General features: G+C 54.7%; 215 protein-coding genes, 3 tRNA genes and 5 pseudogenes (1 of these 223 only partly in view). 118 read left to right on the top strand and 105 right to left on the bottom strand.

The annotated features are described in order from the left end of the window. The coding region (locus tag C5Y44_RS03350; RefSeq protein ID WP_146108470.1) for an integrase core domain-containing protein at nt 1-413 on the top strand (413 nt) is incomplete at its 5' end. A gap of 104 nt (nt 414-517) precedes the next feature. On the opposite strand, the gene C5Y44_RS03355 is transcribed toward C5Y44_RS03350, so the two are convergent. Next, nucleotides 518-593 (bottom strand) — tRNA-Arg (locus tag C5Y44_RS03355). Nucleotides 594-770: 177 nt separating this feature from the next. Between C5Y44_RS03355 and C5Y44_RS03360 the strand changes: the two genes are divergently transcribed. Then, nucleotides 771-1067, top strand: a complete 297-nt coding sequence (locus C5Y44_RS03360; protein ID WP_105323678.1) for a hypothetical protein — start codon at nt 771-773, stop codon at nt 1065-1067. Here the strand turns inward: C5Y44_RS03360 and C5Y44_RS03365 are convergent. The 4 genes from C5Y44_RS03365 to C5Y44_RS03380 form a co-directional block, all read right to left on the bottom strand. Continuing rightward, nucleotides 1064-1348: a mycoredoxin gene (locus tag C5Y44_RS03365; RefSeq protein WP_105323679.1), complete on the bottom strand. Its 285-nt coding sequence runs from the start codon at nt 1346-1348 to the stop codon at nt 1064-1066. The two genes, C5Y44_RS03360 and C5Y44_RS03365, sit on opposite strands and share 4 nt — an antisense overlap. 2 nt (nt 1349-1350) lie before the next feature. Further along, complete coding sequence (locus C5Y44_RS03370) at nt 1351-1887, bottom strand: dihydrofolate reductase (protein WP_105323680.1); 537 nt, start codon at nt 1885-1887, stop codon at nt 1351-1353. 9 nt (nt 1888-1896) lie between these two features. Beyond that, nucleotides 1897-2709, bottom strand: coding sequence for a thymidylate synthase (locus C5Y44_RS03375; protein WP_105323681.1), 813 nt, complete (start codon nt 2707-2709; stop codon nt 1897-1899). A gap of 64 nt (nt 2710-2773) precedes the next feature. Next, nucleotides 2774-3532, bottom strand: coding sequence for a 3'(2'),5'-bisphosphate nucleotidase CysQ (locus C5Y44_RS03380; RefSeq protein ID WP_105323682.1), 759 nt, complete (start codon nt 3530-3532; stop codon nt 2774-2776). A gap of 35 nt (nt 3533-3567) precedes the next feature. On the opposite strand from C5Y44_RS03380, the gene C5Y44_RS03385 reads away from it, so the two are divergent. Together C5Y44_RS03385 and C5Y44_RS03390 are read left to right on the top strand one after the other, a co-directional pair. After that, complete coding sequence (locus C5Y44_RS03385) at nt 3568-8562, top strand: ATP-dependent helicase (protein ID WP_105323683.1); 4995 nt, start codon at nt 3568-3570, stop codon at nt 8560-8562. Continuing rightward, nucleotides 8562-9395: a DNA-formamidopyrimidine glycosylase family protein gene (locus tag C5Y44_RS03390; RefSeq protein ID WP_105323684.1), complete on the top strand. Its 834-nt coding sequence runs from the start codon at nt 8562-8564 to the stop codon at nt 9393-9395. The genes C5Y44_RS03385 and C5Y44_RS03390 overlap by 1 nt, the downstream gene beginning before the upstream one ends. Here C5Y44_RS03390 and C5Y44_RS03395 read toward each other — a convergent pair. Beyond that, complete coding sequence (locus C5Y44_RS03395; protein ID WP_105323685.1) at nt 9392-9685, bottom strand: hypothetical protein; 294 nt, start codon at nt 9683-9685, stop codon at nt 9392-9394. The two genes, C5Y44_RS03390 and C5Y44_RS03395, sit on opposite strands and share 4 nt — an antisense overlap. 313 nt (nt 9686-9998) lie before the next feature. Here C5Y44_RS03395 and C5Y44_RS03400 point away from each other — a divergent pair, with 313 nt between their 5' ends. Beyond that, complete coding sequence (locus tag C5Y44_RS03400) at nt 9999-10412, top strand: YccF domain-containing protein (protein WP_105323686.1); 414 nt, start codon at nt 9999-10001, stop codon at nt 10410-10412. Nucleotides 10413-10503: 91 nt separating this feature from the next. Here the strand turns inward: C5Y44_RS03400 and C5Y44_RS03405 are convergent, their stop codons facing one another. The 4 genes from C5Y44_RS03405 to C5Y44_RS03420 all read right to left on the bottom strand — a co-directional run bounded on the left by C5Y44_RS03405 (nt 10504) and on the right by C5Y44_RS03420 (nt 15049). After that, nucleotides 10504-11220 carry a DedA family protein gene (locus C5Y44_RS03405; protein WP_199185971.1) on the bottom strand — a complete coding sequence of 239 codons (717 nt, stop codon included), beginning with the start codon at nt 11218-11220 and terminating at the stop codon, nt 10504-10506. A 108-nt stretch (nt 11221-11328) separates the two neighbouring features. Then, a complete protein-coding gene (gene pgi / locus C5Y44_RS03410; protein WP_105323688.1) occupies nt 11329-12963 on the bottom strand; it encodes a glucose-6-phosphate isomerase in 1635 nt (544 codons plus the stop codon). A 168-nt stretch (nt 12964-13131) separates the two neighbouring features. Next, nucleotides 13132-14559: a Na+/H+ antiporter family protein gene (locus tag C5Y44_RS03415; RefSeq protein ID WP_105323689.1), complete on the bottom strand. Its 1428-nt coding sequence runs from the start codon at nt 14557-14559 to the stop codon at nt 13132-13134. A gap of 178 nt (nt 14560-14737) precedes the next feature. Beyond that, nucleotides 14738-15049: a chorismate mutase gene (locus C5Y44_RS03420; RefSeq protein ID WP_066797808.1), complete on the bottom strand. Its 312-nt coding sequence runs from the start codon at nt 15047-15049 to the stop codon at nt 14738-14740. Between the two features lie 202 nt (nt 15050-15251). Between C5Y44_RS03420 and pcrA the strand changes: the two genes are divergently transcribed. After that, entirely contained in the window at nt 15252-17975 is a 2724-nt protein-coding gene (gene pcrA, locus C5Y44_RS03425) for a DNA helicase PcrA (protein ID WP_105323690.1), read from the top strand. 3 nt (nt 17976-17978) lie between these two features. Here the strand turns inward: pcrA and C5Y44_RS03430 are convergent, their stop codons facing one another. Continuing rightward, nucleotides 17979-18731 carry a M23 family metallopeptidase gene (locus tag C5Y44_RS03430; protein ID WP_105323691.1) on the bottom strand — a complete coding sequence of 251 codons (753 nt, stop codon included), beginning with the start codon at nt 18729-18731 and terminating at the stop codon, nt 17979-17981. 794 nt (nt 18732-19525) lie between these two features. After that, nucleotides 19526-20323 carry a M23 family metallopeptidase gene (locus C5Y44_RS03435; protein WP_105323692.1) on the bottom strand — a complete coding sequence of 266 codons (798 nt, stop codon included), beginning with the start codon at nt 20321-20323 and terminating at the stop codon, nt 19526-19528. Nucleotides 20324-20928: 605 nt separating this feature from the next. On the opposite strand from C5Y44_RS03435, the gene C5Y44_RS03440 reads away from it, so the two are divergent. From C5Y44_RS03440 to purH, 3 genes are all read left to right on the top strand, one after another. Beyond that, on the top strand, nt 20929-22728 hold the full coding sequence (locus tag C5Y44_RS03440) for a DUF6350 family protein (RefSeq protein WP_199185972.1): 1800 nt from the start codon (nt 20929-20931) through the stop codon (nt 22726-22728). Nucleotides 22729-22818: 90 nt separating this feature from the next. After that, nucleotides 22819-23424, top strand: coding sequence for a phosphoribosylglycinamide formyltransferase (purN, locus tag C5Y44_RS03445; RefSeq protein ID WP_199185973.1), 606 nt, complete (start codon nt 22819-22821; stop codon nt 23422-23424). A gap of 39 nt (nt 23425-23463) precedes the next feature. Next, nucleotides 23464-25023 carry a bifunctional phosphoribosylaminoimidazolecarboxamide formyltransferase/IMP cyclohydrolase gene (purH, locus tag C5Y44_RS03450; protein WP_105323693.1) on the top strand — a complete coding sequence of 520 codons (1560 nt, stop codon included), beginning with the start codon at nt 23464-23466 and terminating at the stop codon, nt 25021-25023. Between the two features lie 168 nt (nt 25024-25191). Here purH and C5Y44_RS03455 read toward each other — a convergent pair whose 3' ends face one another. The 7 genes from C5Y44_RS03455 to rpmB form a co-directional block, all read right to left on the bottom strand. Then, a complete protein-coding gene (locus C5Y44_RS03455; RefSeq protein ID WP_105323694.1) occupies nt 25192-26418 on the bottom strand; it encodes an alpha-hydroxy acid oxidase in 1227 nt (408 codons plus the stop codon). Between the two features lie 173 nt (nt 26419-26591). Then, nucleotides 26592-27269, bottom strand: a complete 678-nt coding sequence (locus C5Y44_RS03460) for a TetR/AcrR family transcriptional regulator (RefSeq protein ID WP_105323695.1) — start codon at nt 27267-27269, stop codon at nt 26592-26594. A 62-nt stretch (nt 27270-27331) separates the two neighbouring features. Further along, entirely contained in the window at nt 27332-28150 is an 819-nt protein-coding gene (locus tag C5Y44_RS03465) for a putative nucleotidyltransferase substrate binding domain-containing protein (protein ID WP_105323696.1), read from the bottom strand. A 198-nt stretch (nt 28151-28348) separates the two neighbouring features. Next, on the bottom strand, nt 28349-28597 hold the full coding sequence (rpsR, locus tag C5Y44_RS03470; RefSeq protein ID WP_003846456.1) for a 30S ribosomal protein S18: 249 nt from the start codon (nt 28595-28597) through the stop codon (nt 28349-28351). A 15-nt stretch (nt 28598-28612) separates the two neighbouring features. After that, nucleotides 28613-28918 carry a 30S ribosomal protein S14 gene (rpsN, locus tag C5Y44_RS03475; RefSeq protein ID WP_006822995.1) on the bottom strand — a complete coding sequence of 102 codons (306 nt, stop codon included), beginning with the start codon at nt 28916-28918 and terminating at the stop codon, nt 28613-28615. Between the two features lie 3 nt (nt 28919-28921). Continuing rightward, nucleotides 28922-29086 carry a 50S ribosomal protein L33 gene (rpmG, locus tag C5Y44_RS03480; protein WP_006822996.1) on the bottom strand — a complete coding sequence of 55 codons (165 nt, stop codon included), beginning with the start codon at nt 29084-29086 and terminating at the stop codon, nt 28922-28924. A gap of 2 nt (nt 29087-29088) precedes the next feature. Further along, complete coding sequence (gene rpmB, locus C5Y44_RS03485) at nt 29089-29325, bottom strand: 50S ribosomal protein L28 (RefSeq protein ID WP_003846448.1); 237 nt, start codon at nt 29323-29325, stop codon at nt 29089-29091. Nucleotides 29326-29808: 483 nt separating this feature from the next. Between rpmB and C5Y44_RS03490 the strand changes: the two genes are divergently transcribed. The 5 genes from C5Y44_RS03490 (at nt 29809) to C5Y44_RS03510 (ending at nt 32921) form a co-directional block, all read left to right on the top strand. Beyond that, nucleotides 29809-30075, top strand: a complete 267-nt coding sequence (locus C5Y44_RS03490; protein ID WP_105323697.1) for a type B 50S ribosomal protein L31 — start codon at nt 29809-29811, stop codon at nt 30073-30075. A 15-nt stretch (nt 30076-30090) separates the two neighbouring features. Further along, nucleotides 30091-30264, top strand: coding sequence for a 50S ribosomal protein L32 (gene rpmF, locus C5Y44_RS03495; RefSeq protein ID WP_066795369.1), 174 nt, complete (start codon nt 30091-30093; stop codon nt 30262-30264). A 308-nt stretch (nt 30265-30572) separates the two neighbouring features. After that, nucleotides 30573-31961: a S1C family serine protease gene (locus C5Y44_RS03500; protein ID WP_199185974.1), complete on the top strand. Its 1389-nt coding sequence runs from the start codon at nt 30573-30575 to the stop codon at nt 31959-31961. A gap of 57 nt (nt 31962-32018) precedes the next feature. Then, nucleotides 32019-32606: a molybdenum cofactor biosynthesis protein B gene (locus C5Y44_RS03505; RefSeq protein ID WP_105323698.1), complete on the top strand. Its 588-nt coding sequence runs from the start codon at nt 32019-32021 to the stop codon at nt 32604-32606. Nucleotides 32607-32699: 93 nt separating this feature from the next. Then, nucleotides 32700-32921 (top strand): hypothetical protein, encoded by a 222-nt coding sequence (locus C5Y44_RS03510; protein WP_105323699.1) that lies wholly within the window; start codon nt 32700-32702, stop codon nt 32919-32921. Between the two features lie 111 nt (nt 32922-33032). Here C5Y44_RS03510 and mscL read toward each other — a convergent pair whose 3' ends face one another. The 3 genes from mscL to C5Y44_RS03525 form a co-directional block, all read right to left on the bottom strand. Next, the gene (gene mscL / locus C5Y44_RS03515) at nt 33033-33479 is read right to left on the bottom strand and encodes a large-conductance mechanosensitive channel protein MscL (protein ID WP_105323700.1); all 447 of its coding nucleotides are present in this window, start codon (nt 33477-33479) and stop codon (nt 33033-33035) included. A gap of 182 nt (nt 33480-33661) precedes the next feature. Then, entirely contained in the window at nt 33662-34441 is a 780-nt protein-coding gene (locus C5Y44_RS03520) for an SAF domain-containing protein (RefSeq protein WP_105323701.1), read from the bottom strand. A gap of 43 nt (nt 34442-34484) precedes the next feature. After that, the gene (locus C5Y44_RS03525) at nt 34485-35030 is read right to left on the bottom strand and encodes a 5-formyltetrahydrofolate cyclo-ligase (RefSeq protein ID WP_105324052.1); all 546 of its coding nucleotides are present in this window, start codon (nt 35028-35030) and stop codon (nt 34485-34487) included. 55 nt (nt 35031-35085) lie between these two features. Between C5Y44_RS03525 and C5Y44_RS03530 the strand changes: the two genes are divergently transcribed. From C5Y44_RS03530 to glpR, 4 genes are all read left to right on the top strand, one after another. Further along, on the top strand, nt 35086-36009 hold the full coding sequence (locus C5Y44_RS03530) for a UTP--glucose-1-phosphate uridylyltransferase (protein ID WP_105324053.1): 924 nt from the start codon (nt 35086-35088) through the stop codon (nt 36007-36009). Nucleotides 36010-36012: 3 nt separating this feature from the next. Beyond that, complete coding sequence (gene glp, locus C5Y44_RS03535; RefSeq protein ID WP_066795358.1) at nt 36013-37278, top strand: gephyrin-like molybdotransferase Glp; 1266 nt, start codon at nt 36013-36015, stop codon at nt 37276-37278. 16 nt (nt 37279-37294) lie between these two features. After that, nucleotides 37295-38032: a GNAT family N-acetyltransferase gene (locus C5Y44_RS03540; RefSeq protein ID WP_105323702.1), complete on the top strand. Its 738-nt coding sequence runs from the start codon at nt 37295-37297 to the stop codon at nt 38030-38032. A gap of 194 nt (nt 38033-38226) precedes the next feature. Further along, complete coding sequence (gene glpR / locus C5Y44_RS03545) at nt 38227-39765, top strand: gephyrin-like molybdotransferase receptor GlpR (protein WP_199185975.1); 1539 nt, start codon at nt 38227-38229, stop codon at nt 39763-39765. Nucleotides 39766-39873: 108 nt separating this feature from the next. Here the strand turns inward: glpR and C5Y44_RS03550 are convergent, their stop codons facing one another. Continuing rightward, entirely contained in the window at nt 39874-40431 is a 558-nt protein-coding gene (locus C5Y44_RS03550; protein WP_105323703.1) for a DNA-3-methyladenine glycosylase I, read from the bottom strand. A 108-nt stretch (nt 40432-40539) separates the two neighbouring features. On the opposite strand from C5Y44_RS03550, the gene C5Y44_RS03555 reads away from it, so the two are divergent. Together C5Y44_RS03555 and C5Y44_RS03560 are read left to right on the top strand one after the other, a co-directional pair. Next, nucleotides 40540-40953, top strand: a complete 414-nt coding sequence (locus tag C5Y44_RS03555) for a DoxX family protein (RefSeq protein WP_105323704.1) — start codon at nt 40540-40542, stop codon at nt 40951-40953. Further along, the gene (locus tag C5Y44_RS03560; protein WP_105323705.1) at nt 40940-41629 is read left to right on the top strand and encodes a zf-HC2 domain-containing protein; all 690 of its coding nucleotides are present in this window, start codon (nt 40940-40942) and stop codon (nt 41627-41629) included. Before C5Y44_RS03555 ends, C5Y44_RS03560 begins: the two co-directional genes overlap by 14 nt. Before the next feature lie 28 nt (nt 41630-41657). Here C5Y44_RS03560 and C5Y44_RS03565 read toward each other — a convergent pair whose 3' ends face one another. The 3 genes from C5Y44_RS03565 to C5Y44_RS03575 all read right to left on the bottom strand — a co-directional run bounded on the left by C5Y44_RS03565 (nt 41658) and on the right by C5Y44_RS03575 (nt 44800). Further along, nucleotides 41658-42812: an MFS transporter gene (locus C5Y44_RS03565; protein ID WP_105323706.1), complete on the bottom strand. Its 1155-nt coding sequence runs from the start codon at nt 42810-42812 to the stop codon at nt 41658-41660. Nucleotides 42813-43049: 237 nt separating this feature from the next. Continuing rightward, entirely contained in the window at nt 43050-44405 is a 1356-nt protein-coding gene (locus tag C5Y44_RS03570; protein ID WP_105323707.1) for an MFS transporter, read from the bottom strand. A 29-nt stretch (nt 44406-44434) separates the two neighbouring features. Next, nucleotides 44435-44800: an L-rhamnose mutarotase gene (locus C5Y44_RS03575; RefSeq protein WP_105323708.1), complete on the bottom strand. Its 366-nt coding sequence runs from the start codon at nt 44798-44800 to the stop codon at nt 44435-44437. A gap of 506 nt (nt 44801-45306) precedes the next feature. On the opposite strand from C5Y44_RS03575, the gene rhaI reads away from it, so the two are divergent. The 4 genes from rhaI to C5Y44_RS03595 all read left to right on the top strand — a co-directional run bounded on the left by rhaI (nt 45307) and on the right by C5Y44_RS03595 (nt 51200). Further along, nucleotides 45307-46473, top strand: a complete 1167-nt coding sequence (gene rhaI, locus C5Y44_RS03580) for an L-rhamnose isomerase (protein WP_105323709.1) — start codon at nt 45307-45309, stop codon at nt 46471-46473. 46 nt (nt 46474-46519) lie between these two features. Then, on the top strand, nt 46520-48565 hold the full coding sequence (locus tag C5Y44_RS03585) for a bifunctional aldolase/short-chain dehydrogenase (RefSeq protein WP_105323710.1): 2046 nt from the start codon (nt 46520-46522) through the stop codon (nt 48563-48565). 42 nt (nt 48566-48607) lie between these two features. Next, nucleotides 48608-50092 carry a rhamnulokinase family protein gene (locus C5Y44_RS03590; RefSeq protein ID WP_105323711.1) on the top strand — a complete coding sequence of 495 codons (1485 nt, stop codon included), beginning with the start codon at nt 48608-48610 and terminating at the stop codon, nt 50090-50092. 70 nt (nt 50093-50162) lie between these two features. After that, nucleotides 50163-51200, top strand: coding sequence for a LacI family DNA-binding transcriptional regulator (locus tag C5Y44_RS03595; RefSeq protein WP_233189812.1), 1038 nt, complete (start codon nt 50163-50165; stop codon nt 51198-51200). Between the two features lie 24 nt (nt 51201-51224). On the opposite strand, the gene C5Y44_RS03600 is transcribed toward C5Y44_RS03595, so the two are convergent. The 3 genes from C5Y44_RS03600 to C5Y44_RS03610 are packed head-to-tail and all read right to left on the bottom strand — an operon-like array spanning nt 51225 to nt 53696. Beyond that, complete coding sequence (locus C5Y44_RS03600) at nt 51225-51719, bottom strand: hypothetical protein (protein ID WP_105323713.1); 495 nt, start codon at nt 51717-51719, stop codon at nt 51225-51227. A 45-nt stretch (nt 51720-51764) separates the two neighbouring features. Continuing rightward, on the bottom strand, nt 51765-52649 hold the full coding sequence (locus C5Y44_RS03605) for a polysaccharide deacetylase (protein WP_105323714.1): 885 nt from the start codon (nt 52647-52649) through the stop codon (nt 51765-51767). 33 nt (nt 52650-52682) lie between these two features. After that, nucleotides 52683-53696 carry an asparaginase gene (locus C5Y44_RS03610; RefSeq protein WP_105323715.1) on the bottom strand — a complete coding sequence of 338 codons (1014 nt, stop codon included), beginning with the start codon at nt 53694-53696 and terminating at the stop codon, nt 52683-52685. 251 nt (nt 53697-53947) lie between these two features. On the opposite strand from C5Y44_RS03610, the gene C5Y44_RS03615 reads away from it, so the two are divergent. The 4 genes from C5Y44_RS03615 to C5Y44_RS03630 all read left to right on the top strand — a co-directional run bounded on the left by C5Y44_RS03615 (nt 53948) and on the right by C5Y44_RS03630 (nt 58299). Continuing rightward, on the top strand, nt 53948-54973 hold the full coding sequence (locus C5Y44_RS03615) for a LacI family DNA-binding transcriptional regulator (protein ID WP_105323716.1): 1026 nt from the start codon (nt 53948-53950) through the stop codon (nt 54971-54973). A 344-nt stretch (nt 54974-55317) separates the two neighbouring features. Next, nucleotides 55318-56661: an MFS transporter gene (locus tag C5Y44_RS03620; protein ID WP_105323717.1), complete on the top strand. Its 1344-nt coding sequence runs from the start codon at nt 55318-55320 to the stop codon at nt 56659-56661. 41 nt (nt 56662-56702) lie between these two features. Next, on the top strand, nt 56703-57485 hold the full coding sequence (locus C5Y44_RS03625; protein ID WP_105323718.1) for an SDR family NAD(P)-dependent oxidoreductase: 783 nt from the start codon (nt 56703-56705) through the stop codon (nt 57483-57485). Between the two features lie 55 nt (nt 57486-57540). Further along, on the top strand, nt 57541-58299 hold the full coding sequence (locus C5Y44_RS03630) for an SDR family NAD(P)-dependent oxidoreductase (protein ID WP_105323719.1): 759 nt from the start codon (nt 57541-57543) through the stop codon (nt 58297-58299). Between the two features lie 102 nt (nt 58300-58401). On the opposite strand, the gene C5Y44_RS03635 is transcribed toward C5Y44_RS03630, so the two are convergent. Further along, nucleotides 58402-59922, bottom strand: a complete 1521-nt coding sequence (locus C5Y44_RS03635) for a phospholipid carrier-dependent glycosyltransferase (RefSeq protein WP_199185985.1) — start codon at nt 59920-59922, stop codon at nt 58402-58404. A 73-nt stretch (nt 59923-59995) separates the two neighbouring features. Here C5Y44_RS03635 and rsmI point away from each other — a divergent pair, with 73 nt between their 5' ends. The 3 genes from rsmI (at nt 59996) to metG (ending at nt 64792) form a co-directional block, all read left to right on the top strand. Next, the gene (gene rsmI / locus C5Y44_RS03640) at nt 59996-60835 is read left to right on the top strand and encodes a 16S rRNA (cytidine(1402)-2'-O)-methyltransferase (RefSeq protein ID WP_105324055.1); all 840 of its coding nucleotides are present in this window, start codon (nt 59996-59998) and stop codon (nt 60833-60835) included. A gap of 274 nt (nt 60836-61109) precedes the next feature. After that, complete coding sequence (locus C5Y44_RS03645) at nt 61110-62879, top strand: BCCT family transporter (protein ID WP_199185986.1); 1770 nt, start codon at nt 61110-61112, stop codon at nt 62877-62879. Between the two features lie 68 nt (nt 62880-62947). Next, complete coding sequence (gene metG / locus C5Y44_RS03650; protein WP_105323722.1) at nt 62948-64792, top strand: methionine--tRNA ligase; 1845 nt, start codon at nt 62948-62950, stop codon at nt 64790-64792. Between the two features lie 213 nt (nt 64793-65005). Here the strand turns inward: metG and C5Y44_RS13225 are convergent, their stop codons facing one another. After that, on the bottom strand, nt 65006-65200 hold the full coding sequence (locus C5Y44_RS13225; protein WP_146108471.1) for a hypothetical protein: 195 nt from the start codon (nt 65198-65200) through the stop codon (nt 65006-65008). A 510-nt stretch (nt 65201-65710) separates the two neighbouring features. On the opposite strand from C5Y44_RS13225, the gene C5Y44_RS03655 reads away from it, so the two are divergent. The 7 genes from C5Y44_RS03655 to C5Y44_RS03685 all read left to right on the top strand — a co-directional run bounded on the left by C5Y44_RS03655 (nt 65711) and on the right by C5Y44_RS03685 (nt 73932). Further along, entirely contained in the window at nt 65711-66988 is a 1278-nt protein-coding gene (locus C5Y44_RS03655; RefSeq protein WP_105324056.1) for a CynX/NimT family MFS transporter, read from the top strand. 84 nt (nt 66989-67072) lie between these two features. Beyond that, nucleotides 67073-67906 (top strand): TatD family hydrolase, encoded by an 834-nt coding sequence (locus tag C5Y44_RS03660; RefSeq protein ID WP_105323723.1) that lies wholly within the window; start codon nt 67073-67075, stop codon nt 67904-67906. Between the two features lie 299 nt (nt 67907-68205). After that, nucleotides 68206-69372 (top strand): resuscitation-promoting factor, encoded by a 1167-nt coding sequence (locus C5Y44_RS03665; protein WP_105323724.1) that lies wholly within the window; start codon nt 68206-68208, stop codon nt 69370-69372. A 33-nt stretch (nt 69373-69405) separates the two neighbouring features. Continuing rightward, nucleotides 69406-70263 (top strand): 16S rRNA (adenine(1518)-N(6)/adenine(1519)-N(6))-dimethyltransferase RsmA, encoded by an 858-nt coding sequence (gene rsmA / locus C5Y44_RS03670; RefSeq protein WP_105323725.1) that lies wholly within the window; start codon nt 69406-69408, stop codon nt 70261-70263. Between the two features lie 52 nt (nt 70264-70315). Further along, nucleotides 70316-71290: a 4-(cytidine 5'-diphospho)-2-C-methyl-D-erythritol kinase gene (locus C5Y44_RS03675; RefSeq protein WP_105324057.1), complete on the top strand. Its 975-nt coding sequence runs from the start codon at nt 70316-70318 to the stop codon at nt 71288-71290. 30 nt (nt 71291-71320) lie between these two features. Beyond that, entirely contained in the window at nt 71321-73204 is a 1884-nt protein-coding gene (locus C5Y44_RS03680) for an ABC-F family ATP-binding cassette domain-containing protein (RefSeq protein ID WP_105323726.1), read from the top strand. A gap of 185 nt (nt 73205-73389) precedes the next feature. Beyond that, a complete protein-coding gene (locus C5Y44_RS03685; RefSeq protein WP_233189813.1) occupies nt 73390-73932 on the top strand; it encodes a hypothetical protein in 543 nt (180 codons plus the stop codon). A gap of 114 nt (nt 73933-74046) precedes the next feature. Here the strand turns inward: C5Y44_RS03685 and C5Y44_RS03690 are convergent, their stop codons facing one another. The 6 genes from C5Y44_RS03690 to C5Y44_RS03715 all read right to left on the bottom strand — a co-directional run bounded on the left by C5Y44_RS03690 (nt 74047) and on the right by C5Y44_RS03715 (nt 80474). Further along, complete coding sequence (locus C5Y44_RS03690) at nt 74047-74391, bottom strand: hypothetical protein (RefSeq protein ID WP_105323728.1); 345 nt, start codon at nt 74389-74391, stop codon at nt 74047-74049. A gap of 49 nt (nt 74392-74440) precedes the next feature. Beyond that, a complete protein-coding gene (locus C5Y44_RS03695; protein ID WP_105323729.1) occupies nt 74441-75322 on the bottom strand; it encodes an HtaA domain-containing protein in 882 nt (293 codons plus the stop codon). 136 nt (nt 75323-75458) lie between these two features. Beyond that, nucleotides 75459-76289 carry a heme ABC transporter ATP-binding protein gene (locus C5Y44_RS03700; RefSeq protein ID WP_105323730.1) on the bottom strand — a complete coding sequence of 277 codons (831 nt, stop codon included), beginning with the start codon at nt 76287-76289 and terminating at the stop codon, nt 75459-75461. A 4-nt stretch (nt 76290-76293) separates the two neighbouring features. Beyond that, nucleotides 76294-77328, bottom strand: coding sequence for an iron ABC transporter permease (locus tag C5Y44_RS03705; RefSeq protein ID WP_105323731.1), 1035 nt, complete (start codon nt 77326-77328; stop codon nt 76294-76296). Continuing rightward, on the bottom strand, nt 77328-78413 hold the full coding sequence (locus C5Y44_RS03710; RefSeq protein WP_105323732.1) for a hemin ABC transporter substrate-binding protein: 1086 nt from the start codon (nt 78411-78413) through the stop codon (nt 77328-77330). Before C5Y44_RS03710 ends, C5Y44_RS03705 begins: the two co-directional genes overlap by 1 nt. Before the next feature lie 66 nt (nt 78414-78479). Further along, complete coding sequence (locus C5Y44_RS03715) at nt 78480-80474, bottom strand: HtaA domain-containing protein (protein ID WP_105323733.1); 1995 nt, start codon at nt 80472-80474, stop codon at nt 78480-78482. Between the two features lie 131 nt (nt 80475-80605). Between C5Y44_RS03715 and C5Y44_RS03720 the strand changes: the two genes are divergently transcribed. Together C5Y44_RS03720 and C5Y44_RS03725 are read left to right on the top strand one after the other, a co-directional pair. Then, nucleotides 80606-81256: a hypothetical protein gene (locus C5Y44_RS03720; protein WP_105323734.1), complete on the top strand. Its 651-nt coding sequence runs from the start codon at nt 80606-80608 to the stop codon at nt 81254-81256. Between the two features lie 59 nt (nt 81257-81315). Next, the gene (locus tag C5Y44_RS03725; protein ID WP_040354974.1) at nt 81316-81639 is read left to right on the top strand and encodes a putative quinol monooxygenase; all 324 of its coding nucleotides are present in this window, start codon (nt 81316-81318) and stop codon (nt 81637-81639) included. Nucleotides 81640-81731: 92 nt separating this feature from the next. On the opposite strand, the gene C5Y44_RS03730 is transcribed toward C5Y44_RS03725, so the two are convergent. Further along, entirely contained in the window at nt 81732-82568 is an 837-nt protein-coding gene (locus C5Y44_RS03730; protein WP_105323735.1) for an HAD family hydrolase, read from the bottom strand. Between the two features lie 36 nt (nt 82569-82604). On the opposite strand from C5Y44_RS03730, the gene C5Y44_RS03735 reads away from it, so the two are divergent. Beyond that, a complete protein-coding gene (locus C5Y44_RS03735) occupies nt 82605-83651 on the top strand; it encodes a 3-hydroxyisobutyryl-CoA hydrolase (RefSeq protein WP_105323736.1) in 1047 nt (348 codons plus the stop codon). Between the two features lie 13 nt (nt 83652-83664). Beyond that, entirely contained in the window at nt 83665-84366 is a 702-nt protein-coding gene (locus C5Y44_RS03740) for a DUF1648 domain-containing protein (protein WP_105323737.1), read from the top strand. On the opposite strand, the gene C5Y44_RS03745 is transcribed toward C5Y44_RS03740, so the two are convergent. From C5Y44_RS03745 to C5Y44_RS03765, 5 genes are all read right to left on the bottom strand, one after another. Then, entirely contained in the window at nt 84363-85667 is a 1305-nt protein-coding gene (locus C5Y44_RS03745; RefSeq protein ID WP_105323738.1) for a DUF6882 domain-containing protein, read from the bottom strand. The genes C5Y44_RS03740 and C5Y44_RS03745 overlap by 4 nt on opposite strands. 20 nt (nt 85668-85687) lie before the next feature. After that, complete coding sequence (locus C5Y44_RS03750) at nt 85688-86812, bottom strand: glycosyltransferase family 1 protein (RefSeq protein WP_105323739.1); 1125 nt, start codon at nt 86810-86812, stop codon at nt 85688-85690. A 5-nt stretch (nt 86813-86817) separates the two neighbouring features. Continuing rightward, on the bottom strand, nt 86818-88089 hold the full coding sequence (locus tag C5Y44_RS03755) for an NAD-dependent epimerase/dehydratase family protein (RefSeq protein WP_233189814.1): 1272 nt from the start codon (nt 88087-88089) through the stop codon (nt 86818-86820). 122 nt (nt 88090-88211) lie between these two features. After that, nucleotides 88212-88817, bottom strand: coding sequence for a TetR/AcrR family transcriptional regulator (locus C5Y44_RS03760; RefSeq protein ID WP_105323741.1), 606 nt, complete (start codon nt 88815-88817; stop codon nt 88212-88214). Between the two features lie 36 nt (nt 88818-88853). Next, nucleotides 88854-91223, bottom strand: coding sequence for an MMPL family transporter (locus tag C5Y44_RS03765; protein ID WP_105323742.1), 2370 nt, complete (start codon nt 91221-91223; stop codon nt 88854-88856). A gap of 191 nt (nt 91224-91414) precedes the next feature. Here C5Y44_RS03765 and C5Y44_RS03770 point away from each other — a divergent pair, with 191 nt between their 5' ends. Beyond that, nucleotides 91415-92071 (top strand): hypothetical protein, encoded by a 657-nt coding sequence (locus tag C5Y44_RS03770; protein ID WP_105323743.1) that lies wholly within the window; start codon nt 91415-91417, stop codon nt 92069-92071. Nucleotides 92072-92083: 12 nt separating this feature from the next. On the opposite strand, the gene C5Y44_RS03775 is transcribed toward C5Y44_RS03770, so the two are convergent. From C5Y44_RS03775 to C5Y44_RS03785, 3 genes are read right to left on the bottom strand one after another with little or no spacing between them, the layout of a single operon-like run. Beyond that, nucleotides 92084-92635 (bottom strand): gamma carbonic anhydrase family protein, encoded by a 552-nt coding sequence (locus C5Y44_RS03775; RefSeq protein WP_105323744.1) that lies wholly within the window; start codon nt 92633-92635, stop codon nt 92084-92086. A 29-nt stretch (nt 92636-92664) separates the two neighbouring features. Then, nucleotides 92665-93036 carry a hypothetical protein gene (locus tag C5Y44_RS03780; protein ID WP_105323745.1) on the bottom strand — a complete coding sequence of 124 codons (372 nt, stop codon included), beginning with the start codon at nt 93034-93036 and terminating at the stop codon, nt 92665-92667. 15 nt (nt 93037-93051) lie between these two features. Beyond that, on the bottom strand, nt 93052-93471 hold the full coding sequence (locus C5Y44_RS03785) for a hypothetical protein (protein WP_105323746.1): 420 nt from the start codon (nt 93469-93471) through the stop codon (nt 93052-93054). A 69-nt stretch (nt 93472-93540) separates the two neighbouring features. Here C5Y44_RS03785 and C5Y44_RS03790 point away from each other — a divergent pair, with 69 nt between their 5' ends. After that, nucleotides 93541-94467, top strand: coding sequence for a patatin family protein (locus C5Y44_RS03790; protein ID WP_105323747.1), 927 nt, complete (start codon nt 93541-93543; stop codon nt 94465-94467). A 107-nt stretch (nt 94468-94574) separates the two neighbouring features. Here the strand turns inward: C5Y44_RS03790 and C5Y44_RS03795 are convergent, their stop codons facing one another. Next, on the bottom strand, nt 94575-94763 hold the full coding sequence (locus C5Y44_RS03795) for a hypothetical protein (RefSeq protein WP_105323748.1): 189 nt from the start codon (nt 94761-94763) through the stop codon (nt 94575-94577). A 311-nt stretch (nt 94764-95074) separates the two neighbouring features. Here C5Y44_RS03795 and C5Y44_RS03800 point away from each other — a divergent pair, with 311 nt between their 5' ends. Continuing rightward, complete coding sequence (locus tag C5Y44_RS03800; RefSeq protein ID WP_105323749.1) at nt 95075-95347, top strand: hypothetical protein; 273 nt, start codon at nt 95075-95077, stop codon at nt 95345-95347. Here C5Y44_RS03800 and C5Y44_RS03805 read toward each other — a convergent pair. From C5Y44_RS03805 to pth (C5Y44_RS03815), 3 genes are read right to left on the bottom strand one after another with little or no spacing between them, the layout of a single operon-like run. Further along, nucleotides 95344-96975, bottom strand: a complete 1632-nt coding sequence (locus tag C5Y44_RS03805) for a peptide chain release factor 3 (RefSeq protein WP_105323750.1) — start codon at nt 96973-96975, stop codon at nt 95344-95346. The genes C5Y44_RS03800 and C5Y44_RS03805 overlap by 4 nt on opposite strands. A gap of 6 nt (nt 96976-96981) precedes the next feature. Continuing rightward, the gene (locus C5Y44_RS03810) at nt 96982-97806 is read right to left on the bottom strand and encodes an SDR family NAD(P)-dependent oxidoreductase (RefSeq protein WP_105323751.1); all 825 of its coding nucleotides are present in this window, start codon (nt 97804-97806) and stop codon (nt 96982-96984) included. Nucleotides 97807-97852: 46 nt separating this feature from the next. Then, nucleotides 97853-98509, bottom strand: coding sequence for an aminoacyl-tRNA hydrolase (pth, locus tag C5Y44_RS03815; RefSeq protein WP_105323752.1), 657 nt, complete (start codon nt 98507-98509; stop codon nt 97853-97855). 64 nt (nt 98510-98573) lie between these two features. On the opposite strand from pth (C5Y44_RS03815), the gene C5Y44_RS03820 reads away from it, so the two are divergent. From C5Y44_RS03820 to C5Y44_RS03835, 4 genes are all read left to right on the top strand, one after another. Further along, nucleotides 98574-99584: a nitronate monooxygenase gene (locus tag C5Y44_RS03820; protein WP_105323753.1), complete on the top strand. Its 1011-nt coding sequence runs from the start codon at nt 98574-98576 to the stop codon at nt 99582-99584. 84 nt (nt 99585-99668) lie between these two features. Next, nucleotides 99669-101120 carry a glyceraldehyde-3-phosphate dehydrogenase gene (locus C5Y44_RS03825; RefSeq protein WP_105323754.1) on the top strand — a complete coding sequence of 484 codons (1452 nt, stop codon included), beginning with the start codon at nt 99669-99671 and terminating at the stop codon, nt 101118-101120. A gap of 140 nt (nt 101121-101260) precedes the next feature. Continuing rightward, nucleotides 101261-101722: a hypothetical protein gene (locus C5Y44_RS03830; protein ID WP_233189815.1), complete on the top strand. Its 462-nt coding sequence runs from the start codon at nt 101261-101263 to the stop codon at nt 101720-101722. Next, nucleotides 101703-102620: a hypothetical protein gene (locus tag C5Y44_RS03835; protein ID WP_233189816.1), complete on the top strand. Its 918-nt coding sequence runs from the start codon at nt 101703-101705 to the stop codon at nt 102618-102620. The genes C5Y44_RS03830 and C5Y44_RS03835 overlap by 20 nt, the downstream gene beginning before the upstream one ends. Before the next feature lie 34 nt (nt 102621-102654). On the opposite strand, the gene C5Y44_RS03840 is transcribed toward C5Y44_RS03835, so the two are convergent. From C5Y44_RS03840 to aztD, 9 genes are all read right to left on the bottom strand, one after another. Further along, the gene (locus C5Y44_RS03840; protein WP_105323755.1) at nt 102655-103548 is read right to left on the bottom strand and encodes a fumarylacetoacetate hydrolase family protein; all 894 of its coding nucleotides are present in this window, start codon (nt 103546-103548) and stop codon (nt 102655-102657) included. A 48-nt stretch (nt 103549-103596) separates the two neighbouring features. Beyond that, a complete protein-coding gene (pth, locus tag C5Y44_RS03845; protein WP_105323756.1) occupies nt 103597-104130 on the bottom strand; it encodes an aminoacyl-tRNA hydrolase in 534 nt (177 codons plus the stop codon). A gap of 113 nt (nt 104131-104243) precedes the next feature. Beyond that, on the bottom strand, nt 104244-104882 hold the full coding sequence (locus C5Y44_RS03850; RefSeq protein WP_105323757.1) for a 50S ribosomal protein L25/general stress protein Ctc: 639 nt from the start codon (nt 104880-104882) through the stop codon (nt 104244-104246). Nucleotides 104883-105157: 275 nt separating this feature from the next. Further along, a complete protein-coding gene (locus C5Y44_RS03855) occupies nt 105158-105424 on the bottom strand; it encodes a hypothetical protein (protein WP_233189817.1) in 267 nt (88 codons plus the stop codon). 44 nt (nt 105425-105468) lie between these two features. Continuing rightward, nucleotides 105469-106233, bottom strand: coding sequence for a DNA alkylation repair protein (locus tag C5Y44_RS03860; RefSeq protein ID WP_105323758.1), 765 nt, complete (start codon nt 106231-106233; stop codon nt 105469-105471). Between the two features lie 86 nt (nt 106234-106319). Continuing rightward, complete coding sequence (locus tag C5Y44_RS03865; RefSeq protein WP_066795235.1) at nt 106320-107294, bottom strand: ribose-phosphate diphosphokinase; 975 nt, start codon at nt 107292-107294, stop codon at nt 106320-106322. 139 nt (nt 107295-107433) lie between these two features. After that, nucleotides 107434-108942 carry a bifunctional UDP-N-acetylglucosamine diphosphorylase/glucosamine-1-phosphate N-acetyltransferase GlmU gene (gene glmU, locus C5Y44_RS03870; protein WP_369831066.1) on the bottom strand — a complete coding sequence of 503 codons (1509 nt, stop codon included), beginning with the start codon at nt 108940-108942 and terminating at the stop codon, nt 107434-107436. Nucleotides 108943-109006: 64 nt separating this feature from the next. Further along, on the bottom strand, nt 109007-110287 hold the full coding sequence (locus tag C5Y44_RS03875; protein ID WP_105323760.1) for an MFS transporter: 1281 nt from the start codon (nt 110285-110287) through the stop codon (nt 109007-109009). A 35-nt stretch (nt 110288-110322) separates the two neighbouring features. Further along, nucleotides 110323-111609 carry a zinc metallochaperone AztD gene (gene aztD, locus C5Y44_RS03880; protein ID WP_105323761.1) on the bottom strand — a complete coding sequence of 429 codons (1287 nt, stop codon included), beginning with the start codon at nt 111607-111609 and terminating at the stop codon, nt 110323-110325. Between the two features lie 165 nt (nt 111610-111774). Between aztD and C5Y44_RS03885 the strand changes: the two genes are divergently transcribed. The 4 genes from C5Y44_RS03885 (at nt 111775) to C5Y44_RS03905 (ending at nt 117847) form a co-directional block, all read left to right on the top strand. Further along, nucleotides 111775-112554 carry a trimeric intracellular cation channel family protein gene (locus C5Y44_RS03885; protein WP_233189818.1) on the top strand — a complete coding sequence of 260 codons (780 nt, stop codon included), beginning with the start codon at nt 111775-111777 and terminating at the stop codon, nt 112552-112554. Between the two features lie 275 nt (nt 112555-112829). Next, nucleotides 112830-113477, top strand: coding sequence for a TetR/AcrR family transcriptional regulator (locus C5Y44_RS03895; protein ID WP_105323762.1), 648 nt, complete (start codon nt 112830-112832; stop codon nt 113475-113477). 29 nt (nt 113478-113506) lie between these two features. Next, nucleotides 113507-117178 carry a transcription-repair coupling factor gene (mfd, locus tag C5Y44_RS03900; RefSeq protein ID WP_105324058.1) on the top strand — a complete coding sequence of 1224 codons (3672 nt, stop codon included), beginning with the start codon at nt 113507-113509 and terminating at the stop codon, nt 117176-117178. A gap of 15 nt (nt 117179-117193) precedes the next feature. Beyond that, complete coding sequence (locus C5Y44_RS03905; protein WP_105323763.1) at nt 117194-117847, top strand: MazG nucleotide pyrophosphohydrolase domain-containing protein; 654 nt, start codon at nt 117194-117196, stop codon at nt 117845-117847. Between the two features lie 21 nt (nt 117848-117868). Here the strand turns inward: C5Y44_RS03905 and C5Y44_RS03910 are convergent, their stop codons facing one another. Then, on the bottom strand, nt 117869-118324 hold the full coding sequence (locus tag C5Y44_RS03910; RefSeq protein ID WP_105323764.1) for a hypothetical protein: 456 nt from the start codon (nt 118322-118324) through the stop codon (nt 117869-117871). A gap of 216 nt (nt 118325-118540) precedes the next feature. Between C5Y44_RS03910 and C5Y44_RS03915 the strand changes: the two genes are divergently transcribed. The 3 genes from C5Y44_RS03915 to C5Y44_RS03925 all read left to right on the top strand — a co-directional run bounded on the left by C5Y44_RS03915 (nt 118541) and on the right by C5Y44_RS03925 (nt 121778). Beyond that, a complete protein-coding gene (locus C5Y44_RS03915) occupies nt 118541-119353 on the top strand; it encodes a lytic transglycosylase domain-containing protein (protein WP_105323765.1) in 813 nt (270 codons plus the stop codon). 172 nt (nt 119354-119525) lie between these two features. Continuing rightward, nucleotides 119526-120803, top strand: a complete 1278-nt coding sequence (eno, locus tag C5Y44_RS03920; RefSeq protein ID WP_066795210.1) for a phosphopyruvate hydratase — start codon at nt 119526-119528, stop codon at nt 120801-120803. 219 nt (nt 120804-121022) lie between these two features. Beyond that, nucleotides 121023-121778 (top strand): septum formation initiator family protein, encoded by a 756-nt coding sequence (locus tag C5Y44_RS03925; RefSeq protein WP_105323766.1) that lies wholly within the window; start codon nt 121023-121025, stop codon nt 121776-121778. 241 nt (nt 121779-122019) lie between these two features. Here the strand turns inward: C5Y44_RS03925 and C5Y44_RS03930 are convergent, their stop codons facing one another. Beyond that, nucleotides 122020-123675 carry an HNH endonuclease signature motif containing protein gene (locus C5Y44_RS03930; RefSeq protein ID WP_105323767.1) on the bottom strand — a complete coding sequence of 552 codons (1656 nt, stop codon included), beginning with the start codon at nt 123673-123675 and terminating at the stop codon, nt 122020-122022. A gap of 187 nt (nt 123676-123862) precedes the next feature. Between C5Y44_RS03930 and C5Y44_RS03935 the strand changes: the two genes are divergently transcribed. The 4 genes from C5Y44_RS03935 to C5Y44_RS03950 all read left to right on the top strand — a co-directional run bounded on the left by C5Y44_RS03935 (nt 123863) and on the right by C5Y44_RS03950 (nt 126615). Then, a complete protein-coding gene (locus C5Y44_RS03935) occupies nt 123863-124408 on the top strand; it encodes a DUF501 domain-containing protein (RefSeq protein ID WP_066795201.1) in 546 nt (181 codons plus the stop codon). Nucleotides 124409-124425: 17 nt separating this feature from the next. Further along, nucleotides 124426-125388: a Ppx/GppA phosphatase family protein gene (locus C5Y44_RS03940; RefSeq protein ID WP_105323768.1), complete on the top strand. Its 963-nt coding sequence runs from the start codon at nt 124426-124428 to the stop codon at nt 125386-125388. Nucleotides 125389-125484: 96 nt separating this feature from the next. Continuing rightward, a tRNA-Leu gene (locus tag C5Y44_RS03945) sits at nt 125485-125557 on the top strand. Nucleotides 125558-125805: 248 nt separating this feature from the next. After that, the gene (locus C5Y44_RS03950; RefSeq protein WP_105323769.1) at nt 125806-126615 is read left to right on the top strand and encodes a Bax inhibitor-1/YccA family protein; all 810 of its coding nucleotides are present in this window, start codon (nt 125806-125808) and stop codon (nt 126613-126615) included. Between the two features lie 786 nt (nt 126616-127401). Here the strand turns inward: C5Y44_RS03950 and C5Y44_RS03955 are convergent. The 3 genes from C5Y44_RS03955 to C5Y44_RS03965 all read right to left on the bottom strand — a co-directional run bounded on the left by C5Y44_RS03955 (nt 127402) and on the right by C5Y44_RS03965 (nt 129132). After that, nucleotides 127402-127851 (bottom strand): hypothetical protein, encoded by a 450-nt coding sequence (locus tag C5Y44_RS03955; protein WP_105323770.1) that lies wholly within the window; start codon nt 127849-127851, stop codon nt 127402-127404. 44 nt (nt 127852-127895) lie between these two features. Continuing rightward, complete coding sequence (gene greA, locus C5Y44_RS03960) at nt 127896-128414, bottom strand: transcription elongation factor GreA (RefSeq protein ID WP_105323771.1); 519 nt, start codon at nt 128412-128414, stop codon at nt 127896-127898. Between the two features lie 223 nt (nt 128415-128637). Continuing rightward, nucleotides 128638-129132: a DUF4307 domain-containing protein gene (locus tag C5Y44_RS03965; RefSeq protein ID WP_105323772.1), complete on the bottom strand. Its 495-nt coding sequence runs from the start codon at nt 129130-129132 to the stop codon at nt 128638-128640. Nucleotides 129133-129219: 87 nt separating this feature from the next. Here C5Y44_RS03965 and mca point away from each other — a divergent pair, with 87 nt between their 5' ends. From mca to C5Y44_RS03990, 5 genes are all read left to right on the top strand, one after another. Next, on the top strand, nt 129220-130161 hold the full coding sequence (gene mca, locus C5Y44_RS03970) for a mycothiol conjugate amidase Mca (RefSeq protein ID WP_369831067.1): 942 nt from the start codon (nt 129220-129222) through the stop codon (nt 130159-130161). Further along, on the top strand, nt 130161-130457 hold the full coding sequence (locus C5Y44_RS03975) for a hypothetical protein (protein ID WP_233189819.1): 297 nt from the start codon (nt 130161-130163) through the stop codon (nt 130455-130457). Before mca ends, C5Y44_RS03975 begins: the two co-directional genes overlap by 1 nt. 360 nt (nt 130458-130817) lie before the next feature. Continuing rightward, a complete protein-coding gene (locus tag C5Y44_RS03980; protein WP_105323773.1) occupies nt 130818-131900 on the top strand; it encodes a 3-deoxy-7-phosphoheptulonate synthase in 1083 nt (360 codons plus the stop codon). 9 nt (nt 131901-131909) lie between these two features. Further along, entirely contained in the window at nt 131910-132680 is a 771-nt protein-coding gene (locus tag C5Y44_RS03985; RefSeq protein WP_105323774.1) for an isoprenyl transferase, read from the top strand. 15 nt (nt 132681-132695) lie between these two features. Beyond that, entirely contained in the window at nt 132696-133217 is a 522-nt protein-coding gene (locus C5Y44_RS03990) for a flavodoxin domain-containing protein (protein ID WP_105323775.1), read from the top strand. On the opposite strand, the gene coaA is transcribed toward C5Y44_RS03990, so the two are convergent. Further along, nucleotides 133214-134140, bottom strand: coding sequence for a type I pantothenate kinase (gene coaA / locus C5Y44_RS03995; RefSeq protein WP_105323776.1), 927 nt, complete (start codon nt 134138-134140; stop codon nt 133214-133216). The genes C5Y44_RS03990 and coaA overlap by 4 nt on opposite strands. Nucleotides 134141-134315: 175 nt before the next feature. On the opposite strand from coaA, the gene glyA reads away from it, so the two are divergent. After that, nucleotides 134316-135617 carry a serine hydroxymethyltransferase gene (gene glyA, locus C5Y44_RS04000; RefSeq protein WP_105323777.1) on the top strand — a complete coding sequence of 434 codons (1302 nt, stop codon included), beginning with the start codon at nt 134316-134318 and terminating at the stop codon, nt 135615-135617. A 293-nt stretch (nt 135618-135910) separates the two neighbouring features. Here glyA and C5Y44_RS04005 read toward each other — a convergent pair. Next, nucleotides 135911-136291 (bottom strand): annotated as a pseudogene (locus C5Y44_RS04005) (DUF5997 family protein); the annotation flags it as partial. A 29-nt stretch (nt 136292-136320) separates the two neighbouring features. Here C5Y44_RS04005 and C5Y44_RS04010 point away from each other — a divergent pair. The 3 genes from C5Y44_RS04010 to C5Y44_RS04020 all read left to right on the top strand — a co-directional run bounded on the left by C5Y44_RS04010 (nt 136321) and on the right by C5Y44_RS04020 (nt 139282). Beyond that, entirely contained in the window at nt 136321-137025 is a 705-nt protein-coding gene (locus C5Y44_RS04010) for a LysR family transcriptional regulator substrate-binding protein (protein ID WP_105323779.1), read from the top strand. A gap of 175 nt (nt 137026-137200) precedes the next feature. Further along, entirely contained in the window at nt 137201-138604 is a 1404-nt protein-coding gene (locus tag C5Y44_RS04015; RefSeq protein WP_105323780.1) for a PhoH family protein, read from the top strand. Nucleotides 138605-138685: 81 nt separating this feature from the next. Next, on the top strand, nt 138686-139282 hold the full coding sequence (locus C5Y44_RS04020; protein ID WP_105324061.1) for a GNAT family N-acetyltransferase: 597 nt from the start codon (nt 138686-138688) through the stop codon (nt 139280-139282). Between the two features lie 139 nt (nt 139283-139421). On the opposite strand, the gene C5Y44_RS04025 is transcribed toward C5Y44_RS04020, so the two are convergent. From C5Y44_RS04025 to glpX, 5 genes are all read right to left on the bottom strand, one after another. After that, nucleotides 139422-141071, bottom strand: a complete 1650-nt coding sequence (locus C5Y44_RS04025; RefSeq protein WP_105323781.1) for an MDR family MFS transporter — start codon at nt 141069-141071, stop codon at nt 139422-139424. Beyond that, complete coding sequence (locus tag C5Y44_RS04030; RefSeq protein WP_105323782.1) at nt 141065-141724, bottom strand: TetR/AcrR family transcriptional regulator; 660 nt, start codon at nt 141722-141724, stop codon at nt 141065-141067. The genes C5Y44_RS04025 and C5Y44_RS04030 overlap by 7 nt, the downstream gene beginning before the upstream one ends. 86 nt (nt 141725-141810) lie before the next feature. Then, entirely contained in the window at nt 141811-142437 is a 627-nt protein-coding gene (locus tag C5Y44_RS04035) for a lipase (protein ID WP_105324062.1), read from the bottom strand. A 767-nt stretch (nt 142438-143204) separates the two neighbouring features. Next, nucleotides 143205-144605, bottom strand: a complete 1401-nt coding sequence (locus C5Y44_RS04045) for a class II fumarate hydratase (protein WP_105323784.1) — start codon at nt 144603-144605, stop codon at nt 143205-143207. 169 nt (nt 144606-144774) lie between these two features. After that, nucleotides 144775-145803 (bottom strand): class II fructose-bisphosphatase, encoded by a 1029-nt coding sequence (gene glpX / locus C5Y44_RS04050; RefSeq protein ID WP_105323785.1) that lies wholly within the window; start codon nt 145801-145803, stop codon nt 144775-144777. Nucleotides 145804-146056: 253 nt separating this feature from the next. On the opposite strand from glpX, the gene C5Y44_RS04055 reads away from it, so the two are divergent. Beyond that, nucleotides 146057-146659, top strand: coding sequence for a DUF4245 domain-containing protein (locus C5Y44_RS04055; RefSeq protein ID WP_105324063.1), 603 nt, complete (start codon nt 146057-146059; stop codon nt 146657-146659). A gap of 20 nt (nt 146660-146679) precedes the next feature. On the opposite strand, the gene C5Y44_RS04060 is transcribed toward C5Y44_RS04055, so the two are convergent. Genes C5Y44_RS04060 through xseA form a run of 3 tightly spaced genes read right to left on the bottom strand, consistent with a single transcriptional unit; the run spans nt 146680 to nt 148669 of the window. After that, nucleotides 146680-147066 (bottom strand): hypothetical protein, encoded by a 387-nt coding sequence (locus C5Y44_RS04060; protein WP_105323786.1) that lies wholly within the window; start codon nt 147064-147066, stop codon nt 146680-146682. A gap of 25 nt (nt 147067-147091) precedes the next feature. Beyond that, nucleotides 147092-147391, bottom strand: a complete 300-nt coding sequence (locus tag C5Y44_RS04065) for an exodeoxyribonuclease VII small subunit (protein ID WP_105323787.1) — start codon at nt 147389-147391, stop codon at nt 147092-147094. Nucleotides 147392-147427: 36 nt separating this feature from the next. Beyond that, nucleotides 147428-148669, bottom strand: coding sequence for an exodeoxyribonuclease VII large subunit (xseA, locus tag C5Y44_RS04070; protein WP_105323788.1), 1242 nt, complete (start codon nt 148667-148669; stop codon nt 147428-147430). Nucleotides 148670-148754: 85 nt separating this feature from the next. On the opposite strand from xseA, the gene C5Y44_RS04075 reads away from it, so the two are divergent. Further along, nucleotides 148755-149756: a 4-hydroxy-3-methylbut-2-enyl diphosphate reductase gene (locus C5Y44_RS04075; protein WP_105323789.1), complete on the top strand. Its 1002-nt coding sequence runs from the start codon at nt 148755-148757 to the stop codon at nt 149754-149756. Nucleotides 149757-149868: 112 nt separating this feature from the next. Here C5Y44_RS04075 and C5Y44_RS04080 read toward each other — a convergent pair whose 3' ends face one another. Genes C5Y44_RS04080 through C5Y44_RS04090 form a run of 3 tightly spaced genes read right to left on the bottom strand, consistent with a single transcriptional unit; the run spans nt 149869 to nt 153867 of the window. Then, nucleotides 149869-151023 carry a DUF6542 domain-containing protein gene (locus C5Y44_RS04080; protein ID WP_105323790.1) on the bottom strand — a complete coding sequence of 385 codons (1155 nt, stop codon included), beginning with the start codon at nt 151021-151023 and terminating at the stop codon, nt 149869-149871. Between the two features lie 35 nt (nt 151024-151058). Further along, a complete protein-coding gene (locus C5Y44_RS04085; protein WP_233189820.1) occupies nt 151059-152246 on the bottom strand; it encodes a DNA recombination protein RmuC in 1188 nt (395 codons plus the stop codon). Between the two features lie 31 nt (nt 152247-152277). Then, on the bottom strand, nt 152278-153867 hold the full coding sequence (locus C5Y44_RS04090; RefSeq protein ID WP_105323791.1) for an AI-2E family transporter: 1590 nt from the start codon (nt 153865-153867) through the stop codon (nt 152278-152280). 88 nt (nt 153868-153955) lie between these two features. Between C5Y44_RS04090 and ychF the strand changes: the two genes are divergently transcribed. After that, a complete protein-coding gene (gene ychF, locus C5Y44_RS04095; RefSeq protein WP_105323792.1) occupies nt 153956-155041 on the top strand; it encodes a redox-regulated ATPase YchF in 1086 nt (361 codons plus the stop codon). 177 nt (nt 155042-155218) lie between these two features. Here ychF and C5Y44_RS04100 read toward each other — a convergent pair. Then, nucleotides 155219-156369, bottom strand: a pseudogene (locus C5Y44_RS04100) (IS3 family transposase). A gap of 358 nt (nt 156370-156727) precedes the next feature. On the opposite strand from C5Y44_RS04100, the gene C5Y44_RS04105 reads away from it, so the two are divergent. The 9 genes and pseudogenes from C5Y44_RS04105 (at nt 156728) to C5Y44_RS04150 (ending at nt 166146) form a co-directional block, all read left to right on the top strand. Continuing rightward, entirely contained in the window at nt 156728-159772 is a 3045-nt protein-coding gene (locus C5Y44_RS04105; RefSeq protein WP_199185978.1) for an EAL domain-containing protein, read from the top strand. Between the two features lie 7 nt (nt 159773-159779). Beyond that, complete coding sequence (locus tag C5Y44_RS04110) at nt 159780-161249, top strand: glycosyltransferase family 2 protein (RefSeq protein WP_105323794.1); 1470 nt, start codon at nt 159780-159782, stop codon at nt 161247-161249. Continuing rightward, a complete protein-coding gene (locus tag C5Y44_RS04115) occupies nt 161246-161461 on the top strand; it encodes a hypothetical protein (RefSeq protein ID WP_105323795.1) in 216 nt (71 codons plus the stop codon). Before C5Y44_RS04110 ends, C5Y44_RS04115 begins: the two co-directional genes overlap by 4 nt. A 342-nt stretch (nt 161462-161803) precedes the next feature. Next, nucleotides 161804-162388, top strand: a pseudogene (locus C5Y44_RS04125) (low specificity L-threonine aldolase); the annotation flags it as partial. A gap of 106 nt (nt 162389-162494) precedes the next feature. Continuing rightward, nucleotides 162495-163169 carry a hypothetical protein gene (locus C5Y44_RS04130; protein ID WP_146108472.1) on the top strand — a complete coding sequence of 225 codons (675 nt, stop codon included), beginning with the start codon at nt 162495-162497 and terminating at the stop codon, nt 163167-163169. Nucleotides 163170-163227: 58 nt separating this feature from the next. Further along, nucleotides 163228-164046, top strand: a complete 819-nt coding sequence (locus tag C5Y44_RS04135; protein ID WP_199185979.1) for a siderophore-interacting protein — start codon at nt 163228-163230, stop codon at nt 164044-164046. 277 nt (nt 164047-164323) lie between these two features. Next, the gene (locus C5Y44_RS04140) at nt 164324-164707 is read left to right on the top strand and encodes an MmcQ/YjbR family DNA-binding protein (RefSeq protein ID WP_105323797.1); all 384 of its coding nucleotides are present in this window, start codon (nt 164324-164326) and stop codon (nt 164705-164707) included. A 90-nt stretch (nt 164708-164797) separates the two neighbouring features. Continuing rightward, nucleotides 164798-165640 carry an aspartate dehydrogenase domain-containing protein gene (locus tag C5Y44_RS04145; protein WP_105323798.1) on the top strand — a complete coding sequence of 281 codons (843 nt, stop codon included), beginning with the start codon at nt 164798-164800 and terminating at the stop codon, nt 165638-165640. Between the two features lie 65 nt (nt 165641-165705). Then, nucleotides 165706-166146, top strand: coding sequence for a YtoQ family protein (locus C5Y44_RS04150; protein WP_066837900.1), 441 nt, complete (start codon nt 165706-165708; stop codon nt 166144-166146). A 26-nt stretch (nt 166147-166172) separates the two neighbouring features. Here the strand turns inward: C5Y44_RS04150 and C5Y44_RS04155 are convergent, their stop codons facing one another. Continuing rightward, nucleotides 166173-166580 carry a VOC family protein gene (locus C5Y44_RS04155; protein WP_105323799.1) on the bottom strand — a complete coding sequence of 136 codons (408 nt, stop codon included), beginning with the start codon at nt 166578-166580 and terminating at the stop codon, nt 166173-166175. Nucleotides 166581-166692: 112 nt separating this feature from the next. Between C5Y44_RS04155 and C5Y44_RS04160 the strand changes: the two genes are divergently transcribed. The 4 genes from C5Y44_RS04160 (at nt 166693) to C5Y44_RS04175 (ending at nt 168478) form a co-directional block, all read left to right on the top strand. Beyond that, nucleotides 166693-167064 (top strand): carboxymuconolactone decarboxylase family protein, encoded by a 372-nt coding sequence (locus C5Y44_RS04160; RefSeq protein ID WP_105324065.1) that lies wholly within the window; start codon nt 166693-166695, stop codon nt 167062-167064. Between the two features lie 6 nt (nt 167065-167070). Then, complete coding sequence (locus tag C5Y44_RS04165) at nt 167071-167586, top strand: 2'-5' RNA ligase family protein (RefSeq protein WP_105323800.1); 516 nt, start codon at nt 167071-167073, stop codon at nt 167584-167586. Between the two features lie 37 nt (nt 167587-167623). After that, on the top strand, nt 167624-168115 hold the full coding sequence (locus tag C5Y44_RS04170; RefSeq protein ID WP_105324066.1) for an NUDIX domain-containing protein: 492 nt from the start codon (nt 167624-167626) through the stop codon (nt 168113-168115). Between the two features lie 111 nt (nt 168116-168226). After that, on the top strand, nt 168227-168478 hold the full coding sequence (locus tag C5Y44_RS04175; RefSeq protein WP_105323801.1) for a hypothetical protein: 252 nt from the start codon (nt 168227-168229) through the stop codon (nt 168476-168478). A 195-nt stretch (nt 168479-168673) separates the two neighbouring features. Here C5Y44_RS04175 and mcrC read toward each other — a convergent pair whose 3' ends face one another. The 11 genes from mcrC to C5Y44_RS04225 form a co-directional block, all read right to left on the bottom strand. Next, nucleotides 168674-169732, bottom strand: coding sequence for a 5-methylcytosine-specific restriction endonuclease system specificity protein McrC (mcrC, locus tag C5Y44_RS04180; protein WP_105323802.1), 1059 nt, complete (start codon nt 169730-169732; stop codon nt 168674-168676). Then, nucleotides 169729-172011, bottom strand: coding sequence for an McrB family protein (locus C5Y44_RS04185; protein WP_233189821.1), 2283 nt, complete (start codon nt 172009-172011; stop codon nt 169729-169731). Before C5Y44_RS04185 ends, mcrC begins: the two co-directional genes overlap by 4 nt. An 83-nt stretch (nt 172012-172094) precedes the next feature. After that, nucleotides 172095-172841: a GntR family transcriptional regulator gene (locus tag C5Y44_RS04190; protein WP_105323803.1), complete on the bottom strand. Its 747-nt coding sequence runs from the start codon at nt 172839-172841 to the stop codon at nt 172095-172097. Beyond that, nucleotides 172841-173641: an ABC transporter ATP-binding protein gene (locus C5Y44_RS04195; RefSeq protein ID WP_105323804.1), complete on the bottom strand. Its 801-nt coding sequence runs from the start codon at nt 173639-173641 to the stop codon at nt 172841-172843. The genes C5Y44_RS04190 and C5Y44_RS04195 overlap by 1 nt, the downstream gene beginning before the upstream one ends. Further along, on the bottom strand, nt 173638-174717 hold the full coding sequence (locus tag C5Y44_RS04200) for an iron chelate uptake ABC transporter family permease subunit (protein WP_105323805.1): 1080 nt from the start codon (nt 174715-174717) through the stop codon (nt 173638-173640). The genes C5Y44_RS04195 and C5Y44_RS04200 overlap by 4 nt, the downstream gene beginning before the upstream one ends. Beyond that, complete coding sequence (locus C5Y44_RS04205) at nt 174714-175763, bottom strand: iron ABC transporter permease (RefSeq protein WP_105323806.1); 1050 nt, start codon at nt 175761-175763, stop codon at nt 174714-174716. Before C5Y44_RS04205 ends, C5Y44_RS04200 begins: the two co-directional genes overlap by 4 nt. 4 nt (nt 175764-175767) lie before the next feature. Next, the gene (locus C5Y44_RS04210; RefSeq protein WP_105323807.1) at nt 175768-176751 is read right to left on the bottom strand and encodes an ABC transporter substrate-binding protein; all 984 of its coding nucleotides are present in this window, start codon (nt 176749-176751) and stop codon (nt 175768-175770) included. Nucleotides 176752-176865: 114 nt separating this feature from the next. Next, on the bottom strand, nt 176866-177234 hold the full coding sequence (locus C5Y44_RS04215) for a hypothetical protein (RefSeq protein WP_233189822.1): 369 nt from the start codon (nt 177232-177234) through the stop codon (nt 176866-176868). Further along, entirely contained in the window at nt 177218-177412 is a 195-nt protein-coding gene (locus C5Y44_RS13445) for a hypothetical protein (protein ID WP_233189823.1), read from the bottom strand. Before C5Y44_RS13445 ends, C5Y44_RS04215 begins: the two co-directional genes overlap by 17 nt. Before the next feature lie 4 nt (nt 177413-177416). Continuing rightward, the gene (locus C5Y44_RS04220; RefSeq protein WP_105323808.1) at nt 177417-178286 is read right to left on the bottom strand and encodes a CPBP family intramembrane glutamic endopeptidase; all 870 of its coding nucleotides are present in this window, start codon (nt 178284-178286) and stop codon (nt 177417-177419) included. Between the two features lie 49 nt (nt 178287-178335). Further along, the gene (locus C5Y44_RS04225) at nt 178336-179355 is read right to left on the bottom strand and encodes a zinc-dependent alcohol dehydrogenase family protein (RefSeq protein WP_105323809.1); all 1020 of its coding nucleotides are present in this window, start codon (nt 179353-179355) and stop codon (nt 178336-178338) included. A 245-nt stretch (nt 179356-179600) separates the two neighbouring features. On the opposite strand from C5Y44_RS04225, the gene C5Y44_RS04230 reads away from it, so the two are divergent. Continuing rightward, the gene (locus C5Y44_RS04230) at nt 179601-181313 is read left to right on the top strand and encodes a SulP family inorganic anion transporter (protein WP_105324068.1); all 1713 of its coding nucleotides are present in this window, start codon (nt 179601-179603) and stop codon (nt 181311-181313) included. On the opposite strand, the gene C5Y44_RS04235 is transcribed toward C5Y44_RS04230, so the two are convergent. Then, nucleotides 181314-181886: a helix-turn-helix domain-containing protein gene (locus tag C5Y44_RS04235; protein ID WP_105323810.1), complete on the bottom strand. Its 573-nt coding sequence runs from the start codon at nt 181884-181886 to the stop codon at nt 181314-181316. 48 nt (nt 181887-181934) lie between these two features. Here C5Y44_RS04235 and C5Y44_RS04240 point away from each other — a divergent pair, with 48 nt between their 5' ends. The 5 genes from C5Y44_RS04240 (at nt 181935) to C5Y44_RS04260 (ending at nt 185610) form a co-directional block, all read left to right on the top strand. Beyond that, complete coding sequence (locus C5Y44_RS04240) at nt 181935-182921, top strand: NAD(P)/FAD-dependent oxidoreductase (protein WP_105324069.1); 987 nt, start codon at nt 181935-181937, stop codon at nt 182919-182921. A 68-nt stretch (nt 182922-182989) separates the two neighbouring features. Further along, complete coding sequence (locus tag C5Y44_RS04245) at nt 182990-183499, top strand: hemerythrin domain-containing protein (protein WP_105323811.1); 510 nt, start codon at nt 182990-182992, stop codon at nt 183497-183499. Nucleotides 183500-183528: 29 nt separating this feature from the next. Beyond that, the gene (locus C5Y44_RS04250; RefSeq protein ID WP_066795020.1) at nt 183529-183756 is read left to right on the top strand and encodes a DUF2945 domain-containing protein; all 228 of its coding nucleotides are present in this window, start codon (nt 183529-183531) and stop codon (nt 183754-183756) included. Further along, a complete protein-coding gene (locus C5Y44_RS04255; RefSeq protein WP_105323812.1) occupies nt 183753-184343 on the top strand; it encodes a DUF488 family protein in 591 nt (196 codons plus the stop codon). Before C5Y44_RS04250 ends, C5Y44_RS04255 begins: the two co-directional genes overlap by 4 nt. A gap of 49 nt (nt 184344-184392) precedes the next feature. Then, the gene (locus C5Y44_RS04260) at nt 184393-185610 is read left to right on the top strand and encodes an MFS transporter (protein ID WP_233189824.1); all 1218 of its coding nucleotides are present in this window, start codon (nt 184393-184395) and stop codon (nt 185608-185610) included. 9 nt (nt 185611-185619) lie between these two features. Here the strand turns inward: C5Y44_RS04260 and C5Y44_RS04265 are convergent, their stop codons facing one another. Next, nucleotides 185620-187137 carry a SulP family inorganic anion transporter gene (locus C5Y44_RS04265; RefSeq protein ID WP_105323814.1) on the bottom strand — a complete coding sequence of 506 codons (1518 nt, stop codon included), beginning with the start codon at nt 187135-187137 and terminating at the stop codon, nt 185620-185622. Nucleotides 187138-187412: 275 nt separating this feature from the next. Between C5Y44_RS04265 and C5Y44_RS04270 the strand changes: the two genes are divergently transcribed. Further along, nucleotides 187413-188063, top strand: coding sequence for a MerR family transcriptional regulator (locus C5Y44_RS04270; RefSeq protein WP_233189825.1), 651 nt, complete (start codon nt 187413-187415; stop codon nt 188061-188063). A gap of 41 nt (nt 188064-188104) precedes the next feature. On the opposite strand, the gene C5Y44_RS04275 is transcribed toward C5Y44_RS04270, so the two are convergent. The 3 genes from C5Y44_RS04275 to C5Y44_RS04285 all read right to left on the bottom strand — a co-directional run bounded on the left by C5Y44_RS04275 (nt 188105) and on the right by C5Y44_RS04285 (nt 191998). After that, nucleotides 188105-188512, bottom strand: a complete 408-nt coding sequence (locus tag C5Y44_RS04275) for a VOC family protein (protein ID WP_105323815.1) — start codon at nt 188510-188512, stop codon at nt 188105-188107. 123 nt (nt 188513-188635) lie between these two features. After that, the gene (locus C5Y44_RS04280) at nt 188636-190594 is read right to left on the bottom strand and encodes a VWA domain-containing protein (RefSeq protein WP_105323816.1); all 1959 of its coding nucleotides are present in this window, start codon (nt 190592-190594) and stop codon (nt 188636-188638) included. Nucleotides 190595-190609: 15 nt separating this feature from the next. Further along, nucleotides 190610-191998 (bottom strand): ATP-binding protein, encoded by a 1389-nt coding sequence (locus C5Y44_RS04285; protein ID WP_105323817.1) that lies wholly within the window; start codon nt 191996-191998, stop codon nt 190610-190612. Between the two features lie 68 nt (nt 191999-192066). Here C5Y44_RS04285 and C5Y44_RS04290 point away from each other — a divergent pair, with 68 nt between their 5' ends. From C5Y44_RS04290 to C5Y44_RS04310, 5 genes and pseudogenes are all read left to right on the top strand, one after another. Continuing rightward, nucleotides 192067-192735, top strand: coding sequence for a histidine phosphatase family protein (locus C5Y44_RS04290; RefSeq protein WP_105323818.1), 669 nt, complete (start codon nt 192067-192069; stop codon nt 192733-192735). Continuing rightward, entirely contained in the window at nt 192732-193439 is a 708-nt protein-coding gene (locus C5Y44_RS04295) for an SCO1664 family protein (RefSeq protein ID WP_105323819.1), read from the top strand. The genes C5Y44_RS04290 and C5Y44_RS04295 overlap by 4 nt, the downstream gene beginning before the upstream one ends. Nucleotides 193440-193554: 115 nt before the next feature. After that, a complete protein-coding gene (locus C5Y44_RS04300; protein ID WP_066837954.1) occupies nt 193555-194319 on the top strand; it encodes an isocitrate lyase/phosphoenolpyruvate mutase family protein in 765 nt (254 codons plus the stop codon). Between the two features lie 541 nt (nt 194320-194860). After that, nucleotides 194861-195899: pseudogene (locus C5Y44_RS04305) on the top strand (alanine:cation symporter family protein). A gap of 125 nt (nt 195900-196024) precedes the next feature. Next, on the top strand, nt 196025-196171 hold the full coding sequence (locus tag C5Y44_RS04310; RefSeq protein WP_233189826.1) for a hypothetical protein: 147 nt from the start codon (nt 196025-196027) through the stop codon (nt 196169-196171). A 72-nt stretch (nt 196172-196243) separates the two neighbouring features. Here the strand turns inward: C5Y44_RS04310 and C5Y44_RS04315 are convergent, their stop codons facing one another. Continuing rightward, a complete protein-coding gene (locus C5Y44_RS04315) occupies nt 196244-196642 on the bottom strand; it encodes an OsmC family protein (RefSeq protein ID WP_105323820.1) in 399 nt (132 codons plus the stop codon). Between the two features lie 79 nt (nt 196643-196721). Here C5Y44_RS04315 and C5Y44_RS04320 point away from each other — a divergent pair, with 79 nt between their 5' ends. Then, nucleotides 196722-197093, top strand: coding sequence for a zinc ribbon domain-containing protein YjdM (locus C5Y44_RS04320; protein WP_105323821.1), 372 nt, complete (start codon nt 196722-196724; stop codon nt 197091-197093). Between the two features lie 22 nt (nt 197094-197115). Here the strand turns inward: C5Y44_RS04320 and C5Y44_RS04325 are convergent, their stop codons facing one another. Continuing rightward, nucleotides 197116-197619 (bottom strand): MarR family winged helix-turn-helix transcriptional regulator, encoded by a 504-nt coding sequence (locus tag C5Y44_RS04325; protein WP_105323822.1) that lies wholly within the window; start codon nt 197617-197619, stop codon nt 197116-197118. A 201-nt stretch (nt 197620-197820) separates the two neighbouring features. Between C5Y44_RS04325 and C5Y44_RS04330 the strand changes: the two genes are divergently transcribed. Then, a complete protein-coding gene (locus tag C5Y44_RS04330) occupies nt 197821-199017 on the top strand; it encodes an MFS transporter (protein ID WP_369831071.1) in 1197 nt (398 codons plus the stop codon). A 280-nt stretch (nt 199018-199297) separates the two neighbouring features. Continuing rightward, nucleotides 199298-201220 carry an MFS transporter gene (locus tag C5Y44_RS04335; RefSeq protein WP_233189827.1) on the top strand — a complete coding sequence of 641 codons (1923 nt, stop codon included), beginning with the start codon at nt 199298-199300 and terminating at the stop codon, nt 201218-201220. Here C5Y44_RS04335 and C5Y44_RS04340 read toward each other — a convergent pair. Both C5Y44_RS04340 and C5Y44_RS04345 read right to left on the bottom strand, forming a co-directional pair. Beyond that, entirely contained in the window at nt 201210-202160 is a 951-nt protein-coding gene (locus C5Y44_RS04340; protein ID WP_105323825.1) for an arsenic resistance protein, read from the bottom strand. The two genes, C5Y44_RS04335 and C5Y44_RS04340, sit on opposite strands and share 11 nt — an antisense overlap. Before the next feature lie 15 nt (nt 202161-202175). Beyond that, nucleotides 202176-202823 carry a mismatch-specific DNA-glycosylase gene (locus tag C5Y44_RS04345; RefSeq protein WP_105323826.1) on the bottom strand — a complete coding sequence of 216 codons (648 nt, stop codon included), beginning with the start codon at nt 202821-202823 and terminating at the stop codon, nt 202176-202178. On the opposite strand from C5Y44_RS04345, the gene C5Y44_RS04350 reads away from it, so the two are divergent. Both C5Y44_RS04350 and C5Y44_RS04355 read left to right on the top strand, forming a co-directional pair. Continuing rightward, nucleotides 202822-203058: a hypothetical protein gene (locus C5Y44_RS04350; RefSeq protein ID WP_105323827.1), complete on the top strand. Its 237-nt coding sequence runs from the start codon at nt 202822-202824 to the stop codon at nt 203056-203058. The genes C5Y44_RS04345 and C5Y44_RS04350 overlap by 2 nt on opposite strands. A gap of 20 nt (nt 203059-203078) precedes the next feature. After that, nucleotides 203079-204059 (top strand): PRC and DUF2382 domain-containing protein, encoded by a 981-nt coding sequence (locus C5Y44_RS04355; RefSeq protein WP_105323828.1) that lies wholly within the window; start codon nt 203079-203081, stop codon nt 204057-204059. Between the two features lie 470 nt (nt 204060-204529). Here the strand turns inward: C5Y44_RS04355 and C5Y44_RS04360 are convergent, their stop codons facing one another. Beyond that, nucleotides 204530-205900: a dicarboxylate/amino acid:cation symporter gene (locus tag C5Y44_RS04360; protein WP_105323829.1), complete on the bottom strand. Its 1371-nt coding sequence runs from the start codon at nt 205898-205900 to the stop codon at nt 204530-204532. 199 nt (nt 205901-206099) lie between these two features. On the opposite strand from C5Y44_RS04360, the gene C5Y44_RS13575 reads away from it, so the two are divergent. The 5 genes and pseudogenes from C5Y44_RS13575 to nrfD all read left to right on the top strand — a co-directional run bounded on the left by C5Y44_RS13575 (nt 206100) and on the right by nrfD (nt 212468). Next, nucleotides 206100-206501 (top strand): PIG-L deacetylase family protein, encoded by a 402-nt coding sequence (locus C5Y44_RS13575; RefSeq protein ID WP_369831068.1) that lies wholly within the window; start codon nt 206100-206102, stop codon nt 206499-206501. After that, nucleotides 206498-206794: a hypothetical protein gene (locus C5Y44_RS13580; protein ID WP_369831069.1), complete on the top strand. Its 297-nt coding sequence runs from the start codon at nt 206498-206500 to the stop codon at nt 206792-206794. The genes C5Y44_RS13575 and C5Y44_RS13580 overlap by 4 nt, the downstream gene beginning before the upstream one ends. A gap of 98 nt (nt 206795-206892) precedes the next feature. Further along, nucleotides 206893-210075 (top strand): annotated as a pseudogene (gene fdnG / locus C5Y44_RS04375) (formate dehydrogenase-N subunit alpha); the annotation flags it as partial. A 173-nt stretch (nt 210076-210248) separates the two neighbouring features. Beyond that, entirely contained in the window at nt 210249-211358 is a 1110-nt protein-coding gene (locus C5Y44_RS04380) for a 4Fe-4S dicluster domain-containing protein (RefSeq protein WP_105323832.1), read from the top strand. Further along, nucleotides 211359-212468 carry an NrfD/PsrC family molybdoenzyme membrane anchor subunit gene (gene nrfD, locus C5Y44_RS04385; RefSeq protein WP_105323833.1) on the top strand — a complete coding sequence of 370 codons (1110 nt, stop codon included), beginning with the start codon at nt 211359-211361 and terminating at the stop codon, nt 212466-212468. It abuts the gene before it with no gap. Nucleotides 212469-213081: 613 nt separating this feature from the next. Here the strand turns inward: nrfD and selD are convergent. Further along, on the bottom strand, nt 213082-214077 hold the full coding sequence (gene selD, locus C5Y44_RS04390) for a selenide, water dikinase SelD (protein WP_105323834.1): 996 nt from the start codon (nt 214075-214077) through the stop codon (nt 213082-213084). 28 nt (nt 214078-214105) lie between these two features. Here selD and C5Y44_RS04395 point away from each other — a divergent pair. The 3 genes from C5Y44_RS04395 (at nt 214106) to selB (ending at nt 217312) form a co-directional block, all read left to right on the top strand. Continuing rightward, nucleotides 214106-214200 (top strand) — tRNA-Sec (locus C5Y44_RS04395). 19 nt (nt 214201-214219) lie between these two features. Beyond that, a complete protein-coding gene (selA, locus tag C5Y44_RS04400; RefSeq protein ID WP_199185980.1) occupies nt 214220-215524 on the top strand; it encodes an L-seryl-tRNA(Sec) selenium transferase in 1305 nt (434 codons plus the stop codon). Further along, nucleotides 215525-217312 carry a selenocysteine-specific translation elongation factor gene (gene selB / locus C5Y44_RS04405; RefSeq protein WP_105323836.1) on the top strand — a complete coding sequence of 596 codons (1788 nt, stop codon included), beginning with the start codon at nt 215525-215527 and terminating at the stop codon, nt 217310-217312. On the opposite strand, the gene C5Y44_RS04410 is transcribed toward selB, so the two are convergent. Next, entirely contained in the window at nt 217309-218196 is an 888-nt protein-coding gene (locus C5Y44_RS04410) for a hypothetical protein (protein WP_105323837.1), read from the bottom strand. The genes selB and C5Y44_RS04410 overlap by 4 nt on opposite strands. Nucleotides 218197-218259: 63 nt before the next feature. Here C5Y44_RS04410 and zupT point away from each other — a divergent pair, with 63 nt between their 5' ends. Continuing rightward, entirely contained in the window at nt 218260-219060 is an 801-nt protein-coding gene (gene zupT / locus C5Y44_RS04415; RefSeq protein ID WP_105324071.1) for a zinc transporter ZupT, read from the top strand. Here the strand turns inward: zupT and C5Y44_RS04420 are convergent. The 3 genes from C5Y44_RS04420 to C5Y44_RS04430 form a co-directional block, all read right to left on the bottom strand. Continuing rightward, complete coding sequence (locus tag C5Y44_RS04420; RefSeq protein WP_105323838.1) at nt 219057-219989, bottom strand: DUF808 domain-containing protein; 933 nt, start codon at nt 219987-219989, stop codon at nt 219057-219059. The two genes, zupT and C5Y44_RS04420, sit on opposite strands and share 4 nt — an antisense overlap. Before the next feature lie 95 nt (nt 219990-220084). Beyond that, on the bottom strand, nt 220085-220621 hold the full coding sequence (locus C5Y44_RS04425; protein ID WP_105323839.1) for a DUF402 domain-containing protein: 537 nt from the start codon (nt 220619-220621) through the stop codon (nt 220085-220087). A gap of 1 nt (nt 220622) precedes the next feature. Next, entirely contained in the window at nt 220623-221327 is a 705-nt protein-coding gene (locus C5Y44_RS04430; RefSeq protein WP_105323840.1) for a hypothetical protein, read from the bottom strand. 952 nt (nt 221328-222279) lie between these two features. On the opposite strand from C5Y44_RS04430, the gene typA reads away from it, so the two are divergent. The 7 genes from typA to C5Y44_RS04465 form a co-directional block, all read left to right on the top strand. Beyond that, the gene (gene typA, locus C5Y44_RS04435; protein ID WP_105323841.1) at nt 222280-224190 is read left to right on the top strand and encodes a translational GTPase TypA; all 1911 of its coding nucleotides are present in this window, start codon (nt 222280-222282) and stop codon (nt 224188-224190) included. Nucleotides 224191-224267: 77 nt separating this feature from the next. Further along, on the top strand, nt 224268-225929 hold the full coding sequence (locus tag C5Y44_RS04440) for an ABC transporter family substrate-binding protein (RefSeq protein WP_233189828.1): 1662 nt from the start codon (nt 224268-224270) through the stop codon (nt 225927-225929). Next, complete coding sequence (locus C5Y44_RS04445; RefSeq protein ID WP_105323843.1) at nt 225926-226903, top strand: PIG-L family deacetylase; 978 nt, start codon at nt 225926-225928, stop codon at nt 226901-226903. The genes C5Y44_RS04440 and C5Y44_RS04445 overlap by 4 nt, the downstream gene beginning before the upstream one ends. After that, nucleotides 226893-227285, top strand: coding sequence for a hypothetical protein (locus tag C5Y44_RS04450; protein ID WP_105323844.1), 393 nt, complete (start codon nt 226893-226895; stop codon nt 227283-227285). Before C5Y44_RS04445 ends, C5Y44_RS04450 begins: the two co-directional genes overlap by 11 nt. 51 nt (nt 227286-227336) lie before the next feature. Next, nucleotides 227337-227660, top strand: a complete 324-nt coding sequence (gene fdxA / locus C5Y44_RS04455; protein WP_105323845.1) for a ferredoxin — start codon at nt 227337-227339, stop codon at nt 227658-227660. Nucleotides 227661-227687: 27 nt separating this feature from the next. Continuing rightward, nucleotides 227688-228803: a succinyldiaminopimelate transaminase gene (gene dapC, locus C5Y44_RS04460; protein ID WP_105323846.1), complete on the top strand. Its 1116-nt coding sequence runs from the start codon at nt 227688-227690 to the stop codon at nt 228801-228803. Nucleotides 228804-228968: 165 nt separating this feature from the next. Then, nucleotides 228969-229101, top strand: the 5' portion of a protein-coding gene (locus C5Y44_RS04465; RefSeq protein ID WP_105323847.1) for a GtrA family protein. 422 nt of this gene lie beyond the right edge of the window; 133 of the gene's 555 nt are visible here — the first part of the coding sequence; the start codon lies at nt 228969-228971; its stop codon lies beyond the right edge, outside the window.

A 229101-nucleotide genomic window follows, 5' to 3' on the forward strand; every position in this document is an offset into this window, starting at 1 on the left:
AAACCATGAAGAAATGGCTCAAACAAAGACCACCAGCCAGCAGCATCGAAGAACTACAAACACTCCTCGACGAATGGCGCCACCACTACAACCACATCCGACCCCACAGCGCGATTAAAGCCAACACCCCATACGAGGCCTATAACGCACTGCCCAAAGCCACACCAGGAGACATAGAACAAGACGAATGGCGCATCCGCACCGACATCGTCGACAAAGCCGGACGCGTATGCATCCGCTACGCCGGCCGCCAATACCACCTAGGAATCGGCAGAGGCTACACCGGAACACGCGTAGACATGGTCATCGTCGACAAACACGTCATTACATCCAAACAAGAAACTAACGAAGTACTCACAGAACACGTCATCGATGTATCCCGCGACTACCAAAAACCGCTCTGGAAAACATAACCACCAAAACGCGGAAAAGCAGCCACCATTCACCAGAACAGTAACTGCTTTTCCGTCAACCATCACTCGACTCATAGTGTCAACTATGTACCGACTGAGGACAATGGTGCCCTAGACAGGAGTCGAACCTGCGACACCGGCTTTAGGAGAGCCGTGCTCTATCCACTGAGCTACTAAGGCAGGGCCGTTCACAACAAACTGCGAATCAAAAAGACTCAGCGAAAGTCAGTTGTGAACATCTCTAGGTTACCCGAGTAGTAGCCACGAGCTAAAACTGGGATGTGATGTTGGTCTGCCACGGAGGTTTAGCGCCAGAATATGGCGTATCACTATCCCCGTTGCGCTAGTTTGATGAGTATGAATCATCAAGAAAATACTGACGGTGTAGAACCACAATTTATTGACGTCCAACGCCGCGAGATTATTGCGCGCACGGTTTCGGTGGAAGATGGGGTGGAGACCTTGTCCATCGAAAAGCTTGTGCGCGGAAGCGAACCCAAGCGCATCATGCTGCTGAATAAATTTGATGCCCAGCAGCTCAAAGATGTTTTAGATGAATACCTAAAGACCATCTATTCCAAAGAGCTAGCTGGGCTTAACACCACGCTGTCTCCGAAAGACATGTTGGAGCTTTTCGGAGAAGACGAGAATTAGTTACTCAACTCCTCGAGCTTTGCGCGCACGTCAGCAGCCGGTGGGTTGGTGGCGTGGGTGCCATCGGAGTACAGCACGGTGGGAACCACGCGGTTGCCGTTATTAACGGACTTAATCCACTCATTGAGCTCGTCATTACCTTCTGCGCCATTATCGACGTCAACGGCCGCATAAGGGGTTTGCGACTGGTCTAAGTCTGAGCGCAGACGGGCGCAAAATGGGCACCAGTCAGCGAAGAAAACAGTGACGTGTTCGGTAGTTTTAGGAGTTGCGATTGCCATTTTTAGGCAGCGTCCTTTCGTTCATAACTAATAAATCGATACTTAATGGGCAGCTCGCTCGCCGGCTGATTCGGAATGGTCAGATGGCCTTTTGCTGAGGTCTGCCATCCGGAATCAGAAGTCTGGCTAAAAGTCTCAGGAATGTAGGGCGCAAAGACGGCATCATCGCCATATGCGTCGGCAACATTGACATCCATAAGAGTTACCTCCAGGACATCCATCTGCTCTAAAGTCGAGGCATACAGCTTGCCACCGCCCATGATCCATCCTTCGGTCAACTCCGGCAAGCGGTTTAAGACCGTCGCGCCGTTAGACCACTGGCCAGGCTCACGCGTTGAAAGCACAAAGTTCTCACGCCCGGGGAGTGGACGGAATTTCTCAGGAAGTGACTCCCACGTATTGCGTCCCATAATGACCGGGCTGCCCAAGGTGACTTCTTTAAAATGAGCTAGATCTTCTGGCACGTGCCACGGCATTTGTCTGCCGTCGCCGATGATTCCATCCAAGGACTGTGCCCAAATCGCACCAAGAAAGCTCATGGTTTTATCCTAGACCGACACTGGCGCTTTGATAGCTGGGTGTGGGTCATAACCTTCTACCTCAAAGTCCTCGAAGCTGTAGTCAAAGATGCTCTTTGCCTTCTTCAACTTCAGCTGTGGGTATTCGCGTGGCTCACGGGAGAGCTGCTCTTTGACCTGCTCAACGTGGTTATTGTAGATGTGCACATCGCCACCGGTCCAGATGAGTTCACCGACTTCCAGGTCTGCCTGCTGGGCAAACATATGGGTCAGTGCGGCGTAGGAAGCAATGTTGAATGGAACTCCCAAAAACATGTCAGCGGAGCGCTGGTAGACCTGCATCGATAGCTTGCCTTCGGCAACATAGAGCTGGAAGAGCAAGTGGCATGGCATCAGTGCCATCTTGTCTAGCTCAGAAACATTCCACGCAGAGACCAGGATGCGGCGCGAATCAGGGTTATTCTTGAGCTGATCCATTACCGTCTGGATCTGGTCAATGTGCTGGCCATCTGGGGTAGGCCAAGAGCGCCACTGCACGCCGTAGACAGGGCCCAGCTCGCCGTTGTCATCAGCCCACTCGTTCCAGATGCGGATCTTGTTTTCCTGCAGCCAAGACACGTTGGATTCCCCGCGCAAGAACCACAGCAGCTCGCCGATAACACCGTGGAAATAAACCTTCTTGGTGGTCAGCAGTGGAAAAGACTTGCTTAAGTCATAACGCAGCTGATGTCCGAAAAGCGACCGCGTTCCGGTGCCGGTGCGGTCGGATTTTTGAGCACCGTTGTCGAGGACGTTTTTTAAAAGCTCTTCATATGGAGTTGGGATGGAAGCGGCGTTAGTCATGCCGCTTAGTTTAGGGGATGAGGCGAATTTAGTCATTCGGCCTAATCACCGCGAAAACCAGCGGCTAAAAGCCTGGGTTATCTGCTGCGAATTTCGCTGCGTGCTCTAGGATTTCATCGGCCAATTCTGGACGGCACACCACTAAATCGGGGATGTAGGTGTCTTCGTGGTTGAAAGTGATGGGGCTGCCATCGAGACGTGAGCAGTGCAGGCCTGAGGCTAAGGCCACACCGACTGGGGCTGCTTGGTCCCACTCGTATTGTCCGCCGGCGTGGATATAGCCGTCATAATCGCCCAAAAGGACGTGCATGGCCTTAGCGCCTGCGGAGCCGATTCCGACTGCGTCGTAGCCCATTTGCTGCGTGATGTATTCCGCGACCTTGGGTGGGCGGTTGCGCGAGACCACGAATTTCTTCGACAGTGGTCCTTGCACAGCGCGTACATCCGAGGACTTAAAAGTAACGCCTAAGTCTGGCAGACCCACCGCGGCGTGCTTGGGGATTCCGTCGATAACAAGTGCGATGTGCACCGCCCAGTCCTGGCGGCCGGTGGCAAATTCTTTGGTGCCATCGAGTGGATCGACAATCCACACGCGCTCTTTACCCAGCCGGTCTAGGTCATCCACGGCTTCTTCGGATAAGAATCCGTCGTTGGGGCGGTGTTGTTCTAGGACGCGGGAGATCCACGATTGGGCTAGTTCATCACCAGCGTCTCCTAGGGCGCGGCCGCGCAAAAGGCCGCCTTTACGGACACCTTTTAGAATCTCGCCGCAACCTTCAGCGATCATATTGGTCAAGCGAGCATCAGAGAGCTGGACTGTCATAGTTCCTAAGACTACCCATCGCGATAAAGTAAGGCATGGCCAAAAACATTCTGTCGCGCTTCAAGCCAGCTGTTGCTGGATGGTTCGAGGATGTTTTCACCGAACCAACCGCCGTCCAAGCCCAGTCTTGGGATGCTATTTCCCAAGGCAATCATGCTTTGCTGGTGGCACCGACCGGTTCGGGTAAAACCCTGGCTGCATTCTTGTGGGCGCTGAACAATCTGATTGAGCGCGAAGGCCAAACGTCATTACCGTTGTCTGCAGGAAATGACGGGGGCGGATCGTCTAGTTCTAAAAGTGGTGTCGATTTTTCTGCCGCTGGCTCATCGAGAGCCAGTGGCGTGAAGGTGCTCTACATTTCGCCGCTGAAAGCTTTGGGCGTGGATATTGAGCGCAACCTGCGGGTGCCGTTGGCGGGTATCTCACGCGTGGCGCAGCGCCTAGGAGTGGACGAGCCGGATATTTCTATTGGCGTGCGCTCTGGTGATACCCCGCAGTCGGAGCGCAACCGGCAGCTACGCAAACCACCTGATGTTTTAATCACCACGCCGGAATCGGCATATTTGATGCTGACGTCTAAGGCCGCGGGCATTTTGGCGTCGGTGGAGACAGTCATCATTGATGAAATCCATGCGATTGCTGGCTCTAAGCGCGGGGTGCACATGGCGTTGACCATGGAGCGCCTAGCAAAGGTAGCAGGGGAGTTTCAGCGCATCGGTTTGTCTGCCACGGTGCGTCCGCTGGAAACCGTTGCGAACTTTCTTGGTGGTGGGCGGCCGGTGGAGATTATTGCGCCGCCAGCGAAGAAGAAGTGGCAGTTGGATATCCACGTCCCAGTCGAGGACATGTCAGATCTGCCCACGCCGGAGCAAGGTTCCACTATCGGTGAGATGACGGTGGATGATCCATTGGGGATTACCGAATCGGCCCTGCCGGTGGCGAGCTCTATTTGGCCTTTCATTGAGCAGGCCGTCTACGACCAAGTGATGGAGCATCGCTCGACGCTGGTCTTTGTGAACTCGCGGCGCACCGCAGAGCGCCTGACCTCCAGACTGAATGAAATCTGGGCGTCAATTCATGACCCGGAATCGTTGTCGCCGGAGCTGCGGCGCGACCCAGCGCAGCTGATGAAGGCTGTGGATGTTGCTGGCAAAGCGCCGGCAGTCATTGCGCGAGCGCATCACGGTTCGGTGTCTAAAGATGAGCGCGCGATGACTGAGACCATGCTCAAAGAAGGTGCGCTGCGTGCCGTGGTGTCCACGAGTTCTTTGGAACTGGGCATCGATATGGGTGCGGTAGAACTTGTCATCCAGGTGGAATCCCCACCGGCGGTGGCCTCTGGTTTGCAGCGCATCGGGCGCGCCGGGCACGTCGTCGGTGCTACTAGTCATGGCTCTTTCTACCCCAAGCACAGGGCTGACCTTCTGCAGACCACGGTGGTGGTGCAGAAGATGGTGGAAGGGGGCATCGAAAAGCTGCATATCCCCACCAACCCGTTGGACGTGTTGGCGCAGCATACCGTCGCCGCGGTAGCTGCTGCCCCGGAGGGCTTAACCGCCGATGACTGGTATGACACCGTCACCCGGGCCTGGCAGTACCGCGATTTGGCGCGAGAGGTTTTTGACTCTGTCATTGACTTGGTCTCTGGTGTGTACCCGTCGACCGATTTTGCGGAGCTGCGCCCACGCGTGGTCTATGACCGGATTACCGGTGTGATGACCGCGCGGCCCGGCGCGCAACGGGTGGCGGTGACTAATGCGGGCACGATTCCGGACCGCGGCATGTTTGGTGTGTTCATCGCCGGTGGTGAGGGTGCCCCGCGGCGCGTGGGTGAACTCGATGAAGAGATGGTCTATGAATCGCGCGTTGGCGATGTGTTTACCCTTGGTGCGTCCTCGTGGCGGATTGAGGACATCACCCGCGATCAGGTCATAGTCACCCCGGCCCCGGGGCATACGGGCCGCTTGCCGTTTTGGTCGGGTGATTCCGCTGGTAGGCCTTATGAATTAGGCCAAGCCATCGGTGCGTTTCGCCGTGAAGCGCACGCGAATCCGGAGCTAATTACCCATACTGATGCGTGGGCGAAGGATAACCTGCGCGCCTTTTTGCACGAGCAATATGAGGCCACGGGCTCGATTCCGGATGAATCGACCTTGGTGATGGAACGGTTTAAAGATGAGCTAGGGGACTGGCGCATCGTGTTGCACTCGCCCTTTGGCCGCGGAGTCAATGCGCCGTGGGCGTTGGCGATTGGCGCGCGCATCGCCGAGCGCACCGGGATGGACGCTCAGGCGGTGGCCGGAGATGATGGCATCGTGCTGCGCCTGCCGGAAGGGGAGGCGGAGCCGGACGCGTCGATCTTTGCCTTCGACCCGGATGAGATTGAAGATATCGTCACCGAGCAAGTCGGCGGCTCAGCGCTGTTTGCCTCGCGGTTTCGTGAGTGTGCGGCGCGTGCTTTGTTATTGCCCAAACGCAATCCGGGCAAGCGCGCGCCGTTGTGGCAGCAGCGCCAGCGCGCTGAGCAGCTCTTGGACGTGGCGCGGAAGTATCCGTCTTTCCCCATCATTTTGGAAACGGTGCGCGAGTGTCTCCAAGACGTCTACGATGTGCCAAGCCTCGTCGAGGTCACCCGAAATATAGCGCATCGCAAAGTGCGTATCGCGGAAGTTACCACGGAGCAGCCTTCGCCTTTTGCATCCTCGTTGTTGTTTAACTACACCGGCGCATTTATGTACGAGGGCGATAGCCCGCTGGCCGAAAAACGCGCGGCAGCACTTGCCCTGGACCCGGCGTTGTTGGCCAAGTTATTAGGCACAGTCGAGTTGCGTGAGCTTCTAGAGCCCGAGATCATTGCTGAGGTCCATGCGCAGCTACAGCGCACCGACGCGACCCGGCGCCCGCAGACTAGCGAGCAGGTCGCCGATATGTTGCGAGTCATCGGTCCTGTCCCAGTGGATTCTTTGGGGGAGCACACCGACGTGCCGCTGCAAACCCTGCACCAGCAACTCGGCCATCGCATCATGGAGGTACGCATCGGCGGGCGCATGCACCTAGCCCAATCCCAAGATGCCGCCTTGCTTCGCGATGGTCTCGGAATCCCTGTTCCACCAGGTATCCCCGCGCAGGTAGAAACGATTACCGATGCACTCGACCAGCTGGTATCACGCTGGGCACGCACCAGAGGTCCGTTTGTGCTGCGGGAGCTTGCCGATGCCTTCTCCCTCTCCGTATCCATCGCGCATTCCACCATCGAACGCATGGACTCTGTCATCGAAGGCCACTACCGCCAAGGCGTGGATGAAGTCGAGTACTGTGCCAACGAGGTCCTGCGCGTTATTCGCTCCCGCTCTTTGGCACGAGCACGTGCGCAAACCGAACCGGTTTCAGCTGCGACTTTTGGCCGCTTCTTGCCGGACTGGAATAACGTCGCGCCAGTTATTGAAGGTGCTACCGGCAATATGCGTCGACCCACCTTGCGCGGTGCCGATGGTGTCTATGCCGTACTCGAACAGCTCACTGGGGTGCGCCTGCCGGCATCGGCCTGGGAATCAATGGTGCTGCCATCCCGCGTTGGCGACTATTCACCGATCATGCTCGATGAGCTAACTGCTAATGGCGAAGTGCTCATCGTCGGCGCGGGCAAAGCCGGTTCCTCTGATCCCTGGGTGATGCTGCTTCCTGCCGATTACGCCGCGGGTCTTGTCCCCATCCAGGATGAGGAAATCTCCGGCCTTACTGGATTACAAGAATCTACCTTGGCATTGCTCTCGCGCGGCGGTGGATTCCTGTTTGCTGATATCTACCGCGATACCTCCATCTCTAATGAACGTGGTTTAGACGTGGGCGTCGGCGCGGGCAGCGATGCTCCCACCACGGAACATGTACGGGAAGCGATCTGGGGACTAGTAGAGATGGGCCTTGTCAGCCCTGATTCTTTCGCACCCATCCGCACGCGTTTGTCCGCGCACGGTTCCGGGCGCACGGCACATAGGCAAAAGCGTCGCCCGCAGCGCTCCCGCCTGCGCATGGGACGTACCTCTTTCGCACAAACCCAACGCGCTAACCCGACCCCGCCGGATATGAATGGCCGCTGGGCATTGACCATCCCGGCATCGCACGATGCCACGGCGCGCTCTGCCGCCCAGGGCGAAGCCTGGCTGGATCGCTATGGCGTGGTCACCCGCGGCTCGGTGGTCTCTGAAGACGTCCTCGGCGGCTTCGCCCTGGCCTATAAGGTTCTATCCGGCTTTGAGGAATCCGGCAAAGCCATGCGCGGATACGTCATTGAAGGACTCGGCGCTGCGCAATTTTCCACTCCTGCGGTTATTGACCGCCTGCGTGGGTTGAGTGATTCCCCGGACATCACCGGCTGGCCCTCCGGCACCACCACGCCCGATACCGTGGTGCTGGCCGCCTGCGACCCCGCCAACCCCTACGGCGCTGCTTTGCCATGGCCGCAGCAAGGACCATCGCGTGCCGCCGGTGCACTCGTCGTGCTTATCGATGGCCTCTGCGCAGCCCACCTCACCCGCGGCGGCAAGACGCTCACGACCTTCTTTGACCAGCTTCCCGAAGGTATCGACCACGCCCAAGCACTCGAATATGTCTACCGCGCGCTCATGGCACTAATTTCTACCGGGCGCCTGAGCCCCTTAGTCATCGAAAAAGCCAACGGTGCTTCCATCTTCGACTCCACAATCGCGAACCAACTTCGCGCCCTGGGCGCCGGCATCAGCCCGCGCGGTATCCGCCTTGCCACCAAGTCCGTCGCCCCTCGCGTACCCAACGCGCCGGGCACGGGGAGAGAACAAGGCACGACGAATGCGCCCGGTACCTTCGAATGGGATGTAGACGCTGAGCAGGACACCGAATTGCCGAGTCCACGGCGGGGCAGAAGCATCAACGAGGCTCTAGACGAGCTCAGCTTTGATGACCCGCCGACGGAAGAACCGCCACAACAGCGACGCTCCGGACCGATGCGTCCGCGTCGGGGACCGCAGCCGCCACGAGGAAGAGGAAGGCGATAATGCCAGAAGGCGATTCAGTCTTACAGCTGTCCAACAAGATGCAGTTCATGGTCGGCCGCGAAGTCACCTATACCTCCATCCGAGTTCCGCGCTATGCCACGGCCACGTTTACTGGCGACTATTGCGAAAATGTCTGGCCCTATGGCAAGCATCTATTCATGCAGTTTGGGGAGCAGATTCTGCACACCCATCTGAAGATGGAAGGGCAGTGGTCCATTCATTATGAGGGCGATAAGTGGCGCAAGCCTGGGTTTAGTGCCCGCGTAGTTTTACGCCTGGCCAATAGCCCGCGTGATATCGAAGTGGTTGGACACAGCCTTGGCAACGTGGATGTGTACCCGATTGAGAACTACTACGACCATATTGAGCACCTAGGGCCAGATATTTTGGATGAGCAATGGGAGACAGATGGCCGTGATGAAGCTATCGGCCGAATCCTTGCTCGGCCGCAGCGATCAATTGGTGCTGCATTGCTGGATCAAAAGAATATCGCGGGCATTGGCAACGAGTACCGCGCCGAAGCCTGCTTCATCGCCGGCATCCACCCCAGTGACTCTGTGGCAGCCATCGGGCCTGAGCTAGTAGAAAAGATCGTGGACATCTCCCACCGCATCATGTGGGCGAATAGAAATTCCCCCGTGCGCGTGACCACCGGCGTGCGGCGCGCCGGGGAGACCACCTATGTCTTTGGACGAAACCACAAGCGTTGCCGACGCTGCGGCACCGCCATCTACACAGACAGACTCGGCGGCCCCGACGCCGGCGGTGAAGAAGGCGAGCTAGAGCGCATCATCTGGGTCTGCCCACACTGCCAACCACATAGAGAAACTTAGAGTACGGCGTGTGCTTTGTTCATTGACTTGGTGTAGCGGAATTCTTGCGCAACTGTGTTGCGGATAAGCCGGATGATAAATAACACTACAAAGATTCCTCCGCATATAGCCGCTATCGTAAACATCGAGTGTGCTTGCTCTATAAGACGAAGGGCTTCATCGGTTAGTGCACCATCAGCACCTGCGTGGAGCGTCATTTGAGCGCCATGCATTTTATTGAACCCCATGACGAAACAAACGCTGGTAACCACTAGTGCTGCAAGTTCTAGTGCTAATAAAACAAATCGCATTGCCATCCTTTGCTCGGTTGCGTTTATCCTCAACGACGGTTTGTGCCTTGGGGAGCACTTTTGCATGCCGAAACACAGGTTCCCCCTTTGAGCCCCAAATACTACTTTCGATTGACTATAAGCCGAATAGTTGCAAAGTCAAGGAAACTAAAGGGATGTGACTATCTGTGAGTTCCTGTAGATGGCTGTGAACGTCTTTGATGGTGCATCGCGATTAGATTGTCCGACTACCAAATCTTAAGTTTTGGCGACAGTCTAAAAATGGAGGTAAACCCTGATGTCAATGTCGGTGATGTCGACTAGGTTAGGTTCTATGAAAACTATCCTGAACATCATCTGGTTTATCTTCGGTGGCTTCTTTCTAGCGGCGGGGTATTTCCTTGCCGGTGTTATTGCATGCATCCTTGTTGTGACTATCCCCGCGGGTGTGGCTAGTTTCCGCATGGCCAGCTACGCGCTGTGGCCATTTGGTCGCAGCGTTGTGCAGCCGACTAAGGGAACTGGCGGATTTTCTGCCATCGGTAACCTCATCTGGTTCCTCGTCGCCGGTCTGTGGCTGGCGATTGGCCACGTCGTTACCGCAGCTGGCCAAGCCGTCACCATCGTCGGTATTCCGCTAGCGATTGCCAATATCAAGATGATTCCGGTGACCTGCTTCCCATTCGGACGCAGCATCGTGCCATCGGATCGCATTCCTTTCGGCTACGAGCCAATGGTTAAGCTCTAAGCCCGCAGGCGCAACGACAGCGCCGCGCGCCCTCCAAGAAAATGGGAGAGTGCGCGGCGCTGTTTTTAACTTTTTGTATATTGTTGCGGTGTTAATCTTTGGTGCGCGAAGACGAGCTGACGCCGGGAGCATCGGAAACCTGCGAAGCATCGGCTTGCTGTGACTGCTTGGAAACTGTGGTGGTGTCGCGGGTGGCTGCCTTACGCTTTTGGCTCCGGCGGATGAGCAGTACCAAAACCACGATGATCGCTAGGGCAATAAGGGCATAAATGACGGTGGAGTACTGATCGATATAGTCAGCGACCAACGTATATGACTGACCCAGCCACATCCCTAACCAGATGAGAGTCGCGTTCCAACCAGCTGAACCTATGGCCGTCCAGAGCGTGAACTTAATCGGATTAAGCCGGTCAATGCCCGCGGGGATGGAAATGAGCGAGCGAATACCGGGGATGAAACGGCCGAAAAAGACCGAGGCCGGGCCGTATTTATCAAACCAGTATAAAGCGCCATCAACGTCACTTGCTTCAACCAGCCACATCCAGTCCGCAATCTTGCGTAGACGCTCTGCGCCAATCCACGCGCCAATGCCGTACAGTGCCCAGGCGCCCAAGATGGAGCCGACAGTAGCCCAAATAAAGGTGGGCCAGAAACCTAGGTTGCCCTGTGAGATAGTAAACCCGGCCAGCGGCAGCACTACTTCAGAAGGGATTGGTGGAAAGAGGTTCTCCAATAAAATAGCGATGCCAACGCCGGGGGCGCCGAGGATTTCCATTAACTGGATAATCCACTCGATTATTCCTTGCACGATGTTTATCCGTTTCCTTCTGGACTCACGTTAACTGCTCTATTGTGCCCAAGAAGTATGAACTGGCCGTGGCCAGCGACTGGATGTTTCCTGCGTGAATTCTGTTAATTAACGGTGCTTAAGAAACCAGGAGATCAGCGCATCGGTCGATTCATCCCCCGTGTTGATCTCAGCCTTTCCTGAAACCGCAGGTGCTAAGTCATTAGCTTGCTGTTTTCCAAGTTCCACGCCCCATTGGTCAAAGGAGTTGATATCCCAAATAACACCTTCGACAAACACGATGTGTTCGTAAAGCGCAATCAAGCTGCCCAATGCAGCAGGGGTGAGCTCTTCGGCCAAGATAGTGGTGGTGGGGCGATTGCCCGGCATGACTTTGTGGGCCACGAGTTCTTCTGCGATGCCTTCGCTGGCAATTTCTTCTGCGGTCTTGCCAAAAGCCAGCACCTTGGTTTGAGCGAAGAGATTGCCCATGAGCAGATCATGCATGGAGCCTGTGCCATCGGCAGTGGGGAAATCTTCCTTCGGGCGGGCAAAGCCAATGAAATCAGCCGGAACTAAGTGCGTGCCCTGGTGCAGTAGCTGGAAGAAAGCATGCTGGCCATTGGTTCCAGGCTCACCCCAGTAAATTGGGCTGGTGGTGGTTGCCACTGCAGAACCGTCGTGGTGCACGGACTTGCCGTTAGATTCCATCGTCAGCTGCTGCAGGTAAGCAGGGAAGCGGCCCAGATCTTCAGAGTAGGGAAGCACGGCGTGAGATTGTGCACCGTAAAAATTGGTGTACCAGACGCTCAGCAGCGCCATGAGTGCTGGAACATTAGATTCCAGCGGCGTAGTGCGGAAGTGCTCATCCATGGCGTGGAAGCCTTCGAGGAAACGCATGAAATCTAGCGGGCCAATGGTGCACATCAGCGACAAGCCAATGGCTGCATCGACAGAGTAACGTCCGCCGACCCAGTTCCAGAACCCAAACATGTTCTGAGTGTCAATGCCGAATTCTGCCACCTTTTCGGCGTTGGTCGATACCGCAACAAAGTGCTTGGCGATGGCAGATTCATCACCATCGAATTGCTCCAGCATCCAACGACGAGCAGCGTGGGCGTTAGCCAAAGTTTCCTGCGTGGTAAAAGTCTTGGAAGCAATGATGAAAAGAGTGGAGCCGGCATCGAGTCCATCCAAAGTCTTTGCCAAATCCGCTGGGTCTACATTGGAGACGAACTCTGCAGAAATTCCTGCAACTTCATAGCTGCGCAGCGCCTGGGCTGCCATCGCAGGCCCCAAATCAGAACCGCCGATGCCGATGTTGACGACTTTTTTGATGGTGTGGCCGGTATGCCCCAGCCACTTTCCCGAACGCAAAGCGGTTGCGAAATCACGCATGCGACCGAGTACTTCGTGAACATCGGCAGCGACATCTTGAGCATCGACCACCAGGTCATCTTCGACCGGAAGGCGCAACGCGGTATGCAGCACGGCGCGGTCTTCGGTGGTGTTGATGTGCTTACCGCTAAACATGTCTGCGCGGCGTGCTTCAACCCCTGCTTGCTCAGCCAGTTCTACTAACGCTGCAACTACCTCGGAATCGATGAGATTTTTTGAAAGGTCGACATGCAGCCCTGCAGCATCGAAAGTTAAAGCCGAAGCACGGGTGGCATCGGCAGCAAAAAGCTGTCGAAGCGTCGTTTCCTTCTTGGCTTCAAAGAGTTGCTGAAGCTTTGCCCATGCAGGTTGTTGCGTGATTTCCATGATTGACCTTTCAATTACCAGCGGTAAACGAGCTGAAGTAGGGGTGAGATAGGTAACCTAGCCACTTCCTAAACTAGTCAAAATATTAGTTTAAGGGGCAAAATAAATGCGGCTTCTCCACAAAATTTGGGAGAAACCGCGAAAGAAAATTCTAAATGGTGCGTGGTGTTAGAGAACCAAAGCTGCAATCCAGCCGGCGATCAGCAACGGAATGTTGTAGTGAATGAAGGTCGGAATGACCGAATCACGAATGTGGTCGTGTTGACCATCAGCATTCAAGCCTGCTGTTGGGCCCAGCGTGGAGTCCGAGGCAGGTGAGCCTGCATCGCCAAGAGCGCCGGCGGTGCCGATGATAGCGACGGTTGCCATGGTGGAAAAGCCCAAAGACATGCACAGTGGAACGAAAATCACGGTGATGATTGGCAGGGTAGAGAAGGAAGAGCCAATGCCCATGGTGACGATGAGGCCGACAATCAGCATTGCTGCGGCCGCGGCTGCCTGATTATCGCCGAAGATGGACGTCACGTCGTCGACTAGCGCTTCGACCTCACCGGTCTCGGTCATAACAGCTGCAAAACCTTGCGCGGTAATCATGATGAAGCCAATGAGCGCCATCATCTTCATACCGGAAGAAAATACGTCATCGGCCTTCTTCCACTCCACAGCGCCGGTGAGCAACAAGATAGCCAGACCAACTAGGGCACCGACTAACAGGCCATCGGCTTCAAAGCTCATAGCCTGCATGGCAACCTGAACCACGAAGGTTGCGACGATAGCAATCAGTGCAACGCGCACCTTGTAGGAAGAAACTTCCTGACTGTCCGGCTCTTCAGCCAAAGGACGATCTTCGTAGACACGTGGCTTGCGGTAGCTGATGAATACAGCAATGAGCAGACCCGCCACCATGCCTGCTGCAGGGATAGCCATGACCTGCATGATGTTGATGCCGGAGGTGTCCAAGCCCGCCTCATTGATGTTGAACAACAAGATGTCGTTCAAGAAAATGGAGCCGAAACCTACGGGCACAAACATGTAGGTGGTGACCAAACCGAAAGTCAGCACGGAAGCAATCAGGCGGCGGTCAATGCCGAGCTTGTTAAAGACCGTGAGCAGTGGGGGAACAATGAGCGGGATGAAAGCAATGTGAACCGGGATTACGTTCTGGCTCATAATGGCCATCGCGAGCAGACCTGCCACGATGAGATACTTTGTCGTGGTTACTGCCTTCTGGCTGGCATTGTGCACGATCGGATCCGCTGGATCTTCCTCGGCATCAATGTCGCCTGCGCCGCCTGCAGTAGCAAACTGAGATACTTTGGATTTGGTCGCATTAACTCGGGCAAGCAGGAGATTCGCCAAGATTTGGGGCAAGCCTGTCGAAGCCACACCCATGGCAAAAGCGCCGAGCAGGGCGTAGCTCAACGCGATTTTGGCGCCACCGCCAAGGCCATCTTGGAAGGCAAGCATGGTGCCGTCTAGTCCCATGCCTGCGAGCAGACCTCCGACAAGCGAACCAAGAAACATTGCGACGACGACATGCACGCGCACTAGGGCCAGCACGAGCATGACCACCACAGCAATTAAGACAGCATTCATAATTAATCAGGGTATTAGCAGGGTCCTTTTATAAAAAATTAGGATTGCCTGCAAAAACGTGATTCTTATCCCAGCAAGATGGGGAAGTGGTCCACACCCTATGAATGCATAGAGTTGGGGTAGCGCTTTAAAAGCGCTACCCCATAAGACTGGTGTCGTATGAGCGACCCAGAAGTGCTCAGCCGAGCTTGCCGCGGCCCATGCGCAATAGCGCAGAGGCGATGGCGGGACCTTCTTCGCCGAGCTCATCACGGAACTGGTTCAAAATAGAAATCTCACGGGTGTGCACTAAACGGGTGCCGCCGGAGCCCATGCGGGTCTTGCCAATTGCTTGGGAAACCTTCGTGCGACGTTTGATGGCTTCTAAGATCGTGCGATCCATGCGGTTGATTTCTTCGCGATACTTCTGAATCTCAGCATCAGACAATGGGTCATCAGTGCCTGAAGGCATGCGAATATCCGCGTTGTCTCCAGCAGGGTTGAAATCCATATTTTCTCCCACGAGTTCGTCCTGGGACTGATTATTGCTAGCGTCAGTACGGCCAGATTCAGAAGAGGTGTCCATAGCTTTATTATTGTGCCACTAAGTAAGAGAAACTGGAATCATTGACTCAGGCTAAGCGCCGCTCGTGGTCTTGGCATGGGTTTGGACACAAGTAGTGTCCGATGCAAGAGGTAGGTTGGAAGTTATTATGCGCAGCGATGAAAATAGAAACGACAAACAAGAACAAATTACTGACTTTGATCAGCTTCCACTTCCACCTTTAGAACCTGAACCCGAATTTGCTCCACCCGAAGAAGCTGACCTACCGCCGGAGGATGCTGGCGATCTTTTTCGTGATTCTCACATGACGCAGGCAGGCGCGGAAGCTCGCCGCAATCCTTTCGCACCTGCATCCGGCAATGCCGCAGCGAATCCTTTCGGCGGAGCAGGCAGCGGCTTTTCTAATCCTTCGCCGTTTAGCACGGTCGGAAGCAACGCAGGGCAGCATCGCGCGCGGCCGCAGATCAATGTCTCGGCCGAAAAGCTAGTCGATGGTCTTAATCCGCAACAGGTTGAAGCCGTTGAGCATTCTGGTTTGCCACTGCTGATTATTGCTGGTGCGGGCTCTGGTAAGACCGCGGTGCTGACCCGCCGTATTGCGTATCTCATGGGCAATAGGGGAGTTGCTCCATGGGAAATTTTAGCTATTACCTTTACCAATAAGGCCGCAGCGGAAATGAAAGAGCGCGTCGGCCAGCTGGTAGGTCCTGTTGCTGAGCGCATGTGGGTGGCTACTTTCCACTCGATTTGTGTGCGTATTTTGCGTCAGCAGGCCCAACTTGTTCCTGGCCTCAATACGAATTTCACCATTTATGATGGTGATGATTCCCGCCGCTTGTTGACGATGATTGCTAAAGACATGCAGCTGGATATCAAGAAGTTCACCTCGCGTGTGTTGGCGAATCAGATCTCTAATCTCAAAAATGAGCTGACTTCACCTGAGTCTGCTTTGGCAGAAGCAGAGAAGACCAAGAACCCATTTACGCTTACGGTAGCGCAGGTCTTCGAGGAGTATCAGCGCCGCCTGCGAGCTGCGAATGCCGTTGACTTTGATGACCTCATTGGTGAAGTCGTGCGTATCTTTGTTCAGCACCCGCAGGTGGTTGACTTTTACCGCCGCAGGTTTAAGCACGTGCTTATTGACGAGTACCAGGACACCAACCACGCGCAGTACTCACTGGTTGCGGCATTGGTGGGAGATGATCAAGAAAAGGGCCCTGAATTGTGTGTTGTGGGCGATTCAGATCAATCGATTTATGCCTTCCGCGGTGCAACCATCCGCAATATTGAGGACTTTGAGCGTGACTATCCGGGGGCACGCACAATTTTGCTCGAGCAAAACTACCGTTCCACCCAAACCATTTTGAGTGCCGCCAACGCGGTGATCGCGCAAAACGAAAACCGCCGTAAGAAAAACCTGTGGACGGACCACGGTGAGGGCGAGAAGATCATCGGCTACGTCGCCGATAATGAGCACGATGAAGCACGCTTTATCGCCTCAGAAATCGACGCTTTGGCGGATAAGGGCCGCAACTATTCCGATATCGCGATCATGTACCGCACCAATAATGCTTCGCGCGCTTTGGAAGATATCTTTGTGCGCTCCGGCATTCCGTACAAGGTCGTTGGCGGAACTAGGTTTTACGAGCGTCGCGAAATCCGTGACATCATCGCATACCTGCGGATCATGGATAACCCAGATGACTCAGTAAGTCTGCGCCGGATTATCAACGTGCCCAAGCGCGCTATCGGTGATAAGGCACAGGCGCAGATTGCCACGCATGCCGATAACCTCAATATCAGCTTTGGTAAGGCACTTTATTTTGCTGAACAGGGAGAAGTCCCAGGGCTGGGGACCCGTGCTGTTAATGCGGTGACCAAATTCAATGACATGATGTCTGGAATCCGGGAGCAAATTCCCGCGATGATAAATGACGTCACTAAACAGCCGGATTTGGGTGAATTAGTCAGCGCTATTTTGGATGCCACCGGCTATAAAGCGGAATTGGAAGCATCTAATGACCCGCAAGATGGAGCGCGTTTAGACAACCTCAACGAATTGGTTTCGGTGGCACGTGAATTTTCTTCCGAAGCAGCGAACCAATTGGCTTTTGACGGATCTGATTCAGATATTGATGCTGCCCCTGAACTTAGTGAGGGAGAGGCGGCACCAGGCTCACTGCAGGCCTTCTTGGAGAAGGTTTCTTTGGTTGCTGATGCAGATCAGATTCCTGAAAATGAATCCGGCGTAGTCACCCTGATGACTTTGCATACTGCGAAAGGCTTGGAATTCCCGGTTGTATTCCTCACCGGTTGGGAGGAGGGACAGTTTCCACACATGCGCTCCCTCGGTGACCCGAAGGAGCTCAGTGAGGAACGCCGCTTGGCGTATGTGGGAATCACTCGTGCCCGCGAAGAGCTGTATCTCACTCGTGCGATTCTTCGCTCGTCCTGGGGCAACCCCATGACGAATCCGGCCAGCCGCTTCCTCGGCGAGATCCCAGAGGATCTCATCGACTGGCGCCGTGAAGAACCGCAAAGCTCAATGGGCTCTGCGTGGGACTACGATGATTCTTATTCTTACGGTCGTTCTTATGACTCGAGCTGGTCCGGGTGGGGCCGTAGTTCACGCTCCGCCGCGACATCCCCTTCGCAGCGAACTCGCTCTTCTAAGGCTTCGGAAAGCTCGATGTCTAAGAACAAGAATTTGGATTTAGTTGTGGGCGACCGCGTCAACCACGCCAAATATGGCCTGGGCACGGTCATCGCTGCCGATGGTTCAGGTCTGCGATCGACTGTAACCATCGACTTTGGTTCCGCAGGCAAGGTCAGGCTCATGCTCGTGGGAGGCCTGCCTATGGAAAAACTCTAGGAACTAGAAGAAGATTCCGTTACCTGCAAACCATGGCTTCGGGTCGGTGGCGTTTGCGCCATCCGGCCAAATCTCGAAGTGCAGGTGCGGGCCAGTGGATTGGCCTTCGCTACCGATAGACGCAATCTGCTGTCCTGCGGTCACACGCTCGCCAACACCGACGAGCAAGGATGAAGCCTGCATGTGTCCGTAGACCGAGATTGAGCCGTCATCGTGCTTGATGCGGATCCAGTTGCCGTAACCCTGCGCTGGCCCGGATGAGATAACTTCACCGTCCATGACCGCGTAGATAGGCGTGCCAATGGGGTTGGCAACGTCAATGCCATTGTGGTGAGTGCCCCAACGAGCTCCGTAGGTGGAAGTAAGCGTACCGGAGGTAGGAAAGACTACCGTGCGGCCATCAGCGGTACTGCCACGCATCGGGGAGAGCTGTGATGGGTCAGCCGGAGCGAATTGCTCTGCCAGGCCAGGAATGGAACTTGGGTCCAAAACGATTGAGACGCCGTATTCCGTGCGTTCAATGGTCGGAACGACGCCACTGTTTAAAATACCGTCGATGCTTGTGAACAAACCCGTTGCGGCGTTCATCAGCTCATTGTTATCAACGTGGTTGATCTGAGGCTGAGAAGAGCCATCGACGACACTGAGGCTGAGCGCTGGGGTGTCTGCGGTGGCAGCTGTGACGGTGGCTAGGCCAACGCCTGAAGCAGCAGCCACTGCAAGAGCAGCTTTGAGTGCGCGGGGAATGCGCTTCATAGATACGGTCCTTTGCTAAACGCTGTACATCAGTGTTTGATATCGCCATCACAATCAACACAATGCAGAAATCTTCCGCCTAAAAAGGCGTCATCGTTTGATGAACTGAATTCGTTGCATAGCTGTGATTGATTTGTAGCAACGCGATTAAAGTTATCGGGAGTTTGCGCACTATGCAATGGGAAAACGGCAGGTGATGGCAGTGCGTTTTCGAGAACCTTTCGAACACCCCAGCATGTTGCGCATGTTGCTAATGTTAAAGAAGTTGCGACTGTAAACCAATGGTTCAAGTTCTGGGGGTGGCATAAGGGGGTGCCAAATTCTCGGCCTGGGGAATAATTTCCGGCGTGTCGTAACTATCTAGACTTAAGCATCGTTATATCTTGCTTGGTTTGCCTTTTCTTAAGTCGGTGACGCTCTGTCGGGATCGGGTTCCGGCTCGGGTGCAACTTGGAAAGGCGTTTGGGCACGATGTTGTAAATGTGCGCGCAAACGGCAGCCTTTTGGCTTCTGCGCTTTGCTAGGCGCGTGTGTGGGTAAACATCTGGGCTGCTTGCTGGAAGGGCTTAAGTCTTGGTTCTGGGGTTCGTGGCGAGGCTTGCAGCCTTCGGGGCCCTACGGGGTGCTCATGCCCCGTGTAGGGGCTCCTGTTGTTCGCAAGTGCGCGACACGATGTCTCGGCGCAGAGTGAACGTTTTCGGGCATGACAAAAGCCCCAGTTTGGCATCCACCAAAAGATGTCGTTGGTAGGGAGGTGGAAGCTCAGCCTGGGGCTTTGTATCGCGCTTTAAAAATTAAGAGATGTTGATTCCGCGTGCCTGGAACCAAGGAATAGGGTCAACTGCGGTGTTGCCGTCAGGGTGAATCTCAAAGTGCAGGTGGGTACCGGTGGAGAAACCAAGGTTGCCCATGCCAGCGATCTTTTGGCCAGCGGTTACGCGCTCGCCGACTGCAACGTCAAGAGATTCCATGTGGCCGTAAACGGACATCGAACCGTCGTCGTGCTTGATGCGGATCCAGTTACCGTAGCCAGATGCTGGGCCAGAGTCAATGACGGTGCCGTCCATGACGGACAGGATTGGGGTGCCATTGGAGTTAGCGATGTCAATGCCAGCGTGGAAAGAGCCCCAACGTGGGCCGAATCCGGAGGTGAAAGTACCTTCAGCAGGGCGAGAGACAGATGGTGCACGAGCTGCTTCGTCAGCGGCTGCGCGAGCTTCGGAGGCCTGGATGGCGGTGTTGAGCTGCTCCGAAAGGTTCTGAACTGGCTTGGTTTCTGCAACGGTCAGAATCTGTGGGGTGGCTGCGACAGCGGAATCAACCTGGCTCTGTGCGCCCTCAACAGCGTTTTGGATGTTGCCGGAAACCTGATCCAATGGAGAGGTCTGGCTAACCTGCTTGAAGTCAACGGTTTGAGTTTTGGTTGTATCTTCAGGAGCGGTCTGTACCTGAGCTGCAGTAGCTCCACCAACGCCAGCAGTAGAAACCGCGCCTGCAGCTACGGTTACTAAAGCAATGCGTCCCTTAGCCGTCTGTGCGGTGTTCACCTTGCGGTGACGTCCAACGCCAGAGCGCTGAGAAATGCTTTGCATGTAAATTTTCTTCCCTATTGTCGTCTCACTCCTGGAGCGTGTGCATCTTGTTGATGCGAGAGGGCGTTACATTGAACCCTTGCTCTTTATCGGATTGTGACCTTACTGTTACCAACGAGAGGTAACAATAGCGTCTCAAATGATCTCGAGCAACCTGTTTCGGGGAATTAAACAAGGATAGCTTGATTTTGCGACTAAACAAATTCTGTCCCCACCTCCGTTGCGCCAGCACAAACGATTGCAGAGATGGTTTTATTGCCTAAAATTCACTCGATGAAATTTAATGTGATTACCGCCACTGGGGTGAAAATAGTCAAAAGTTGGCCAAATTTTCAGGGCGAGTGGTCGTCGAAATTCTAACTTTTGACGGTGCGCATGTGGCTTGTGTGGCAATGGCCAGGTTTGCGTTGACTCCAAGGTGAAATGTACTTATTTATTCCTTATATATAGGAGTACTTTGAACCCGTTGTAGAGGTTGAGGGTTTTCCATTCGCGGTGTCCCCCAGCAACATGGCGGCGAAGAGCTAACAGCAGGCTGGATATTAGCTGAAGAGTCGGGGTGCCAACGCTAAAAAGATTCCAGATCGTGGCAATGTGTATAGCTGATGAGCAAAAATACGAGCCCCCAATCACGGTCAACTTCTGGTCCGCGCAGCTCTGCACGAGGGCGCGGGCGTGTTAAGGCCGCCTCGCCGTCAGCCGCGCGCGTTGCCAAGACGGTGGGTAAGGAAACAAAAGCACGGCGCGCAACTGGTCCGGTGACTTGGCGCTCGCGCCTTCGCCGAATGTTTTTTGTTGTAGCTGTCCCTAATCTTGTGGTGTTTTTCTCTTTGGCAGTTATCGCTACAGCAACAGTGCTGTTAACTAGTTCGCCATCTGCGTGGTTGCCTACCGCCATTGCGCAGTCTTGGATGGTTACCAACCTGGCTCCCGTTGTGGCAGCAGACTTAACAATTTCTGCCCTTCCAATCTTGCCTGCGCTGATCCTGGGATGGATGCTCGCGGGAAATATTCATCGCGCTATCAAAGATAAGGTCAGCGTGAATGACCTACTAGCGCTTTTGGGCTGGGTAATTGCTATCCCCATTGTGCTGATTGCAATCGCTTGGTTTATGTTGTGGGACGCTTCCCAGGTCTATGACCTATCGCCACCACCTTTGGGCAATACCATCGCCCGGGCGCTGGTATTGCATTTGGCTGCACTAGTTATTGGCATGGGTCCACGGCTATGGCGTGCATTGGCGAAGCGCTATAAAGTTCCGCGCGCCGTTGTCGATGGCGTAGTACTTGCTGCTTTGTCGTTGTTAGCGTTGTTGGCTATAGCGGCTGTGGTCCTCCTCGTTGCTTTGGCTGTGAACTGGAAAAACCAAGCGCTGATTGCTGATAGTTTTCCGCATTTAGCTGGCTTGGGATTATTTGCGGTTATTGGACTTTCGGTTCTGTACCTGCCCAATGCACTGGTTGCGGTAGCGGGAATCCTATTGGGGTCAGAATTTCACCTTGGTGATGCCAGCGTCAGCCTGTTTAGTGTGCACCTTGTTCCACTTCCACCATTGCCTTTGTTGGGCGCGGTTCCTGGTTCGGCATCGACTTGGGCAATTGGGTTGTTGGTGCTGACTGCAGTAGCTATTGGATATGTAGCCGTAAAGAAGCGTCCGAGCTTTTATGAAGCTGCAGCATCTGGTGTGGCAGCGGGAATTATTGTGCTGGTTAGTGGTTATTTGACCGCTGGTGAACTTGGCCTTTATGAGTCTGTGGGTCTCATGGTCTTTATGGCGGCAGGACTAGCTGTCGTCTGGATTGGCGGCATCGGACTTGCCGTAGCTGCAGGAATGGCAATTAAGGCGCGCCGCGACGAGGCAGCGGGTGTTTCCGTGGCAGCACCAGCAGAGGCCACAACAGAAGAGACTGAGTCCAGAGAATCTACTGAGGCTGCTGAATCCTCAGAAATCCTCGACACAGGTGAAGCTGATGAGGCCAGTGATGATGGGGCAGTGGACTACATTGATGGTGAGTTTGAAGAAGATTCAGCCGCTGCCGACGATGATGATGACCCGCAAGAAGAGGAAGTCTCCGTTGGAGCAATGTCCGAGGATCTGATCGATAATTTGGAAGATGGTTCCTTCCCTGATGAGGTGCCAGGCGAAGACGATATTGAGGACAGGCTCGGTACTGCTACGCATGAGCCAAGCGATAGAGAGGACATTGATGAGTCCGGCGTCGAAGACGTAGACATCGACAATGCAGAGCAAACCGCGGAAGAGGTGCTGCCGGACTCTGACCAAGGCGCCCAAGAAGCGGCGGAAAATGACACGGAAGTTTCTGGGGTCGAGCACGCTGATGATGGCCACGATGGTCAACAGCAAAGCGATGAGGACGATAAAACAGGCAAAGATACCCAATAAGAGGGGATAAGTTGTCCTCTTTTCCGTGGTGGAGGAAAAATTGGCGGCATCGTTTCGTCCTCGAAAGGGCTACAGACTAGTCTTTAACACGTGACTGAATCGCCTTCGCAAGTTTTGAGAGCACAAGACCCGCTTCAAGTAGTGGTGCTGGTATCTGGCACCGGATCTTTGCTGCAAAATATTATCGACAACCAAGATGACTCCTATCGGGTTATCAAGGTCGTCGCGGATAAGCCCTGCCCGGGGATTAACCGAGCCCAAGATGCAGGCATCGACGCCGAAGTCGTGCCTTTAGGCTCAGACCGCGCGCAGTGGAACAAAAACCTTGTCGCAGCAGTTGGTACCGCAGATATTGTGGTGTCCGCCGGATTTATGAAAATCCTGGGGCCTGAATTCTTGGCCAGCTTTGAAGGCCGCACAATAAACACGCATCCCGCACTCTTGCCGTCCTTTCCGGGCGCGCATGGAGTCCGGGATGCGTTGGCTTATGGCGTGAAAGTCACCGGCTCTACTGTCCATTTTGTGGACGCGGGAGTTGATACTGGCCGCATCATCGCCCAGCGCGCAGTAGCAATTGAGGCAGAAGATGATGAGGCAAGCTTGCATGAGCGCATCAAAAGCGTCGAACGTGAGCTTATCGTGCAGGTCTTACGCGCAGCGCATGTTCAAGACCAGCAGCTTATTATTGAGATTTAAACCAGATTTCCCACAGTCAGGAAGGCAAGGCTTTCATCCATGAGTGATGACCGCAAGCAGATCAAGCGTGCACTAATTAGCGTTTATGACAAGACAGGGCTCGAAGAGCTCGCTCGCACGCTTGATGGCGCAGGCGTAGAGATTGTGTCCACCGGCTCCACGGCCGCCAAGATTGCTGATCTTGGCATCAACGTCACTCCGGTTGAATCTCTCACCGGATTCCCTGAGTGCCTCGAAGGCCGCGTTAAGACCTTGCACCCACGCGTGCACGCAGGCATTTTGGCTGATACCCGCAAGCCGGATCACCTTAACCAGTTGGAAGAGCTTGAGATTGAGCCATTCCAGTTGGTCGTGGTCAACCTGTACCCATTTAAAGAGACTGTAGCTTCTGGCGCAGACTTTGATGGTTGCGTCGAACAGATTGATATCGGCGGTCCATCCATGGTCCGTGCTGCCGCCAAAAACCACCCATCGGTGGCGGTTGTTGTAGATCCAGCACGTTACGGTGACATCGCTGAGGCTGTCGCTCAGGGCGGATTCGATCTGGCGCAGCGTCGTCAGCTCGCCGCGACTGCGTTTAAGCACACGGCAGACTATGATGTTGCAGTTTCCGGCTGGTTTGCTCAGCAGCTCGCCGATGCCTCCTCCGCCCACGTTGAAGGCGAAGCCCTCAATGGCGACGTGCTGCGTTATGGCGAGAACCCTCACCAGCAGGCATCTATCGTTCGCGAGGGCTCGACCGGTGTGGCTAATGCGAAGCAGCTGCACGGTAAGGAAATGAGCTACAACAACTACCAGGATGCTGATGCTGCATGGCGTGCAGCTTGGGATCATGAGCGTCCTTGCGTAGCTATCATCAAGCACGCAAACCCTTGTGGCATCGCAGTATCCGATGAGTCCATCGCTGCAGCACACGCAGCGGCACACGCCTGTGATCCAATGTCAGCGTTCGGTGGCGTCATCGCTGTTAACCGCGAAGTCACCAAGGAAATGGCAACCCAGGTTGCTGACATCTTCACCGAGGTCATCATCGCACCGTCCTACGAAGATGGGGCGGTAGAGATTTTGCAGGGCAAGAAGAATATCCGCATCCTCGTTGCTGAGCATGAAGTGCCAGCAGTTGAGGTCAAGGAAATCTCCGGTGGCCGTTTGCTGCAAGAAGCTGATGTCTACCAGGCCGAGGGCGATAAGGCTTCGACCTGGACTTTGGCTGCCGGTGAAGCCGCGTCCGAGGAAAAGCTCGCGGAGCTGGAATTCGCTTGGCGAGCAGTGCGCTCGGTAAAGTCCAACGCCATCTTGCTGGCGCATGAAGGTGCCACCGTTGGCGTCGGCATGGGCCAGGTCAACCGCGTTGATTCAGCGAAGTTGGCTGTAGACCGTGCAAATACCTTGGCTGATTCCGCAGAGCGTGCTCGTGGATCGGTTGCAGCATCGGATGCGTTCTTCCCATTTGCTGACGGCTTGCAGGTGCTTATCGATGCCGGCGTTTCCGCCGTCGTCCAGCCTGGCGGTTCCATCCGCGACGAAGAAGTTATCGAAGCAGCAAACGCAGCAGGTATCACCATGTACTTCACTGGTACCCGTCACTTCGCACACTAATTCTTTTCTTCACTTCGTTCATACAAAGAATTAGTGAGAGCTTTAGCCCAGCAGAATTAGTGAGAGCTTTAGCCCAGCAGAGATAGCTAAAGGGCCTGTTCACCCGCAATTTCAACGGTGTGAACAGGCCCTTTAGCGATCTAGAAATCTACTTCCAGCTGTCAAGTTCTAAGCGTCGACGTTCTCGTTTTCGTTCTTTAGCCAGGGCGCGATGACCTGACCGGAATTCTTCCGGTCCTCAATAGTGCGGGTGCCCATCAACAACATGGCATTACGGACTTCTTCGGCTAACAGCTCAATGGTCTTATCCACGCCTTGCTCACCACCTGCCATAAGCCCGTAGAGGTAGGCCCGGCCAACGATGACAAAGTCAGCGCCGAGTCCCAGGGCAGCTACGATATCGGCACCAGACATCACCCCGGAATCCAAGATGATTTCAACATCGGGACCTGCTTCCTTGCGCACTTCACTTAGAGCCTGAATTGACACAGGACTGCGGTCTAATTGACGGCCACCGTGGTTAGACACAACAAGGCCATCGGCGCCGGCATCGGTCGCGCGGCGGGAGTCATCAGCGGTTAAGATACCTTTGACAAATAGCGGGCCCTTCCATACTTCACGAATCCACTTTAAATCCTCAATGGACAAGGAAGGATCAAACATGGAGCCCAAAATAGAAGCCAGATCCTCGGCAGTGTTGCTCAGCGAGGCAAAGGTCAGCGGATCAGTGGTCAGGAAGTTAAACCACCACTCAGGGCGGTAGGACGCATCCAGTACAGTCTTCGCAGTTAGCTGTGGTGGAATGGTCATGCCGTCGCGCGTATCGCGTAGACGTTGACCAGCAACTGGGGTATCTACGGTCACCAGTAGAGTATCGAAACCCTCTTTTTGGGCCCGCGCTAATAAGTCCTTGGATGCTTCGCGGTCTTTCCAAAGATACAGCTGGAACCAGCGGCGACCACTGCCTGGCTTGGAGTTCTTCTTTGTTTCTGAAACCCTGGCTACCTCTTCAACAGAACGAGTACCCATGGTGGACAAAGAGAAAGGAATGCCCGCCTTCGCAGCGGCGGATGCCCCGGCATCCTCACCTTCTGAATGCATGAAACGGGTAAAGCCAGTCGGCGCAATACCGAAAGGAAGTGAGGAAGCACCACCAGCGATGGTGGTCGAGAGATCGACCTCCGGAGTGGAGTGCAAAATCTTCGGGATTAAAGTGACTTCGCGAAAGAGCTTGTAACTGCGGTTGAGGGTGGTCTCATCTTGAGCCGCGCCATCGGTGTAATCAAAAGCTGGAGTAGGGGTGCGGCGTTTAGTGATCTTGCGCAGGTTCCACACATTCGCAGCCGAGGCTAGCCGTGCGGCCCGACGGTCGAGCGTCGGTAATTTGAACTTCATTAAAGGAAGAAGCTCACTTACTTGAGGAAATTGGTGCTTGAGACGAGCCGTAGTGGTGAAATCCCTTTCACCCTGATAGTTAAATCTTAATAAGGCAAGGCTAACCTTTAATGCCAGGTGTGGCAATAGCCACGCTACTATCAGCTTAGACTTCGTCCCCAGAGTCGAAACCGTTAGTCCTTCTTAGCGTCTTTAGCTGCAATCATGTCCAAGGTGGCCTGCTCACGGTTCTCTGGGAATTCAGCCTGCAAAACCCTCAGGGCGGCATCGGCAAGCACGACTGCGGTCGACGGAAGCTCTGAATCCGAATGCTGAAACGGTGGGGTACCGTTATTCTCACGCATCTCCATGGCGGAGAGCGCGAGGTGGAAAGGCAGATCCGTGCGCGGATCCTCAGGTCCTACGATTTCAGCCGCAGTATCGCTGAAAGTTTTCTGCAGCTGTGCGCGCTGATCGTGGAAATCATCAAAATCAGGGGAGTTTGCTACAGGCAATTGATAAAGGCGGCCTACATTCCACCCGCTGGTAAGCAAAAGACGTGCTTCGGCCGCGACCAAGGCCCACAGGCGCAACTCTGGTGAAGACTTGGAGCTCGCCAATTCATCAGCCAACTCAATGGAAGGCTCGATGGTGGACTTTAGCAGCGTGAGAAAGATTTCCGTCTTCGAGGGGAAGTGGTAATACAGCGATGCCTGGCGGATGCCAACAGCTTCCGCGATCTGATGCGTGGAGGTATTGGCAAAGCCCTGGGTGGTAAATAACTCTGAGGAAGCATCCAAGATTTCCTCGCGCGCGGTACTACCGCGTCGGCGAGGACTATTTTTGCGAGGGCGTCCAACCGCACCAGCCATAAAACCAATTCCTCCTTATATAAAGCACATTTAAATATACGACATTAAAGCCCAGCTTGGGGCTAATTCACGTCTTGTGGATCCAGAGTCTCTTGCGAGTCCGACGCTTCTTGTGAGTAGCGCGCGGAGATCGCCGCGAAGGTCTGCGCGACTAGACGGCATGCTGCACCATAAGCAGTGCGATCGAGTGCTGGAAGATTATCCAACGTGGTGCTGCGGCCATCCATATTAGCGAGCCAACGACGCATCGCAATGCTTATCGCGGTCTCCCAAGCCACGGCTAAAGACTGTGACTCCGACGGGCTGAGCAATTGCCTTTCGATGGCAATCTCTAACCTGTCAAGCGTTGGCCGTGGAGACGGCGCAGCCCACCGAGCAATCCCTGCAATGGGAGCAAGAAGATAAGACTCGATATCGACTTCGCTGTCAGGGTCAGGCAAGCCATTGACGACCTTGAGTGCTGGCGGGCGCAGGCTTAAGGCTTCATCGAGAAGCTGTTGCTCTCCACCAATGCCCACCGGGTATCCGGCATCCACCCGCCACGCCAGAAACTCTTCCTCAGCCTGGCGGCCTTTAAGGCCTACTGATTCCAAAATCTCAAGCATCTGCTCATCCTCACCAAGCCACGTAATCGGCATAGAAGGAATAGCATCCCCGCGGCTTACTGCTCCCGTAAGACGAACCGGGCTGGCAATAGCAGGGGAGCGGACAACATCACTAACCAGGCGTGAGAACCACGCAGTCAGTTCGGTTTCGCTTTCTCGGTGGCGAAGGGCATTGCGCAAAAGCTCTTGAGCTTCAGATAAAATCCCGCGGGCAGCGGCGGTGGACTCACACCGATTGGCCTGTAAGGCAAGTTCCCGCAACGATGAGTGCAGCATGGCCGTCCTTCCTGCATTAAAGCGGTGGGGAGAAGATTTTCTACTTTAGCGTACTCGGTGCCTAAGCATAGGGGAAACAAAAGGCCCCTGGTCTCTTTCACCACTTACATGGTGGAAGAGGCCAAGGGCCAATTTATACTTTTACCGTTCACACTTTATGCCAACGGCAAAAGTGCGCTGTTGAAACCCGGCTACTAATTAGCGGGTGGTGAACGGCAGGAGAGCCATTTCGCGAGCGTTCTTTACCGCGGTAGCAACCTGACGCTGCTGCTGCGGGGTCAGACCGGTGACGCGGCGGGAACGGATCTTGCCGCGGTCAGAGATGAAGAGACGAAGGGTCTTGGTGTCCTTGTAGTCCACCTTTTCGATGCCTTCAGCCTTCAATGGGTTCTTCTTCGGACGGCGGGTCTGCTCCATCCGGAACTTCTTCTGGTTATTGCGCTTCATTTTTTGCAACACCCCTTACCAGCTGGACTTGCGAACGCCTGGCAGCTCACCACGGTGAGCCATGCCACGCATACGGACACGGGACAGGCCGAACTTACGGAGGTAGCCGCGTGGACGACCATCATGGGCGTCGCGGTTACGTACACGTGCTGCAGAAGCATCACGTGGCTGACGGTTCAGCTCGAACTGTGCGTCCATGCGATCCTCGTCAGAGGTGTTCGGGTTCTTGATAATAGCCTTGAGCTCAGCGCGACGCTCCGCGTAGCGGGCGACGATTTCCTTGCGCTGCTCGTTCTTGGCGATCTTAGACTTCTTAGCCATAGATTATCGCTCCTCGCGGAATTCGACGTGCTTGCGGACAACTGGATCGAACTTCATCAAAGAAATGCGGTCCGGGTTGTTGCGCTTGTTCTTACGGGTGACGTAGGTGTAACCAGTACCCGCAGTGGACTTGAGCTTGATGATTGGACGGATGTCATTACGTGCCATGCTTAAATCTTCTCCCCACGTGCTCGGATCTTCGCTACAACGGATTCGATTCCGTCGCGGTCGATGATCTTGATGCCCTTGGTTGAAACATTCAAGGTGATGGTACGGCCCTCAGAGGGCAAGTAGTACCGACGACGCTGCACGTTGGGGTTCCAACGACGCGAGGTGCGGCGGTGCGAGTGCGAGACTTGCTTGCCGAAGCTCGGCTCGCGGCCCGTTACCTGGCAAATAGCCGACATGGGTTCTCTTTCTCCTAGCCGCCCACATCTTGGCTACGGCGCTGGCCTATCACGAGAATGACTAAAGCGTTCTGCGTGTTGCTCTTTTAAAGGTGAGGTGAGGTAAAGAGCGATGAGGCTAGCTGCCAAATACCGGTAGACGGGGCGTATTACGTACAAAGTGACAACAGCAAGGGGCAACCTTACACCGCTTTATGGCCATTTCCTAATCGCCTGGGAGGATTGCTATCTTCACGCCTACCTTGACAGCTTCATGCCCATCTTATCCGATCTCTTGCCGGGGTGCTCGTCGGCGGGATTTAGGTTTTATGCTCGTATTCTGTATGATTGTTCGAGTTGATCACCGCATGTCATCGCGAATGCGAATGTAGCTGCGTTAGTGACCTTCTTGTCAGTTTGTCAGATACCCAACTCAGGCACGATCTTTACCCTTTCAGGATGTAAAGAACCGACCTGAAGTTTCAACCCTGAGGGAATCGAATTATGAAGAAAGATATCCACCCGGATTACCACCCGGTGGTCTTTCAGGATGCTGGTACCGGTACCCAGTTCCTGACCCAGTCCACTGCCACCTCCTCCCGCACCGTTCAGTGGGAAGATGGCAATGAGTACCCACTGATCGTTGTCGACGTGACCGCTGAGTCCCACCCATTCTGGACTGGTGCACAGCGCGTTATGGACACCGCTGGCCGTGTTGAGCGCTTCAACCAGCGCTTCGGCGCAATGGCTCGCCGTAAGAAGAAGGCATAAGGAGGAAAGAAAACAATGGCAACTCCTAAGTTTAAGAAGTCCCGTTCCAATACCCACCACCGTCGCTCCCAGTGGAAGGCTGACAATGTCGCCCTGCAGGAAGTAACCATCGATGGTCAGACTGTTCGTATCCCACGTCGTTTGGTCAAGGCTGCACAGCTCGGCCTCGTTGACGTAGAGCAGTTCTAAGAATAGAAGCTTCGACGGTCGCCGTCACTTACAAAGCTTTTAAAAGAAGACACCTGGAATCCGTAAAGGATGACAGGTGTCTTTTTCATATCCGCATGTCTCTTGGACTGTCTTGCGTATTGCTTGTGGCGCATCGCCCGCAAGCAGTGTCCGGTGCGGGTTATAGGATGGAAGAAGTTGTTGCATTCAAGCGCTCAAGTCGTGGAGTTTGCGCACATAAATGCATACAGGAAACGTTCAGGAACCCACGCTGGGACTTACAGAATTATTCCAGTACAACATAAGATTGATGGGGGAGAATACCTACTATGACTTCCAAAGATGAACATTCGGATTCGCCGCAAAGCTACTCGCGCGGCTGGAACCAGCCACGTTCGGATAGCACCCAAGAGATCCCAGCAACACCTGACAACGCTGCCTCTAACCCTCCGCAAGGACCTTATGACCCCTACGGTGCTCAGTCACAGGGTGTGCCGGGCCCATCGCAAGGACCTGCGCAAGTTCCGGGTCAGCAGCCAGGTGCGCAGTATTACGGACAACAGGCAGGCGCCCAACCGGTTGGTGTGCCGGGGGTGGATGATGGCGCGACGAAGACATCGAAAAGCAAGCGCACAGTAGGGCTTGGAACCGCGTTGGCCATGATGTTGGTTGCAGGCATCGGTGCGGGTGGAGTTACCGGCTATGTCGTGGGCAATAACAGCTCCTCGAGTAACGGGACTTCCGTGAGCGAGATTCTTAACAGTCAGCCGGTCAATAATACCAATAGCACCGGCCAGGAAGCAGAAGCCGGAACGACAGAAGCAGTTGCCGCCAAGGTATTGCCGGCTGTGGTTTCCATTCAAGTAGTCTCATCGACCGCGGCTTCTGAAGGTTCTGGTTCGATTATTTCCCCGGATGGTTATGTGCTGACTAACCACCACGTCGTCGCTGGTGCTGAAGAAGGCGGCGTGATGCAGGTGACCATGAATGATGGCACCAAGCACGATGCTGAATTTGTAGCCTCGGATGTTAATACCGACGTAGCGGTTATCAAGATTAAGGATGTTCAAGACCTGCCATTTTTGGAATTCGGCAACTCCGAATCCCTGCAGGTGGGCCAGGAAGTCGTAGCTGTTGGTTCCCCGCTAGGTCTTAATGCGACGGTGACTTCCGGCATTGTCTCCGCAGTTAACCGTCCAGTGCGTGCATCCCAAGGTGGCGGGCAGTCTTCGCTGATCGATGCTATCCAGACCGACGCTGCTGTTAACCCCGGTAACTCAGGCGGGCCGTTGGTGGATATGAGCGGCAATCTTGTGGGTATGAACTCCATGATTGCCTCCTTGTCAGCCGGAACGAGTGGTGAAGCGGGCTCGATTGGCTTGGGCTTTGCTATCCCATCTAATTTCGCGCAACGCATGGCGCAGCAGCTGATTGATAATGGCGCAGTTGTTCACCCCATGCTGGGTGTGCAGGTTGACGGCCGGGATATCACCGACGGTGCGCATGTCGTTTCCGTGGAACCAGGCAGTGCCGGTGCGGAGGCTGGGCTGGAAGAAGGCGATATCATCACCCGGGTTAATGACCGTCCGATTGAAGACGCAGATTCGTTAATTGCATCCATTCGTGGGCAGGAATTTGGCAATAAAATCACCCTCGAGGTTACCCGCGAAGATGACGATTCTTCGCGAGAGGTAGAGGTTACCTTGCCAGCAGAGTAGTTTAATAAGCAGCCTCATGACGTTCGAAACAACTAACTACTAGAAGTGGAAATCACTATGACAACTGACTCGAACCCGGCTCCCGGGTTAGTTCACCCGAACGCCCTTTTGGAAATGGATGAACCAGATGACGCGTACTTGCTGGCTGCTGAACAGCAGAATGCTCCGCAGCCATACCGTCGCGCGCTGGTAGTTCTGGCAACAGATCATCCAGATGAAGCAGCTGAAGAAAATACCTCCTTGTGCACTGAACTGTTGCAAGAAGCTGGGTTTACCGTAGACGGTGCTATCACCGTGCGGATGAAGAAGTCGAAGATTCGTCAGGCCATTGAAACCGCAGTGGTCGGTGGCGTTGACCTTGTGCTGACCGTCGGCGGTGTCGGGGTTGGCCCACGCGATAAGGTGCCTGAGGCAACGCGTGAGGTATTAGACCAAATGGTGCCGGGCATTGCCCAAGCTGTCCGCTCATCGGGTCAGGCTTGTGGTGCCGTTGATGCATGTACATCACGTGGTATCGCTGGTGTATCCGGCTCCACCGTGGTGGTTAACTTAGCGTCCTCGCGCGCCGCTGTACGCGACGGCATGGCTACGGTAACCCCGCTGGTACACCACTTAGTAGACCAACTGCAGGAGTACTCGGTCTAGATTTCCTCGTTCAAGGTGTCGGACCCCAGCAGCTAAGAGCTGGAGACCGGCACCTTAAAATTTTGTGTTTTAAAACGTCTTAAGGAGGGCACTGTGCCACGGAAACGTCGACGAGTATTTAAAGAGTCAGCTTCGCCGAACTATGACCGAACTGCAGATCGCCCGGATTTTATCTCCGCATTTCCGAATGAAGCGGAATCTGACGATGCCACCCGCAGCGTGGAATTAGACGATGGACAGACAGGTACTGCCATCCCGGATAGGGCATCGGAAGAGTTCTGGAAAGAACAGCGCCCGCCACACCACGGTGGTTAGCTAGCAAGTGATGGCGACAGAACAAAAGCCTTTGGTCACGCAACTCAATGCGTTAGACCAAAGGCTTTTAACTTATATGTCAGGCCCGAAGGCGTAGGACCTCCAAAGGTACTACTTGGTGTCGTCTCCGGTTGGACGGTCGATACCGTGAGCACCGGTGGAGCCACCAGCATCAGCGGCCATGAGGTCGCGGATTTCAGCCAAGAGCTCTTCAGCGGTTGGCGCTGGGGTGTCTTCGTCAATGCCGAGGCGCTTGTTGTTCATCTCGTTGAGCTTGTTGATTGGTGCAACGATGATGAAGTAGACCACTGCCGCGATGATCAGGAAGTTGATGACGGCGGTGATGACAACACCGAAGTCAATGAAGGTGTTTTCATTGTCGGTGATCTGGAAACCAAGACCAGCCATATCGGCGGAGCCGAAAGAGTTGATGATTGGTTGAATCAGAGAATCAGTAATCGCGGTGACGATAGCGGTGAAAGCGGCACCGATGATGACACCAACAGCCAAATCGATGACGTTGCCGCGCATGATGAAATCTTTAAAGCCCTTGAGCATGATCTTTCCTTTGCAGGTTCAGGTGTACTGGGTCTTAGATTGAGTTATGTAGCAAATAAGCCGTTAGGAATGTAACCACATTTAGTTAAAGAAGCTAGATAGCTAGCCCAAAAAGTGATCGTAAACACTAAAGGCTTGGTGCCTACCACCACAATGTACGCGTAAACAGTCACGTGCACGCGTTAGTCCTGGGGAGTTTCCGGCAGTTGAGCCCGATCTCCTGTGATTACCACTGTTAACGGCTGGGAAATGGAAGCGCTCGCAACCACCTGCGCCTGCTCGGCGGGAAGTGCAATTAACACGGTCGCGGGCGATCCTGAGCTAGAGCCTTGCCCGCCCTTGCCTCCGGCGGAAATATCAGCGGAAGTAGCGATAACGCGCGCCCCCTCGGCGATGGTTAAAGCTTGGGCAAAGCCTGGCTCTTCCGCAGATTCTTGGGAGGTGACCACGTTGACGGTATCCCCGTGATTAAGCAGTGAGACCAAATCGGGTTCGGCAAGTTTTAAGGGCACCATGTGCCCACCAGGAACCAGAAAAGAAGTTAGCTCATCGCCAACAAGCCGCAGCTCAGTAATGATTTCTCCGCCTACTGCAGGTGCTGCAAGCACACGCCCAATAACGTCCTCAGGAGTGCCCAGTGCGCCGCCGGCAGGGATAATTTCCTCCGGAACACGCACGGTGGCCACATCCTCAGCTGTTAATGCTCGGCCGGCATCGACATCACGGGCAAAGACGACAACTTCCGGATTCTCACGCAGTCCACTCAGCGCTACGAGGACGGCGGCTATGACCAATACGAACCCAAGTGCGCGACGAATAAATTGCGAGCGTTGATAGCCAGGAGTCCTTAAAATTTGCAGCGTAGAAGTCTGTGACTTTCGGGGATGGCGTTTCCGGGAAATCCCCACACGAAGCCTTCCGCCATGCGGTGAGCTTCGAGGTGTCTGTGTTGCAGTGGCCATGAATATATTGGACTGCAACGAGGCTTCAAAGGTTGCCGAGGTGTTAGTCCGTAATAACGAGATCTACGGCCTGGTCATGATCGTCGTGGGGGACAGCATCAAGGACTTCTTCTGTATAGACAATGGCGATGGTCTGCGGGCGTGGGTTAAGACTTGCTAGCGCGCGGTCGTAATACCCGGCACCTTTGCCCAGGCGCATACCATTGTTATCAATGGCGAGAGCCGGGATGAAAAGCACATCGAGCGACGCTAGAACAGAGCTGTCGTAAGTTTTGCCAGTGGGCTCAGCAATTCCTAAAGCACCGGGTTTTAAAGACTCCGGGCCTTGGTACAAAGACCAACTTAAAACGCCGCCTTTACCCGAAAGAGGAAGCCAGAGCTCGGAGGTTGCATCGTAAAGCTTGTCGATGAACCCTGCGCCGCCAGGCTCTGAAGCTAACGGAAAGTAAGCCGAAACCTTTAAGCCTTGCGCGCGTTTTAGTACCGCGCGGGTAATTGCCGCGTCTTTTTGTGCCTTGTGCACAGGATCAAGTTCTTTGCGGGCCTGGGTGTGCGCACGGCGGAGGTCTTGTTTTGTCAAAGCAACCATAAACACAGGGTAGTGCCAACACGCAATGGTGGGGCTGGAATGTAAGCTGTTCGTTATGGTTAATGATCGCGACGAAGCTTCACCGTGGGTTAAAACCGTTGTTGTTCCCGCTGCTGGAATGGGAACTAGGTTTTTGCCGGCGACGAAGACTGTGCCGAAAGAGTTGTTGCCGGTGGTAGATACCCCGGGTATCGAGTTGATTGCTGAAGAAGCTGCCGCCGTTGGCGCCGATAGGCTAGCTATCATCACTGCTCCCAATAAGCAGGAGGTCATGCGGCATTTTGAGGCTTTCCCAGACTTGGTGGAAACCTTGGAATCTCGCGGTAAGCAATCGCAATCTGACAAGGTCAAGCGCGCTCATTCTCTCCTTCACCCTATTGCGGTTGAGCAAGAAAAGCCTCTGGGCTTGGGCCATGCTGTGGGCTTGGCGGAGTCCGTGCTCACGGAGGAAGAAGAGTTCTTCGGCGTAATGTTGCCAGATGACATTGTGCTTCCTAATAACGCGATGGAACAGATGGTGGCCGTGCGCAATAAGCTGGGCGGCTCGGTCCTGCTGGCTGTTGAAGTACCGCGTGAGCAAACCTTCAATTATGGCGTTTTTGATATTGAGGCAACCGAAGATAACGGCGTGAAAAAAGTCGTGGGCATGGTGGAAAAGCCAGACCCTGCGGACGCGCCTTCGAACCTGGTGGCAACTGGGCGTTATGTGTTGGATAAGAAGATCTTTGACGCGTTGCGTCGAATCACCCCTGGCAAGGGCGGCGAGCTGCAGCTAACCGATGCTATTGAGCTGCTTATTCAAGAAGGCGAGCCAGTACACGTCGTCGTGCACGAAGGTACTCGTCATGACTTGGGTAACCCAGGTGGGTATATCCCAGCGAATGTGGACTTCGGGCTGCGCTCAGAGGTTTATGGTCCTGCGTTGTACACGCAGTTGAAGAAGATTATTGCTAATTATGAGGCAGAGAAGGGCCTGTAAATTATGCGATCAGTGGAGCAACAGCTGGCATTGGTAATGGATGCGGCTGTGAAGCCGGAACCGGTCCGTACAGCGATTGCTCATGCCTTGGGGCTGATGTGCGCTGAGGAAGTGCAAGCCAATCAGCCCCTGCCGGGCTTTCCGCAGGCAGTCATCGATGGCTATGCCGTGCGTGCGGTTGATGTCGGTGGCGAAAAGGCGATTGGTGCTCAACCTGAACAAGAGGGCGTGGAAGTTGAACGGTCTCTTCCCGTTGTAGGCGAAGTGCCAGCAGGTTCACGCCAGCCGCTGCGTCTGCAGCCGCGTCAAGCCGTGCGCGTTTACACGGGTGCGCCGTTGCCGACTTTGGCTGATGCCGTGTTGCCCCTGGAATGGACAGATCGCGGGCGCAAGCGGGTTACCGCGCATCGTCCGGTACGCTCCGGGGATTTTGTGCGCCGTGTTGGTGACGATATCCAACCCGGTGATGTTGCCGTTACTTCCGGCACCGTTTTAGGCCCTGCCCAGATTGGCTTGTTGGCTGCTGTCGGCCGTTCCAAAGTCTTGGTCTATCCGCGTCCACGCGTAACAGTTTTGTCTTTTGGCCGTGAGCTTGTCGATGTCGACCGCGAGCCTGGATTGGGCCAAGTCTTTGATGTGAACTCCTATTCTTTGGCGGCTGCTGCCAAAGAAGCCGGCGCGGATGTACAGCGCGTGGGCATTGCCCAAGGCGAACCACGCCGGATCAAAGAGACTTTAGAAACGCATCTTTCGCGTTCAGAGGTACTAGTTATCTCCGGCGCCGTGGGTGGTGCTGGCGCGGAGGTCATCCGCGGGGTGCTAGAGCAGCTTGGCGATGTCGATACCTCCCGTGTTGCTATGCACCCTGGCTCAGTGCAGGGCTTTGGTCTGCTGGGTGAAAACCGCACCCCAACGTTTTTGCTGCCATCTAATCCGGTCGCAGCACTCGTGGTTTTTGAAACCTTTGTGCGCCCATTGATTCGCTTAAGCTTGGGCAAACGCGTGGCTAATCGTCGCGTGGTACGTGCTCGCGCGCTCAACCACATTGAATCACGCCCGGGCCGTCGCGGGTTTATCCGTGCACGCTTGATGCGTGATGCTGAAACTTCTGATTACTTGGTCGAAGGACTATCCGGTGCAACCGGTGCACCAGCGCACCTTTTGGCAGGTCTGGCTGAAGCCAATGCCATGGTACGGATTCCAGAAGATGTCACCTCGATTCGTCCCGGTGATGTTGTAGACGTCATCTTCTTGTCCCAGCGAAGCTAAGCAGGTTTTATCCGAAGTGTTTAATCCCTTTGGCTGGCGCTTAGCGCGGCTTAGCCCGGCCGATGCCTCGGAACGTCATCCTTATCATCCTGGTTGGCCGGAAGTAACGCCTATGGTGCTGCTTCCGGAGTCCAAGAAATTTCCCCGCGAGCTGCGCGTGCGCCTGCGTCCATTAGTCTCCACCGATAAAGGTGCGTGGCGTACGCAGAGGATCGCGGATGAGAAGTTCTTACGACCTGTGGAACCGACCGCGGTGGGTTCGTGGAAAGATGCGCATTCGGAATCTAGCTGGCGCAGCCACTTCCACTACCTCGGATCGAGCGCCCGCAGCGGATTGCTTGTGCCCATGGTCATTGAGGTCAATGGCCAATTTGCCGGGCAATTGACCTTAGGCAATATCCAGCACGGCGGAATTAGCGATTGCTGGATCGGCTACTGGGTGTATTCCAAGTACACCGGCGCCGGCGTCGCCACCGCGGCTTGCGGCTTGGGCGTCGATCATGCGTTTCGTCGCATCGGACTGCACCGGATTACCGCAACGTATATGCCGGAAAACCCCGCTTCCGGCAAAGTGCTGATGGCTAATGGCTTCCGGGAAGAAGGCTATTTACGCCGCAACTTACACATCGATGGCGCGTGGCGGGATCACCACTTTGTGGCCCTAACCCGTGAGGAATATTCCACCACCGCTATTGATCGCTTGTGCGCCTCTGGCCGCGTGCTGGGATATCTTGCCCGCACCAAACGCCCTTAATCCGTTAGGTTCTCTTTTGTTTTAAAGACCACGTTCCCGACATAGCAGCGCGTGGTCTGAGAATTCTCTGGCAATTGATGCCTGCGCGCACTTTGCGCGGCGTGGCAGGAAACCACGGGTTGGCTTCGCACGTAATCTAGATTGAGATTTACTGTCTATTCATAAAGCCTAAGAGCGGAAGGTGGCCGAGGCTCGTGTCTCCAGGATTAGCGATTGTTCTTATCATCGTGCTGTGGCTTTTGATTTTGGCGCCGATTTTGTTGCGCGGTCAAAAACCCATGAGCCGTACTGGTGAGGCCTTTGACGACACCCGCGTGCTTTTTGAAGGCGACTCCGGCGCCCTGGAACCACAACGCGGCCCGAAGCTGTCTGCTAAAGCTGCGCGCATCAAGGCTCGCAAAGACGCCGACGCGGAAGCTGAAGCCGACGTCGATGCCGCGCAGGACGCAGCTGCCGAGGAGACTGCCGATAATGTTGAGGCTAACGAGGCTGAAAAGCAGACCGTTGCCGCTGCTGCCGCGCGCATCAAGAGCGAATATGACAATGCCGAGGCTCAGTCGGAAGTTGATACCAACGCGGAGACTGCAGAAGCTGCTGAGACCATCGAAGGCGAAATCGTCTACGAAGTAGAGGCCGCTGATTCGAAGAACGCCACCGACTCTGTAGAATCTAGCGACACTGACAGCGCTGCCGATGACGATATTGTTGACGTAGATGTGGTTGACGCCGAGGTTGAACAACCACAGCCGACAGCACCTGCACAATCAGCAGCGCGCCCAGTTACCGTAGAGCTCAGCGATGAAGATCTGGATGCCCTCGAAGACGGCCTCGATGAGGATGATGACATCTTGTTAGAGGATGAACCTCGCAAGGAATCACCAAAGGCTTCGCTTGATGCTGAAGTATCTGCTTCCGAGAGCACTGTCTTTACCGCTCCTGCAGCATATGAACTAGCTGATGATGCATATGAGATGGATGAAACCTACGTTTCTGCCGTTGACATGATGTACCCAGGCGCTGTTGATCCTGACACCGAGGCCAACGCTGATGCCGACGCTGACGCTATGGCAGATACCGAACTGACGAGCGCTGCTGAGCACAACACTGACGAAGACCTCGAAGATGGCGTGGCGGCTGATGCGAACGAAGGAGCGGTCGCAGAGGATGTCACACACTACGAAGTCAACCAGGAATTCGAAGAAGATATCGTTGGCGCGGACTCCGATACGGAACTGTCTGAAGAGGAATTAGAATTCGCACAGTCACGCGTTGGCCGTGGCGGCTGGGATCCACAAGCAGATGCGGAAAATAAAGCAACGCGTTATCAGCGTCGCCAGCGCACCCTGATGGGGCTTGCCGTCGTGGTCGTACTGACTGTCGCGCTGGGAATTATCTTCGGCGGATGGCTGTGGTGGACCGCCGCTATTGCCGGGGGTCTCACCATTGCTTACCTGGTTGCTTTGCGCACTCAGGTCCGTCAGGAACAGCAACTGCGCGCCCGCCGTATTTCGCAGCTACGTCGTGCTCGTTTGGGCGTGCGCTCGGCACAAGACGAAGAACTAGCCATCCCGCGCTACCTCCGACGCCCAGGCGCTGTCATCGTGGAAATTGATGACTCGAGCCCAGACTGGGACCACCTTCCTGAGATGCACGAAGAAGTCGAAGAAATTCCACAGCGTCCAGCGCCACGTCGTATTCGCCGCGATGATCTAGCTGCACGTCGCGTCGGCTAAGACCCTGTAGTTTAAATATCTAGCGCGTGCTTGCCCACAACTTTGAAGTGGGCAAGCACGCGCTTTTTCTATTGTCTCCGGATTCTCCTACGCTGCCAGATAGCAGACCTAGGCAGCATTTGAGCGCCGTTTAACTGCGGGCACCATGCCTATAGCTTGAGCTAGTGCGGCAACCATCCGGGGCCCAACCATGGTGAAGTCATGAGCTTTAAGTTCTCGAGCTAGCTCAGTGATCTCAGGTGTTTGTTCAATAAGTTCAGTTGCGGTCTCACACTGGGTGGGATTGTCTGGCTCATGCGCCCACACCAAGGCAGAAATTCCACCGTGTTCGCGCAATTTCACTATGGCCTTAGCATTGTGTACTGCAGCGCTAAGCTTTCTTCTATTGCGGATAAGAGTCTTGTCGTGCAGCATGCCCTCGATGTCGTCATGATCAAATTGTGCGACAGCGTCCGGGGCAAAATTGTGGAATACCTCGCGCAGGCGCGCGCGTTTGTTTAATACCATTGACCAATTGAGACCGGCCTGAAAACCTAATAGAGCGATAAGTTCGTAGAGCTCGTGTTCCTCACATAATTTCTGGCCCCATTCACATTCGTAGTACTCGCGGGTAAGGGAAGAGGCTTGCGCCCATTCTGGATAGGAATCATCATTAAAAGAAGTCATGCATTTTTAGACGGGTAGCTCTAACTAGAGGTTCCCAGGACACGGACCTTAGAAATCTCACACCCCGCGTATTCGTTGCCCAGTGGTTAACCGGGTAATCTGTTAGCCATGAACTCACCAATTGTCCGCGACGGCGCGCTGCTGATTTTCCGCGTGGTACTCGGCTTGGTGTTTATCGCACACGGGATTGATAAATTCTTCTTTCCAGGTATGGATGACACCATCGGACAATTTTCTGCCTGGGGGATTCCGCAACCCCAAATATTTGCGTGGGTAGTAGCAGTGGGTGAGCTCGCTGCAGGCACCATGCTGGTCATTGGCCTGTTAGCGACTTTCGCTGCAGGAATGCTTGCTTTATTAAGTGCTTTGTCCATTTACTTCGTGCACTTTAAAAACGGCCTCTTTATTGAACAGGGCGGGTTTGAGTACGCGGCGGTACTATGCGTGGCATTATTGATGGTTGTGGTATTTGGATCTGGTCGCGCAAGTTTAGATGGGGTGTTAAGCCGTGTTGAATCATGACCAGGTCCAAGAAGCGCTCTCAGCTCGCATGGACGGCGAGGACTATGACCTTGAAGACGATGTCATTGATACCCACATTGCGCACTGCGAGAAATGCAAAGCCTTTCAGGAGCGCGCGGCAAAACTAACTTTCGCGCTGGCACCCCAAACGCCGATGGAACCATCGCAGGAACTAGCTGAGAATATCCTGGCACAGGTGGAACCAGAATGGCGCCGAGTATCTGGTGGACGTTTGGCGAGCCTGGCCGGTGCACGTGTCGCCCTGGTAGTTCTTGCCATCACTTTTGTCATTTGGGCAGTTACGCTCATTATTGCCTCTGGGCCTTTTACTGGTGTGGCAGAAGGCGGAGCAATGCTAAACCCTGACTCCAACCCAGTCGAAGCAGAGCATCTCATTGAAGCCGCAGCGCTGCGTTTAGGGCTTGCAGGCGGAATGTTCTTTAGCGCCTGGCGGCCTAACCTCATCGGTGGCCTGCTGCCGGTTGTGGGCACGGCATTTTTCTTCCTCACCGGCTTTGCCATGCGCGATATTGCGCTCGGTACGGTTTCTACCAGCCAGGTTTATACACTTTGTGGCCTAGGGGTCGCGCTCGCTGTGATGGTGTGGACATGGCTAGCTGATCGCGGATACTTCATCCGGCACATGTGGAAGAACCTCTCAGCCGACCCGTATTAGTAAGAACCCACTAATGCTGGCCTTTCGCCTAGACCAAGTACCCGCGCCGGATTTGTACCGCGCGTAGAGCCGCAGAAGCCACCGCTAATAACGCGATGAAGACCAGTGGCGCGCTGACGCCTACCAGTGGGTTTAGGAGCTCAAAGATGAAGGGGAAGGCAAAGCCAAAGTAGGTAAAGACATAGTAGATACCGATGCCTGTGCCGTGTTTAGCAAGCGGAACATAGGTGTTAACGCCTACCAAACCTTCACGCAGGCACAGCCCATATGCGGAGCCGAGCAGCAGCGCTGCCAGGATAAATTGTGTAACAGTTAAATCGTTGCCGCCGAAGGCCGCCACAGCAAAACCCAAGGCAGCGGAAATAGCACCTGCGGTCCCTGACTTGCGGCCCCACGAGAACTTGCGGCCCAAATATTGCATTACTAGGCCGGAACCGAAGGCTAGTCCTGACGATAGCGCTGGCAACAGAATCGGGATATCGATATGTCCAGCTGCGCGAGCCGACAAAATAACAACGGATGTCGTAATACAGCTAAAGACCCACAGCGCCATGGGCAAAGACACTGCTAATGCCTTGCCCAAACTACGGTCTTGGGCAGGGCTGCTTCCGGAAGATCCATGGATAGGGACGCGGGGTGCATCGCCAAGAACAAGACCGGCCACGACAGCGATAGCGGAGAACGCCACGCTGACGGCGAAAATAAGCGCAATGTTTTCTGTAGAAGCACCAATGAGACTTGTGGCGATCGGACCAACCGCGAAGCCAAGCGTCAAAATGATTCCGGCTAGAGTTACTCCACTGGCCCCACGTATATGCCCGGCCCAGGCAGTGCCGGCACTGACAACGAGTCCCACTCCGATGCCAACGATGAAGCGTCCTGCTAACAACCAGCCACCCTCGTGCATAAAGAGCATGAGGAGATTTCCCAGCGCAGAAATAATACCGCCGGTAAGGACAATGAAACGTGGTCCAAAGCGATCTGCAAAAACGCCGCCTAGAAGCAAACAAGGCAGCATGCCAATTGCATAGATCCCGAACGCGGCATTGACCAGAAGGCTTGAAACTCCTTGTTGGTCACGAATGATGACAAGCGCTGAAGCAAAGTGGTTGGCCGCCCATCCTGCGGTGAAAAGCAGGAGCGTAACTCCCATAAAAACACGGGCAGACTGGCGAGAACTCATGAGAAGCCACTTTATCGCCAAGTGGTGTTCTTTACCGGACTTTGGCTACTTTTATAACCCGGTTACCCGCGCGAAACTACCCCCCCCTTAAGCATTGAAAACTCAGCCAACGGAAAACCTTGAAAATCCCAGTTCACCTCAAACCCTTGAGATGAACTGGGGAATTAGGGGAGAGCGATTGGGAATGAACGCCTTGCCTGTTATCCACTTAGATTAACGCAAGTAATTTGAGCTGGCTCAAGATAATGGATTCGAGGTTGGTGGATTTGTCAGAATAGGTTCTGAGTCGGAAATGGACGAAAGGCGGTCACCAGTGGATGGCTGGGTAGGTCCGTAGCGTTCTTCCTCAATTTCCTCCAGAGTCTTTCCGCGAGTGTCAGGTGCTCCAAGGAAACCGACAACAAGTGCAATAACCAGTGCGCCAATCATGATCATCCCGACGAACGGAACCCCACGTTCTGCCAATAGAGTAGGGAACCAGTAGCTGAGGAGTCCAACGATAATACGTGCAGTAAAGAAAAGGACTCCTTGGGCACTCGCACGGTAGCGAGTCGGGAACATTTCTGCTGCCCATAGTGCGTAAAAGGCCTGGGCGCCGATACCAGCAGAAACACCCCATAGGACGGCAAAAAGAATTAACATTGGCATGGTGATGTGTACGAACACGAGAAGTACCCATGCAGCAATTCCGAGAACTGCACCTATGGCGTATAAAGTGCGTCGATTCATACGGTCGCCGTACTTCATAAAACCGAAGTAGGTGGCAAAGACGGTGAGTGTCCACAGCAAGACTTGTAGCAAGTTCTGGTGAGAACCTGATTCGACTCCGGCTGTCTCATAGACGCGAGGCATGAAAATCCCCATTTGGCCAGCGACAAGGTTCCAAAGTCCGTAGACACCTGTAAGGAAGAGAAGTGCTTTGATATTGCGCTTATCTGTAAGCAGTTCTTTGTAGTTGCGACGCTTAATTCCTTGGGCTTCTTCTTTCTTACGGTCAGCATTGTGACGCTTCCACGACTCGGATTCAGACAGTCCACGACGTATCCACCAGGTAACAAAAGCAACTACAAAGAGATGCGCGAAGACAATCCTGGATCCCATTAGCCCTAGCGGGACCAAGAAAGTTGCAAAGAGGAATACTAAAGCTGGCCCTAAGGACCATGCTAACTGTGCAGAACCCACATGGCGTGCGCGGTCGTGTGCTGGTGCTTCTTCTGCGATGTACGTCCAGGCAACTGGAACACCGGCACCAACAGCGATACCCGTAAGGATAACGCCCAGAACCAGCATCCACGGGGCCACAGCAAAGACGACCAGAAGGGTACCGATCATGTAAAGGATCAGGTCATAGGTGTAAATAAACTTTCGACCGTAACGGTCGCCTAAAGGCCCGCCGATCATTGCGCCGACTGCTGCACCGAAAGCATTCGCGCTGACGGCGGCAAGAAAACCTACGAAGAGATTGCTGAAACCAAAGTAGTGCTGCCACATGGTCAGACTGGTAGCCAGCGCGATGATGGAACCTGCTTCAATGTAATTGGACATTGAAACGGCGATTGTCGCCTTCCACCCACTGTAATTTTGTTTACTCATGACGAACCTTTCAGTTCAAAGACGTGTGATTAGGTCAAGCGGAAATACTGGGGAAGTGGTGTTTCTGGGGAACCAGGCACGAAGTATTGCGCCATTTCTTTCTGCCATTTGGCGTTGACCGGGTGTTGGCCCATCAGTCGACGCGCTTCTTCCACATCGTCAGCTTCGAAGTACCCAATGACTAAGCCGTCTTCTTCCCTTAAAAATAGTGAGTAGTTGCGCCAGCCGCATTCTGTTAAAGCGTTTAGCATCTCTGGCCATACATTCTGGTGAGCTCGCACGTACTCATCGATGCATTCAGGTTTGACGTGGAGTTGAAAACACTGACGTGAGTTTTGCTCGCTGTGTGCAGATTCAACTAGGTGGGTGAAGCTGTTAGGGGTTGAGTTCGGCAAGTCTGACACTCCTTTGCTGTAGGAAAACCGCAGGTAGATAAAAAGCTTTTACCGGCAGATTTAGTTGTGGAAGCTTAAAGTACGAAACTTCACGGCGGTTCAATCACGACTGAGCCTTGTCTTACTGAGCCTTGGCTACAGGAAGATGAGAGGCGGTCTGGAATGTGAACTAGTTGTGATTGCAGTCTCAGCACTTTCGTCACATGCTACACAGTTTTTGAAGCGTTTCAATAGTTTGGGGGAAATTTCTCGAAAAATCCACGAATGTCAATCCTACGCCTGACGTGAATTTCTCTTCGGGCTCATGGCGGTTGGCGTCAAAATCTGGATTGCGTGCACATTTCGACCAATGGCCCATTTGAGTCAATTCTCGAAATCTGCTTGACGTGACGTGAAGCACGCTCTATTGTGTGTTGAAACGATTCAAAATGTGATTTTCGGTTCCCGAAGAACTCTTGAGCGTTTAGTTCAGATCTCGTGATTTCAATCAGAAAGGCAACCATTTCATGCCGACATTCAATGACATTTCCGAACAGCTGGCTGCGCAAGAAATCGAGCTTCCATCGTGGGCTTTTGGAAACTCTGGTACTCGATTCAAAGTCTTTTCAACCCCTGGTACGCCGCGGACAGTGGAGGAGAAGATTCAGGATGCTGCGATGGTTCACCGTTTGACTGGCCTCGCTCCTCGGGTTTCATTGCACATCCCATGGGACCGGGTCGATGATTTCTCCAAGCTTCGAGATTTCGCTGAAGAGCATGGAGTGGGATTGGGAACAATCAATTCCAACACTTTCCAAGATGAAGACTACAAGTTTGGTTCGCTGACGCATGCGGACGATAAGGTGCGCCAACAAGCGATTGATCACCACTTGGAATGCATTGAGGTCATGCATCAAACCGGTTCACAGGATCTGAAGATTTGGCTGGCCGATGGAACTAACTATGCGGGTCAGCAGGACATGCGGGGACGTCAAGACCGACTGGCGGACTCACTGTCGAAGATTTATGAGAATTTGGGTGATGACCAGCGAATGGTGCTGGAGTACAAATTCTTTGAACCAGCGTTCTATCACACTGATGTACCTGACTGGGGAACGTCCTATGCTCAGGTTGCAGCGTTGGGAGACAAGGCGAAGGTCTGTTTAGACACTGGGCACCACGCACCAGGTACCAATATCGAATTTATTGTTATGCAGCTACTTCGTCTGAGCAAACTCGGATCTTTTGATTTCAACTCTCGTAACTATGCCGATGATGACCTTATCGTCGGCGCAGCTGACCCATTCCAACTCTTCCGCATCTTGGTCGAAGTAATCCGTGGCGGTGGACTGGAGGCTGACACTGGTGTGACCTTCATGCTGGATCAGTGCCACAACATTGAGGAAAAGATTCCTGGACAAATTCGCTCGGTGCTGAATGTTCAGGAAATGACAGCGCGCGCATTGCTGATTGACCGTGACGCGCTGGAAAAAGCACAGATAGCCGGGGACGTGCTTGGAGCAAATGACATTTTGATGGATGCCTTTTACACGGATGTGCGAGCTGACCTCGCAGCATGGCGTGAAAGCCGCAATCTTCCGGCTGATCCGATGGCAGCATTCCACGATTCCGGATATGCGGAACGAATTTCTAATGAGCGCGTTGGCGGAACCCAGGCTTCCTGGGCATCGTAGTGCGAAAAATTTCCTCGCAAAATTCTAAGAGAAAGTAGAAAAGTACATGGATACCAAGCACAACTCTGTAGTTACTGATTTGATTGCTCGTTCAAATCGGCTCGGTTCAGATCCAAAGAACACCAATTATGCTGGTGGAAATACCTCTGCGAAGGGGAAAGAGAAAGATCCAGTTACTGGGGAGGCCATCGATCTTTTATGGGTCAAGGGTTCGGGCGGTGATCTGGGGACCCTGCGCGAGGATGGCTTAGCGGTACTAAGGCTCGATCGATTGCAAAAGCTTGTCGATGTCTACCCAGGTGAAGAACGCGAAGACGAAATGGTTGCCGCATTTGACCATTGTTTGTTTGGTAAAGGCCAGGCTGCTCCATCCATTGATACGGCAATGCACGGACTTGTAGATTCCGCACACGTAGACCATCTGCATCCCGATTCGGGAATTGCTCTTGCAACTGCAGCCGATGGAGAAGATCTAACTGCAAAAATCTTTGGAGACAAGGTGGTGTGGATTCCTTGGCGCAGGCCCGGTTTCCAGCTTGGCCTCGATATCTCTGAAGTAAAAACGCAGAATCCGCAAGCCCTTGGTTGCATCCTGGGAGGACACGGAATTACCGCCTGGGGTGAGACCTCGGATGAGGCGGAAAAGAACTCAAAGTACATCATTGATACTGCTGAGAAGTACATCGCGGAGAACTCAAAGACGGAAGCGTTTGGTGCTGCCATCGAAGGCTACGAAGCTTTGAATCCTAAGCAACGTCGTGAAAAAGCAGCTGCCCTTGCACCGTTGATTCGAGGTCTTGCATCCACGGACGCACCGCAGGTTGGACATTTCACGGATGATGAGCGAGTTCTAGAGTTCCTCCAAGGCAGTGAGCATCCTCGTCTTGCAGCGCTGGGCACTTCTTGCCCGGACCATTTCTTGCGTACAAAGGTAAAACCATTGGTTTTGGACCTTCCTGCATCCACCTCAGTGGAAGAATGTGCCGACCGATTGAAATCGCTCCATGAGGAATACCGCAAGGACTACCAAAGCTATTACGACCGTCACGCGGACGCAGAATCCCCAGCAATTCGCGGGGCTGACCCAGCAATTGTGCTGGTACCGGGCGTCGGAATGTTCTCCTACGGTAAGAATAAGCAGACCGCACGTGTCGCCGGAGAGTTCTATCTCAACGCTATCAACGTCATGCGTGGTGCTGAAGGGATTTCTACCTATAGCCCCATTGAGGAATCCGAAAAGTTCCGCATCGAGTACTGGGCTTTGGAAGAAGCCAAGCTTGCACGAATGCCAAAACCGAAGCCTTTGGCAACGAGGATTGCATTTGTGACGGGCGGTGCATCGGGAATAGGTAAAGCGATCGCGCACCGGCTTGCCGATGAAGGCGCATGCGTTGTTATCGCAGATCTTGATGGACAAAAGGCGCGTGAAGCCGCTGCTGAGATCGGTAGCACCGATGTGGCGGTCGGGGTTGAGGCAAATGTTGCTGATGAAATGGCTGTTAAACAGGCAATACGCGCAGCCGTCTTAGCATTCGGTGGTGTTGACCTGATCGTCAACAATGCAGGGCTTTCCCTATCTAAACCACTGTTGGAAACAACTGTTGCAGACTGGGACTTGCAGCATGATGTGATGGCTAAAGGCTCCTTTTTAGTGTCCAAGACTGCAGCATCTGTCTTGATTGATCAGGATATGGGCGGCGACATCGTTTACATCTCTTCGAAGAACTCGGTTTTTGCTGGACCGAACAATATTGCTTATTCGGCTACCAAGGCAGACCAGGCGCACCAAGTGCGGCTACTTGCTGCAGAACTGGGAGAACATCAGATCCGAGTCAATGGAATCAACCCAGATGGTGTGGTTCGAGGGTCCGGAATCTTTGCGGGCGGATGGGGTGCTAAACGAGCTGCTGTATACGGTGTTCCCGAAGAAGAACTTGGCCAGTTCTATGCCCAGCGCACGATTCTCAAGCGTGAGGTATTGCCTGAAAATGTTGCGAATGCGGTTTTCGCGTTAACTGCAGGAGATCTGTCACATACCACTGGTCTGCATATTCCCGTTGATGCCGGCGTTGCTGCCGCATTCTTGCGATAAGCACGTAGATAGAAAAATTATAGAAGGCTTTGAGGAGGAATTATGTCGGCAATAGTCGCAGCCATCGATTTAGGTGCGACCAGCGGTCGTGTCATTCTTGGCGGACTTGAAAACGGGAAGTTGAGGATGAACCATGTTGCTCGTTTCCCTAACCAACCCCTTCAAATACATGAAGGTGACCGGCAAGCACTGCACTGGAATATAGCTGAGCTGTTTCAACGCGCGAAGGAGGGACTAATATCTGGCTTTTCACAAAACCAAGGCATTGCTTCAATTGGCGTTGATTCCTGGGCTGTTGACTATGCGCTACTTCGGAAGAGCCGGATGTTGGGGATTCCTTATCACTATCGGGATGCGCGCTCCACAAATGCGGTTGGGATCGTCCATCGAGTGGTCTCTTCAGAGAAGTTGTATGAGCGCAATGGTCTGCAACATCTGGACTTCAACACCTTGTTTCAACTGGTTGATGAACGCGATGAAGGAGTCCTAGATTTTGCCGAGCGCATCTTAATGATTCCCGACCTGTTTAACTATTGGCTTACCGGGAAGCAGGTTGCAGAATCCACCAATGCTTCCACGACGGGACTGCTTGATGCCCGAACTGGCACGTGGGATACAGAATTGATGGAACTACTTGATATTCCTTCCAACCTTTTTCCTCCAGTGGTTGAATCCGGTCACCTTGTTGGAAATCTTATTCCCGAAGTTGCCACCGAGTTAGGGGCCTCCCCGAATATCCCCGTGATCTCAGTTGGTTCACACGACACTGCATCAGCGGTAGTCGCGATGCCTGCAACTGATAGCGGGGCAGCGTTTATCTCATCCGGAACTTGGTCGTTGGTAGGAATTGAATTGGACTCACCAGTTTTGAGCAGGGCAAGCTACGAAGCCAACTTTACCAATGAGCGCGGCGTCGATGGCACGACACGGTTTCTGAAGAATGTCTCCGGCATGTGGTTGCTATCGGAGTCCATGCGTACCTGGAAAGAATCCGGCGAGGCTGGTCTAGAAAAGCTCTTGAGAGCGTCAGCAGCAATGGACACAGACATTGCGATCTTTGACGTTATGGATCCGCGTTTTGCCGAACCTGGTGATATTCCAACTCGAATCTGCAAATGGTTCGAAGAACGAGGCTTGAGACCGCCGTCGTCGCGTCCTGAGCTAGTGCGTTCTATTTTGGAGTCACTTGCAGAAGCTTATAAGAATGCGCTTGAGCAAGCTGAGAGTCTAACGGGTGTAGAAGTCCGAACTATCCATATTGTTGGTGGCGGCTCGCAGAATGAACTGCTGTGCCAGCTCACAGCTAACCGCACAGGCAAGACTGTATTCGCCGGGCCGGTAGAAGCTACCGCAATGGGCAACATGCTGGTTCAACTCCGTGCTGTCGGGGAGATTTTAGGCGGACTCGATGAAATGCGCACGGTCGTATCCAATACGGTAAAACCCAAAAAATACGTACCACAACCAGCCCACAAAAGTACCCTATTGCATAGCACTGCAAAAGAGCCGCAATCGAGGGCTTCTTAGCTGACATCGCAGTAACTGGTTCGATAAGATGAAAACTCATTGTTCAGGAGGAAGATCGGAGAATACAGCATTGAGCCCGCAGAAACCTCCCGTCAGTATCAAGAGTGTTGCAGCAAAGGCTTCCGTATCCATCGGCACGGTTTCTAATGTTCTTAATCGCCCCGAGGTTGTATCCGAAGACAAGCGACTACGGGTTATAGAAGCTATTGAAGAGTTGGGCTATGTCCGTAATGACGTAGCTCGCCAGCTCAAAGCGGGATTGTCACGAACAGTCGGACTTATTGTCCGTGATACCTCTAACCCGTATTACAACGAGATAGCTCTTGGAGCTGAGACCATTGCCGAAACAATTGGGCAAGCTGTCATCATCGGTAATGCGGCTGAATCTGCCGCTAGAGAAGATGTTTATTTGGAGCTCTTTGAGGAACAGCGAGTCCGCGGAGTTCTCATAACTCCGCAGACTGAGGAGCGGGCGAAGCTGGAGAAATTACGCGAGCGTGGAACGCCTGTTGTTTTGATCGATGAGCACGCGCCTGCAGCGAAGTTTTGTTCGCTGGCTGTTGATGATCTCGAAGGCGGGCACATTGCGGTGGATCATTTGCTGTCGGATGGTTCACGAAAAATCGCGTTTGTTGGCGGTCCGATGCGTCTTCACCAGATTACGGACCGTCTTAACGGCGCCCAGCGTGCAGTTGATGCCGTCGAGAGTGCAACTCTGATGGTCTTTGATACAGAAACTCTGTCCATCTTGGAGGGCAGAAGAATCGGTGAAGAAATTGTTGCGATGCCAAGGCAACAACGGCCGGAAGCTGTATTCGCAGCCAATGACCTTCTCGCTATCGGCGTGCTGCAAGCGTTCGCTTTCAACCATCAAATAAATGTGCCTGAAGATATTACGTTGATTGGTTACGACGATATTCCGTTTGTTTCATCAGCTATTGTGCAGATTTCTTCAATCAGGCAGCCCTCGCGCATGCTCGGGGAAACAGCGCTAGAGCTCTTAGAAGATGAGATCTCCAATGAGAAGCACCTTCACCGGCATGTCAGTTTTCAACCAGAAATTGTGATTCGCGAATCTACTAAACGCTCGCGCCGGGAAGAAATTTAGCGCAGGGGAAACATCGGCAAGCAACTAGCGATGACTGAGGTGCCCCGGATGCGCCTGTAGCTCTCGATCGTCGCCGAATGTGGCGCTGACCGTGCCCTCAAATGTGCATGTGTGGGCGCCGAAGGCGAACGCGGCAAGCTTCATGTGTGCTGGTAGATGCTGCACTTGGCCAAGTACTTCGAGTGCTTCAGTATCGGTGGAGTCCTCGTTGCCTGTGGTTGGCCAGGGGGCGTCGTTGTCATCGATACGCTGCGGGGCAGAGATATCTAGCAGTGCTTGTTCCAACTCATCCCAGTTGTGGTGACGGGCGCGGGGGCTTACTGCTTGGATGAGCTCGTCGAAGGTTTGTGCCGGGGTGCTTGCGCCAGTGGGTTTCTTCACCATCCAGCCTCGTGGAATCTCAGAGACCTTGATGGATGAGACCAACTCGTTGAGACACCGCGCAATATCGCGGCGACGCAACGGTCCGGCAACTATCGGGCCAGCCCAGTCGGGTTTAATTCCGCAGGCACCACACATGACACAAACCTCCTAATGCGCTTCTTACTTCCTTATTCTTTCTTTCTACTTCTTGTCGCGAGGATTCGCCGCAAGGAAGTCATCTGCAATCTGGTTGAAAGTTGCAAACTCCACGCCATCGTGGGACTTGAAATGCTCAATGAGACGCTCAAGCATGAGAAGAACCTGCGGGCGACCGGAAACGTCTGGGTGCAAGGTGATTGGGAAGATCGCGTTGTCATACTCGCGGTATACCCAGTCAAACTGGTCGCGCCAGAGATCTTCAATATCGCGTGGGCTGACAAAGCCGTGGCTGTTAGGAGAAGACTTGATGAACATCATTGGTGGAAGGTCGTCCAGGTACCAGCTGGCAGGAATCTCCACCAGGTCGGTTTCTTCACCGCGAACAAGTGGCTTCATCCACTCGGATGCCGGCTTGTCGTAGTCAATCTTGGTCCAAGAGTCTCCAACGCGAACGTAGTATGGCTCGTGGTCGCGGTGCATCAACGAGTGGTCGTACTTGATGCCGCGCTCAATGAGCAGCTCGTTGGTGACGTGGGAGAACTCCCACCACGGCGCAACATAACCAGTTGGGCGGGAACCTGTGCGGTTGGTGATCAAGTCAATGCAGTAGTCAAGGATGTCTGCCTCTTGCTCGCGAGTCATTGCCAGTGGGTTTTCATGCGAGTACCCGTGCACGCCAATTTCAAATCCCTCATTGACCGTGAGGTCAAACTGCTCGGGGAAAGTCTCAATGGAATGTCCTGGCCAGAAGAACGTTGCTGGAAGGTCATACTTCTTCATCAGCTTGACCAAGCGTGGGATTCCTACTTCACCAGCGAAGACACCGCGAGAGATGTCACCAGGGGAGTCCTCACCGCCATAGGATCCCAACCAGCCGCCGACTGCGTCGACATCGATGCCGAACGCGATAGTAATTTTCTTGCTCATGATCTTAGACCTTTCAAATGGATGTGAAGAGAATTAAATGTGTTCAGCTAAGGCATCGGATGAAATGACTTGCTGCTGAGATAACAACAATGCAAGAAGGATTCTTGCTTGAGACCATGGGAGATCTCCCATGAAGAGCGCACCAGCTTGCAGAAAATCTGAAGCACCACCGTTTCCATACAGGGGAAGTACCGATCCGTGTGGAACGCGAGTGGATAACCCAACGGTAATGCCGGATTCGATTGTCTCGGAAGCCCACTCCAACAGTGCGTGGTTTCCATTTCCTGCACCGGTACCCACAAGAACTAGCCCTGCGGCTCCGGCATCCGCATATGCTTGCGCTGCTGTAGCGTCAGCGCCCGGGTGGGTGACAACAACATCAACGCGAGTGGAATCAAACCTTTCATCAGGAAGGTTGAGAGCTCGTGCCCGGCGTGGGCAAGCATGATAATGAACCTGCTTATCCGCCTGGGTGGAGCTTTCGCCGATTTTACTGGCACTGGATGGAATATCGGCCACGTAGCCACAAGCACCGACTCCACCAAATGGTGATGGGTTAGTGGTGTGTAGCTTCGTGGTTCCTCGTGCAGGATGGATAGCTCCTGCGAAGACAATGAGTACTCCGCGTTCTTGAGACTTTGAAGAGCCTGCCACCGCAATGGCATCCTGAAGGTTTAGCTCGCCGTCATGGCCAATGCTGTCCGGAGTGCGCTGAGCGCCTGTGACAACCACTGGCTTTGAACTGGAATGAACCAGATCAAGAAGATAGGCGGTTTCTTCTAAAGTATCGGTCCCGTGAGTAAGCACCACACCATCGCAGTTGTCGTCCTTGAGGACATCTGCCACAGACTCCGCGATAATGCGAAGATCCTTGTGGTTCAGCAGATATGAACCCGTAGTGAGAATATCTTTGCCGGTTACCTCATGTGTGCCAGTATCGACGCTTTGAAGCAATGCCTCAATTGATTCGGTGGCAGTAGCTCCGGGTGTGGAGCTCCTAGTGGACGCGATGGTTCCACCGGTCGCAAGAACTGTAATGCGTGCCATGTTGAGTGTTGCTCTCCTTTTAGTCGCGACCGCGCTCACTGTAGTTCACTGGATGTGCATTAGTTCACGCGGTATTTGCCATAATGATTCACACAATCGTTTGTGTCAAGCAATTTGAGTTAGGGTAAATGAAACTCGCAGTAAAAGGGCAATGGCTTGCCCCGCGGTGGGGGTGGTTTTCTACTTAGTGTCGGTAGACGATGTCGCGTTAAGGTCTTTGTTGGGTAATTCGCGAAGGGATGGAGAAAAACATGAATGCAAAAGCGCGCCGGGTAACCCTGCGCATGATTGCCGATGAAGTTGGTGTTGATGTTTCTACCGTCTCCCGAGTGATTAATTCCCCAGCTAGTGAAGCTAGCCGGTGGGCTTCTCCCTCGGTCGTGGAGCGCATTAAGGATGTGGCCATTTCGAGTGGATATAAGCGCAATCCGCATGCCGCTAGTCTTCGTACGAACCGTTCGGAGTTTGTAGGCGTTTTGGTTCCCCGGTTGCAGGACTTTGTGCTGGCCACCGTGTTTGAGGGGATTGAAGAATCTGCCAGTAAACACAACTTCTCTGCCTTTGTGGCGAACTCTCTTGACCTTCCTGACCTGCATCGTAAGCGGGCGGAGTCGTTGCTGGATCGCAGGGTTGACGGTCTGATTATCGGCGATGCTCACTACAAAGAACCTTATTTGGATGAATTAGATAAGCGCGGCATTCCATTTGTGCTGGTTAATAGGCATGCTGGCACGAGGTATTTGTCAGCTACTACCGATGATGTTTTGGGTGGCGAGTTGGCGGCTGAGCATCTGCTAAGTCTTGGCCGGACGCAGCCTTGCGTTGTTGGTGGTCAGCGCTTTGCCTCTACCTTCCGGGACCGTGTCAGGGGCTTTCGCTCGATATATCGCGAGGCGGGAATCGATATTCCTGATACGCACGTAATTGATGGTCCGTTTGATGCGGCGGGTGGGCGCTGCGCTATGGAGACCTTGCTTGACCAGGGGGTGCGCCCAGATGCAATTTTTGCACCGAATGACTTTGCTGCGATTGCAGCAATGGGTGTGTTGCGCGAGCGGGGATTTGAGGTTCCTGATGATGTGGCTGTGGTCGGTTATAACGATACTCCGCTGGCAACGGAGTTGACCTTGCCGTTGACGACCATCTGTTCGCCCATGCATGAGATGGGAGTTCAGGGTTTTGAATTGCTTTGGCGGCGTCTTGAGGGGCAGGACCCGGCGTCGATCCGGCTTGTGCCGCGACTGGCTGCACGCGCCAGCACCCTCGGTAGGGGGTAAGTGGGCTGCGTGCCCTTTTGTTCTGCGCGAGCTGCTCACGGGTGTTATCGGGTGGGTTCTGGGTTAATTTCGGCGGCTCCGTCTCTCGAATTTTGTATCGGTCATCACTAGACGTTCTTGCTGTGATTGGTGTAGCTTCCTAGTTCAAGAAGTTACACAAACGTTTGGGTTACTTCTGAATCTATTTTGTGCGAGTGTTTCCATCTTGTGAAACGAAAACAGATCGTTAAATACTTCACGGGCAGGCTTTGATGTTTCTGCCGGTAGAGGTCTGGTATTGAGATGCTCGCACTTTCTAAACCTCATCCTCCAATGCGTCACACATCCCAGAAAGTGGCAATGTCATGACTCAGATTTCACCTCCTGGCGTTAATTCGAACGAGCAGGCACCTCCACAAGAACCGTGGAATCAAGAAATACCTAAGAAGACCGTTTATTACGTATCCTTTGTATGCTTTTTAGCGTGGGTTGCCTCGGTGTATGACTACACCTTGTTCGGCACCCTGCTACCAGTTATCGCTGAAGATTTTGGTTGGTCGACCGCACAAGCTACCGCAGTTAATACCTGGGCAATGGTCGGAGTTCTCATCGTTTGTTTGCTGGTGGGCACCATCATTGACCGGATGGGCCGTAAGCGAGCTCTTATTCTGCTGGTCATCGGAGGTGCGATTAGCTCTGGACTGACGGGCGCTGCAATCGGTGCGCTGTCCATGGTCATTATTCGTTCCTTCTCCGGCTTTGCGGTTTCGGAAGAAGTCGTGAATTCGGTGTATCTCAACGAGATCTACCGGAAGGCTAAAGCCCGCGGCTTTATGTTCAGCCTTGTACAAAGTGGCTGGCCAGTAGGCGCCATGTTTGGTGCGGCTATGACAGCATTGCTCTTACCTGTCATCGGCTGGCGTTGGAGCTTCGTTCTAGCTGCTGCGGTCTCCATCGTGGTTCTGATCCTAGCTGCGAAGCTGCCGGAGTCTCCGACATTCTTGGCAATGAAAGAAGTTCAGCGGCGAATCGACGCTGGCAACTATGAAGGCGCCCGCGCCCTGGCCGAAGAACAAGAAATCGAGATGCCCGGGGACAAGGCAGTTGGATTCAAAGGCGTCTTTACACCCGAACTTCGCCGGCACACGATTTCTCTGTGCCTAGCATGGCTATTTAGCTGGATGGCTATCCAAGTCATTTCAGTACTTGGCACGACAGTGCTGGTGGAAGCTAAGAATTTTGAATTTACTGACTCTTTGACAGTCCTGATTTTGGGCAATGTTGCTGCATTCGTTGGCTACCTGTTCCACGGCTGGTTGGGAGACCGCATCGGTCGTCGGACAGCAGTTTTTGGCGGCTGGCTACTTGGAGGACTGGCATCACTGGCGCTATTGCTAGGTCCTGATACCTCCGCATTTGTCCTCATGACCTATTCTGCAAGCCTGTTCTTCCTGAACGGTCCTTTTGCAGCGATGCTGTTTTATATGGGCGAATCCTACCCAGCCCATGTTCGCGGAGTGGGCGCCAACCTGGCGCACGTCATGGCTCCAGCTGGAGCCATCCTCGGTTCGGGCCTCATTTCGTTGCTCCTGGGTTCTGGACTATCCATGACCACTGCGTCGATCATTGCCGGTTCAGTTCCACTACTGCTGGCAGCATTCATGATGTTGGGGACGCGGAAAGTTCCTGCCCACACCAGTGAAAACTAATCACACCTAACCTTTAAATTTTCACAATAAGGAGAAGAAAAATGCTGACTCGCGACGATGGACTCGAAGGAAAAGTAGCTCTCATCTCAGGTGGTAGTAGCGGCATTGGTGCATCCTTAGCCGCACTCTATGCAAAGGCTGGATGCGACAGTGTCATTTCCTATATCGAAGCTGATGGTCACGACCCACAACTTGTGGTCAAGGCAGTAGAGGCAGAAGGACGTCGCTGTATCGCTGTCCCATGTGATGTTTCCTCGGCTGCTGACGTTGAGAAATTCGCACAAACCGCACTAGATGAGTTTGGACGTATTGATATTGCGGTAGCCATGGCGGGTATTTTGCGTCGTGCACCGTTGGAGGACATGACTGATGAGCGTTTCAATGACATGCTCGATATCGATCTCGTCGGTGTTCTTCGCCTTTTCCGTTCCGCCGCAGCGCGCATGACTGACGGTGGTGCGATGGTTGCAGCTTCATCTATTGCAGGCGGACATTACGGTTGGGAAGAGCACGTCCACTATGCCGCAGCGAAGTCTGGTCTTCAGGGGCTATGCCGCTCCTTGGCAGTGGAGCTTGCTCCGCGAAAGATCCGCGTAAACACGATTATTCCAGGACTCATCGAAAGCCCTCAGTCACTGGATGGAAACAATTCCCTGGGTAAAGACGGGCTAGATGAAGCGAGCAGCTATATCCCGTGGGGACGGGTTGGCACCACCGAAGAATGCGCACGCGCGATTCGCTTCCTCACCTCCGATGACGCAGCGTTTGTCACCGGCCAGCAACTTATTGTTGACGGTGGACAAACCGTGCGTTGGCCTAGCTAGACCGCTGGCATGAATGAATTGAAGCATGGAGAATTAGAAGGAGATACGAAGAAAAATGGCTATTGGACCTCAATTAGAAGGCAAAGTTGCAGTTGTTACCGGGGCTGCCAGTGGTATTGGAGCCGCCATAGCGGAATTATTCGGCGAGCACGGGGCATCTGTTGCGGTAGTTGATCTCAACGCAGAAAATGCGCAGAAGACCGTTGAGAATATTCTTTCGCAGCGTGGTACAGCGAAAGCCTGGTCCCTGGATGTGACCGATGGGGCGGCAACCGAAAAGGTAATGGACGAAGTCGCAGCTGAATTCGGCGGAATAGACATTCTAGTCACGGCGGCTGGAATCTTGGACCAACAAGACTTTTTGGAAATGTCCGAAGAGACCTTTGATCGCACCATTAGAATCGACCTCAAGGGAGTATTCCTGTCAGGACGATATGCTGCGCCCCATATGGTCAAACGTGGCGGCGGGCGCATTATCAATATTGCTTCGCAAACTGCCATCAAGGGCGCAGTCAGCCTGGCACATTATGTCGCTGCCAAAGCCGGTGTAATTGGAATGACCAAATCAATGGCATTGGAGTTAGCAGAGCACAATATCTTGGTCAACGCCATTGCACCTGGCCCTATTGAGACTCCACTGTTTGATGGGATTACTCAGCAGTGGCGTGATGAGAAGCAAAAAGAACTGCCTATTGGCCGCTTCGGAAGGGTGGAAGAAGTTGCGCCTACGGCTTTGCTCCTAGCATCTTCGCCCGGCGGTGATATCTACACCGGTCAAACACTGGGGCCTAACTCTGGTGACGTAATGCCATAGAAAATCTAAACGGTGCTGCTCTTCGATATGAGGATGCAGCACCGTTTATTTATTTGCAGACGAACACCTCTCGCGTACACAACTGTCCGAGGGGAGATTTAGTTAGCGCCAGTTCGGCAGCCACATGATGGAGTTATACCAGGCCTCGGGGATGGTGTAGCCGTACAAGATGGGGGAGAAGTACACGAACATGGCGATAACTGCACCGAGGTAGCAGTAGGCGGCGACGGTGCCGCGTGGGGCGCGCGCCGGGATGAGCCAGCGCACCTCTTTGCCGTGACCAACCAGTTGCCCAAGGATAAGAGCCAAGGCCACGATGACAAAAGGAATCAGTGGTGCGGCATAGAAGAAATACATCTGGCGGTCATAGGCAATAAGCCAGGGGATAAACCCGGCGGCAAAGCCTACAAGTGGCGGGATGAAGCGGCGGTCTTTGCGTAGCAGTACACACCATAGTGACCAGAGTAAGACTGGGATGAGTAGCCACCAGATAATCGGGGTGCCGAAGAGATAGATCATTTGCCGGCATTCAGCACCGTTGAAGCACTCCAGATTGGTATTGGAGTAATACAGAATCGGACGCCCGGCGACCAACCATTCCACAGGCTTGGAATCCCAGGGGTGGGAGTGGCCACCAGAAGTGGTCAGTGAGGCGTGAAATTCCAGCACGGAGGAGTGGTAGTAGAAAAAGTTCGCCAGAGTATCGGGGAACATCCGCAAGGGAGAATCCGCAGGCACTGTGCTATCGGCGACCGCGTGGCGGTAGACGGCGGTCTCAGTACCAAACCAGTGGCGCCACGACCACAGGTACAAAGCAACCGGTAAGGCGACAAGGGAGGCAAGGGCGGCGGGGACATCGCGAAGCAAAGTGCCCGTAATGTAGCGCTTGATGCCGTAGCGGCGGCGCAGCCACAAATCCGCAAAGACGCACGTAAGCCCGAAAAACGCGATGTAATACAGCCCGGACCATTTCACGCTGAGGGCAAGACCTAGCGCGACGCCGGCAGTAAAGCGCCACCAGCGAAAGCCGATGCGTGGGCCGAAGACAGAATCCCCGAGGCCGCCCTCGAGCCACGCAGCATGCAGCCGGTTGTGTACTTGCTGGTGGTCGCGCACCAGTGCCCATGCGGCAACGACCACGAAGAAAGTAAGGAAGATATCCAACATACCGAACTTGGAAGCCACCAGCAGTACGCCATCAAATACGGCGATGATGCCGGCGAAGGTGGCTACTTGCCAAGATGCGGTTAGACGCCGGGTGAGCGACATGATCATCACCACGGTGCCGACCCCAAAGAGCGCGGCCATGACTCGCCAGCCCAGCGGTGTGTAGCCAAAGAGCATTTCGCCCCAGGAGATGATTTCTTTTGCCAACGGTGGGTGAACCACAAGTCCATAGCCGGGGTTGAGCTCAATGCCAGCCTTCGTCATATCCCAGGCCTGAGGCACGTAGTGCTTTTCATCAAAAATTGGGGTGCCTGATGAAGTTGGCGCGGTCAGCCCGATAAAGCGGGTGATAAAGGCTAGAGCAGCAATAACCCAGGTGGAAATAAGATCCGTGCGATGCCAGAGATAGACAGGCGGTGGCACTGGTGGCGCCAAGGGAGCAGACCGGGGTGGCACGGAGGTGGCCTGTGCACCGGGTTTTCCTGGGTGGGATTGAAGTCTAGGCACTCAAGTCATCATAATGGAAGATATGACCACTCAAGATCTTCCGCGCGGTGTAGTACTCGCAGCAACCCCATTGGGCAATATGGCCGACGCAACAGATCGACTAAAGCAGGGCTTAGCCACAGCTGATGTCATCGCTGCTGAAGATACCCGTCGCGTGCGCAACCTCGCGCAGGCTTTGGGGATTGAAATTCGGGGACAGGTAGTTTCCAACTTCGACCACAATGAAGATCAGCGTTCACAGCAGCTTATCGATGCCGCCCGGACCGGCACGGTCCTAGTTGTCACCGATGCCGGTATGCCGTTGGTCTCTGACCCTGGGCACTCCATTGTGGTGGCAGCTGCCGAAGCGGGCGTGCCCGTGACGTGTTTTCCAGGAGCATCCGCGGTAACTACCGCTTTGGCACTATCCGGTCTTTCCGCAGGGCGGTTTATCTTTGATGGTTTTGTCCCGCGCAAAGCAGGGCAACGTCAAAAATGGCTAGAGAGCCTGCGTTCGGAATCGCGCGCGGTGGTCTTTTTTGAATCGCCGCATCGCCTAGCTGAAACCCTCGCCCAAGCCGTGGAGGTCTTAGGTGCGGAGCGCAACGCTGTGGTGTGCCGGGAGTTGACGAAGAAATTTGAAGAAATCCGACGGGGATCCCTCGGAGAATTGGCCGAGTGGGCAGTCGATAATGCGCGCGGGGAAATTACGGTCGTTCTAGATGGTGGCAGTGCGCAGATTGTGTCCGTGGAATCATTGCTCCCGGAGGTTGAGAAATTAGTAGCATCTGGCATGCGTTTGAAAGATGCCTGCAAGCATGTAACTGAGGGGACTGGCGTATCTAACCGCGATTTATATCAAGCCGCACTGCAAAAACCTTAACAAATAGCTGTTAGGCACCACACAAAAGGCGAAATGTTATACAACCGTTATTTTTCCGGGTGAAATGATAATCTTTCGTGAGGATAATGGCATTGCGCATGAAGTTAGCAGCGAACACGGGTTTTTGTGGCTCTTAGATTAATAGAATTAATATGTAAATCAATCCTTTTTATGTTGCCATTGCATCTGTTTTTCCAGCATCCTTTTAGCTATGACTATTGGAGATCCTGAAAATTCACAAGAAAGTCAGCCTGGCTCCGGCCAGGCTGAAAATATGGATGGGGGAGTCCCGCCACAGGTATCTGAGGAGGAGACTTACGAATCGAATGAATCTGCAACCGGTCAGCTAGCGTCCATGCTGGATACCGATTTCGATCCTTCTGAGCACCCAGCAGAAGAAGAAATCGAACTCGAAGCAGATAAGAAAGACGCCAAGATTGACTGGACGGTTACCGGCATTGCCGGTGTGCTCGTTGCAGCAGTTGTCGTCTGGGGCCTTTCCCTCCCAGACAACTTCGCGGATGTCTCGGGTGCGGCGCTGAGCTTTGTTACCGATAACTTTGGTTGGGCATTCGTCCTCTTTACCACCGTTTTTGTGGTCTTTGTTATCGCTATTTCTGCTTCCAAGTTTGGCACCATCAAACTAGGCGCGATTAACGAAGAGCCGGAATTTTCCACGGTGTCATGGATTTCCATGATGTTCGCCGCTGGCATGGGTATTGGTCTGATGTTCTATGGTGCATCAGAACCACTAGCCTTCTATCGCGATGGTGTGCCTGGACATGAGTCCAATGAAGTGGGTACGTCCATGGCAACAGCTATGTTCCACTGGACCCTCCACCCATGGGCAATCTACGCGATTATCGGCTTGGCTATTGCTTACTCCACGTTCCGTATCGGCCGTAAGCAGCTGCTGTCTTCCGCTTTCGTCCCGCTCATCGGTGAGAAAGGCGCTGCCGGTCCACTTGGCAAGCTGATTGACATCCTGGCTATTTTCGCCACTGTATTCGGTACCGCTTGTTCCCTGGGCCTGGGTGCACTGCAGATCCAAGCTGGTTTGCAGGCTTCCGGCATAGTGGACGACCCATCCAACAGCGTTGTCCTAGGTATCGTTCTGGTTCTGACCCTGGCGTTTATCCTGTCCGCACTTTCTGGCGTGGGCAAGGGCATTCAGTACCTCTCTAACGCCAACATGGTCATGGCAGCTCTGCTGGCAATCTTCGTGTTCATCGTTGGTCCTTCCGTGACCATCTTGAACTTGGTTCCAGGTTCCGTTGGTAACTACCTGGCTAACTTCACTGAAATGATTGGTCGCACCGCTGAGTCCGCTGACGGTACCGCTGGTGAGTGGCTGTCGGGCTGGACCATCTTCTACTGGGCATGGTGGATTTCTTGGTCCCCGTTCGTAGGCATGTTCTTGGCACGTATTTCCCGCGGCCGTAGCGTTCGCGAATTCTGCATCGGTGTTTTGCTGGTGCCAGCTGGTGTGTCCACCATTTGGTTCTCCATCTTCGGTGGCACCGCAATCCACTTGGAACAGACTGGACGTTCCATCGTCGGTGAGACCACTGAGGCCGAGCTGTTCAACCTGTTGGAATCCTTCCCGATGGGTAGTATCGCAGCGGTTGTCGGCATGATTTTGTTGGCTACTTTCTTTATTACCTCGGCGGACTCCGCGTCAACGGTCATGGGCTCCATGTCCCAAAACGGCCGCTCGGACGCTACTCCGTGGCTGTCTGCCATCTGGGGTGTTCTCACCGCAGCCGTTGGGCTGGTGCTGCTGTTGACCGGTGAAGACGCACTGAATAACCTGCAGAACGTGACTATTGTTGCTGCGTCGCCATTCCTCGTCGTGTTGGTATTCCTCATGTTTGCCATCGTGAAGGACCTCCGCAATGACGTTATTTACGTGGAATACCGCGAGGCACAGGCCTTCCAGCGCAAGCTGGCTCGCGAGCGTCGTATTCACCGCGAGGTGCAGTCGAAAGAAGCACGTCGTCAAGCAAAGCACAACAAGGCAGCTGTGAAGACAAAGAAGCGCTAAATACAGAAAGTCCCAATTTATTTGGGGCGAAATTCACAGACGTTGACTTGTTGGATAAAGTAGAGGCCATGACTGAGTCTCTCGTAGTTAACGTTGCCTGGCCGTATGCCAATGGACCCCGCCACATCGGACACGTGGCGGGGTTCGGCGTTCCTTCAGACGTGTTCGCTCGCTTTCAGCGAATGCGCGGACGCAACGTACTCATGGTCTCTGGCACGGATGAGCACGGCACCCCGTTGCTGGTCCAGGCTGATAAAGAAGGCGTGAGCGTGCGTGAACTCGCGGATCGCTATAACCGCCAGATCGTCGAAGACTTGGCTGGCCTGGGCTTGTCTTATGACATGTTTACCCGCACCACAACGCGCAACCATTACGCCGTTACCCAGGAGCTTTTCAAGGGCCTGTACGACAACGGCTACATGATTAAAGAAACCATGCAGGGTGCGATCTCTCCATCGACTGGTCGTACCCTGCCGGACCGTTACATTGAGGGCGAATGCCCAATTTGTCATGCCGATGGTGCCCGCGGCGACCAGTGTGACAACTGCGGTAACCAGCTCGACCCGATCGACTTGATCAACCCGGTTTCCAAAATTAACGGCGAAACCCCAGAGTTCGTTGAAACTGAGCACTTCTTGCTGGATCTGCCAGCATTGGCTGAAGTTTTGACCGAGTGGCTGCATACCCGTGAGGATTGGCGTCCTAACACCTTAAAGTTCTCGCTCAATCTGATTAAAGATATGCGACCACGCGCAATGACCCGTGATATTGACTGGGGCATTCCTATTCCAATTGAGGGCTGGGCAGAGAACGATGCGAAGAAGCTCTACGTGTGGTTCGACGCGGTTATTGGCTACCTATCCTCTTCCATCGAGTGGGCATACCGCAGCGGCAACCCCGATGCGTGGAAGGATTACTGGCAAAATCCGGAAACGCGTCATTACTACTTCATGGGTAAAGACAACATCACCTTCCACTCACAGATTTGGCCAGCAGAACTGCTCGGCTATGCCGGTAAGGGCTCTAAGGGCGGCGAACTACACAAGTACGGTGAGCTGAACCTTCCAACCGAAATTGTCTCTTCTGAGTTCTTAACTATGTCGGGCTCGAAGTTCTCCTCGTCCAAGGGCGTTGTCATCTACGTCAAGGACTTCCTCAAGGAGTTTGGCCCCGATGCACTGCGTTACTTCATCGCTGTTGCAGGTCCAGAAAACAATGACACTGACTTCACCTGGGATGAATTCGTCCGCCGCATCAACAATGAGCTGGCCAATGGCTGGGGCAACCTGGTCAACCGTACGGTCTCCATGGCTAATAAGAACTTCGGTGAAGTTCCAGTCCCCGCAACCTTGACTGAGGCTGACACCAAGATTCTTACCTTGGCTGAGGAAACCCTTGCTACCGCTGCAGAATATTTGGAAGCATCCAAGTTCAAGGCTGCGATCACCGCGGCAATGCACGTGGTCGGTGAGACGAATGCTTATATCGCAGACCAAGAGCCATGGAAGCTGGCGAAAGATGAAACCCAGCGCGAGCGTCTGGCCACCGTGCTGTGGACCGCACTGCAGGTGGTATCTGACTGCAACATCATGCTCACCCCATTTTTGCCACACACCGCGCAAAAGGTTCATGAGACCCTCGGTCGCACCGGCGTGTGGGCTGCGAAGCCGCAAATTCACGAGGTTCAAGATGATATGCCAGTGGATTTGATGGGCATCAACCTGCCAGAAGAAGGTCATTCTTACCCAATCATCACGGGTGACTATGACGCGCAGCAGGCCACCTGGGCGCGTGTCGATGTCGTGCCTGGCACCAAGCTGGAAAAGCCAAAGCCACTCATTGCGAAGCTGGATCCAGAGCTCGGCGTTACCGGTCCGGAGTGGGCACCGGTTATCCCACGTGACGAGGCTTAAGTTCCTTTTGGACTGCTAAGGCGCCAAGCATATTGTTCCTTGGCGCCTTATTGATCTTGAACGAAATAAGATTAGCCGATTTGGCAGCCGCCATCGATGACAAGAGCCGTCCGGATCCTATTTGGCGAGTCGTGACTGGCAAAGAAAGCGATGGTTGCGGCGAGAGCATTTGCACGGGCGCGGCGTATCCTCGGGAGCCACGTCAGCAACGGCTTAATACATGAGCAATGTTGGGGATACCCGTAGGGATACCAGCGCATTGACATGGATTCCATCGACTACAGATTTCCACGCTGAGGCTTCGGTTGGTTCGATAAGACCTGACTTGGCGCTGGCATAGGTTGCGCAGCCAGCCGTTCCCGAAGGCACAGAGATCGACACTGTACTGCTGACGGTGGCGTTTGCCATCCCTAACCTACAATCTTTTAACAACTTACAAGCGGCCTCCGGCTTCCCTCCATGGATCTGGGGCCACCAAAAGCCGGGGACGCGAAAACTGCCGAAGGGGTGGAAGAATCTGGGGACCATCGAGTTTGGTTTGTAATGTGCTAGACGCGATTCTCGCGGACCCGCAGAAGTTCGAATGTTGCTAATCGCAGATATTCAAAGCTGCAATGTAAGCCGCACTTTATTGGGGATAAACGCGTCCCTTGGGCAATTAACGAAGTCTTAGCTTGTGCTGTGGGTTAGGCATTGTGCCAGTCTTCGAGCCGGTGGCGTAGCGTATACGTGAACGCTTTAAAGCAGCGTTCCCTTAATCTTTTATGTCTCTTGCGCTGCGTGCGCTCTAATTTTTCTCCTTCGCATTGTTAGATGCCGCTTTGGCACGGTAAGCCTGAGGACGAACTGGGCTAGGCTGCGTCGAGCAATGCTTCTTTAAGGAGCAACAACAAATATTTAACGAAGGTGGTGGACTTCGTGGCTAAGAAGCTCACGGTGGGATTCGGGCTAGCGGTTATTGCCGTGGCGTTTACCGCGATAAACCTGCGCGCAGGAATTTCATCCTTAGCGCCGGTAATTGGGCAAGTGGCTGACTCCTTCGGGGTTAGCAATTCCACAGCGGGTATTTTGACCTCACTTCCGGGATTTTGTTTCGCCATTATGGGCTGGTCGGCGGTCCCGATTGCGCGCCGTTTAGGGCTTTCGCCCACTTTGGTGGCCGGCAGCGTTGCTTTGCTGGTGGGTTTGGCTATTCGTCCCTTTGTCAATAGCTACTGGCCATTTCTCTTGCTCACCGTTTTGCTCATTGCCGGGATCGCGGTAGCAAATATTCTGCTGCCCGCATGGGTTAAAGAGCACAGCCAGGGGACCCACCAAGTGCGGTTGATGATGATCTACACCGCAGTTCTGGGTGCATCTGGTGCGGTTGGTCCACTATCGGCGTTGCTCTTTAGTGGTTCTTCAGCATGGCGTTGGAGCTTGGGAGTCTGGGTCGTTCCTGTCGTAGTGCAGGTTGTGGTTTGGGCAATCGTGCTGAGCAGGACCAAAAAGGATGTGCCGTCCGCTGGTGTCATGCCGGATCCGGAGGCGCTGGTAGAAGAGCTCGAAAACGCAGAGAAGAAACCGGCTAAACCCCTGCCAGCGCAGCCTGTTTCAGACCCGGGAGGCTCACTCATCAAGTCGCCCACGGCGATTGCGATGATGCTATTTTTCGGTATTCAATCCTCCGGTGCTTATGCCCAGATGGGTTGGTTGCCAGCTATTTTGGTCGAATCCGGAGTCAGTGAAGCAATCTCGAGTATCGCACTAGCGGTGCTCGGCGGCCTTAACGTTATCGGTGGCGTGCTTATGCCGTGGCTGCTCTCACGTCTTAACAGCGTGGTTTCCTTGCCGGTCATTCTGGGTGTTGTCACTGCTGGTGGTTGGCTTGGTGTCATGTTCGCGCCCACTGCCGCGCCACTGGTGTGGGCATCGATGCTGGGAGTTGGCGGCATGTGCTTCCCACTTGCACTGGCACTGCTCACCGCTCGGACACGCTCCCCACTGGTCACCGCGCGCCTTTCTGGCTTTGTCCAGCCAGGCGGCTACATCATCGCCGGTATTGTCCCATTGCTCATGGGCTTTTTATACTCGGCGACTGGCACCTGGGATGCGGCGCTGATTCTGGTTACTGTCATGAGCTTGGCGCTCATCATCTTTGGCGTTCGCGCAGCGCGCAATGTCTTTATTGATGATGAGCTTGCGCGTCAGCAATAGAATTCTCTAGCTAGAGCGCAAATTTTTCTCACGGGAGTTCTCCCCGGATAAGCCACCCTGCGGGGTGGCTTTTATACTAGGGGCATGTCGAAGAAGAAGCCACGTCCAACTCCAGTTCCGGCAGAGGGTCTGAGCGGAATGATTGATGCCCATACCCACCTGACGTCGTGCAAGGATGAGATTCCAGTGCTGATCGATCGTTTTGTGGCAGCCGGGGTTGAGCGCGTGTGCACTGTAGGCGATGGTATTGATGAGGCTGAGCTGGCTTTACAGGCAGCGCAAGCGCATGACCGTATTTTCGCCGCATGCGCTATTCACCCCACCAAGGCGCACACCTTAGATGCTGAGGCGAAGTCACGGCTGAAGGCGATGGCAGCCGATCCGCGCTGCGTGGCAGTGGGGGAGACTGGGCTGGATGATTACTGGACGCAGCATGCACCAGAAGACACCGCAAGCTTAGAAGTCCAAGAACAAGCTTTAAAATGGCACGCTGAGCTAGCCGCCGAAGTAAATAAGACGTTGATGATCCACAACCGCGAGGCTGATAAGGATCTCATGCGGGTGCTCGGCGACTGTGTGCAGGTGCCGAATGTCATGCTGCATTGCTTTTCTTCGCCACTCGAGGTGGCCAAGGAAGCGCTCGATCGCGGCTACATTTTATCCTTTGCGGGCAATGTCACTTTCAAACGCAATGAGGAACTACGTCAATCTGCAGCCTTAGCACCAGCTGAGCAGATCCTGATTGAAACTGATGCTCCTTATATGACTCCGGAGCCATTTCGCGGCTCACGCAATGAGCCATCGCTGATTGGGCATACCTACCGCGTTGTGGCTGAAGCGCGTAATCAATCGGTAGAAGAGCTGGTAGAGCAGGTCCGGGCTAACTTTGACCGGGTTTTGAGCCCGCACAACGCATAAAGCGGCACAGCCTTTTATGCGTTCTGCGGCATAGGCGCGTTAAGGTTCGCGGCCCAAGGCTGGCGGGGGCAGATGTGAGAAACTTCACGGCCGGAGTCCGCGCAGGTAATGCGTGTTGGTTGTGATGGGTGTGAATGAAGTTCGATAAGTTGTGCGGCCTGTCGTGATTATTTAGAAAGTCACGCAGTGTTATCGTATTGTTACTAATTGTTATCCTGATGGTTGTAATTGACTGCGTCAAAACACTCGTCGGGAAGTGGCAAAAATTTCAATACTCCCAAGAAGTTCTAGAAGGTTCCATGTCTACCACGCACCACATCAAGCGAATCAATAATACGCGTTCGCTACCACTGCGCCTGGCAACAGGCGGCATGCTGGGCACGCTTGCGGTTGGCGGCGTCGTTGCTGTCAACGCGCAAAAAGATGTCACTGTGGACTTAAACGGTGAGCGTATTGAACTTGCAACCTTCTCCTCTGATGTCGAAGGCGCGCTTGCTGCGGCAGGCGTTGAATACGCTGATGATGACCTCATCTACCCAGCGCCGAGCGAAGCCTTAAATAGTGGTGAATCCATCACGGTGCGTACCGCGAAGCCTGTGGCTGTTACGGTAGACGGTGAAGAAAAGACCATGAAGTCTACCGCGTTGACGGTAGATGACCTGCTGAGCACCATCGACGGTGTAGCACCTGGCGCAGCCGTTTTGGCTGGCGATGAGGAAGCCACAGCAGGTGACAAGATTACAGATGGGATGGAATTGGAGGTCGTGAGTCCAAAGATCGTCTCCATTAAAGACGGTGGCAAAGTTACCTACACTTCCATCGCGGCTAAGACCGTTGGGGATGTATTAAAAGAGCGCGGCATCAAGGTCGACTCTGATGACCGCGTGTCCCCAGGGGTAGAGGAAAAGCTCACCCCAGGCACCAAGATCGTCGTGGACCGCGTAGAAGTACAAGAATTCGATCTGACCGAAGACTTTGACGCTGAACCAAACTACGTTGATGACGAGAACTTGGAAAAGGGCGAAGAGCGCATCGTCGAAGAAGGCATGCCAGGTGAGCGCGAGCGCACCATTAAGAAGGTTCTTGTCAACGGCAAGGAAGAGTCCAAGGATGTTATCTCTGAAAACATCCTGACCAAGCCACGCCCAGCGACGATTGCCCGCGGTACGAAGGAAGCAGCTCCGGAATCTGCTGGAGCAGATGCTCCAGCAGTTGCCGGCGGATCCGTGTGGGATGAACTTGCGCAGTGTGAGGCCACCGGCGACTGGCACATCAACACCGGCAATGGCTACTCCGGCGGTCTGCAATTCAACGCGCAGACCTGGCAGGCCTACGGTGGCGGAGAGTATGCACCACAGGCTTACCAGGCATCCCGCGAGCAGCAGATCGCTATTGCAGAAAAGGTTCAGGCAGCTCAGGGCTGGGGCGCATGGCCAGCATGTACTGCTTCGATGGGTCTGCGCTAATACTAAAACCGTATCTGCGATAAATTAGAGGGCATGTCAAAGTTATTAGGGCCCGTTGAAATTCGTGACCTAGCGGAAAAGCTAGATGTCAGCCCCACCAAAAAGTGGGGTCAGAATTTTTTGCATGACCCCAACACCATCCGCCGCATTGTTGCCGCGGCGGATTTATCTGCCGATGACCACGTGGTCGAGGTCGGCCCTGGCCTTGGGTCCTTAACTCTTGGGCTTCTAGACGAAGTTCAGCATGTCACCGCGGTCGAAATCGATCCGCGCTTGGCCGGCGAATTACCATCGACTGTTGCATGGCGCGCGCCAGAGCACGCGGACAAGCTCACTTTGCTTCACAAAGATGCTTTGCGTATCGATGCAGAAGAATTAGGCGAGCCCACCGCACTAGTTGCCAATTTGCCCTATAACGTTGCGGTGCCGGTGCTATTGCACCTATTGGAGCTTTATCCAACGCTGAAGCGCGTACTGGTCATGGTACAGCTAGAAGTTGCCGATCGTCTCGCTGCGGATCCAGGCTCCAAGGTTTATGGCGTACCTAGCGTGAAGGCCTCCTTTTATGGCAACGTGCGCAAGGCCGGGAACATCGGCAAGCATGTCTTTTGGCCAGCACCCAACATCGAATCCGGCTTGGTACGCATCGATTTATATCCGCCGCGTGAGCGCCCGGCGACGCTTTGGCCGCTTATCGATGCCGCCTTCGCCCAACGCCGCAAGACCCTGCGCGCTGCACTTTCTGGCTTTTATGGCTCGGGACAAGCTGCAGAACAAGCGCTGCGCGCAGCTGATATTGAGCCGACACAGCGCGGTGAAAAGCTCAGTATCGATGATTTTATGCGGCTTGCTACGGTCGACGCAGGGAACGGAGGAGCCACACATGAGTGATCTGACTGGTTCCAACGATCCGAATGATCCTTATTGCCGCGTGCCAGAGCGGATGCCGAACTTGCAGCGCGAGTGGAAAGCGCGCGCCTATGCAAAAGTAAATCTGCACCTCGGTGTCTGGCCCGCGCGCGAAGACGGATTCCACGAACTGTCCACGGTCTTTCAATCCGTAAATATCTACGATGAGATCACCTTGCATATCCGCGATAATGTTCTTGACCGCGGAAAATCACCTGTCGCAGGACCACTGAAAATTACAGGTCCCACCGCCGCCGGTGTTCCCACCGACGAAAGCAACTTGGTGTGGAAGGCCCTCGATAGGCTAGCGGTGCACATCCCGCTGAGCTATCCAGCCTTGGATGTAGAAATCCATAAGCAAATCCCTGCCGCCGGGGGAATGGCCGGAGGCTCTGCTGATGCTGCTGCGGCGCTGATGCTCGCGCAGAAACTCTATGCCACTTTCTTTGAGCTGGAAATCGCTAGCGCCGATATCCTGCAAGAGATCGCCGCGGATTTAGGCTCCGATGTCCCTTTTACCATGATGGGCGGTACCGCTTTAGGCAAAGGCCGCGGCGAGGTTTTATCACCAATGCTCACACGTGGCGAATACCACTGGTGCTTCATTGCTTCTGCACAAGGGCTATCGACGCCAGCGGTCTTTAAAAAACTTGATGAGATGAGGGAGGCATCGGCAAGCGCTGGCGATGGCTCCTTAACTCCGTCCCTGGATGTTACTGACACGGCCCAAGCCCTAGTCTCCGGCGATGTGCACCGTCTGGCCAAGGTTTTAAAAAACGACCTGCAGCCAGCTGCTTTATCACTGCGGCCCGACTTGCGCAAGACCATGGAAGTGGGAATGGAAGCCGGCGCTTTAACCGGCATTGTCTCCGGATCGGGTCCGACGATTGCCTTTTTATGCGAGGACGCAGCCCAAGCCGAAGAAGTACGCAGCCAAGTCACCCTCGAAATTCCGAAGACGCGCGGCTACGTAGCAAGCTCACCAGGACCCGGGGTTCGGATCTACTAGGGGCAATGGGGCTAGAATTGATGACTAACTATGGCAAACCTCATCAATTTAGAAACAGTCACTAAATCCTTCGGTCTAAAGACCCTGTTGGATAATGTCTCCCTCGGCGTACAAACCGGCGACCGCATCGGCATCGTCGGTGTCAACGGCGGTGGTAAAACCACCTTGCTGGAAGTGCTTACAGGCATTGAAGAACCTGACTCCGGACGCGTCTCCCATAACTCTGGCCTGCGCATGGCCGTGGTCACCCAGCGCTTTGACCTGGATGAATCCATTACCATTGCCGAGGCCGTTATTAAGCCGCTGGGGCTTGAGACTTACGAATGGGCATCGAATGCCAAAGTCCGTGACGTGCTCGGCGGGCTAGGCATTGTCGAACTTGGCCTTGATACGGTCGTGGGGCAACTTTCTGGTGGGGAGCGTCGCCGCGTTAACCTCGCTGCGGCCTTGGTTCAAGATGTGGACCTAGTGGTCTTGGATGAGCCGACTAACCACCTGGATGTAGAAGGCGTGCAGTGGCTGGCCAGCCACCTGCTTGCCCGCAAAGTGGCCGTCATCGTGGTTACCCACGACCGCTGGTTCTTAGACACCATTGCGACTTTGACGTGGGAAGTCCACGACGGTCAAGTGGATTCTTATGACGGCGGCTATAACGATTGGACTTTCGCACGTGCTGAGCGCGCACGCCAAGCTGATGCGATGGAGCAGCGCCGGCAAAACCTTGCTCGCAAAGAGCTAGCCTGGCTGCGCCGTGGCGCACCTGCGCGTACGTCGAAGCCACGCTATCGCATTGAAGCGGCCGAAGCCTTAATCGCAGATGTTCCAGCCCCGCGTGACACCGTGGAGCTGATGGCCTTTTCCAAACAGCGCCAGGGCCGTGTGGTCATTGAATTAGAAGATGCCACCATCACCACTCCCGATGGCCGCGAGTTAGTAGAAAACCTCACCTGGCGCCTGGCGCCTGGCCAACGCATCGGTTTGGTTGGGGTGAACGGCTCCGGCAAGACCACCTTGCTACGTACCTTGGCGGGGGAGAACAAGCTCGCTGAAGGCCGCCGCATTGAAGGCCAAACCGTGCGCTTGGGATGGCTGCGTCAGGAATTAGACGACCTAGACCCCAACCGTCGTCTGCTGGATGCGATTGAAGACGTCGCGACCTATGTGCACATGGGCAAAAAGGAAATGTCGGCCTCACAGCTAGCTGAAAGGCTGGGCTTTAGCCCTAAGCGCCAGCGCACCCCGATTGGGGATCTCTCCGGTGGTGAGCGCCGCCGCCTGCAGCTGACCCGCGTGCTGATGGCAGAACCTAACGTGCTACTACTCGACGAGCCCACCAACGACCTCGATATCGACACCCTGCAGGAGCTAGAGTCCCTGCTCGATTCCTGGCCTGGCACCCTGGTGGTTATCTCCCACGACCGCTATTTAATTGAGCGCATCGCCGATGACACCTACGCCCTTTTCGGCGACGGCAAATTAACCAACCTGCCCGGCGGCATTGAAGAGTATCTCAAGATTCGCGCAGAGCACGAAGCCGCCAATCCCACTGGCGCTTTAAACCTTGGCGACGTTGCAAACACCTCTGAGGCAGCGCCTATCGATGCCTCCAGCGCGGGGCCAGCCTCCACGGGTGCTGCAGCAGCGGCTGCGGGTTCTACCCCGGCAGCAGCTCCGCAGTCACGATTGTCTAACCAAGAACAGCGCGAGATCACCAAGAAGATGAATGCGCTTGAACGCAAGATGAGCAAGTTGGACCCGCAAATTGCCAAGATTAATGCCGATATGGCCGCGGCAGCGCAACAGATGGACACCGAGGCTCTCACGCGTTTAGATAGCGAGCTCAAGGAGCTAGAAGCCGAACGCGAAGGCTTAGAGATGGAATGGATGGAGCTCGGCGAAACTCTCGAGTCCTAGGGGGTTGCTCGCCAAAGGCTCGCAACCCGCCGATTTCGCGCAACCCGCAGAGGCTTCGTGAGTTCTCAGACAAAAGCCGTGAGGCTGGGATGTGGCTGGCAATTTAATTACAATGCGATAAAGTTGCTGGAAATTCCACTCTCAGACTAGGCATGGGGTGGGGTAGATATGGCATGGTGGTGGCCATGAGCATTTCTCGACGTCTTACTGCAATTGCGCTCGCTGGCGCTTTGACCCTCGGCGGTACCACCGCCGCTAACGCCCAGGAAAACCCAGCTGAAAAGCTATCTTCCCAGGCGCAGAGCCAGATTGATTCGGCTGCAGCGAAGTTTATTTCCAGCTTGCCGCAAGAAGTTAAAGACACTGCCCACAAACTTGGCATTAAGTTGCCATCGCTTGCTGGTGCAGCTGAGACCCTGCGTTATGAAACCGTTGCGCACTTGGAAGAAGCTGGCCACACCAAGAGCAACTCCGCGCAGTCCACTGCACAGAAGTGGGCAAATGAAGCCGCTGCTGGAAAGGTCTCCTTTGAAGACGGCGTCGGCCACGGCACCGCAAACAAAGACAAGGGCACCGGTGCTATCTTCAAGCTGACTGAGAAGGAAGCCCGCGACCGCACCAACTGGTTGGATCGCAAGGGCAACCCACACAACGAGCCAACCGGCTTCGGCGTCGCTACCGCAACCGATGGCAAGTACGTCTACATTGCGGAATTCTTCCTGAACTAAAAGACCCCGCATAAAAAGCGCCGGTCACCCTAACACCAAAAGGTGGGGTGACCGGCGCTTCGCTCTATGAGAGGGCGTTTTCTACATCTACTTAGAAAGGATTACTTGGAGCTGCTAATTCTTCCACGGAACACTCGGCAGAGCCATGTCTGCAAAGTGCATGATGAGAGAAGCAGAGATTCCAACGACACCACCTACAGCAAGGAGCAGGCTGAGCACATTAATCGTTCGGTCTAGAACGGAACCATCATCAGTGGCAATGGAGCTCGTATCCCAAGAGCTCGTTTCCGGCTGTTCTTCACCAGTGCCAGTAGGGTTGGCGTTTTGTTCGGAGCTTTGCGCGAGTGCGACTGGCGCAGAAATTGTTGCCACTGCAGATGTCCCAGTTGCTAGTGCTAGGGAAAGGCAGACCGCGGCGAACTTATTCCGGCGGCGAAGCGATGGTGTGTGGTCAGACATTTTAAAAGCGCATCCTTGAAAAAGTGGTGTTAGAGAGTGAGGCTACGGACTAGAAGCCGAAGTTCTTCAGGTTGATACCTGGGATGAAACCGCCAACTGCTGCACCGATTGCTGCCAGGATTGCCACGATGATGGCAATGATTCCACCCTTAGAAGAACCGTCCTTGGAGGAGAGGTCCTTAGCTGGATCCTTCTTTGGATCTTCCTGCTTGTCCTTGTCGTCTTGATCGTCATCGTTACCGGCAGGGTTCTCGTTGTCCTTGGCGTCGTCATCGTCACCAGCTGGCTGCTCTGCAGGAGCCTCACCGAAGGTTACTGAGAGGTCAACGGCGCCGTCCTGGACTGGGCCAGCATCATAGTTGAGAAGTGAATCTACTGCTCCCTGCAAGAAGGAGGTCTGCAGATCTGTCTGCTCATAGGTCTCTTCGGCTACTGGAAGGAGCGCTTCGTCGAGGGTGAAGGAAGCAATATCTGCGTCGTTAACTTCGGCATCGTGGACTTCTTGGCCAGGGAATCCACCCTGCAAGTGGTAGTCAGCGGTGATCGTAGCTTCGGTACCGTTTTCGATGTTGATCTTGATGTCGGAGTACTTCAGATCGAGCGCTCCGTGGTGGCCTTCGTAGTGAATGGAGCCATTGAGCTGAAGGGTACCGTTGCCGTCTGCGTCCAATTCAGACTCATCTGGGTTCACAGTAAAGTCGAAGGACTTGTCTTCCTTAACGTAGGACACCTGGTCAGTACCAATTTTACCATCAACGAACGGCATGTTGATGTAGTTGTTGAAGGATTCCTTGATTGGCCAGTTGATTGCGCCAGATTCAATTGCAGGAACGCCTTCAGCTTCAGCAGCGATTGCGGTAGGGACGGTCACTGCAGATGCAGCGAGGGCGAGGGCGACAGCACCCGCGCGCAGGCTTTGAGTGGTTTTCATTTTTCTCCTTGGGAATACCTAGCGTTTACTAGGACAGGCTTACCATAGTTAGATCTGCCTAAATAAGGCAAGGTTTAGCTAAATCGGGGGTATGGTATGGGGTATTTTTGGGTTGAAATGGCGTTTATCCGGCCGGCTATTGCCGGGCGGTAGCTTCGCTATTTGCCCAGTTCGTTGAGGTGATGAGGGAATGGTGCAATGCGCCGGGTTCGGCGCGCCGCGGAGCAATGTGTACGCCGGAAGTGGTTTTGGTCACTTCGATGGGCCAGCCGTACACCTTGCTTAAAATGTCCGAAGTGAAGACAGAATCGACATCGCCGGAAGCAGCAACGGTGCCTTGATCAAGACAGACAATGGAGTCGCAATAGGCCGCTGCTGCGTTCAAATCGTGCAACACGACGACAACGGTGGCACCGTGCAAAGCTAGTTCGCGGATAAGCCCCAGGGACTTTTCTTGATAGTGAATATCCATTGCCGCGGTGGGCTCATCGAAAAACACGATAGGGGTGCGCTGAGCAAGCACTCGTGCCATGGCGACGCGGGCGCGCTCACCACCGGAGAGCACCATGATGTCTCTGTCCATCAAGTGCGTGGTGCCGGTGGCTTCTAACGCGGCGTCGATGATTTCATCGTCAAGTGCTGCTTGTTCAGTACGCGCCCAGGGGCGACGACCCATTTCCACGACGTCGCGGACGAGGAAAGAAAAGGCCACGCTGACGTCTTGCAGCATCACGGAGCGGATGCGCGCAAGGTCTTTAACCGGCGTTATTTGTGGGTCTGTATCTTCCAATTGCACCGACCCGCTACTAAGGGGCATATCACCCGCAAGGGCCGATAGAAGTGTGGATTTACCGGCGCCATTGGGTCCAATCAGGCCTGTCACCGTACCTGTTCGCGCGGTAAAAGATACGTTGTCAACGATGCGTTTGCCGGCGATGTCAATGGATACATCAGTTACTTTAAGCATTGATTTATACACCTGCTCCCTTTTTCATCATGCGACGCAAGAGGATGAAAAATGTTGGCCCACCGACCAGCGCGGTAAAAATACCAATGGGCAAGTCCGCAAACGGAATGATGGTACGAGAGCCGATATCAGCTCCGGCGATTAGAAGTGCGCCGCCAAGTGCAGATGCCGGAATCAGTACCGCGTTAGATGGACCGGCAACGGTTCTGACGATGTGTGGAATGACCAGACCGACAAAGCCGATGAGACCGGCATAAGATACCGCCCCGGCAGTTAGCAAGGTCGCCAGCACGATTGACAACGTGCGAAGCATGGACACATCGACACCCACATGCGTTGCGGCTTTATCGCCTAAAGCGAGGAGATCTAGCTGTTTAACTAAAAGCCAGGCGCAAATAAGGCCAAAAGCGACGATGACTCCGACGACACCAACGTGTTCCCACTTGGCGCCGGAGAGCGTACCCATCTGCCAGAAAATGATCTGTTCGCGAGAGGTAGTCGGCGCGAAGAAGATGAAGAAGGAAATGATTGCGCCGGCGATGGCATTAACTGCGATGCCGACCAAGATGAGGTTTACCACCCGAACTTTGCCGCCTAAGCGCGACAGCGTGTAAACCAGCCAGGTTGTGAACATTCCTGTAATAAAAGCTGCGAATGGAACGGTGGAAGAGCCCAGGAAGTTAAATCCGAAGACGATGACGATTGCGGCACCGACGCCGGCACCTGAGGTAACGCCAATGACAGAAGGCTCAGCCAAGGGGTTGGCAAAGACAGCCTGCATGAGCGCACCGCCGACTCCTAGTGCCGCGCCAACTAGGAGGCCCAGGACCAAGCGGGGGAGACGAATCTGCCACAGTACCGAGCCGTCCATTCCTTCAAACCCTGTTGGCCCGGCTTTCAATAGCGCGGGTAACTCCCGGAGCGAAATTTCATATTGGCCAATCGCTACGCTGAAAAGCGCGGCGACGAGCAGAAGAACCGATAAAGCGATAAAGAGGTAGCCGCGAGTTTTGCGGCGGATCTCAAATGTCTGTGTCATCAGTTGCTGTTTCCAGACTCGTCGCCCAGGTAGAGCCCCTTAGCGGCGCGCAGCAGCATTTCCGCGGTTTGAGGGCCAAAGGCCAAGGAGTCGCCATCGGGCAGGGTGAGAACGCGTTGGTTCTTGCCAGCATCGGTTTGAGCTACACCAGGTCGGTCCAGCAAACCGGCGATGTCACCGGTTGATTCCAAGCCTGCATTCATCATGACAAAGATCTGTGGGTTGAGCTCCACGAGAGCTTCCGCGCTAGCAGGAGTTGGTGAACCAATGCCACTTTCGCTGGCGATGTCAGTACCACCCAAGGCCTCAATCAAGTCACTGCTGCCATCTTCAGCACCGAGGATGTAGAAGATACCGCCGGTGCCACGCGCATAAAGGAATGCCATACGTGGAGGTTCGTCCGGGATGATTTCTGCGATTGTTTCCTGTGCCTTAGCTAGCTCATCCTCGGAGCGCTGTGCGAGCGTTTCGCCTTCTTCTGGCAAGCCCACAACGCCAGCAACGTTTCGGATGTCTTGACCAATGGTGTCGATGGATCGCTCGGGTGACATCACGACGGTGGTCACACCTGCAGCACGAATTTGGTCAATTGCGCTGGCAGGACCAATGGAGTGGTCAACAATAACTAGTGAAGGATTGAGGTTCAGCACAGCTTCGACGTTGATATCGTGCCCGCCGGCGGTAACTGAAGGCACATCCTTCAAAGACTCCTCAGTAGAAGAGACCGTGCGTCCGATGATGTTTTCACCTAGGCCCAAGCCGCGCAGGGTTTTGGTGTAGGTGCCGTACAAGTCAAGAGCGACGATTCTGGACACATCGTCAACCACAACGTCGTGTCCATCGGCATCGGTGAGCTCCACTGGTAGTGCAGGAGAAGCAGAGTCGGTTACCGGCTCAACCTCAGCGAGGTTATCCACGCGAGCTGGCCCGGTGGCATTAGCAATGTCTTGGATATCGCCCTCTTGGAGTTCTTTTTGCAGGGCAGCGTTAGTAGTCGACGTGTTGTCCCAGCTTGCGCAGCCAGTCAACGTCAGCATCGCTGCTGTTCCGAGAGCAAGCGCAGCGACACGTGCTTGTTTGAGCATGGTAGTAAAAACTTTCTTCAATAGTCACAGGGGAGGGAGTGTGGGAAAGGGCGGCAGAAATGCGTTTTAGTTAGGGTTCTTTCGACCGAAGCTGGTCAGGGTAGTACCTGCAACTACAAATCCAGCAAGCAGAAGCAAAAGGATCGTGGAGTTGGAGATTCCCGAGACACCATCGACGGAAGCACCCTTGATCTTGAATGGGTTGCCAGAGCTATCTTCACCGTCAAGTGCGGATGCATCACCGAGTGCCATCTTGTCGCCTACCGAACCCTTGGTGGATCCACCCTTGCCATCAGTAGCGCCACCCGAGTTTCGTAGTGCAGCAGCACTTGCGGCACCATCGCCGGATCCTGCGCTGGAACCACCGCTGCCTTGTCCTTCAGCACAGCTTGCATCGCCGCCGAGGGAAGCGGTAAAGGAAATGTCATCGAGCGCGTCGCCTTCTGGGTAGAAGTCACCAAACGCACTAGCGCCCGCTGCGGTCAATGTCGTTGACGCAGTACCAGAAGCCGAGGAATCCGACAGGTCCAAAGAAGAGAAGCTTAGATTCGCCAGGACGATGCGGCCGTATTCCTTTGGATTGCCCTCAACATCGTTGGAGTCCGCGTTGACGAGCAGCTGACCAGAGTTGCCGGAGAACTGGATTTCCATGTTGGAGAAAGTCGTATCCAAGGTTCCGGAGTGTCCGTAGAAGCGGATGGTGCCAGGGAAGAGGATGGTGCCGCTATTGTCGGAGGTGTTTACCGCACCTGCGTCACCAGAGAAGATGAAGGTGTCTCTACTTTCTTCGATGCCGCTGAGCTGCCATCCACCATTGGCGATGGAGCCTTGGATGTAGTTGCGGAACGAGGTACGAACGCCCCAGTCAGCTTGCGCGCTGATAACGCCAACGGAGTCACCAGACTGGCAAGTGCTGTCAGCGTTTCCGCCGCCGCCACCGGAAGTGGCTGCGCCTGCAGTTCGGGCAGCCGCTGCGCCGGCACCACCTGAAGCGCCACCGGAGGCTCCGCCGGACGTACCGCCGGAGGTTCCGCCAGCGCCGCCACTGGTGCCACCGCTGGTTCCACCAGTGGAGTTCGTGCTGGCAGAGGCTCCAGAGTCGCCACCGGAGGTGCTTGTCGATGTCGAGTCGCTGGTCTGCGAAGTAGAGTCCGAGCCGCCAGAAGCGCCGCCGGAGTTACCTGCCACGCGGTCGTAGAGGCGGCCGGAGTTATCCATGATGTGACCGGAGTTGACGATAAGCCCGTTGACTTCCACCAACGTGTCATTCAAAACGCCAACCAGTCCCGGAATACCTTCCGTCGCGCCGGAATCGGTTGCTCCGGTCCAGTTGGTATCAGCACCACCGGTGCCGCCACCGCCGCCGGTCCCACCACCAGTATCGGTTGGTGGTGGTCCACACTCATCCTTCAATGACAGCGTGCCCGCGGTGTTATCCAGTTGGGTTCCAGCGTCATAGAAGCCACCGAATGCTGCCACGCCAGACTGAGTCAAGGTGGTGGTGCCAGCCAGGTTCACGGAATCCTTCGAGAAATTAGGCGCGCTATTTAAAGCAACCTTTGCAATGACGACGTCACTACCGGTTTCGATGGGTCCTGGTTCGGTGGACTGCATACCTTCGTACTTCCGTGAGGAATAGTCCACGGTAATTTCAGCAGAGCGGCCATTGATGTGTATCGCAATATCAGAGAATGTTAGATCCAAGACGCCATTGTGCCCTGTGAAGTTCACCGTGCCGCCAAAACGGATAACGCCTGCGGTATCACTGGTAATCGAAGATGCAGAGGATGGGTACTGGAGATTTCCGCCCACAAGCTTGGCACCGTCTTTGACGGTGATCTGGCCTTTTGCGATATTTCCCTGGATGTAATTGCGGAAAGAATCCTTGACGCCCCACGTCATAGCTCCGTCGGCTACTGCGCGGTGGGTCTCATCGCAAGTTTCAGCTTGTGCTTGGGGTAGGACGTTCATCGAGGCAGGAGTAAATAAGATACCTCCCGCCAGTGTCGCAGCGGCGAGGACACTGGATACACGCCTGACTACGTGGGACTTTGTTGACATCGTGGATCTTTCAGTTCTCAGAAAACGAATAGGGGGACGGTGGATAACGATTTCGACAAGCAATATATAGCTAGGCTATCCTAACGAAGTTAGGCTAACTTTAGTAGTCGAGGAAAGCAACAAGGAGAGCAATGTCACGCGGTACGGCGAAGGCGCATTTACGGTCACTTAACAGTGATGATTATGGCCGTGAAGAGGGAAAACACTCTGCGAATGAAAATCTGACAGAGGCAGACAAAGCGTTCGTTTCTATCTACCCCGATATCAACCCCGCAGAACCGCTGGGCTCCAGTATCGCTGAACGCATTGGGTTCGCGTGCGCTACAGCAGTCCTTGCTTTCGGGGGTGCCATGGGGGACCTCATTATCGCTGGCGCAGGCCTAGCCCTGGTGCTCTTTTCTGTCATCGGTGCGAGCATGAAAACTCCGCGCCGTGTGCGCAACGAAGCCCGCAGTCGTTTCCCGCAGCAAAAGTGGGCGGAATATTCGGTTAACCACACCGCCTGGATGCTGGGGTGCTGGATTGTCATCATCACGGTCGTGGCACTGGCATTGTTCTTAGTCCCCGATAGTCAGAAGGCCATCGGTGCTGCTGCAGCCGCGGTTATTGCCGCCGCACTCATTTGGGTCTGTCCTGGATTTGCGCCGCAGAAGCAGAAACAAAAGCGCAACAAAAAGGAAGAATCCGAGCAGGAAGCTGCGGAGGCACCAGCCTTGACTCCGCACAAACAGCTTGATGATGACACCCAGATTTTCGAAAGCGTTGTGCCCGAAAAGCGCTAAAGTTTGCTTGACACTCTCCTCGGAATTCTCATGAGAATTCTTTCGGTATCATGGGTTGCATGATTTTCATTAACGTTAAATTCCATGTCAAGCCCGAATACGCTGACACTTTCCTCGATGAGATCAACTGGTACACCGAAGCCTGCAACGCTGAGCCTGGCTGCCTGGAATTCAAGTGGTACCGCGACCCAGAAGATTCCCAGCGCTTCCTGTTGGTTGAAGCCTACAAAGATGGCGAAGACGTAACCCACGTACAAAGCGATCACTTCAAGCGCTCTTGCGAAGAGTTCCCTCAGTACCTGGTAGAAACCCCAGATATCATCAATTTCAAGATTGATGGCAAGACTGAGTGGGACAAGATGGCCGAGTTCAAGGTCGATTAATTTCGTCTAGTCCTACAAAAAGCCCGCTTCCGTAGAAGCGGGCTTTTTCATGCGCATCTTGCGGCCATGCGCGGTGTTTTAGCAGTGTGCAGTTAAAACTCGCGCTGGTTTGCGTGTACGCGTTGTGTGCTTTCCATCTTGTCGAACCACTCATTCAACACGGTAATCACACCGTGGTCCAGGTTCGAAGGAGCAATGACATCAGCGACATCTTTAAGCTGCGGGTGGGCGTTATCCATGGCTACCGCAGTACCGGCTTCTTGCAAAAGCTCGTAGTCATTGAGGTAATCACCAAAAGCAGCGGTTTCTGCAATATCAATGCCTAAGGTATCGGCCATATGATGCAGCGCCGCGCCCTTATTAGCGCCGGCCGGCATGACATCGAGCCATTCCTTACCGGAGACAGCCACGTTGTGGTCGGGGACAGCCTTAAATATTACGGGCGCAATGTGCTCTTCAGAACCCGCTGCGCAGTAGACAGCGACTTTGATGATGTCGGAATCTTTGACCATCGCGCGCAGGTCTTTTACGGTTTCGCGCGAGTAGTAGTATTTTTCCAGCTGAACAAAGGTATCGGGGTTAGCATCCTCAGATACATAACCGACAGTTGGCGTACATAGCACTACGTCATGGTCAACGGTGACGGCTTGGAGTGCATCTAGAATGCGCAAGACTGCATCATCGGGAAGCACGGAGACATGAATGATTTCTCCCTGGTGCGCGATAGCGGTGCCATTTTCTGCGATGAAAGATAGCTCCGGGCCAAATTGGTGCTGCAAAGTAGCTAGCTGGCGACCCGACGCTGGAGCGATGGTGACACCGAGTTCTTCTGCGCGCTTGAGCACAGGCCAGAAAGATTCGGGGATTTTACTCTCGCCGTCCAATAACGTCCCGTCCATGTCTAAAGCAATGAGCCGCGGGAAAACCATAAGAAAAACCTCGAAACTTGTGCAAAACTGGGGTGCATGACTAAATCCGTTGACTCAACAGCACCTGTACTTACCTCGGTTCGCCAGCGTACCGGAGTTATAGAATTAAACCGCCCTAAGGCCTTAAACTCGCTGAATCCGGAGATGATTGACATCATCGCCAAGGCGGTTAAGAACTGGGAAGATGATGATTCCATCGACCAGATAGTGTTGTACACCACCAACCCGAAGGCTTTCTGCGCAGGCGGGGATGTACGTTTTGCGCGGGATAATATTTTAAGTGGCGACGCACAGCTTGTCGATGACTTCTTCGCTGCCGAATACACACTCAACGGTGAGCTTTCGACGTATAAGAAACCTCTCGTGTCCATCATCAGTGGCGTAGTGATGGGCGGGGGACTTGGCATTTCCTTGCACGGCTCACACCGCGTGGTAACTGAGAATGCTTTTGCTTCCATGCCAGAGATGGCCATTGGCTATTTCACTGACGTAGGTGTCGCCCATGCTGCCCAGCGCATGGTGGGCACACGCGGGCAAGCTTCCCCGGCATTAGCAAAATACTGGGCAATTACCGGCTATCGTATGTATGCCGCAGATATGTTGTGGTCGGGTCTTGCAACCCACGTAGTCCAAGATGCAGAAACCATCTTGGACGCAATTGTCGAGAACGGTGTTGATAGTGCCCTGAAGCAGCATTCTTACATTCCAGACGGTGAGGCACCGCTAGCTGGTGTGATCGATGAGATCGAATCCACCTTTAACCACGCCACCTGGCCAGAAATCCAAGATGCCCTGAAAACTGCCGACAAGGAGTTTGCGCAAGATACCGCTAAATATCTTGCGGCGGCATGTCCTACTTCGGTGGTCGCTTCCAATGAACTTTTTGAATCACACGCGCAAGAAGATGACATCGTCAAAGCACTACAACGCGAAGAATCCTTGGGGCGCTATATTCGCTCCCGCGGTGATTTTGCCGAAGGCGTGCGCGCAGTACTAGTAGATAAGACCAAAGACGCCGCCTTTAACCCAGAAGAAACGGCAGCTGTTGACCTCGATGCAATCCATGCAGCGCTTAAGGACTAGGTACTGTTAAAGCATGGTATTTTCCCGCGAACCCGATACACCTAAGCTTCAAAAACCACCGTGGAAATGGGTGTGGCTAACCCTTGTGACCGGTGTACTGGCGTTACTGGCGGTGTATCTGAATTGGGAGAGCATTCCAGATCCTTTCCCAACGCACTGGAATGCGCGCGGGGAGGCAGATGCTTTTAGTGACAAGACGTGGGCCAACCTGTTTGGCATGTTCGGGCTCATCACAGGCATTCTCACTCTTGTTATCGCGGCATGTTTTGGACTGATTTACCAGCACGCCAAGCATGCCAACGGCGAAGACTGGCAGATCGCCCGTAGCCGCGCAACTTGTAATTCCATGCTCACCCCGCTGGGCAAGTGGATGTTTGTACTAAATGCAGTAGTCGTGGCCGATATTTATCTGTCCATAACGCAGGTATATTCTTCCGTGGGCTTGCTCATTGCGGCCATCATCATTGTTGTCGTGCTCTTGCTGTGGGATATGGCTCGGGTGCAAAAGTGGTTGGACGAGCACTATCCAGATCCCAAAACCAGCGAGCACATGAAGTGGGGCATGTTCTACTACAACCCAAAAGACCCCAACATGATGGTGCACCGCGATTTCAACAGCACGTTCAACATGGCGCACACAGGTTCGTGGATAGTGATTGGTGCCTTGTTGTCCGTCCCGGTTCTCGCGACGGCACTAATTATTATTTTTGGTTAATTAACGCGTTCAGGTTGGGCGTCGCGTTGTGCGTGAATCTGTGTATCGCGTGTTGTCGTTCGCATGTTGCGATACGCCTTAATCGCGCGGTCGCGGTCAAGATGCACAGGTAGGGAAGTATCAAGCACAGCTTGTTCTACTTCGGGGCTAAGCGGCGGAAGGTGCAATTCGGGGGCATCGATAAGCACAATGCCGGTGGTGTCGTCATTGAGCTTGGCGGTTACGAGGTTCCATTTATTTAGAATCGGCATGGCGGCTTGCACGAGTCCTAGCTCACGCGCAGTCGCGGCCGGCATGCTGTGGCGCACTAAAGCAGGAATTAGCTTGTCGATCCCAAACTGTTTCACCGCTTTTACCGGCCCTTGCCCAGGAAGACGTTCTAGTTGTGCATCTGCCCACGCCCACGTGAAAGTCCCGTCGCGAACAGTTGCCACTACAAGGGCGTCTGCTTCTAGGCGGGATTTTGCATCGAGAAGCACGTGTGCGGTTTCTAAATTGATGAGAACATTTTTACCGGCTGCCTGTGGAAAGTGCGCGGAGAAAAACATCGCGTGCTCTGCTGCAGCAAAGTAGGCATCGGCACTGATATCTTCTAAGCGCCAATCCACGTCATCGAGGCCGTTCGTGCCCGAGCTATCCGAAGTAGAGACGGAGGAAATCTTCTCATCCAAAAATTCCACGGTGATTGCACCCGATGGTGCACCGGATAACCTCAGACCGTGGTCGACTTCTTCGATGTCGAGCTCGCGGGTGTGCGCGAAAGCGATCACCGCGCGGACTTCATCGAGCTTATCGATGAATGGATCATTGATGCCCTTAATGAGGACTTCTTCTGGTGCAAGAGTTTGCGGAAGCGGCACTGTGTCAGTAGATTTCGCCAATGTTGCGGTGTTGAGATCGAGAGCGACTGCAGCTTTTAACCCATCTTCTTGATCCGCTAAGACGATGGGTTTTCCGCCCTCTAACGCGCGAGCGGCGCCGAGCAATATCTCCGTGGCAGGTGGGAAACCTTGTAGTTCTGAAAGCTCCGGTCCAGTGGCGCGAAATTCAGCAGAACGCGAGGGCATCCAGTGCCAGTGGCCATCTTTTAATATCGCAACGCGCCTGCCGGTGATATCCACGGTATTGCGCTGGCCGTACAGCCTCATCTCCACGGAACCTTCATCATGGAAGTTAGATTCCATACCGCTAAAGCCGCCGACTAATTCTTCCAACTGCGTCCAAAACACATCATATGCGGTGGATGAGAAAAATCCGTCGGCGGCAATATCGGCGAGAGTCTTCGGCTGCGTCAGATCCATGGCTTAGAGTTTAACTGCTTTTAGCCCGCAGCCTTTTCATACGCGCGAACCAAAGCTTCGGTCGATTCACGCCAGGAGTACTTTTCTGCCTCTTTGCGGGCAGCTGCACCCATCTGTGCGCGCCGTGTGGGATCCTGCAGCAAACTGACGATGGCTTCGGCCCAATCTGTATCGGAACCATCAGCGGCAATGAGGTGTCCTGTCTTGCCTTCATCGATGACAAAGGGGATACCGCCGGCATTGGTACCCACCACAGGTACGGCTGAAGCAAAAGACTCCAAGGCTACAAGCCCTAAAGTCTCAGTGGCAGAGGGGAAGACAAAAACGTCACCGCTGGCGAAAGCTGCTGCTAGTTCCTCGCCGGATAAATAACCCGTAAACGTGGCGAAGCTCGGATCAAAGGAATCTTGTAACTTCTGCAGGTTGGGACCGCCGCCAACGATTCCCAAACGCGTTCCCGGCACCTGCTTGCGGACTAGCTTCATGACATTATTGAGTCGCTCTAAGTCTTTTTCCTTAGAGATGCGGCCAATATAAGTCACCAGTGGTGAATCCGGGTGCTCATTGGTCAAGAGCTTGCGCGCCTGCGTGGTTGCTTTCGATGGGTGATATCCAACCGTATCCACGGCCTTGGGCCACAAGGTAAGCCTTTCGATGCCCATCGCCGACGCTTTTTCAATCATCGGATCCGAGGTGCACAAGTTCACCTGCGCCTGGTTGTGCAACCAGCGGATAGCGCCTGTGGCCATGCCTCTAGTCCAACCGATACCTAGTGCATCGACATAATCCGGAACATTGGTGTGATAGCTGCACACCAGTGGGTAAGCATCGCGCTTAGCTGCAAAAACACCAAGAGCAGCAGACCAGATCGGATTGACCGCATGGATAACATCCGGGTCAAAGTCCCGCATCTGCTTCCAGAATTTCACCGGAGGCACGGCGAATTTGATCTCCGGGTACACCCAAAAAGACAATGAAGGCAGCTTATACACCGGAAAACCGGCGAAACTCTCCGGCGGGTTGCCGGGAGCGAAGATGGCAACTTCATGCCCCATCTCCGCGAGCTGCTCAATCGTCCGAATAAGACGCGTAACCACGCCATCGATTTTGGGCAGGAAAACTTCCGTAACTATCGCAATTCGCACGAACTCTATGCGCTTTCGGACAGGCCTGCTTCTGCGCCCTGCAGCTGTGGCGTCGATTCTTGCTCCGGAGCGCCTTGCTCCGGAACCTGCTGTTGTGGAACACCGGCTTGCTGCGCCTTGGTCCACAAGGACTGTGCTGGGATCTTCGAGCGATCCACGCGGTCGGCGTACTTGTGGGCAACGTCTTCGACTTCTTGCAGTAGACCTTCCGACAACGTGGTGGGCTGAAGACCAAGCTTTAAGAAGGTGTCATTGTGCACGTGCAGGTCATTTTCCGCAGATTCCTTACGTGGGTTTGGCACATAAGCAACCTCGGCATTAGAGATCTCGGCGATAAGCTCCGCCAAATCACGCACGCGGTGGGTCTCTGTCATCTGGTTGATGATCTTGACGCGATCGCCCTTGGCAGGTGGGTTTTCCAGCGCGAGCTCAATGCAACGCACCATGTCCCGGATGTGGATAAAAGCACGTGTTTGACCACCGGTGCCGTGCACGGTCAACGGATAGCCAATGCCCGCCTGGATGAGGAAGCGGTTTAACACCGTGCCATAGTCACCGTCGTAGTCGAAGCGGTTGATGAGACGCTCATCTTTGATGGTCTGCTCAGTATGCGTGCCCCAGATGATTCCCTGGTGCAGGTCGGTAATCCGCAGCTCATCATTCTTGGCGTAGTAGGCAAACAGATGCTGGTCCAACACCTTGGTCATGTGATAGATAGAACCAGGGTTGGAAGGGTAGAGGATTTCCTGATCCACATGGCCACCTTCTGGCAGGTTGACCTGGACATCCAAGTAACCTTCAGGAATCTTCATGCCCGCGGTGCCATAGCCATAAACGCCCATGGTGCCTAGGTGCGCGACGTGGATATCTTGGCCAGATTCCACGATTGCTGCCAAGAGATTGTGGGTGGCGTTGATGTTGTTATCCACCGTGTAGCGCTTGTTGCGAGAGTTCTTCATTGAATACGGCGCCGCGCGCTGTTCTGCGAAGTGCACGATGGCATCTGGGCGTTCGGTGTTGATGAATTCTAATAAGCCGTCATAGTCTTGTGCGACATCAATATTGGCAAAGCCAATGGTCTCCCCAGAAACTTCTTGCCACGCCGCGATGCGGGTGTCAATATCAGCGATGGGGGTTAAAGAATCTGCACCAAGTTCTTCATCAATCGCGCGTCGTGAAAGATTATCGATGATGATGACATCGTGTCCTTTATCAGACAGATACAACGAGGCAGGCCAGCCACAAAAGCCGTCGCCACCGAGAATCGCAACTTTCACTTTAAACTCCATTTAAATTCGCGAATAAGATTCAACACTTTCTACAAAGTGCCCTTCAAACGACCATACCCCCGATTTCAACAGTTTTCCTGTCGAAATCGGGGGTATATTGCTACGGCGAGCTATGTAATAGCCCGCAAAGTAGTGAATGTCTTGCGTATGAACTCTTCTTTGTCTTCCCGGCGTGCAAATTGATGGGGGGATGAAGTTTTCAATCTTTTGATCTCTTCTGCCGTCCACACGATTGCGGCGGCGCCAACTTGCAGATACAACCCGAGTTCTCCCGCGCTGAACTGCGGATAAAGTTTGGCGAAAGCTCCCAAGAATTTCTGCAGCACCGCGTGGATGTCCTCGTGGTTAGGGATACAGCGACTTCGGGCATTCATGTGCTCTTGGATTTGAAAGAGCGTCGCAATGGATCCGAACTCACTGTCTTTATCCGTGAGTCCCTTTACCGCGATGTCTTCGAAAATCTCGGTAATGGTCATTCCTTGCGGATAGGATTCAACGACGGGCAAGAACTTATCGATGGAATCCAGGCAGAATTGAAACAGCGCCTCATCGATGCTGGGGAAGTAGTTATGGAAGGTGCGTACGGAGACACCTGATTCTTTGGCTACCAAAGAGATGGTCAGGCCTTCAAAGCCTTCGCGCAATAAGATTCGCGCGGCAGCTTCAGAAAGAGCACGACGCGTAGCGAGCTTCTTCGACTCCCTTAAACTAGCCATGCTCTTCACCTCTTCCTATTGTTTCTCTACTTGATATTAAACCTTGACGGTTTCGGATTCTGCTTTTTGCAGCTCTGCCTCATGCTCGGTAAGGGCTGTGCCTTCGATATCCATGTTTGGCAGAATCTTATCCAGCCACTTCGGCAGCCACCACGCTTTATCGCCGAGTAGGAACATGGTTGCCGGGATGATCAGCATGCGGACGATGAAGGCATCGAAGGCCACGCCTACCGCGAGGGCAAAGCCCATGGTGCGGATGAAGGGTTCATCGATAAGCATGAAGGCGGCGAACACCGAAATCATGATCAAGGCTGCCGCGGTCACTACGCGGGCACCGTGCTTGAAACCATTGGAGGTGGCGTTGCCGGCGGTCTTGCCGTGCACGAAACCTTCGCGCATGCGGGTAACCAGGAAGACTTGGTAGTCCATCGCGAGACCGAAAGTCAGGCCGATCAACATGATTGGCAGGAAGGACAGCAGCGGCTGTGTATCGGAGATGATGCCGAACATACCTTCCTGGAAGATGCCGACAGTCACGCCGAAAGCAGCAGCCATCGACAACGCGAAACCACCCGCGGCAATCAACGGTACCCAGATGGAGCGGAAGACCAAGAGCAAAACAATGAACGCGAGAACCAAGACAATCGCGATGTACGGAACCAGAACGTCATTAAGGCGCTCGGAGATGTCATCGAAGATTGGGGTAATACCGGTGATGCCGTAAGTACCACCGGTGTTGTCGGTGAATTCTGCCTGATGCGAACGCAGCGCTTCAAGAGTCTGCGTGGTTTCTTCATCAGTTGCACCCGTGGTTGGGGTGATCATGACCTGAGCTGCATCCATGTTGTCGGTCATGGCAACAACTTGTGCGTTGACGACACCGTCGGTGGTCTGGAAATCGGTGAGGATTTCCTGGATAGCTGGCATGCGGTCTTGCTCTGCGACTTCGGCGACGTCGACGAAGGCCACCATTGGGGCATTGCGGCCAGGGCCAAAGGCTTCATCAATCATGTCGTAGGACTCGCGCTGGCTAGTGCCTTCGGCAGACATGCCGTCCGTGGGCATCGCCAAGCGCATCTGCGCAGCTGGAATAGCAGCGATACCTAAGATGAGGACACCGGCAATCAGGGAAACGACGGGGTGCTTGCGAATCTGGCGCACCCACTGCAAACCAACGGTGGGCTTTTCATCTTCTGGGTCCGGAACCTTCGGTCCTGGCACCCGGCCTGCGAAGATATTGGTGCCCAAAAGACCCAGCAGGCCAGGAATGAAGGTCAGCGCCACGAGCACGGCGATGGCCACGGTGGCAGCAGCGGCGATAGCCATGGTGGACAGGAATGGAATGCCGATAATTGTCAGCGCCGCGAGCGCGATAACCACAGTGATACCAGCAAAGACAACAGAGGAACCAGCTGTACCGGTAGCCATGCCCATCGCATGCGCACGGGTTTCCTTATCCATCTTCTTGAGCTCTGCCGCGAATTCCTTCGGGCTTAAGTCATTAAGGCCAGAGCTGGTAATGAGCTGGTTGCGGAAACGTGCGACGATAAACAGCGCGTAGTCAATGCCCACGGCCAGGCCAATCATGGACGCCAGCATTGGTGTCATTTCAGCCACGGAGTCGGTGAACACGGTGGACAGCTGCACGCCGAGCAGGCCAACGCCCACGCCGATGACAGCAGAAATCAGCGGCATGCCTGCTGCGACCATGGAACCAAAGGTAATGAGCAGGACGACGCCAGCGACGATGAGACCGATGATCTCCGCGGACATATCCAGGCCTTCACTCATGGTGGAGAAAGCATTACCGGAGTACTTCGCGGTGAAATCACCTTCGTCAAAGTTGTTGACGAGCTCAGTGATTGCCTCACGGTCTTCGGCAGGGATGTCGGTAACACCCTCGGCGTCGAAGGTGACCGTGATGGTGCCGGTGCGCTCATCTTCTGACAGAGGAGACAGCGCCTGGATGTTGGCATCGATTTTCTCTTGCGGCATGCCCTGGGCGGCCATTTGCTCACCCATTTGTTGCTGCATGCCCATTGACGCCATCACAGGATTGACAATGGCGTCCTGGTCAGCCAAAACGCCAGTGGCCTTCAGACCATTAACGAAAGCATCAACTTCCGCCATGACCTGTGGGTCAGTAAGCGTTTTACCTTCAGGGGCCTGGATGACAATGGTGCCTGATGGATCCGACATGTAGTCAGAGTCATCACCAAAACGCTCCGCCATCTCTTCTTGAGTGGTGGTGGAGTCCATCGGCGGCATAGCAAACGATGGGTTGGCCGGTTTGGCGAACTGCGTGGCCAGCCCGCCCATGGCAACTAGCAGGATGATCCAGAACGCGAGAAACGGCCACACTTTGGTGTATGACCAGCGTCCTAGTCGATATAAGACCTTCGACATAGTCCAGCTTTCTTTAGTTAGCTTCGAAACATTTCAAACATTGCACAGTGTATGCAAGTTTGCATGCCGAGTGCAATTAGCTGTGCAGAGCACACTTTCGCCACTTTTTGTGATGGGATTCTCCCTATTCTTCGGTGCTGCTATGAGGTGCAATTACGCCGGCCGCCGCGCGCGTCGGTAGACTAACCGGCATGTTCAACGCCGTCACCTTCGCTTTGATGGATTCCATTAATGCCTTACTGATCGGCGTGGTGGTTGCGCTCGGCGTGATGCTGCCGCGCGGTAAATATAAAAAGATCACCCCGCTGCTCATCGCCGGTGACTGGTTCGGGGTCTTTGTGCTCGCAGTGCTGTCGATGTTCATCTTTGACAGCCTGCGGCAGTACGTTAATGCTTTTCTTGATTCCCCGCTGTTGGGAATCCTGCTGATAATTCTTGGCCTTGCTGGCATCGTGATGTCGTGGCGCTCACGCCCTGGCGAATCAAATGCCTTGGTGGACAAGATTCTAAAACCACTGCAAACGCCTACACCATTGACTTTTCTCACCGGTTTTATCCTGGGCCTTGCCCAATCTGTAACGTCTGGGCCTTTCTTCGCGGGCCTTTTGCACTTAGTAGCCGGCGGTTTTAATGCCTGGGTGCGCTACGGCGGATTGGTTATCTACGCCAGCCTGGCGTTGTCTTTGCCTATTTTGGTGGCGGTATTCATCGGATTTGTGCGCACCAATCCGCAATCGCCAGCGGGGCAGCTTTTTGCCCGCGCGCAGGAGAACAAGGACCAAGTTTCCAAAATCGGTGGTTACTTGGTCGGCATTGTGTTGATTATTATGGGCGTGCTTAACCTCTAATTAGCTAAGTATTTAGCTAAAGCGCACGTCATCTAAGCTCAGCGCTTGGGAGATATCCGCCTGCTTTTGGGAATAGTCCACGTATTTTGCAGCATGCGGAATAAAGGCGGCAGATTCTTCCTTGCTCAGTTCCCGGCGGACCTTCGCCGGAACACCGGCAGCTAAGCTGCCTGCTGGAATCTCTTGTCCTTCGAGAACCAAAGCGCCACCGGCAATCAAAGAGCCCGCGCCCACCCGTGAGTGCGACAGTAACGCTGCGTGCATGCCGATAAGCGATCCGGCCTCGACATAAGCCCCATGTACCAAAGCCATGTGCCCGATGGTGACATCTTCTTCTAGCGTTGCCGGCGCATCGGCATCGCAGTGAAAGACCGAATTATCTTGAATATTGCTGCGCGCGCCAATGGTGATCTTGTTGGTATCTCCGCGCAGGACCACGTTATAAAACACTGAGGCATCAGGGCCGATTTCGACATCCCCGATGATCGTGGCATTCGGGGCAATCCACGCACTGGCATGAATTCTTGGCACTTTACCTTCAAACGGCAAAATCAATGGTGACATGGCGCGACTCCTTGTCCTTGGGTGGGTGGTTATTGGATAACCGCGAACGCGATTTGCGGGTTAATCTCATAATCGCCCGGGGTACTGGTGAGTTTATCCGCCGTGGTGGAACTTAACGGTAAAATCCAGCCCTTTTTTGGGTCCTTGACTGGCAGTACATTGCGATCGGTAGGCACAAAAATCACCGTCGTTGTATCTGTTGCCAGCGCGGCGGGCGTGGGAGACCGGGCAATCTCTAGGACCTTTTCAACGTCAGCAGCATGCAGCTCAATGATGACCATTGCTTCCGCGGTAAAGACCTCTAGATGCTTAACCGAATGGGTAGAAATATCACCAGAGGCCTTGGTGAGCTTCGGGCCCGTATTGCCGGTGATTTTATCCCACAGATCTTTTATTCCCATACTGGATAAGGATAGTTATCCATCTGCGAAATTATGTCGCACGGTTGTGGTGCGCCGCGTCGTAGCATCGAAGTAGACAGAGAATCCAGACGCAAAAGTTGCTTCAATTGCTTCTTCGCGCCGTTTGGTCACCGTGACACTGAGAAAATCGAAAAAGCTATCAAAGCGTGGATACATCGCCATGTGTACCGCGCCATCGCGGCGGCCAAGCCCAAGAGCGATGGACACTTCGGCCGCGCCAATATTCTTAGCTTTGTAGACCGGGTCCGCGTCCAGGGCAAAAGCAAAGCCGGAGCGAACCATCTTCCCAGTCATCACATCAAAGATTGAGAAATTATCACGGGACATCTTCTCAGCGATGACTGGGGCAAGGTCAGTGGGGTTTATTGGGTCTTGTGGGGTGGGGAAAGCAGATGAAATTATAGGATGCGCCATATACTTATTTGTAACACAGCTCACACTTGCTGGCTAGGGGGAGGCATAAAAGCGGTAGACTAGGCGGGTATGATGTCCCAGCCGCAGCCTTTCGATGCCTCCTTAAACGACCTAGCTAGTGAAGGGATCAACGCTCATGACACAGCGTTGATTTTTGAAGGCGGCGGGATGCGCAATTCCTATACCGCGGCGTGTGTGAAGAAGCTGATCGATAACGGCGTGGAGTTTGGTTGGGTTGGCGGGGTATCCGCTGGCGCATCGCACGCGGTGAATTTCTTATCGCTTGATAGCTTTCGCGCAGTGGAAAGCTTCGTGGATTTTGCGAAGAACCCTAGCTTCGGCGGGTTGAGCTCCATGTTGCGTGGCACTGGTTATTTCAATGCTGAGTTCATTTATGAAAAGGCCGCGGATCAAGATCTGCCTTTTGATTTTGAAACCTTCTCCAGCAACCCCACGCCACTTAATCTCTCTGCCGTTAATGCTCTGACAGGGGAGACCGTCGTCTGGACGCGCGATGATATTAACCAAGTAGAAGACCTTTTGGTGCGCGTGCGGGCATCCTCCACGCTGCCGTTGATTATGCCGATGCGCCATATCGATGGCGTGCCGTTTGTGGATGGCGCGATGGGGGATTCCGGCGGCATTGTTATTGAAGAAGCTGAAAAGGCGGGCTTTGAGAAATTCCTCTTCGTCGGCACTAAACCGCGAGGATTCGTGCGCCCGGAGGTAAAGCGTAAGGCCGGTATGCGCGGATTCTTCCGCAAGTATCCGAGCGTTGCCGAAGCCATGATTTCACGTCCGGCCAAATACAATGCCTCTAAGCAACGTCTGTTGGAGCTCGAGCAGGAAGGCCGCGCCCAGCTGTTCTTTCCTGAAGATATGCAGATATCCTCTACCGAGCGCAATGTGATGAAGCTGCGCGCCAATTACCAAGCCGGCAAGCAACAAATGTATTCCGAGTGGCCGTCCTGGAAGAAGTTTTTAGAAAACAACTAGCGCGTCTACATTTCATAGTTCCACGCTAATAAAGCCACGCGCGCAAAAGCGGGCGTGGCTTTATCGAGAGGTCTTAGCTGCGGGATTATCTGCGAGGTACTGCGGGTTTAGTCGTCCCAGTCGTCATCATCCCAATCGTCGTCCCAGTCGTCGTCATCGTCATCCCACAGGTCGTCCCAATCATCGATGAGGTCAGAGATGATAGGGATGTTCGGAATGGATGAGGCTGGGGCAACCCCGCCTGCGAAGCCGGTGATCGCGGCGAGAATCGACGCGATGATTGCTTGAATGTTCATTGAAGCTCTCCTCTTAATCTGGGCATCGTTTCTACTCTTGTTGGAAACGATGTGCTGTGAATCCGGTGGTGTAGCTAGGGCTTTTGGCTACAAAAGGAACTATATGATTTCCGGAATGCCAAAGGCAGAGCTTCAAGCGTCATTTTCGTTATTGTCGCAGGTCAACACCGCATTAAAGTTCCTTAATGTTGCGGTTTGAGGTCCGAATTTCCACCGGTTTCACCAAAAGTTTTTTAGGTAGGGTTGTCTTCATTGCCAACTATCCCTGAGCAGGGGAGAAGACAGGAAGAAGACAGGGAGAAGCCGGGGAAATGAAAACGCGAAAGAAATTATCATCCAGACAACTGCTGATTATCGTGGCGCTCGGTATCGCCCTAGCATGCCTAGCCGGTGTGCTTAATGGCGTTTACACCTTGGGGCAATTGGCCAGTGATACCGATGTTGTTGCAGCGAGTCTGGTCGCTTCCAAAGTCGAGCGCGCTGAACTCTACGGATATACCGCGGTGGCGTGCATAATGCTGTCGCTGATTCTGCTCTTCGTAGAGATGAAAAGATCAGCAGCGACAGCAACTTCGACTGATTAGTCGGCAACGAGGGTTTCGATAGTGAGCTCAGGGTGCTCTTTTTCAATAAAGGCGAGCTTCCACTTGTCACCGAAGAGGGCGATGATTTCGCCGTCGTCGCGCGTGAAGATTTCCACGCCGCGCTGGCGTCCCAGCTCAGGTGCGGATTCAGCGTCGGTGCGGCGGGCAACCGAGTAAGGAATCGGCTCGGTGACGGTCTCCACGTTGTATTCCAGTTCCATGCGCGCCTGCATGACCTCGAACTGCATTGGACCAACGGCGGCCATGACTGGTGCGGCATCGCCACGCAAGTCGTTGCGCAGAATCTGCACAACACCTTCGGCAGACAGCTGTTCCAAGCCCTTGCGGAAAGCCTTGTACTTGCCCAAAGACTTTGCACGCAGGATGCGGAAGACCTCCGGCGCGAACTGTGGCATGGGTGCAAACTGCACCTTCTTGCCCGCGTAAATGGTGTCACCAGGTGCCAAAGCACCAGCGTTGACCAGACCAACAATGTCACCGGGGTAAGCCACATCAACGGTATCGCGGTTGCGGCCAAAAACGGTCAGCGCATACTTGGTGGAGAATGAGCGGCCAGACTGTGCGTGGTTGACCTGCATGCCACGCTCAAATTCACCAGAGACCACGCGCATAAATGCCAAGTTATCGCGGTGCTTGCGGTCCATGCCCGCCTGTACCTTGAAAACCACGCCGGCGAAATCATCAGTAACCTCGCGGACCTCATCAATCGCGGTAGTAGAGGTCTCAATCGCCTTGGCGTCGGAATCACGGGAACGCGGTGCAGGTGCAATCTCACACAGGGTGTCCAGAATCTGGTGCACGCCAAAGTTCAGCATGGCGGAGGCGAAAATCAGTGGGGAAGTTACACACTGCTCAAACAATTCCTGGTCATGCACAGCGCCATCGGCAGCAAGCAATTCTGCTTCTTCGACGGCAGTATCCCAGAGCTCTTCTTCCTTCGCTGCAGCATCGGAAGGGGAGAAGTGCTCTTCTGGCGCGATGGTAGAACCACCGGCGGTGCGGATGAAGTGGATGTAATTATCAGCTTCGCCGTCATCGTTGATATGTGCCAGACCGCGGAAATCGCCCGCAATACCCACGGGCCAGTACAACGGAGTAGGTTGCAGCTCGATTTCGTTAACGATTTCATCGACAAGCTCTAAAGGCTCCCGGCCCACGCGGTCCCACTTGTTAACCACCGTGACAATCGGCAAACCGCGCGCCTTACACACGCGGAACAGCTTCAGGGTCTGTGGCTCGAGGCCCTTGGCGGCATCGATAAGCATGACTGCGGCATCAACAGCCGTGAGCACGCGGTAGGTATCTTCAGAAAAATCCGCGTGACCTGGGGTATCAACCAGGTTGATCATGTACGGCTCGCCCTCATGACCCTCCGGGGCATATTCAAACTGCAGTGCAGAAGAAGCTACGGAAATACCGCGGTCTTTTTCCATCTCCATCCAGTCAGAGACAGTAGCCTTGCGCCCAGCCTTGCCGTGGACTGCGCCAGCTTCATTAATAACGTGCGCATGCAGCGCCAATGCCTCAGTCAACGTGGACTTACCAGCGTCCGGGTGGGCAATGACGGCAAACGTACGGCGGCGCGCAGCCTCAGCAGCAATACTCATGTTTGCTTAGTCTAGTGATACATCCAGCTGCAGCCCTAACTGGTTAAAGACCTCGTGTGCCAGCTCACGCTCTTGGTCACGAGAACGGGTGCGGGAAGGCTGATAAGGCTTGAGATAAAACTCGCCCGATTGGTAGTGCACACCACGCACGCCGGTAAGAAAATGCACCAGCCGTTCAGCGCCCTGAGACGGTGTGCCCATCTGGGAGGAAGCCGGACGGAAATTATAGAACCTGCCCATCAGCGAGCTCGAAGATTTGGAAAAGTTCGTGGACAGCACACCAGGGTGAAAGGCTACCGAGTTGAAGTCGTGGGCATGCAAGAAGCGCGTGAGTAGGACGTCGCCGTATTTGGCATTGCCATAAGAACGCAGCGGGGAGAACTTTTCAAAAGTATTCGGGTCCTCGGCATCGAAGCGGGCAAAGAGATTCGCTGCGATAGAAGAAGTATTAACCACCACGGATTCCGGACCGCGAAGTTGGTCTTTGAGCAAAGCCGTGAGCAAAAATGGTGCCACGACGTTGACCTGCCAGGTGCGCTCAAAGCCATCGACGGTGCGCACGGCAGTATCAAAAAGCCCGCCGGCATTATTGGCCAGACCGCGAATTGGACCGAGTTGCGAAAGCTCCTCGGCTAGTGCGCGGACCTGGTCTAATTCGGAGAAATCTGCGGTGAAATAATCGGTGCCGAGCTCGCGGCCGACGGCGCGAGTCTTTTCCGGATTACGTCCGACGACAACCACGCGATCGTCAGGGCGGGTGGCGTGCAAGAGGCGAGCCGCTGCTGCACCTACGCCATCGGAGGCGCCAGTAATGACATAAGTTTCAGACATGAGTCAGAGAATAAAGACTTCGGCCGGTTGGGCAATGGAAGTCTGCTTAACCTTTGCTGTGAATCGTATTTTGCGCTTTATTCAACCCCGAGGCAATGATTTCTTTGACGGCATCAGCAGCCAAAGCAATCGCATCATCAAAACCTGGGCCGGCGTCAACAGGAGCTAAAACATAATCAGGAATGGACGCGCCTTTAGGGGGCCGGGCAATACCGATTCGTACGCGTAGATAGTCCCTGGTGCCTAAATGCTCCGTGAGGGATTTCAAACCATTGTGCCCATTTTCATTGCCGCCGAGTTTGAGCCGGATTTTATTCACCGGTAAATCCAGCTCGTCATGCACTGCAATAATGCGCTCAGGCGAAACGCCTAAGTGCTGGGCCAGGGGAGCGATGCCTTCGCCGGAAAGGTTCATAAAAGTTGTCGAGCGCGCAAGGATGACTTTTTGTCCGGCGATCTCAATGGTGGCAGCAAGCAACTTCTGCCCCTTGACCGGTTGCAGGATATCGCCATGTTCAGCCAATAAATCATCAATCGCCATATAGCCCACGTTGTGCCGGGTCGCAGCATACTTCGCCCCAGGATTGCCAAGACCCACAACAATCCAGTCGGCAGCAGAAGGCAGGTCGATTGCGCTCTCGCGCGCAGGCTTCGCCGGTGTGGAAGAGCGGAAGAGGTTTTTCAAGCGGTCAAGAAAATTCACGCCTACTAGTCTGTCACATCAAATACCGGCCGGAAGTTACACCCGCGGGGTAGGCTAGATACGCATGAGCCGCATCCTAGATTCTTTAACCATTCCGATTTTGCCTGCTCCGATGGCGGGCGGTCCCACCACAGCAGCGGTGGTCAATGAGGCGGCTCGCGCTGGAAGTATCGGAACTTTAGCGTGGGGAACAATCAACGCGCAGGCAGCTCAAGAACAAGCAGCGGGGCTTGATACCGATTTCTTTGGCATCAATTTATTCGCCAAGCAGCCAGAGCTAGATTCCCACGGGGTTGCAGTTGCACGCGAACTGGCTGCAACCGAAGGAATCGAGCTGAAATCCGCCGACTACAGCAACGGCTGGGATGACAAGCTTCAGCTTGCTTTAACAATGTCGCCGCGGCCGCAACTCGTGTGGTCGATGTTTGGCACATTTACTGCCACAGAAGTAAAAGCGCTGCATGCTGCAGGGATTGAAGCATGGACCACGGTGACCAATGAGCACGAAGCGCGCGCCGCTATCGCCGCAGGCGTGGATGCATTGTGCGTGCAAGGCCCTGAAGCCGGCGGGCACCGCGGGGTGTGGAATCCCACCGCGGAACCAGATAAAAGGCCGTTGGCAGAGCTTGTCGATGCCATCGCGAAGCTCAGCACACTGCCTCTTATCGCCGCGGGCGGAGTGCGCAGCGCAGATCAGGTCCACGAAGCCTTAACGTGGCCACATGTAGTGGCAGTATCGTGCGGTTCCGCATTTTTGCTGAGCGATGAAGCCGGGACCAGCCTGGTTAACCGTGCCCGGATTAACCAAGTGAAGAATAATGAAACGGGGTCGGGGGAGGCATCGACAAGCACCCGTGCGTTCTCCGGCCGCTACGCCCGCGGCCTGGCAACAACCTATACCCAAACCCACCCCGACAGCCCAGCTATTTATCCATACCTGAACCAAATCTTTGCTGCGCGCCGCGCGGAAGGGGATGAAGATGTTGCCTACTGCCTCGTCGGAGTTGAGGCGCAGCGCATATTCGGGGGTACCGTGGCGGGTGTTTTGCGTCGCCTTTGGGAAAAGCAAAAATAATAGTTGATAATATTTGTGGTTGATACCCCCACGACGATTTTAAAGCCGCACAACTGTGCGCCCAATCCGCAAAGGAATGATTTCGTGACTGAGTCCGCACCTGAATTCGAGAACTGGAATGAGCGCGTACGGCACGCTCAGGAAATGATTCCACTCATTTACCAGTTGCACCGCAAAAACAATGTGGTGACCTCTATTTTTGGTCGACTGCTCGTCGGTGTTACCGATATCGACATCATTAAGTCCCACCGCTACGCACGCCGCTTGATCAACCGTGACCTGGGCACCGCTGAAACCCTGCCAATCCTGCGCGAGCTCGTCGACATGAACCTGGGCACTGCCTCGATTGACATGGGACGTCTGGCTGAAGGCTTCCGCGCGGCTGAGACTGATGACCTGCGCGCATACCTCGAAGAGGAGCTCAAGGAAGTCGTCGGTACCGCGACTGAAAACGAGTCCCGCGATGTTGTCCTTTACGGCTTTGGCCGCATCGGCCGCCTGCTTGCCCGCATTTTGATCTCGCGCGAAGCTGCTTACGGCGGCGTGCGCCTGCGCGCCATCGTGGTGCGTAAGAAGGGTGATGAGGACATTCACAAGCGTGCTTCCTTGCTGCGCCGTGACTCCGTTCATGGTGCATTCAACGGCACCATCGAAGTGGATGAAGAAAACGAAGTAATCTGGGCAAATGGCACCAAGATCCAGATGATCTACGCCAACGATCCAGCAGACATTGACTACACCTCCTACGGCATTGACAATGCTGTTTTGGTGGACAACACCGGTGTCTGGCGCGACCGTGAGGGCCTGGGCCAGCACCTCAAGTCCAAGGGCATTTCCAACGTGCTGCTTACCGCACCGGGTAAGGGCGATGTTAAAAACATTGTCTACGGCATCAACAACCAGGATATGTCTGCCGAAGACAAGATTCTCTCCGCTGCATCGTGTACCACCAACGGCATTACCCCAGTGTTGAAGGTCATCAACGACCGCTACGGTGTAGTCCACGGCCACGTAGAAACCGCGCACTCCTTTACCAATGACCAGAACCTGATTGACAACTACCACAAGGGCGACCGCCGTGGCCGCGCTGCTGGTTTGAACATGGTTTTGACCGAGACCGGTGCTGCGAAGGCTGTCTCTAAGGCGCTGCCAGAATTCGAAGGCAAGCTGACCGGCAACGCCATTCGCGTTCCCACCCCGAATGTTTCCATGGCAGTGCTGAACTTGGAGCTTTCCCAGGAAGCTGATGTGGAAGAAGTCAACAACTTCCTGCGCGATGTTTCCCTGCACTCCAACCTGCGCCAGCAGATCTCCTACATCGCCTCCCCTGAGGTTGTCTCCAGCGACTTCGTTGGTTCTACCCACGCTGGTGTAGTCGATGGGCTTGCCACCATCGCCTCTGGCAAGCACCTTGTGCTTTATGTCTGGTACGACAACGAGTTCGGCTACTCCAACCAGGTCATCCGGATTGTCGAAGAGCTCGCCGGCGCCCGCCCGCAGGTTCTTCCACAGCGTTTGGAGCCTTCCGCGCTCTAAGCTCTAGCCTTTAGCGGACAGCCCCTCGAAGTATCATCTTCGAAGCCCCAGTCGGTTTATTCTGACTGGGGCATTGTTGTGCCCATTCCCACGCCGAGAAGCGTTGTTGAAAAATGCTTTCAGCCGTAAAATATAGCGCTATGAGTAATCCTGAGCCTGATGCACCAGAAGAAGTAGAAACCCCCAACCCGCCGTCAGACTCAGAAGCATCGGAGCACAATTCCAAGTTCGCTCCCATCCCGCTTATCCTGTGTATCGCAGGCATGCTGATTTCGCCTTACTTTGTCGCCACCTTCGTACCGGAGGCATCCGCGGGTTGGACCGTGCTGGGCATCTTCTTCGTGCTGGCTTTGGGCACTGGCGTGTGGTTTGGTGCTATCACCAAGCCCACTTGGTGGTTTCCCGTGGCAGTCGGTGTTGCGTTCATGGCCACCCGTGCACTGTATTTCCAAGACGGGCTTTTTCTCTACGCCCTTGGCTTTGCAGCTCTGGCCGGTTTCGGCACGCTGCTTAGCGGTGCAGGCAAGCTAGAACTTGACGATGACGACGCCTCCGCCGTTGATAAGTCCAAGGAGGGTGAGCATGGAGAAGTGGGCGCTTAATCACCCCGAGCTGGGGCTCATTGAGCTTGAAGTTGGCTATGATTCGGAGTTTCTAGAGCTCGACCCCACCTGGCCTGAGGAGCCGAAAGAAGACGAGGAAATTCGGCCGGTCACGGCTGAATCGGGGATAATGGAGCGCTTCGGCGCACTATTTAACAACCCTTCAGTCCGGGCGCGGATCTTGCTCAACGGCCAAGTCCTGCATCGCGTCAATACTGCTGCCAGCGGGCGCTGCCTTCTGGAGGACTCAGTTAAAGAAGGCGAGCTCACTGGCCACAATCCCGGCCTCGACCGCGCAAAACCTCATGTGAAGGTCACAGCGAATTTCTTCGATGAAGTACTCGAAGTGCAGTTCCGGCAGGGCAGCGAGATAGTCATATTTGATCCGCCTGCGGGCAGCCGCGGGGAAAAGCGACGTCGAGCCATGGAATCCAGCACTATTAAACGCGTGGGATTTCCTATCCTTGCAGGTCTAGGCAAAGGCGGCTGGGCGATTGCCGCTATTATTCTGGCCTCGGTATCTTCGCGGATTGTGAAATGGCTGCTGTCTTTGCTGCCGGATTTCGACATCAATTGGCCCTCGCTGCCGGTGCTTCCACAGATTGAACTGCCCACGCCCAGCTTGCCGCAGATTCACCTACCCACGCCGAATATTGACATCGATATCAACCTGCCGGCGCTTCCTGCCTGGGTGGAGTTTCTACTCGACTACAGCAAGGTGTGGGTGCCCATTCTCATCGGTATCGTGGTGGGCCTGTTGGCGCTGCGCAATTACCGAAAGTCCGAGCAAACCAAGCGCGCATGGCACAAGCAGCAGCGCGCACAAGCGAGGGTAGACGCCGCGTCATCGAAGACTACGCAGGCGGATGCTTCGGAGAATAACTCTGGTGGCCACTAATTACTGTTGAGTGCTAGATACTGCTCATCGGTATTTAGTGGTGGCAGCTGCAGTTGGGGCCGCAACCACCTTCGACTGGCTCGCCATAGTGCGTGGTGTTTTCAATATGGCCGAGCCCATCGATTTCAATGCGCACCGTCTGGCCGTCTTGAATAAACTCCCCGCGGGCAAAGCCGACACCTTCAGGAGTACCGGTGACAATCACATCGCCAGGGTTGAGCGGGTACAGTGAAGAACAAAATTCAATGAGCTTGGCCACGGAGAAAATCAGGTCATCGGTGTCATCGTCTTGTTTGAGTACACCGTCCAAGCTGGTGCGCACACGCGCATGGTTGCCGGGGGACCACTCATCGGAAGTAGTCAGCCACGGCCCAAACCCAGCGGTGCGGTAGAAGGACTTGCCGGCATGAAACTGCGAGGTCTGCCGCTGGATATCGCGCAGAGTGTAGTCATTCATAATCGCGTAGCCAGCAACATGATCAAGGGCTTCATCTTGGCTTACGCGGTGCGCTCGCTTTCCGATGACTACCGCTAGCTCCCCTTCATAATCCAGCTTCTGCGTGCCAAATTCAGGGATATAAATATCGTCGTAAGGACCTGTTAGGGCGTCTGCGAATTTGATGAACAAGGTGGGATGTTCAGGAAACTCGCGGTTCATCTCGCGGATGTGCTTGGCGTAGTTGAGCCCTACGCAGATGATTTTTTCGGGATGCGGAACAACCGGTGCTAAGTCTTCGGTGGCAAAGACTAGCGGCTCGCCAGAAAGCTCTGCGGCTTTAGCCCAATCGCCGCTGCGCAGCAACGCTCCAACATCGTCAAAGTCTAATTCGATGCCGGTGAGCATCGTCGATTCCATCAGCGAAGTCGCTTCGCCTTCGATGCGTACGGCGGTGGTTCCAAAAGCAGTCTTTACAGTCGCAAGTCTCATACCGAACCACTCTAGTCAAAGAAAACGCAGCACCTTGTGCTTTAGCCGCTAGATTTCTTCGATTAAATCGGCAGCGTCAGCGCAGATGATTGGAAGCTCGTCTAGTTCTTTGCGCGCGAATGGTTTCAACACATAAGCCGCTGGCGCCATACGTCCGGGCGGGCGACCGATGCCGCAAGATAGTCGGTGATAATCTTTTGTGCCCAAAGCCTTGGTGGTATCGCGCAGGCCGTTGTGCCCGTGGTCGCCGCCGCCGAGCCGCAGACGAACCTCGCCGAGCTCCATATCCAACTCATCGTGAATGACCACGATGTTGGCGGGGGAGATTTTGAAGTAATTCGCTAGAGCTTTAACTACACCGCCCGAAAGGTTCATGAAAGTACGCGGTTTTGCCACAATCACTTTGCGCCCGGCGATGTTGATTTCGGCGACATCCGCATTGGTGCGCTTATGCGAGGCAAATTTCCCGCCGTGGCGAAGCGCTAGTTCTTGGGCTGCTTCAAAGCCAATATTGTGCCGGGTCCGTTCATATTTCGGCCCGGGGTTTCCCAAACCCACGACCAGTAATGCATCGTTGCTCATGATTAACCATTAAAGCATAACCAAAACACAAAGCCCGCTGTGGGAACCAGTTGGTTCAACACAGCGGGCAGTGGCCTTTAAACAGGCCACGTAGGATTAGCGCTTAAGAAGAATTACTCTTCGGTTGCTGCTTCCTCGGAGGACTCAGCGCCAGCCTCAGCGCCGCCTTCTTCAGCAGCCTCAGCAGCTGCCTCAACCTCTTCGTCAACCTGTGGCTCGGAGATGGAAACGATTGGGGACTCTGGGTCTGCAACCAAGGTGGTGTCCTCTGGCAGAACAACGTCTGCAGCGGTAACAACGGTGCCGTCTTCCAGGCCTTCGAGGGAAACTTCGATCTCTTCTGGGATGTTCAGAACGTCAGCTTCAACCAGCAGAACGTCGGTATCAGCGATGAACATCAGACCAGGTGCTGGCTCACCAACGAAGGTCAATGGAACTTCAACTTCAACCTTCTCGCCGCGCTTAATGGACAGCAGGTCAAGGTGATCCATGTTCAGGGTCAGAACGTTCTGTTCGATGCCCTTAACCATGGTCAGGTGCTGATCGCCGTCGATCTCGAGCTCCAAAACAGCGTTGACGCCGTAGTTACGGATCAAGGAGTGCAGCTCCAAGATGTCAGCTGCGAAGTGGATTGGCTCGGTGTTGGAACCGTAGATAACACCTGGAACCAGGTTTGCGCGACGCAGACGACGTGCGGCACCTTTGCCGAATTCGTTACGTGCTTGAGCTTTAATTACAGGACGCTGTGCCATGTTTTTCTCCTTCAAGAAAATTGTCGAAAGTATCTTTTTCAAGTCAATTCAGTGGGAAGGCGAGCTCTTGCGAAAAGAAAAAACCTGCCAATGAATCGCGTCAAGGTCGAGTCATCGCAGGTAAGTGCATACTCATCGCGTCGATAACGGATTTAAACTCACCAGATACAAATCAAGCAGCCGGTAGATTAAAGCCCTCGCCGAGACTGGCTTAAACTTACCAGCTGCATTAGCGCTACCACAAATTAATGTGCGAGAAAAAGTGCGATGCGCCGCTACTTTTCTTCCGGAGTGGAGTGCTCAGTAATTACTGACTTCGGAGGAATGAAGCCTTCTGCGTCGAAGCCAGAATCTTCATCGGCAGAAAGCTCTTCAACGGCTTCAGAAATAGCGACCTTTTCTAAGTGCCTGCCAGCTAGGTTGGAGCCCATGATTTCTTCCGAGAGCTGGCGACGGTGCGTCGTGGTGAATTTCTGCTTCGGGTCAATCATACTCAGCGCGAGGTTACGGATCTTATCGCGGCGCTTCATCTCCTCAGTCATTACTGGGAATAACCAGTGGGATCGCGTGAAGTATTACGAATCGGTTACAAGTGCTTCAAGGCTTCCTTATTAGAGAGTTTTGCAAGCGGTAGCGCGCTATCTGGATGGTGCTCATCGACAAAATCAAGCACCCACTGGGGGTCATGCCGCGCAAAATCGCGCAGTGCCCACCCAATCGCTTTGGTAATAAAAAATTCTGCAGAGTACGCGGCATCCGCACCGAGATTCGATTCAATGACCTCGCGCAGCAGTTGGGTATCAGTTTTTTCGCCAAAGCTCAGCTGGCACAAAATCGCAATCCGCCGGGTCCACATATTCTCAGCTTCCGCCCATTCGAGCATGAGCGCGCGGGCGGATGAGGCATCGCCTAGCGAATTAGGCTCCTTGCCGCGTCCCCTCGACCCAGGCACCAAGGCTGTACCCGCGCATTTTGCTAGATGGTCGACGGTATCCCACCAAGACTTTGTCTCCACCAACTCCTGTAGCTGACCAAGGTCAGCGATGGTCAGCTTCTGCCGGCGCAGGTGGTCAACCGCGACGTACTGACACTCACGTTTCGGATGCGCCCACAGCGTAAAAACAAAGTCCCAGTCGAGGCTTCGCTTGGCGATGATTTCTTTGACCGCCTCCTTGCGCGGTGTCGCCGCAATCCCAAAGAATTCAAACTGATCGCGCATATACGCAGCCATCCCCACCGCGCGCTCATCATCGGCGATAGCTTCAAGTGCAGCTACCGCCTCCGTGGCCGCTGGTGATGTCCCAGGGGAACTTGTGGGATCAAAAAAGCTACTCGGCGCCATATCTGTCATGGGCTCCAGAGTAGCTTTTCTATCTCGGTGCTATCCCTGTAGAAAAATCTTCTAGTTCTTTCCTGTAGAAAAATTCCTAATTTTATCTACGCGGACTCGAAGAGGGTGGTTACCGAACCATTTTCGAAGATCTCATGGATGGTGCGCGCCAATAGTGGTGCGATCGACAGCACGGTGAGGTTGTCCCAGCCCTCGGTGGACTGCGGCAAGGTGTCGGTGGTGATAACTTCCTCAGCACCGCACTCAGACAGACGCTCGCGTGCGGGGTCAGAGAAGACGCCGTGGGTACACGCGATAACGACGGAACGTGCGCCAGCTTCACGCAGTACGCGGACCGCGCCAGCGATGGTGCCGCCGGTATCAATCATGTCATCGAGCAAGATGCAATCCTTGCCCTCAATATCACCGACCACGCGGTTGGACACGGTCTTATTCGCTTCGGTGTTGGAGCGAGACTTGTGAACGAATGCCAGTGGGGCATCGCCAAGCTCATGCGCCCACTTTTCTGCAACCTTGACGCGGCCTGCATCTGGGGAGACCACAACGATGTTGTCGATGGAGTACTTGGACTGAATGTACTCGGTCAAGATCGGCATGGCGTGCATGTGATCGACAGGGCCGTCGAAGAAACCCTGGATCTGGTCGGTGTGCAAGTCCACCGACACGATGCGGTCAGCACCTGCGGTAGCCAGCAGGTCAGCCACCAGGCGAGCGGAAATAGGCTCGCGACCGAGGTGCTTCTTGTCCTGGCGAGCATATGGGTAGAACGGCAAGATGGCCGTGATGCGCTTAGCGGAACCACGCTTGAGCGCATCAATCATGATGAGCTGCTCCATGAGCCACTTATTCAACGGCTGGGTGTGGGACTGCAAAACAAAGCAATCTGCACCACGAACGGACTCTTCGAAGCGAATGAAGATTTCGCCATTCGCAAAGTCACGGGCGGTGGTAGGAACCAAGTCAGTGCCTAATTCCTTGGCAACTGCCTCACCCAACTCTGGGTGGGCGCGCCCGGAAAACAGCATCATATTCTTGCGGCTATCAGAAATCTTGCCGGTCATAGCGGTCTTTGACCTTTCATTGAGTGGGGAATGCTTGACGCTTCTTTAATCAAGGAAGACCATCACCGTTGAATCCTTTGCCCGGAAGCAAGCTTAGGAATCCAACATTTAAGATGATGATAACTCCATTGAATCTAGACTAAACGTCGCTATTTACAGAATCATCATCGGGTTTTGCGCCATCCGCACCGGCTGCTTGCTCGTTGGCTGATGAGGATTGAGCGGCGTCCGCCGCATCGGCTGCCGGGGTACCTGGGCGCTTCTTCTGCACCCACCCTTCAATATTGCGCTGCTTGCCGCCCGAGACCGCGAGAGCTCCTGGCGGAACATCATCTTTAATAATGGTGCCCGCGCCGGAATATGCGCCGTCGCCAACGTTGACCGGAGCGATAAACATGGTGTCCGAACCGGTGCGCACGTGGCTGCCGATGTTGGTGTGGTGCTTATTGACACCGTCATAGTTTACAAATACCGAGGACGCACCGATATTAGATTCCTCACCCACGGTGGCATCACCGATATAGGTCAGGTGCGGAACCTTAGAACCGCGGCCAATCTGCGCATTTTTAGCTTCGACGAAACCGCCAAGCTTGCCGCCTTCGCCCAAGTCCGTGCCCGGACGGATGAAGGTAAACGGTCCGACGTTAGCATCAGGGCCAATGACGGACTTTTCCCCGTGGGTGCGGATAACCTTCGCACCGCGCCCGACCTTCATATCGGTCAAGGTGGTATCTGGGCCGATGACAGCGTCATCGTCGATGTGGGTGGCGCCCCACAGCTGAGTGCCCGGGTGGATCAAAACATCGCGACCAATGGTCACATCCACACCAATCCAGGTGCTAGCTGGGTCGATGATGGTCGCACCGTTGCGCATTGCTTGCTCAACCATGCGGGCGTTAAGCTCCGCACCAGCAGCAGCTAGCTGCACGCGGTCATTAACACCTTGGAGCTCGTTGGCATCCTCGGCCACGAAAGCACCAACGCGGTGGCCAGCAGCGCGCGCAATTTCTACGACATCGGTGATGTAGAGCTCGCCTTGAGAGTTATTGGAATCTAATTTGCCCAGCCCATCGCGCAGCACTTGGCTGTCGAATGCAAAGACGCCAGAGTTGACCTCATCAATGTCACGCTGAACATCGCTTGCATCTTTGTGCTCCACAATCGCAGTAACTTCGCCTGCATCGTTGCGCACAATGCGGCCGTAGCCAGTCGGGTCAGCAAGTTTAATGCTCAAGACCGTGACAGCGTTGCCGTTATCCACGTGTGCAGTTCGCAGCTTGTCGATGGTCTCCGCGCGCAACAAAGGCACATCCGCATTGGTGACAATGACCGTGCCTTCAAAATCTTCGATCGCAGCTAGTCCGCAGCCCACAGCATGGCCGGTGCCATTTTGTTCCGCTTGGATAGCCTGGACGACCTCGCGCTGCAAGTTATCAGCGATGGCATCAACCGCGGGGCCGACCTGGTCGCGCTGGTGACCAACAACGGCAACGATGTGCTCTGGGTTGAGATCTGCTGCTGCCTGTAGCGAGTGGTGCAGCATAGACCTGCCGCCAATTTCATGCAGGGTCTTTTGCGTCGCCGATTTCATGCGGGTGCCGGCGCCAGCTGCAAGAACAACAACTGCGCTGGAGGGGTGAGTTTGCACTAGGTTCATACTCCTGTATGTCAGGCTTGTTTATATCTGTGTGTATCCACCGCCAATCATAACGCTATGTGTTCCGCGATACCTCCGGTAGCTTCCCGGCGCGCCAGGTGCCGATGAAGCCAACGGCGGCTAAAAAGAGCAGGGCGGCTTGGTTGCCAAAGACCGCAATGACGGCGGATACGCCGCCGACCAGCAATAAGACAACGCCCATTAACGTATTAGCGGAGGCGACATACAAGGTGCGCTGATCGCCTTCGGCCATGTCCACGACATAGGTCTTACGTGCGACACGGATGCCGGTATGTACGAGGTTGATGGCGAAAAAGCCTATCGGTAACAAGTAGAAGCTGATTTGCTGCGGTAAAAATTGCGCGGATGCGACGATGAGAACCAGCAGGGCAGAGGCGATGGCGGCGCCAATCGACATCACCCGGCGTGAGGAAATATCAGAAAGCCGGCCAGAGACGACCCCGCCGAGCAGCGATGCCAGACCCGAGGCCAGCACGAAGCCAGCCAGGCCGCTTAAAGAATCATTGCCCACCGAGTGCGATAAAGCGACGATGAAGGAAGTCGATAGTGCAGATACCAGCATCAACGAGCGCACGATGACGAAGTCACGGAATTGGGTGTCCTTAATAAAGAGCGCCCAGGTATCGCTCCACCACCGCACGCGCTCACGCGAATCAGGCTTCGCGGAGCGCTCTTTACTCGATTGACGCTCTTTCGGCTCGACGATGCCGGTAAAGATCATCGATGCCACAGACCACGATGCTGCGCCGATGCTCAATAAAATAACGATGGCGGTGAGATTGACATCGCCAACAAAAAGCAGCAACCCACCGACAATTAGAGCTGCTACGCCCCCGAGCGTAGTTGCGCGGCCGGTGACAACACCGCGCTTGCCTTTGGAAATGGTTTTTCCCTGAACATCCTTGCCGGTAATGGAGCACAGTGCCCGGCCGATGGATAGCACGCCCAGCAATACCAAAACGACTAGCCCAAGGGCAAGGGATTCCATGGACACTGCCGCCACGGCGATACCAAGGGCCGCGAGCGCCTGCACGATACCGCCGATGATCCACAGCTTCTTGCGTGAAGGGGAATTTAAAACCCACGGAGTTAGTGCCGCCTGCGGCAGCATGGAGCCGGACTCACGGATAGGAACCAACAGCGCTGTCAGGGCCGCGGGTACGCCGGCGGCTTGGAACAGCCACGGCAGTACCGTCTTGGCGGCGACCAACTGATCCCCGAGATTCTGCATGCCGTTGGCGATAACAAAGCGGCGGGCATTGTGAGACTCGTGCGGGAGATTTCCCGGGGTACTGCGGGAATCAGAATCAGTCATGAGATTGTATCTTAGCCGGTGCGTAAGCCTTAGATTTAGCCTTCGACACCAGTGATTTCGTTGAACTCTTTACCAACGTTTACGGATTGTTTAACCTCGCCGCTCTTGATATCAACCACGTGGATACTGTGCGCGCCGGGCTCGGTGATGAAAGCTTTCTCGCCTTGAACAAATAAGGTCGGGCGCGGCTGCTGCCACTGCGTGGGCTCCTCCCAACTTTCGGTGACAGGAATGGACTTGGTGATCTCCGCGGTTTCCGGATCGATAATTCGCAAGTTGCCATCAGTGCCCAGCACCAGGGCTTCACCATTCGGCCCGCGGCCAAGGGAGCGGAAGGAGTAGGAAGCGTCGACATCGACAAGCGAAATGGCGTCGTCGGTGTTCTTTTCAGTATTGATCAGCGCGATGCGGGTAGGCCTTTCTAATTCCGCATCCTTATCGACTTTGTAATCGGCCAGCACAACAGTGGAGTGCTCCGAACCAGCCTGGTTACCCATGCGGCCATAGTCATCGGGCGCGGTCGCTTTGGTGAATTCACCGTCCTGGTAGATGACGACACCATCTTCACATCCGAAAGTGATCGCACCGTTGCCCGCGACGGCTTCTCCATGCACCCCAGGGCAGGTATCGATCCGCGCGGTCTCTTCGCCATCTGCATCGACGGCGACGATGGTGGAGCGCTCATCCTCGGTGCCTTCGGTGTGCACCATGCCGCCATCATCTAGGGCAACCGCAACGCCGTGGTGCGGGGTGAGCTCAAAAGTCTCATCCGCAGCGTCGGGCAGCTCTAGCTCCGTATCCTGTGAGCCGGCGGTCAGTGCCTCGTTGTCAAGCTCCTGAATGATGCCGTCGCCATCGCTAAAGAGCAGTGTGCGGCCCGCGTTGTTGACCACGTGGCCAGGCTTGTCCCCGGCAAAGACCTGCTCGGTCAACTGTGGATCGGTGGTGTAGGAGTGCGAGTGATCTCCGTGCGGCTGCGTCCATGCTCCCGCATCTAACACGCGAAATCCCTCCGGGGTGCTCACCGCGACGGTGCGCTGGTCACCTAGGGGATTGAGCCGGTTGAAGCCTTCGAGAGGAATATCGGTGATTTCCTCGAGTGTTTCAGCATCCAGGACCGTGGTGCCGCCGTCGTAGGTTGCCACGAGGCGGGCTTGCGGGCTGGTGACTTCGGCAGCAACGCTGCGAGCTTCGCTGGAGTGCTCTGCATTGGTGTTAGTTTCGCTGGAACTAACGGCAGTCTCTGCTGGCTGCGAACATGCCACCAAGGCAATGCAGGCGCTGAGCGCCAGGGGAGCAAGAACAAATCTACGTGTGGACATACGTGTGGACACGGGAACCCTTTCCAGGTACTTGAAAAACGTTTGCAATAAGAAGCTAGCTCGAAGTGCCATCTAATGAAAAGTGTTTCCAATAATGTTTCGGGAGAATTACCCCTATTTGAAATAAAAACCCAAGCCGGGCGGGGGTGAGTAAAGTGTGTGGGCATGGAATCAGTGGACCCGACCATCGATACGCTCTACCGCAGCCTGGATCTGATAGGTGTCGTGCTCAACGGCATCATCGGCGGCACCATCGCGCGCCAGCGCAATTTCGACATCATCGGGTTTATTTTTCTCGCGCTCTTTTCCGCCACCGCCGGCGGCATGATCCGTGACATGCTCATCAGCGATGGTCCTGCTTATGCCATTTCCGACCCGCTTTATCTGATCCTCGCATGCACCGGCGCGCTGATTGCCGCATTGATAGATCTCAAAGGCCGCGCGTGGGAGATTTTCAAAGTGCATGGCGACGCCATCATTCTGGGCGCTTGGTCAGTCACTGGCTGTGCCAAGGCGCTGGCCTATGGCATGCCGTGGATAGCGTGCATTTTTATGGGAGTGCTCACCGCAGTGGGCGGCGGCATGGTCCGCGATGTTGCTTCGGGGCAGATCCCTTCGGTCTTCGGCGGCAATCCGCTGTACGCTACGCCGGCGATCGTGGCATCCGCAGCGATGGTCGTCTTTGCCGAAACCGGGCATGTGGGACTTGGCATGATTATCGCCCCGCTATTTGGTACTGCCTTAGCCGTGATGGCGTATTGGTTCCATTGGGTGCTGCCGCGCGGAATTGACTACGCGCCGCTAAATTACACCGCGGCGCAAATGGCGGCCGCGGTCAAAAAGGCAGAAAGGCTCGGCTTTAAGCGCGGCAGGGCAGCGAAAGCAGACGGGTCTGATGCGTCCGGGGCCGAAGAAGACAGCGACGCGGGCAAGGATGAAAAATAAAAATGCAGACACCGAAGATAAACGGTGACTGCATTCTTTTTGCTTCCCCACCAGGACTCGAACCTAGAATGACGGTACCAAAAACCGTAGTGTTGCCGATTACACCATGGGGAATCACGGGCGATGCTTATAGGCAGTGCGCTCGTGTACGAAAATATCGTACCTTACCGCCCGCGCGGAACTAAATTGCCCCGGCAAAGATCCCCCGATGGCAGGGTTGGTGCAGGTGTAGGCCGCCTTGCGGGGGAAGTAGGCTTCTTCGCTAAGCTGTAGCTATGGCACGACAAAGGATGACTGGTAAGCAGCGTCGCGAGCAGCTGATTTCCATTGGGCGTTCGGCATTCGCGGAACAAGGATTCGATGGCACCAGCGTGGAAGATATCGCCGCACGCGCCAAGGTGTCCAAACCCGTGGTGTACGAACACTTCGGCGGAAAAGAAGGCTTGTACGCAGTCGTCGTTGACCGCGAAATGCAAGATTTGGAACGTCGCATCACCGAATCGATTTCTACCGGCAGTTGGCGCGAGCGCATCGAGCAGGCAGCGTTGGCGCTGCTAACGTACGTGGAAGAAGAAACCGACGGTTTTATGATCCTGGTGCGCGATCCCAGTTCCAAGCAGGACCGGGCTTTTTCTACCTTGCTCAATACCGCCGTGAGCCAGGTATCTCACATTCTGGGAACCGCTTTTACCCATCGCGGCTTTGATGAAGACCTCGCGGTGCTTTATGCCCAAGCGCTCGTCGGCATGGTCTCGATGACGGCGCAGTGGTGGTTGGATGAGCGCCAGCCGGCCAAGGAAGTAGTCGCAGCCCACGTGGTGAACTTGTGCTGGAATGGCCTTTCGAAACTAGAAACCAGTCCCAAGCTTGGGTCGCAAAAGCTTATCGATGCCCCCGCGACCCCTGATCAAACGGAAGCTTAGAAGAAATCATCATGTCTAACTCTCCAGCTATGCTCGCCGGACTGCTCAAGGTAGCAGCCTCTGATCCGAAGCTGAAAGGCCTTGCTAATAACGTTGGCCAGGACAAGCTGCATATCACCGGTATTGACCAGGCGCGCCCGTGGGCGATTGGTACGCTCGCGCATCACGCACCGGTGCTGGTGGTCACCGCTACCGGGCGTGAGGCAGAAGACCTCACGGCAGAACTGGCAGCGATGTTGGGGCAGAAAGTCGGATACTTTCCAGCGTGGGAGACTTTGCCGCATGAGCGTTTGAGCCCGGGCGCGGATATCATCGGCAAGCGTGCGCGAATCCTGCACCAGCTAGAACACGGCCGACTCGATGTGGTCGTGACGGCCGCGCGCGGTTATTCCCAGCCGTTGCTGGAGAAAGTTACCGGCCGCGAGCCGGTTATTTTGCGCGAAGAGGGCGAATATGAGCTCGAAGATATCGTGCGTGCTTTGGAATTCCGCGCCTATTCACGCGTGGATATGGTGGCCAAGCGTGGCGAATTCGCGGTGCGTGGCGGCATCATTGATATTTTCCCCACCACCTTGGACTATCCGGTCCGCGTGGAATTTTGGGGCGATGAGGTCACCGATATTCGTCAGTTCTCCATCGCTGACCAGCGCACTATTCCCGAAATCGAAGTCGGCTCTGTGGAGGTTTTCCCGGCGCGTGAGCTGCCGATTACCGAAGACATCGCCAAGCGTGCGGATGTCCTAGCCACTAAGCATCCTGGCAATCCTGCTCTCGTTGAATTGTTGAGCAAGGTTGGCCAGCGCATCCCAGCTGAGGGGATGGAAGCGCTGTTGCCGGTGCTTTCCGATGCTAAAATGGTGCCCCTAGCTGCTTTTATGCCCGAAGGTACCCACGTCGTCCTGATTGCGCCGGAGAAAATCCGCACCCGAATTGCTGACCTAGAATCCACCGACGCCGAATTCATGGCGGCCGGTTGGGAAGCCGCGGCGATGGGCGCAGATGGCCCGCTTGCCACCAAGGGTTTGGATACCGAAGCTTCGAGCTACCGCTCTTATGAATCTTTGGAAGCCTCCTGCGAAAAGGCCGGCCTGCCACAGTGGACTTTTGCGCCGACGGGGATGTTTATCGCCGATGAGGCTGATACGCTGCCGCTGGACTTTGAACCTGGTCCGGCCCCGCGCGGAGACATCAAAGAAATCGATGCGATGATGGCGCAACTGCTCGCGCACACCCAAGCCGGTGGGCGCGCTGCTTTCATCGCGCCTGCGCAAGGCGCCATCAAGCGCATGGTCGAACGCTTTGCTGAAAAGGGAATCCCCACCAAGGTTGCAACCCCGGGCTGGCAACCGTCGCCGGGAGAAGTCACCCTCTATCAGGCGCTTAGCCATGCGGGCCTCGTCTTTCCGAAGGTGCGCAAGCACACCGACGCTGCTGCGCTGCCGCTCGTTGTTGTCACCGAAACCGACCTGACTGGTAACCGCGTTGGCGATATCGCAGGTGCTAAGCGTCGGCCAGCCAAACGCCGCAACCGCGTTGATCCTTTGGCGCTGAAGCAGGGCGATTTCGTTGTGCACGAAACTCACGGCATCGGCAAGTTCTTAAAGATGGCGGAGCGCACCATCCAATCCGGTGATGAATCCTCGCGCCGCGAATACATCGTGCTCGAATACGCGCCCTCCAAGCGTGGCCAGCCCGCGGACCAGCTGTGGGTGCCCATGGATTCATTGGACATGCTGTCCAAATACACCGGCGGCGAGTCTCCACACCTGTCGAAGATGGGTGGCTCGGACTGGAAGAACACCAAAAAGAAGGCGCGCGCTGCGGTGCGCGAAATCGCCGGCGAGCTGGTGGAACTCTACGCCAAACGCCAAGCCTCCCCAGGGCATCAATTCCCGCCGGATACTCCATGGCAAATGGAGATGGAAGATAACTTCCCTTATGTGGAGACCGAAGACCAGATGATGGCTATCGATGCGGTCAAGCATGACATGGAATCCCAGGTTCCCATGGACCGCGTCATCGTTGGCGATGTCGGCTACGGCAAAACCGAAGTCGCCGTGCGCGCTGCCTTCAAGGCCGTCCAGGACGGCAAACAGGTCGCGGTCTTGGTCCCAACGACTCTGCTGGCGCAGCAGCACTATGACACTTTCGCCGAGCGCATGGGCGGATTCCCCGTCGAGATCCGCGTGCTGTCACGCTTTACCTCCACCAAGGATTCCAAAGAAATCATCAAGCAGCTTGCAACCGGTGAAGTCGACGTGGTCATCGGCACGCACCGCCTGCTACAAACCGGTGTGCACTGGAAAAACCTCGGGCTGATTGTCGTCGATGAGGAGCAGCGCTTCGGCGTGGAGCACAAAGAGCACATCAAGGCGCTGAAAGCATCCGTTGACGTGTTGACCATGTCCGCGACCCCGATTCCGCGCACCCTCGAGATGTCCATGGCGGGAATTCGTGAGATGTCCACCATCCTCACCCCGCCGGAAGACCGCCACCCCGTGCTGACCTATGTCGGTGCCTATGAAGACAAGCAGGTTGCTGCGGCAATCCGCCGTGAGCTGTTGCGCGACGGCCAAACCTTCTTCATTCACAACAAGGTCTCCGACATTGAAAAGAAGGCTCGCGAACTACGCGACCTCGTCCCCGAAGCGCGCGTGGTGGTCGCGCATGGGCAGATGAATGAGGAATTGCTGGAAAAGACCGTGCAGGGATTCTGGGACCGCGAATATGACGTGCTGGTGTGTACCACCATTGTCGAAACCGGCCTGGATATCTCCAATGCGAACACCCTCATCGTGGAAAACGCACACCACATGGGTCTTAGCCAACTGCACCAGCTGCGCGGACGCGTCGGCCGCTCGCGCGAGCGCGGCTATGCCTATTTCTTGTACCCCAAGGGCGCGACCTTGACCGAGACCAGCTATGACCGCCTGGCTACGATTGCCCAAAATAACGACCTGGGCGCGGGCATGGCCGTGGCGATGAAGGACTTGGAGATGCGTGGTGCCGGCAACGTGCTGGGCGCGCAGCAATCCGGCCACATCGCGGGCGTTGGCTTTGACCTCTACGTGCGCCTGGTTTCTGAGGCAGTGGATGCCTTCAAGGCCCTCGCGCGCGGCGAGATGCCTAAGGCGACAGATAATGGGCCGAAGGAAATCCGCATCGACTTGCCTGTCGATGCCCACATCCCAGAGTCCTACATCAACTCCGAGCGCCTGCGCCTGGAGGTCTACCGCAAGCTCGCTGCCAGCCAGGATGAAAAGGATCTGCGCTTGGCAGTGGAAGAGATGGAGGACCGCTACGGTCCGGTGCCAGAGGAAGTCGCACGGCTGCTCGCCGTTGCACGGCTGCGCCACCAGGCCCGCGCCGCAGGCGTTACGGACATCACGGTGCAGGGCACCCGGATCAAGATCCACCCAGTCGACCTGCCGGATTCCAAGCAGGTTCGCCTCAAGCGCCTGTTCCCAGGTTCCAACTACCGCGCGGCAGCAAAGGCTATTCAGGTATCGTTCCCGAAGGCGGGTCGGAACGTGACCGCGCCGAAGCTGCGCGATGTGGAATTGTTGCAGTGGATGGCAGATTTCTTGTCGCAGATGTTCGATCTATCTGAGGTGGATGTCACCGGCGGCAAACGCCAAACCTCGGTGACCACCAAGTCTGGTGTCAAGGGCGGGAAGAATATTATCTCTGTAAGCAACTAGATAGAATGCGAGTTCATGACCGTATTATTACTCGATGAACGCTGGCCTACTTTGATTCCGATGGAGTGGGTGGGCAAATTATCAGGACCGGTCACTTTCCACCCTGAGGTCCCCGTCAAGGTGCAGTGGAATATCAGCGCAATCCTTGATGCATCGGATAGCCAATCGGACGAGCTCTACGTCGCCTTTGATGAAGACCTTCCCGAGGTACGCGAGCGCATCGACGCCGGCGCACAGGTCTACGCGGTACCTTCGCGCGAGGATGCCGTCTACCAAGCGCAGCGCGTCATGCACCGCGCCTATTCGCTGGGGGAGTGGGAGCGCTCGCACACCCATGAGACCTTGCTTCCATACCTGAAAGAAGAGGCCGCCGAATTCGCCGAAGCGGTTTCGAGTGGCGCAGATGATGCCACGGTGAAAGCAGAGCTTGCCGATGTTTTCCTGCAAGTCCTATTCCACGCCGAAATCGCCAGCCGGCGCGGAGCTTTTGGTATCAACGACGTGGCGCAAGCTTTCATCGACAAGCTGCGCAGCCGCGCGCCCTATCTATTCGATGGCACCGTGTTCGTTGTCGACATAGAAACCCAAGACCGCCTGTGGCAAGAAGGAAAGCGCGCCGAGCTTGCGTACGCTGCGCAATCGCAAGCTGAGAAGAATACCCGTAAATGAGCCCGTAATTGAGCCTAGGTCTTAGGCCTTTGGCTTGAGGGCTTCGCTGGAGAGATCAAAAAGCTGCGGGCCAAAATCATTGAGCACGGTGTTGAGCTCGCTGGAGCCAAAAGGCGTCGCAGGATTTGGCTTGACGATGCCACACTTTAGCGCCTTATCCGCTACCTGACCTGTGTACTTGGTGACCGCGAGGGTAGTCAGATCGGTGGGGTTGCCCTTGGTGCCGCTGGCCTGACGCAGGTTCTGCACCAGCTCGTTGCGGGTGGTTTCCTTGTTGTAGATGCGTCCGCCGTTGGTGGCGTTCAAGGCATCGAGCGCGCCGCGAACATCGGAGCACTTCGCGTTGTTGATTAGCCCGGTTGCCACCTTGTCAGCGGCACCGATATTGCCCAGATCCAAAGCAGATGCACCAGTCATCGCGCCAAGTCCTAAGACGCCCGCCAGTGCCGTTGATGCAAGAATGCGACGAATTTTCATTTTTAACCCCTTTAATCACCAGTGAAAGGTGTGGCGAAGCGCCACAAATAACGGTACTGAGCCTAACCCACACTGTGAAAGAAATCTATCAAAGTGATAAAAGTTAATGAAAATGTCATAACTTCTGGCTGGGTTCTGTCTGAGGGAGCGCTGTGAAGGTCATTGGGTGTGGTGGGGCATTATGGCCCGCTTCGACAACTAGGTAGAATCCCCGGGGTGACTGACAAGACTCGACGAACCCTGGTGAGAGGGTGTGGCTGCGGCGTAGTGATCGCAGTTATCCTCGTTGGAGCCTTAGTGATCTTGATTGGCACCGCGCTTTTTGACAGCTTTTCCAACCGCGGAGTCTCACCTTCGCGGACCTTGCAGCCAGTGCCAGAAGATGTTCCGCCAACCGCGCCCGCCGAGGTAGCGGAAATAGACGTCAACGCGCCCGGCCGCACCGCTGACCGTTTGACCTATTGGGCTGCCGATTTAGCGGAACAAACCGGCATCGACCCCCAGGCTCTGCGTGCCTATGGAAACGCGGAGCTCATCGCCAAGCAATCCTGGCCTGAGTGCAATCTGCGATGGAATACGCTCGCTGGAATCGGGTGGGTGGAAACTCGTCACGGTACCTACAGTGGTAACTTCTTCAAGCCTTCGAAGCTGGATGAAAATGGCTACGCCGACCCGCCGATTATCGGTATTCCGCTGGATGGAACCAATAACACAGCAAAGATCCTCGACACCGACGACGGCGAATTTGATAACGACACCGAATTTGACCGCGCCGTAGGTCCGATGCAATTTATTCCTGAATCCTGGGCGCGCCACGGCCGCGACGCCGACGGTGATAATTACCCCAACCCGCAACAAATTGATGACGCTGCACTCTCGGCCGCCAACCTCCTGTGCTCCCACGGCCGCGACCTTTCCGCTGAACAGGACTGGTTGGACGCGATTTATTCCTATAACTATTCCAACGACTACGTCTCACGTGTGGCGCGCGCCGCCAATTCCTATGCCATAGGCCAGCCGGCGAACTAGCCCCGAAATATCCGCAAATTTTCCCCGAATCTGTCATTATATGCACCGTTCTGGAAGAATTACTTGCAAGGTGCGATGAGGCCTGCCACTTAAACCGGTAGGCTGTAGCGTGCGTGACGGTAAGCTGCGCACCGCATATTGAAAACTAGTGGAACTAGGAGTGAAATCGGATATGGCCGATATTTTGCACGTATTTGCGCGAGAGATCATGGACTCCCGCGGTAACCCAACCGTAGAGGCAGAAGTCTTTCTGGAAGATGGTGCGCACGGCACCGCAGGTGTTCCTTCGGGCGCTTCCACCGGTGTCCACGAGGCACACGAGCTGCGCGACGGTGGCGACCGCTACCAGGGCAAGGGCGTGCTCAAGGCAGTTGAAAACGTCAACGAAGAAATCGCTGATGAGCTCGTTGGCTTCGAAGCTGATGACCAGCGTCTCATCGACCAGGCAATGATTGCCCTGGACGGCACCGAAAACAAGTCCCGCCTAGGCGCGAATGCCATCCTCGGCGTTTCCATTGCTGCGGCCAAAGCTGCTGCCCAGTCTGCTGGTCTGCCGCTGTACCGCTACATTGGCGGCCCGAACGCGCACATTCTGCCAGTTCCAATGATGAACATCCTCAACGGCGGCGCGCACGCTGACTCCGGCGTGGACGTGCAGGAATTTATGATCGCCCCAATCGGCGCGGAAACCTTCTCGGAAGCATTGCAGGTCGGCGCTGAGGTCTACCACAGCCTCAAGTCCGTCATCAAGGACAAGGGACTGTCCACTGGTCTTGGTGATGAGGGAGGTTTCGCTCCTTCCGTAGACTCCACCAAGGCAGCACTTGACCTCATCGTTGAAGCTGTTGAAAAGTCTGGCTACAAGCTCGGCGAAGACATTGCTTTGGCTCTGGACGTTGCTTCCTCCGAGTTCTACAAGGACGGCAAGTACCACTTCGAGGGCGGCGAGCACACCGCTGAGGAAATGACCAAGGTCTACGCCGAGCTCATCGAGCAGTACCCAATCGTCTCCATCGAGGATCCACTGGATGAGGATGACTGGGCAGGCTACACCACGCTTATCGCTGAGGTAGGAGATAAGGTACAGATCGTCGGCGACGACCTCTTCGCTACCAACCCAACCCGCCTGCAGCGCGGCATCGACGAGAAGGCCGCCAACGCACTTCTGGTCAAGGTCAACCAGATCGGCACCTTGTCCGAAACTTTCGACGCCGTCGACTTGGCGCACCGCAACGGTTTCCGCACCATGATGTCCCACCGCTCCGGTGAAACCGAGGACACCACCATCGCTGACCTGGCAGTCGCACTTGGCTGTGGCCAGATCAAGACTGGTGCACCAGCTCGCTCCGAGCGCGTTGCAAAGTACAACCAGCTCATTCGCATTGAGCAAGAGCTTGCCGATGCCGCCGTCTACGCCGGCCGTTCCGCATTCCCCCGCTTCCAGAAGTAAACGAAGTAAACCTTACGGGCGCCAAGCCCACTAGGTTTTTAAAACCCCAGTGCCATCTTTCGCACTGGGGTTTGTTCATGGGATTAGCTTTGTCGACGAACTCGAACCGTCGTTTCGGCGGATCGCCGCGACTTTTAATCTGGCAATTTTATGAGTATTTCACTTCTGTCACGCGTGCCACGTGAGTTCGCGCCGTTGCGGCGCTAGGATGAGAAATCTATGGCTAGTGAGAAACAGCAGAAACCCAAGAAGTCCCGGACCACCGTACCGGTGGCTTCGCGTGCTGCTGACCGCAAAGCCACTTCCAAGTCCAAGACCAGCCCCGCGGGTACCGGACGAACCCGCAACCGCCTCGACCTTGTCGGCTTCGGCGTCTTGGTTCTGGTCGCGCTGCTTATTCTTGCTGTCATCGCCGTGCCCCTGCGCAACTACTACCAGGGCCGAACTGAGATCATCCGCCTGGATGAGTCGATCATGGCCAAGCAGGACGAGAAAGAGCGCCTGCTCACTGAGATCGATAAGTACAAAAGCGATGCCTACATTGAACAAGAGGCACGGCGTCGCCTCGGCGTTGTTGAGGAAGGCGAGGTCGCTTTCCGCATCTTGGATCCCGAAATCACCTCCGGCGACAGCGTGACCACCGACGAACAAGCCGAAGCCGAAAGCCGCAACTGGCACGAAGTTCTGTGGGACTCTATTGCCGAAGCCCCAGACCCAGAGGCCACAAATTACTCTCCGGGTGAACAATCCCCGGCAGAAGAAACTCCTGCCGGCGGTGCTCCCGCTGGTGGCGATTCCACCGACGGCGCCACAGAAGGCGATGGCTCCAACGGTGGCTCCCCAGAAGAAGGTTCCCCAGCCGGCGACGGCAACCAAGAAGGTGACGCACCGGTAGGCAACGTCGTTGAAGAAGAACCAGACGCTCCGGACCCAGTCGGAGAAATGCCGCCAGGCGAAGTCCCTTCCGGCCAATAGTCCCTTCCCACCACAAATTCGTGCCAACTAGCAGCTCCCGACCAGCAGCCAAGCAGCAGCAGCCAAGCAGCAGCCGCCAAGCAGCAGCCGCCAAGAAGCAGCCGCCAAAAACGGTGCCCTCCGGAAGGCAAATCCTCCGGGGATAAACCTTCCGTGAGTCAGCAAGCTAGGAAGAGCGGCAAAACAGGAAAGCGGAAGCCCACTTTCCCTCGCCTTGAATGCGTTTTAACTAACCAGGTACTTATGAAGCCCGTCTTACAGGCCCGCGCTTTGTATCAATATCGAACAATGCGCCCTCTGCCTCGCTCGCTGTCGGCGGCGGACCCTCGTCTGCTTCTTGGGTTCCTCGCTGAGCAGCTCGCCGTCTAAACTGAGCCGCTGCAGATTCTTCCGCTGTTGCAGATTCGTTGAATATGAGGCCATCTTCGCCGGGCATTCGTTTACCCACCCGCCCGGTATACGGATCCCGTTTCGAGTGCCCCATGCCATTGCGGAAGTCATGATTATCGTTGTTATCTACATGGTGTCTTCTACACAGCAGCGTGAGGTTCCGGATATCGGTTGCTCCTCCATGCTGCCATGCCACTAGGTGGTGAACATCAGTTTCTGCCATCGGCCTATTGCACCCCGGGGCTGAACAACAAAGTTCCGCAGCCAAAAGTGCGAGTTTCTGCGCAAATGACGCAGTTCTCTTTGTTCTTCCTAGTGCTAGCGGTTGGAAATTCTCTGGGTCGAGAATCGCCAGGTAGTCGCTGGCCCCTTGTGAGAGTCTCACCAAATCCCAGACGGTGAGTTTATGTCCTGTATCGGTTGTGAACTCTGATTCGGGGGAGAGGGCTTCAAGGTCATCTAGTGTCGCAGACACAACGATGGAACCAAGTCCAGACCTCGGGTCCTTGCCTTCAACGTACTGAGAGCACACTTCCATCAGTTGGTCGTGTCGGCGCTGCCCAAAAGTACGGTTGTCCTCCTCCGGAGGAAGCTCTGGACCGCCGGGGCGCTGTGCAGGAAGGAGTACTTTAGCCAGCAAGGCTGCGCCGAGAGCATCGGTGCGGATCGATAACTGCACCATGCCGTCGGCATCCGGCTCACCCATCCAGAGATTGCGCTTACGGGTGGCAGCAAAAGGGTCTTTCTTGCCATTAGGCATGTTTCCCGCGGCGTTCGCATTGGTGACTTGCTTGCGAAGCCACTTGCGTAAGTCTTCAGGGGACCGCTTCTTTGACTCTTCCAGAGCCTTTGCACGGAGCTCCTGAGGTCCTGGCTGGGCGTACTTGTTTAAATTGCGAAGCTCTTGCTCAATGATCTTGGCAATCTCTGCGCTCGCCGCCTCTTCAGCCATCTTTCGGCGACGTTCTTCTTGCGCTTTGCGTTCACGCTCAGCGCGGCGTTCAGCTTCCTCTTTGGCCTTTTCATGCTCGCGGCGAGCTGCGTCCTCAGCCTCTTTCTTTTTGCGTTGCGCTTCCTCTTCCGCTTCTTGGCGTTGCCGCTCTTGTTCTTCTTCGCTTAAGCCTTCGTCAGGTTCGGCAATAGGCTCTTGTTCAACTGGCTCAGGATCTGGAACTGGATCCGGGGTGATCTTGCCGTAAAGACTATTACCCGCGGTAAGGCGCATGGCAGCCTCCGCGTGGGTGAGGCCGAGGCACTTAGTGAGATAGTCAGTAGAGCGGGAAGAGCCCACGAGACGACCAGCGTCGTCTCGCTCAGCCATGAAAGCGAATGCTGCATCGAGCAAAGTCTTGCGGTGGAGTGATTCTTCAAAGCGTTCGAAATCAGTGTGAATGCTGTAGAAATCAACATCTTCGATGTGTTCAAATGCTGCACACAGCTTATCGACGCCTTCAATCACAAGATTGACGGCATCCTTTATGTTCGATGTGATTGTTGCATTATTCATGGCTACCCCCCTCTCCATTTTAATCTGTTCTAAACTTCTGTCACTTATCTTAGCTCACCCACACGCCATCGCAACCCTTGTTATCGAACTGTTATTCGAACGTCGAAACTTTAAATATGCACGTTAAAGTGTCCAGTGAAAAACCTTTTAGTTAGTTCCCAATTGAAGTACATGGAATAATGACGGCATGACCGTATCTGACGCAGATCTCTCCATTGTTACCGAACAGCTCGGCCGTGAACCCCGCGGTGTTGTTGATATTTCCTACCGCACGCCTGATGGCCAGCCCGCGGTGATTAAAACAGTTCCAAAGTTGCCGGATGGAACACCTTTTCCAACGCTGTACTACTTAACTGATCCGCGCCTGACCGCTGAGGCCTCGCGCCTTGAAGTGGCTCACGTTATGAAGTGGATGGAAGCGCGTCTGGAAGAAGACGAGCAGTTGCAGGCGGACTACCGCAATGCACATGAGCACTTTTTGAAAGAGCGCAATGCGATGGAAGATCTTGGCACTGACTTCTCCGGCGGCGGCATGCCAGACCGTGTGAAGTGCCTGCACGTCCTGATTGCCTATGCCTTGGCAGAGGGGCCAGAGCACTTCCGCTTTGGCACAGAGGCAGTAGCCATGGCCGCTGATCATGGTAAGCTTCGCGGGTCAGCCATCCCACAGGATTGGCCAACGACTAAGGAGCTAGGGATCGACCTGGACCAGTTTGATTTTTCTAACGCCTAAGGTGGGGAGCTTTTAAAATGACTCGTGTAGCAGCCATTGATTGTGGCACAAATTCTATCCGCCTACTTATCTCCGATGTGCGCCCCGGTGGCAGCGTTCGGGACGTCCACCGTTCCATGGAGATCGTTCGCCTTGGGCAAGGCGTAGATGCTCATGGCGAATTCCAGCCGGAGGCAATTGAGCGCACTCGCGTTGCTCTTGCAAAGTACGTGCAGCAGATGAAATTTGAGGGCGTTACACGTGTCCGCATGGTTGCTACTTCGGCGACTCGCGATGTGGGCAACGCCGAGGAATTCTTCAAAATGACCGAAGAGTTGCTGGGGGAAATCCAGCCCGGGGCGCGCGCAGAAGTTATTTCCGGGGAAGAAGAAGCATTGCTGTCATTCCAAGGTGCCGTGCGGGATCTTTCCAAGGACCGCAGCCCATACTGCGTCATTGACCTCGGCGGCGGTTCGACAGAATTTATTGTGGGTAGCGCTGACGGTGAGATTATCGGTTCGCACTCAGCTCGCATGGGCTGCGTGCGCATCACTGAGCGCATGATGCCTTCGGATCCGCCGACGGAGACTGAGGTGGAGATTGCTTCGGACTACGTCGCAGAGCGCATGTCTGAGGTAGAAAAGATTGTTCCTATCAGTGAAGCCGTAACTTTTGTCGGTTGCGCAGGTACCTTCACTACGCTTTCTGCGCTGGCCCAGGGCTTGGAAAGCTACGACGCTGAGCTCATCCACGGTTCGGAGCTGCGTTTCGATGCCCTCCGCGTCCTGACCAAGCAGCTCATCGCCGAGTCAGCAGAGACCCGTGCGCTAAATCCTGTTATCCACCCAGGCCGCGCTGATGTCATCGGCGGCGGTTCAGTAGCTGTGGAAGGTATTATGCAGATGATTGAGCGCAACAGCTCTGCGCGTTCGTTCTATATCAGCGAAAAGGACATTCTGGATGGTCTGACCGCCACAATTGTCGCGGAGATGTACTCTTAAAACAGCATTAAGGGACCCCGAGTTTCCTTTTCTTTAAAGTGTTTTATAAACTAAAGCAGTGCTTTCGGCGCGTAGCCTACGTGCTGCTTTATGCACGCCCCCATAGCCCAATGGCAGAGGCAGTTGACTTAAAATCAATCCAGTGTCGGTTCGAGTCCGACTGGGGGCACAATTGGCCAGGTAGGAAGTAATTCTTGCCTGGCCTTTTCGCATTTGCTTGTCGATGCAGGCGGTGGGCATACGCCCACCGCCCAGGGCATGTGTCCCACCAGGAAAATCCAACGGTCCCTTATCTATCCGTGCGCGTAAATAAAGTGCGCGAAAATTTTGGTGACATGGGAACTTCTTGAGCGCTGTGTTCGTTGAACTCAATGAATAAGGAAGAAGATATTTTTTCTAGAAAGGATCGGGATTCCCTTGCGCTCTAGCAACCCGGTAATGAATTCGCTGTCTAATAACAGCACACGTGGACAAGCTGACTATGGCTACGGCCAACCTTATGGCTCGGAGTATTCGGGCGAGGCGGCCAAAGCGACCCGACCAATGACCGTTGATGACGTAGTCACCAAGACTGGCATCACTTTGGCCGTCATTATTGCATTCGCAGTCGTGAACTTTGGGATTGCGGTTTATGTTAATCCAACCATCGCTATCGGGCTGACGGTCGTTGGCGGTATCGGTGGCTTTATCACCGTGCTGGTAGCAACCTTTGCTAAGAAGTGGGGCTCGGCGCCTGTCACCTTAATTTATGCAGCCTTAGAAGGACTGTTTGTCGGCGGCTTTTCTTTGCTGCTCTCCGGCTTCCTCGTTGGCAATGCGAATGCTGGCGCGCTTATCGGCCAAGCAATCTTGGGTACCATCGGTGTGTTCTTGGGCATGCTCTTTGTCTACAAGACCGGGGCAGTAAAGGTTACTCCACGCTTTAACAAGATTGTTACTGGTGCTATCTTTGGCGTTGCCTTCTTGGCCTTGGGTAACTTCCTCCTGGCCATCTTTACCGGTAACAGCCCGCTGCGGGATGGTGGCATGCTGGCTATCGTCTTCTCTATCTTGTGCATCGGTCTTGCAGCGCTGTCTTTCATGACGGATTTTGATGCTGCTGACAAGATGATTCGCCAGGGCGTTCCTTCGAATTACGCGTGGGGCGTGGCTCTTGGCTTGGCTGTTACTCTGGTCTGGCTCTACACCGAAATTTTGCGCTTGCTCAGCTATTTCCAGCAGCGCTAGCACTTCTTCTTTCATGTAGGTGTTAGAAAACGGCACCTTGCCCGCAGGCATTAATATTGCCCCTGCGGGCTTTATTTATGGGTACCCACGATCATTTCGTGGAGTTCGTGGTATTCGGGGGTGGCGGCGGGGGAGGGGCAGCTTACTCGACCTCAGGCCAGGGTCATGCGGAATAATATAGATAGTTCTTATATCTGGAGGTTAAATGCCCGGGAGGGAACGGATATTCCCGCCGAGGGACACATGCTGTAAGCGCTGAAATATTCAGCAGAATAATTATCCATACATGACAAGACAAATCAAGACTTTTAAGGCATTCTTGACTTAGGGCGACTGATTAATGCTCCTTCCTCCCAGCGGATTTAATTCTGCTGGGAGTTACTGGGCTGTGGCTGCAAAGCCACAGCCTGATGAGGACGATCTGTTTCCCCGGTATAAGTCAATACGGTTGAGCACGTGACAGTTCGATATTTCACCTGGATGCAAGGGTACCGGCAGTTCCCTTTTGTCCGCTGAAAGTGAAATTGCTTCAAGCGTTGCTAATGCTTGGAGCACGCAGACCGGGGGGATTCTGTGTGAGAACAAAAGCTGGCCAGACCTTTGTCAGGCAGACCAATGGGAAGAAGCTCTAAGCTTCAGCGCCGGTATCTTCCGGCTCACCGTATTGGCTTATCCGCCTAGCTAGGCGCATGAGATAACAAAAAGCGCCTTCAAAGCACCCGCCGAATCTCCAAAGAGATAGGGGCGGTAGTGGAAGGCGCTATATTCGTCGAAAAGCTATGAAAGCTATGGAGTGACGACTTCTCCATCAACCTCAATTTGGGTGAAAGCAAGGCCGTTTTCGGTCTGCGTTGGCTGGGACAGGACGACTGCTACTTCGTCCTCACCACGGGTGCCGGTACCTTCAGCGGTCTCAGCTTCCCAAGACTCCCAAGTGATCTCAGTGACCATGTCGCTGTTGGTGGTGCAGTCCAAGCTAATCGAAGTTGGCTCGGTGACTGGTGCCGCAACACAATCAATGAACTGTGCCTGCTCGCCTGCAGCAGCCGCATCAGTAGCGGAAGGCTCTGCCGAAGTGGACTCAGCGCTCGAGGAAGGGGAGCTCTGGTTCTCAAAGGTCGAAGCATTGTCGATCTTGACATCAGAGTCGACCTCTCCTGGAGGGGAGCATGCAACGATAGCGAAAGCAGCGGCGGCAGTTACGCCCAGGGCGGAGATACGGGAAAACTTCTTCATGGGAATCTTTCTCAAGTCAGGGTGAAGCTAGCAGGAAACAGCGATTAAGAGCTGCGTGGAGTCGCAGCCTTTGCGGAGTCGTATGGGTTGGCAGAGATGATGGTGACTGAAAGTACCTTGCCGTTTGGGGCGGTGTACTCGCGAGTCTCTCCTTCTTGCGCGCCCAAGATAGCTGCGCCGAGAGGGGACTGCTCGGAGTAGGTCTCCAAGTCCTTGTTATCGGAAGCTGCAGCGCGCGTACCGATGAGGAAGGTTTCCTTATCGTCTTCGTCGCCGTTGTAGTAGACGTGCACAACGGAGCCGATAGCAGCAACACCATCCTGAACGCCTTCGCGCTCAGTGGTGGCATTAGCCAAAACCTCGGAGATTTGCTTGATGCGGGCCTCTTCTTGGTCCTGCATCTCACGCGCAGCGTCGTAGCCAGCGTTCTCCTTGAGGTCGCCTTCTTCACGGCGCTCGTTAATCTCCGCTGCAACCTCAGGGCGACGGTCAATGAGCATCTGCAGCTCAGCCTCGAGCTTCGCCTTCGTCTCTGGAGTGATGTATTGCTTTTGGTCTGCCATACTTTCGACCTTCCTTGTCATAGCTTGTTTTATACCTAGAGTATATAGGCCGTGGCCCGTTGCCTTGGCATGTGGAATGCCTGTGAAAGCTTGCCGCATCACCTTGGCATAGAAATAGTCGGCCCCAAAATATTCCAATAATAATTATTAGGACCGAACTGCCAACTCAAGGATATTACTGGGCACGAATTTTAGCACAACCACAGACCTTTCTTGGCCTCGGCTACTCGTAAATCGTGTGCTCGGTGTCCAAGTAGGGTGGCATCGTGCTTGAGCATCCGTATGCATCGCCAGCGACTGCCTGCGCAGTGATCGGAATTTCAACGAATGCCCGTACATTTTCGCGGCCATCAGCAGCTAAAGCGAATTCGCGACGGCCAACCTCAGCCTTAGAGAAGTCATATGCCTGGACGATGCAATATGCCGGTTCGTCCGGACGGTTGCGGGTGACATCAACCCAAACACCAAAGGTATCCTCATCAATCTCTTCATGGGAGATGTAGTGGATCTGCGCGTTAATCTGATCGCGGCTTTCAAGGTACTTAAAGCCAAAGAAGATGCCGACGACGATAATTGCCACGAAAATGGCAACTACTGCCTTGCTGGTGAGGTCTCCGGACCGGACACGTCCATGATCTGTACGTTCGGAATATCTTGCGCCCCGATTGCGTTGTGTTAGTTGGGAATTTTGATTGGGCTGACGTCCAGCAGTGCTCATAAACAGCTAGTCTAGCGTGCTTTCAGCAAATGCCGAATCATGCCCTAAGATAGGCAGATAGTTTAATCGTCGAGTGAATAAAAGGAAATGATGAACGCTTTGAATGCTGGGCGCATTTTAGCCATTCACGCACATCCGGATGATGAATCTTCCAAGGGTGCGGCGACAACGGCAAAGTATGCGGCCGAAGGCCACGAGGTGCTGGTATTAACCTGCACCGGTGGCGAGCGCGGCGACATCATCAACCCGGCGATGGATAAGCCTGGCGTGAAAGAAAACATGACCAATATCCGTCATGAAGAAATGGCCAAAGCTGCCCGCGCGCTGGGCGTACAGCACGAGTGGCTGGGTTATATTGACTCCGGTTTGCCGCAGGAATTAGCTAAACAAAATAAGGCTAAAGATCCTGATGTAGTGCGCCAATTCGTGCCGGAAGATTGCTTTGCGCAAGCTCCCGATGACGAAGTCGCGGACAAGTTCATCCAGGTTATCCGTGAATTTCAGCCGCACGTGATCATTACTTATGACGAAAATGGTGGCTACCCGCACCCCGATCACTTGATGGTGCACCGCGCCAGCATGATTGCCTGGGAAAAGGCTGGAGACGCTGGCTACAAGCCTGAGCTCGGCGAAGCGTGGACTCCACTGAAGCTGTATTACTCGCACGGCTTTGTTTATCAGCGCATGGAGCTATTCCACAACGAACTACTAGAGCAGGGGCGCACCAGTCCGTATACGCCAATGATGGCGCGTTGGGATGCATCCTTCGGCGATATCATGTCGCGCGTTACCACTCAGATCGAGTGCGCTGATTATTTCCAGAACCGTGAAGATGCCCTGCGAGCACACGCTACGCAGATTGATCCGGCAGGCGCGTTCTTAGCTACCTCGGTAGCTACGCAGGCACGTTTGTGGCCGACGGAAGAATTTGAATTGGCGCAGACTCGGGTATCAACTTCCTTGCCAGAAAACGATATGCTGGCTGGTGTACCGGGGATTGACAAATCGCTGGGAGAGGCGAATAACTAATGACTTATTTAATGCACAGTATTACCGCTGACGTGTTGTACTTCGCGCAGGGGAGCCAAGACGGTCCAGTCGGCCCGGAGTTTGGTAAGTCCTCGCCCATCGGCTTGCTGGTGCTGGTTCTCTTGCTCATCGCTGTGTTGATGGCAGGCTGGTTCTTCCACCGCCGTTACTCACGCTTCCGCCGCCGCACCCTGTTCGCCGAAGCCCATGGCATCGATCCTTTCGACCAAGAAGCTTTGGATCAGGCGATGAAAGAAGCGGGTCTGTACGACTACCGCAAGAAATCCAAGTTCTAGCGAAATCCTTGAAAGAATTTCGGCGGTGAATTCGCTTGAAAGTTCACGCCCTGACGTGCGATTTTTATGAAACTCGCACGTTCGTCAAGAAAGTGTGCTAGAGTTTCGCTCATGTTCGTTAACCGATTTTATTATGGCAAGGCTCCGGGGCTATCCGGCGTCTTGTTGTTGTCGTGCTAACGCAAAGTAGCGCCACGCACTAACGAACGCCAACGCACTTTCCACCCCGGAGCCAAGCAGCCTTCTAGAAGAAGAGCTGCTTTTTATTTTGCCTCGGGGTGAGGACAAAGCAATTAATAACTTCCCTCGCAGGCAAATGGCACCACATCCCACTATTTAGCCAAAAGGAAGTTTCATCCCATGTCGCAGCCAGTCTCTTTACAAACCCCGGCCTCAACCTCCAACCGTCGCGTTAAGGCTTTTCACCACTTGCCAAGTCCGGCTGAACTTCAAGCAGAGTCGCCGCTAAGTGAAAAGCAAGCGGCGAAGGTAGAACAAGACCGCCAAGAGATTGCCGAGATTTTCGACGGTGAAGATGATCGCCTCGTTGTCGTAGTCGGCCCGTGCTCCATTCACGACCCAGTCGCAGCTCTTGATTACGCCAACCGCTTGTCGCCGTTGGCACGCGCGCTGGATGAAGATCTGAAGATTGTTATGCGCGTGTACTTTGAAAAGCCACGCACCACCGTGGGCTGGAAGGGGCTAATCAATGACCCACATCTTGACCAGTCCTTCGACATTCCTTCTGGCCTGCGCACCGCGCGCAAGGTGCTGACAGATATCGTCAACTTAGACTTGCCAGCAGCATGCGAGTTCTTGGAGCCCAACTCCCCGCAGTACTACGCAGATGCCGTGGCTTGGGGCGCGATTGGTGCTCGCACCACTGAATCCCAGGTGCATCGACAGCTAGCGTCTGGAATGTCCATGCCGATTGGCTTCAAAAATGGCACGGATGGCAACGTCGATGTTGCAATCCACGCTGCATCGTCGGCTGCTGCACCGCACTTCTTCTTTGGCACCTCTGACGACGGTCAGCCATCGGTGGTAGAAACTGCTGGCAACCCGCATTGCCACATCATTTTGCGCGGCGGATCGCACGGGCCGAACTGGGACGAGCAATCCGTTGCCGAAGTAACTGAGAAGTTAGGCAAAGATGCACGCTTGATGATTGATGCCTCCCATGCGAACTCAGGCAAGGATCATGTGCGCCAGGTGGAGGTGACACGGGGCATCGCTAAGCAAATTGCTTCCGGCAATGAAAACATCGCCGGCATCATGATGGAATCCTTCCTGGAAGGCGGCGCACAGTCGCTCGATAAATTGGGCATTGACGGCCTGGAATACGGCCAATCCATCACCGATGCCTGCATGGATATCGATGACACCGTGGAGCTTTTGGCCGAGTTGGCGGCTGCGGTTCGTGCCCGCCGCGCAACACGATAGAATGCAGGTGTGAAACTTCTTCCCGCATTGCTGTACCCAGCTTATGAAGCCCGTCTGATTTCTGAGCTTAAAGGTAAGCCCCAGCCTAAACATGTCGCTGTGATGGCTGATGGCAACCGCCGCTGGGCACGCGAAGCGGGCTTTGAAGATATCAGCCACGGGCACCGTCAAGGCGCGAAGAAGATTAGCGAAATGGTGTCTTGGTGCGCTGATACTGAAGTTGAAGTAGTGACCATCTACCTGCTCTCGACTGAAAACCTGAAGCGCTCTGCAGATGAAGTCAACCTGTTATTCGACATCATCACTGAAGTTGTCGACCACCTAAGCCATGGCGATCTGAATTGCCAAGTTCGGCTCGTGGGCCACCTTGACCTTTTACCTGAGGAAGTCTCGCAGAAGATGTCCTCTGCTGCGGCAGACACAAAGGGCAATGATGGGATTATCGTCAACATCGCTGTTGGCTACGGTGGGCGCCAAGAAATTGTTGACGCGGTGCAAGCGATGCTGAAGAAGGAAGTCGACGCAGGTGCGACGCCAGAAGAACTGGTTGAGAGCATCACCGTAGATTCAATTTCCAAGCACCTGTACACCAAGGGGCTGCCTGACCCAGACTTGGTCATCCGCACCTCTGGTGAACAGCGCCTTTCGGGATTTTTGCTGTGGCAGGCGGCCTATTCGGAGATTTGGTTTACAGATACTTACTGGCCAGAGTTTCGCCGGATCGACTTCTTGCGCGCGTTGCGTGATTATTCGCAGCGCTCACGCCGGTTTGGTAAATAGTGAGGGGAGCCACCGATGGTTCAGGTGTTGTATCAATCCCAGTATGGTTCCAGCAAGCAATATGCTGAGGCTTTCGCTGCGCTTTTCGATGTCGCCCCTGCCACCTGGGATGACTCACTTGCTTTGCAGACTGAATTGGAAGCAGGTGAGGGGCCAGTGGTGGTCTTTTCCTACATCCATGGCCCGCGGGTGCCCGGGGCGGAAGCAGCGCTTGCCGCGCACAAAGCTGGACGCCCTACAGCAATTTGTTGCGTGGGAATGACTCTTATTCAAAAAGCCCGCAAGGATGATAGCTTAGCCGCTCAAGTCGGTGATAACATCGTGCGCTTTTATCTGCCTGGGCGGTTGAACTATTCTGAGCTATCCTCCGCGCACATGGCGGTGATGAGGGGCATTATTCAAGCCTTAAAGCTCAAACCCCGTGCTCTGCGCAGTGACAATGACCAGTCCATGATTGATTCATTCAAAAAGGACATCGACCGCGTGGATCTGAATGAGCTTGAATCGGTCGTCGCTTGGGCGAAAGGTGAAAACTAAAGCTTGCGCATGCGGACTTTTTCCACCGTGTGATCCTCGCCTTTGCGTAGTACCAATGATGCGCGCACGCGGGTAGGAAGAATATTTTCCACTAGGTTCGGCAAGTTGATCGACTGCCAAATTTCGCGGGCCTGCTTGAAAGCCTGTTCATCATTCATATCGGCATAAGCAGCAAAGTGTGCGCCGGGCTCACGGAAGGCAGTATGGCGCAAGCCGAGGAAGCGGTTGATGTACCACTTTTCGATGGTTTCTACCCGCGCATCCACATACACCGAGAAATCAAAGAGATCTGAAATCATCAGCGTTGGCCCGGTTTGTAAAACGTTGAGGCCTTCGAGGATCAAAATATCGGGCTGGTGCACCATCTGGTACTCATTGGGCACAATGTCATAAGACACGTGTGAGTATAGGGGAGCGCGGACGACTTCTTTGCCTGATTTAACGTCGGTGACAAAGCGCATCAACGCGCGACGGTCATAAGATTCGGGGAAGCCTTTGCGCGACATCAAACCGCGCTCTTGCAAGATGCGGGTGGGGTATAAGAATCCGTCGGTCGTGACTAGGTCGACCTTCGGGTGAGTGTCCCAGCGCTCTAGAAGAACTTGTAGCAAACGTGCGGTCGTGGATTTTCCTACCGCGACAGAGCCTGCGACACCGATAACAAAAGGCACGTGGCTGGGCGGGTTTCCCAAGAATTGCTCGGTTGCCTGAGTTAGCGCCTGCCGCGCCGCGACCTGCATGTGGATGAGACGGGAAAGCGGAAGATAGACATCAGCTACCTCTTCGAGGTTGATGTTTTCACCAATGCCCGCGAGCTTCTTCACTTCGGATTCAGTCAATACCTGTGGCATGGACTTACGCAGTCCACGCCAGGTATCGCGGTCGAAATCAAGGTAGGGGCTTAAATCGGAGTTCCGCGCCATGGGCTCTATTGTGTCACTACAGCAGGTTACGAAGAAATTAACCCGGAATTAACCGGTCGTGGGGCAGGGCGGAAGTTATTTTAATCGCGCTAAGTTCTTTAAACTAGCCCAACCTTAGCTATCATGTGTGATGTATTGCTTCATCCCCACTTCGACGAAGGGAATATATAGTCACATGACTACCCAGAATTCTTCCGATGCTCAGTACCAGGAAATGCGTGACTTGGACCCAGAGGTCTATGCAGCCATCAACGGTGAAATTGCTCGCCAGCGCGATACCCTGGAGATGATTGCATCGGAGAACTTTGTTCCTCGTGCAGTCTTGCAGGCACAGGGTTCCGTCCTTACCAACAAGTACGCAGAGGGCTACCCAGGTCGCCGCTACTACGGTGGATGTGAGCACGTTGATATCGTCGAAGATCTGGCGCGTGACCGCGCTAAGGCTCTGTTCGGCGCTGAGTTTGCCAACGTACAGCCACACTCCGGTGCACAGGCAAACGCTGCCGTCCTAGCTTCTCTTATCAACCCAGGTGACAAGATCCTGGGCCTTTCTTTGGCTCACGGTGGTCACCTGACCCACGGCATGAAGCTGAACTTCTCCGGCAAGCTCTACGAAGTAGCTGCCTACGAAGTCGATGCAGAAACCAACCGTATCGACATGGACAAGCTGCGTGAGCAGGCTATTGCAGAAAAGCCACAGGTCATCATCGCTGGCTGGTCTGCATACCCACGCACCCTGGATTTTGAAGCATACCGATCCATCGCGGATGAAGTGGGCGCTTACCTGTGGACCGATATGGCACACTTTGCTGGTCTCGTTGCCGCTGATCTGTACCCAAATCCAGTTCCACACTCTGACATTGTTTCCACCACCGTGCACAAGACCCTGGGCGGTCCTCGCTCCGGCATGATCCTGGCTAAGCAGGACTACGCTAAGAGGCTCAACTCTGCGGTCTTCCCAGGCCAGCAGGGCGGTCCTTTGATGCACGTGGTTGCAGCGAAGGCAATTGCCATGAAGGTTGCTGCTTCCGAAGAATTCCGTGACCGTCAGGTCCGCACTCTGGAAGGCGCGAAGATTCTTGCTGAGCGCTTGACCACTCCTGAGGCAAAGGCAGCAGGCGTTGACGTTCTCACCGGCGGCACCGACGTGCACTTGGTTCTAGCTGACCTGCGCAACTCTGAGATGGATGGCCAGCAGGCAGAAGACCTTCTGCACGAGGTCGGCATCACCGTGAACCGCAACGCAGTTCCAAATGATCCACGTCCACCAATGGTGACCTCTGGTCTGCGTATCGGTACGTCCGCTCTGGCTACCCGCGGCCTGGATGCAGAAGCATTCACCGAGGTTGCAGACATCATCGGCACCGCGCTTACTGATGGCAAGAACGCCGATACTCAGAAGCTGCGCGCACGCGTAGACAAGCTCGCTGAGCAGTTCCCACTCTACGAGGGCTTGGAAGACTGGAAGATCGTCTAAACCAGACCGTCGACAGCTCTAAGCATTAAAAGGTCAGACCCCGGAAATTCCAGGGTCTGACCTTTTCTTAATTGCGTGTGGCACAAAGTGCCTCACCAGGAGAAGCGCTCTAAGCGAAGCGTTCTAGCGCGGAGCTGTTACTGCTTATCCGCATCCTCTGAAGCTTTTTCGATAGCAGCTTCGCTTTCCGCTAGGGACTTCTCCACGGATTCGACGAAGTCTTCTTCCTCGACGGGAGCGGTTGCATCACTAGCAGCATTGCCCTCTGCAGCGTTACCTTCGGCAGACTGCCCTTCGGTGCGCGCTTCTGCATGAGCGGTGCGTGCCGCGCGCAGCCAATCCGGCTGGTTTTCTAAAAGCTCCTTGATTTGCGCGGCATCAAGTGGCTTGTCCATGTCGTTTTTCTTCAGAGCAGTAACTGAAATTCCCAGTTTCTGCGCAACTACCGGACGAGGGTACGGGCCGGTGCGGCGCAGCTCGGTAAGCCACTCCGGAGGATTGGTGTGCAAATCGCGCAGCTCCGCGTGCGTAATTGCCCGCTCCTGGAACTCCGAAGGAGCAGCAGGAAGATAGATGCCGAGCTTTTTCGCCGCAGTCTGCGGGCGCATAGCGGTACCAGATGGTTGCAAATTGTTGTCGTTCACGATTTCTACGGTAGCACCAAGTTCGACCATGGGAAACATCCCCGATTAAGCTAGCTGTCATGTTGCGATTGAGCTTTGCCACCGGCACCGAACCAGGAAAATGGTTCGAGCGCTTCCGCCGCGCCACCGATCACGGAGGCTTGGAAACCATCGATGCGGATGACGCCTTAGATCCATTGCTTGCAGGCGAAGTCGATGTGGTGCTGGCGAGGTTGCCGCATGGGGGCATCGACAAGCGAATTAGCGAAGACACCACCCATATCGTGCGGCTATATACCGAGGCCCGCGGGGTAGCGGTCCCGAAAGATTCCGTGTTTGCGGAGCTAGGGGAGGCGGTTGACCCGCGCGATATTGCTGATGAATACCTGAACTATCGCATTGGCCCCGATGCATCCCTCGACATCGATGAAATCCGCGCTGGCCTACAAGTAGTTGCTGCCAATGTGGGTATCGTCATCGCGCCGCGGCCATTGCTGAAGGTGCTATCGAAGAAGCAAGTCGTGCCTTTGGAACTGAAAGACCCGCAGGTACCGCAAACCGAAATTGCTCTGGTGTGGCTGAAAGAAAATGATTCTGAGGCTATTCAGGACTTCGTCGGAATCGCCAAAGGCCGCACGCTGAATTCCTCACGGCATGAAGCACCGAAGAAAACGGCGCGCGAAAAAGCTAAAGCCAAGCAAGCGCGACGGAATGCAGGAGCCAAAACGGGCTCCCAAAAGTCTCCCAACCGCAGTTCACGGCCGCGGAAAGGCCGACGTGGTTAAGCAACAAGAAGTGGGTTTACGCAAAGTTCATCTTGCAACCGTGTAATTTTAATCTCTCTTGCTTATGGTGGGCACTAACCGGAGAAGCTCGCAAGAACTTGTTTGCGGGCGGAGGTAGAAGAGCACTTGCTCAACACACTGACACCGCCAAGCGAAAAGGGAGACCCCTGCAGGCATGTTTGATTCAAACGTCACAACCTGTTCACCGCACAATCCAGCTCGAGAAACGAATTCCTATGATTCGGTAGCGCACCTAGATTCAGCTAAGAAGACCAAAACCTATGTTCTAGACACTTCGGTGTTGCTGTCGGATCCGTGGGCACTGAAGAAATTCGCAGAACACGACGTGGTTTTGCCCGTTGTTGTTATCTCGGAGTTGGAAGGAAAACGTCATCACCCGGAGCTTGGCTGGTTCGCCCGCCAAGCTCTTCGTCTTTTAGAAAGCCTGCGTTCCAAGCACGGCTTTCTGGACCAGCCTGTGCCTGCGAATGAAGACGGGGGCATGCTGCATGTTGAACTCAACCACCAGGACCAGTCCCTGCTGCCGTTGGCTTTTCGCGGTACCGAAGGCGACCACCGCATCTTGGCGTGTGCCTTAAACCTCGCTCACGAAGGTCGCGATACCGTGCTGGTGACAAAAGACGTGCCGCTGCGAGTCAAAGCAGGCGCCGTCGGTCTTGAGGCCGATGAGTACCACGCACAAGACGTCGTGCTTACCGGCTACACCGGCATGGCCAATGTGCACGTCTCTCCTGATGTCATTGATGACCTCTTTAGCGATGGGGAAGTCGTTATCGATGATCTCGTCACTGATGAGGGCTTGCTTGTCGATGAACTCCCGGTGCACTGCGGTTTGAGCCTGCAAGCGAATCAACAGTCCGCATTGGGACGGGTCATGGCTGATGGCACGGTGAAGCTCGTGCGCGGTGATATGAACGCCTTCGGGCTGCAAGGCCGCTCTGCCGAGCAGCGCATTGCGCTCGATCTTCTTTCGGACCCATCGGTGGGCATCGTTTCCATCGGCGGCCGCGCTGGCACCGGTAAATCCGCGTTGGCTTTGTGCGCCGGGCTGGAAGCAGTTCTGGAGCGTCAAGAGCACCGCAAAATCGTGGTCTTTCGCCCAATGTATGCTGTCGGCGGCCAATCCTTAGGCTATCTGCCGGGCTCCGAGTCGGAGAAGATGAATCCCTGGGCACAGGCGGTCTATGACACTCTCGAAGGCCTGGTTTCCGACAATGTCATTGAAGAGATCCACGACCGCGGACTGTTGGAAGTACTACCCCTAACCCATATTCGGGGGCGTTCATTGCATGACAGCTTCGTCATCGTCGATGAAGCCCAGTCATTGGAGCGCAACGTGTTGCTTACCGTACTCTCGCGTCTGGGGCGCGGGTCGCGGATCGTATTGACGCACGATGTCGCGCAACGCGATAACCTGCGGGTGGGGCGCCATGATGGGGTGCAGGCGGTCATCGAAAAGCTGAAAGACCGCAGCCTCTTTGCGCACATTACTTTGCAGCGCTCCGAACGTTCAGCGATTGCAGAATTGGTCACAGAACTATTGGAAAGTGACAACTAGCGGCAAAGTGTCGCTTGTGAATTTAGGCGGATTACGATGACTCACGTGGCGTTAATCGGTATCTATCCGGATAATGGGAGCATGACAAAGTCGAACTTCGCAATTCGCGCTTTCCGGGCAGAAGACTACCCGCAGATTCAAGACATCTATGAGCAGGGGCTTGTAACAGGTAATGCGTCTTATGAGCACCGACCTCTGACTTTGGAAGAGTTTATCGACGGCAAAAATATGGACACCGTATTTGTTGCGGTGGAACTGCATGACGATTCCAAAGTTATCGGATGGGTTTCTGGCGCTCCTATTTCCCAGCGCCCAGTTCTTGCCGGCGTATTGGAAGATTCCATCTATGTTGACCCCGAGGCCCACGGCCGGAGAGTCGCCAGCGGATTGTTGGATAAGTTCATCGAGGTCTGCCAAGAGCTAGGCATGTGGGCCATTCATTCCTGGATCTTCCCTGAAAACGAAGGTTCTGTGAAGCTGCACGTTTCTCGCGGTTTCGAGGAAGTAGGCACCTACAAGCACTTGGCCAAGATGACCTACGGACCGCGTGCGGGTGAATGGCGCGATACCGTCGTCTATCAAAAGCTGCTTCCAAAGCCTGAGAAGGTCACCGCTGAAGAAGAGTTTGAAGCCACCGCCTCAGAGCGCATCAAAGCCCAGCGCCCACTTCAAGCATAAGAAAGAGCATCTAGACCGACACAAAAACGCCAAACGCTCTGCAAGAAACTGAGTTAATCAGAATCTTGCAGAGCGTTTATTTTTATGGTTGTCCTACCGGAACCACTCCCCGTAAGAACTTTCCCTTGGAGAAAATTTCTTATTCGATGGTTTCCTTCAAGCGCTCTTGGCGCAGTGGGAACAAAATCAGCATTGCAACAATGGCCAGTGGCACCATCATGCCAATCACGGGGGTCAGACCGTCATTGTAGGAATTTAAGATAGCGTCACGGAGGACATCGGGAAGCTCTGCGACTGCGTGCGGAGTCAAGGAGTTGGCGGCATCTGCACCTTGGAACTGCTGCGAAATAGCGGCGCCTTCCTTGCCCAACGATGCAAGGGCATCAGGCAAACGGGTAGCCATCTCATTCTGCATATTGTGAATGAACATCGAACCCACGATGGAAGCACCCAATGCCGAACCAATCTGGCGGAAGAAGTTATTAGCCGCCGTGGCAGTGCCGACCTGCGATACAGGGAAGGAGTTTTGAACAATCAGCACCAGTACCTGCATGACAAAGCCCAAGCCGACACCGAATACAAGGAAGCGAACTCCGATACCGGTCAATGAAGTCTCAACGGTCATCTGGGACATCCACCACAAAGCAAACGCCGTGATGGCCAGGCCCGCGATGGGGTAGTACTTGTAGTTGCCGGTCTTAGCGATGATGAAGCCAACACCAGTGGAGACACCGATCATGCCGACCATCATCGGGATCATCATCAAGCCTGCTTCAGTTGGCGTCAGGGTGTGCACCATCTGCAGGTAGGTTGGCATGTAGCCAAGCACGCCCATCATGGCCAGACCCAGAACAGTACCGGCCAGGGTAGTCAGAACCATGTTGCGGTTCTTAAATAGCTGAACCGGGATCAGCGGCTGGGATGCACGTGACTCAATGAATACGGTGAGCAGTGCGCCGACGATGACTACGGCAGCCATGGACAAAATAGTTGGGGAAGTCCACTCGTATTCGCTTCCGCCCCAGGTGGTGAGCAGAATCAGAGTGCTAGTGGTGATTGCGATAGCCGCAAAGCCCATCCAGTCAAAGCCCTTAAAGCCCTGCTCGCCCACGCGCAGCTTCAGTACGAAAGCGCAGACAATAATTGCCAGCAGACCCAGTGGAATGTTGATCCACAGGCCCCAGCGCCAACCAGGACCATCCGTGAACCAGCCACCGAGAACTGGACCAAGTACGGAGGAGACGCCAAAGACACCGCCCATAATACCCATGAACTTGCCGCGCTCACGTGCGGAGACAACCTCAGCCACAATCGACTGCGAGGAGATCATCATGATGCCGGCGCCGAAGCCCTGGATTGCACGTCCGGTGATCAGCATGCCCATGCCATTGGCGAAACCACCAAGGGTTGAGCCGATAACAAAGATAGCGATACCTGAGATGTAGACCCACTTGCGGCCCATGCGGTCACCGAGCTGCCCGGCCAGTGGCATAGCAATGGTCATGGTGACCATAAAAGCTGAGATAACCCAGCTCATCTGGTCCACGCCGCCGAGCTCACCGACAATAGTCGGCAGAGCGGAACCGAAAATCATCTGCCCCAACGAGCTCATCAGCATGGTGAGCATCAAGGCAGCAAAAATAATGCCGACGTTATCCGCGGTCTTTTTACCGAGGTTTGGGTCGGTTGCTGAAGGCGTTGCCATTTCAGCATTGACCACTGGGAGTTCTTCCACAGTGGTAGCACTGGCTTGGTCGGCCGTGCTTGGGGTGGAGTTTTTAGCTACCATTCCAGTCCTTTCGTGTAATTCTTAATCAATTCCATCGCGCGATAGATGCGGTCACCCATTGGCAGTGTGCAATCACGATCGGGTCGTGACATAGCCATCCAGGTGGCCTCGCGGATAAATCCGCTCAGCAGCATCGCCTCTGTGCCCGGATCTAATTCTGGGGCGCGTTGTTCTTCAGGATGTTCCCGAAGACGTTGGGTAATTAGCTCCATGGTCTCCCGTAAGCGCTCTTTACGAAACACCATTGCGCGGACCGCGACGTCCGGATCTGCAAAGATTCGCTGACGGCGCTCGTGGATCTCCGGGCTCTGATGAGAAGACTCTAGGTGTTGTTTGATCTGCTCAACCATCAACTCCAGGAGGCTGCTGGCGTCAGCATTCAAGAAGTCATTGCGTTGCTTTTCCGTCAACGGTTCCGAGGACGCGCCGATAACGGCGCTTTCTTTAGTGCTGAAATAATTAAAAAAGGTGCGTCGGGAAATCCCGGCGGCTTCACAAATTTCTTCAATTGTTACTTTGTCAAAGCTCGATTCATCAACCAAGCGCGTCGCAGCGTCTTCGATGCGATGCTTGGTTGCCAATCGCTTCTGCTCCCTTAACCCGAGGTCACTGCCGGGGAGGGAGTCTTCTTCATTATCATTAACTTCTTGCACGGTATGCAATGTTACACCCCGTGCAAGTTTGCACCAAGTGCAAGTTGTGTGAAATTATTTATCTCGAAAAAATTGAATGGTTTTGATCACTGTTGGGAATTTTCCACCAGGTCGTCCAAGCTACGCGTCAGGGAAGCAGCTGCCTTAAGCTCTTTTTCGCCAGCTGCAGATTCTTCGAAGTACTGCGCCGATAGTTGGCCGGCATCTTCTTCAAACTCCCAGAACCCATCTGTTATGCACTTCTTGTTCAGCGCCTGCGTGTCATAAGTGACCACGCTTGCTTCGCCTGCCTCAGGTTCCATCAGCGTTAAAAGCGCCTGGCATCCGGTGGTTGGATACACCAACACAGCGGTCGTGCCAGCAAAGGAGATAACTCCATTCCACGCGTTTTCCGGCCCCGCATTGAATTCACCTGCGAAAGTCCCGACGAATCCGCCATCAAGCTTCTCAACTGGCGATGCAGAATCCACCTCCACCACGCCCCGCTCCACCATCGGCGTTGGTTCCGGTTCCGCGTTTGAACGAATCCACGCGAACAATGCCGCCACAACCGCGAGCACCACGACCAGCACTCCAACGATCCACATCCACCGGTCCACAGTTTTTGAACCCTTGTACTGATCAAAAGAGTTTTGGTTACTGCTCTCGGCTTTCTCCACCCGTTGCTGGTTGGAACGGTTCGAGTTGTGTGCATCCGGCATGTTTTCAGGCATGGTAGTAATCTTAGCCGTCTCGTTCAAACTGGCCGCGTCCCTTTCGCGCTCACGGGCTTTAGCCTTCTCCCGAGTAGCGGACTTCCCGTGAGCGCGAAGCGTACATGGAGTCCGTTGCGGGTGTTTTGGGCGCTTGGCGTTCAATCTGCGCTGGCGCTCTGCGGTGCTCGGCGGGACTATCTGCCCGCAGATTTCAGCGATGTGCCTTTCGCGCTCACCGGCGAAAGCGTCCTGGCGAGGCGACTGGTTCTGGTGAGCGCGAAGCGCACACTTAGCTTTGCGATGCATGTGCCTGCCGATCATCGGCGTCGTCCGAGCGGGGCAGTGCTGCGAGCCGTCGATAGTTAGTGATGGCTTGGGACGGTTTGGGCCGGTTTGAGATGGCTTCGCGGTAGCTTTGAGGCGATGTCCCCTTCGCGCTCACCGGCTTTAGCTTTCTCCCGAGTAGCGGACTTCCTGTGAGCGCGAAGCGTACATGGAGTCCGTTGCGAGTGTTTTGGGCGCCTGGCGTTCAATCTGCGCTGGCGCTCTGCGGTGCTCGGCGGGACTATCTGCCCGCAGATTTCAGCGATGTGTACCCTTCGCGCTCACCGGCGAAAGCGTCCTGGCGAGGTGACTGGTTCTGGTGAGCGCGAAAGGGACAAGGGACCGGATTCGGTATCAAAAGGGGAGGCTGGAGAGCGAAAAGAGCTAGGGCACGGGACGCGAAAGAGCACCAGCCAACAATCTGGCTGGTGCTCTTCGGAAACTAAGCGGGAAAGAGAAGCTTAGAAGTTGTCGCGGTCGGTGTTGGCCATAGCCAGAACATCGAGGCGCTTGTCCAGTTCTTCTTCGGTGAGCTTGTCGCCGTCAACGAAGCCTAAGTTGATAACAGCTTCGCGGATGGTGATGCCTTCAGCCAGAGCGTGCTTAGCAACCTTGGCTGCATTCTCGTAGCCGATTGCAGAGTTCAACGGCGTAACGATGGATGGGGAAGACTCAGCGAAGGTCTTCATGCGCTCAGCGTTTGGCTCGATGCCATCGACAAGGCGCTCAGCGAATACGCGAGCGGTGTTAGCCAGCAGGCGAGAGGATTCGAGAACGTTGCGCGCCATCATTGGGATGAAGACGTTGAGCTCGAACTGGCCCTGGGTGCCGCCGAATGCGACAGCTGCGTCGTTGCCGATAACCTGTGCAGAAACCTGGGTTGCGGTCTCACACAGAACAGGGTTGACCTTGCCCGGCATGATGGAAGAACCTGGCTGCAGGTCAGGCAGGTGAATCTCGGCGAAGCCGGTCAGTGGGCCGGAGCCCATGAGGCGGATGTCGTTAGCCATCTTGTATAGGGAGACAGCAACAACGCGCATTGCGCCGGAGAACTCAACGAGAGCGTCGCGGTTAGCTTGTGCCTCAAAGTGGTTCTTAGCTTCAGAGAGCTCGTCGATGCCGGTGAGCTTCTTGAGTTCCTCGGTTACCTTTGCGCCGAAATCAGCGGAGGTGTTGAGGCCGGTACCAGCAGCGGTGCCGCCGATAGCGAGTTCGCCTAGACGTGGCAGGGTTGCTTCGATGCGCTCGATGCCAAGTTCGAACTGGCGAGCGTAGCCGGAGAATTCCTGGCCGAGGGTTACTGGAACAGCATCCATCAGGTGGGTACGGCCGGACTTAACAACGTTCTTCCACTCATGAGCCTTCTTCAGAAGGGACTCATGCAGGACCTTCAGGCCTGGGATGAGGTCGTTGACGGCAGCTTCGGTTGCAGCCACGTGGGTTGCGGTTGGGAAGGTGTCGTTGGAGGACTGGCCCATGTTTACGTGGTCATTAGGGTGCAGATCAACGCCATTTTGCTTGGCGAGGGAAGCGATGACCTCGTTGGTGTTCATGTTGGAAGAGGTACCCGAACCGGTCTGGAAGACATCGATTGGGAACTCAGCATCGTACTTGCCGGTGGCGATTTCCTTGCCAGCAGCGATGATGGCGTCGGCGATTTCGCCGTCCAATGCACCGGAATCCTTGTTGACCTGTGCACATGCAGCCTTTAGAAGACCCATTGCGCGGATCTGCGCAGACTCCAAGCCACGGCCGGAGATTGGGAAGTTCTCAACAGCACGCTGGGTCTGTGCGCGCCACAGTGCGTCCTTAGGAACCTGTACTTCGCCCATCGTGTCATGTTCGATGCGGTATTCAGTCATGAAATCCACCTTCTTTGTAGAGAGAATAAATCTATTTAACTGGAATGCACCCAGTAGGCATGTATCGCGCTACTGGGTTTTTAAGGCTTTGCGCCTTCTAGTATGGCTAACTTTCGGCTCGCGCGCCCTGACATTGGGTGCGGGGCTTGCCTACCAGCCTAGCCAAATCCTATTGTGCGGGATTCGACTCAGGGTCGGAGTAGTCAATTACGGAGTACTCCTGCAGCTTGGACAGCTGGTGAATGGACTCAAGGTAGCGCACGGTGCCGGACTTGGAACGCATGACCATGGAGCGGGTCGTTGCGGAGTTTGCACGGTAGGAGACACCGTCGAGCATGTCACCGTTGGTAACACCGGTAGCTGCAAAGTAGCAGTTCTCGGAGGTGACCAGGTCGTTGGTAAACAGCACGCGGTCGAGGTCGTGGCCGGCGGCGCGAGCACGCTCAGCTTCTTCCCCGTCAGTTGGCCACAGCTTGCCCTGAATTTCGCCGCCCATGCACTTGAGTGCACAAGCGGTGATGATGGCTTCTGGAGTGCCACCGATGCCCATGAGCAAGTCGATGGAGTTGGAGTCCTGCGCAGCGGCGATTGCACCGGCAACGTCGCCGTCCATGATGAGGCGAACCTTGGCGCCGGCTTCGCGGATTTCCTTGATGAGCTCATCGTGGCGTGGACGGTCCAACACAACAACGGTAACTTCCTGCGGGCGAAGGCCCTTGGCTTCTGCGACAGCGTTGATGTTGAAAGCGACAGGCTTGTTGATGTCTACCTTGCCGGCAGCTTCTGGGCCGACAACCAACTTATTCATGTAAAACACAGCGGAAGGGTCGTACATCGTGCCGCGCTCAGCAGCAGCGATGACAGAAATCGCGTTTGGGCGGCCTTCAGCCATCAAGCGGGTGCCATCGACAGGATCGACTGCGATGTCCATTGCTGCGCCTTCACCGGTGCCGACTTGTTCACCGTTGAAGAGCATTGGGGCTTCGTCTTTTTCACCCTCGCCGATAACAACTACTCCGTCCATGGATACGGAGTTGATGAGGGTGCGCATGGCATCGACTGCTGCGCCGTCGCCTTCATTCTTCTTGCCGCGGCCAACCCACCGACCAGAGGCTAGTGCTGCAGCTTCGGTGACGCGCACCAGCTCCATAGCGAGGTTGCGGTCTGGAAGTTCACGATCTCCAGCAGTATTTGTCATCGGTTAGAAGGCCTTCCTCATTGATTAATCTGTGTCAGCGTGTGTCAACTTGTGCGTCAATTTGGCACGTGCATCTCAAGTATGCCCATTGACCCCACTATTATTCCATGTTTCCCAACCTCAGCATCCCCGAATAGTCCCCCGAAAGTGGGGCACCAGGGCTACAGTCACGGAATGCACGTGCAGACAAGGTGCTTAAAGACACCCCGAGTGGGTTACCTATTTCGTATCAGGGCGTGCGATACTAATGCGCATGGCGGGCGAAGATAAACCAAAGATTTTCGAAAACGGCCGGGACATGATGTTGTCGCTCGGCGTTATTGTTGTGGGAATGGTCGCGGTTGTGGGAACAACCGGTCTGTGCACCATTAATCCAGAAACTTCTGATTTGTCTGCCGTTCGGGAAGTTGATGGCGAAGCATTCTTAGATATGGAAGCTCGCGGTGCGCAAGGTGCCATTCGTGTTCCTGATGTGCCAGAGGATTGGGTAGCTAATTCGGCACGTCGTGCTGGGATTGCACAGCAGCCAGCTTCCGTTGTCGGGTGGGTAACGCCGGGAGAGGCATATTTGTCGTCTTGGCAGACGCAAGTTTCGCTTGACGATGCCATCTCCAGCTTCGACGAGCACTTCCGCGAAGAAACCGAAACGGTAAATATCGATGGCCAAGACGTGACCGTGGCTTCTAGCGCGGAAAATAACGTGCGCGAGGTATGGGCGTTCGATTTGGACGATGAACGCGTACTGCTTACCGGTACTGCGTCTGACGCGGACTTTGAGGAATTAGTCCGCGCATTCTTGGCAGTCGACCCGGTCGACATCGGCGCTGCTGATGCAGGCGCCGACGCATCTCATTAGTTGCTTTCGGCGCGGAATAATTAATTATTCCGCGCTGTGAAGCGAATCTTTTCCAGCACGTCCCCGTAGTTAGCGGTGACGCCAACTTGGCGAGTGCGCTCTTGCGCAGCTTCGCCGACAGGGCCGGAAACGCGCTCGCGGTCGACAAAGATTTCAATCTTTTCTTTCGACAACGCTGGTTCTACGGTGATCGCATAAAGCTTGCCGACGCTAAACTCAAAGCTTAAAGAGCCGTTGTAATAAGTTAGCTCCTGGTGGCCTTCTTTGTTTTGAAGGTCAGTTTTGGTGTGCGCGGGTCCAAAGAATTCTTCAATCAAGCCAATGGGGTCGCCAAATTCGACCGCGCCTGCTGAAGCGGATTTGGAGATGAAATCAACGCGGTCACCGGGGTAAGCAAAAATCTGCATGGGAAATGTGTGTCCTTCCTTGTAGCTAGTAGTCGGTGTTGGTGGAGTCTTCGGCGGCATTGTCGGCAGAATCGCTGCCTGCGGCGCGGGCGTTTAATGCGTCTTCCACGCGCTTGGAGGCGCCGTCGAGGTGGTTCTCGCACGCTTTCGCAAGTGCTTCGCCACGTTCCCAATACTTAAGAGATTCATCCAGGCTCATTTGCCCAAGCTCGAGGATCTTCACGGTCTCAATAAGCTCATCGCGAGCTTGCTCATAGGTCAGCGTGTCGATGGCAGGAAAGGCATCCTCGCCTGGGGTGCCGGTGCCAAAAGAATCAGTAGCCATAAAGTTTACTTTCTACGTTGTGGAGAGTGAAAAATTTTAATCGGAGGGGCCTGAGCCCAAGACAGCAGCAGAGAGGGAACCGTCGCCGACGCGGACACGAATTTGCGCGCCTGGTGGAGCTTGCTGGTAGCTGGTGACTACCTCTGCCTCGGAACCATCACGTGGAAGTACCTGGACCACAGAATAACCACGCGCAAGGGTGGCTGCAGGTCCTAAAGCGCTTACCTGGGAGCGAAGCGCGCTGACCCGTGATACTTCACGGTCTAGCAGGACTTGGATATCACGCCGCATCAGTTGCTGCAGTCGCGAGACCTCTTCGCGCTGTACGGTAATCGGACGCATCGGATCCGCAAGCACTGGACGTGAGCGAAGTTGCGCCACGCCGCGGCGTTCACGCTCAACCCACCCTCGTAGGGCAGCGGCCATCCGTCCTCGGGCTTCGGCGATGCGGTCATACTCAATGGCAACATCGGGGACAACCCGCTTGGCGGCATCGGTAGGCGTGGCGGCGCGAACATCGGCGACATTGTCCAGCACTGGATTATCCGGCTCATGCCCAATGGCAGAGACCACCGGAGTGTGCGCTGCAGCGACAGCTCGCTGCAAAGCTTCCTCGGAAAAGGGCAGAAGGTCTTCGACAGAGCCACCGCCGCGGGCGATGATGATGACATCGACGTCCGGGTCTGCATCGAGAAGCTGCAATGCGTCGATAACCTGTGCAACCGTACCGGTGCCTTGCACAGCGGTGTTGATGACACGAAACTGCACCGCGGGCCATCGGTCTTGTGATACTGCGAGCACATCGCGCTCGGCCGCCGAACCGCGACCGGTAATCAGCCCAACTTTCTTAGGCAAAAAGGGCAGCGGCTTTTTGCGCGCCGGGTCCGTGAGCCCTTCGGCAGTAAGTTGCTTGCGCAAGGCTTCGATGCGGGCCAGAAGCTCACCGATACCAACGTGGCGGATATCCGTGGTCCACAAACTAAAGGTTCCACGGCCGGCATAAAACGCAGGCTTGCCGTAGACCACCACGCGGTCGCCGTCTTTTAGCGGCGTGGGAAGGTTGCGCACCAAATCTGTCGGACACGTCAACTGAACAGATTTTTGCTGCTCGACATCGCGCAGTGTCAGATAAGACAACTTCCACGTCGGCTTGATATTAATTTGGGTCAGTTGCCCCTCAACCCACAAGAATCCAAGCTTCTCAATCCACCCTTTAACCTGGTCATTTACCTTGCCGACCGGCCATGGTGCTTCTGGGGAATTTACGGATTGCGTCACGTGTGACCTCCCCGATTGCGTAACGAACTTTGGTGCATAATCACCCAGTCTATTGTTTTAGCAGCACCTGAGATAGTCTAGGGGCATGACTGAGGCAGGAAAGAACGTTCTCCTGGCGGCACCCCGCGGCTATTGTGCCGGTGTGGATCGTGCAGTTGAGACAGTTGAAAAGGCATTGAGCAAGTACGGCGCACCCGTGTATGTGCGTAAGCAAATTGTTCACAACAAGTATGTTGTTGAGTCTTTGGCTAAGCGCGGAGTCATTTTCGTTGAAGAAGCATCTGAAGCACCAGAAGGTGCTCACTTGGTATTTTCCGCACACGGTATTTCACCAGCTGTGCGTCAAGAGGCCGAAGGCCGCAAGCAACTAACCCTAGATGCGACGTGCCCTTTGGTGACAAAGGTGCATCGTGAAGCTGTGCGTTTTGAACGCGATGGCTACCACATCTTATTGATCGGCCACGAAGGCCACGAAGAAGTAGAAGGCACCGCCGGTCACGCACCGGAGGTCACCCACCTGGTAGATGGCGTGGAAGGCGTAGAAAAGCTTCCAGAGTGGCTGCAGAATGAAAAGCTGGTGTGGCTGTCACAGACAACCTTGTCAGTGGATGAGGCCATCTCCATCGTGAATCTTTTGCGCGAGCGTTTTCCACACTTGGAAAACCCGCCATCAGATGACATTTGCTACGCAACGCAAAACCGTCAGGAATCCGTCAAGGCCATCGCGCCGAAGTGTGACCTGATGATCGTTGTGGGCTCCACCAACTCTTCGAACTCCGTGCGCCTGGTTGAGGTGGCACTCGATGCTGGCTCCAAGACCTCTTACTTGGTCGACTATGCATCCGAGATTAAAGAAGAGTGGCTGGAAGGCGTCGAGACCGTTGGCGTTACCTGTGGTGCTTCCGTTCCGGAGCTGTTGGTACGTGAGGTTCTCGAGTTCCTCGATGAGCGCGGCTACAACAACGTGGAGCAAGTCACGACCACGACGGAGACCATTCAGTTCTCCTTGCCACGTGAGCTGCGCCCACCTCGCACTGCAACGGCACGCAACGCTGCGGCACGTGAGCGCGCCAACGCCGAGGCTTAATGCTCGGCCTAAAGGCCTGCGCATTAAGCAATAAATAGGCAATCAGCCCCGTCTTCGAGAAGAGAAAATCTTCTTAAAGATGGGGCTGATTGCTTTTAAACTGAAGGTTTAATTAGTTGCCGTAGAGGTCTTCATCCAGAGCACGGGGAGCGCGCTTGCGATTATCGGCCGCATCTGGAGCTGGAGCTTGCTTCGATGGCGCGTCTGTGGGCGGAGTAGGGCGCTTTACGGTCTTTTGTACATCGCCTGCACGGCGGCGCGGATCGGGGCGCAGACGAGCGTCCGGGCGGGCACGAGAGGTGCGATCTGAGCCAGCTGCATTGACTGCGCCATCGGTGGCGTGGCGAGTGCCAGACTGTGCACGGCGAGCGCGCTCTTGATTCCTTTGCGCTTCAGTAACCCGACGACCCGCGCGGGAAGCGTAGCCAGAGCGCCCAGCGATGTCTCCGTGGCGGTACTCACGAGAAGAGCCATCACGAGATGAGACATCACGGCGCGCGGTGCGTCGTGACGCATCAGTGGAGCGGACCCGGCGAACCTCGCTAGCAGTGCCGCGACGAGACGACGCACGAGGCGAAGGCGCAGGAGGCAGGGTAGTACGCCCAGCGGCACCTGAGCTAGGAGTTTCAAGGCTTGTGGTCTTGGAATCAGTACCAGGACGCGATTGCGGACGCGGCGTGCGCTTATTGTTTTTGCTGCGCTCGACCAATTCCGCCACGGATAGACGTTCCGTAGTTTTGCGAGCACGCGAAGTGGTTTGAGTATTTCGGCGATTCGATTCGGCCATCGTCCGGCGATTAACCATTTCTTTAGAGCTAATGCTCGTAGCCTTTTGCTTCGCGCGGTATAGGCGGAATACCGCAACAGCGATGCATACCAGCAACGTGATGGCCAAATGCGGAAAGACCTGAAGCAGTGGATATGCCGAGGTCACCAAGATGGTCGCTGAGAACATTGGCGAGCCCTCGCCGGCCGATGCGCGCGAAACTACCCACGACGTTATGAAGATAGCGATACTAAATAACAGTGGAATGGACGCAACGGTTAGGAATAAACCGCGGACGTGCACAATCAAGCTGGCTGCGATCGCACCGAGGATAAAGCAGATCAAAAAAGGCCAGCCCACTGAAGCTGTGATGGAAGAAATAAGCAATCCAGTCACAAGGGCGGCCATAATGACAGCAATACTCGTCCACACGGGCAACGCGCCGAAGCCCATTTCGGCGCGGCTACTTACTGGGTGTGATTGGGTATTGACATGGGACACGGTGAGAGAGTCTACCTTGTCATTTCGCCAAATCCTTAACTGCCGGCCGAATTCATGCCGAAGAGATCAGTCCCACCTTCGTCATTATTGAAGTCAGTGGTGGTTTCGGTGCTGGCCTTGGCTGGAGCAGCTGTCACCGGCGAAAGGTTGGTGGGGCGCTTATCCGTGCGGGTAGGGATATCCATTTCTGATAGACGGCGCGCCGTGACCATCACGCGTGAGTCCATTGAAGACAGCGTGGAGTTGAAGGCTTCCACTGCCTTTTCCAAGCTGCGGCCAACGCGGTTGTAATGGTCACCGACGGTATTAAGTCGCGAGTACAACTCGCTGCCAAGGCGTTGCACTTCACGTGCTTTATTGGAGATATCCTCATGCCGCCAACCCAAGGCCACCGTGCGCAAGAGCGCGAATAGCGTGGTGGGCGTTGCGATGACCACGTTGCGCTCAAAAGCGTATTCCAGAAGCTCTGGGTCTACGCCGAGAGCAGCGTCCAAGAACGGATCCGCGGGAGTAAATAGGACGACGAACTCCGGGGTCGGCGAGAAGGCTTCGATGTAGTCCTTATGAGAAAGCTGTTGCACGTGGGTGCGCACCATGTGTGCATGGCGGCGCAAATAAGCTGCGTGCTCTTCCGGATCGGAAGTTTCCAAGGCATCCAGGTAAGCCGAAAATGGAACCTTGGCATCGACCACGATGTGACGTTGAGATGACAAGTTGACCACCAAGTCAGGCCTGACAGCTTTATTTCCCAAGTAAGCAGTGACCTGGGAGTCAAAGTCAACGTGTTTGACCATTCCGCCAAGCTCAACGACTCGCTCCAATTGGATCTCACCCCAGCGTCCGCGGACATTGGGAGAACGTAACGCCGTTACCAGTTGATCCGTGCGGTCGGACAGGCGGGTGGAGGTGCGCGACATGGTGTGTACTTGACTGGATAGCTGCGCAAAGGCATTGACGCGCTCAGACTCTAATTCTTGTAACTGCGAGCCCAGCTTTTCCATCGCGCGCTCGAGCGGAACCATGGTTTGCGCAACCGATTGATTGACGGACTTATTCACAGACAAGGCAAGCTCTGCGGTATCCGCAGAGTCGCCGGCAGGTGGCTGGCCCAAGGAAAGGGCAGAGGTCCGCGAGCTATGCACGAACCAGCCCAGTGCTGCGCCCAGTAAAAGGCCGATGAAAAGACCGACAAATAGCAGCGTGATTGGCAGTGCAGAACTCATGTACTCACTGTCTCATACGCATCAGACAACGCTAACGATCGCGGTCGCGCGGATCGAGTAGATGTTCGAAGAAATCGCGCGCTTGCTCGATCTTTCCCTTTGCCTGGTTGGCGGCAGTGTTGTTGGGGGTGGCGTCGACATCGACAAGCTGCTCTAGCGCATCTCCTACTCCGTCGTTGTTGACATCGGAGATAGCTGAAGCCACAGCGGGGGACTGGACATTTTCCGGAAGCTCCGACAATAGCTTGCGGCGGTGCGCACCTTGAGCCTCGTTATAACGGCCTGCAAGATAACCCGCAACGGTAGCGAATTCGATGTCGCTGGCTTTCTTCTCTCCCGACTGCAACTGCAGCATGTCCTGAATGTAGCGGTAGAACACCGCAATCATGGCAGCGGCTGGAACCGCGAGGAAAGCACCAATCAGGTTAAAGAGCGCGCCACCAACGGTAACGGAGATCAACACGATGACAGGGTGCAGGTTCATGGCTTTGGACTGCAGCCATGGGGAAAGGACGTTGCCTTCTAGCTGCTGCACCAGCAAGACCAGACCCAGAACGATGAGAGCTTCTGTAAAGCCCAGAGACACCAGAGCGATTAAGACTGAGAGGGCGCCAGCAACGATCGCACCGACCAGCGGGATAAAACCAGCCACGAAAGTGATAATCGCAAGTGTCATCGCCAGCGGCACGCCGATGATATACAGACCCGCGCCAATGAAGACTGCGTCAATTAAAGACACCAGTGCCTGCGCGCGGATATAGCCGCCCAAGCTATTCCAGCCGCGGGTAAGCGCCTCCGTGAGGTGCCAGCCTGCACGACGACTGGTGGCCTGACGAATCCAGGGAAGAAACTTGTGTCCATCTTTGAGGAAGAAGAACGTCATCACCGTCATCACAACCAAGGTGATAACCACGCTGGTGGCTGTGCCAACGCCAGAGATAAATGACCCGGCGATGGAGCCTGCCTGCTGCTGAATCCAATTAGCGATTTCATCAACATACTTGCCAATGTCGGAAGCGTTGAGCTCTAGGGGTGGCCCCTGCGCCCACAGCTGCAGACGCTGGATACCTTCAACTGCTTGGAGATACAGCGACTGCGATTGGCGGGCAAAATCAGGCGCGACGAAAGAAAAGATGCCGCCGGCAATGAATACAAAAAGCAAGAGGCTAATGATTGCCGCTAGCGCTGAAGGCACCTTGAACTTACGTAGCGTTGAGGCAATCGGTGCGAGCACCGTACACACAATCAGCGACAGGACAACGGGCAAAATACCTTGCCAGAAGCTGCCGATGATCTCGCCCAGTAGATATAAAAAGAAGCCAATGACAACCAGGCGAATTGCCCATAGTGAGGCAGACTTAATCATTCCGCCGGCGACAACCATGCGGTCGACTTGATCGCCTGGGGGATGAGGAGAGATCGCTTCTAAGCGTTCCACATCAGTGTTGTGGTCAAACTTGCCACTGAGCTGCAATTTTTCCAGCTCACGCGCGGTCACTTCTTGAGCCTGCGCAACTTGTGCTGCATCAGTGGATTGAGCAGTGCTTTCATCGCTGTGCTCTGTGCTCATGTGGTGTTCACCGCCGCTCGGATCTGGTGTTAGAGAATCTTTTGAACTCACGCTTCTATATTGCCCTAAAAATGAATGATTTAGGCTACAGCCCGCCCATTCTGCCACACCCGCATTGGTGTGCGTTAGGATTGTCCGCGTGAGTCTTACACTTGGAATTGTCGGTTTGCCCAACGTTGGCAAGTCCACTTTGTTTAATGCCCTGACCCGTTCTGACATCTTGGCTGCGAATTACCCCTTCGCCACCATTGAGCCCAATGTCGGCCTGGTCGAATTGCCCGATCCGCGACTTGGCCGCCTGGCTGAAATTTTCGGCTCCGAGCGCATCTTGCCAGCGACGGTGTCCTTCGTGGATATCGCCGGCATTGTGAAGGGGGCATCGGAAGGCGAAGGCATGGGCAACGCCTTCCTCTCCAATATCCGCGAAGCTGATGCCATCTGCCAGGTTGTGCGTGCGTTCTCCGATGAGAATGTCATCCACGTCGATGGCCAGGTCAACCCAACCTCGGATATTTCTGTCATCAACACTGAGTTGATTCTGGCTGACCTGCAGACCATCGAAAAGGCCCTGCCTCGTCTGGAAAAGGAGGCCAAGAAGAACAAGGATCTGGCTGAGCAGGTTGAAGGCGCCAAGCAAGCGCAGGCCATCTTGGAAGATGACCGCACCTTGTCTGCCGCTGCGAAGGCCGGCGAAATCGATCTGGCGCTCGTGCGTGACCTGCACTTGATGACGGCGAAGCCTTTCCTTTATGTCTTCAACTCTGACGAAGAGGTCCTTACCGATGACGCGAAGAAAGAAGAACTCCGTGCGCTAGTTGCGCCTGCCGATGCAGTCTTCCTCGACGCGCAGACCGAAACCGAACTGCTTGAGCTCGACGAGGACGAGGCACTGGAGCTTCTCGAGTCTGTCGGTCAGACCGAACCTGGCCTGCAAACCCTAGCGACTGCTGGTTTCAAGACCCTTGGTCTGCAGACCTACCTGACCGCTGGCCCAAAGGAGTCCCGCGCGTGGACCATCCGCCAGGGTTCCACCGCCCCTCAAGCTGCTGGTGTTATTCACACCGATTTTGAAAAGGGCTTCATCAAGGCCGAGATCGTCTCCTTCGAAGACCTCGACGCTGCCGGCTCCATGGCTGAAGCCCGCTCCGCCGGCAAGGTCCGCCAAGAAGGCAAGGACTACGTCATGGTCGACGGCGACGTCGTGGAGTTCAAGTTCAACGTGTAACGCCGGGCGTTAATGACGCTTCGCGTTATTGGGGTAGTTTGAAGCGTAGCTCAGTAGTTCACCGACAAGGACGCTGAACGATTGTGGAATCGAGAGCGAGGTGGAGATTTTGACTACCACTGCCAAGCTCCCCCTATACATGAACTAGCCCCGGAAAGTAGACACGTCGGGGGTTAGCTATGCTGCTTGGGTCAGTGTAGCTAACGTGAGTGCTTCGAAGTCATCGGGGGCTAGAAGGTTGCACCAGGAGTGTCGTCTGCGCGTGTTGTAGCGCATGCACCATCGGAAGACTTTCCTATCACGCAGAACTTCACGCTTTAAGGCGGTATTAAATGATTCTGCCAGGGCATTATCGGCACTCGTTCCCACCGCACCCATGGACTGGCGCACACCAAGCTGGTCGCAGTGGTCCCTAAATGCTTGTGAGGTGGACACACTGCCGTGATCGGAATGGAAAATTGCCCCTTTAAGGCTTCCGTGGACTCTTCTGGCATGCGACAAAGCTTCGATAACCAGCGATACCCGCATGTGATCGGCTAGTGCATGGCCGACGAGTTTGCGCGAGTAGGCGTCAATGACCGTGGCCAGGTACATGTTCTTGCCGCCATTACACGGCAGGTAGGTGATCTCGCCTACAGACACGAGATTCGGCCTGTCAGCGGTGAATTTGCGGCCTACTAATTCTGGCATGACGCGGTGGCCAGGCTTGCGCCCGGTGGTTATGCACCGACGCCGCTTACTAAAGCCTTTCAGCCCCATGGATTTCATGATGCGTGCGACCTTCTTGTGATTGGTCGGGCCGAAGTCCGTATCGTCGTTAAGTCTTGCAGCGATGCGTTTAGCACCATAAAGCCCGTGCTCATCGTCGAAGATGGTCTTGATTCTTGCACCAATAAGAGCATCAGAACACATCTTTAACCTGCGTTCTTCGCGAGTGTTGACCCATTTGTAGAACGAGGAGCGATTGAGCTTTAACACATGGCACATCCGTGTGAGCCGAATATTCGGTTCGGTGGTCATAGACAAACTGGAAGCGGATTACCAGCGTGTCTCTTCGGCAAAATATTTCGCGGCCTTGCGCAGGATATCGCGCAGCTTCGCGTTCTCTTTTTCTAACTGGCGGATTCGTTCGGAATCAGTCGTCGCCTGGGCCTTGTCACGCATGGTTTTCGTGCGGGCGCGTTTGCCGGTGCCGTACTGCTTGATCCAGGAATAAAGTGAAAACGATTGACTCCTAGCTCTGCTGACTCAGACTGAAGTGAGAGGTCCTCATTGTTTTCGTAGAGGGCCACAGCATCACGTTTGAACTGTTCGGAGTACCTAGGCATGGTGGTAGATTACCTTTCTTCCCAACCCAACTGGGCTGGATATCAGGTGTCTAACAAACAGGGGTCAGGTCCGGCGGGGCCTACAAAGTCACCGACCGCGGTTAATCCGATGCGCTGAGGTGAAATCAGCCACGAGCTAGGCGCATCCATGCGCTTGACACACTATAGGAGCATCGCAACTGGATTAAAGCAAACAGTTCAATATTCAGCTCATCAGATAGCTGGGAGAAGCGTAATGTCAATAACGATATTTTTGGCCTCTTCCAGTATGTAAAGAATGCTTTAGAGGGATAATATCTATATAAAAGCCTGATTCACATTGTAAAAGCCTTATTCTCCGTGAAGGATGACGATTGCTGTGAACGCGACCAGTCGTTGGCTACTTGCCAATTCCAGTGACCCCTCGTTGTATCGAGACAGTTCACTGCTGGTGGCTTTGGTGCGTCAGATTGTCTTTGCGTTCGCGTATTCGATTGCTGTTATTGGCTCATACTCACTGGTATACGGCGATTCGTTAGTCGCAATTGTGTGGCCATCAGTGGGAATCGCCGTGTGGTGGGCCGTGACTTGCAGAAGCTGGAAAAACTTCGCCCTAATTTGTGGATACGTGTTTCTAGTCCCAGCCATATACCTGCACTTTTTTACGGAAACCTCCATCAGGGGAGTGATTCTGGCAGGAATTGCGCACGCTATCGCAGGTCCTGGCGTTGCACTGGTTATGGCATTCATGGAAAATGCGCAATTGCCAGAACCGTTGCGTAAACGGCGTGCATTCGCACCCTTCTCCCATATTCGCCTTTCAGCCGATGTATTCCGGCTCCTCGTCGCGGGCATTGTCATGGTCGCAATATCCAAATTGATTGTGATTCTTGCTTATGCACTGGCAGATTTGCCGTATTCATTCACCCTTTATCTGACGATGGCCCTTCGTGACTTGACTGGCATTATTGTGGTTGCCGGGCCCGGGATTGCACTTGCGACGCCGCTGGTACTAAATATTCACCAATCAGCATGGCGCGAGTTCGCAGTTGTTTTCATAGCTACGATCGGAGTGCTGGCGCTCATTTTCGGATTTGCTGTAGATCTTCCGACGGTCTACTTGGCAATGTTGCCATTGTATTGGAGTGCAACCCGTCTTCCAGTGCCTTTAGCCGTTCTACATGCGGTGATTACCTCAGCAATAGTCGTAATTCTGTATTTCCTATTAGGTACCGGACCTTTTGCGATTACGGACGAATCCATACTGGTGCAGGCAACGACAATTCAGCTTTTCGTTCTGATGTGTATCTTGTTGTCGCTAGTTGTGTCAACGACAGTCCAGCAGACATCAGCACTGGTTGAAGAGCTAGAGGTGGTAGCAAAGACCCTTCCTGATGCGCTATTTATCGCAAACAAAAATGGAAGAGTATTTCCTGTTAATGCGGGCGCGAAGAACCTCGTCAAGCAAACACCGGATGGGCATTATTCCATGCCGAAACTGCAGGATATAGACGGTGAACCCATAGATGAGGAAGAACGTCCGATCAGTTTGGCCTTGCGTGGACAAGGTGTCGAAAGAGTATTAGTCAAGTTAGGTGAAGTACCGGGAGAAGATCCGGACTTGGCTCGTCGAATCTTCAAAATTAGTGCGTCACCGATGTATCTGCGTGGAGAAACTGAACCGGGTCATGCGCTTGTGATTTGGCATGACAGTACTAATGAGTATTACACGATGCAGGAATTGACGCGTGCATATGAAGAATCGCGGCTGCTATTTGAAAATGCCCCGCACGGGATTGCAATGCTGGAGCCTTCGGGAGAAATCGTAATGGCGAATCGATCCTTTGGTGACTTGGTGGGAACGACTCCTGTTCGACTCTTAGGACGAAATCTAGAGGATTTTGGAGTAGAGGAGGGAACCATGGACGACGTGACCCCTGTTCTGTCGGTCCCAGAAGCCGTTGTGCACTTGGATCGTTCGCTCGAAACCGTGAGAGGTAAACAGAAAAACGTTGCTATGTCATTTAGCTCGATGGGCAATGTTGAAGGCAGACCCGGAACATTACTCGTTAATGTTGTCGATGTAACTGAGCGCCAAGAACTCATCGAGCTTGTGAAGCATTTGGCGGATCATGACTCCCTGACAGGATTGGTCAATCGCAGACGGCTGGAATCTGATATCGAAGAGCTTAGCCTCAAGAATGAACGCGATTCGAGCGATAGTGCATTGTTGCTTTTGGATCTGGATTACTTCAAGGAAGTTAATGATTCGCTCGGCCATGAGGCTGGTGATCAGTTGCTTATTGAGTTTGCAGAAATCCTCAAAGACAGCGTGAGGGAGTCCGACATTGTCGGTCGCATCGGTGGCGATGAATTCGTTATTGTTTTGCCCGATACCGACAGGGATGGCGCTGAAGCAATCGGTATCAGAGTTATTGAGTTGGTCAATCAGCACTTTAAAGGCCGAGGAAAAGTGTTATCGCGGGTGTCAGTAAGTATCGGCGTCACGCTCTTTTCTGATGCTCGTGCCCAAGGTGTGAAACCATTCACTCTTGCTGATCAGCTGCTTTACGATGCTAAACGCGCAGGTAGAAATCGGATTGCGGTGCGCAAAGCCGAAAACACTATTGTTCGCTCAGCCAAGCCCGCATTCTCAGTTGAGGGACTTCCGGAGATCTTGGAGTCAGATTCTATCCGCCTCGAGCTGCAGCCGATCCTAGAACTTGAAACAGGTCGGGTGGATGCAGCCGAAGGCCTGCTCCGGATCAACTTGAATGGCACAGATGTGCCTACGGGGCAGTTTGTTCAGTCGGTTGAACAGGCTGGTCTAGCCCCGGAGCTTGATATCGCAGTCATGCGAGAAGGTATTAAGCATATTGAGAGGCTGAGAGCTGTGTGTCCGACTTTCAGCCTCGCTTTGAATCTGTCGGGCTACTCTCTGAGCTCTGCGGAAATGCGGGAGAAACTAAGAGCCGAATTTAAAGCTCATGATTTGCCAAGGGAATCATTTAGGTTTGAGATTACTGAGACCGCTCCCATTGAAGACATTGACGCAGCAAAAGAGTTTGTGCAGATGCTGAAAGATTTTGGCTTCCACATCGCAATCGATGACTTTGGCGCAGGACATGAGCCTTATCAATATCTAAAGAAGTTCGACTTTAGCGTGCTGAAGATTGCAGGTGAGTTCATAGAAGGTATGGTCACCAGCCGCGTGGACCGCAGCATCGTCGAATCTATTGCCCAACTTGCTAAGGATGAGGAGATGGAAACCGTCGCCGAGTTTGTTTCAAGCAAGGAAATTTTGGAGGCGGTACGGGAGATAGGCGTAACGTACGCCCAAGGTTTCCATATTGGTAGATCCAAGCCGATTGATGAATTTATAGCTACTTATCTCGAGACGAACCAAACCGCTACCTGGGGGTAGGAAGAATATGGAAAAGAAGAGCTTTCCAATCGCAAGAGTCATCGGTATCGGCGTCCTTGGCATCGCCGGGATGGGAATATTGCTGCTATGGCTTGCAGTTACCCTGTCTGATCCAGCATCACCGGGTGCCCAAGAAACCGAAGTCTTTGATAGGTGGAAAGTGCTCTTTGATGACTATATTCCACCAGTCAGGGTATTGGTTGCTGCAATTACCGTTGCATTAATTTTCGTCTTTATCGCTGCCACAGTGGAACGAACCGTAACCAACCGCTACCGACGCTCCGTAGACGGCGAAGGAGTGCCATTAGCGCCGAAGATTGTGATGGCAGAAACCCGAGGGGTATTTCATGGACCAATTACCATTAACGTGCTCGTGCCAGCACACAATGAGGCGGAAAGAATTACTGGAACAATTCAGGCATTGAAATCACAACATGAGCCCCCAGAACGCATCGTTGTAGTTGCCGATAATTGCACTGATGAAACTACGGAATTAGCCCGTGCTGAGGGAGTAGAGGTCTTGGAAACAGTCAATAATAAGTTTAAGAAGGCTGGAGGGCTCAATCAGGCTTTGAGCCGGATGCTTCCCACATTGGGGGAGAATGACATTGTGATGATCGTTGACGCTGATACAGCACTTGACCAAGGTTTCCTCAAGGAAGCACGACGCCGCTTTGAGTCTGATCGCGCTCTAATGGCCGTGGGCGGATTGTTCTACGGTGAGTCAGGTTCCGGATGGCTTGGCCAATATCAGCGCAACGAATACACCCGTTATAGCCGTGACATCTATCGACGCCGCGGACGTGTGTTTGTTTTGACTGGAACAGCGTCGGCTTTTCGGCCACGCGGCCTGCGGACAGTGGCGGAATCACGCGGGACATTGATCCCCGGACGTAAAGGCGATGTTTATGACACCGCGGCGTTGACCGAAGATAATGAGTTGACCCTGGCTTTGAAATCACTCGGTGGGCTTATGGTGTCACCCAATGAGTGCACAGTAGTGACAGAAGTGATGCCGACTTGGAGAGAATTATGGCATCAAAGGCTTCGATGGCAACGCGGTGCGCTGGAAAACCTCGGTGCTTATGGCATCACACCACAAACGACACGGTATTGGTTCCAGCAGCTGGGAATCGGTTACGGCGCATTAGCCTTGGGCGCCTATTTCGCAGTCATTATCATCACGTTTCTCGCCCGAGATCAGTGGATCTGGTATCCATTCTGGATGCTGCTGGGACTGTTGTTCATGATTGAACGCGTGCTAACGGTATGGAGGTCCACATGGTTTGCCAGGTTTGTTGCTGCGTTATTAATCCCAGAGCTCATCTACGCCAGCTATCTCAACCTGGTATTTCTCAACGGCGTTGTGGATATTCTATTGGCCAAGCAAGCTCACTGGGGTGAGCATGATGACAAGACAATGCAGGTAGCTGATACAGCTGCCGGAACTAACGATGAAGGGGAGGAACGCCGATGATCTTTTCAGAAGAGATTCTCCATACCGACTGGTTCGCAGCACTTGCTGCTTTCGTCGCGATTAACACCACAATCTATGTGGTTCTTGCTATTGCTAAGACGCTGCCGAAGATTTATGTCACTGACTACTTACCGCGGAATTATGAGCGTGCTGAGACACGCAGCATTTATCCAGACGTTGAAGAACCGAAAAGGCAGAAGCCCGAGAAGTAGGATTAGGGCGGATAACGAATGCGCACGGCTTCAACCATTGTTTAGGCAACTCCCGACGATAATTCAGGCACCTCGTTTCTTCAATTTGAGGTCGTCGATCGACTAGGTAGCGTCAGTAGATTGAGTCCATTAGAGGGTTGAGATGGCTACTTCGGCACCGAAATTTTTGCTGCTTGGGTTTGGCGCGATTGGTCGCCAACTTGTCACGCTCTTCGACGAGGGAGAGTTTGGAGTCGAGGCGTTTGTCCGTGCTGTCTCCCCACACATTGTGCGTGGGACTTTGGGAATTGAGCGTTATAACGACCAACTGCCCAAGCTCATCACCCCCAATACTCAGTTGAGGAGTTTAGGACTCTTACGGAAAATGCAAAGAATGCGGGCATTCGTGCGCATATGGATGGGGCGAGATTCGCTAATGCTGTGGTCTCCTTAGACGCCAGCCCTGCGGAAGTTACTTGGCGCGCTGGGGTGGATGTACTTTCTTTCGGCGCTACCAAAAATGGGGCATTGACTGCCGATGCCATCGTTGTCTTTGACCGCAGCTATACCGAGGAACTTTCGTTTCGTGTCAAGCGTGCAGGACAACTCTCATCAAGAATGCGCTTTCAATCCGCACAGCTAAAGGCCTACTTGGCGGACGACTTGTGGTTGCACAACGCCACCCACGCCAATGCAATGGCAGCCGAATTGGCCGAAGGGATTGATTCCACGCCTGGTATTTCTTTGCTTAATCAACCGCAGGCCAACATTGTGTTCTGTCGACTTCCGCAAGCAGCTATCGATGCCCTTCTTGCAGATGGATATGAGTTTTACCATGACCGGTGGGAGCCTGGTGTAGTGCGGTTTGTTACTTCCTTTATGACAAGCTCTGAGGAGGTAAGCGGTTTGATTTCTAGTCTCCGAGACCATTCGCTATTGCAAGGATGAGGGCTTCTATCGCCGAGCCGAGCAGCTTGACGATGCAAAGAGTTACGTACCGATGACGCTGCCATGCCTCGGGAACCGGGCGCTCAAAATGGTTAGCATTATGGATATGGAAAAATACCTGAGCGCTGCAGGGGCAGATTGGGATTCTGGGCCCGAGGCCGGGGAGTGGATCGGACCACTTCTTGATGGGTTCAGCGACTTGCTCGGGCATGCCGTGCCGGCGGGCTATGAGCAATACGCGATTATTCCCATTCCACGTTCCAAAGAAGACCCTGAGCAACAAGACATTTTCGCCCTCAAAGCCTTGATCGAGGAGCTCCGGAAATTTACGGGCGAGCAGACTGTGCACACAGCACTGTGGGAAGGGTGGGGCTGGCTATATGCCCATGGTCTGGATCCGCGCACAGCGCCAGGCGCGGCTGGCTATGTTGCGGGAGGCGCCGCTGCGGGAGATTCGCAGGGGGTGCCGGACTGGTTTGCTGTAACCCGAGTCGAACGTCCTAATGTCCGGCCGTTGCAGCTGCCGAATCGAAATTACTATCTCTGGAGTGGGCCACTAGATTCCGCTCTTGCACTGGGGCATCACGATAATTTTCCTTCATTGATATGGCCCGACGACAGGTCATGGTTTGTTGGAATACCGATCTACTCGGCAGAAATGGCTCTGGGTGCTGATGCTCGCATAATCGAAGCGATTCTTTCTTCGCCGTCCATGCGCAAATTGGGTGCGCGTCGGGCAGGGCGAGATGAAGCTCTTCCTTATGTGGATGATGAGGACTAGCGGCAAAGGTCAAGAAAATTTCCGATCAGTTCGCTGAGGTTAGGGTACGCTAACTGAAATGAGTCGGAAAAAGAATACTCCAGCAGACCGCCAGTTCATGATGGCAGAAGTCGTAAAATCTGAGCGCATCAGTCCCAACTTCGTGCGGTTAACTCTCGCAGGTCTTGATGGGCTGGAAAATTGGGGTGCGGACCACTGGTGCCGGTTGTTCTTCACTCGGCAAGGTCAAGACGTGCTCGCACTTCCGACTAGAACCTCAGAAATTGGTTGGTACCTGCAATACCTTGCCACGCCCAAGGCGCGTCGTCCGTGGGTGCGCGCATATACGGTGCGCGAAGCACGCCCCGATGTCGGTGAGGTAGATATTGACTTCGTTATCCACGGCGATCATGAATCCATGGGGCCCGCGGCAAAGTTCGCGCTCGAAGCGAAACCAGGAGACCGGTTAGGTTTCCTTGATCAGGGTAACGCTTTTACACCGGACCACCCACATGACTGGACGCTTCTCGTTGGTGATGAAACCGCTCTACCTGCTATCGCCGGTATTTGTCGTACACTTCCCGAATCCGCCGAAGGCGTAGTAATTATTGAAATTCCCAGCGCCGCAGACCAACAAGAATTCGATGCCTCTGCGGGGATGGAGATCATGTGGATTGCACGGGACGAATCAGCCCAGTCTTACGAAAAGCCGGGCGAACTCGCGCTCCAAGTGCTAATAAACGCGACACTTCCTGACGGCGAGGTGCATGCACACACCATTGGCGAGCAAGCCCTTGCCACCGGTGCACGCCGACACCTTATTCAAGAGCGTGGCGTTCCAAAACGCAACGTTGATTTCGTCGGTTATTGGCGTCATGGGCGCGCCCAGACGAGCTAGAAAAGCATTTTCAGTCCTTGTTTACTGCTAAGAGAGGGAATACTGTTGAAACCGACCTGCAGTCAAAAAGGGTGGTGAGTGCAATGTGGAAGGTAAATGCACACAGTATCGACCGGGACGGTGAGTCATTGTTCGACAGGCTGAGTATGGAAGACGGGGTCGAAGTAGACTTTGAACCGGCACGTATCGAATTGCAGGTACCGGATCTGTGAGGTCTCTGCCTGAAAGATACGTCGACGCAACGGCTGCGTTCCCAGTTCAAGGGTTGAGGAAAACCATGGATGGCAAAGAATTACAGAAAAGAGCGGTTGCCCGCGCGCTTGAGCTCCCCGGAACAGAATTGACCCATCCCTTCGGTTTGGACTCGGACGTGTGGAAGATTTGCGGCAAGATGTTCATGTTCCTGGCCGAATTAGACGGTGAAGAAATTGTGAATCTCAAAACCGATCCACTGGATTCAGAGATACTCCGCAAGACTCACGCGAGCATTACTCCGGGTTGGCACATGAACAAGAAACATTGGATCACCATCCGGGCAGGTGGCAGGGTTGACGCACAGCTTATCGATGAACTCGTGACCGATTCCTACCTGCTCGTCGTCGAAAGCCTGCCGAAATACAAGCAGCCAGTAAACCCACAAACATTTGCATCTGATAACTGATTCGATGATCAAGAGCCAGAAATGCCCTGGTAATAGCTAAATGGATAGACTGGGCGCACGTATCAAATTGCAAGGCAATGGAGGATTGTCATGTCGGCTTCGGCTCCACGAGTATTACTTCTTGGTTTTGGCGCAATCGGGCGTCAATTGGTGACACTTTTTGACCCATCGGAATTCGAAGTCAGTGCATTCGTTCGTGATGCGGCTCCTCACCACGAACGGGGCGCGCTGGGAGTAGCGCTTTACGATGACAACCTCGCAGAGCTTATCGATGCCCACGATATCGTGGTCGAATGCGCCGGCGTTCCGGCGGCAAAAGAACACGGGCCGGCAGTAATCGCGAGCGGCAAAGATTTGGTGCTGACATCTGTAGGCGCTCTAGCTGATCCTGATGCGCGCCGGGCGCTGTTGGCTGGTCCTGGGAAAGTGCATGTCACCTCCGGTGCTATCGGAGGATTCGATTTGTGGGCGGCGCTCGCTGAGTCGAATGCAGTGGACACGGTGAAGATCCGCACGACCAAGAACGCTGAAGCGCTTATTCAAGACTGGATGAATGATGATGAGCGCGCTGAATTAGAAAACGCAACGGAGCCTTTCGTTCTTTTTAGCGGCCGACCCAGCGATGCCATTGCGAAATTCCCGGGCAACGTCAATGTTTCCATTGCACTTGCGTGGGCAACCCGTGGCAGAGTTTCCAGCGGCAGAGGCGCCAGCGATGATGAGTTGCTTGCGCGATCACTTGAGCGCGTATCGGTAGAGCTAGTTGCCTCTCCAAACCTGGTAGATACCCGCCATGACATCGAGGTATCAGGCTCGGCGGGTACTTTCTCTTTGGTTAGTGAATCTGGTCCTAACCCCGTGAATCCCAAAACATCTGCGATTACGGCGCTGTCGGTTGCCCACACTTTAAGGCATGCGCTGGCTTCGCTGTAATTTTCAGTTAGGCTACGAGGCACATGCACAAAGTCTTAGTGAGTCTTAGTTAAAGGAGTCTGGCTATGAGTTTCAATGTTTATCTCTCCGGTGAAATCCACACTGAGTGGCGTGAAGAAATCCAACGCGGGGTAGAAGCTGCTGGACTGGATGTGGTGTTTACAGCACCCGTGACGGACCATCCAGCAAGTGATGCAGCAGGTGATCATCTGGGTGAGAACAGTGATTCTTTCTGGCGCGACCATCAGTCCGCGAAGGTCAACGCCATTCGCACGCGGACTTTGATTGAAAAAGCTGACTTCGTGGTCGTGCGTTTTGGGGACAAGTACAAGCAGTGGAATGCAGCTTTCGATGCCGGTTACTGCGCAGCCCTCGGAAAGCCCTACGTGACGCTGCATGATGAAGAACTTGTGCATCCGCTCAAGGAAGTCGATGCGGAAGCACAAGGCTGGTGCAAGACCACTGAGCAGGTAGTAGAGACCCTTAAATATGTCCTTCGTGACTAATTAGGAGAAAACAGGGTTTTGAAAATTTAAGGAAGAACGTAGTCACCGGTTGGCCCAGGGGTGACGGCAATTTCCCACCGGAATCCGTCGGGGTCGGAGAAATATCCGGAGTATCCGCCCCATTCCTGGCGAATAGCTGGTGACACATCAGCACCAAGAGAAGTAGCAAGCGAGAGGACGTTATCAACTTCCTTTTCCGTCGCGCAATTGTGCGCGAGAGTAATAGGTGCGACGCCACGCGCTGGGGCAGTGCCGATCTCGGCAGTAAAACTTTCGATACTCCAGAGCGAAAGCATCAGGTTTTCACCAGCAGGAAGCATGATGACTTCGTCATTTTCAAACATGGGTTTCCAACCAAGTCCATCGACGTAGAATTTCCGGCTGCGTGCAACGTCTTCGACTACGAGGGTGATAAAGCTGATGCGTTGTTCCATGTTCTTACCTTACCGGTGCTGAAGCTTTAACGTGGACCTCTGACGTGGAGTTTTCCTGCTATGATGGCGCGCTGAGATGTGATTTTCTTTATCGAATCAAAAGGAGATGGCTGTGGAACTGAGCAAGGACAAGGGCAACAAGTTTGTTGAGGACACGCAGTCCCCAGAAGGTGCGGCCGCTTGGAAGAAGCAGCTGGACGAATTCGCGCCCGGTTCGTCTGATTGGGTCGTGGAAGCGGTCTTCGGCGGAACCTACCAGCGCGAAGGCATCGAACTGCGCGACCGCCAGATGCTGAACATGGCAGCCCTTGCTGCCATGGGCGGTGTCGAGCCCCAACTGACTGGGCACATCAAAACTGCCGTTGAGGTTGCGGGCATGAGCAAAGAGGAAGTCGCCGAATGCTTCGTGCATTTGATGCCGTACATCGGTGTGCCAAAGACTTTGGCTGCGATGCGCTGCATGAAGACGGCCTTTGAGGGCTAGTCCCGGATGGCTTCACCCGACAATATTTTGCTGCATCTTCCCGAAAACGAAGAGCAGCAAGTCCGGGATCTTTTTGCGCAGCTGGCAGAGCGTGGCTTTCCTGTTCAAAACCAGACTCCGCATATCACTCTCACTTTTTCACCGGAGATGAAAGAGCACGTCGCCGAGCGTGCCGCGGAACTTTTGCCTGCTGTTATTCCTGCGCAGTTTCGTCGTGTCGGAACTGTGGTATTCGGAACCAAGCGTAAACAAACCGTGGCCTGGCTTTTAGAAACCGATGAGGAACTGGAAGCTGTCGCACGTGAGCTCAGCCGGATTAACCCAGATGGACGCGGGGAGCGGTGGATTCCGCATCTCACCGTGGGGCTTCGGCTCCCGCGCGAAATCGTGCCGGATTATATCCGTGCATTAGACGAGCTGACCTCGCCGCACTTGCGCGAACTTACGGGCATTCGTGCTGCCCTGTGGAAGCCACGAATTCAGGAACTCACGGTGCTGGCGGGTGCGTCAGAACTCTCGTGATGCTCTTTGCATCGACAAGCATGCAATGATGGGAAAGATGACTGACGTAAGCGAATCTGCAGTAAGCACACGTACAGGCGGCGGAGCTGCCGTGAGCCCGCGGGTTGTTCGCAAAGTTGTGGGCTATGTTGTGCGCGAACATAAACTGCTGGTCTTTACCCATGATGACATTCCGCTTGAAGTTACCGGCGTCCAGGTTCCAGCCGGAACCATTGAGGTAGATGAAGCTCCGGAAGATGCGGTGCTGCGCGAGGTGCTGGAGGAGACGGGCCTGGCCACGCGCATTGTCAGTGACCTCGGAATGGAGCATTACGATGCTCGTCCGACTAAACCGGAGATCCACGAAAGGCACTTCTTCCAGCTTGCTCCAATTGAGCAACAAGTCCCTGAACGCTGGTCCACCGGGGAAGAAAATCCATCCGATGGCGGTAAGCCGCAGCGGTGGACTTGTTTCTGGATTCCTTTGGAACAATCACAAGTACTGTGCGCAGGATTCGGTGCACGATTGGGGCGGCTAATTCTTGCATAGACGTAGAAGGTCAGCAATTTGGAGCTCATGCTGCTGCCGATGAGTAAACCTGGTGGTCTTGATATCGATGGAAATAAAAAGCGAAGCTTTAAACAAATAAGGGGAATTTACATGGCTGCTGCAGAAAAGAAGACTGAGATCATTGATGGCTACACCATCAAATACCACGCGAATGGCAAAACCCGGTGGTCAAAGGGCAAAGTGGAAGACGGCCAGCCTGTTGGTTATTGGGAGTGGTACCGCGTAGACGGCACTATTAAACGCTCCGGGCATTTCAGGAACGGCGAACCTGTCGGCGAGTGGATTACCTACGACAAGCATGGTGAAGTCTACAAAGTTACGGACCGGGGTGGGGAATTCTGACCAGTCCGCGAACCTGCGCACACCACGCAGCGCGTCGACAAATCTTCAATGAGGTTCTTGCCGTCGCACGAGGTTCTTGAGCTGGTTGACGGTCGCAAGATGCGGGAAGAAACAGTCATCTACTGGTATATGGATGCTGGCCTCCGGGAGAGAATCTTGAAACAGTTCTATTTTGTTCTCGTCTGGGCCTCAACCTTAGCTCTTTGGAATCCACTGAACTAACGCGTCGAGCTGGGCACGGACCTCTACCCACGGTTTATTAAGATCCAGTGTCTGTGCGCCGATGCGACTACCTTGTACAACAACATCTAGTTCGGGCTGCTCGAAACCATCCGTCTTGGCATACAACAGTAGCCCGGCGACATTGCCAGTCTGTTTGACATCTTCGTTCTTTACGTAAGTAAGGATCTGATAAAGATTGGCAGAATGGACGGTTGATTTCGCACTGAAACGGTTAGTCTGCATTGACTTTTCGTAGTACTTGGCGTCAATGATCAGCCGGTTCGCTCCCTTTCGGAGAGTGAGATCCGTGCGCATCTTTGGGAGCTGATGGAGCCCGGAGGCGATTCCATCGCTAACAGCCCAGTCAATCAAAGGTGCGGAAGGGAAAAGTTCAGGATGATGCAGAACGAAGTATTCACGGAGGAAACGTTCATACAGGGTGCTCATCGCTTCGTCGGAAAACCATGACTCCAATTTCATATTGCCATCATCTCCATTAGGAAGAAGCCCCAAAACTATCAACTCACATACTCCGAGGAGTAGACGATAGCTGGCATTAGCCCGGTGATAGTGAAGCTCATTCCAACGGACCGACGTGGGCGGAACCAGGGCAACATCTTCCAGATATGGAAGCAGACGCCGCAGCGATACTTGGCGTGCTCTGCTGATATTTCCGCGCTGAATCAGCAGAGAAATGACAGATTTAAGCGCCTGGTTGTGCGGGGTATTTGGCAGGTATTCGTCAAAATTACACACAACCCGGCCACGGGAATGAGCGTGCCGGTTAACCGTTTGAGCAATGTCTATGCGGCCGCGAACCGTCGATAGTTCCTCAGTGCGCGAAAGGTAGTCTTGATGAAGCCCTCTCTTAATCTGAGAATTCATACCTCGGATCAGAATTTCCGCAAGCAAGTCATGTAGGTTATCGAAATTCTCGCTACCGACTCTTGAAATTGACTTGGCTTTAATCGCCCGAAACGCATATGCAAGCATGACATATACATTTTGAATGACTATGGAACGGTCAATCATACCAGTGCATTCCGGAGTTTCTCTGCCCAATCAGCAGCGTTTGAAGGCTCATCAAACCAATATCCTTCGAGTAGTGGAACGAGCTCATCTTCAACAACCGAATGGAGCCAGCCATCAACCTCTTCGGGAGCTGTTTGGTCCTTGAGAAAATTCGATGGTGGAGAGAGGTAACTATGTCCTACAGCGAACCCAGCACCAAGACCTGGGTCTTCTGTGATTGCTGCGTTGAGATAAGTGAGAATTGAAACAAGTGCATCGAACCTAGGGTTACGTAGCTGGGTCTGCACGTATTGAAAACCTGAAGATTCGAAGCCCGGCGTCATTTCGAAGAAGCCGAAACGGCGTCGAAGAGCGTAATCGAGAACAGCCAGGCTCCGGTCGGCCGTGTTCATCATCCCAATGATATGGAGGTTCGGAGGAACGGTGAATGTCTCGTTCTTGTACAAAAGCCGTAATTCTTGGCCTCGTTTATCCGCCTCGATGAGCATGAGCAGTTCGCCAAAAATCTTGGAAATATTGCCGCGATTGATCTCGTCAATGATGAAGAAATAAGGTCGGTCCTGGTCATCATTGAGCGCTTCTTTGCAGAAACGGTAGAAAGGTCCTTCATGAAGCTCGAATCCACCGGAAGCATTTGGACGGAAGCCCATGAGAAAGTCTTCATATGAGTAACTCTGATGGAACTGCACCATCCGGACGCGACTCTGATCCATTTCTCCCATGATTGAATACGCGAGGCGCTTTGCAGCGAAAGTTTTTCCAACACCCGGAGGTCCTGCCAAAATCACGTTCTTTTTGCGCTTAAGCAAAGCCCGAAGGCGTGCATAGCGAGTTTCCGTTATGAAGACATCATCTAAGAAATCTGCTTGGCCGTATTTAGGGAGAGCGGCAAGCGCGTCGGTTTCATCAATATCCGGTTCACCGGTGACAATCGCCTCCAGCTGTTCCACATAGCCGATATTGGAAGAGATATCTGTAAGGGTTTTAATGGAAGCTTGCCCAGGATGCTCCCACGTTCCAATGTAATCCCAATCAACGGATCGTACGTTTCTGTATGAATCTCGCGCCGGGTCGTAGCTCGTAGCAGATGTTACTTTTCCGCGACCAATAATCTTGTGCATACCCTTCTTGGCGTAGACGATGTCGCCGACTGCTATTTCATGCTGAAAGTCCCATACTGCCTTAGCACCGTTGGTGTTCTTTGAAGCGGGATTATTCTCAACAAGCTTTTGGCGAATGTCTTCCTGGGTTTCGTACTCGGAGTGTTCACCGAGCTCATCCCATCCAATGCCCATGATTCCAGCTTCTGTAAACTCTTCCCACCGAGAAGCTTGCTCACCAGGCGAGTAAAGCCAATAGTGACGCTTGCGTGGTTCTGTGCCCTCCTGAGTGGATACCGGATTGGGGGCTGGCGTCGGGCTGGAATCTTCCTCCACAGCGAAGGACTCCCATCGCTCGTGAACCCCGGGCGACCAAAAATGAAAAGGTTCAGGGAATTCGGGAGCTAACTTCGCACGAATCTTCAGAAGGTCTAAATCGATCTGAACTGGAGAATTAGAGGTGGCTTTTTCAATGAGATCCGTAAAACCGGCTCGAATCTTCTCCTTCTTACCAGGGGATGAAATTGCCTCGAAAGTTCTCGGGTGTGCAAGAAACTGCAGTGCATTACGGATATCGGGTATATCTTGTCCAGAATCGAGCATGGCTTTCTGATACGCCCAAGCATCGATCTTCAGCGCTTCGCGGTCGGTGCCCGAAAGCGTCTGGACGTGCTTTATGAAGTTCGCGGCCCAGATCAAGTGCTTCCATAATTGCCCGTTGTAGGCTTGTCCGCTCCTGAAGCCTGCTGTTCCTAGAGGGCGAGATAACCAGGTCTCCATTTGAGGAGGAAGAGTGACAGGCTCTGACAGATGTGCAAGTACTGACTCGACATGGGATCTGCGAGTCTCCGGTAAGGAATTTTTTAATGGATGTTCTCTTAAGAAAACGAGTTCAGCGGTAAGAAGAACCACATCATCGGGAGCGCCACTTAGCTGGTGGTCGAGCTTTTCCCACTGAGATTGGCCGGTGCCTTCCATCGGGTCGTCCTCAACGCGTTTGCGAATTTCCTCGGCAGCTGATGCAGTCCAGATAGTAATCTCTGGGTTAATAATGGATTTACCGTCACCGAGCATGTGCTCAAAAACTTCTTTGACTTCCAGCGCGATTTTCATGTCGGGGACGTGCCGCGTTTCAGCTAGTTTCGCAATGTCTATTTGTTCTTCATAGGGAGTATCCATACTGGTAGTTTTCCAGAAATACTTAAACGTTGCGGGAGAATGTTGTGTGATGTTTAAACAGCAGGACTAAACGTAGGAAACTCCTAATGGGAACAGCCATACCCACGTGATCGCGCCCAATCTAAAGCATCTTGGCTGGCATTATCGTCTGGCAGGTGAATAGCTTTAAGAAAGCTGGTGGTGCTGTGGGAATGCATTTCTGCAGCAACGGCCGCACCGTCGCCGTCGGCGATGAGCTCGAATAGTCGGCGGTGGCGGTGAGCGCGGGCAACAAGCGATTCAAAGTCTGATTGGGCTTGGCGGTTAAGGTGCATCAACAAACCAAGAGGGTAAAGGATGGTGCCGAAAGCGGCAGTAAGGCGTGAGTGGCCAGCTAGATCAATGAAAGCGCGATGAAAAGCAAGGCTGTCGGGAACGGCACTTTCCTCATCGTCGGCTTCGGCGCTGCGCTCAAGTTGTTGGACGGCAGACTCTAACTCTTCTAGGCGCTCGGGTGCCGCGGGGATACCGTGGATTAACGCAAGCTCTTCAAGGTGTTCACGCAGCGTCACAATTTCATAAGCGTCTTGCAAGGTCAGCGTCACAACCTTGGTGCCAGCCCGGGGGATATGAACCACAAGACCGTCGTAGGCGAGAATACGCAGTGCCTCGCGAAGGGTGGCGCGGCCGACACCGAGGGCATCGGCAAGCGATTGCTCAGCAATGTGCGTGCCTTGTGTGAGCTGGCCACTGAGAATGCGTGAACGCAATGCATCGCAAGCAAGCTCAACCGCACTTTGTGGACCTGAGGGGGTACGTGCCACGCGGCGACCGCGACCAATCTTTGCCATTAACGTGCCTCCATCGATTCGTGTGCGCGATGCGGAACAATCACCGGCCGACCAGTGCGTGGGTCACTAAGCAAGACACTGTCAATGCCGAATACATCTTTAATAACAGTAGTAGACAACGTGGTGTCAGTATCACCGACCGCGGCAACTTGTCCCTCGCGCATTGCGACGAGGTGGTCCGAAAAACGCGCTGCCATTCCGAGGTCATGCAAGACCATGACCACAGTGATTCCACGCTCGCGCTGCAAAGTGGTGACCGTTTCCAGAACATCGAGCTGATAAGCGACATCCAAATAGGTAGTGGGCTCATCTAGCAGCAAGACGCTGGGGGATTGGGCCAGGGCAAGCGCAATCCATGCACGCTGCCGTTGACCACCTGAAAGCGTGCCCAAAGGACGCTCGGCAAATTCAGTCAGTCCTGTGGCACGAAGTGCATCCCACACAATAGTTTCATCGTGCTTGGACCATTGGTCCCACCAGCGTCGGTGAGGATCCCGTCCGCGTGAGACGAGGTCAATGGTGGAAAGATTTTCGGGAGCCTCCGGTGCCTGGGGCAGAAGAGCCACCTCACGCGCATACTCGCGTGGAGAAATACTAGATACCTCGCGGCCGCGTAAGAGGATTTCTCCTTCGCGGCGTTGCAGCCGGGAGATGCTTCGCAGCAGCGTGGACTTGCCAGAGCCATTCGCACCAACGATGACCGTGGTGCGGCCTTCGGGGATATTAAGGTCAATGCCGCGCAGAATCTCTGAACCACCCAGGGTGACGCGCAGGTCGCGGATTTCATAGGCGTTCTTCATCGAATGGTGTCCTTTCCCTGGCGGACCAGGAGCCAAATCAAAAATGGGGCGCCGATGATTGCAGTGACGGCACCGGTTGGTAGAAGAATTGGTGCAGCTAAGGTTCGGGCGAGCAGGTCACTGGCGGTAACAATGGCAGCGCCGATCATCGCTGAAGCAAGTAAGGGAGGCCGCGGTGCGCCAGCTGCGCGCTGTGCGATGTGCGGGGCAACCAGTGCGACAAAGCCAATGGGCCCTGCGACAGCAGCGGCTATCGATGCCAGCACAACCGAACATAGCAGCAGCGCGCTGCGGCTACGCTGCGCGTTTTGCCCAAGCGCGGTGGCCATATCGGAGCCCAAATTTAAGGCAGGAATCCGCGTGGACAAGGGCACTAAGACCACGGCTACAACGCCGAGCGCCAGTGCCGCCATCACCACTTCTTCGCTGCCGCGGCCATTGAGGGATCCAGCGAGCCAGGCGTTGGCCTTCTCCGCATCTTCAATGCTCGCGGCAATGAGCATCCAGCTGGTTAAACCACTAAATAGCGCGGAAGTTCCCACACCCACCAGCAACATCTGAAGCCTGCCACCAGAGGTCATTTTCAAGATCGTGCTGACCGTTAGAGCAGCAGCAAGTCCACCAACTAATGCAGCGCCTGAAGTGCCAAAGGCATGAAGCAGCGAAGACGCACCAGTCGCATTGGTGCTGCTGCCGCCAAGAATGATGACCGCGACTGCTGCTGTGCCTGCACCCGCAGTAATTCCCAGCAGGTCCGGACTAGCAAGCCCGTTGCGGGTTGTGGTTTGCACGATGGCGCCAGAGACTGCGAGCATTGCCCCAACCAGTAACCCCAGCAACGTCCTGGTCAGACGCAACGTAATGACTACTAATTGTTCTTGGCGTGTTCCGCCGCCGGATAAAACCTCAAGTACTTGGCTTGGGGACAACGATAGATCGCCGACTCCCAGCGACAACACGCAAAGTATGGCTGCGGCAAGTGTTGCTATGACCGTAGTTAGAGCTGTTCGTGGGGACCAGCGAGTTGATACCTGGCCCAGGCGCAGCACGCGTGGGGCGGTAAGTAGCGTACTCATCGTGCCTCCCGGAAAAGTCGAACAACGAGGACCAAGAATGCCGGGCCACCGATAACTCCCAGGACAATTCCTACGGGTAGCTCAGCAGGTTGGACTAAAAGACGGCCCAGAATATCGGCGCCAAGAACCAAAACCGCTCCCAGCAGCGCTGATAAGGGCAACAGTCGCGCATGCGACGGACCAACTATTCCGCGCGCAATGTGCGGGGCAACTAATCCCACGAACCCTAAAGAACCAACGAGCGATGTTGCACCGCCAACGAGCAAGGTCACTGCGGCGAACCCGCCCAGCCGAGTCGGAAGGATACGCCGGCCCAGCGATTGGGCCATGTCATCACCTAGCGCGAAAGCATCTAGGGCAGAAGACTGGGCAACCACTAAAATGGCTCCTAACAGCATCAGCGGGGCAACCAGCAGGACAGAATCAAGACTGCGTCCACCGGTCAAAGAACCAACCGTCCAAAAACGGTAGGCATCCAAGGCGGCGACATCGATAAGCAAGATCACGCCAGTGATTGCGCTAAGCAAAGCTGATACCGCAGCACCCGCCAAGATTAACGATGCCGGTGAGGGATCGCGTCGGCGTCCAGCTAACGTGCCGATGACAAAAACGATCAGTGCACCAAGAGCAGCACCTGCATAGGCAAACCACAAGTAGCCAGCCGGGGTCACGATCCCTAATACCGAAATACTCAATACCACAGCCAATGATGCACCAGCGGTTATGCCAAGTAGTCCCGGGTCAGCCAATGGATTGCGGGTTTGTCCTTGCATGACCACCCCCGCAACAGCCAATGCTGCACCACCGAGTACACCTAAAACCGTACGGGGCAGTCGATGCTCCCACAAGATTGCTTGGGCCTCGGCATCAGCTTGTCCGGCGAGCGCTGCGAAGATGGTTGCTGGGTCGAGGGAGCGCGAGCCAACCATAACGCTGAGCAAAACTACTGCAACAAGCATGAACCCGGCGATTGTCAGCGCCCCGAGCAGCGGCGAAACCTTTCGGGTGTCTGCTATTCGGGTGTCTTTTGTTAGTACATCGGGCATGGGGTTAGAAGGTTTCAAGCAGCTTTTCGATGACATCAAGCGTGTGCATCGCAGTCAGCGCTGCACCTTCATGCGTCTGCTTATCGGAGCGGACAACATGCCCGTCAGCTACAGCAGGAAGCTGCTGGAAGAGGCTGTCTTCACTGAATTCTTCCCATACCTGTGGGTCATTGACTAGGGCAACAATTGCATCAGCGTCCTTGAAAGCCTCCAGAGTTTGCTCACGGCTGTATACTGCTTCTTCACCGTCGATAGCCGCTTGGAATGCCTCAGAAGGTTGCGCACCTAGGTCACGAAGAGTCAACGACAGCAGACGATTCGGACGGGTTTCTAGGCTCTCACCGTTGTAGCTTAAAGGCACAAAGGAATTTCCTGCGAGAATATCCGCGTATTCTTCTGACATCTGCGTGACGCGGGATTCATACTCTCTAATAAGTTCTTCGGCGCGGACTTCAGTTCCGGTTGCTTTTGCAACTAAGCGCAGGTCATCTTGCCAACTGGCCGTACTTTGGTCACCAATGGCAAGCACTGGCGCGACGGCCTCAAGTTCCTCACGAATTGGTTCGACGTCATCAACGCGGCTGATAATCAGGTCTGGTTCAGCTGCAATGATGGCCTCGATATTGATCTCATCGGCTAGAAACAGCTCCTCTGCGCCATTTTCTTTGGCTGTATCCAGATTCTGTGCGACTGGGGATTCCAGATCGAGTGATCCGGCTTCTTCATATGGGTATCCAGTAAGCGGAAGTCCCAGTGAAAGGGCAATATCAAGGTCGCGGCGGCCCTCAAGAACCACGACAGAATCGATCTCGGAAGGAACTGCTACCTCGCCCAGCACAGTATCGACGGTGCGGACATCACCAGATGCTTCAGCATTGGCATTTGATGCAGTGTCTTCGTTGGCAGATTCAGCTGTGGAGGAACAGCCGGCAAGGACAAGGGAAGCAGATACGACGAGGGCAGGAATAGAGCGGAGTGAAAAAATCATGGAGTTTAGCCTAGCCTAATCTAGTCAACTGACGTGAATCTCGTCTGTGTGAGATTCGTAATATGAGACCACGCCCATCAATTAGTCAGTCATGCACTAGGGCGAGCATTTGGACTACAGCTTGGCTAAGAGCTCTTTCCAGTAGGGGCGCCATGTTTCAACCTCATCGGAAGAGGCAAGCTTTGTATGTTCCAAGGCGATTGAAGCTTTCCCGTTCGGTTTGTCGCTGATATTGACGTTGACTCGGGAGCCATCGACAAGCTGCACGCGCCAATACCGCCACTTCGCTGTCGCGGAAGTAGAAGCAGCTTCTTCGGATTCAATGCCATTGAACTCATCGCGGGTGCCAACTAACTCCAGCCAAGCTTTCAGCGCAGCATCTTTATCACCGGGGAAAGTCTTGGAGGTCGAGGTCTGGAAACTGCCCGTGCTGGACTGACCCGGAATGCGCAGGCCAGCGTGTTGTTCAAAAGCAATGGCCACGCCTTGCGCCCCACCATTCTTTTTTCTCAACTGATTCAGGCATGAGCTTTAGGGCTTGCTTAGCGATGTCTCCGTGGTTCATCTCGCGTGCACCAGCAGCGTCCAAGGCCGCAACCCAGTCATCCCAAGGGCGGTTCGTTGCCTTGGTGATAGCGGATGTATTGGTGGGCTTGACCATGTCTTTATTCTTTAACGATTTGTGAGGATGCGCAAGGGATAAAAGTAAAAGACTTGCTTATTAACCAGGCTGCGGCAGCCAGCCACAAAATGACACCGGCTGCTTCGACCCACCAGTTGATGCCTTCACCGGAAACAAACACAGACTGTAAGAAAAATACGCGGATGCTGTTGATACCACCGTGGAGAATCACCGCTGGCCACACAGAACCGGAGCGAAGCCGCAGCGCGAGGAAGAAAGGCGCCCAGGACGCAACAGATACTAGATACGCGAGCGCGAATTCTATAGTTGCGGTGGACAGAATTAAGGGAACTACGGGAAGATACCACAGCGTCCATGCGATTGATTGGGTAGCGGCAGCTTTGGGGAAACTCCACCCGGATGTGCGAGAAGCTAGCCAACCACGCCAGCCGAATTCCTCACCAAGGGCAAAGACACATTGCATAAGCAAAATGGGAATGACGGCGATAGCTGCAAGGGCGATGTCATTACTGGCGGCAAAAGTCTGTCCAGTTGCTAGTGCGAGAAGCGCTTGGAGTGCAGAAATAACTATGAGAAAGCCCAGGCCAACGATGATTGCTTTGGTGGAACTGGCCCACCGCAATGCGAGCACGTCACGTAAGCGAGCAAGACGGTGTTGCGGGCGTTTCTTGAGAGCAGCGAAAAATATCAGCGCAACAATTAGCGGGGTAAGCTGCGCAATCGGAACAATTAGCCCGGTTGCGGCCTCTGGCAACAAGCCAAGCAGAAGTGGGGCAGAGATTAAGGCGCTAAGCGCAGGGGCTGCGAGAATATAGCCGGCAACTTCAACTAGTGATGCGCTGGTGTTGGTAGAAGACGGGGGCGAGGGGTTGTCCAGATGAGCTACGGCCACATCAGGGAAAAGCCTGATTTTTGCCCCCAAAAGTACTTGGGGTGTAATCCTAAAGCGTCAGCATGACCTTGGTGGCACGTCGTTCATCCATGGCCTTGTAAGCCTCAGCTGCTTCCTCCAGGGGAAGGGTGAGGTCAAAGACCGCGCCTGGATTGATCTGGTCAGTCATGATGAGATCAATCAGTTCAGGAAGGAAGCGGCGCACAGGGGCAGGGCCGCCAAGCAGATTCACGGTGGCAACAAAGAGATCCGTGCCATCGAGTTCCACGCCGTGGGAGACACCGACGAATCCGACGTGCCCGCCGGGGCGGGTGGCACCGATTGCCTGCTGCATCGATTCTTGGGTGCCCACTGCCTCAATCGTGGAATGCGCACCGTAGCCGTTGGTTAGTTCCTTGATACGGGCAATGCCTTCCTCACCACGTTCTTCCACGATGTCGGTTGCACCAAACTGCTTGGCCAGTGCCTGGCGGTCAGCGTGGCGCGACATCGCGATGATACGCTCGGCACCCATCTGCTGTGCGGCCAAAATACCCATGAGACCAACCGCGCCGTCACCTACGACGGCGACCGTCTTTCCTGGGCCAACCGCAGCAGCATCGGCAGCAAACCAGCCGGTGCCCAAAACATCGGAAGCCGCAAGCAAACTCTTTGTCTGCTCTTCGGTGGGGGTGCCGGGAACCTTGACCAAAGTGCCATCGGCAAGCGGAATGCGTGCTTTTTCTGCCTGCGTACCGATGCCACCCATCATGACCTGGTGTGCACAGCGCGATTGGAAACCAGCCTCACAAATCTCACAGGTATTATCCGATGCGACGAAGGAACCAACCACGAAATCGCCGATGGCCACTGACTTTACATCATCACCGATCTGGTCAACGATGCCGATGTATTCATGGCCCATGGGGTGGCGGTCGACGTCATCAGTGCCGCGGTAAGGCCACAAGTCAGAGCCGCACACGCACGTTGCGGTGACACGGATAATCGCATCGGTGGGCTGTTCCAAAACCGGGTCCGGGCGCTGTTCAACGCGGACATCTCCGGGGGCGTGCATTATGACACCACGCATGTGGGTCTCCTTTGCAAAACGATGTTTTCCGTAACTACTTCAAGAGGCTAAAACAATTATGCACCCATTTTTCTCTCGCGGCACGAGCCTGTGTGCCGCCGAGGTCACGGGGGTATGACTGCGGGATGATTCTGTTGAAGTTGCCCTCTACCGCGCGTAAATCCTAGTACCGTTAATTTATGGCACCTCAAAAAATCCGATCTTCGCGCCCGCTGTGGCAGCGACTTGTGCCGGGCGTGCTGGTAATGCGCAATTACCAGCGAGGATGGATAAAAGGTGATGTCATCGCCGGTATAACGGTGGCCGCCTATTTGATTCCGCAAGTGATGGCTTTTGCCAGCATCGTTGGGCTCCCGGCGGTAGTAGGGCTCTGGGCTGTACTCGGGCCGATGGCGCTGTATTTCATTTTGGGCACCTCGCGGAAGATGTCGATCGGACCAGAATCTACCACCGTATTGATGACGGCAGCAGGTATCAGCGCGCTAGTCGGAGCAGCCGGCGGACCCGAACATATGGCGGAAGTAGCCGCCCTTTTAGCAATTGCCGTGGGCGCAGTGTGCCTGATTGGCTATGTGGGACGTCTGGGGTTTCTCACCAGGCTATTATCGCGGCCGGTACTGGTGGGCTATCTACTAGGAATTGCCCTACTGATGTTCATTAGCCAACTTTCAGAAGTGACCAAGGTTGAAACTTCCGGGGAACAGTCGTGGCAGGAAGTGGCATCATTTTTCCAAAACATTCACAATGCGCATATTCCCACGGTGCTCATGGCGCTGGCAGTATTTGTACTGTTATTCCTTGCCCGATGGATTGCCCCGAAATTCCCGGCACCGCTGCTAGTACTGCTAGTTGCCGCCGGGGCTGTAGCTCTATTCGGGCTGGACCGTTACGACTTGGAAGTTATCGGCGAGATTCCGCGCGGCTTGCCGGAACTACGGCTGCCGGATTTTAGCACCGTGGATATCTGGGCATTAATGCCCTATGCAGTAGGTATTGCCATCGTCGGATTTTCGGACAATATCCTCACCGCCCGGGCTTTTGCTGCAGAAAAAGATGAACCTATCGACGCTAACCAGGAGCTGCTCGCACTTGGCGCGGCAAATATTGCCAACGGACTTTTCCAGGGCTTTCCAGTCTCTACGAGCGGTTCACGAACCGTGCTCGGTAATACCGCGGGTGCGAAAACCCAAGTTCACTCACTGGTAGTCATCGCCATCGTGGTGATGGTCTTGCTCTTTGCCGGGCCGGTATTGGAATCCTTCCCGGAAGCCGCGCTGGGTGCTTTGGTGATGTATGCCGCGGTGCGATTGATCGATATCGAAGAGCTACGCCGCATCGCGCGCTTTCGTAAGAGCGAACTGATTATCACTGCCGCCACTGCTTTAGCGCTAACGCTTTTTGGTGTGCTGGTGGGCATCGGATGTGCGATTGCTTTGTCGATTTTGGATCTCATCCGCCGGATCACTAGCCCCTACGCGGATGTGTTGGGTTATGCTCCAGGCGTTGCAGGCATGCATAGCTTGGATGACTACCCGGATTCACAACCAGTTGAGGGCCTGGTGGTCTTTCGTTATGACTCCCCAATATTTTTCGCTAATGCCGATGACTTCTCCGCTCGCGCGAAGCAAGCCATTGATAGGTCCCCGCATCCCATCCGGTGGTTTCTGCTGAACGCGGAAGCCAATACGGAAATGGACCTCACCGCAGTTGACGCCTTAGAAAAACTTCGTGTGGATTTGGAAAGACAAGGCATCAGGTTTGCCATGGCGCGTGTCAAGCAAAACCTCAGCCGCAGCCTTGCACCGACGGGATTTATTAAATCGGTGGGCAAGCAGTACGTCTTTACTACCTTGCCTACGGCAGTGCGCGCCTACGCTGCGGAATTCGATGAGCGCTATAGCAGGTATCCAGAGGGGATACCGGATTATATTTTGAATAATGAAAAACCTTCGAGCTAATCACGCGCCTTGCTCTGGATGCAGGTGAGCCTTTTCGCCGGCGTGGTCGAAGATCGTCAGAATCTCGGCTGGGCCTAAATGTGCTTCCATCATGTGTGGGGTCATAGTGGAAAATTCCACGGCCTGGCCTGGGGTGACCATAATGGTTCTGGTTCCAAGCGTTAGTCGGATGACGCCGCTTAAGACGGTGAACCATTCCGAGCCCGGATGGACTACAGGTTCCACATCGGCGCGGTCGGGATTGATACGCATCTTGCCGATGGTCACCCCGCGCCGATCCCTTTCACGCGACAGCAACCAAAAGGTCATTCCCCCATGAGATTCCGGCTCCGGGCGGATAACCACATCATCGTTGCCTTCGGGTTCTACTAGTTGATCCAAGGAAGTACCCAGAGCTTGCGCGATGCTCACTAATAAATCCAGTGAGATGCGTTGGCGTCCAGTTTCGATTCTGCTCAGCGTGGACGCCGAAATCTCACAGCGGCGAGCTAAGGTTTCTAGGCTCCAATTGCGTGCCAGGCGCAAGCCCCGAATGCGCTGGCGAACAATCTCGTCGGTGTCGTTTTGCGTCATATGCAAAAGTGTATGCGTTTTCCGGCAGGGTTATTTAATCTCAAAACCATGACGCAAAACGAACAACAAAGTGTTTCTGAAAACTTCGATGCTGACGTGGCGATTATCGGCGGCGGGGCAGCAGGGCTGGCCGCCGCGGTTGCCCTGGGTCGCTCACGCCGCAAGGTGATTGTCATTGATGATGGTCATCCACGCAATGCCCCAGCAGCCGGTGCGCACAATGTCTTGGGCAATGAGGGCATTTCACCGCTGGAGCTGCTGGCCAAAGGCCGCAGTGAGGCCGAATCCTATGGCGTGCAGATTCAACGCGGCCGTGTGGAGCAAATGCAAGGGACAACCGATAACTTCACGCTCGCAATCAGCGACAGTACGGAATCCATTCGCGCCCGGCGCATTATTTTGGCCACAGGTCTTGTCGATGAGCTACCTGATATCCCCGGCGTACGCGAAGGCTGGGGTGAAACGGTCTTGCACTGTCCTTTCTGCCATGGCTGGGAAGTCCGGGATCAGAAAATTGCCGTGCTAACTTCCGGAGCATTGGCCGTCCACCAGGCACTGCTATTTAGCCAGCTCAGCAACGATGTGACGGTGTATCTCAATGATGCCCCAGATCCAGCGCCTGAGGTGCTGGAACAACTTGCTGCTTTAAACGTGCCGCTTGTTCGCGGCCGCGTGGAGAAGTTGGTGATGGAAGGCAAGCAAGTACAAGCCGTGCAGATTGAAAACACGTCAGGTAGTGACGCAGTGCTTTTCGATGCCGACGCTGTTGTCGTTGCCCCACGCTTTAACGCAAGAACTGAGCTTTTCGAAACCCTAGGTGGCGAAGTGGAAGAAACCCCATTCGGTACCCAGATTCCTGCGAAACCCCAGGGCATGACGTCTGTGCCAGGAGTGTGGGCAGTTGGTAATGCCGCACAAGCGATGGCGATGGTGGTTTCTTCTGCTGCCTCGGGAGTGATGACTGGTGCTGCGGTCCACGGAGATTTAGCTATGGCTGATCTGAATGAGGCGGTGCTGGCACAGCGAAGAGCCTAAAGCCCAAGTGCTGCGGCGCTGCGGCGCTGCGGTGCTACCATGGGAGATCATCCAGAAGGAGGCTGTTTATGAGTACGGAAGTACAAAGCAATTCTTCTACCGATGAGGTTTCATTGGCGGCGGCCTTTACCGCCGAGCATCATGACATTGATGCGGGAATTGAGCAGTATTTAGCTGATACCGCAGCACCCGACCCGCGCCAACGCGCAGTGCCATTACAAAATGCCATGGCTGCCTTGCGCCGCCACATCTACATAGAAGAAGAAATCGTCTTTCCACACCTTCCTAAAGGCGCATTGATGATGCCGCTGATGGTGATGCGCAAAGAGCACGGTGAGATATGGCAGCGCATGGACGCGCTCGAAGAGATTTTGCAGGATCCAGCCGAGGATTCTACCGGTGTGGAGCAAACTTGCGCAGAGATTCTCGCGCTCCTTGATAGGCACAATATGAAAGAAGAGCCTGTTATCTATCCGCATATGGATGCGGATCTCACGGATCAAGAACAGGAAAAGGTTCTTAAGCTCCTAACCGGTGGGGAGATGCCCAAAGGCTGGGTATGTGAGGCCTTGCGTTAAGAGCTGCAGCTTTCGAAGGAGCGGGAAACATGAGCAAGACATTTAACGTCGGCGACCATGTCCGGTGGAATTCTGAAGCCGGCGAGGTATCTGGAGTGATTAAGAAAAAGCACACGCAAGATACCGAATACAAAGGGCACATGCGCAGGTGCAGTCCGGAAGAGCCGCAATATGAAATCAAAAGTGATAAAACCGATCATATTGCGATGCATAAAGGCTCTGCTTTGACCAAGATTGCTAAGAAGTCAGGGCAATGACTAAGCAGGACAAAGACGCCTCGGTCCCTAAAATATGGACGATTGGCCACTGGACATGTCCCATCCCAGTCTTTCTAGAGACCTTGGATGAGCGCAGCATCGACATGCTTATCGATGTCCGCGCGCACCCTGGCTCCCGCCGCAACCCGCAGTTCGACTCCGATGAGATGAAGAAGTGGCTTCCAGAAAACGGCATTGCCTATCAACTATTTCCCAAGCTGGGCGGACGGCGCCGCAAACAAGATGTGCCGCCAGAAATCAACGCCGGCTGGAAGAACGCGAGCTTTAAAAACTACGCGGATTACACGCTCACTGAGGAATACCACGAAGGAATTGCGGAGCTTAACGAGTTAACACAGAAGCACAGGGTAGCGATCATGTGCGGTGAGCCCATGCCGTGGCGCTGCCACCGTCTATTGATTTCGAATACTCTAGCCGCGCAAGGTTTCCAGGTAGAACAACTTATCGCCGGGCAAAAGCCCAAGAAATATGAGCTGGGCATGTGGGGTGCTACACCGCACGTTCAAGAAGACGGCCAAGTGACTTACCCCGCTGAACCGACTGAGTCAGCTGCGTCAGCCGAGTAGCTGCAGCAAATACCTGCATTTACGTTCCTAGTGGAGCATGATGGAGGCCATGAGTACAGCGAGATTAAAGCACACAACAATAAAGCCTTCGACGCGGCGGTCGCCTGAGGAAACCACCGCGCGCCGGGGTACATTGTTGATTGCTTATGGGCATACGACGGTGGATTTTAGCCAAGGTGCAATTGCTGCGTTGATGCCTTTTCTCGTGCTGCAAGGTGGTTATAGCTATTCTGCGGCAGCGGGCGTCATGCTGACTTTCTCGCTGGTGTCTTCCATTATTCAGCCAGTGCTCGGCATCATGGGGGATAAGTGGCGCATGCGCTGGCTTATTCCCGTTAGCGTTTTTCTCTCCGGTGCGGGTATCGCAGCGATTGGCCTGGTTGATGCCTACTGGGCGGTGGCGTTATTGGCATCGGCAGCCGGCATTGGTGTTGCGGCGTTCCACCCGGCCAGCGCCAGCCGCGCCCGCGAAGTCAGCGGTGGGGACCATGTACTGATGTCATGGTATTCACTGGGCGGAAATTTCGGCTTCGCGCTAGGTCCGGTCATCGTGGCTATAACCATCGGCGTCTTTGGCCTTGGTGCCACACCGCTGTTGATGATCCCGGCACTCACCGGCACTGTAGCGGTGCTGGTCTTAAATAAATACGGGGTTGCACAACCCGCCACGAAGGCAGGTGTGGACACTAACCACCGCGATGACTGGGTATCGTTCGGGCGCATGTCGATTGCGATTTTGTGCCGCTCCATCGTCTTTGTAGGCATCGGCACTTTCATCGTGTTGTTCATGCACGAATACCGTGGGGTTCAAGAAGACCTCGCCAATGCCTCGCTGTTTATCTTCTACATCATGGGTGCGTTCGGCACGGCAATCGGTGGACACCTGGCCCGCAGATGGAACCGCACCACATTGTTGCGGTGGTCTTATCTACTGTCCATCCCACTTTTAGCCGGCATGTTCTTAATCCCAGGGCCAATCGCCTGGGGCTTTATCGTCCTGGTCGCGCTAACGCTGTACGTCCCCTTCTCACTGCAAGTCACGCTGGGCCAGGACTATTTACCGCAGCATATGAGCACGGCCAGCGGCGTGACCTTAGGACTCGCGGTATCGGTCGGCGGCGTCGCGACACCACTTATCGGTGCCCTCGCCGATCGCGTGGGACTCGAGTACGCGCTACTGCCGCTTATCGCTTTGCCGGCCGTGGCATTTATTGCGCTGTGGGGACTGCAAGACCCCAGTACCCGCGTCATTGAGGTGCGTAATTAACCGTTTCGATTAATTGCCTAGCTCGCCGGTCAACCGCGAGTGGAATGCCGTGGTGAATTCATTCATGCCTACAAATTCCACGGTCTTGTCATGCTGGCGGTACTTGGTCTGAATGGTATCGAGTGCCGCGACGGTGGAAGCATCCCAAATATGGGATTGGCTCAGGTCAATGACAATGTGTTCTGGGTCGGCTGTGTATTCAAATTGCGTGGTCAAATCATTGCTGGAGGCAAAAAGTAGCTGTCCCTGCACGGTGTAATACGCCACCTGCTTGTCATCTTCGGTCTTTACTTCTCGGCGGACTTCGATAAGATGCGCTACGCGGCGTACGAACATGACGCTGGCGGCAAAGACTCCAACAACGACGCCGATGGCGAGGTTCGAAGTAGCAACGACGACCGCGACGGTAATGACCATGATGGCGGTTTCGCTTTTCGGCATGCGCTTTAGCGTTGAAGGCTTAATGGAATGCCAATCAAAAGTGCCAACAGAGACCATCACCATGATGGCCACCAATACAGCCATCGGAATGGTGCCAACCAGATCGCCTAAAACCACCGTGAGGATAAGCAAGAAAACGCCGGCTAAGAAGGTGGAAATACGCGTGCGCGCGCCAGAGGTTTTGACGTTGATCATGGTCTGACCAATCATCGCGCAGCCACCCATGCCACCGAATAGACCGGAGACAATATTGGCAACGCCTTGGCCCCAGCTCTCGCGGGTCTTATTGGAGTGGGTATCTGTTACTTCATCGACAAGCTTGGCGGTCATCAAAGATTCCATCAGACCAACGAGTGCCATTGCTAGGGCATAAGGAGCGATGATCGACAAGGTGTCGAGCGTCCACGGAATATTCGGAATGAATAGCTCCGGCAGGCTATCCGGCAATTCGCCCTTATCGCCCACGGTCGGCACGGAAATGGCAAAGACCGCGGCGATGGCGGTAACAATCAGAATCGAAATCAATGGTGCCGGCACAGCCTTGGTGACCTTCGGCAAAAAGATCAAGACCAAAAGTCCCAGGATAAAGAGCGGGTAGACGGCAAAGGGGACATCGAAAAGCTCTGGCAACTGAGCCATAAAGATTAAGATTGCTAGGGCATTAACGAATCCCACCATGACGCTGCGCGGGATAAAACGCATGAGCTTTGCAACGCCCAGCACGGCCAAAACAATCTGAAATACACCAGCGAGTAACACCGTGGCGATGAGATAGTCCAAGCCGTACTCATGGACGACGGGAGCCACCACGAGCGCGACCGCGCCAGTCGCGGCCGAAATCATCGCTGGTCGGCCACCAACTACAGCGATGGTCATCGCCATAATGAATGACGAGAACAGCCCGACCTTCGGGTCGACACCAGCGATAATAGAAAAAGAAATCGCTTCTGGAATCAGCGCGAGCGCAACCACCAGACCAGCGAGCGTTTCGCGGATGAGAATCCGTGGCGTCTTTAAAGCTGTGCGCACTGATGGTTCAGGACGATACCGATCTTTGTCATTAATCGGTGAGGTGACAGTAGTCATGACAGTAAAACTCCGAAAACGAGGCAAGTAGTTTTTAAGAAAGGCGCAGCCATACAAACCGTGGTTGTGGCGCGCGCAAAAGGGCACGGGATTACTTGCTATTTAACTAGCCTTCGTGCAGGCAGATGCTTGAATTACTCTAGTGCAGCCAACCGGCTGTGGCGAACTGAGATAACTAGGGCGTGACTTTGAATATAAATAGGTGGGCGTGGTTTTGCGGTTCCTAGGTGTATTACAGTTAATCGATATGCCTGAAGTAGGAAACCGTAGGGTTAATGGAACTGCATAATGGCAAAGTTCGGATGGCTGAGCTATCGCGGATAACGGGAGTTAGCGTGCCCACCATTAAGTATTATGTGCGCGAAGGCCTGCTGGCACCTGGTGAAGCAATTAGCAAGAATCAGGCGCTCTATGGCCAAGCGCATGTTGAGCGCATCCGCGTTGTGCGAAGCTTGTCCAAAGTAGCCAAGCTGCCTTTGGCAACTATTCGCGAGGTGCTCAATATTGTTGATAGTGGCGGCAATGTTCCAGAAGCCATGCGGCGCACCCAGGAATCTTTGGTAGGGGAAATTCCAGATGAGCAAGAAGAGCCGAAGGGATGGGATGCGGCGCAGGAGCTTCTCGATGCAGAAATCGCCAAACGTGGATGGCGCATTCACAAAGAATCTGGCGCTTATCGCATGGCGCTTCGTGCCTTGGCTGAAATCGCGCAAGAAAACTTAAGCCCTCCCAGCAACCACCTAGCCGGTTATATGGATGCCGCAGACAAAGTTGGGATGACAGATATTTCAACGCTGCAGATGGCGACTTCAGGTTCTGATGTGGTTCGCCGCATGGCATTAGGGACTACCTTGCGCGGCCCGCTTCTTGATGCCTTGGCCTTTCTTGCCCAACAGCATCATGGCAGTAAGGCACAAGGCAACTAGGCACAATGCGGTAAGGGGATTGCTGCGTTGTGGCCAAGGTGTTAGCTGGCGTTCTCGTCGGGTTCGTGAATGCCAAAGACATTTCCGTCAAGATCCAAAAAATAGCCCTGCCAGGCCATACCTGGAAGGGCGTACTTTTCTTTGACCACGGTGCCGCCAGCGGCAAGAATCTTTTGGGCAGTGGCGTCGAAGTTTTCAACGCCCATGGTCAGCACCGCTGCATTGGGTGCAGATGCCGGCGCAGTGCCCGCTGGGGTAGCGCCGTCGTCGCGCTGCATGATGGCACCATTGATGCCAGGGGTATCTTCAGGACCAGTGATAACGCCGTAGTAGGGGCGTTCGGCGTACTCAGAATAATCCCCATAGGTCCAGCCGAATGCGGCGGCATAGAACTCGCTGGCCTGTGGGACGTTGGAAACTTCGATTTCAAAATGAACTGGACGAGACATTCGGAACTCACTTCTGTAGAAGGGTGATACAAGGTCGTCGATCGAAAGAACTAATCCCTAGTATGCCAGGAAATTGTGATCGGCGTCTCCCCGGATATCGGGAGGGGCCGATATCCGGGCTTCTTAGAAGCGGTAGTTTAAATACTCGTCCACGACTGCAGCGCCTAGCCCATCCAAGTCGGGTGCGACGACGCGCCCGTCGACGCGATCTGCGAGCTGGTTGAGGAAATTTTCTAAGCCCGGGTTGGATCCTAAGCGGAAAAACGTCGTGCGGGTGCCGCGTTTGGTGACTTTGTCGAGCTGTGTAATGGTGGAATACATGGTGTACTGATCCGTTGGCCAGTTAAACCACGCGTTACCATCCGGTTGCAGGTAGGCGGTGGGTTCACCATCAGTGACGATAAGCAGCGTTGGCCGCATAGACGGGTTCCGAGCAAAGAAGCGTTCTGCCAGCAGTAGGCCGTGGTGCAGGTTAGTACCTTGTTCTTGCACCGGCGGGAGTGCAGTCAGCTCTTCGATATCGGTGCTCATGGCGTGGCGGCCAAAAGTAATCAATGCTAGTTCATCACCGCGAAAGCGCGTGCTGATGAGGTGATGCAGTGCCAGGGCTGTTTGTTTCATCGGGACCCAGCGGCCTTCGGCAGCCATCGAATAGCTGGTATCAACTAATAACGCCACAGCGTTTTGGGTGCGCTGTTCCGTTTCTACTACTTCAATATCTTCAGCCGTGAGTTTGAGCGGATCACCGGTGCCGGCGGTTCTTTGGATCGCATTGGTCAGCGTACGTGTGACATCCCAGGGCTGGGTGTCCCCGTATTCATAAGGGCGCGTTGACCCGGTTTGCTCAACGCTGAGCCCGCTAAGCCGAGAATCCCGAGACCCGGAACGTGGGCTAAGGTGCGAGGTGGCATCGTCAAGCAAGCTTTTGCCTAAACGCCGCATGGCCTGCGGGCTGAGCTTCAATGAACCATCGGCCGAGCGGCGCAGGAGCCCACTGTTGCGCATCGCCTGGTCGATCTTGTTGAGCAAATCTGCTGAAACCGCGGCATCATCACCGAGTTGGCGGCGCAGTGCGTCCAAGTCTAAGTCGGTGTGGTCATGACGCAGCTGCTCAGCCAGGCGGTCGAGCTCCGCCAAGTCTTGCATAGCACCTGTGCCATCGCCTAAGCCCATGCCTTCCTCGCCTGAAAAATCTTCCGAGCCCGCCCAATCCAACTCTGGCCGCAGTCCTTGCAGATTCCCGGCGAGATCTCCCAGCAAACCTTGCAGCTCTGGGGAGCCAAAAGCCTGCGCGGATAGTTGCATCAACTCCTCGCGCTGCTCGGGTGACATGGAGTTGAGCATGCGCTGCGCGGCGGCGGAACGCTGCGCCAAAATATCAATTAACTCATTAATATCGCGCGGGTTTTCCGGAAAATGCTCACCGTGCTTGGCCATGAAATCCGCGAAATCCGCTGGCGTATCGGTGCCCGCGCGGTGTTTGCGTAAAAGCTCATTAAGGTCACGCAGCATCTCAGCGATGGCTTGCTTATCTTCTTCGGTAGCACCTTCAAGAGCCTGCTTCATGCCGGAGAATTGTTGGTCTAACATCTCGCGGCCGAGTAAATCGCGGATGTGCTCGAATTTCTCGCGCGCATCCTGGGACTGCCAGTCATAAGTATTGAGCTCAGACACTGCCGCCGCGGTGGATTCCGGGAGATTTTCCAGTTGCAGTTCCCGAAAAGCGCGGTCGGTGTCATCTAAGTCAATGTCACGGGCAAGTTGAGCGCGCTCTAAACGGAGGGCATCGTCAAGCAGTGCTTTAACCTGCTGCAAAGTGCCACCGAGGTTATTGCGCTCTAAAAGCTCCTTGCGGCGCTGCGCGGCCTGCCACGCGAGCTCGTCGAACCCATCTTGACCCCGCGCACCGCGACGCAGGTACTCCCGAAGTGCCTGCTCCGGCGAATATCCCGCCATGACATCTTCGGCGATCTCATTCAGTGCATCTGAGAGATCGACTGGGGGAGCGAGCGGATCCGGCCCGCCGGTATAGCGTCCGTAGCGGGACCGCCGGTGGCCGCGGGGATCAATGGGATGGGACATGGTTAAGGTCTACTCCTAACCGTAGATACTTGTGCCTTCGTCAGAATCCTTGGCGATTTTCCGTGAGAGGAAGAGCCCTTCCAACGCCAGCTCAATCGCATTAGCGCGGGATCCTTCAGAAGTAGCGCCGAAGGCCTCGGCGATATCGTCATATAATGTGGTCTCGCCCAAATCAGGAAGGCCAGCGAGGAAATCCTTCGCCGAGACATTCGCACCCGTGGAAATAGTTACGCTGCCATCTAACGCAGCAATCAAGGGATTGAAATCCAGTGTGCGCAATTTTGCGCGGAGTGCTTCGGCGGTGGAAGTACGCAAAATGTATTCCAAAATATCCCACTCGCGGCCTTCTTCGCCGGACTCGAATTCAATCTTGCCGCCTAGAACCTCCACGGCAGATTCGACATCGACCAGCCGGGCGACGGCTTCCTCTTCGCCGCGTACGGTAGCGCGGTGCAATGCGCCCGCGGCGATGGTTTCGGCACCGGCGATGGCAAAGCGCGCTGAAACGCCCGCGCGCTGGTTCACCGCCGAAGACTCACGCAAAGAACGGGTATAGCGCGCAAGGATTTCCAGCAAAATATCTGGCACCTCGGCCACCAAGTTAGCTTCCTGGCGGATAACCGCGATTTCATCTTCTAATGCCAGCGGGTAGTGGGTGCGAATCTCAGCGCCGAAGCGGTCTTTCAGCGGCGTAATAATCCGCCCGCGGTTCGTGTAATCCTCGGGGTTAGCAGAGGCTACCACCAGCACATCGAGCGGCAATCGCAGCATATAGCCACGAATTTGCACGTCTTTTTCTTCCATGACATTGAGCATGGACACCTGGATGCGCTCAGCTAAGTCAGGCAGCTCATTAATAGCCACGATGCCGCGGTTGGAGCGCGGAATGAGCCCGTAGTGAATGGTCTCGGGATCACCTAAGCGGCGGCCTTCGGCTACGCGCATGGGGTCGATATCTCCGATTAAGTCGGCAACGGAAGTATCTGGTGTCGCGAGCTTTTCTGCGTAGCGGTCATCGCGGGCAACCCAGCCAACCGCCAGATCATCGCCTTCTTTCTCGGCGCGCTCTCGTGTGGCATCGGTAATCGGCGCGAAAGGATCCTCACGCAGCTCAGAGCCCGCGACAATCGGAATCCAGTCATCTAAAAGCGCGACGAGTGAACGCAACAAACGCGTCTTGCCCTGGCCACGTTCGCCCAAAAGCACAATGTCATGACCAGCAATAAGTGCGCGTTCAACCTGCGGAATAACGGTCTGGTCTAAACCATGCAGCCCTGGCCAGGGGTCCTCGCCAGCGCGAAGTTTCGCCAGAAGGTTTTCGCGGATTTCGGCGCGCAAAGTTCGGTGTTGGTAGCCGGCGGCCTTCAGCTCACCGACCGTGGAAACATTAGGTGGAAGACTCACATACTCAACCCTAGCCGCAAAAACTTCTTCGCGGTGCAAAAATATTTCCCGAGGTAGGCTTACATGGCATGAACCAGCCTGCGAATCCGCCCACGATTGTTTTACTTATTCGCCACGGGCAAACTCCCACCACCGGGCAAGTACTACCAGGGCGTACGCCAGGGCTGCATTTGGCAGAGCAAGGAATCACTCAGGCACGCGAGGTCGCATCCCGCTTGGATGGTTTAGAGATTGCGGCTATTTATTCATCGCCGATGGAACGTGCGCAGGAAACAGCCGCGCCGACAGTTGCCGCGCACAAAAAGCACTTGCTTGTCGATGCCTCCCTTACCGAATGTGATTTCGGCGACTGGACCGGCCACAAACTCAGCGAGCTCAACAAGTTGCCAGAATGGAAAGAAGTCCAAAATTCGCCGTCGACTTTTCGTTTTCCTCAAGGCGAGAGCTTTACTGAGATGCAAAACCGCATGGTGGAGGGCATCTCTAACATCGCCAAGCAGCATGCAGGCGAAATCGTTGCGGCATTTAGCCACGCTGACACAATTAAGGCAGCCGTTGCTCATTTTGTCGGCACCCCGTTGGACCTTTTTCAAAAGATCCACATTGATACTGCCTCAATTTCGGGCGTGGAATTTACTCAAGACGGTCCGCGCATGTTGGTGACCAACTCGCGGACCGGCTCGCTGTCGTATCTTCAGCAATCCGCGCCGAGTGGAAAGCGCGCGGTTAAACAGTGATCACCCCGCCTTTTGAACGTGAACTGGAGCTTTTGAGTTTCGGGCAGATGGGGATCGTTGAGCAGCTCGTGGAATCTAGCAATATCGGATTCGTAGTCGATCTGGAATTAGATGACGATTACGCATGGGCCGTCTATAAACCCGAAGCAGGAGAGCAGCCGCTGTGGGATTTTCCGCCCGGGTTATACAAAAGAGAACGCGCGGCTTTTGTCATTAGCGAGTATCTAGGCTGGCATATTGTTCCGCCGACAGTAATTTCCCATAATGGTCCCGCTGGGGTGGGCTCTGTGCAGTGGTTTATTCACAACGACGGCGAGCACTACTTTCCGTTGGTTGATAGCAGGGCAGACCTCCACGCGCAGTTTCTCAGAATGGCGGTCTTTGATTTGCTGTGTAATAACACCGACCGGAAATCAGGACATGTGCTCCTTGACGGTGAACACATCTGGGGTATTGACCACGGCCTGTGCTTTTCAGTAGAACCCAAGCTACGCACAGTTATATGGGATTTCGGTGGGCATCCCATTCCAGAGGAGTTGACCGCGGCAGTAGAGCCTTTGCTTGACGATGTCCCCGCTGAGCTTTGGCAGCTTTTGCACCCCGGAGAAATTGAAGCGTTGCAAAGACGAGCCTCACGGATTGTGCGCTTGCCTTTCCTTCCACGGCCACAATCGCACCGCCAATTCCCGTGGCCATTGGTATAGCCATTCGGTATAGCCGCCGGCCTTCACGAGGATTTGGGTACAGTGGCGTAAAGACGCAGCAATTTCCACAGCCTAACGTATTTTGCGCAGGCTTATAACCGCGAAGGAGCACGAAATGACTGACGTTCAAGCACTAGCCGCCAAGCTCGCACAAGCACATGAATCTGGAAACACTTTGGTTTTACCAACTGCCTGGGATACTTGGTCCGCAGCAGTTGCGGAAGAAGCCGGGTTTGAAGCAATAACCGTTGGCAGCCACCCGGTTGCCGATGCCACCGGCAGCTCCGATGGCGAAAACATGGACTTTTCTGAGTACCTCGCCGTTGTCTCGAAAATCACCAAGAAGGTCAGCATTCCGGTTTCCGTGGACGTGGAATCTGGCTATGGTCTAGAGCCAGCCGTACTGATCAATCGCTTGTTGGAGGCGGGTGCTGTCGGCGCCAATATTGAAGACGTCGTGCACACTGAAGGCGACCGCGTACGCGATGCCCAAGAGCATGCTGACTACATCGCTGCGGCACGCGAAGCCGCCGATGCTGCTGGGGTCAATTTCGTCATCAACGGCCGCACTGATGCGGTGCGTTTAGGCACAGATGTATTCGAAGATCCACTGGCAGAGGCAGCAAAGCGCATTCAATTAATGCAGCAGGCAGGAGCACGTTCGGTCTACCCAGTGGCTTTGAAGACTGCTGAGCAGGTGCAGACTTTGGTCGATGCCGTAACCATTCCAGTCAATGTCACCGCGCATCCAGTCGACGGACACGGAGCAGGAGACCTGGCAGCACTGAAAGATTTGGGCGTACGCCGCGTAACCTTCGGCCCACTGTGGCAGAAGTGGCTCGGTGCGGCTTCGGCAGAGCAATTCAAAGCCTGGCGTTAAAGCTGCCTAAAGGCACTTTAACGGCCTGCCATTGAGCATTTTAACGGCGTGCCATTGAGTACTTTAACGTCCTACTGCGTTTGATTTTTAAATACGAACAGGGCTGTGTGGGTATTCCGTCGCTGCCTGTGGCGCCGCGACCTTCGGGTTTGAATACTTACAGCAGGTGTCCTCGTGTGGGTGTCAGTTGAATTGGGACACGTGGGTGACATCACCTCTCACGGACAATTAATCGCTTGATATGTGATGTGCGATCACGCACGTACATGGGCGTGTGACCTAGCACAAGCTTTTTCTTTAAAATCGTGAAAAATCTGTACGTAGTAAGAAAGCCTTGGCCAGTCACTCGACAAGGTCAGAAATGTGTATAACATGAGTTTATCCATCCGAGATGGGGGTCACCAACCGGGTGGAAGAGCTCATGAACCTATTGACTACGGTCAGCGAGTGGATCTGGAATCCGCTGGCGAATTTTGCTTTAGCAGTCGGAGTTTTCTTCACTTTTGTAACCAAGGCAGTGCAGTTTCGTCGCCTGCCGGATATGATTCGCCAGCTCAAGGACAGCGAATCTGGTGATGGCGGCTTGTCGTCATTCCAAACCCTTGCTTTGACCCTGTCTTCGCGCGTTGGTGTCGGCAGTATTGCCGGTGTCGCTACCGCTATCGCCATGGGTGGCCCTGGTGCCATCATGTGAATGGCGATTACCGGGTTGCTCGGCTCGACCTGTGCAAATGCCGAGGCGGTTCTGGTGCAGTTGTACAAGCGCCGCGTGCACGGCGAAGACTGCGGCGGCATGCCCTACTACATCAAATACGGTTTGAAACCACGGTGGCTTGCGCTCGTCGCCGCGTTGACCGCGCTCATCGGCTACGGCTTTGTCTTCCCAGGCGTGCAGTCCAACAACATTGCTTCTTCTGCACACCAGGCTCTTGGCGTTGAGCCGTGGGGAACAGGCCTAGTCATCACCGGGTTGCACGGTGTAGTTGTCATCGGTGGCGCCAAGCGCGTTGTGCAGGTTGCACAAACCATCGTTCCTTTCATAGCGATTGGCTACGTGATCACCGCACTGCTGCTTATCGTCTTGAACCTTGACGAGCTGCCAGTAGCAATTGCGCTTATCCTGACCTGTGGTTTCGGCTTCGATCAAATCTTCGGCGGCATCATTGGTCACGCCGTGGCCTGGGGCGTGCGCCGCGCGATCTTTGCTTCCGCGACTGGTTTTGGTGAGGGCACCTTTGCTGCTGATTTGCATGGCTACCGGCATCATGGTGTTTCTCACTGACAGTTACCACGTCAAGGATGCAGCTGGAAACATGATTGTGGACCAGGTGCCCGGCGCAATTGCTGGACCCAACGTTGTCCAGCACGCGATTGATTTCTCACTACTAGGGTGGGGAAGCGTCGCGATTGCTATCTTCCTCTTTGCATTTACCTCGCAGGTGTTTTTCTTCTACGTTGCGACAACCAACCTGGTCTTCCTCTTGGGAGAAAAACGCAACATCTTCCTAGGAAACGTTGTCAAGGTTGGCGCTTTGGCTATTTCCTTCATCGGTTGTGTCATCACCGTTGATGCGATGTAAGTAGCAGGCGATAACGCATACGGACTTTTAGCTTGGCTGAATATGGCAGCGGTTCTCTTGCTTACGCCGAAGGCTCTTAGTATCGAAGTACTGAATGGAATAAGGTCTACCCAGTCATCGACGCGATGATTTCTGAGCCTTTCATCGCAGCCGTGAAGAAGGGGCTTGACCTGCAAGGTTTCCCAACTAGTTCCCCTCGCGCACCAATGGCTGATGTTTCCGCTGCTGCCGCTGCACGCATCGAACAGGCGCTGAAAAACTTGAACGGCTAAACATCGTTTAGCTCCATGCCCCTGCGACGGCTGATTTATTTATCGACCGTCCCGGGGCTTTTTACGTGCCTTTTATTTCGCGGAGATATCCGTGTGGGTGGCAATGCCTTTATTGAGTGATCGCTTAACGATGCACAATTGCTCAATCTTTTTCGCTGCCGCCTTGATTATCTTTTCGCGCTCTTGCTCATCGCGGCCTTCGGTGTCAATGAGGAATTTAAAGAGCATCTCGGTGATGTGGTTGTCTTCTTCTGTTGACTTCACCTCAACTTCGGCATGGAAATCTTTGCCGAGCATGTGCGCTAGCTGCATATCAGCAGATAGGGAAGCGCAGCCCAAAAGTGCTGCTTGCAGAAGCTCGCCCGGGGAAAATGCGCCTGGCGTGCCGTGCGGCGAGACCTTTAACGAGGTGCCATCTTTATTAGTGACGGTGTATTCGTTCGGGTTGGTGCGAGTTGCTTTCATAGCCATGCTTCCAGGCTAGCACTGAAACCCATTTTCAGGCTGTGAGCTGGGAAATTGGGTGCGTATCGGGTAGGATCTGCAGTTTATGTCTGATGCATTAGCGCCCTGCCCAGAATGCGGCAGCGAATTTACTTATGAAAATGGTGGCTTTCTGGCTTGCCCAATGTGTGCCCATGAATGGGTCGAAGGTGATGCCTCATCCGCAGACGCATCCGGTGATGTGTCTGCCACTGATTCCAACGTCATTAAAGATGCCGTGGGCAATGTCTTAAACGACGGTGACTCCGTCAGCATTGTGAAAAGCCTCAAGGTTAAGGGCTCTGGTGCTATCAAGATTGGTACCAAAGTCAGCGGCATCCGAATTCTAGAAACCCCGGTTGATGGCCACGATATTGAAGCGAAGGTCCCTGGATTTGGGCCCATGCGCCTTAAGTCCAGTGTGGTTAAGAAGTCGTAGTTAAAACATCGACAAGCGAAGCTTAATCCTTGTGTGGGCGCGGCCACGGCATCTCCAAGTATGCCTCGAGTGAAGTATTGTGCTTTTGCATCAAGCGGGCGAAAGTCTCGATATCTTCCTGGTCCCAGTCGGCATAGATTTTCTCTAGATCTTCTCGCCGGGCAGCCAATTCGCGCCCCAAGGTATCCATTCCTTCAAGAGTGGGGCGGTGAAGCTTCGCAGGATTGTCGGGGTCATCGAAAGTTTCAATGAGATTATTGGCAATTGCTGCCTTGAGCTGTCGATGCACCGTTGAAACATTCAAACCAAACGCTTCCGCCAGCTCGTTAACAGTCATGGGGCCTTGGGCCTTAAGGCGTGCCAAAAGGATCAGTGCGCTGCGGTCCATGATGGATTTGCGCTTAATCGTGGGGAGATTTTGCGCCGCGTACCGGGTGATCAAGACGACTTCATAAGCGATGTGATCTAAAAGCGCCTGAGTTTCACTGTCGTCGTGCTCTTTTGGATCGTTGGAATCCGCTGTCATGATCTACGCCCACTCCTTGTGATTTGCTTGAATGTGTTTTAAGCACCGTCTTAATAAAAATCTATCTTATCAGCACAGTTGCATGATGCAATAAAGGGGTATAGCGTTGATGGGCATAGAATTGCATAGTGCAAAGCAACTGAAGTAAGGAGAAACGTGAACACAACCGAAGAGGTCAAACTCTTTACGCCGACGTTTATCATGGGGTGGATCGCCAACTTCCTGCAGTTTTTGGTGTTCTATTTCCTCATCACCACGATGGCGCTTTACGCAACCAAGGAATTCAGCGCATCTGAAACCGAAGCTGGCTTTGCTGCCAGTGCGATTGTTATCGGCGCAGTCTTTTCCCGATTGGTTTCGGGGTACATTATTGACCGCTTCGGTCGCCGCAAAATTGTGGTGGTCTCCGTCATCGCGACCACTATTGCGTGCGCACTGTATATTCCCATCGATTCTCTAGGTCTGCTTTACGCTGACCGCTTCTTCCACGGTGTAGCTTATGCCTTTGCGTGCACCGCGATTATGGCGATGGTCCAGGAACTTATTCCTTCAGCACGCCGCTCCGAAGGCACTGGATATCTGGCTTTAGGAACGACCGTTTCGGCTGCTATTGGCCCAGCGCTAGCACTGTTTTTGCTGGGGTCTTTCAACTACGAAGTCCTCTTCGTTGTCGTCCTCGGCATTTCGATTGCCTCTTTGATCGCTTCGCTAGTCATCTATTTCCGCACCTCCGACCCAGGGCCAGAGCTGGATGAAAACGGCAATGCTGCTGAGCCCATTAAGTTCAGCTTCAAGTCCATCATTAACCCTAAAGTCTTGCCGATTGGCCTGTTCATGCTGCTGGTAGCCTTTGCCTACTCCGGCGTGATCGCACATATCAACGCTTTTGCTGAAAACCGCGACGTTGTTACTGGCGCAGGCCTATTCTTTATCGCTTACGCCATCTCCATGTTCGTGATGCGCTCCTACCTTGGTAAATTGCAAGACCGCCGGGGCGATAACAGCGTGATCTACTTTGGTCTCGTCTTCTTTGTTATCTCATTTATCGTGCTCTCGCTTTCTACCGCCAACTGGCATGTTGTAGTCTCTGGCGTGCTAGCAGGTCTGGGATACGGCACCTTGATGCCAGCTGCTCAAGCAGTATCTGTTGGTGTCGTCGACAAGAGCGAGTTCGGGTCAGCATTTTCCACCTTGTTCCTGTTCGTTGACTTCGGCTTCGGCTTCGGCCCAGTCATCCTTGGTGCAGTGGTTTCCGCGATTGGTTATGGCTCGATGTATGCGGTGCTCGCCGGCGTTGGCGTTATTGCCGGCATCTACTACCTGTTCACCCACGCACGCACCGAGCGTGCAAAGCACGGTGTAGTCAAGGAGGTTGAAACCATGGTTCTGGCTCAATAGTAAATATTTGAGGCAAGTGAATATTTCCTTCACAGGAAATCGATAAGGCTGCGTGACTAGAATTTTTTCAGTCACGCAGCCTTATTTTTCTTGGAAACTTTAGCGCGTGAACTGCGAAAATGGGGGCTGGCTTATGAAGAATAAAATTTTCTGTTAGCTTAATTCGGTGGCCAAAGCTGGCCAGAACTATTCGACGAAACGACACGCGAAGTCCCTCAGAGCCCAGGACTTCTGGCACGGCACGCTCGAGCACCATCCCCGCTGATTGTCAGGAGACTACATGGATTCATCTATTCATGCCCACACCCCACCGAAACCTAAATCATCCCCAGGATGGATGATTACGATTGCGGCCGCCGCAGCTTTTCTAGCTACCTTCAATGAAACATTTCTCAACGTCGCTTTCGCCCCCATTATGGCTGATTTCGGTGTCGACGTTAATACCGTCCAGTGGCTAACCACTGGCTATCTTTTAATTGCCGCAGTCTTTGTGCCAGTAGCGAACGTCTTATACCGCCGCTTCCCAACCAAAGCGCTGTTTATTTCAGTCACCGCCATCATGGTTGTCGGCTCCATTATCGGCGCGTTAGCACCAAACTTTGCCACATTGCTTGGCGGGCGACTGCTGCAAGCCATTGGCACCGGCTTACTCACGCCAATTGGCATGAATATCACCCTAGCCGTGTCACCTCGGCACAAGCTCGGTATGAACATGGGGATCATGGCCGCGATGACAACGCTTGGCCCCTCACTAGCCATCGTGCTATCTGGTGCTTTACTCACCATTGAGCCATGGAAGACGCTGATGTGGGTATTCGCGGCACTTGTACTTATCGTGCTTATCGCCGGCGCCTTCGTACTGTACACAGTCGTTGAGCTTGGCCGACCAGTTCTTGATATCGCGTCTTTTATCCTGGTCGCGGTAGCTCTAATTGGCATTCTTTACGGCGTCTCCGCAGTGTTTGGCGGCAATATCGTAATCTCCGGCGGGGCAATCATCGTCGGCTTGCTGTTCCTGTGGGCATTCATCCGGCGCCAAAACCGGATTGCCAACCCACTTATTGATCTCACGCCTTTTAAAACAGCAGCGTTCAACCGCGGCGTTGCCATGACCATGCTGGGACTGCTTTTTGTCTTTGCTATGAATGTCACCATCCCGCTGTTCCTGCAAGCAGCCCGCGGCACCGCACCATTGAGCGCTTCGTTGACCCTAGCGCCCGGTATTTTGCTCACTGTTGTTCTTGGCCCAATTGCTGGTCGATGGTTCGACCGCTTCGGCGGACGCCTCTCCATTCCGCTTGGTTTCGCAGTCATGGCTATCTTCGTTGGGCTCGTCGGCTTGGCAGCAGGGCAGACCTCCTTGGTGCTATTCGGCGCGCTTTATGTCCCGGCTGTATTAGCTACCGCATTTGTCATCGGCCCTTCCCAGACCTTTGCTCTGTCGCACCTCGACGAGCGTTCCAGCCCGCACGGTGTCACGGTCATTTCCACCAGTTTCCAAATTGCCGGTGGCGTGGGCACATCACTAGCCGCAGGTGTTTACGGCATGGTGAGCCAAATGCAGTTGGATGCCGGTCAGGCAGAAGTTGATGCGCTAATTACAGGATTCCGCGCAGCAGCCATCTTGGTGATTGTTACTTCCGTTATTGGAATCATCATCGCCATTCGTGCCTATGCGGCACGCAAACCACAAGCTCAACCAGCAGAGACCTCGGCGCCGCAGTCGGCTATCGCAGGGATTATGAAGACTGAGGTCTACACCTTGCAATCATCCGACACGGTCCTAGAAGCGCTATACAAATTCACTTCTCTGGGAATTTCTGGCGCGCCAATTGTGGCTCCCAACGGCCAGCTCGTGGGCTTTATCTCCGATGGCGATATCATGCGCTATCTCTCCGCAGCCCACCCCAGCTCGGTGAATTTCTACTCCTTCGCCGTGCACGAAAAGCAAGAGCTTGACGATGCTATGCAAGAACTCAGCACACTCAACATCATGCAGTTGGCAACCACGCAGGTCATTTCTTTGTCTGAAACGGCATCGCTTGCCGATGCCATCGCCGCGCTTTCCGATGCCCACCTCAAGAAAGTCCCCGTCACCAACCGTGACGGCTCCATGGTGGGTATCATCAGCCGCTCTGCGATTAATCGTTTAGCAATCGCAAACTATCTTGAGACTGAGCACCAAGTGCAGCTTATGGTTTAAGAATCCGTGGCAGGGCCCAAATCATCACCAGCATGATGCACAGCTCCACTAGGGTTTGGGTCACCACCACCAAAGGTGCAAGTTCAAACTGCGCAGGCAGAGCCAGCACCAGCGGCAACACCACGAGGGAATTGCGGGTCACGCCGCTAAAGACGACCGCGCGCTGGCTGGAAATACCGAGCCCGGCCGCGCGCGAAACAACCGCGCCGCCGGCGACCATAAGCCCCGCAAAAGCAATATAAAGCGGGACGAGCACAACGAGTTTGCCGAGCTGGTGAGAGACCTTAAAAATCTGCGAAGCCACGATGATGGCCAAAGTCGCCATCATCAACGGCACCATCGCCGCAGACACACCATCTGCTAATTTCTTACCCCAACTTGTGCGCGCAGCAGCAAATTGCGTCAGCCCGGCTGCACACAACGGAGCAACAATTAATAGTCCAAAGGCTTCTAAAAACGGTACAAAATCTACCGAACGGACAAACTCCGTGCCCACGAAAAGCCACAGATATACAGGCAGCAACAGCATCTGCCCAATCATGAGCAGGGGAGTAGCAGAGAGCAAACGCTCACTCGCACCGCCAGCAAAATGGGTAAACACAATGACGTAGTCAATACACGGTGCCAAAAGCACGAAGAGCACGCCGACCAACAACACCTGGTCACCCGCAATAAACCTGGTCAGCAGGAAAACCACCACAGGCACCAGGACAAAGTTGACCACCATTAAGGCGCCAAGGAATCTAAAATCTTTCAATCCTTGTCCCAAGCGGGCTAAAGGCACCATCAAAAACGTGGCATAAAGCAATAGCCCCAGCACCGGATTAATGGCCGTTTCCAAAGGCGCACCCAACCTTGGAGCCGTAAGCCCTAGAACCGCACCGATTGCCAAAGCAATCAGATACATCCAGATTTGGTGCTTTTCCAACCAGGCAACCATTAAATCTCCTTTTATTTACCCAGTCGGTTCAGTGGCATTCCACACCGCCGCCCATTTTTGCCCCAGTGACTCAATATTTTCATGCGCATTGATGCCACTTGGCTGCGGCACCACCCACAACTGCACATCGGCAGGCCAGCCGGCAGGAATATCCACCAACTCCGGGTCTTGCAGCCCGAGCTTCGCCTTGCGCAGCCCAAAGGCATCACGGTAGGCAGTAATGCCAGCTACCGCCACCGACTCGGGCCGCAGCCTCGCCACTAGCTTAACGATGCGCCCTGCCCCCATCCGCAACTGCTCCCTAGTCAGTTCATCTGCGCGTGCCGTTGCCGTTTCAGAAATGAAGTTAGTTAGCCCAATGCGCTTGTCCGCGAACTCTTGAAGAACTGAGGCGGGAAGTCCACGGGAGGCATCGACAAGCTGGCTTAAGACGCCACTGCGAAAAAGCGATGGCCAAAACCGATTCGCCGGGTGTGCAAACGGCGCATTGACCGCCGCTGTCCAGGGGCTCGGGTTGACCCCGACGATAAGCATGCGCAACCGCGTGGTTTCATCCTCAGCGGGAAGGATGTCATCAACAGCCGCCAGCCGAAACCCTTCTAAATCCTGCTTGGTGGGCTTGTGGCCATTCATGGGCGAGGGACGACGGGGAGCGAATTTCATGCCTTTTATCCTAGTTCCCAGCGCCGCCGGCGATCTTTACCAACTTGTAATTGGTAACGTGCGCAGCAAATTCGCGCCAATCCCCATCGAACTTATTCTCACCACGAATGAAATCGCCAAACTTTTTCTTTACCGTGGGGCCCAACGCTCCAAGAGAATAGAAATTAATGCCCAAGCTGGGTCGATGGGGAGCGTGACGGCAAGAAAAGAAATGCACTACCTCAATATCTCTTGATGAGGAAAGGACACTTTTTCATGTCAGTAAACGTAAAAGACCTTCTCACCGCAACCGCATATGACAACAACGGCGACAAAGTTGGCGATGTCAACGAAGTATTTGTCGACGACTCTTCCGGCCAACCCACCTTCGTCGACGTCAATCATGGCCTATTCGGCATGGGCAACTCCCTTGTACCGCTGCGCGGACATTCCCTCGACGGCGACAATTTGACCTTGGCTTATGCCAAAGATCGCATCAAAGGCGCCCCAAATTTCGACGCCGACAAGCCGCTTACTCCCGAGCAGCAAACTGAAATCTACCAGCACTACGGCGTCTCTGAATCTTCACACGTTGATGGCTACACCGGCGGCGAACGCCCCCGCAATGAACGCCCGCACGACGAACGCTCGGGTAACGAGAACACTTTCGCCGAGGACCCTTACACCGGCACGTCCCACACTGGTGCCGCAGCAGACACCACAGCAGAGCAATCCCACCTCGATGGTGGCCCGGTGGGCGCAGCTGGGGCTGGGGCTGGCGCTGGTCTAGCAGGTGCCGGAGCTGCCGGTGCAGCTGCATCCGCTGGTACCAGCACTAACTCGGCCGAAGCACCCGCCGCTTCCAGCAACGACAACACACTGATTCGTAATGAGGAACACCTCAACGTCGGCACCGAACGCGTCGAAACAGGTGAGGCACGCCTGCGCAAGTACGTAGTCACTGAAACTGAGACTGTCGAAGTTCCCGTTTCCCACGAAGAAGTCCGCGTCGAACGCACACCAATCTCCGCAGAAGAAGCCGAGGCGCAAGCCAAATCCGGTGGGCTTGACGCTAACGGTTCTGAAGATGCTTCAGTCATGCTTCACGAAGAGCGCCCTGTAATAAATAAGGAAACCGTCCCAGTAGAAAAAGTAAACCTCAGCACCGAAGAAGTCTCCGATACCGAGCGCGTGACTGACGAAGTTCGAAAGGAACAAATCGATGCTGATGGCATCGACAGTTTCGACGATAAGTAGCCTTACTTAAAGATGTGAGTTCGCCTTTGAAATAGGCATTTTGCAACGCCCCGTGTTCGCACGGGGCGTTTCCTTTGTCTTTATGCTTTGTAACGTCTTCCTTCCGAACCGGATTTTCCTCCATACACCTTCCATGCACCCGCCGCGTACCCTTCGCGCTCACCAAATGCCCGTTGCTCGCCAGGCTCGTAGTTCCAGTGAGCGCGAAGAGTACATCAGTTGAGGATCTCTGCGTTTTCCTAAGATACGAGGAGCTATGCGCTCTTCGCGCTCACCGGGAGAGTGTTGTTGGCTAGGCGGTCGGCTTCGGTGAGCGCGAAGGGGACATCTGGGACATCTGGGATGTCTGGGACATGGGGATATCGCGGGCGCCGGGGCATCGGCGCAACCACAGCATGGAAGCTAAAAGAAAACAAAAGCGGCTCGCACCGAAATATTTTGGTGCGAGCCGCTCGATAAGTCAGCAGGGCTTAGGCGTTGACGTCAGCCTTTGCCTTGGAGTGGGAAGGGGAGACTGCAGCTTCGATGCCCTCGGCACCAGCGTCCCAGACGTCCTGGTCCAGGATCTTGGCGCGCTTGGCCACGATGGTCGCAGCCAGGGACTGGCCGGTGACGTTGACTGCGGTGCGGCCCATATCGATGATTGGCTCGACAGCCAGCAGTAGACCAACGCCAGCCAGTGGCAGACCCAGGGTAGACAGGGTCAAAGTCAGCATGACGGTTGCCCCGGTGGTGCCAGCGGTAGCGGCGGAGCCGATGACGGAGACAAAGATGATCAGCAGGTAGTGCGTCAGCGTCAGTTCGATGTCGTAGAACTGTGCCACGAAGATTGCAGCGATAGCAGGGTAGATAGATGCGCAGCCGTCCATCTTGGTGGTCGCGCCCAGCGGGATGGCAAAGGATGCATATTCACTAGGTACACCCATGGAGCGTTCGGTCACGCGCTGGGTAACAGGCATAACACCCATGGAGGAGCGGGTGACAAAGCCCAGGGAGAATACTGGCCATACGCGCTTGTAGAACTCAATGGTGTTGATGCCGTTGAACTTCATCACTGCTGGGTAGACCACAATCAGAACCAGCGCCAGGCCGACGTAGATGGCCAGGACAAACTTGCCCAAAGAACCGAGTGCGTCCCAGCCGTAGGTGGCAACAGCCTTACCAATCAGCGCGGCGGTACCGATTGGCGCCAGGCGGATGATCCACCACAAGATAACCTGGATGACCTTGAGGAAGGATTCGGTAAAGCGCAGGAATGGGTCGGCAGCTTCGCCAGCCTTAACCGCAGCGATACCAATAGCCAAGGAGATAACCAGCAGCTGCAGCGCCGCGAAAGATAACGAGACGCCATCATCGCTTGTCGATGCAGACAGGCCGATAAAGTTATCCGGCACAATCGATTGGATAAACGCAGTCCATGAGCCCACGCGAGAAGGATCTGCCGCGGAGGATGGATCAACGGTGGAGTTAACACCTGGGCGCATAACTAGTGCGACCACGATGCCAACAAGAACGGATAAAAATGCCGTAATCGCAAACCACACCAGGGTGGATACTGCTAATGCGGCTGCGTTGGCGACCTTGCGCAGGTTGGCTACGGAAGTAACTACTGCGGCAAAGATCAGTGGTGGTACCATCACGCGCAGCAGCTGGACATAAGCGTTGCCGACTCCACTGAGGAGATCACTTAGCCACTGCAAGCTCATGCCAGAGGCGACGAAACCTAAAATAAGTCCGACAATCAGGCCGGCGAAGACCTGTGCGCCGAAGCCCGTTGCCCATTTGGGCAGCCCGGCTTTCTTCTGCTTGGTTGATTCCGAGCTAGTTGCCGTATCAGACACGCTCAGCACCTTTCTTTTTAATTTCTAGACCGCTCGGTTTGAATTGAATAGACCGATCAGTTTGTTTGACTGTTTTACTTTAGCTTTAAATTCATAACAACACAACGTCATGTGTTTAAAGGAACATTCCCGTGGTGAAGGGCGAGGGTGCATCGATAAGCAAGGCGGGGAGCGAAAACCTTTGGCATGATGGGATGTTATGGACCTTGAACTGCTAAAAGTAGAAGAAATTGAACGCGTGCTCGTGGTGGTTGCCCACCCTGATGACGCTGAATATGGACTATCTGTTGCCGTCAATAACTTCACTGCGGCGGGCAAAGAGGTGGGCTACTTGCTGCTTACCGCGGGCGAAGCTGGCATCCGCGACATGGAACCGGCGAAGACCAAAGCTCTGCGTGCTGATGAGCAGCGAGCTGCCTGTCAGGAAGTCGGCGTTGAGCATCTGACCATCCGGAATTTCCCGACGGTGAGATGGGATATGGCCTGGATGTATGCAAAGCTGTGGCGAAAGAAATTCGGGAATTCAAGCCCGATACTGTGGCTGTTATCAACTTTGATTTCTCGGCAAGATGGGGGATTAACCATATTGACCACCGCGTGACCGGTGAAGTGGTCGCCGATGCCATCCGTGATGCTGATAATCCTTGGACGCACCGTGACCTGGACGAAGAGCCGTGGAAGGCTGACCGGTTGCTGATTTCTGGAAGCTCCACCCCGACTCACCGCTTGCGCGTTAGCGATGCTGACGTGCAAGCTGGTGTGCGCTCGCTGGAGCAGCACAAGGCCTACCCGGACGCGTTGCCGGACCACCCGAAGCCAGCTGATTTTATCCCCGCCATGGTGAGCGGCGAGGGGGAAGAAAAGTACCTGAGCCTGCGGGTTGTCAATATGTAATCCGGCGAAGTCGGGGCTAGTTTTGCGTGTTCCATCTTTCGGACGATATGTATCGGATCAAGGTGTGAAAAGTACTTTCATCCGGTAACTTTAAGGCTATGTCGAAGTTGAGTCCGCTGAATTGGCCGGTTGTGCGCCAGATGAAGCGCGGCGATCTATTTGGCCGGGATAAATCCACCCAGTCAGCAAAATCGGAAAACCTGCACGGGCGCACCGTAGAGGCAGACAAAGTTGTTCAATCTGTCTGCCCTTACTGTGCTGTGGGCTGCTCGCAGCGGGTCTATGTCAAAGATGACCGGGTTGTTCATATTGAAGGCGACCCGGACTCACCAATTTCGCGGGGACGTTTGTGCCCGAAAGGTGCTGCCTCTGAGCAGCTGGTCAATTCGGCGACCCGAATTACCAAGATTAAATATCGCGCGCCCCATGCTACTGAGTGGGAAGACCTCGACCTAGAAACCGCAATGGACATGATTGCGGACCGCTTTATTGAATCCCGCCGCAATCAATGGCAGGACACCGATGATGAAGGCCGCGTTTTAAACCGCACCATGGGTGTGGCAGGACTTGGCGGCGCTACCTTGGATAATGAGGAAAACTACATTATCAAGAAGCTGTTTACGGCAGCTGGCGCGGTGCAGGTCGAAAACCAGGCGCGTATATGACACTCCGCCACGGTTCCCAGTTTGGGATCCTCGTTTGGCCGTGGTGGCGCAACTCAGCCACTGCAGGATATGGCGAATGCTGACTGCATTCTGATTCAAGGCTCGAATATGGCCGAGTGCCACCCAGTGGGCTTCCAGTGGGTTGTCGAAGCTAAAAAGCGTGGTGCGCGTGTGATTCACGTGGATCCTCGCTACACCCGTACCTCGGCTTTTGCGAACCGACACGTTGCTATTCGTGGCGGCACCGACGTGGTACTTCTTGGCGCCTTGATTAAGTACATGATTGATAATGAGCTGTATTTCCACGACTACGTGGTTAATTACACGAATGCTTCGTCGATCATTTCGCCGGACTTCCGCGATACCGAAGACTTAGACGGGCTGTTTTCTGGCTACAACCCAGAGACCGGCAAGTACGTCACGGACTCGTGGCAGTATGTGCAAAAGCCTGAAGGTTCTTCGTGGAATGTTGAGCGTGATGAGACTTTGCAGGACCCGAACACGGTCTTCCAGATTCTCAAGCGCCACTACTCCCGCTACACCCCAGAAATTGTGGAAGAGACCTGCGGTATTTCTCAGGAAGACTTCCACTACTTGGCGGAGTCGATTGCGCAGAACTCCAATCCGGAGCGCACCACGGTCTTTGCCTACGCCTTGGGCTTTACCCAGCACACCCTGGGGGCACAGTTCATCCGCACCGCTGCGATCTTGCAGCTGTTGATGGGCAATGTTGGCCGTCCTGGCTCTGGCATCATGGCGCTGCGCGGACACGCGTCTATTCAGGGCTCGACTGATATCCCGACGCTGTTTAATAACTTGCCGGGCTACTTGCCGATGCCTCACGCCGACCACGGCGACTGGAACGGCTTCCTCGATGCGATTGCCAAGGAAGACCAAAAGGGCTTCTGGGGTCTGCGTGAAAACTACGCAGTGAGCTTGATGAAGTCCTATTGGGGCGAGAACGCCACCAAGGACAATGATTGGGGCTGGAATTACATGCCGCGCATCAACGGCGCGCATTCCACCTATGAAACCTTGATGGGCATGCTCGACGGCATCGTCGAAGGCTATATCGTCTTCGGTCAAAACCCAGCGGTCGCCCAGTCCAATGGCAGCATGCAGCGCCGCGGCTTAGCTTCTTTGAAGTGGCTGGTTGTCCGTGACTTCCAGGAAATTGAGACAGCATCGTTTTGGTATGACTCACCGGAGATTAAGACTGGTGAGCTCAAGACCGAAGATATCGGCACCGAGGTATTCCTTCTGCCTGCGGCAACGCACGTAGAAAAGGCCGGTACCTTTACCCAAACCCAGCGCATGCTGCAGTGGCGTTTCCAGGCCACAAATCCACCAGGAGATGCAAAGAGCGATTTGTGGTTCTTCTACCAGTTGGGCAAGAGGATTCGTGAAAAGCTTGCTGGATCTACTGATCCAATGGATGCGCCGTTGTTGGCGATTGACTGGAACTATGAGGAAAACTCGCACGGTGAGCCCGATCCCGAAGACGTGCTGCGCGAAATCAACGGTTACTACCTAGACGGCCCGAAGAAGGGGCAGCTGCTGCCTGGCTTTACAGAGATGAAGCCTGATGGCACGACGTCTGGCGGCTGCTGGATTTACTCCGGCGTGTTCAAGGACAATATCAACCAGTCTGCGCGCAAGGTTTCAGGCTCTTCGCAAAACGAGGTTGCGCTGGAATGGGGCTGGGTATGGCCATCGAATCGCCGCATGTTGTACAACCGTGCATCCGCTGCGCCCGACGGCACACCGTGGTCGGAGCGCAAGAAGTACATTTGGTGGGACGCAGAGGCTGGCCGCTGGACGGGCGATGACGTACCGGACTTCCCGGTCAACTTGGACCCGTCGTACCGCGCGCCTGTCGATGCCAAGGGCCCCGCAGCCCTTGACGGCACCGATGCTTTCATCATGCAGGCAGATGGCCGCGGCTGGTTGTTCGCACCGAAGGGGCTTGCCGATGGACCCCTGCCGACCCACTACGAACCACATGAGTCGCCGGCACGCAATATTTTGTACAGCCAGCAGCAGTCGCCGACACGTTTGACCATCAAGCGTCCGGACAACCTGTCGAAGCCAATGGTTGGTGAGCCAGGCTCTGAGGTCTACCCAGTGGTGTTCTCCACGTATCGTCTCACGGAGATGTATACCTCGGGTGCGATGAGCCGCCGCCTGCCATATTTGGCAGAGCTGCAGCCAGATTTGTTTGTAGAAGTCGACCCAGTTCTGGCGGAAAAGCGTGGCCTGGAAAACGGTGGCTGGGCAACAATCATTTCGCCGCGTGGCGTGATTGAAGCTCGCGTGCTTGTTACCGAGCGCATGGAATCCATGACCATCAATGGCAAGGATTTCCACCAGATCGGTCTGCCTTTCCACTACGGCCAATCCAGTTCCTCGCCAGTTACTGGTGACGGTGCCAATGACTTGCTTGGTCTGACTTTGGAGCCGAATGTGTTCATTCAAAACTCCAAGGTCGGTGCATGTGAAATCAAGGCCGGCCGACGCCCACGCGGCAAGGCGCGCCTGGAGATGCTCAAGGAATACCAGCGTCGTGCCGGATTGACGCTGGACACCGGCAACGAGCTTATCGATCCCGATGCGCAGCAACTAGATGGTACTTCGACGATCGACCTCTTTATTCCGAATAAGGTGGATAAGGAGACGGTGGAGACATCGACAAGCGAGCCTGGCGCCGCCGATGGTTCTGCACACCATGGCTCAGCGATGGGCGAAGTCCCGGATTCTGAAACAGGCGATACGGAAGGAGGCGAAAAGCAATGACGGTAGCGACCAATCAGACGACCAATCAGCTAACTGAGAATTCGCACGCGCACGGTTATGACAATTACCAGCGCATGGCCTTTTTCACCGATACGTCGGTGTGCATCGGCTGTAAAGCCTGCGAAGTGGCGTGTAAGGAGTGGAACCGCAACCCGGTCGAGGGCTACAACCTGACCGGTAATTCCTACGACAACACCGGCGCGCTGGGCGCGAATACGTGGCGCCACGTGGCGTTTATTGAGCAAGACAATGAGCGGATTACCAAAGCACGCGAGGAAGGTGCCAAGCTGGTCTCGCTGGGAATGCCGACGATTGGCACTTCGCCTGTCGATGCATCCTCGGCGAATACCGCCTCGGCCCGAAGTGCCGATACGACCCCGCCGGATACTGATACTTTCCGTTGGCTGATGTCCTCTGATGTCTGCAAGCACTGCACCAATGCTGGCTGCCTGGATGTGTGCCCAACCGGTGCTTTATTCCGTACCGAGTTTGGCACTGTCGTGGTCCAAGATGATGTCTGCAATGGTTGCGGTACTTGCGTTGCTGGCTGCCCGTTCGGGGTTATCGAGCGCCGCGAAGACGGCGGTGTCTCGCTCAAAGCCAACCACGTCGAAGCCCAAGAAGTCCCTGAACATGCGGGCATTAACGTGTTTAAGAAGCTGAAGCAACTGCGCCCGCAAGGTCCTGACCACGTCCCTGGTGAGACCATGCCGATTAAGAATATTGGCGTGGCTCAAAAGTGCACCATGTGCTACGACCGTTTGAAGATGGGCGAACAGCCAGCCTGCTCAAAGACCTGCCCGACGGACTCCATCCAGTTCGGTACTTATGAGAACATGCTGGCCGCAGCACAAGCGCGCGTGGCTGAGCTACACCGTCAAGGTCAGACCGAGGCGCGCCTTTACGGCGCAAACAACGAAGACGGCGTCGGTGGCACAGGCTCCATTTTCTTGCTGCTGGACTCTCCAGAGGTCTACGGTCTTCCACCAGATCCGCGTGTCCCGACCGCCGATTTGCCCGCGATGGCGAAGACATTTGCAAAGGCCGTTGGCGCCATGGGCATTGCCGTCGCAGCATCGTTTTTAGTTGGTAGAGGAGGGAAGTAGATGCCGGATTTTGACGAGTATCGCCCGCCCGGATACGAGCGCCGCTACCGCGGTGGCAAGAAGAAAAAGGGCAACGGTTCGCGCAAAAAGCGCGGTGCGGGTGCGCAGGATGGTACGCGCGAAGAGCGCATGGCGATGGACTTTGAGTTCGCCAACTACTACGGCCAACCAGTGGTCAAAGCTCCACCATGGGAGTGGCCGATTGGCGTGTACTTTTGGCTCGGCGGCATCGGCGGCGGTTCGGCGTTGCTCGGTGCCGGTGCACAGGCAACGTCGAATAAACCACTGCTGCGTACTACCCGGCTGACCTCGATTGTTGCAGCAGGCCTTGGCTCGGTATTTCTCATTTTGGACCTTGGTCGACCCGAGCGTTTCTACAACATGTTCCGCGTATTCAAGGCATCTTCGCCCATGAACATGGGCTCGTGGCTGCTCGGCGGATTTTCCGGTGCAGCTGCTGTTGCTGCTGCTTCCGAGGCCGCTGAGATGACCAAGAACGTGTTGCCTTTGCCAAACGTTGTTCACCGTGTTCTGCACACCGCGGCTGGTCCCGCCGGAATTGTTTCTGCTGTACTCGGCGGCCCCTTGGCTGGCTACACGGCTGTGTTGATTGCCGATACCTCCAATCCCACCTGGAACGGCGCCAAGAAACACTTGCCGTACGTTTTTGTGGCTTCGGCCTCTCTAGCTTCGGCCGGCACAGCGATGATCACCACCCCAGTCGAGAACGCGGCTCCCGCTCGCGTGCTCGCGCTAGCTGGTGTGGCCGGCGACTTAGCGATGGTCCGGGTCATGGAAGACAACATGGAACCCGAGCATGTCAAGCACCTCAAAGAGGGCAAGCCCGGCAAGTTGATGAAAGCATCCGAGTACCTCGCCATTGCCGGCGGTGTGGGGACCGCACTTGCATCTGTAACCAAGTCCCGCGCTGTCTCCGTTGTTGCTGGCGGCTGTCTCGCAGCGGCTTCTTTGTGCACCCGCTTAGGCGTCCTTGAAGGCGGCCTCGAATCTGCCAAAGACCCTGAGGCAACGATCGGCCCGCAAAAGCGTCGCGCCGAAGCTCGCCTTCGCGACTCCGGACTTACAAATTCAGTGATTACTACTAAGTAGCGCCTCTTCGGGTACACGGCTAGACATCGACAAGCCCTGCGAAGCGCTGCCAACCGCTGCCAACCGCTGCTAACCGCGGCTAAACACAGTCGCCTCGCCCCGCGCGTCCCCTTCGCGCTCACCAAAATAGCCCCAGTCCCGAGGACAGCACTTCCGGTGAGCGCGAAGGGGACACAGTGCGTTTTAGGGCTAATCAAGGGAAGGGAAGCAGCTTCGTTCTTGGCGGGCTTTCTCCGCTGACCTCGCGATGCGCCTTTCTCGCTCACCAGAAGTCGTCTTGTTCCGATTGCGGTCCTTTCGGTGAGCGCGAAGGGGACATGAGGCGTACTCGAGGAGTACTCGAGGCGTGTTGGAGCGCGCTGCGAGACGATGCCCACCGGGGTTGGATGCTTGTGTGCCTTTCGCGCTCACGGGGGAGAAGGTTCTGGGGAGGAGACCGCTTCTGGTGAGCGCGAAGGGTACGCGCGCCGCGAAGGGGATGCGGGAGGTGGAGCGATGGGGAATCGGGGTGCTGGAGGAAAGGCAAAGGACAAGCCCCGCGGGATAAACCCGCGAGGCTTGCAGATAGTTCAATAAAAGCCGCGTGGTGGAAGGAAAGCGGCAGGGGGAGGGACTAGTTGATGGTGATATAAGCGCCAGCGCTGGATGGGCGGGCAACGGTGTGGCCGATGACTGGATAACCAGGGACTTCGCCTACTACGAGCAGGCCGCCGGAGGTCTGGGCGTCGGCGAGGAAGACCAGGTCTTCCTCGGTAAGTGAGGAGTTGGCGACGTCGAGGTGTTCGCGCACCCAGTCGAGGTTGCGGCGGGAACCGCCGGGAACGAAGCCATCGGCAAGTGCTTGCTTGGCGCCGGGAATTTCGGGAACGTCGGCGAAGTTGATTTCAGCGTTGACGCCGGAAGCGCGGCACATCTTGTACAGGTGACCGAGCAAACCGAAACCGGTGATATCAGTTGCGGCCTTGTGGCCAGCGGCAACCGCAGCCTTGGACGCCTCGCGGTTGAGCGTGGTCATGGACTTTACGGCTTCAAGAGAGACTTCGCCGGTGGCTTTGTGCTTGTTGTTAAAAATGCCCACGCCGATGCCCTTGGTCAGCGTTAAAGGAAGGCCGGGGGCGGCGGCATCGTTGCGCATGAGCTTGGCAGGATCCGCGATGCCGGTGACTGACATGCCGTAGATGGGCTCGGGCGCGGTAATGGAGTGCCCGCCGGTAACAGAAATGCCAGCTTCGTTGCACACATCCATGCCGCCGCGCAGGACTTCGCGCAGGATATCTAATCCGAGCAGGTCAACGGGCCAGCCCACGAGGTTGATGGCGGTGATGGGGTCGCCGCCCATGGCGTAGACATCGGAAAGCGCATTGGCGGCAGCCACCCGGCCCCAGTCATAAGGGTCATCGAGCATCGGGGTGAAAAAGTCCGCGGTGGAAATCACGGCGGTATCCCCGTTGATGCGAATGGCGGAGGCATCATCACCATCCTCTAATCCCACGATGACGTTGGGGTCATCATTGCCAATGAGTCCGGCGATGGCGGATTCAAGCTGACCTGCGGGAATCTTGCACGCGCAGCCGCCACCAGCCGCGAAAGAGGTAAGTTTTGGTGTCATATTCCCCAACCTACTACTTTAAATAAGTGGAGGCGTACGTGTCCTGGTGGGCGCCCCGGTCTTCAAAACCGGTGAGGCCAAGTAGCTTGGTCTGGCAGGTTCGATTCCTGTCCGTCTCCGCCACATGCGCAAAGGAGCATTGATGACTGACCCGCGGCGTTTTATCCCTCGCGTTGATGAGATTTTGGCTTCGCAGGCGGTGAACAATGCTCGCGCGCACTTGGCTGAGCATGTCATTCGCGCGCGTATTGATGAGGTGCTTGCGGCAGCGCGGGCGGGGGAGATAGCACCGCAAGCAGTTAAAGACGAGGTTGAAGCATCGCTTATCGATGCCACCCCGTACTCCCTTCATCCCGTCTTAAACGCCACGGGCGTAATCATTCATACCAATATCGGACGTGCACCGCTGCCGCCGGAAGCAGTCGATGCGCTGGTGGCGGCGGCTGGATATACCGATGTGGAGCTGGACCTGGACACGGGGCTGCGGTCGAAAAATCGTGGCCGTGCTGCAATTGAAGCATTGCTGGCTGCGTGCCCAGGCGCCGAAGACGCGCTGGTAGTCAACAACGGCGCTGCGGCATTATTGCTGGCCACGGCAGCGCTAGCACCGGAGAAGGAAGTCATCATCTCACGCGGCGAGCTGATTGAAATTGGTGCGGGCTTTCGCCTGCCAGAACTTATTGAATCCACCTCGGTGCGCCTGAAAGAAATTGGCGCGACCAACCGCACACACCTGGCAGATTATGAAAACGCCGTGACGGAGAAGACCGGGGCGATTTTGAAGGTGCATCCGTCGAATTTCCGCATCGAGGGCTTTACTTCTTCGGTGGGGATTGAGCCGCTGCGAAAGCTCGCGGATGAGCGTGGAATCTCGTTGATAGTGGATTTAGGCTCAGGTCTTTTGCGGCCAGATGCCACAGTTCCCGAGGAACCGGACTTGCAAGCGCAGCTGGCAGCTGGTGCGGATATCGTTATCGCGTCGGGCGATAAGCTGCTTGGCGGGCCACAGGCAGGCATCATGCTGGGCACACATGAGGCGATTGCGAAGGTGAAAAGGCATCCGTTGGCGAGGGCGGTGCGCATCGATAAGCTGCGGCTCAACGCGTTGGAAGCAAGCATTAATGCTCCTAGCAATGCGGTTGAGGGTGCTTTGCATCTGGACCCCGCGGAGCACTTAGCGCGCATTGAGGCACTTGCGAAGGCTGTCGGCGGAGTGGTCGTCGAACACCCCGGGCGTGTGGGCGGGGGTGGCGCGCCCGAGTATCCGCTGCCAGGCTATGCCGTGGCCCTGGATGAGTCCTTGGCGCCGCTGCTTCGGCAGGGACGACCTGCCGTGTTGCCACGCGTGCACAACGGCCAGTGTTTGATTGATGTCCGCTGCATCCCCGCGAGCGACGATGAAAAGCTTGCCGCGGCAATTCTTCGGGCGCAGGAGCAGGCGAAATAAATGTATGTCATCGCTACAGCCGGACACGTTGATCACGGCAAATCCACGCTGGTTAATGCACTGACCACGATGGACCCTGATCGGTGGGAAGAAGAAAAGCAGCGCGGGTTGACCATCGATTTGGGCTTTGCGTGGACCACCCTGGAATCCGGGGCGAATGTCGCCTTCGTTGATGTTCCAGGCCATGAGCGTTTCATCGCCAATACGCTTGCAGGTCTGGGACCTGCGCCAGCAGTGATGCTGGTTATCGCTGCCGATGAGGGATGGAAAGAACAAACCTCCGAGCACCTTGAAGCCATTGACGCGCTCGGCATTGAGCGCGGCATTATCGTGCTCACGCGCATGGACAATGGACAGCGCATTAGTGAAGCCGAGGTTCGCGATAAAGTCGCGGGCACGTCTTTGACTGAAGCTCCGTTTTATGCGGTGTCTGCCCGTACGGGTGAGGGGTTGGAGGAGTTGCGAGGGGGAATCGATAAGCTGCTTCCCGCTGTTGAAGTTCTGCAGCAAGCTAGTGCGAAACCGATTCGGATGTGGATTGACCGGGCTTTTTCTATTAAAGGTGCTGGCACCGTCGTTACCGGCACGTGGGCTGTGGGAAGTGTGAAAATTGGCGACCGACTGAACCTTGTGACCGCGAGTAGCGAGCATGAGGTGACCGTGCGCGGGCTGCACAGTGAGAATTCTGCCGTGGATAAAGCCGAGCCGGTGATGCGTTTGGCGCTGAATCTGCGCGGGGTCGATGCTGATACCATCTCGCGTGGCGATGTGCTGACCGAAGCTGAAAGTACCTGGTGGCAGCCGGAAGTCATCGATGTCCGGTGGTGCACGGGGCCGAAGCTCGACAGCATGCCCCGCACGTTGAACCTCCACATTGGAACTGCCTCGGTGCCCGTACACGTGCGCGGTTTAGATGCTGAGCACGCGCGATTGACCTTGCGCGACGGGTCAGTGCCACTGCGGCTTGGGGACCGTCTCGCGCTGCGCGGGCCAGGGTTGAATGCTTTGGCAGGCATGGAAGTTATCGATATGGACCCGCCAACGCTCAGTCGCCGCGGGGCACCAGCGCGGCGCGCACAAGAACTACGCGACCACGATCCTTTCGACCCGTCTGCATATGTCGCGCGTAAGGATGCCGTACCCAAAGAAACCTTAGAGGCGGCGGGCTTCGATGTGGCGAACAAGCCTGCATCGCTGGTGGAATTTCGCAGCTGGTGGGTCAATGCCCAAGCGATTGCCCAGTGGACGGCGCAGCTTCGCACGCTTTTCGATGCCCACCTGACCGACCACCCCTTATCCGACGGCCTGCCCCTGGCGACCGCGCTCTCCGCGCTTGCGTTGCCGGATGACAGCTTGGCTTCCATTGCTGTCGCGGGCGCGCGTCTAAAGCGCGATGGTGCCATCATCCGCGATCCGCATGTTGCACCTCGCGACCTGGGACCTGCCGAGAAATCTGTTGCGATAGTAGAAGCGAAACTGGCCAAAGAACCATTTGTGGCGCCCGATGCCGGCACCTTAGAAGAACTCGGGCTTGGCCCAAGTGAGCTGGCCGCAGCAGAGCGCGCCGGGCGACTACTTCGTGTCGGTCCAATCGTGTTGCTTCCCAGCGCCCCGCAGCAGGCTGCGGAAATCTTGGGTCAGCAGCCGGGGGAGTTCACGCTATCGCAAGCACGTCAGGCACTTGGTACGACGCGGCGAGTTGCCGTGCCGCTTTTGGAATACATGGACGCACACGGTCTAACCAGGCGCACCAGTGATAGTGCCCGTGTCCTGAAGAAAACAACCTAGTTGTATTCTTCGCCGTCTTTATCGTTGTCGGTTTGTTCAGTGCGAAACAGTGCTTCGAAAGCTTCCGTCGCGGGCTGGTTATCAAATTTCGGCGTTTGGAAAAAGCGCTGCGATTTATTTTTGGTCGCGTGCGGAGGCTCCAAATACTCTGTCGGGTCAAAGCTCAGCAGCTCGTCTGCTAATTCCCCGGTTGTTGGAAGGGATGCCGGGAATACCGTGGCATCGGTGTCGGAATTGAGCTTTGGGACAGAGGCCACAAACAACTGCTGCGGATCCGCAGGCAAGTCAACGGCGACAAGCCCTTCTGCAATATACGCGCGAGCTGCAAGCGGGGTCTGTGCAAGCAATTGCACGAGTAATTCATAGTCTGCCGCGGGGCCTAACAGACCAAAGACTGCGTCGTCGACGGTGATGACGATATCGTCACCAATGTGGTGAAATTCCACGAATACGCTGGCCGTTCCCAGCTCCTCAATTTGTGATTGCTGGACATCGGAAGTCATCGATGTGTCTACTGCTGCAGGTACTCCGCCTGCTAGAAGCACGGTGTTGTCAGGTTGGTCATTGCGCGCGATGTGCCAGGGCGCGAGCCCAAGATTAACGGCGACTTCATCCAAGTACACCTCGGCAGTCGTCGATGCCGTCATGCCCGCTGCGCGCAGGCGCTCCAAGTCAGGAAAATCCGCCGCCTCTTGCACCGTAAGCCAGCCCAGCATTCCAAACATACTGCGAATACGCCACCCGCCCGTGCGGTTATCAGCCTCCAGCGTGACGGGAACTTGGGTGGGAGCAGGCAGAGACAACGTTGTGGATAAGCACACAAAATCCAACACCGCGAGGTGTTCCACCCCAAGATGATTCGCAGGCAATGGATAGTCAGGCATGCCTTCGATATTAGGCCAGCCACAGTGCTACGCGTCAACGCCGCGACCGATACTATGACTTCTATGTACGAGACTTCCACCATATTGATTGCCTTCGGGCTGACATTATTGGCGGGGCTTTCCACCGCAATCGGTGGTGCCATCGCAGTCGGCAGAAGAAACCCCGGACCAAGATTTCTGGCGGCTTCTTTAGGCTTATCAGCCGGCGTGATGTTGTATGTCTCGTTTATGGAAATTCTTCCCGAAGGCACCTCGGAGCTGGCTGAGGCTTATGGCTCCGAGAAGATCGGGGCGTGGGCGGGTGCCGGCGCATTTTTCGCCGGCATTGCCATTATCGGCATCATCGATAGGCTCGTGCCAGAATCTATCAACCCGCACGAACCCGGCACCATCGCGCAGGTTGAGCGCAAAAACCGTTTGATGAAAACCGGAGTATTTACCGCGGGTGCGCTTGCGATCCACAACTTTCCTGAAGGCTTTGCCACCTTCCTCGCGGGGCTAGAAGACATGACCATTGCGATCCCCGTCGCAGTTGCGATTGCGATTCACAATATTCCCGAAGGCATCGCTGTGGCTGTGCCGTTGCGCGCAGCAACCATGTCCCGCTCGAAAGCCTTTTGGTGGGCTACAGCGTCCGGTTTTGCCGAACCACTCGGGGCGCTTATCGGCTTTTTGATACTCATGCCGTTCATCGGACCAGCAGCGATGGGCATTTGCTTTGCGATGGTCGCTGGCATCATGGTCTACATCAGCCTCGACGAGCTACTCCCGTCAGCTGTAGAAACTGGCAAACACCACCACGCTATTTACGGCCTTATCGCCGGCATGGCAATCATGGCCATCTCGTTGCTGCTCTTTATTTAAGCCGCCTGCTCCTTGTGGTCGGGGGTGAGCTTATCCACGCCCGCAATGACACCGACAATAATCGTGCCCACGAGCAGACCAAAGACCATCGAACCTGCCGTATCTGCAAGCCATGCCAAGATGCCTTCTGGCACCTGAGCTGTTAGACCGTGGATGATTTCTGCGGGGCCATCGACATGAAAATCCTCGAGTCCCGCAACGATGATATGGCCACCGACCCACAACATCGCGGCTGTACCGACTACCCCGATGATGTTGAGAACTACCGGCATGCCCTTGACCAATGCCGAGCCGAGAGGGGACTTGCCGTCGCGGCGACGGAGCATCGACAAGCCAATGTCATCCATCTTGACCAACAAACCCACCGCGCCATAGACGGCTACCGTAATGAGCACGGCGACGACGACAAGGGCGCCGAGCCGCATCCAAAAAGTCTGATCCAACAGTGCATTGAGCGAGATCACCATAATTTCTGCCGACAAGATCAGGTCGGTGGTAATCGCCGACTTCACCAGGCGGTCTTCGGCCTCTTTGCCTTTGACGACGGTGGGTTCTTTCTCGTGGTCATCGGAAGGCAGAAGCTTGTGGAAGATTTTATGCGCGCCTTCATAACAAAGATAGGCACCGCCGCACATCAAAATAGGCCCCAAAGCCCACGGCGCAAGCCACGATAGCAGCAGCGCAATCGGCAAAATGATGACCAGTTTATTAACTAAAGAACCCTTGGTGATGCGCCAAATCATGGGCAATTCGCGCTTCGGGTCAACGCCTTGGACATATTGGGGCGTGACAGCGGCGTCATCAATAACAACGCCAGCGGCTTTAATCGAGGTTTTGCCAGCCAAGGCCGCGACATCATCTGCCGAAGATGCTGCCGAGCGCGCGATGAGAGCAACGTCATCTAACAGTGCGAGAAGTCCGCCGGCCAAGGAATACCTCCAAAGGTAAATTTAAGGTTGTGGAGGAATTCTATCGCGTGCAGCTCATCCTAGCTGTGAAACCGCCTTAATTCGAGCGAGAAAATTTAGCCAGCAGGGGTGAGCTCGACATCGTCAGCCCAAGTCAACTCCATGCCAAGGGTCTGTAGCCACTTCATGGCATCGTCGCCATAGCGGGTGATACCTTCTACTGCAGCAAGAGTGGAGTCGATAGCCTTTTCGGCATCTTCAGCAGAAATCAATCCTGCGGATGTCGCTGCAGAAAGCTCATCGATATCGCGCACATCAATAGGCTCACCGGTATTGGAAATTAAATCAACGTAAAGGTCGCGAGTAGTCCAGACTTCACCTTTGCGGTCAATCTCCGCAATATCGATGTAAAAGTCCTGGCGCTCATCAATACCTTCGCGGAAGTGGAAGATATTCGCGCGCAGGCTCAACTTCGGCAAAAGCCACGATTCCAGGTATCCAAAGCGGGGATGGTTGGCGCCGCGAGCCATATATAAACCAAAGTCCGTGACCTTATAAGAGTCCACTTCTCGCAGGTAGCCCTTGGGATCGACGTTGATGTGTTCAGTTGTATTAAAAGTTTCCTTTTTGACGGGATGAAGGTCTACGCTCACTTTATTTCACCTCGAAGATGGCCACGGTGGGCACGAAGTTGCAGGGTTTTTCTTGGGTGTTGACCGTGCCGGAGACCATCGCCACGATGGTTCCCTTTCCTGTGGATGCAGTGCCCGAAACCGTAGCGGGGCCATCTGGGTTGATGCCGTTATTGCGCAGGGGAGTTACACCAGTTTTCATGGTGTTAAGGTTCGCCCACTGCACGTTCATCCCGCCCTGCTTCTTCGCAGCAGGCGAAGTACCAAGTGCGGTGAATACAAACGCTGTTTGTCCAGAGCGCGCACCTGGGGCCGGAATCTTCGTTGGGCCAGGTACGGCGATGGCAGAACCTACGGAATCGCCTTGGCCGCCGATGCATTTACCGGAGACTGTTGGCCAGTAGAACTGTTTAAAGTTCGGCCCATCTTCGACCAGCGGCACGCCGCCTTCGCCGGAGCCGCCGGCATAAAATGCCAAGGCCGACAAAATAGCGTTACGCATATCGCGTGGTACCCATGGTTGATTAGCGAAGTCTCTGACCTGCGCCTGGGTTTGTGGGGTCGGACGGCCGAGGTCATCTAGCGGGCTGGCGATATTGCTCGAAGCCGCTACTGGGGGCACCCCTTGAGAAGATCCTGCACCAGACTGTGCGATCGCCGGGGTAGCGATACCGAGCAGGGCAGCTGCTAGCGCTGCAGCGTAGGCCAAACGGCGATTCTTGCTCACTGGGTTACATCCTTGGGGTAGTGAAGTAATTGAAGTTACATCGAGGTATATGCCAAAGCTCCGCACTGAGCCACCGATAGTCACATCGGCAACACTCGCAACTTTGACACCCCCTGTAACACTATTCACTTTTGGCACGCAGTCAACCCTTAAAGTCGACTGTTGTTTACTACTTCGCCCATCGAGACTATTTCGTTACAATTCGCAGCTACCCGTCCCCCCCGACGTTTCCCTCATGCTTCGCATCTTTTGCAGCGCTCTCCAACTAGGCCCGGCAACCTCCTAAAATCCCTTCCCGGTCGCCTTCCCAGCCCCTTTCTCAGACCCCTGCTGGAGTGTCTTCTCTCCACTTGACCCACCCCGCGTCCCCTTCGCGCTCACGGGGTGGCATCGACAAGCGAGGCGTCGTGATTCGGTGAGCGCGAAGGGGACATTGGGGGAAGCGGGAGAAAGAAGGTACTGGCGCCGCGGTGGGTGGACGCTTCGCGCTCACGGGGACGGGCTGTTTGGGTAGGCCGGTGAACTTGGTGAGCGCGAAGGGGACATTGGGGAAAGCGATGGAGGAAAGCTCTGGCGCCGCGGTGGGTGTGCGCTTGCGCTCACGGGGACGCACTGTCTGGGGAGACCGGTGAATTTGGTGAGCGCGAAGGGGACATGGGCGGGGTTAACGGATGGTGTGGGGAGTAAATGGGGACGTGGGCGGGAGTAAATGGGGATGGTGCAGGGGAGTAAAAGGGTGGAAAGAAGTGGAATAAGAATGGTGGGAGGGAAGGGGGAAGATGGGGTGTGAGAGTCGGTGCATGAAAGGAGTGGGAAGGGGTGTGGTTGGAGGAATTTGCAGCGATTTGGCAGGATGTGGGTCACATGGGGGAGCGTAAATAGTGCATCGACAAGCAACTGCGAGTACTGTTTAGACGCTAGCTTTTTTATTTTCTGTGAGGAGATTCCTTTAGTGACCACCACTGAGTTCCGTAATGTAGCCATCGTCGCCCACGTTGACCACGGCAAAACCACCCTCGTCAACGGCATGCTGGAACAGTCCGGCGCATTCGGCGAACACGGCGACCACTCGGACCGCGTCATGGACTCCAACGACCAGGAGCGCGAGCGCGGCATTACCATTTTGGCCAAGAACACTGCGATTCACCGCAAGGGCCAGGGTAAAGACGGCGCTGACTTGATCATCAATGTTATTGACACCCCGGGTCACGCTGACTTCGGTGGCGAGGTCGAGCGCGGGCTGTCCATGGTTGATGGCGTCGTGCTGCTTGTCGATGCCTCGGAAGGCCCGCTTCCGCAAACCCGCTTCGTGCTGACCAAGGCACTTGAGGCAAAGCTTCCTGTGATTATCGCGGTAAATAAGACTGACCGCCCTGATGCCCGCATTGAAGAAGTTGTCTCTGATGCGCAGGACCTGCTGCTCGAGATTGCTGCGGGCCTTGAGGACCCTGAGGCTGCTGCTTCTGCTGAAGAGCTGCTTGACCTGCCTGTTCTCTACACTTCTGGCCGCGCAGGTATTGCGTCGACTGAAAACCCTGGCAATGCAAACGTCCCTGAGGGTGACTCTTTGCAGCCGCTTTTCGATGTCATCTACAACGTCTTGCCAGAACCATCCGCCAACGTGGATGCGCCGCTGCAGGCACACGTTGCCAACCTGGACTCTTCTGACTTCCTAGGCCGTATCGCGCTTTTGCGTATCCACGCCGGCAAGATCCGCAAGGGCCAGCAGGTTGCGTGGATTCACTACGATGAAGAAGGCAACCAGCACACCAAGAACGTGAAGGTTGCGGAGCTGTTGCGCACCGTTGGTTTCCAGCGTCAGCCCACCGAAGAGGCTATCGCAGGCGACATCGTTGCGATTTCCGGTATCTCCGACATCATGATCGGTGACACCATTGCTGATACTGAGCACCCAGTTCCACTGCCACGCATCAAGGTTGATGAGCCAGCGATTTCGATGACCATTGGTGTGAATACCTCGCCAATGGCTGGCCGCGGCGGTGGCGATAAGCTGACCGCGCGTATGGTCAAGGCTCGTTTGGATCAAGAGCTAATCGGTAACGTGTCGCTGCGCGTGTTGCCAACTGAGCGCCCAGATACCTGGGAAGTTCAAGGCCGTGGCGAGATGGCTTTGTCGGTTCTGATTGAGTCCATGCGTCGTGAAGGCTTCGAGCTCACCGTGGGTAAGCCACAGGTTGTTACCCAGGTTATTGATGGCAAGGTTCATGAGCCATATGAATTGGTCACCATCGACGTTCCAAGCGAATACCAGGGTGCTGTCACCCAGCTGATGGCAAACCGCAAGGGCCAGATGCAGTCCATGGACGTCCGCGAAGGCAACTGGGTACGCATGACTTTCCGTATCCCTGCCCGCGGCCTAATTGGTTTCCGCACCACCTTCATGACTGAGACCCACGGCTCCGGTATCTCCAACTCTTTGGCTGATGGCCTGGACGTGTGGGCTGGCGAAATCAAGGCACGCCCAACGGGTTCTTTGGTTGCTGACCGCTCCGGTCAGATCACCGCGTATGCACTGATGCAGCTTGCTGACCGCGGCGACTTCTTCGTCGAGCCAGGCGCTGAAGCATATGAAGGCATGGTCGTTGGCGCGAATAACCGCGACGAGGACATGGACATCAACATCACCAAGGAAAAGAAGCTCACCAACATGCGTGCAGCTTCTGCGGATGCGACCGTGACTTTGTCTAAGGCTCGTACCCTTTCTTTGGAAGAGGCTTTGGAATTCTGTGGCAACGATGAGTGCGTTGAGGTAGGGCCAAATGTTCTGCGCGTGCGCAAGCTGGAGCTGTCTGCTACCGATCGCCGTCGTGCAGCATCGAAGGCTAAGCAGCTTAACAAGTAAGTCTCATGCGTCGGGCAGGGTTAAAGCGTCTCACCGGCACGTCAGCGATTTTTTCCGCGGCGTTGCTGGTTAGTTGCATGGCAAATCCCGGCCCTGCCCCGACTGTTGATGAGCAAGAAGAGCTTGTCGATGCCTCCGCCGACGACGAGCCCTCCACCGACCAAGAAGCGGACAAAGCCAGCGACGATGATGCTGAAATTGCCGATGGCATAGAGGACGAAGAAGGCCCTGATCGCTCGTCGATGTCTGTGGGCATTGACCCATTTCAATTGGGTTTTAATCCGCACCTCGTTGCTGATGACACAGAGCTTGTCGATGCCCTCGCGGACCTCGTATTACCCTCAGCCTTTCACGGCAATATCATCGATTCTGATGTGCTGAATTCAGCGCGTGAAATTGATGCGCCGCCAGGGGTTGCGCAACGCGTGCGCTATTCCATTAAAGATGGCGCGCAGTGGTCTGATGGCACGCCCATTACGGGTGCGGATTTTGACTACCTGTTCAAGGAAATGGTCTCCACCCCCGGGGTGCGCGAAGTAGCACCTTATCGCGCCATTTCGGCCTTAAGTATCTCTGCTGGCGGCAGCATTGTGACCGTCGATTTTTCGACGCGCGTGGCGGATTGGCACCGGTTATTTACACACTTGCTGCCTTCGCACCTGTTGGAATCGGGACAATTCGACCGGGTTTTAGAGTCAGCTATTCCGGCTTCCGCTGGTAAGTTCAGCGTCGCGAGCATCGACCAGGCGCGCGGCTTAATCACACTCAACCGCAATGATCGCTTCTGGGGAAAGAACCCGGCGAAAATTGACGTGGTGCAATTGCGCGCGATTCGTTCGACATCGCAGGCTGCAAACCTGTTGCGCTCAGAGCAAGTAAGTTTCGTGGATATTGCCCCGACGCAAACCTTAAAAGAACAACTTAGCTTATTAGGGGACATTAGTACCGAAAGTGCGAATCCTTCGCGCCAGCTGCGGTTGAGCCTTTCTACGCAATCGCAAATCTTAGAATCACCGCAACTGCGCCGCACGATGCTTTCGCTCATCGATACGCGTCAGCTTGCGCGCTTGGCAACCGAGCGCGATGTTGATTTGCGTGTGCCCTATGGCGGTAATCCGCTTCTAGACTCCGCGAGTGAGGAAGAGATTGCGGTGCTAGCCGCTGCTACCAAAGACAATCCACTGCGCATTGCTGTTGACCCGACTGAACAGGCTGCCGGCATTGCCGCGATGACCTTGGTGGATATGCTGAGACTCGAAGGCGTCGAGGCCCGCGTGGTGGAAAACCGCATGACCTCTATCGTGGAAGAAGCTCTGCCTGAAGGCGAGGTCGATGCAGTAATTTCTACCGCGGATACCTCCGTTACGGCCACTAATGTGGCAAGCTTTTTTACCTGTCACGTGGATGAAGAAACCGCTGCAGCTGCTTCCACTACAGCTAGCGCAACCTCTACCGCAGCTATTACAACCAAACCCGAGGAGCCTGCGCTCACGCAGCAAAAGTTGTGGTCAGGTAACCTATCACTGGCATGCGCGAGTGACTTTGAAGAGCGTGCGCAAAGCATCCTCTCGGGTGAAATAAGTGCGCAACAAGGTCTGGAAATGATCCGGCAAATCAATCGTGAGCAGGCTTTTTATCTCCCGTTAATTGATGAGACTCGTATTCGCGCCTTCGATGAAGACTATCCCGGTGGATCTTTATCCACCCTCGAAGAAATTGACGGCAGGAGCTCAAGGTGAACCACAAGAATTTATCCCACGGCGCAGCCACTGAACTTGCGGGCAAGCGCGTTTTAGTTGTACACGCGCACCCAGACGATGAAGTGCTATTTACCGGCGGCACCATCGCAGAGCTGACTTCGCGTGGTGCTGAAGTTCTACTTCTGACAGCCACCTTGGGTGAAGAAGGCGAAGTCATCGGTCAGCGATATCAGCACCTCGCGGGCAGCGATTTACTCGGCGGGTTCCGGATTCGTGAGCTCCAAGACGCAGCGTCTGCTATCGGCGCGCGCAGCGAGCACCTGATTGCACCCGGCTACCTCCGGGATTCCGGAATGGTTGGCTCTGCAGCCCACGCGCACCCGCGCGCTTTAGTGAATAACGTGGATGAGGCGGCAGGGGGCATCGAAAAGCATCTTGCGATCTTTTCACCCCACGCAGTGATTACCTATGGCCCGGATGGTGGCTATGGGCATCCTGACCATATTGCTGTGCACCAGGCGACCGAGCGCGCGTGCAAAGCAGCTGGGATAAGCAATATTTGGTGGACTATCTACCAGCGTGAGGCGATTTTTGCCGCACTGGAGACGGTCACGCCGGCTCGCGGCTGGGAAAAGCCTTCGGAGGACTACCTGCTTAATTTCACCAACGCAGCTTATGACCTGAAGCTTGCGCTTTCCGATGCCTCCTATAACGCGAAAATCGCCGGGATCTCTGCCCACCCGACGCAAGTGTGGGTCGGGAACGGTGCTGTCAGCGAGACCAACCCTGAGCCGCGCTGGGCGGTGTGCTCTGACCCTGCTGTAGCGCCGGTGGCTTATGCCTTATCTAATAACCTGGTCATGCCGGTGATTCGTGCCGAGTATTTGCAGCGCAGCCGCGGAGAAAACGACCCCTTGCCAGCCGATGTTGCGGCTGATGCCAACCGTGCCCACCGCGCGGAGCATGAGCCATCAACCGGTGATGTGTGGGAGGTATTTTTCGATGAGCAGTAATTTTGTGCCCTTTGAATTCTCCCGCGCCGAAGCCGTCGGCGGCCTGGTGTGGCTCAGCGTTGGCGCGCTGCTCTCGCTGGTTTTAGAAGTTGTGTACCTGGGTGCGTATCTCACCATGCCTAATGGCGTGCGTATTGCTTTCCCGCTCACCGTTGCTATCGCCTGGTGGTTTAACAAAGCTTTGACCAAAACTGCGCGCCTGTGGAGTCCAAACGTATTCATTGCTGCCATCCCGTTGGCGGTCTGGGTATTGGGATTTTTCGCGTTTTTGGTTATAGGTTCAACTACTGGCGATCAATGGTTGGGAAGTAATATTCGTACCGTTGCCTTGCTTTTTGCCGGGGTAATCGGTGGTATTTGGCCATTTGTAGGGTCTAAGTGACATACTAATAATTGTCTGGATAGTGCCGGATTTCAGGAGATAAAATACCCCATGACATATACAATTGCTCAGCCCTGCGTCGACGTAATGGACCGCGGCTGTGTTGAAGAGTGCCCCGTAGATTGCATCTACGAGGGCAAGCGTATGCTCTACATCCACCCTGATGAGTGCGTGGACTGTGGTGCTTGCGAACCTGCGTGCCCTGTAGAGGCAATTTTCTACGAAGATGACGTTCCAGACGAGTGGCTGGAATATAATGACGCTAATGCCGCGTTCTTTGACGATCTCGGTTCCCCTGGCGGTGCAGCGGGTGCTGGCCCTCAGGACTTCGATGTCCCGATGATTGCTGCGTTGCCGCCTCAAAATCAGGATTAGCTTTTAAACAAGGAGTTTGAACTAACTATGGCACGGACCCCACTGGGCAGTGTATTACCGGATTTCCCGTGGAATTCCCTGGCGGATGCCAAAGCTAAGGCAGCTAGCCACCCTGAGGGGATCGTGGATTTGTCCGTGGGAACCCCAGTGGATGAAGTTTCGCCTTCTGTGCAGCTGGCTTTGTCTTCAGCAGCGTCGTTGTCTGGGTATCCGCAAACTATGGGTACCCCGGAATTACGCGAGGCTATTTCGAGTGCGTTGGAGCGCCGCTACGAAATCGTCGGGCTAGGGGACAAGTCTGTACTTCCTGTCGTGGGCACTAAGGAAGCAATCGCATGGTTGCCAACCTTGCTGGGCTTGCGCGGGGAGACCGTAGTTATTCCATCAGTGGCTTATCCGACCTATGAAGTCGGTGCGAAGATCGCCGGCGCAGAGATTATCCGCGCTGATGATCCGGCTGATTTTCAGGATGCAGCCCTGGTCTTTATCAACTCTCCGTCTAACCCCACCGGCAAGGTGTTAAACATCGACGAGCTGCGCGCGATTGTCGCGTGGGCACGTGAGCACAATGCCATCGTGGCCTCTGATGAGTGTTACATGGCTTTGGCGTGGGAAGATGCGCACCCGCCAGTTTCCATCTTGGACCCTCGAGTTACAGACGGAGATATGACCGGGCTGATTGCCATGCATTCTTTGTCGAAGTCAGCGAATATGGCCTCGTACCGCGCAGGCTTTTTCGCCGGTGATGCAGAGCTTATCGCTGAGCTTTTGGAAGTGCGCAAGCACGCCGGCCTTATGGTTCCAGGTCCTGTGCAAGCAGCGATGGTCGCAGCGCTTAACGATGACGCCACCGAAGCCCTGCAGGTCCAGCGCTACGCGCTGCGTCGTGCGAAGTTGATGCGCGCGCTTAGCGACGTCGGCTTTGACATCCACCATTCCGAAGCCGGCATGTATCTGTGGGCAACCAGCGGCAATAATTGCCGCGACGATGTTGCGTGGTTAGCAGACTTGGGTATCTTGGTTGCTCCCGGCGATTTCTACGGACAGGTGGGCGAGCAGTTTATTCGCGTCGGTCTCAATGGCACTGATGAGCGTATCGACGCCGCGTGTGCTCGCCTTACTGCCGCCGGTCAGCGCAACTAAAATTGGGCTCACAGCTATTTAGTACCGTGTGGAAAGCAATCCAGTAACCCAAGTGCGCTAAACTTTAATAACTTTCAGCGTGAAAAGGCGGCGAACGAAAAGTTTGCCGCCACACTCGCGCGTAGTTTTAGAAGAATTGTCCATAAAGAAGGGTTACTCAAGAGCATGACGGTAGCTCGTTTTATATCTAATATGGGGCAATTTCTCAGGTTTGGCCTCGTGGGAGGATCTGGCACGGTCGTTAACCTGCTGGTGGTATTTCTGTCCAAAAAGATTGCGATGTGGTCGGCTGGCATTA

This window comes from Corynebacterium sp. J010B-136 (assembly GCF_002967075.1).
GTDB lineage: Bacteria > Actinomycetota > Actinomycetes > Mycobacteriales > Mycobacteriaceae > Corynebacterium.

Bases quoted from the DNA above. Each gene is read 5' to 3' on its own strand.
- C5Y44_RS03700 (WP_105323730.1), bottom strand. From the start codon at position 76,289: ATGCTTAAAGTAACTGATGTATCCATTGACATCGCCGGCAAACGCATC.
- C5Y44_RS03875 (WP_105323760.1), bottom strand. From the start codon at position 110,287: ATGACTGATTCTGATTCCCGCAGTACCCCGGGAAATCTCCCGCACGAG.
- C5Y44_RS03505 (WP_105323698.1), top strand. From the start codon at position 32,019: ATGACAACTGACTCGAACCCGGCTCCCGGGTTAGTTCACCCGAACGCC.
- mcrC (WP_105323802.1), bottom strand. From the start codon at position 169,732: ATGATTGACCGTTCCATAGTCATTCAAAATGTATATGTCATGCTTGCA.
- C5Y44_RS03855 (WP_233189817.1), bottom strand. From the start codon at position 105,424: ATGACTGAGGAGATGAAGCGCCGCGATAAGATCCGTAACCTCGCGCTG.
- C5Y44_RS03500 (WP_199185974.1), top strand. From the start codon at position 30,573: ATGACTTCCAAAGATGAACATTCGGATTCGCCGCAAAGCTACTCGCGC.
- rpmF (WP_066795369.1), top strand. From the start codon at position 30,091: ATGGCAACTCCTAAGTTTAAGAAGTCCCGTTCCAATACCCACCACCGT.
- C5Y44_RS04340 (WP_105323825.1), bottom strand. From the start codon at position 202,160: ATGGTTGCCTGGTTGGAAAAGCACCAAATCTGGATGTATCTGATTGCT.
- C5Y44_RS03420 (WP_066797808.1), bottom strand. From the start codon at position 15,049: ATGGATTTCAACCCTGCTGGAGACAACGCGGATATTCGCATGCCTTCA.
- C5Y44_RS04075 (WP_105323789.1), top strand. From the start codon at position 148,755: ATGACTGAGGCAGGAAAGAACGTTCTCCTGGCGGCACCCCGCGGCTAT.
- C5Y44_RS04440 (WP_233189828.1), top strand. From the start codon at position 224,268: ATGGCAAATCCCGGCCCTGCCCCGACTGTTGATGAGCAAGAAGAGCTT.
- C5Y44_RS03585 (WP_105323710.1), top strand. From the start codon at position 46,520: ATGGATACCAAGCACAACTCTGTAGTTACTGATTTGATTGCTCGTTCA.
- C5Y44_RS03810 (WP_105323751.1), bottom strand. From the start codon at position 97,806: ATGTCTGAAACTTATGTCATTACTGGCGCCTCCGATGGCGTAGGTGCA.
- C5Y44_RS03955 (WP_105323770.1), bottom strand. From the start codon at position 127,851: ATGAAGAAGTTTTCCCGTATCTCCGCCCTGGGCGTAACTGCCGCCGCT.
- C5Y44_RS03615 (WP_105323716.1), top strand. From the start codon at position 53,948: ATGAATGCAAAAGCGCGCCGGGTAACCCTGCGCATGATTGCCGATGAA.
- C5Y44_RS04240 (WP_105324069.1), top strand. From the start codon at position 181,935: ATGACGCAAAACGAACAACAAAGTGTTTCTGAAAACTTCGATGCTGAC.
- C5Y44_RS03605 (WP_105323714.1), bottom strand. From the start codon at position 52,649: ATGAGCAAGAAAATTACTATCGCGTTCGGCATCGATGTCGACGCAGTC.
- pgi (WP_105323688.1), bottom strand. From the start codon at position 12,963: ATGGAAATCACGCAACAACCTGCATGGGCAAAGCTTCAGCAACTCTTT.
- C5Y44_RS03400 (WP_105323686.1), top strand. From the start codon at position 9,999: ATGAAAACTATCCTGAACATCATCTGGTTTATCTTCGGTGGCTTCTTT.
- C5Y44_RS03690 (WP_105323728.1), bottom strand. From the start codon at position 74,391: ATGTCTGACCACACACCATCGCTTCGCCGCCGGAATAAGTTCGCCGCG.
- C5Y44_RS03390 (WP_105323684.1), top strand. From the start codon at position 8,562: ATGCCAGAAGGCGATTCAGTCTTACAGCTGTCCAACAAGATGCAGTTC.
- C5Y44_RS03365 (WP_105323679.1), bottom strand. From the start codon at position 1,348: ATGGCAATCGCAACTCCTAAAACTACCGAACACGTCACTGTTTTCTTC.
- C5Y44_RS04115 (WP_105323795.1), top strand. From the start codon at position 161,246: ATGATCTTTTCAGAAGAGATTCTCCATACCGACTGGTTCGCAGCACTT.
- C5Y44_RS03735 (WP_105323736.1), top strand. From the start codon at position 82,605: ATGACTAAATCCGTTGACTCAACAGCACCTGTACTTACCTCGGTTCGC.
- C5Y44_RS04060 (WP_105323786.1), bottom strand. From the start codon at position 147,066: ATGCAGATTTTTGCTTACCCCGGTGACCGCGTTGATTTCATCTCCAAA.
- C5Y44_RS04245 (WP_105323811.1), top strand. From the start codon at position 182,990: ATGAGTACGGAAGTACAAAGCAATTCTTCTACCGATGAGGTTTCATTG.
- C5Y44_RS04150 (WP_066837900.1), top strand. From the start codon at position 165,706: ATGAGTTTCAATGTTTATCTCTCCGGTGAAATCCACACTGAGTGGCGT.
- C5Y44_RS03415 (WP_105323689.1), bottom strand. From the start codon at position 14,559: ATGAATGCTGTCTTAATTGCTGTGGTGGTCATGCTCGTGCTGGCCCTA.
- C5Y44_RS03525 (WP_105324052.1), bottom strand. From the start codon at position 35,030: ATGGTTGCTTTGACAAAACAAGACCTCCGCCGTGCGCACACCCAGGCC.
- C5Y44_RS03885 (WP_233189818.1), top strand. From the start codon at position 111,775: ATGGAATCAGTGGACCCGACCATCGATACGCTCTACCGCAGCCTGGAT.
- C5Y44_RS04315 (WP_105323820.1), bottom strand. From the start codon at position 196,642: ATGGCTATGAAAGCAACTCGCACCAACCCGAACGAATACACCGTCACT.
- C5Y44_RS04380 (WP_105323832.1), top strand. From the start codon at position 210,249: ATGACGGTAGCGACCAATCAGACGACCAATCAGCTAACTGAGAATTCG.
- glyA (WP_105323777.1), top strand. From the start codon at position 134,316: ATGACTACCCAGAATTCTTCCGATGCTCAGTACCAGGAAATGCGTGAC.
- C5Y44_RS03555 (WP_105323704.1), top strand. From the start codon at position 40,540: ATGAACTCACCAATTGTCCGCGACGGCGCGCTGCTGATTTTCCGCGTG.
- C5Y44_RS03435 (WP_105323692.1), bottom strand. From the start codon at position 20,323: ATGCAAAGCATTTCTCAGCGCTCTGGCGTTGGACGTCACCGCAAGGTG.
- rpmG (WP_006822996.1), bottom strand. From the start codon at position 29,086: ATGGCACGTAATGACATCCGTCCAATCATCAAGCTCAAGTCCACTGCG.
- C5Y44_RS03805 (WP_105323750.1), bottom strand. From the start codon at position 96,975: ATGAGTATTGCTGCTGAGGCTGCGCGCCGCCGTACGTTTGCCGTCATT.
- rsmA (WP_105323725.1), top strand. From the start codon at position 69,406: ATGTCAAAGTTATTAGGGCCCGTTGAAATTCGTGACCTAGCGGAAAAG.
- C5Y44_RS04325 (WP_105323822.1), bottom strand. From the start codon at position 197,619: ATGACAGCGGATTCCAACGATCCAAAAGAGCACGACGACAGTGAAACT.
- C5Y44_RS04235 (WP_105323810.1), bottom strand. From the start codon at position 181,886: ATGACGCAAAACGACACCGACGAGATTGTTCGCCAGCGCATTCGGGGC.
- C5Y44_RS03975 (WP_233189819.1), top strand. From the start codon at position 130,161: ATGACTTATTTAATGCACAGTATTACCGCTGACGTGTTGTACTTCGCG.
- C5Y44_RS03780 (WP_105323745.1), bottom strand. From the start codon at position 93,036: ATGGGAATAAAAGATCTGTGGGATAAAATCACCGGCAATACGGGCCCG.
- C5Y44_RS03905 (WP_105323763.1), top strand. From the start codon at position 117,194: ATGACCGTATTATTACTCGATGAACGCTGGCCTACTTTGATTCCGATG.
- C5Y44_RS04290 (WP_105323818.1), top strand. From the start codon at position 192,067: ATGAACCAGCCTGCGAATCCGCCCACGATTGTTTTACTTATTCGCCAC.
- C5Y44_RS04270 (WP_233189825.1), top strand. From the start codon at position 187,413: ATGGAACTGCATAATGGCAAAGTTCGGATGGCTGAGCTATCGCGGATA.
- C5Y44_RS03850 (WP_105323757.1), bottom strand. From the start codon at position 104,882: ATGGCACAGCGTCCTGTAATTAAAGCTCAAGCACGTAACGAATTCGGC.
- nrfD (WP_105323833.1), top strand. From the start codon at position 211,359: ATGCCGGATTTTGACGAGTATCGCCCGCCCGGATACGAGCGCCGCTAC.
- C5Y44_RS03705 (WP_105323731.1), bottom strand. From the start codon at position 77,328: ATGACACAGACATTTGAGATCCGCCGCAAAACTCGCGGCTACCTCTTT.
- C5Y44_RS04330 (WP_369831071.1), top strand. From the start codon at position 197,821: ATGGGGTGGATCGCCAACTTCCTGCAGTTTTTGGTGTTCTATTTCCTC.
- C5Y44_RS04310 (WP_233189826.1), top strand. From the start codon at position 196,025: ATGATTTCTGAGCCTTTCATCGCAGCCGTGAAGAAGGGGCTTGACCTG.
- C5Y44_RS03745 (WP_105323738.1), bottom strand. From the start codon at position 85,667: ATGGATCTGACGCAGCCGAAGACTCTCGCCGATATTGCCGCCGACGGA.
- C5Y44_RS03795 (WP_105323748.1), bottom strand. From the start codon at position 94,763: ATGAACATTCAAGCAATCATCGCGTCGATTCTCGCCGCGATCACCGGC.
- C5Y44_RS03990 (WP_105323775.1), top strand. From the start codon at position 132,696: ATGGTTCAGGTGTTGTATCAATCCCAGTATGGTTCCAGCAAGCAATAT.
- rhaI (WP_105323709.1), top strand. From the start codon at position 45,307: ATGCCGACATTCAATGACATTTCCGAACAGCTGGCTGCGCAAGAAATC.
- selB (WP_105323836.1), top strand. From the start codon at position 215,525: ATGTATGTCATCGCTACAGCCGGACACGTTGATCACGGCAAATCCACG.
- C5Y44_RS04450 (WP_105323844.1), top strand. From the start codon at position 226,893: ATGAGCAGTAATTTTGTGCCCTTTGAATTCTCCCGCGCCGAAGCCGTC.
- C5Y44_RS03590 (WP_105323711.1), top strand. From the start codon at position 48,608: ATGTCGGCAATAGTCGCAGCCATCGATTTAGGTGCGACCAGCGGTCGT.
- C5Y44_RS04225 (WP_105323809.1), bottom strand. From the start codon at position 179,355: ATGCGTGGTGTCATAATGCACGCCCCCGGAGATGTCCGCGTTGAACAG.
- purH (WP_105323693.1), top strand. From the start codon at position 23,464: ATGAGTGATGACCGCAAGCAGATCAAGCGTGCACTAATTAGCGTTTAT.
- C5Y44_RS03645 (WP_199185986.1), top strand. From the start codon at position 61,110: ATGGATGGGGGAGTCCCGCCACAGGTATCTGAGGAGGAGACTTACGAA.
- C5Y44_RS04345 (WP_105323826.1), bottom strand. From the start codon at position 202,823: ATGAAATTCGCTCCCCGTCGTCCCTCGCCCATGAATGGCCACAAGCCC.
- C5Y44_RS03865 (WP_066795235.1), bottom strand. From the start codon at position 107,294: ATGACCGGCAAGATTTCTGATAGCCGCAAGAATATGATGCTGTTTTCC.
- C5Y44_RS03570 (WP_105323707.1), bottom strand. From the start codon at position 44,405: ATGAGTAAACAAAATTACAGTGGGTGGAAGGCGACAATCGCCGTTTCA.
- C5Y44_RS03840 (WP_105323755.1), bottom strand. From the start codon at position 103,548: ATGAGACTTGCGACTGTAAAGACTGCTTTTGGAACCACCGCCGTACGC.
- coaA (WP_105323776.1), bottom strand. From the start codon at position 134,140: ATGGCGCGGAACTCCGATTTAAGCCCCTACCTTGATTTCGACCGCGAT.
- C5Y44_RS03610 (WP_105323715.1), bottom strand. From the start codon at position 53,696: ATGGCACGCATTACAGTTCTTGCGACCGGTGGAACCATCGCGTCCACT.
- C5Y44_RS03660 (WP_105323723.1), top strand. From the start codon at position 67,073: ATGTCGAAGAAGAAGCCACGTCCAACTCCAGTTCCGGCAGAGGGTCTG.
- aztD (WP_105323761.1), bottom strand. From the start codon at position 111,609: ATGTCCACACGTAGATTTGTTCTTGCTCCCCTGGCGCTCAGCGCCTGC.
- C5Y44_RS03760 (WP_105323741.1), bottom strand. From the start codon at position 88,817: ATGGCTAGTTTAAGGGAGTCGAAGAAGCTCGCTACGCGTCGTGCTCTT.
- mca (WP_369831067.1), top strand. From the start codon at position 129,220: ATGATGAACGCTTTGAATGCTGGGCGCATTTTAGCCATTCACGCACAT.
- C5Y44_RS04140 (WP_105323797.1), top strand. From the start codon at position 164,324: ATGGATGGCAAAGAATTACAGAAAAGAGCGGTTGCCCGCGCGCTTGAG.
- C5Y44_RS03925 (WP_105323766.1), top strand. From the start codon at position 121,023: ATGGCTAGTGAGAAACAGCAGAAACCCAAGAAGTCCCGGACCACCGTA.
- C5Y44_RS04300 (WP_066837954.1), top strand. From the start codon at position 193,555: ATGACTGACGTTCAAGCACTAGCCGCCAAGCTCGCACAAGCACATGAA.
- C5Y44_RS03830 (WP_233189815.1), top strand. From the start codon at position 101,261: ATGAGTAATCCTGAGCCTGATGCACCAGAAGAAGTAGAAACCCCCAAC.
- metG (WP_105323722.1), top strand. From the start codon at position 62,948: ATGACTGAGTCTCTCGTAGTTAACGTTGCCTGGCCGTATGCCAATGGA.
- rpmB (WP_003846448.1), bottom strand. From the start codon at position 29,325: ATGTCGGCTATTTGCCAGGTAACGGGCCGCGAGCCGAGCTTCGGCAAG.
- C5Y44_RS04145 (WP_105323798.1), top strand. From the start codon at position 164,798: ATGTCGGCTTCGGCTCCACGAGTATTACTTCTTGGTTTTGGCGCAATC.
- C5Y44_RS03860 (WP_105323758.1), bottom strand. From the start codon at position 106,233: ATGACAGATATGGCGCCGAGTAGCTTTTTTGATCCCACAAGTTCCCCT.
- C5Y44_RS04085 (WP_233189820.1), bottom strand. From the start codon at position 152,246: ATGAGTTCTGCACTGCCAATCACGCTGCTATTTGTCGGTCTTTTCATC.
- C5Y44_RS03565 (WP_105323706.1), bottom strand. From the start codon at position 42,812: ATGAGTTCTCGCCAGTCTGCCCGTGTTTTTATGGGAGTTACGCTCCTG.
- C5Y44_RS03895 (WP_105323762.1), top strand. From the start codon at position 112,830: ATGGCACGACAAAGGATGACTGGTAAGCAGCGTCGCGAGCAGCTGATT.
- C5Y44_RS04110 (WP_105323794.1), top strand. From the start codon at position 159,780: ATGGAAAAGAAGAGCTTTCCAATCGCAAGAGTCATCGGTATCGGCGTC.
- C5Y44_RS04210 (WP_105323807.1), bottom strand. From the start codon at position 176,751: ATGATTTTTTCACTCCGCTCTATTCCTGCCCTCGTCGTATCTGCTTCC.
- C5Y44_RS03790 (WP_105323747.1), top strand. From the start codon at position 93,541: ATGATGTCCCAGCCGCAGCCTTTCGATGCCTCCTTAAACGACCTAGCT.
- C5Y44_RS04055 (WP_105324063.1), top strand. From the start codon at position 146,057: ATGGCGGGCGAAGATAAACCAAAGATTTTCGAAAACGGCCGGGACATG.
- C5Y44_RS03730 (WP_105323735.1), bottom strand. From the start codon at position 82,568: ATGGTTTTCCCGCGGCTCATTGCTTTAGACATGGACGGGACGTTATTG.
- C5Y44_RS04015 (WP_105323780.1), top strand. From the start codon at position 137,201: ATGTTTGATTCAAACGTCACAACCTGTTCACCGCACAATCCAGCTCGA.
- C5Y44_RS04175 (WP_105323801.1), top strand. From the start codon at position 168,227: ATGGCTGCTGCAGAAAAGAAGACTGAGATCATTGATGGCTACACCATC.
- C5Y44_RS03820 (WP_105323753.1), top strand. From the start codon at position 98,574: ATGAGCCGCATCCTAGATTCTTTAACCATTCCGATTTTGCCTGCTCCG.
- C5Y44_RS04190 (WP_105323803.1), bottom strand. From the start codon at position 172,841: ATGGCAAAGATTGGTCGCGGTCGCCGCGTGGCACGTACCCCCTCAGGT.
- C5Y44_RS04170 (WP_105324066.1), top strand. From the start codon at position 167,624: ATGACTGACGTAAGCGAATCTGCAGTAAGCACACGTACAGGCGGCGGA.
- C5Y44_RS03800 (WP_105323749.1), top strand. From the start codon at position 95,075: ATGAAAACGCGAAAGAAATTATCATCCAGACAACTGCTGATTATCGTG.
- pth (WP_105323756.1), bottom strand. From the start codon at position 104,130: ATGAGCAACGATGCATTACTGGTCGTGGGTTTGGGAAACCCCGGGCCG.
- C5Y44_RS03930 (WP_105323767.1), bottom strand. From the start codon at position 123,675: ATGAATAATGCAACAATCACATCGAACATAAAGGATGCCGTCAATCTT.
- dapC (WP_105323846.1), top strand. From the start codon at position 227,688: ATGGCACGGACCCCACTGGGCAGTGTATTACCGGATTTCCCGTGGAAT.
- C5Y44_RS03385 (WP_105323683.1), top strand. From the start codon at position 3,568: ATGGCCAAAAACATTCTGTCGCGCTTCAAGCCAGCTGTTGCTGGATGG.
- C5Y44_RS03785 (WP_105323746.1), bottom strand. From the start codon at position 93,471: ATGGCGCATCCTATAATTTCATCTGCTTTCCCCACCCCACAAGACCCA.
- C5Y44_RS03935 (WP_066795201.1), top strand. From the start codon at position 123,863: ATGACCGTATCTGACGCAGATCTCTCCATTGTTACCGAACAGCTCGGC.
- eno (WP_066795210.1), top strand. From the start codon at position 119,526: ATGGCCGATATTTTGCACGTATTTGCGCGAGAGATCATGGACTCCCGC.
- greA (WP_105323771.1), bottom strand. From the start codon at position 128,414: ATGGCAGACCAAAAGCAATACATCACTCCAGAGACGAAGGCGAAGCTC.
- C5Y44_RS04260 (WP_233189824.1), top strand. From the start codon at position 184,393: ATGAGTACAGCGAGATTAAAGCACACAACAATAAAGCCTTCGACGCGG.
- C5Y44_RS03680 (WP_105323726.1), top strand. From the start codon at position 71,321: ATGGCAAACCTCATCAATTTAGAAACAGTCACTAAATCCTTCGGTCTA.
- C5Y44_RS03625 (WP_105323718.1), top strand. From the start codon at position 56,703: ATGCTGACTCGCGACGATGGACTCGAAGGAAAAGTAGCTCTCATCTCA.
- C5Y44_RS03740 (WP_105323737.1), top strand. From the start codon at position 83,665: ATGGTATTTTCCCGCGAACCCGATACACCTAAGCTTCAAAAACCACCG.
- C5Y44_RS03620 (WP_105323717.1), top strand. From the start codon at position 55,318: ATGACTCAGATTTCACCTCCTGGCGTTAATTCGAACGAGCAGGCACCT.
- C5Y44_RS04045 (WP_105323784.1), bottom strand. From the start codon at position 144,605: ATGACTGAATACCGCATCGAACATGACACGATGGGCGAAGTACAGGTT.
- C5Y44_RS03395 (WP_105323685.1), bottom strand. From the start codon at position 9,685: ATGCGATTTGTTTTATTAGCACTAGAACTTGCAGCACTAGTGGTTACC.
- selA (WP_199185980.1), top strand. From the start codon at position 214,220: ATGACTGACCCGCGGCGTTTTATCCCTCGCGTTGATGAGATTTTGGCT.
- C5Y44_RS03675 (WP_105324057.1), top strand. From the start codon at position 70,316: ATGCCGAACTTGCAGCGCGAGTGGAAAGCGCGCGCCTATGCAAAAGTA.
- fdxA (WP_105323845.1), top strand. From the start codon at position 227,337: ATGACATATACAATTGCTCAGCCCTGCGTCGACGTAATGGACCGCGGC.
- C5Y44_RS03370 (WP_105323680.1), bottom strand. From the start codon at position 1,887: ATGAGCTTTCTTGGTGCGATTTGGGCACAGTCCTTGGATGGAATCATC.
- C5Y44_RS03440 (WP_199185972.1), top strand. From the start codon at position 20,929: ATGAGCAAAAATACGAGCCCCCAATCACGGTCAACTTCTGGTCCGCGC.
- glp (WP_066795358.1), top strand. From the start codon at position 36,013: ATGCGATCAGTGGAGCAACAGCTGGCATTGGTAATGGATGCGGCTGTG.
- C5Y44_RS04265 (WP_105323814.1), bottom strand. From the start codon at position 187,137: ATGACTACTGTCACCTCACCGATTAATGACAAAGATCGGTATCGTCCT.
- C5Y44_RS13445 (WP_233189823.1), bottom strand. From the start codon at position 177,412: ATGGTCAAGCCCACCAATACATCCGCTATCACCAAGGCAACGAACCGC.
- rsmI (WP_105324055.1), top strand. From the start codon at position 59,996: ATGACCACTCAAGATCTTCCGCGCGGTGTAGTACTCGCAGCAACCCCA.
- zupT (WP_105324071.1), top strand. From the start codon at position 218,260: ATGTACGAGACTTCCACCATATTGATTGCCTTCGGGCTGACATTATTG.
- C5Y44_RS03550 (WP_105323703.1), bottom strand. From the start codon at position 40,431: ATGACTTCTTTTAATGATGATTCCTATCCAGAATGGGCGCAAGCCTCT.
- C5Y44_RS03940 (WP_105323768.1), top strand. From the start codon at position 124,426: ATGACTCGTGTAGCAGCCATTGATTGTGGCACAAATTCTATCCGCCTA.
- C5Y44_RS03430 (WP_105323691.1), bottom strand. From the start codon at position 18,731: ATGAAGCGCATTCCCCGCGCACTCAAAGCTGCTCTTGCAGTGGCTGCT.
- C5Y44_RS04155 (WP_105323799.1), bottom strand. From the start codon at position 166,580: ATGGAACAACGCATCAGCTTTATCACCCTCGTAGTCGAAGACGTTGCA.
- C5Y44_RS03695 (WP_105323729.1), bottom strand. From the start codon at position 75,322: ATGAAAACCACTCAAAGCCTGCGCGCGGGTGCTGTCGCCCTCGCCCTC.
- C5Y44_RS04165 (WP_105323800.1), top strand. From the start codon at position 167,071: ATGGCTTCACCCGACAATATTTTGCTGCATCTTCCCGAAAACGAAGAG.
- C5Y44_RS04185 (WP_233189821.1), bottom strand. From the start codon at position 172,011: ATGGATACTCCCTATGAAGAACAAATAGACATTGCGAAACTAGCTGAA.
- C5Y44_RS04025 (WP_105323781.1), bottom strand. From the start codon at position 141,071: ATGGTAGCTAAAAACTCCACCCCAAGCACGGCCGACCAAGCCAGTGCT.
- pcrA (WP_105323690.1), top strand. From the start codon at position 15,252: ATGCGCAGCGATGAAAATAGAAACGACAAACAAGAACAAATTACTGAC.
- C5Y44_RS03710 (WP_105323732.1), bottom strand. From the start codon at position 78,413: ATGCTCAAACAAGCACGTGTCGCTGCGCTTGCTCTCGGAACAGCAGCG.
- C5Y44_RS04410 (WP_105323837.1), bottom strand. From the start codon at position 218,196: ATGCCTGACTATCCATTGCCTGCGAATCATCTTGGGGTGGAACACCTC.
- C5Y44_RS04195 (WP_105323804.1), bottom strand. From the start codon at position 173,641: ATGAAGAACGCCTATGAAATCCGCGACCTGCGCGTCACCCTGGGTGGT.
- C5Y44_RS04250 (WP_066795020.1), top strand. From the start codon at position 183,529: ATGAGCAAGACATTTAACGTCGGCGACCATGTCCGGTGGAATTCTGAA.
- C5Y44_RS03775 (WP_105323744.1), bottom strand. From the start codon at position 92,635: ATGTCACCATTGATTTTGCCGTTTGAAGGTAAAGTGCCAAGAATTCAT.
- C5Y44_RS03965 (WP_105323772.1), bottom strand. From the start codon at position 129,132: ATGAGCACTGCTGGACGTCAGCCCAATCAAAATTCCCAACTAACACAA.
- C5Y44_RS03980 (WP_105323773.1), top strand. From the start codon at position 130,818: ATGTCGCAGCCAGTCTCTTTACAAACCCCGGCCTCAACCTCCAACCGT.
- C5Y44_RS03455 (WP_105323694.1), bottom strand. From the start codon at position 26,418: ATGAAGTTCAAATTACCGACGCTCGACCGTCGGGCCGCACGGCTAGCC.
- C5Y44_RS03720 (WP_105323734.1), top strand. From the start codon at position 80,606: ATGTCACGCGGTACGGCGAAGGCGCATTTACGGTCACTTAACAGTGAT.
- C5Y44_RS04130 (WP_146108472.1), top strand. From the start codon at position 162,495: ATGGAAAAATACCTGAGCGCTGCAGGGGCAGATTGGGATTCTGGGCCC.
- C5Y44_RS03835 (WP_233189816.1), top strand. From the start codon at position 101,703: ATGGAGAAGTGGGCGCTTAATCACCCCGAGCTGGGGCTCATTGAGCTT.
- C5Y44_RS04350 (WP_105323827.1), top strand. From the start codon at position 202,822: ATGCCTTTTATCCTAGTTCCCAGCGCCGCCGGCGATCTTTACCAACTT.
- C5Y44_RS04135 (WP_199185979.1), top strand. From the start codon at position 163,228: ATGAGTCGGAAAAAGAATACTCCAGCAGACCGCCAGTTCATGATGGCA.
- C5Y44_RS03465 (WP_105323696.1), bottom strand. From the start codon at position 28,150: ATGCTGCACTCATCGTTGCGGGAACTTGCCTTACAGGCCAATCGGTGT.
- C5Y44_RS03380 (WP_105323682.1), bottom strand. From the start codon at position 3,532: ATGACAGTCCAGCTCTCTGATGCTCGCTTGACCAATATGATCGCTGAA.
- C5Y44_RS04275 (WP_105323815.1), bottom strand. From the start codon at position 188,512: ATGTCTCGTCCAGTTCATTTTGAAATCGAAGTTTCCAACGTCCCACAG.
- C5Y44_RS03600 (WP_105323713.1), bottom strand. From the start codon at position 51,719: ATGTGTGGTGCCTGCGGAATTAAACCCGACTGGGCTGGCCCGATAGTT.
- C5Y44_RS03490 (WP_105323697.1), top strand. From the start codon at position 29,809: ATGAAGAAAGATATCCACCCGGATTACCACCCGGTGGTCTTTCAGGAT.
- selD (WP_105323834.1), bottom strand. From the start codon at position 214,077: ATGACACCAAAACTTACCTCTTTCGCGGCTGGTGGCGGCTGCGCGTGC.
- C5Y44_RS03375 (WP_105323681.1), bottom strand. From the start codon at position 2,709: ATGACTAACGCCGCTTCCATCCCAACTCCATATGAAGAGCTTTTAAAA.
- C5Y44_RS04010 (WP_105323779.1), top strand. From the start codon at position 136,321: ATGTTGCGATTGAGCTTTGCCACCGGCACCGAACCAGGAAAATGGTTC.
- mscL (WP_105323700.1), bottom strand. From the start codon at position 33,479: ATGCTCAAGGGCTTTAAAGATTTCATCATGCGCGGCAACGTCATCGAT.
- C5Y44_RS03630 (WP_105323719.1), top strand. From the start codon at position 57,541: ATGGCTATTGGACCTCAATTAGAAGGCAAAGTTGCAGTTGTTACCGGG.
- C5Y44_RS03460 (WP_105323695.1), bottom strand. From the start codon at position 27,269: ATGGCTGGTGCGGTTGGACGCCCTCGCAAAAATAGTCCTCGCCGACGC.
- glpX (WP_105323785.1), bottom strand. From the start codon at position 145,803: ATGACAAATACTGCTGGAGATCGTGAACTTCCAGACCGCAACCTCGCT.
- C5Y44_RS13575 (WP_369831068.1), top strand. From the start codon at position 206,100: ATGGACCTTGAACTGCTAAAAGTAGAAGAAATTGAACGCGTGCTCGTG.
- C5Y44_RS03715 (WP_105323733.1), bottom strand. From the start codon at position 80,474: ATGTCAACAAAGTCCCACGTAGTCAGGCGTGTATCCAGTGTCCTCGCC.
- C5Y44_RS04200 (WP_105323805.1), bottom strand. From the start codon at position 174,717: ATGAGTACGCTACTTACCGCCCCACGCGTGCTGCGCCTGGGCCAGGTA.
- mfd (WP_105324058.1), top strand. From the start codon at position 113,507: ATGCTCGCCGGACTGCTCAAGGTAGCAGCCTCTGATCCGAAGCTGAAA.
- C5Y44_RS04355 (WP_105323828.1), top strand. From the start codon at position 203,079: ATGTCAGTAAACGTAAAAGACCTTCTCACCGCAACCGCATATGACAAC.
- C5Y44_RS04335 (WP_233189827.1), top strand. From the start codon at position 199,298: ATGGATTCATCTATTCATGCCCACACCCCACCGAAACCTAAATCATCC.
- C5Y44_RS04230 (WP_105324068.1), top strand. From the start codon at position 179,601: ATGCGCAATTACCAGCGAGGATGGATAAAAGGTGATGTCATCGCCGGT.
- rpsR (WP_003846456.1), bottom strand. From the start codon at position 28,597: ATGAAGCGCAATAACCAGAAGAAGTTCCGGATGGAGCAGACCCGCCGT.
- C5Y44_RS04065 (WP_105323787.1), bottom strand. From the start codon at position 147,391: ATGGCTACTGATTCTTTTGGCACCGGCACCCCAGGCGAGGATGCCTTT.
- C5Y44_RS04020 (WP_105324061.1), top strand. From the start codon at position 138,686: ATGACAAAGTCGAACTTCGCAATTCGCGCTTTCCGGGCAGAAGACTAC.
- C5Y44_RS04280 (WP_105323816.1), bottom strand. From the start codon at position 190,594: ATGTCCCATCCCATTGATCCCCGCGGCCACCGGCGGTCCCGCTACGGA.
- C5Y44_RS04255 (WP_105323812.1), top strand. From the start codon at position 183,753: ATGACTAAGCAGGACAAAGACGCCTCGGTCCCTAAAATATGGACGATT.
- C5Y44_RS03530 (WP_105324053.1), top strand. From the start codon at position 35,086: ATGGTTAATGATCGCGACGAAGCTTCACCGTGGGTTAAAACCGTTGTT.
- C5Y44_RS03665 (WP_105323724.1), top strand. From the start codon at position 68,206: ATGTCTACCACGCACCACATCAAGCGAATCAATAATACGCGTTCGCTA.
- C5Y44_RS03910 (WP_105323764.1), bottom strand. From the start codon at position 118,324: ATGAAAATTCGTCGCATTCTTGCATCAACGGCACTGGCGGGCGTCTTA.
- rpsN (WP_006822995.1), bottom strand. From the start codon at position 28,918: ATGGCTAAGAAGTCTAAGATCGCCAAGAACGAGCAGCGCAAGGAAATC.
- C5Y44_RS04320 (WP_105323821.1), top strand. From the start codon at position 196,722: ATGTCTGATGCATTAGCGCCCTGCCCAGAATGCGGCAGCGAATTTACT.
- C5Y44_RS04205 (WP_105323806.1), bottom strand. From the start codon at position 175,763: ATGCCCGATGTACTAACAAAAGACACCCGAATAGCAGACACCCGAAAG.
- C5Y44_RS03685 (WP_233189813.1), top strand. From the start codon at position 73,390: ATGAGCATTTCTCGACGTCTTACTGCAATTGCGCTCGCTGGCGCTTTG.
- C5Y44_RS03360 (WP_105323678.1), top strand. From the start codon at position 771: ATGAATCATCAAGAAAATACTGACGGTGTAGAACCACAATTTATTGAC.
- C5Y44_RS04035 (WP_105324062.1), bottom strand. From the start codon at position 142,437: ATGCCTGAAAACATGCCGGATGCACACAACTCGAACCGTTCCAACCAG.
- C5Y44_RS03725 (WP_040354974.1), top strand. From the start codon at position 81,316: ATGATTTTCATTAACGTTAAATTCCATGTCAAGCCCGAATACGCTGAC.
- C5Y44_RS03520 (WP_105323701.1), bottom strand. From the start codon at position 34,441: ATGGCCACTGCAACACAGACACCTCGAAGCTCACCGCATGGCGGAAGG.
- C5Y44_RS03770 (WP_105323743.1), top strand. From the start codon at position 91,415: ATGTTCAACGCCGTCACCTTCGCTTTGATGGATTCCATTAATGCCTTA.
- C5Y44_RS03765 (WP_105323742.1), bottom strand. From the start codon at position 91,223: ATGTCGAAGGTCTTATATCGACTAGGACGCTGGTCATACACCAAAGTG.
- C5Y44_RS13225 (WP_146108471.1), bottom strand. From the start codon at position 65,200: ATGGCAAACGCCACCGTCAGCAGTACAGTGTCGATCTCTGTGCCTTCG.